The sequence below is a fragment of the Pseudomonas chlororaphis subsp. piscium genome (assembly GCF_003850345.1).
Lineage (GTDB): Bacteria > Pseudomonadota > Gammaproteobacteria > Pseudomonadales > Pseudomonadaceae > Aquipseudomonas > Aquipseudomonas piscium.
This window is the reverse complement of sequence record NZ_CP027707.1, coordinates 6,511,449-6,736,081: the sequence shown is the minus strand read 5'-3', so window position 1 is coordinate 6,736,081 and position 224,633 is coordinate 6,511,449. Positions and strand designations below refer to the sequence as shown.

205 protein-coding genes, 1 other RNA gene, 2 pseudogenes and 1 riboswitch (2 of these 209 cut by a window edge) are annotated in these 224,633 nt (G+C 63.2%); of the genes and pseudogenes, 111 read left to right on the top strand and 97 right to left on the bottom strand.

The window, feature by feature from the left end:
* The 3 genes from rbbA to C4K38_RS30680 all read right to left on the bottom strand — a co-directional run.
* Window positions 1–2,232, bottom strand: the 5' portion of a protein-coding gene (gene rbbA / locus C4K38_RS30690; RefSeq protein WP_053281358.1) for a ribosome-associated ATPase/putative transporter RbbA. It extends 489 nt beyond the left edge of the window; 2,232 of the gene's 2,721 nt are visible here — the first part of the coding sequence; the start codon lies at window positions 2,230–2,232; the stop codon falls past the left edge of the window.
* Complete coding sequence (locus C4K38_RS30685; RefSeq protein ID WP_053281357.1) at window positions 2,229–3,194, bottom strand: HlyD family secretion protein; 966 nt, start codon at window positions 3,192–3,194, stop codon at window positions 2,229–2,231. Before C4K38_RS30685 ends, rbbA begins: the two co-directional genes overlap by 4 nt.
* A 134-nt stretch (window positions 3,195–3,328) precedes the next feature.
* Window positions 3,329–3,778 (bottom strand): EVE domain-containing protein, encoded by a 450-nt coding sequence (locus tag C4K38_RS30680; RefSeq protein ID WP_053281356.1) that lies wholly within the window; start codon window positions 3,776–3,778, stop codon window positions 3,329–3,331.
* 195 nt (window positions 3,779–3,973) lie between these two features.
* Here C4K38_RS30680 and C4K38_RS32430 point away from each other — a divergent pair, with 195 nt between their 5' ends.
* The gene (locus C4K38_RS32430) at window positions 3,974–4,120 is read left to right on the top strand and encodes a hypothetical protein (RefSeq protein WP_007926740.1); all 147 of its coding nucleotides are present in this window, start codon (window positions 3,974–3,976) and stop codon (window positions 4,118–4,120) included.
* A gap of 34 nt (window positions 4,121–4,154) precedes the next feature.
* Here the strand turns inward: C4K38_RS32430 and C4K38_RS30675 are convergent, their stop codons facing one another.
* From C4K38_RS30675 to C4K38_RS30660, 4 genes are all read right to left on the bottom strand, one after another.
* Window positions 4,155–4,760, bottom strand: a complete 606-nt coding sequence (locus C4K38_RS30675) for a 5-formyltetrahydrofolate cyclo-ligase (RefSeq protein WP_053281355.1) — start codon at window positions 4,758–4,760, stop codon at window positions 4,155–4,157.
* Between the two features lie 119 nt (window positions 4,761–4,879).
* Window positions 4,880–5,058, bottom strand: a non-coding RNA gene (gene ssrS, locus C4K38_RS30670) — 6S RNA.
* Window positions 5,059–5,082: 24 nt separating this feature from the next.
* A complete protein-coding gene (locus C4K38_RS30665) occupies window positions 5,083–5,406 on the bottom strand; it encodes a cell division protein ZapA (RefSeq protein WP_007926742.1) in 324 nt (107 codons plus the stop codon).
* Complete coding sequence (locus tag C4K38_RS30660; RefSeq protein ID WP_007911197.1) at window positions 5,403–5,612, bottom strand: TIGR02449 family protein; 210 nt, start codon at window positions 5,610–5,612, stop codon at window positions 5,403–5,405. The genes C4K38_RS30665 and C4K38_RS30660 overlap by 4 nt, the downstream gene beginning before the upstream one ends.
* Before the next feature lie 140 nt (window positions 5,613–5,752).
* On the opposite strand from C4K38_RS30660, the gene C4K38_RS30655 reads away from it, so the two are divergent.
* From C4K38_RS30655 to gcvH, 8 genes are all read left to right on the top strand, one after another.
* Window positions 5,753–6,310, top strand: coding sequence for a YecA/YgfB family protein (locus C4K38_RS30655; RefSeq protein ID WP_009051406.1), 558 nt, complete (start codon window positions 5,753–5,755; stop codon window positions 6,308–6,310).
* 27 nt (window positions 6,311–6,337) lie between these two features.
* Window positions 6,338–7,672, top strand: a complete 1,335-nt coding sequence (pepP, locus tag C4K38_RS30650; RefSeq protein WP_053281354.1) for a Xaa-Pro aminopeptidase — start codon at window positions 6,338–6,340, stop codon at window positions 7,670–7,672.
* Complete coding sequence (ubiH, locus tag C4K38_RS30645) at window positions 7,669–8,856, top strand: 2-octaprenyl-6-methoxyphenyl hydroxylase (protein ID WP_038574913.1); 1,188 nt, start codon at window positions 7,669–7,671, stop codon at window positions 8,854–8,856. The genes pepP and ubiH overlap by 4 nt, the downstream gene beginning before the upstream one ends.
* A 121-nt stretch (window positions 8,857–8,977) precedes the next feature.
* Window positions 8,978–10,195 carry a 2-octaprenyl-3-methyl-6-methoxy-1,4-benzoquinol hydroxylase gene (locus tag C4K38_RS30640; protein ID WP_164487055.1) on the top strand — a complete coding sequence of 406 codons (1,218 nt, stop codon included), beginning with the start codon at window positions 8,978–8,980 and terminating at the stop codon, window positions 10,193–10,195.
* Between the two features lie 145 nt (window positions 10,196–10,340).
* A complete protein-coding gene (locus C4K38_RS30635; protein ID WP_053281352.1) occupies window positions 10,341–11,342 on the top strand; it encodes an extracellular solute-binding protein in 1,002 nt (333 codons plus the stop codon).
* A gap of 94 nt (window positions 11,343–11,436) precedes the next feature.
* Entirely contained in the window at window positions 11,437–13,053 is a 1,617-nt protein-coding gene (locus C4K38_RS30630) for an ABC transporter permease (protein ID WP_053281351.1), read from the top strand.
* 156 nt (window positions 13,054–13,209) lie between these two features.
* Entirely contained in the window at window positions 13,210–14,292 is a 1,083-nt protein-coding gene (gene gcvT / locus C4K38_RS30625; protein ID WP_025807095.1) for a glycine cleavage system aminomethyltransferase GcvT, read from the top strand.
* Between the two features lie 51 nt (window positions 14,293–14,343).
* Window positions 14,344–14,727, top strand: coding sequence for a glycine cleavage system protein GcvH (gene gcvH / locus C4K38_RS30620; RefSeq protein ID WP_009046109.1), 384 nt, complete (start codon window positions 14,344–14,346; stop codon window positions 14,725–14,727).
* A gap of 98 nt (window positions 14,728–14,825) precedes the next feature.
* Here the strand turns inward: gcvH and C4K38_RS30615 are convergent, their stop codons facing one another.
* From C4K38_RS30615 to C4K38_RS30605, 3 genes are all read right to left on the bottom strand, one after another.
* Entirely contained in the window at window positions 14,826–15,533 is a 708-nt protein-coding gene (locus C4K38_RS30615; RefSeq protein ID WP_053281350.1) for a hypothetical protein, read from the bottom strand.
* Window positions 15,534–15,742: 209 nt separating this feature from the next.
* Window positions 15,743–16,426: a hypothetical protein gene (locus C4K38_RS30610; RefSeq protein WP_053281349.1), complete on the bottom strand. Its 684-nt coding sequence runs from the start codon at window positions 16,424–16,426 to the stop codon at window positions 15,743–15,745.
* A 384-nt stretch (window positions 16,427–16,810) separates the two neighbouring features.
* Entirely contained in the window at window positions 16,811–17,953 is a 1,143-nt protein-coding gene (locus C4K38_RS30605; protein WP_053281348.1) for a DegT/DnrJ/EryC1/StrS family aminotransferase, read from the bottom strand.
* Between the two features lie 174 nt (window positions 17,954–18,127).
* Between C4K38_RS30605 and gcvP the strand changes: the two genes are divergently transcribed.
* On the top strand, window positions 18,128–21,001 hold the full coding sequence (gene gcvP, locus C4K38_RS30600) for an aminomethyl-transferring glycine dehydrogenase (RefSeq protein ID WP_053281347.1): 2,874 nt from the start codon (window positions 18,128–18,130) through the stop codon (window positions 20,999–21,001).
* A 76-nt stretch (window positions 21,002–21,077) separates the two neighbouring features.
* Here the strand turns inward: gcvP and C4K38_RS30595 are convergent, their stop codons facing one another.
* Window positions 21,078–21,395: a DUF2388 domain-containing protein gene (locus C4K38_RS30595; protein WP_053281346.1), complete on the bottom strand. Its 318-nt coding sequence runs from the start codon at window positions 21,393–21,395 to the stop codon at window positions 21,078–21,080.
* Between the two features lie 207 nt (window positions 21,396–21,602).
* Here C4K38_RS30595 and C4K38_RS30590 point away from each other — a divergent pair, with 207 nt between their 5' ends.
* Window positions 21,603–22,583, top strand: a complete 981-nt coding sequence (locus C4K38_RS30590; protein WP_053281345.1) for a hypothetical protein — start codon at window positions 21,603–21,605, stop codon at window positions 22,581–22,583.
* A gap of 59 nt (window positions 22,584–22,642) precedes the next feature.
* Here the strand turns inward: C4K38_RS30590 and C4K38_RS33055 are convergent, their stop codons facing one another.
* The 4 genes and pseudogenes from C4K38_RS33055 to C4K38_RS30575 all read right to left on the bottom strand — a co-directional run bounded on the left by C4K38_RS33055 (window position 22,643) and on the right by C4K38_RS30575 (window position 26,536).
* Entirely contained in the window at window positions 22,643–23,347 is a 705-nt protein-coding gene (locus tag C4K38_RS33055; protein WP_428842116.1) for a methyl-accepting chemotaxis protein, read from the bottom strand.
* Between the two features lie 198 nt (window positions 23,348–23,545).
* A pseudogene (locus C4K38_RS33050) lies at window positions 23,546–23,824 on the bottom strand (HAMP domain-containing protein); the annotation flags it as partial.
* A gap of 486 nt (window positions 23,825–24,310) precedes the next feature.
* Window positions 24,311–26,089: a type IV pilus assembly ATPase TfpB gene (tfpB, locus tag C4K38_RS30580; protein WP_053281343.1), complete on the bottom strand. Its 1,779-nt coding sequence runs from the start codon at window positions 26,087–26,089 to the stop codon at window positions 24,311–24,313.
* Between the two features lie 126 nt (window positions 26,090–26,215).
* Window positions 26,216–26,536 carry an ACT-like domain-containing protein gene (locus tag C4K38_RS30575; protein WP_009051391.1) on the bottom strand — a complete coding sequence of 107 codons (321 nt, stop codon included), beginning with the start codon at window positions 26,534–26,536 and terminating at the stop codon, window positions 26,216–26,218.
* 124 nt (window positions 26,537–26,660) lie between these two features.
* Here C4K38_RS30575 and C4K38_RS30570 point away from each other — a divergent pair, with 124 nt between their 5' ends.
* Entirely contained in the window at window positions 26,661–27,131 is a 471-nt protein-coding gene (locus tag C4K38_RS30570; protein WP_007928270.1) for an Lrp/AsnC family transcriptional regulator, read from the top strand.
* Window positions 27,132–27,207: 76 nt separating this feature from the next.
* Here the strand turns inward: C4K38_RS30570 and C4K38_RS30565 are convergent, their stop codons facing one another.
* The gene (locus tag C4K38_RS30565) at window positions 27,208–28,575 is read right to left on the bottom strand and encodes a CYTH domain-containing protein (protein WP_053281342.1); all 1,368 of its coding nucleotides are present in this window, start codon (window positions 28,573–28,575) and stop codon (window positions 27,208–27,210) included.
* 158 nt (window positions 28,576–28,733) lie between these two features.
* Between C4K38_RS30565 and argE the strand changes: the two genes are divergently transcribed.
* The 10 genes from argE (at window position 28,734) to C4K38_RS30515 (ending at window position 39,053) form a co-directional block, all read left to right on the top strand.
* Window positions 28,734–29,882 (top strand): acetylornithine deacetylase, encoded by a 1,149-nt coding sequence (gene argE, locus C4K38_RS30560; protein WP_053281443.1) that lies wholly within the window; start codon window positions 28,734–28,736, stop codon window positions 29,880–29,882.
* 145 nt (window positions 29,883–30,027) lie between these two features.
* Window positions 30,028–31,326, top strand: a complete 1,299-nt coding sequence (argA, locus tag C4K38_RS30555; RefSeq protein ID WP_053281341.1) for an amino-acid N-acetyltransferase — start codon at window positions 30,028–30,030, stop codon at window positions 31,324–31,326.
* A 508-nt stretch (window positions 31,327–31,834) separates the two neighbouring features.
* A complete protein-coding gene (locus tag C4K38_RS30550; RefSeq protein WP_053281340.1) occupies window positions 31,835–33,208 on the top strand; it encodes an OprD family porin in 1,374 nt (457 codons plus the stop codon).
* 272 nt (window positions 33,209–33,480) lie between these two features.
* Window positions 33,481–34,119 (top strand): peroxiredoxin, encoded by a 639-nt coding sequence (locus C4K38_RS30545; protein WP_009046096.1) that lies wholly within the window; start codon window positions 33,481–33,483, stop codon window positions 34,117–34,119.
* Between the two features lie 254 nt (window positions 34,120–34,373).
* On the top strand, window positions 34,374–34,967 hold the full coding sequence (ssuE, locus tag C4K38_RS30540) for an NADPH-dependent FMN reductase (RefSeq protein WP_053281334.1): 594 nt from the start codon (window positions 34,374–34,376) through the stop codon (window positions 34,965–34,967).
* An 89-nt stretch (window positions 34,968–35,056) separates the two neighbouring features.
* On the top strand, window positions 35,057–36,025 hold the full coding sequence (locus C4K38_RS30535; protein WP_053281333.1) for a sulfonate ABC transporter substrate-binding protein: 969 nt from the start codon (window positions 35,057–35,059) through the stop codon (window positions 36,023–36,025).
* Between the two features lie 24 nt (window positions 36,026–36,049).
* Window positions 36,050–37,198 carry an FMNH2-dependent alkanesulfonate monooxygenase gene (gene ssuD, locus C4K38_RS30530; protein WP_053281332.1) on the top strand — a complete coding sequence of 383 codons (1,149 nt, stop codon included), beginning with the start codon at window positions 36,050–36,052 and terminating at the stop codon, window positions 37,196–37,198.
* A gap of 9 nt (window positions 37,199–37,207) precedes the next feature.
* Window positions 37,208–37,996, top strand: a complete 789-nt coding sequence (gene ssuC, locus C4K38_RS30525) for an aliphatic sulfonate ABC transporter permease SsuC (RefSeq protein WP_053281331.1) — start codon at window positions 37,208–37,210, stop codon at window positions 37,994–37,996.
* Entirely contained in the window at window positions 37,993–38,799 is an 807-nt protein-coding gene (ssuB, locus tag C4K38_RS30520; RefSeq protein WP_053281330.1) for an aliphatic sulfonates ABC transporter ATP-binding protein, read from the top strand. The genes ssuC and ssuB overlap by 4 nt, the downstream gene beginning before the upstream one ends.
* A 38-nt stretch (window positions 38,800–38,837) precedes the next feature.
* Window positions 38,838–39,053 carry a TOBE domain-containing protein gene (locus tag C4K38_RS30515; protein ID WP_007928303.1) on the top strand — a complete coding sequence of 72 codons (216 nt, stop codon included), beginning with the start codon at window positions 38,838–38,840 and terminating at the stop codon, window positions 39,051–39,053.
* A gap of 222 nt (window positions 39,054–39,275) precedes the next feature.
* Here C4K38_RS30515 and C4K38_RS30510 read toward each other — a convergent pair whose 3' ends face one another.
* Window positions 39,276–39,911, bottom strand: a complete 636-nt coding sequence (locus C4K38_RS30510) for a TetR/AcrR family transcriptional regulator (protein WP_053281329.1) — start codon at window positions 39,909–39,911, stop codon at window positions 39,276–39,278.
* A 219-nt stretch (window positions 39,912–40,130) separates the two neighbouring features.
* Complete coding sequence (locus C4K38_RS30505) at window positions 40,131–41,507, bottom strand: glutamine synthetase family protein (RefSeq protein ID WP_053281328.1); 1,377 nt, start codon at window positions 41,505–41,507, stop codon at window positions 40,131–40,133.
* Window positions 41,508–41,775: 268 nt separating this feature from the next.
* Between C4K38_RS30505 and C4K38_RS30500 the strand changes: the two genes are divergently transcribed.
* From C4K38_RS30500 to C4K38_RS30465, 8 genes are all read left to right on the top strand, one after another.
* Window positions 41,776–42,573 carry a gamma-glutamyl-gamma-aminobutyrate hydrolase family protein gene (locus tag C4K38_RS30500; RefSeq protein ID WP_053281327.1) on the top strand — a complete coding sequence of 266 codons (798 nt, stop codon included), beginning with the start codon at window positions 41,776–41,778 and terminating at the stop codon, window positions 42,571–42,573.
* Window positions 42,574–42,603: 30 nt separating this feature from the next.
* Window positions 42,604–43,962: a glutamine synthetase family protein gene (locus tag C4K38_RS30495; protein ID WP_009051378.1), complete on the top strand. Its 1,359-nt coding sequence runs from the start codon at window positions 42,604–42,606 to the stop codon at window positions 43,960–43,962.
* A 57-nt stretch (window positions 43,963–44,019) separates the two neighbouring features.
* The gene (locus tag C4K38_RS30490; protein WP_053281326.1) at window positions 44,020–45,384 is read left to right on the top strand and encodes an aspartate aminotransferase family protein; all 1,365 of its coding nucleotides are present in this window, start codon (window positions 44,020–44,022) and stop codon (window positions 45,382–45,384) included.
* A gap of 185 nt (window positions 45,385–45,569) precedes the next feature.
* Window positions 45,570–46,664, top strand: coding sequence for a polyamine ABC transporter substrate-binding protein (locus C4K38_RS30485; RefSeq protein WP_053281325.1), 1,095 nt, complete (start codon window positions 45,570–45,572; stop codon window positions 46,662–46,664).
* 186 nt (window positions 46,665–46,850) lie between these two features.
* Entirely contained in the window at window positions 46,851–47,945 is a 1,095-nt protein-coding gene (locus tag C4K38_RS30480; RefSeq protein WP_009051375.1) for a polyamine ABC transporter substrate-binding protein, read from the top strand.
* Window positions 47,946–48,016: 71 nt separating this feature from the next.
* Window positions 48,017–49,159 carry an ABC transporter ATP-binding protein gene (locus C4K38_RS30475; protein WP_007928322.1) on the top strand — a complete coding sequence of 381 codons (1,143 nt, stop codon included), beginning with the start codon at window positions 48,017–48,019 and terminating at the stop codon, window positions 49,157–49,159.
* Between the two features lie 35 nt (window positions 49,160–49,194).
* On the top strand, window positions 49,195–50,076 hold the full coding sequence (locus C4K38_RS30470) for an ABC transporter permease subunit (protein WP_169916015.1): 882 nt from the start codon (window positions 49,195–49,197) through the stop codon (window positions 50,074–50,076).
* Window positions 50,073–50,963 carry an ABC transporter permease subunit gene (locus C4K38_RS30465; protein ID WP_053281324.1) on the top strand — a complete coding sequence of 297 codons (891 nt, stop codon included), beginning with the start codon at window positions 50,073–50,075 and terminating at the stop codon, window positions 50,961–50,963. Before C4K38_RS30470 ends, C4K38_RS30465 begins: the two co-directional genes overlap by 4 nt.
* Window positions 50,964–51,053: 90 nt before the next feature.
* Here the strand turns inward: C4K38_RS30465 and C4K38_RS30460 are convergent, their stop codons facing one another.
* Both C4K38_RS30460 and C4K38_RS30455 read right to left on the bottom strand, forming a co-directional pair.
* Complete coding sequence (locus C4K38_RS30460) at window positions 51,054–53,465, bottom strand: penicillin acylase family protein (RefSeq protein ID WP_053281323.1); 2,412 nt, start codon at window positions 53,463–53,465, stop codon at window positions 51,054–51,056.
* A gap of 107 nt (window positions 53,466–53,572) precedes the next feature.
* Complete coding sequence (locus C4K38_RS30455) at window positions 53,573–54,151, bottom strand: DUF6436 domain-containing protein (RefSeq protein WP_053281322.1); 579 nt, start codon at window positions 54,149–54,151, stop codon at window positions 53,573–53,575.
* A 108-nt stretch (window positions 54,152–54,259) separates the two neighbouring features.
* Between C4K38_RS30455 and bipL the strand changes: the two genes are divergently transcribed.
* Window positions 54,260–55,183 carry a phospholipase BipL gene (gene bipL, locus C4K38_RS30450; protein ID WP_053281321.1) on the top strand — a complete coding sequence of 308 codons (924 nt, stop codon included), beginning with the start codon at window positions 54,260–54,262 and terminating at the stop codon, window positions 55,181–55,183.
* A 137-nt stretch (window positions 55,184–55,320) separates the two neighbouring features.
* On the opposite strand, the gene C4K38_RS30445 is transcribed toward bipL, so the two are convergent.
* Window positions 55,321–56,073 (bottom strand): DUF2059 domain-containing protein, encoded by a 753-nt coding sequence (locus tag C4K38_RS30445; RefSeq protein ID WP_053281320.1) that lies wholly within the window; start codon window positions 56,071–56,073, stop codon window positions 55,321–55,323.
* A 171-nt stretch (window positions 56,074–56,244) separates the two neighbouring features.
* On the opposite strand from C4K38_RS30445, the gene C4K38_RS30440 reads away from it, so the two are divergent.
* Window positions 56,245–56,877, top strand: a complete 633-nt coding sequence (locus C4K38_RS30440; RefSeq protein WP_053281319.1) for a 2OG-Fe(II) oxygenase — start codon at window positions 56,245–56,247, stop codon at window positions 56,875–56,877.
* A gap of 2 nt (window positions 56,878–56,879) precedes the next feature.
* Window positions 56,880–57,362, top strand: coding sequence for a 2-thiouracil desulfurase family protein (locus tag C4K38_RS30435; protein WP_053281318.1), 483 nt, complete (start codon window positions 56,880–56,882; stop codon window positions 57,360–57,362).
* Window positions 57,363–57,458: 96 nt separating this feature from the next.
* Here C4K38_RS30435 and C4K38_RS30430 read toward each other — a convergent pair whose 3' ends face one another.
* Window positions 57,459–58,232, bottom strand: coding sequence for a transporter substrate-binding domain-containing protein (locus C4K38_RS30430; RefSeq protein ID WP_053281317.1), 774 nt, complete (start codon window positions 58,230–58,232; stop codon window positions 57,459–57,461).
* A gap of 133 nt (window positions 58,233–58,365) precedes the next feature.
* Here C4K38_RS30430 and C4K38_RS30425 point away from each other — a divergent pair, with 133 nt between their 5' ends.
* Entirely contained in the window at window positions 58,366–58,803 is a 438-nt protein-coding gene (locus C4K38_RS30425) for a DUF4399 domain-containing protein (protein WP_009051365.1), read from the top strand.
* 87 nt (window positions 58,804–58,890) lie between these two features.
* On the opposite strand, the gene serA is transcribed toward C4K38_RS30425, so the two are convergent.
* Window positions 58,891–60,120, bottom strand: coding sequence for a phosphoglycerate dehydrogenase (gene serA / locus C4K38_RS30420; protein ID WP_053281316.1), 1,230 nt, complete (start codon window positions 60,118–60,120; stop codon window positions 58,891–58,893).
* Between the two features lie 204 nt (window positions 60,121–60,324).
* On the opposite strand from serA, the gene C4K38_RS30415 reads away from it, so the two are divergent.
* The 4 genes from C4K38_RS30415 (at window position 60,325) to C4K38_RS30400 (ending at window position 64,575) form a co-directional block, all read left to right on the top strand.
* Window positions 60,325–61,719, top strand: a complete 1,395-nt coding sequence (locus tag C4K38_RS30415; RefSeq protein ID WP_053281315.1) for a D-2-hydroxyglutarate dehydrogenase — start codon at window positions 60,325–60,327, stop codon at window positions 61,717–61,719.
* Window positions 61,720–61,775: 56 nt separating this feature from the next.
* A complete protein-coding gene (locus C4K38_RS30410; protein WP_023967940.1) occupies window positions 61,776–62,441 on the top strand; it encodes a fumarylacetoacetate hydrolase family protein in 666 nt (221 codons plus the stop codon).
* Between the two features lie 176 nt (window positions 62,442–62,617).
* Window positions 62,618–63,547, top strand: a complete 930-nt coding sequence (locus C4K38_RS30405; protein ID WP_053281314.1) for an SdiA-regulated domain-containing protein — start codon at window positions 62,618–62,620, stop codon at window positions 63,545–63,547.
* Between the two features lie 116 nt (window positions 63,548–63,663).
* Entirely contained in the window at window positions 63,664–64,575 is a 912-nt protein-coding gene (locus C4K38_RS30400) for an SdiA-regulated domain-containing protein (protein WP_053281313.1), read from the top strand.
* Between the two features lie 4 nt (window positions 64,576–64,579).
* On the opposite strand, the gene C4K38_RS30395 is transcribed toward C4K38_RS30400, so the two are convergent.
* Together C4K38_RS30395 and rpiA are read right to left on the bottom strand one after the other, a co-directional pair.
* Complete coding sequence (locus tag C4K38_RS30395; RefSeq protein ID WP_053281312.1) at window positions 64,580–66,532, bottom strand: autotransporter domain-containing protein; 1,953 nt, start codon at window positions 66,530–66,532, stop codon at window positions 64,580–64,582.
* Between the two features lie 296 nt (window positions 66,533–66,828).
* Window positions 66,829–67,500 carry a ribose-5-phosphate isomerase RpiA gene (gene rpiA, locus C4K38_RS30390; RefSeq protein ID WP_009051359.1) on the bottom strand — a complete coding sequence of 224 codons (672 nt, stop codon included), beginning with the start codon at window positions 67,498–67,500 and terminating at the stop codon, window positions 66,829–66,831.
* A 214-nt stretch (window positions 67,501–67,714) separates the two neighbouring features.
* On the opposite strand from rpiA, the gene ilvA reads away from it, so the two are divergent.
* Window positions 67,715–69,229, top strand: a complete 1,515-nt coding sequence (gene ilvA / locus C4K38_RS30385) for a threonine ammonia-lyase, biosynthetic (protein ID WP_009051358.1) — start codon at window positions 67,715–67,717, stop codon at window positions 69,227–69,229.
* A gap of 40 nt (window positions 69,230–69,269) precedes the next feature.
* Window positions 69,270–69,698: a DUF2269 family protein gene (locus C4K38_RS30380; RefSeq protein WP_053281311.1), complete on the top strand. Its 429-nt coding sequence runs from the start codon at window positions 69,270–69,272 to the stop codon at window positions 69,696–69,698.
* 79 nt (window positions 69,699–69,777) lie between these two features.
* Here C4K38_RS30380 and C4K38_RS30375 read toward each other — a convergent pair whose 3' ends face one another.
* Window positions 69,778–70,434, bottom strand: a complete 657-nt coding sequence (locus C4K38_RS30375; protein WP_053281310.1) for a histidinol-phosphatase — start codon at window positions 70,432–70,434, stop codon at window positions 69,778–69,780.
* 143 nt (window positions 70,435–70,577) lie between these two features.
* Here C4K38_RS30375 and C4K38_RS30370 point away from each other — a divergent pair, with 143 nt between their 5' ends.
* Both C4K38_RS30370 and ptsP read left to right on the top strand, forming a co-directional pair.
* Window positions 70,578–71,057 carry an RNA pyrophosphohydrolase gene (locus tag C4K38_RS30370; protein ID WP_007927344.1) on the top strand — a complete coding sequence of 160 codons (480 nt, stop codon included), beginning with the start codon at window positions 70,578–70,580 and terminating at the stop codon, window positions 71,055–71,057.
* 22 nt (window positions 71,058–71,079) lie between these two features.
* Window positions 71,080–73,359 (top strand): phosphoenolpyruvate--protein phosphotransferase, encoded by a 2,280-nt coding sequence (ptsP, locus tag C4K38_RS30365; RefSeq protein ID WP_053281309.1) that lies wholly within the window; start codon window positions 71,080–71,082, stop codon window positions 73,357–73,359.
* 72 nt (window positions 73,360–73,431) lie between these two features.
* Here the strand turns inward: ptsP and C4K38_RS30360 are convergent, their stop codons facing one another.
* On the bottom strand, window positions 73,432–74,178 hold the full coding sequence (locus C4K38_RS30360) for an NRDE family protein (RefSeq protein ID WP_053281308.1): 747 nt from the start codon (window positions 74,176–74,178) through the stop codon (window positions 73,432–73,434).
* 124 nt (window positions 74,179–74,302) lie between these two features.
* On the opposite strand from C4K38_RS30360, the gene C4K38_RS30355 reads away from it, so the two are divergent.
* From C4K38_RS30355 to C4K38_RS30345, 3 genes are all read left to right on the top strand, one after another.
* The gene (locus tag C4K38_RS30355; protein ID WP_025807130.1) at window positions 74,303–75,085 is read left to right on the top strand and encodes a sulfite exporter TauE/SafE family protein; all 783 of its coding nucleotides are present in this window, start codon (window positions 74,303–74,305) and stop codon (window positions 75,083–75,085) included.
* Between the two features lie 79 nt (window positions 75,086–75,164).
* Window positions 75,165–75,986: a prolipoprotein diacylglyceryl transferase gene (gene lgt, locus C4K38_RS30350; protein WP_025807131.1), complete on the top strand. Its 822-nt coding sequence runs from the start codon at window positions 75,165–75,167 to the stop codon at window positions 75,984–75,986.
* A gap of 48 nt (window positions 75,987–76,034) precedes the next feature.
* On the top strand, window positions 76,035–77,006 hold the full coding sequence (locus tag C4K38_RS30345; protein WP_053281307.1) for a thymidylate synthase: 972 nt from the start codon (window positions 76,035–76,037) through the stop codon (window positions 77,004–77,006).
* Window positions 77,007–77,084: 78 nt separating this feature from the next.
* Here the strand turns inward: C4K38_RS30345 and cadR are convergent, their stop codons facing one another.
* Both cadR and C4K38_RS32680 read right to left on the bottom strand, forming a co-directional pair.
* Complete coding sequence (gene cadR / locus C4K38_RS30340; protein WP_023967953.1) at window positions 77,085–77,534, bottom strand: Cd(II)/Pb(II)-responsive transcriptional regulator; 450 nt, start codon at window positions 77,532–77,534, stop codon at window positions 77,085–77,087.
* Between the two features lie 49 nt (window positions 77,535–77,583).
* Window positions 77,584–77,766, bottom strand: a complete 183-nt coding sequence (locus C4K38_RS32680; RefSeq protein WP_231998628.1) for a hypothetical protein — start codon at window positions 77,764–77,766, stop codon at window positions 77,584–77,586.
* A gap of 36 nt (window positions 77,767–77,802) precedes the next feature.
* Between C4K38_RS32680 and C4K38_RS30335 the strand changes: the two genes are divergently transcribed.
* The 7 genes from C4K38_RS30335 (at window position 77,803) to C4K38_RS30305 (ending at window position 86,810) form a co-directional block, all read left to right on the top strand.
* The gene (locus C4K38_RS30335; RefSeq protein ID WP_231998586.1) at window positions 77,803–80,001 is read left to right on the top strand and encodes a heavy metal translocating P-type ATPase; all 2,199 of its coding nucleotides are present in this window, start codon (window positions 77,803–77,805) and stop codon (window positions 79,999–80,001) included.
* A gap of 31 nt (window positions 80,002–80,032) precedes the next feature.
* Window positions 80,033–80,896: a LysR family transcriptional regulator gene (locus C4K38_RS30330; RefSeq protein WP_025807134.1), complete on the top strand. Its 864-nt coding sequence runs from the start codon at window positions 80,033–80,035 to the stop codon at window positions 80,894–80,896.
* Window positions 80,897–81,122: 226 nt separating this feature from the next.
* On the top strand, window positions 81,123–82,199 hold the full coding sequence (locus C4K38_RS30325; protein ID WP_053281305.1) for a putative 2-aminoethylphosphonate ABC transporter ATP-binding protein: 1,077 nt from the start codon (window positions 81,123–81,125) through the stop codon (window positions 82,197–82,199).
* A gap of 1 nt (window position 82,200) precedes the next feature.
* Window positions 82,201–83,925 (top strand): putative 2-aminoethylphosphonate ABC transporter permease subunit, encoded by a 1,725-nt coding sequence (locus C4K38_RS30320; protein WP_053281304.1) that lies wholly within the window; start codon window positions 82,201–82,203, stop codon window positions 83,923–83,925.
* 49 nt (window positions 83,926–83,974) lie between these two features.
* Complete coding sequence (locus tag C4K38_RS30315; protein ID WP_025807138.1) at window positions 83,975–85,000, top strand: putative 2-aminoethylphosphonate ABC transporter substrate-binding protein; 1,026 nt, start codon at window positions 83,975–83,977, stop codon at window positions 84,998–85,000.
* 122 nt (window positions 85,001–85,122) lie between these two features.
* Window positions 85,123–86,256: a TIGR03364 family FAD-dependent oxidoreductase gene (locus tag C4K38_RS30310; protein WP_053281303.1), complete on the top strand. Its 1,134-nt coding sequence runs from the start codon at window positions 85,123–85,125 to the stop codon at window positions 86,254–86,256.
* Entirely contained in the window at window positions 86,256–86,810 is a 555-nt protein-coding gene (locus C4K38_RS30305; RefSeq protein ID WP_053281302.1) for a phosphonate degradation HD-domain oxygenase, read from the top strand. Before C4K38_RS30310 ends, C4K38_RS30305 begins: the two co-directional genes overlap by 1 nt.
* 123 nt (window positions 86,811–86,933) lie before the next feature.
* Here C4K38_RS30305 and C4K38_RS30300 read toward each other — a convergent pair whose 3' ends face one another.
* Window positions 86,934–88,322, bottom strand: coding sequence for a GTPase/DUF3482 domain-containing protein (locus C4K38_RS30300; protein ID WP_053281301.1), 1,389 nt, complete (start codon window positions 88,320–88,322; stop codon window positions 86,934–86,936).
* Window positions 88,315–89,694: a DUF2868 domain-containing protein gene (locus tag C4K38_RS30295; RefSeq protein ID WP_053281300.1), complete on the bottom strand. Its 1,380-nt coding sequence runs from the start codon at window positions 89,692–89,694 to the stop codon at window positions 88,315–88,317. The genes C4K38_RS30300 and C4K38_RS30295 overlap by 8 nt, the downstream gene beginning before the upstream one ends.
* A gap of 96 nt (window positions 89,695–89,790) precedes the next feature.
* Here C4K38_RS30295 and C4K38_RS30290 point away from each other — a divergent pair, with 96 nt between their 5' ends.
* A complete protein-coding gene (locus C4K38_RS30290) occupies window positions 89,791–90,303 on the top strand; it encodes a dihydrofolate reductase (protein WP_053281299.1) in 513 nt (170 codons plus the stop codon).
* Window positions 90,304–90,418: 115 nt separating this feature from the next.
* Here the strand turns inward: C4K38_RS30290 and C4K38_RS30285 are convergent, their stop codons facing one another.
* Window positions 90,419–91,810, bottom strand: coding sequence for an L-cystine transporter (locus tag C4K38_RS30285; protein WP_053281298.1), 1,392 nt, complete (start codon window positions 91,808–91,810; stop codon window positions 90,419–90,421).
* Between the two features lie 241 nt (window positions 91,811–92,051).
* Here C4K38_RS30285 and C4K38_RS30280 point away from each other — a divergent pair, with 241 nt between their 5' ends.
* From C4K38_RS30280 to C4K38_RS30265, 4 genes are all read left to right on the top strand, one after another.
* Entirely contained in the window at window positions 92,052–93,107 is a 1,056-nt protein-coding gene (locus C4K38_RS30280) for an HAD family hydrolase (RefSeq protein ID WP_025807147.1), read from the top strand.
* 141 nt (window positions 93,108–93,248) lie between these two features.
* Entirely contained in the window at window positions 93,249–93,782 is a 534-nt protein-coding gene (locus tag C4K38_RS30275; RefSeq protein ID WP_053281297.1) for an RNA polymerase sigma factor, read from the top strand.
* Window positions 93,779–94,771, top strand: a complete 993-nt coding sequence (locus C4K38_RS30270) for a FecR family protein (RefSeq protein WP_231998587.1) — start codon at window positions 93,779–93,781, stop codon at window positions 94,769–94,771. The genes C4K38_RS30275 and C4K38_RS30270 overlap by 4 nt, the downstream gene beginning before the upstream one ends.
* Before the next feature lie 133 nt (window positions 94,772–94,904).
* Window positions 94,905–97,352: a TonB-dependent siderophore receptor gene (locus tag C4K38_RS30265; RefSeq protein WP_053281296.1), complete on the top strand. Its 2,448-nt coding sequence runs from the start codon at window positions 94,905–94,907 to the stop codon at window positions 97,350–97,352.
* Between the two features lie 61 nt (window positions 97,353–97,413).
* Here C4K38_RS30265 and ilvD read toward each other — a convergent pair whose 3' ends face one another.
* Window positions 97,414–99,255: a dihydroxy-acid dehydratase gene (ilvD, locus tag C4K38_RS30260; RefSeq protein WP_053281295.1), complete on the bottom strand. Its 1,842-nt coding sequence runs from the start codon at window positions 99,253–99,255 to the stop codon at window positions 97,414–97,416.
* Between the two features lie 310 nt (window positions 99,256–99,565).
* Between ilvD and C4K38_RS30255 the strand changes: the two genes are divergently transcribed.
* The gene (locus tag C4K38_RS30255) at window positions 99,566–100,129 is read left to right on the top strand and encodes a hypothetical protein (RefSeq protein WP_053281294.1); all 564 of its coding nucleotides are present in this window, start codon (window positions 99,566–99,568) and stop codon (window positions 100,127–100,129) included.
* Between the two features lie 81 nt (window positions 100,130–100,210).
* On the opposite strand, the gene C4K38_RS30250 is transcribed toward C4K38_RS30255, so the two are convergent.
* On the bottom strand, window positions 100,211–101,407 hold the full coding sequence (locus C4K38_RS30250) for a class I SAM-dependent rRNA methyltransferase (protein WP_053281293.1): 1,197 nt from the start codon (window positions 101,405–101,407) through the stop codon (window positions 100,211–100,213).
* A gap of 264 nt (window positions 101,408–101,671) precedes the next feature.
* Here C4K38_RS30250 and C4K38_RS30245 point away from each other — a divergent pair, with 264 nt between their 5' ends.
* Together C4K38_RS30245 and mutM are read left to right on the top strand one after the other, a co-directional pair.
* Window positions 101,672–102,484, top strand: coding sequence for an HDOD domain-containing protein (locus C4K38_RS30245; protein WP_164487054.1), 813 nt, complete (start codon window positions 101,672–101,674; stop codon window positions 102,482–102,484).
* Window positions 102,485–102,518: 34 nt separating this feature from the next.
* Window positions 102,519–103,331 carry a bifunctional DNA-formamidopyrimidine glycosylase/DNA-(apurinic or apyrimidinic site) lyase gene (mutM, locus tag C4K38_RS30240; protein WP_053281292.1) on the top strand — a complete coding sequence of 271 codons (813 nt, stop codon included), beginning with the start codon at window positions 102,519–102,521 and terminating at the stop codon, window positions 103,329–103,331.
* Window positions 103,332–103,439: 108 nt separating this feature from the next.
* Here mutM and C4K38_RS30235 read toward each other — a convergent pair whose 3' ends face one another.
* From C4K38_RS30235 to C4K38_RS30215, 5 genes are all read right to left on the bottom strand, one after another.
* Window positions 103,440–103,691, bottom strand: coding sequence for a YfhL family 4Fe-4S dicluster ferredoxin (locus tag C4K38_RS30235; protein WP_007921257.1), 252 nt, complete (start codon window positions 103,689–103,691; stop codon window positions 103,440–103,442).
* Window positions 103,692–103,839: 148 nt separating this feature from the next.
* On the bottom strand, window positions 103,840–104,319 hold the full coding sequence (gene coaD, locus C4K38_RS30230; protein ID WP_003229157.1) for a pantetheine-phosphate adenylyltransferase: 480 nt from the start codon (window positions 104,317–104,319) through the stop codon (window positions 103,840–103,842).
* 115 nt (window positions 104,320–104,434) lie between these two features.
* Window positions 104,435–106,030 (bottom strand): GMC family oxidoreductase, encoded by a 1,596-nt coding sequence (locus C4K38_RS30225; protein WP_053281291.1) that lies wholly within the window; start codon window positions 106,028–106,030, stop codon window positions 104,435–104,437.
* Between the two features lie 56 nt (window positions 106,031–106,086).
* Entirely contained in the window at window positions 106,087–106,632 is a 546-nt protein-coding gene (locus C4K38_RS30220; protein ID WP_053281290.1) for a hypothetical protein, read from the bottom strand.
* A gap of 28 nt (window positions 106,633–106,660) precedes the next feature.
* Window positions 106,661–108,091, bottom strand: coding sequence for a coniferyl aldehyde dehydrogenase (locus C4K38_RS30215; protein WP_053281289.1), 1,431 nt, complete (start codon window positions 108,089–108,091; stop codon window positions 106,661–106,663).
* A gap of 146 nt (window positions 108,092–108,237) precedes the next feature.
* On the opposite strand from C4K38_RS30215, the gene C4K38_RS30210 reads away from it, so the two are divergent.
* The gene (locus tag C4K38_RS30210; RefSeq protein WP_025807160.1) at window positions 108,238–108,909 is read left to right on the top strand and encodes a TetR/AcrR family transcriptional regulator; all 672 of its coding nucleotides are present in this window, start codon (window positions 108,238–108,240) and stop codon (window positions 108,907–108,909) included.
* Between the two features lie 39 nt (window positions 108,910–108,948).
* A complete protein-coding gene (locus C4K38_RS30205; RefSeq protein ID WP_053281288.1) occupies window positions 108,949–109,803 on the top strand; it encodes a sulfurtransferase in 855 nt (284 codons plus the stop codon).
* Window positions 109,804–109,937: 134 nt separating this feature from the next.
* On the opposite strand, the gene C4K38_RS30200 is transcribed toward C4K38_RS30205, so the two are convergent.
* The 5 genes from C4K38_RS30200 to C4K38_RS30180 all read right to left on the bottom strand — a co-directional run bounded on the left by C4K38_RS30200 (window position 109,938) and on the right by C4K38_RS30180 (window position 115,294).
* Window positions 109,938–110,771, bottom strand: coding sequence for an AraC family transcriptional regulator (locus C4K38_RS30200; RefSeq protein WP_053281287.1), 834 nt, complete (start codon window positions 110,769–110,771; stop codon window positions 109,938–109,940).
* Window positions 110,768–111,772 (bottom strand): hydrolase, encoded by a 1,005-nt coding sequence (locus C4K38_RS30195; RefSeq protein ID WP_053281286.1) that lies wholly within the window; start codon window positions 111,770–111,772, stop codon window positions 110,768–110,770. The genes C4K38_RS30200 and C4K38_RS30195 overlap by 4 nt, the downstream gene beginning before the upstream one ends.
* Before the next feature lie 63 nt (window positions 111,773–111,835).
* On the bottom strand, window positions 111,836–112,456 hold the full coding sequence (gene rsmD / locus C4K38_RS30190; RefSeq protein ID WP_053281285.1) for a 16S rRNA (guanine(966)-N(2))-methyltransferase RsmD: 621 nt from the start codon (window positions 112,454–112,456) through the stop codon (window positions 111,836–111,838).
* The gene (locus tag C4K38_RS30185) at window positions 112,456–113,946 is read right to left on the bottom strand and encodes a M16 family metallopeptidase (RefSeq protein WP_053281284.1); all 1,491 of its coding nucleotides are present in this window, start codon (window positions 113,944–113,946) and stop codon (window positions 112,456–112,458) included. The genes rsmD and C4K38_RS30185 overlap by 1 nt, the downstream gene beginning before the upstream one ends.
* Window positions 113,939–115,294 (bottom strand): M16 family metallopeptidase, encoded by a 1,356-nt coding sequence (locus C4K38_RS30180; protein ID WP_009051328.1) that lies wholly within the window; start codon window positions 115,292–115,294, stop codon window positions 113,939–113,941. Before C4K38_RS30180 ends, C4K38_RS30185 begins: the two co-directional genes overlap by 8 nt.
* Before the next feature lie 356 nt (window positions 115,295–115,650).
* Between C4K38_RS30180 and ftsY the strand changes: the two genes are divergently transcribed.
* The 4 genes from ftsY to rpoH all read left to right on the top strand — a co-directional run bounded on the left by ftsY (window position 115,651) and on the right by rpoH (window position 119,888).
* Window positions 115,651–117,231 carry a signal recognition particle-docking protein FtsY gene (gene ftsY / locus C4K38_RS30175; RefSeq protein ID WP_053281283.1) on the top strand — a complete coding sequence of 527 codons (1,581 nt, stop codon included), beginning with the start codon at window positions 115,651–115,653 and terminating at the stop codon, window positions 117,229–117,231.
* A complete protein-coding gene (ftsE, locus tag C4K38_RS30170; RefSeq protein WP_009051326.1) occupies window positions 117,228–117,899 on the top strand; it encodes a cell division ATP-binding protein FtsE in 672 nt (223 codons plus the stop codon). The genes ftsY and ftsE overlap by 4 nt, the downstream gene beginning before the upstream one ends.
* The gene (gene ftsX, locus C4K38_RS30165; protein ID WP_053281282.1) at window positions 117,896–118,918 is read left to right on the top strand and encodes a permease-like cell division protein FtsX; all 1,023 of its coding nucleotides are present in this window, start codon (window positions 117,896–117,898) and stop codon (window positions 118,916–118,918) included. Before ftsE ends, ftsX begins: the two co-directional genes overlap by 4 nt.
* A gap of 115 nt (window positions 118,919–119,033) precedes the next feature.
* Window positions 119,034–119,888: an RNA polymerase sigma factor RpoH gene (gene rpoH / locus C4K38_RS30160; protein WP_025807175.1), complete on the top strand. Its 855-nt coding sequence runs from the start codon at window positions 119,034–119,036 to the stop codon at window positions 119,886–119,888.
* A gap of 162 nt (window positions 119,889–120,050) precedes the next feature.
* On the opposite strand, the gene mtgA is transcribed toward rpoH, so the two are convergent.
* The gene (mtgA, locus tag C4K38_RS30155; protein WP_053281338.1) at window positions 120,051–120,773 is read right to left on the bottom strand and encodes a monofunctional biosynthetic peptidoglycan transglycosylase; all 723 of its coding nucleotides are present in this window, start codon (window positions 120,771–120,773) and stop codon (window positions 120,051–120,053) included.
* 73 nt (window positions 120,774–120,846) lie between these two features.
* Here mtgA and C4K38_RS30150 point away from each other — a divergent pair, with 73 nt between their 5' ends.
* The 4 genes from C4K38_RS30150 (at window position 120,847) to trmB (ending at window position 123,106) form a co-directional block, all read left to right on the top strand.
* Window positions 120,847–121,218, top strand: a complete 372-nt coding sequence (locus C4K38_RS30150) for a DUF423 domain-containing protein (protein WP_007921208.1) — start codon at window positions 120,847–120,849, stop codon at window positions 121,216–121,218.
* A 90-nt stretch (window positions 121,219–121,308) separates the two neighbouring features.
* Window positions 121,309–121,509: a sulfur carrier protein ThiS gene (gene thiS, locus C4K38_RS30145; protein ID WP_007921206.1), complete on the top strand. Its 201-nt coding sequence runs from the start codon at window positions 121,309–121,311 to the stop codon at window positions 121,507–121,509.
* A 67-nt stretch (window positions 121,510–121,576) separates the two neighbouring features.
* Window positions 121,577–122,371: a thiazole synthase gene (locus C4K38_RS30140; RefSeq protein WP_007921204.1), complete on the top strand. Its 795-nt coding sequence runs from the start codon at window positions 121,577–121,579 to the stop codon at window positions 122,369–122,371.
* Window positions 122,372–122,380: 9 nt separating this feature from the next.
* A complete protein-coding gene (trmB, locus tag C4K38_RS30135) occupies window positions 122,381–123,106 on the top strand; it encodes a tRNA (guanosine(46)-N7)-methyltransferase TrmB (protein ID WP_016704842.1) in 726 nt (241 codons plus the stop codon).
* A 105-nt stretch (window positions 123,107–123,211) separates the two neighbouring features.
* Here the strand turns inward: trmB and C4K38_RS30130 are convergent, their stop codons facing one another.
* The 11 genes from C4K38_RS30130 to C4K38_RS30080 form a co-directional block, all read right to left on the bottom strand.
* Window positions 123,212–123,763 carry an RNA 2'-phosphotransferase gene (locus C4K38_RS30130; RefSeq protein WP_053281281.1) on the bottom strand — a complete coding sequence of 184 codons (552 nt, stop codon included), beginning with the start codon at window positions 123,761–123,763 and terminating at the stop codon, window positions 123,212–123,214.
* A 157-nt stretch (window positions 123,764–123,920) separates the two neighbouring features.
* On the bottom strand, window positions 123,921–124,244 hold the full coding sequence (locus tag C4K38_RS30125; RefSeq protein WP_007921199.1) for a DUF3392 domain-containing protein: 324 nt from the start codon (window positions 124,242–124,244) through the stop codon (window positions 123,921–123,923).
* A gap of 22 nt (window positions 124,245–124,266) precedes the next feature.
* A complete protein-coding gene (hemW, locus tag C4K38_RS30120; protein ID WP_053281280.1) occupies window positions 124,267–125,469 on the bottom strand; it encodes a radical SAM family heme chaperone HemW in 1,203 nt (400 codons plus the stop codon).
* Window positions 125,466–126,062 carry an RdgB/HAM1 family non-canonical purine NTP pyrophosphatase gene (rdgB, locus tag C4K38_RS30115; protein WP_053281279.1) on the bottom strand — a complete coding sequence of 199 codons (597 nt, stop codon included), beginning with the start codon at window positions 126,060–126,062 and terminating at the stop codon, window positions 125,466–125,468. Before rdgB ends, hemW begins: the two co-directional genes overlap by 4 nt.
* On the bottom strand, window positions 126,059–126,493 hold the full coding sequence (locus C4K38_RS30110; RefSeq protein ID WP_053281278.1) for a DUF4426 domain-containing protein: 435 nt from the start codon (window positions 126,491–126,493) through the stop codon (window positions 126,059–126,061). Before C4K38_RS30110 ends, rdgB begins: the two co-directional genes overlap by 4 nt.
* A gap of 27 nt (window positions 126,494–126,520) precedes the next feature.
* Window positions 126,521–127,141, bottom strand: coding sequence for a methionine biosynthesis protein MetW (gene metW, locus C4K38_RS30105; protein WP_025807181.1), 621 nt, complete (start codon window positions 127,139–127,141; stop codon window positions 126,521–126,523).
* 7 nt (window positions 127,142–127,148) lie between these two features.
* Window positions 127,149–128,288: a homoserine O-succinyltransferase MetX gene (metX, locus tag C4K38_RS30100; RefSeq protein ID WP_053281277.1), complete on the bottom strand. Its 1,140-nt coding sequence runs from the start codon at window positions 128,286–128,288 to the stop codon at window positions 127,149–127,151.
* Window positions 128,289–128,483: 195 nt separating this feature from the next.
* A complete protein-coding gene (locus C4K38_RS30095; protein WP_053281276.1) occupies window positions 128,484–128,780 on the bottom strand; it encodes a DUF167 domain-containing protein in 297 nt (98 codons plus the stop codon).
* Between the two features lie 13 nt (window positions 128,781–128,793).
* Window positions 128,794–129,384, bottom strand: coding sequence for a YggT family protein (locus tag C4K38_RS30090; protein ID WP_009051315.1), 591 nt, complete (start codon window positions 129,382–129,384; stop codon window positions 128,794–128,796).
* Between the two features lie 10 nt (window positions 129,385–129,394).
* On the bottom strand, window positions 129,395–130,213 hold the full coding sequence (gene proC, locus C4K38_RS30085) for a pyrroline-5-carboxylate reductase (RefSeq protein ID WP_053281275.1): 819 nt from the start codon (window positions 130,211–130,213) through the stop codon (window positions 129,395–129,397).
* A gap of 9 nt (window positions 130,214–130,222) precedes the next feature.
* Window positions 130,223–130,942: a YggS family pyridoxal phosphate-dependent enzyme gene (locus C4K38_RS30080; RefSeq protein WP_053281274.1), complete on the bottom strand. Its 720-nt coding sequence runs from the start codon at window positions 130,940–130,942 to the stop codon at window positions 130,223–130,225.
* 57 nt (window positions 130,943–130,999) lie between these two features.
* On the opposite strand from C4K38_RS30080, the gene C4K38_RS30075 reads away from it, so the two are divergent.
* Window positions 131,000–132,034, top strand: a complete 1,035-nt coding sequence (locus C4K38_RS30075; protein WP_025807185.1) for a type IV pilus twitching motility protein PilT — start codon at window positions 131,000–131,002, stop codon at window positions 132,032–132,034.
* An 81-nt stretch (window positions 132,035–132,115) separates the two neighbouring features.
* Here the strand turns inward: C4K38_RS30075 and C4K38_RS30070 are convergent, their stop codons facing one another.
* Window positions 132,116–132,748: a C40 family peptidase gene (locus C4K38_RS30070; RefSeq protein WP_053281273.1), complete on the bottom strand. Its 633-nt coding sequence runs from the start codon at window positions 132,746–132,748 to the stop codon at window positions 132,116–132,118.
* Window positions 132,749–132,998: 250 nt separating this feature from the next.
* Between C4K38_RS30070 and C4K38_RS30065 the strand changes: the two genes are divergently transcribed.
* Complete coding sequence (locus tag C4K38_RS30065) at window positions 132,999–133,418, top strand: NINE protein (RefSeq protein WP_053281272.1); 420 nt, start codon at window positions 132,999–133,001, stop codon at window positions 133,416–133,418.
* 106 nt (window positions 133,419–133,524) lie between these two features.
* On the opposite strand, the gene C4K38_RS30060 is transcribed toward C4K38_RS30065, so the two are convergent.
* From C4K38_RS30060 to gshB, 7 genes are all read right to left on the bottom strand, one after another.
* The gene (locus C4K38_RS30060; RefSeq protein ID WP_053281271.1) at window positions 133,525–134,796 is read right to left on the bottom strand and encodes a dihydroorotase; all 1,272 of its coding nucleotides are present in this window, start codon (window positions 134,794–134,796) and stop codon (window positions 133,525–133,527) included.
* Entirely contained in the window at window positions 134,793–135,797 is a 1,005-nt protein-coding gene (locus C4K38_RS30055) for an aspartate carbamoyltransferase catalytic subunit (RefSeq protein WP_007929978.1), read from the bottom strand. Before C4K38_RS30055 ends, C4K38_RS30060 begins: the two co-directional genes overlap by 4 nt.
* Before the next feature lie 26 nt (window positions 135,798–135,823).
* The gene (gene pyrR / locus C4K38_RS30050; RefSeq protein ID WP_007929976.1) at window positions 135,824–136,330 is read right to left on the bottom strand and encodes a bifunctional pyr operon transcriptional regulator/uracil phosphoribosyltransferase PyrR; all 507 of its coding nucleotides are present in this window, start codon (window positions 136,328–136,330) and stop codon (window positions 135,824–135,826) included.
* Between the two features lie 120 nt (window positions 136,331–136,450).
* Window positions 136,451–136,888: a Holliday junction resolvase RuvX gene (gene ruvX, locus C4K38_RS30045; RefSeq protein WP_009046019.1), complete on the bottom strand. Its 438-nt coding sequence runs from the start codon at window positions 136,886–136,888 to the stop codon at window positions 136,451–136,453.
* A complete protein-coding gene (locus C4K38_RS30040) occupies window positions 136,888–137,457 on the bottom strand; it encodes a YqgE/AlgH family protein (RefSeq protein WP_025807188.1) in 570 nt (189 codons plus the stop codon). Before C4K38_RS30040 ends, ruvX begins: the two co-directional genes overlap by 1 nt.
* 76 nt (window positions 137,458–137,533) lie before the next feature.
* Window positions 137,534–138,433, bottom strand: a complete 900-nt coding sequence (locus tag C4K38_RS30035) for an energy transducer TonB (protein ID WP_053281270.1) — start codon at window positions 138,431–138,433, stop codon at window positions 137,534–137,536.
* Between the two features lie 120 nt (window positions 138,434–138,553).
* Window positions 138,554–139,510: a glutathione synthase gene (gene gshB, locus C4K38_RS30030; RefSeq protein ID WP_053281269.1), complete on the bottom strand. Its 957-nt coding sequence runs from the start codon at window positions 139,508–139,510 to the stop codon at window positions 138,554–138,556.
* 236 nt (window positions 139,511–139,746) lie between these two features.
* Here gshB and pilG point away from each other — a divergent pair, with 236 nt between their 5' ends.
* The 7 genes from pilG (at window position 139,747) to C4K38_RS29990 (ending at window position 150,905) form a co-directional block, all read left to right on the top strand.
* Entirely contained in the window at window positions 139,747–140,154 is a 408-nt protein-coding gene (gene pilG / locus C4K38_RS30025) for a twitching motility response regulator PilG (protein WP_009051308.1), read from the top strand.
* Window positions 140,155–140,197: 43 nt separating this feature from the next.
* Window positions 140,198–140,563, top strand: coding sequence for a twitching motility response regulator PilH (gene pilH, locus C4K38_RS30020; protein WP_007953328.1), 366 nt, complete (start codon window positions 140,198–140,200; stop codon window positions 140,561–140,563).
* 11 nt (window positions 140,564–140,574) lie between these two features.
* Complete coding sequence (locus C4K38_RS30015) at window positions 140,575–141,114, top strand: chemotaxis protein CheW (RefSeq protein ID WP_038575084.1); 540 nt, start codon at window positions 140,575–140,577, stop codon at window positions 141,112–141,114.
* A 97-nt stretch (window positions 141,115–141,211) separates the two neighbouring features.
* Entirely contained in the window at window positions 141,212–143,275 is a 2,064-nt protein-coding gene (locus tag C4K38_RS30010) for a methyl-accepting chemotaxis protein (RefSeq protein WP_053281337.1), read from the top strand.
* Between the two features lie 30 nt (window positions 143,276–143,305).
* Complete coding sequence (locus tag C4K38_RS30005) at window positions 143,306–149,260, top strand: Hpt domain-containing protein (protein WP_053281268.1); 5,955 nt, start codon at window positions 143,306–143,308, stop codon at window positions 149,258–149,260.
* On the top strand, window positions 149,253–149,708 hold the full coding sequence (locus tag C4K38_RS30000; protein WP_009046013.1) for a chemotaxis protein CheW: 456 nt from the start codon (window positions 149,253–149,255) through the stop codon (window positions 149,706–149,708). Before C4K38_RS30005 ends, C4K38_RS30000 begins: the two co-directional genes overlap by 8 nt.
* A 936-nt stretch (window positions 149,709–150,644) precedes the next feature.
* Complete coding sequence (locus C4K38_RS29990) at window positions 150,645–150,905, top strand: hypothetical protein (protein ID WP_053281267.1); 261 nt, start codon at window positions 150,645–150,647, stop codon at window positions 150,903–150,905.
* 121 nt (window positions 150,906–151,026) lie between these two features.
* Here C4K38_RS29990 and C4K38_RS29985 read toward each other — a convergent pair whose 3' ends face one another.
* The 6 genes from C4K38_RS29985 to C4K38_RS29960 all read right to left on the bottom strand — a co-directional run bounded on the left by C4K38_RS29985 (window position 151,027) and on the right by C4K38_RS29960 (window position 160,465).
* On the bottom strand, window positions 151,027–151,932 hold the full coding sequence (locus tag C4K38_RS29985; RefSeq protein WP_081001604.1) for a hypothetical protein: 906 nt from the start codon (window positions 151,930–151,932) through the stop codon (window positions 151,027–151,029).
* 155 nt (window positions 151,933–152,087) lie between these two features.
* A complete protein-coding gene (locus C4K38_RS29980; RefSeq protein ID WP_081001603.1) occupies window positions 152,088–152,987 on the bottom strand; it encodes a hypothetical protein in 900 nt (299 codons plus the stop codon).
* Window positions 152,988–153,148: 161 nt separating this feature from the next.
* Entirely contained in the window at window positions 153,149–156,940 is a 3,792-nt protein-coding gene (locus tag C4K38_RS29975; RefSeq protein WP_053281266.1) for a hypothetical protein, read from the bottom strand.
* Complete coding sequence (locus C4K38_RS29970) at window positions 156,937–157,731, bottom strand: DUF4123 domain-containing protein (RefSeq protein WP_081001602.1); 795 nt, start codon at window positions 157,729–157,731, stop codon at window positions 156,937–156,939. Before C4K38_RS29970 ends, C4K38_RS29975 begins: the two co-directional genes overlap by 4 nt.
* Window positions 157,728–159,812 carry a type VI secretion system Vgr family protein gene (locus C4K38_RS29965; protein WP_081364191.1) on the bottom strand — a complete coding sequence of 695 codons (2,085 nt, stop codon included), beginning with the start codon at window positions 159,810–159,812 and terminating at the stop codon, window positions 157,728–157,730. Before C4K38_RS29965 ends, C4K38_RS29970 begins: the two co-directional genes overlap by 4 nt.
* A gap of 134 nt (window positions 159,813–159,946) precedes the next feature.
* Window positions 159,947–160,465 (bottom strand): Hcp family type VI secretion system effector, encoded by a 519-nt coding sequence (locus C4K38_RS29960; RefSeq protein ID WP_007925756.1) that lies wholly within the window; start codon window positions 160,463–160,465, stop codon window positions 159,947–159,949.
* A gap of 459 nt (window positions 160,466–160,924) precedes the next feature.
* On the opposite strand from C4K38_RS29960, the gene mdcA reads away from it, so the two are divergent.
* The 9 genes from mdcA (at window position 160,925) to madM (ending at window position 168,221) form a co-directional block, all read left to right on the top strand.
* Complete coding sequence (gene mdcA, locus C4K38_RS29955; protein ID WP_053281263.1) at window positions 160,925–162,595, top strand: malonate decarboxylase subunit alpha; 1,671 nt, start codon at window positions 160,925–160,927, stop codon at window positions 162,593–162,595.
* On the top strand, window positions 162,596–163,471 hold the full coding sequence (locus C4K38_RS29950) for a triphosphoribosyl-dephospho-CoA synthase (protein WP_053281262.1): 876 nt from the start codon (window positions 162,596–162,598) through the stop codon (window positions 163,469–163,471).
* Window positions 163,471–163,770 carry a malonate decarboxylase subunit delta gene (locus tag C4K38_RS29945; RefSeq protein WP_007932573.1) on the top strand — a complete coding sequence of 100 codons (300 nt, stop codon included), beginning with the start codon at window positions 163,471–163,473 and terminating at the stop codon, window positions 163,768–163,770. Before C4K38_RS29950 ends, C4K38_RS29945 begins: the two co-directional genes overlap by 1 nt.
* Window positions 163,763–164,611, top strand: coding sequence for a biotin-independent malonate decarboxylase subunit beta (locus tag C4K38_RS29940; RefSeq protein WP_053281261.1), 849 nt, complete (start codon window positions 163,763–163,765; stop codon window positions 164,609–164,611). The genes C4K38_RS29945 and C4K38_RS29940 overlap by 8 nt, the downstream gene beginning before the upstream one ends.
* Window positions 164,611–165,414, top strand: a complete 804-nt coding sequence (gene mdcE, locus C4K38_RS29935) for a biotin-independent malonate decarboxylase subunit gamma (RefSeq protein WP_053281260.1) — start codon at window positions 164,611–164,613, stop codon at window positions 165,412–165,414. Before C4K38_RS29940 ends, mdcE begins: the two co-directional genes overlap by 1 nt.
* A gap of 5 nt (window positions 165,415–165,419) precedes the next feature.
* Complete coding sequence (locus tag C4K38_RS29930; protein WP_053281265.1) at window positions 165,420–166,040, top strand: malonate decarboxylase holo-ACP synthase; 621 nt, start codon at window positions 165,420–165,422, stop codon at window positions 166,038–166,040.
* Window positions 166,037–166,972 (top strand): malonate decarboxylase subunit epsilon, encoded by a 936-nt coding sequence (gene mdcH / locus C4K38_RS29925; RefSeq protein WP_053281259.1) that lies wholly within the window; start codon window positions 166,037–166,039, stop codon window positions 166,970–166,972. Before C4K38_RS29930 ends, mdcH begins: the two co-directional genes overlap by 4 nt.
* Window positions 166,973–167,038: 66 nt before the next feature.
* Window positions 167,039–167,455, top strand: a complete 417-nt coding sequence (gene madL, locus C4K38_RS29920; RefSeq protein ID WP_053281258.1) for a malonate transporter subunit MadL — start codon at window positions 167,039–167,041, stop codon at window positions 167,453–167,455.
* A gap of 1 nt (window position 167,456) precedes the next feature.
* Window positions 167,457–168,221, top strand: coding sequence for a malonate transporter subunit MadM (madM, locus tag C4K38_RS29915; RefSeq protein WP_007932567.1), 765 nt, complete (start codon window positions 167,457–167,459; stop codon window positions 168,219–168,221).
* A gap of 122 nt (window positions 168,222–168,343) precedes the next feature.
* On the opposite strand, the gene C4K38_RS29910 is transcribed toward madM, so the two are convergent.
* Entirely contained in the window at window positions 168,344–169,258 is a 915-nt protein-coding gene (locus C4K38_RS29910; protein WP_025807208.1) for a LysR family transcriptional regulator, read from the bottom strand.
* A 154-nt stretch (window positions 169,259–169,412) separates the two neighbouring features.
* On the opposite strand from C4K38_RS29910, the gene trhA reads away from it, so the two are divergent.
* On the top strand, window positions 169,413–170,030 hold the full coding sequence (gene trhA, locus C4K38_RS29905; RefSeq protein ID WP_053281257.1) for a PAQR family membrane homeostasis protein TrhA: 618 nt from the start codon (window positions 169,413–169,415) through the stop codon (window positions 170,028–170,030).
* 136 nt (window positions 170,031–170,166) lie between these two features.
* Here trhA and C4K38_RS29900 read toward each other — a convergent pair whose 3' ends face one another.
* Window positions 170,167–171,081, bottom strand: coding sequence for a LysR family transcriptional regulator (locus C4K38_RS29900; protein ID WP_053281256.1), 915 nt, complete (start codon window positions 171,079–171,081; stop codon window positions 170,167–170,169).
* Window positions 171,082–171,187: 106 nt separating this feature from the next.
* Between C4K38_RS29900 and C4K38_RS29895 the strand changes: the two genes are divergently transcribed.
* Genes C4K38_RS29895 through C4K38_RS29885 form a run of 3 tightly spaced genes read left to right on the top strand, consistent with a single transcriptional unit; the run spans window position 171,188 to window position 173,737 of the window.
* Window positions 171,188–172,429 (top strand): D-amino acid dehydrogenase, encoded by a 1,242-nt coding sequence (locus C4K38_RS29895; protein WP_053281255.1) that lies wholly within the window; start codon window positions 171,188–171,190, stop codon window positions 172,427–172,429.
* Between the two features lie 27 nt (window positions 172,430–172,456).
* Window positions 172,457–172,807 carry a RidA family protein gene (locus C4K38_RS29890; protein ID WP_053281254.1) on the top strand — a complete coding sequence of 117 codons (351 nt, stop codon included), beginning with the start codon at window positions 172,457–172,459 and terminating at the stop codon, window positions 172,805–172,807.
* Window positions 172,808–172,834: 27 nt separating this feature from the next.
* The gene (locus C4K38_RS29885) at window positions 172,835–173,737 is read left to right on the top strand and encodes a transporter substrate-binding domain-containing protein (protein ID WP_053281253.1); all 903 of its coding nucleotides are present in this window, start codon (window positions 172,835–172,837) and stop codon (window positions 173,735–173,737) included.
* Between the two features lie 193 nt (window positions 173,738–173,930).
* Here C4K38_RS29885 and C4K38_RS29880 read toward each other — a convergent pair whose 3' ends face one another.
* Together C4K38_RS29880 and C4K38_RS29875 are read right to left on the bottom strand one after the other, a co-directional pair.
* On the bottom strand, window positions 173,931–174,650 hold the full coding sequence (locus tag C4K38_RS29880; RefSeq protein WP_053281252.1) for a 16S rRNA (uracil(1498)-N(3))-methyltransferase: 720 nt from the start codon (window positions 174,648–174,650) through the stop codon (window positions 173,931–173,933).
* 97 nt (window positions 174,651–174,747) lie between these two features.
* Window positions 174,748–176,154: an adenosylmethionine--8-amino-7-oxononanoate transaminase gene (locus C4K38_RS29875; protein ID WP_053281251.1), complete on the bottom strand. Its 1,407-nt coding sequence runs from the start codon at window positions 176,152–176,154 to the stop codon at window positions 174,748–174,750.
* Between the two features lie 280 nt (window positions 176,155–176,434).
* Between C4K38_RS29875 and C4K38_RS29870 the strand changes: the two genes are divergently transcribed.
* Entirely contained in the window at window positions 176,435–176,986 is a 552-nt protein-coding gene (locus C4K38_RS29870) for a cytochrome b (RefSeq protein ID WP_053281250.1), read from the top strand.
* A gap of 32 nt (window positions 176,987–177,018) precedes the next feature.
* On the top strand, window positions 177,019–177,618 hold the full coding sequence (locus tag C4K38_RS29865) for a YceI family protein (protein WP_053281249.1): 600 nt from the start codon (window positions 177,019–177,021) through the stop codon (window positions 177,616–177,618).
* Between the two features lie 188 nt (window positions 177,619–177,806).
* Here C4K38_RS29865 and rhlE2 read toward each other — a convergent pair whose 3' ends face one another.
* The 7 genes from rhlE2 to C4K38_RS29830 form a co-directional block, all read right to left on the bottom strand.
* Window positions 177,807–179,669 carry an RNA helicase RhlE2 gene (gene rhlE2 / locus C4K38_RS29860; protein ID WP_053281248.1) on the bottom strand — a complete coding sequence of 621 codons (1,863 nt, stop codon included), beginning with the start codon at window positions 179,667–179,669 and terminating at the stop codon, window positions 177,807–177,809.
* A 225-nt stretch (window positions 179,670–179,894) separates the two neighbouring features.
* The gene (locus C4K38_RS29855; protein ID WP_053281247.1) at window positions 179,895–180,710 is read right to left on the bottom strand and encodes a substrate-binding periplasmic protein; all 816 of its coding nucleotides are present in this window, start codon (window positions 180,708–180,710) and stop codon (window positions 179,895–179,897) included.
* A gap of 55 nt (window positions 180,711–180,765) precedes the next feature.
* Entirely contained in the window at window positions 180,766–181,848 is a 1,083-nt protein-coding gene (locus C4K38_RS29850; protein ID WP_053281246.1) for a hypothetical protein, read from the bottom strand.
* A gap of 82 nt (window positions 181,849–181,930) precedes the next feature.
* Window positions 181,931–182,776: a methylenetetrahydrofolate reductase [NAD(P)H] gene (gene metF / locus C4K38_RS29845; RefSeq protein WP_025807224.1), complete on the bottom strand. Its 846-nt coding sequence runs from the start codon at window positions 182,774–182,776 to the stop codon at window positions 181,931–181,933.
* 189 nt (window positions 182,777–182,965) lie between these two features.
* Complete coding sequence (ahcY, locus tag C4K38_RS29840; protein ID WP_053281245.1) at window positions 182,966–184,375, bottom strand: adenosylhomocysteinase; 1,410 nt, start codon at window positions 184,373–184,375, stop codon at window positions 182,966–182,968.
* Window positions 184,376–184,397: 22 nt separating this feature from the next.
* Window positions 184,398–184,504, bottom strand: a riboswitch (S-adenosyl-L-homocysteine riboswitch).
* 99 nt (window positions 184,505–184,603) lie between these two features.
* Window positions 184,604–185,113: a hypothetical protein gene (locus C4K38_RS29835; protein ID WP_053281244.1), complete on the bottom strand. Its 510-nt coding sequence runs from the start codon at window positions 185,111–185,113 to the stop codon at window positions 184,604–184,606.
* A 78-nt stretch (window positions 185,114–185,191) separates the two neighbouring features.
* A complete protein-coding gene (locus tag C4K38_RS29830) occupies window positions 185,192–185,698 on the bottom strand; it encodes an inclusion body family protein (protein ID WP_053281243.1) in 507 nt (168 codons plus the stop codon).
* A 349-nt stretch (window positions 185,699–186,047) separates the two neighbouring features.
* Here C4K38_RS29830 and C4K38_RS29825 point away from each other — a divergent pair, with 349 nt between their 5' ends.
* Window positions 186,048–186,452, top strand: coding sequence for an acyl-CoA thioesterase (locus C4K38_RS29825; RefSeq protein ID WP_053281242.1), 405 nt, complete (start codon window positions 186,048–186,050; stop codon window positions 186,450–186,452).
* A 67-nt stretch (window positions 186,453–186,519) separates the two neighbouring features.
* Here the strand turns inward: C4K38_RS29825 and C4K38_RS29820 are convergent, their stop codons facing one another.
* Together C4K38_RS29820 and C4K38_RS29815 are read right to left on the bottom strand one after the other, a co-directional pair.
* Window positions 186,520–187,779 carry a cation:proton antiporter gene (locus C4K38_RS29820; protein WP_053281241.1) on the bottom strand — a complete coding sequence of 420 codons (1,260 nt, stop codon included), beginning with the start codon at window positions 187,777–187,779 and terminating at the stop codon, window positions 186,520–186,522.
* A gap of 166 nt (window positions 187,780–187,945) precedes the next feature.
* The gene (locus C4K38_RS29815) at window positions 187,946–189,115 is read right to left on the bottom strand and encodes an MFS transporter (protein ID WP_053281240.1); all 1,170 of its coding nucleotides are present in this window, start codon (window positions 189,113–189,115) and stop codon (window positions 187,946–187,948) included.
* Between the two features lie 209 nt (window positions 189,116–189,324).
* On the opposite strand from C4K38_RS29815, the gene C4K38_RS29810 reads away from it, so the two are divergent.
* Both C4K38_RS29810 and C4K38_RS29805 read left to right on the top strand, forming a co-directional pair.
* Window positions 189,325–190,158 carry an EamA family transporter gene (locus C4K38_RS29810; protein WP_053281239.1) on the top strand — a complete coding sequence of 278 codons (834 nt, stop codon included), beginning with the start codon at window positions 189,325–189,327 and terminating at the stop codon, window positions 190,156–190,158.
* Window positions 190,159–190,194: 36 nt separating this feature from the next.
* Window positions 190,195–190,581, top strand: coding sequence for an MAPEG family protein (locus C4K38_RS29805; RefSeq protein WP_025807229.1), 387 nt, complete (start codon window positions 190,195–190,197; stop codon window positions 190,579–190,581).
* A 52-nt stretch (window positions 190,582–190,633) separates the two neighbouring features.
* Here C4K38_RS29805 and mltA read toward each other — a convergent pair whose 3' ends face one another.
* On the bottom strand, window positions 190,634–191,809 hold the full coding sequence (gene mltA / locus C4K38_RS29800) for a murein transglycosylase A (RefSeq protein WP_025807231.1): 1,176 nt from the start codon (window positions 191,807–191,809) through the stop codon (window positions 190,634–190,636).
* A gap of 128 nt (window positions 191,810–191,937) precedes the next feature.
* Here mltA and C4K38_RS29795 point away from each other — a divergent pair, with 128 nt between their 5' ends.
* Entirely contained in the window at window positions 191,938–192,387 is a 450-nt protein-coding gene (locus C4K38_RS29795; RefSeq protein ID WP_053281238.1) for a c-type cytochrome, read from the top strand.
* A gap of 52 nt (window positions 192,388–192,439) precedes the next feature.
* On the opposite strand, the gene C4K38_RS29790 is transcribed toward C4K38_RS29795, so the two are convergent.
* From C4K38_RS29790 to C4K38_RS29780, 3 genes are all read right to left on the bottom strand, one after another.
* Window positions 192,440–192,835: a DUF1090 domain-containing protein gene (locus C4K38_RS29790; RefSeq protein ID WP_053281237.1), complete on the bottom strand. Its 396-nt coding sequence runs from the start codon at window positions 192,833–192,835 to the stop codon at window positions 192,440–192,442.
* A 392-nt stretch (window positions 192,836–193,227) separates the two neighbouring features.
* Window positions 193,228–194,418 carry a methionine adenosyltransferase gene (gene metK, locus C4K38_RS29785; protein WP_009051273.1) on the bottom strand — a complete coding sequence of 397 codons (1,191 nt, stop codon included), beginning with the start codon at window positions 194,416–194,418 and terminating at the stop codon, window positions 193,228–193,230.
* A 19-nt stretch (window positions 194,419–194,437) separates the two neighbouring features.
* Complete coding sequence (locus C4K38_RS29780; RefSeq protein WP_053281236.1) at window positions 194,438–195,433, bottom strand: ArsR/SmtB family transcription factor; 996 nt, start codon at window positions 195,431–195,433, stop codon at window positions 194,438–194,440.
* Window positions 195,434–195,707: 274 nt separating this feature from the next.
* On the opposite strand from C4K38_RS29780, the gene tkt reads away from it, so the two are divergent.
* The 9 genes and pseudogenes from tkt to tnpC all read left to right on the top strand — a co-directional run bounded on the left by tkt (window position 195,708) and on the right by tnpC (window position 206,620).
* Window positions 195,708–197,705: a transketolase gene (tkt, locus tag C4K38_RS29775; RefSeq protein WP_053281235.1), complete on the top strand. Its 1,998-nt coding sequence runs from the start codon at window positions 195,708–195,710 to the stop codon at window positions 197,703–197,705.
* A 146-nt stretch (window positions 197,706–197,851) separates the two neighbouring features.
* Entirely contained in the window at window positions 197,852–198,907 is a 1,056-nt protein-coding gene (epd, locus tag C4K38_RS29770) for an erythrose-4-phosphate dehydrogenase (RefSeq protein WP_053281234.1), read from the top strand.
* 42 nt (window positions 198,908–198,949) lie between these two features.
* Window positions 198,950–200,113, top strand: coding sequence for a phosphoglycerate kinase (locus tag C4K38_RS29765; RefSeq protein WP_053281233.1), 1,164 nt, complete (start codon window positions 198,950–198,952; stop codon window positions 200,111–200,113).
* 31 nt (window positions 200,114–200,144) lie between these two features.
* Entirely contained in the window at window positions 200,145–200,363 is a 219-nt protein-coding gene (locus C4K38_RS29760; RefSeq protein ID WP_053281232.1) for a hypothetical protein, read from the top strand.
* A 60-nt stretch (window positions 200,364–200,423) separates the two neighbouring features.
* Window positions 200,424–200,753: an MliC family protein gene (locus C4K38_RS29755; RefSeq protein ID WP_007922315.1), complete on the top strand. Its 330-nt coding sequence runs from the start codon at window positions 200,424–200,426 to the stop codon at window positions 200,751–200,753.
* A gap of 253 nt (window positions 200,754–201,006) precedes the next feature.
* Window positions 201,007–202,071: a class II fructose-bisphosphate aldolase gene (gene fba / locus C4K38_RS29750; RefSeq protein WP_003229012.1), complete on the top strand. Its 1,065-nt coding sequence runs from the start codon at window positions 201,007–201,009 to the stop codon at window positions 202,069–202,071.
* Window positions 202,072–202,174: 103 nt separating this feature from the next.
* Window positions 202,175–202,414, top strand: a complete 240-nt coding sequence (locus C4K38_RS29745) for a hypothetical protein (RefSeq protein WP_197678041.1) — start codon at window positions 202,175–202,177, stop codon at window positions 202,412–202,414.
* A gap of 185 nt (window positions 202,415–202,599) precedes the next feature.
* On the top strand, window positions 202,600–204,606 hold the full coding sequence (locus C4K38_RS29740; protein WP_053281231.1) for an acyltransferase family protein: 2,007 nt from the start codon (window positions 202,600–202,602) through the stop codon (window positions 204,604–204,606).
* 574 nt (window positions 204,607–205,180) lie between these two features.
* Window positions 205,181–206,620: pseudogene (gene tnpC, locus C4K38_RS29725) on the top strand (IS66 family transposase).
* 93 nt (window positions 206,621–206,713) lie between these two features.
* Here the strand turns inward: tnpC and C4K38_RS29720 are convergent.
* Window positions 206,714–207,385: a polysaccharide lyase family 7 protein gene (locus tag C4K38_RS29720; RefSeq protein WP_053281230.1), complete on the bottom strand. Its 672-nt coding sequence runs from the start codon at window positions 207,383–207,385 to the stop codon at window positions 206,714–206,716.
* Between the two features lie 319 nt (window positions 207,386–207,704).
* On the opposite strand from C4K38_RS29720, the gene C4K38_RS29715 reads away from it, so the two are divergent.
* The 3 genes from C4K38_RS29715 to C4K38_RS29705 are packed head-to-tail and all read left to right on the top strand — an operon-like array spanning window position 207,705 to window position 210,702.
* Window positions 207,705–209,828, top strand: coding sequence for a putative bifunctional diguanylate cyclase/phosphodiesterase (locus tag C4K38_RS29715; RefSeq protein WP_053281229.1), 2,124 nt, complete (start codon window positions 207,705–207,707; stop codon window positions 209,826–209,828).
* A 42-nt stretch (window positions 209,829–209,870) separates the two neighbouring features.
* Complete coding sequence (locus C4K38_RS29710; RefSeq protein WP_053281228.1) at window positions 209,871–210,383, top strand: M48 metallopeptidase family protein; 513 nt, start codon at window positions 209,871–209,873, stop codon at window positions 210,381–210,383.
* A gap of 22 nt (window positions 210,384–210,405) precedes the next feature.
* On the top strand, window positions 210,406–210,702 hold the full coding sequence (locus C4K38_RS29705; RefSeq protein ID WP_025807245.1) for a winged helix-turn-helix domain-containing protein: 297 nt from the start codon (window positions 210,406–210,408) through the stop codon (window positions 210,700–210,702).
* A gap of 66 nt (window positions 210,703–210,768) precedes the next feature.
* On the opposite strand, the gene C4K38_RS29700 is transcribed toward C4K38_RS29705, so the two are convergent.
* On the bottom strand, window positions 210,769–211,221 hold the full coding sequence (locus tag C4K38_RS29700) for a GNAT family N-acetyltransferase (protein WP_053281227.1): 453 nt from the start codon (window positions 211,219–211,221) through the stop codon (window positions 210,769–210,771).
* Window positions 211,222–211,496: 275 nt separating this feature from the next.
* On the opposite strand from C4K38_RS29700, the gene C4K38_RS29695 reads away from it, so the two are divergent.
* The gene (locus tag C4K38_RS29695; RefSeq protein WP_053281226.1) at window positions 211,497–212,234 is read left to right on the top strand and encodes a substrate-binding periplasmic protein; all 738 of its coding nucleotides are present in this window, start codon (window positions 211,497–211,499) and stop codon (window positions 212,232–212,234) included.
* A 74-nt stretch (window positions 212,235–212,308) separates the two neighbouring features.
* Here the strand turns inward: C4K38_RS29695 and yccS are convergent, their stop codons facing one another.
* From yccS to betB, 8 genes are all read right to left on the bottom strand, one after another.
* Window positions 212,309–214,501 carry a YccS family putative transporter gene (gene yccS, locus C4K38_RS29690; RefSeq protein WP_053281225.1) on the bottom strand — a complete coding sequence of 731 codons (2,193 nt, stop codon included), beginning with the start codon at window positions 214,499–214,501 and terminating at the stop codon, window positions 212,309–212,311.
* A 227-nt stretch (window positions 214,502–214,728) separates the two neighbouring features.
* Window positions 214,729–215,907: a BaiN/RdsA family NAD(P)/FAD-dependent oxidoreductase gene (locus tag C4K38_RS29685; protein ID WP_053281224.1), complete on the bottom strand. Its 1,179-nt coding sequence runs from the start codon at window positions 215,905–215,907 to the stop codon at window positions 214,729–214,731.
* Between the two features lie 171 nt (window positions 215,908–216,078).
* A complete protein-coding gene (dbpA, locus tag C4K38_RS29680; protein ID WP_230589677.1) occupies window positions 216,079–217,416 on the bottom strand; it encodes an ATP-dependent RNA helicase DbpA in 1,338 nt (445 codons plus the stop codon).
* Between the two features lie 165 nt (window positions 217,417–217,581).
* Window positions 217,582–219,009: a multidrug transporter subunit MdtD gene (gene mdtD, locus C4K38_RS29675; RefSeq protein WP_053281223.1), complete on the bottom strand. Its 1,428-nt coding sequence runs from the start codon at window positions 219,007–219,009 to the stop codon at window positions 217,582–217,584.
* Window positions 219,010–219,223: 214 nt separating this feature from the next.
* Entirely contained in the window at window positions 219,224–220,561 is a 1,338-nt protein-coding gene (locus C4K38_RS29670) for a TldD/PmbA family protein (RefSeq protein WP_053281222.1), read from the bottom strand.
* Window positions 220,561–222,003 (bottom strand): TldD/PmbA family protein, encoded by a 1,443-nt coding sequence (locus tag C4K38_RS29665; RefSeq protein WP_053281221.1) that lies wholly within the window; start codon window positions 222,001–222,003, stop codon window positions 220,561–220,563. The genes C4K38_RS29670 and C4K38_RS29665 overlap by 1 nt, the downstream gene beginning before the upstream one ends.
* Before the next feature lie 411 nt (window positions 222,004–222,414).
* Window positions 222,415–224,118 (bottom strand): choline dehydrogenase, encoded by a 1,704-nt coding sequence (betA, locus tag C4K38_RS29655; RefSeq protein WP_053281220.1) that lies wholly within the window; start codon window positions 224,116–224,118, stop codon window positions 222,415–222,417.
* A 158-nt stretch (window positions 224,119–224,276) separates the two neighbouring features.
* Window positions 224,277–224,633 carry the final stretch of a betaine-aldehyde dehydrogenase gene (gene betB / locus C4K38_RS29650; protein WP_025807259.1) on the bottom strand. Its footprint extends 1,116 nt past the window's final position, so the window shows 357 of its 1,473 coding nt (coding positions 1,117–1,473); its start codon lies beyond the right edge, outside the window — the gene reads right to left on this strand; the stop codon is at window positions 224,277–224,279.

Genomic DNA, 224,633 nt, shown 5'->3' with positions numbered 1-224,633 from the left:
GTTGGTGATCGAACCCAGCTCCTTCTCGCGCACGATGCCCAGCGCCGTGAGCATCGCCGGGATGAACGCCAGGATCAGCGCCATCACCCCGGGGCCGATGGCATTCACGCTGACCACGTCCTGGTTGTAGCGAAAGCGCGTTTCCAGCCGGGCCGCGGGCGGTCGCCCCAGGGCCGGGCTGCTGTGTTCGGCCAGCAATTCGATATTGGCCTGGTGCACCGCCTCGACATAGTTGCGACTGGTCTCGGCGCGAAACGGCATGCCGCCGTCGAGCCAGGCTGCCACCGCGGGCTGGCGCCCGGCGTACAGGTCGCGGCCGAAGCCGGGGGGAATCTCCAGGGCCAGCTTGATCTCCGAGCGTTGCAGGCGCCGGTGCAGTTCGGCGGCGTCGCGGATCGGCTTCTGCTCCTTGAAGTAGCGGGAGCCGCGGAAGGCTTCCAGGTAGGCGCGGCTTTGCGGTGTCTGGTCCTGGTCGTAGACGGCGAAGGCGAGGTTTTCCACGTCCAGGGAAATGCCGTAGCCAAAGATCACCATCATGAACAGAGCCCCGAGCAAGGCGAAGCTCAGGCGCACCCGGTCGCGCATCAGCTCCTTGCCTTCGCGGGTGGCCACGGCGATCAGGCGCGACAGGCTGAAGCGCCGACCGTCACCGTGAATGGCGCTGGTGACCTCGGGCTGGGCGGTCGCCGGGGGAGCAGGTTCCGGCGCGCCCTGGGCGTCTTCCAGGCAGCGGACAAAGGCGGCTTCCAGGGTTTCACCGGAAAACTGTTGCTGCAGGGTGGCCGGCGTATCGCAGGCCAGCACCTGGCCGGCGTGCATCAGCGAGATGCGGTCGCAGCGCTGGGCTTCGTTCATGAAGTGGGTGGACAGAAAGATCGTCACCCCCTGTTCCCGCGACAGCTCGATCAACAGGCGCCAGAAGTCGTCGCGAGCCGCCGGGTCCACGCCCGAGGTCGGCTCGTCGAGGATCAATACTTCCGGGCGGTGCAGCACCGCCACCGCCAGGGACAGGCGCTGGCGCAGGCCCAGGGGCAGGGCGCCGGAGGGTTGGTCGGCAATCTCCTGGAGGGCAAAGCGGCGGATCAGCTCTTCGATCCGCGGGCCGCTCTCAGCCTTGGGCAGGTCGAACAGCCGGGCATGCAGCGCCAGGTTCTGGCGCACGCTGAGTTCGCCATACAGCGAAAAACTCTGGGACATGAAGCCCACGCGCTTGCGGGTGGCCAGGTCCTTGGCGTCCACCGGGTTGCCCAGCAGTTTGGCGCTGCCCTCGGTGGCTGGCATCAGCCCGGTCAGGACCTTCATGGTGGTGGTCTTGCCGCAGCCGTTGGAGCCGAGGAAGCCGAAAATCTCGCCCCGGCCAATGGCGAAGCTGACCTTGTTCACGGCGGTGAAATCGCCGAAACGCAGGGTTAGCTCATGGGCCTCGATAGCGACTTGCTGGTCGTCTGTGGTTCTGGGCGGGATCATCAATGGTTTGCTGTCATGCCCGCTGTCGCCCTGAAAGTGGGTGAAGGCATCGTCGAGCTTGCCGCTGGGCGTGGCGATGGCCAGTTCCCGGCTCAAGCCCTGGGCAATCAGCCGGCCGCGGTCGAGCATCAGGCAGTGTTCGAACTGTTCGGCTTCCTCCATATAGGCGGTGGCCACCAGCAGCGTCAGTTGCGGGCGCTGGCGGCGAACCTCGTCCACCAGTTCCCAGAAACGCCGGCGGGACAGTGGGTCGACACCGGTGGTGGGCTCGTCGAGGATCAGCAGGTCCGGCTCATGGATCAGCGCGCAGCACAGCCCGAGCTTCTGCTTCATCCCGCCAGACAGCTTGCCCGCGGGCCTTTCGGCGAAGCGCAGCAGGTCGGTGGCCAGCAACAGGTTGTGCATGCGCTGTTCGCATTGGCTTTTCGACAGGCCGAACAGGGTGGCGAAAAAGCGGATGTTTTCCTGGATCGACAGCTCGGGATACAGGTTGCCGCCCAGGCCCTGGGGCATGAAGGCGATCCGTGCGTACAGGCTGTTGCGATGGCGGCGTTGTTCGATGGAGCCGCCGAGCACCTGCAGTTGGCCCTGCTGCAGCTTCTTTACTCCGGCGATCAAGCCCAGCAGGCTCGACTTGCCGGCGCCGTCCGGGCCGATCAGCCCGCAGCGGGTGCCGCCGGGCAGGCTGAAGGCGAGGTCGACCAGGGCCTGTTGCGAGCCATAACGGTGGTTGATGCCCGTGGCTTGCAGTGCCAGCTCGTTCATTGCAGGTTGGCCGGCCAATCCAGGGTCGCCGTGCGCACGTAGCCGGCGCCGGGCATGCCCGGCTTGGCCTGCGGTACGGCGCTGGGTTGGGTCAGCCGCAGCTTGACGCGGAACACCAGTTTTTGGCGTTCATCGCGGGTTTCCACTTCCTTGGGGGTGAACTGGGACTTGGCCGCGACAAAGCTGATTTTCGCTGGCAGCGGCTGGTCGGGCAGGGCGTCGAGCAGGATCCGCGCTTCGCTGCCGACGGCCAGTCGACCGGTTACCGAGGCGGACAGGTAGAGGTTCATGTACTGGTCGCTCGGGTCGATCAGCAGCAACACCCGGCCGCCGGCGCCCAGCACCTCGCCCGGTTCGGCCAGGCGCAGCTGAATGATGCCGTCGATGGGCGCGCGCAGGCTGCTGTCGTCGATCTCGCTGGTCAGCTGGGCGACCAGCGCCTTGGCCGAGCCGATGGCGGCGCGCACCGCGGCGACCTGGGCCTGGGCTGCCTGGACGGCGGCGTTGCCGGTGTTCAGGCGCGCCTGCTGCTGGTCGATGATCTGCTGGCTGGCATAACCACGGTTGAACAGTTCCCGGGAGCGCTTGAGTTCCTGGGTGGCCAGCAGCAGTTCGCTCTGGCGCAGCTGCACATTGGCTTCGGCCGCCGCGAGGTTTTCCCGGGTGCGCACCACGTCGGCCTCGGCCTGGGCGCGCTGGGCTTCCAGGGTGCGGGTGTCCATGCGCGCCAATAGTTGGTCCTTGGACACTTTGTCGCCTTCGTCGACGAGCACTTCGGCCAGGCGTCCGGGCGTCTTGCTGGCGATCTGTACTTCGGTGGCTTCAAGCCGGCCGTTGCCCATGTTCAGGCCTTCGGGCAGGCGGTCCAGGGTGGACTTCCAGTAACCAAAGCCGCCCGCGATCAGCAGCAATGCCAGCAAGGCGAAGGCAAAAAGACGGGAGGAACGGTGATTCGTCGGCATTGGGGGCATCCCTGCGGCTTTAACGTCCTAGTTTGGCGGCTCAAGCCATGGGGCGACTTGATGTCCGTCAAATGAACGGGCAAGCCTAGTACGTTGTGCGCGGGATGCCTGCCTGAGTGTCGCTGGCGGCCTGTTCAGCGCAGCGCGAGCACCGCCGCCCACTGTTCGGCGGTCACCGGCATCACGGACAGCCGGCTGCCTTTCTGCACCAGGGGCAGTTCGGCGAGGGCGGTTTGCTGCTTCAGATAGTCCAGGCGCAGCACCTTGGGGAAGGTTTCGACATGGGCTACATCGACGGCGCTCCAGGCGTTTTTCTCGGCGCTGGCCTTGGGATCGAAATGCGGGTTTTCCGGTTCCAGGGCGGTCGGGTCGGGGTAGGCGGCCTCGATGATCCGGCCGATCCCGGCAATGCCCGGCTCGGGGCAGCTGGAGTGATAAAAGAAGAATTGGTCACCCACCGCCATGTTGCGCAGGAAGTTTCGCGCCTGGTAGTTGCGTACGCCATCCCAACGCGCCTGGTTCTTGAGCGCCAGGCCCTCGATCGAGAGTTCTTCCGGTTCGGATTTCATCAGCCAATAGGCCATTTTCTTTGCTCTCCAGAGGGGCGTGGGCAAGTTGTTGGGCAATTTTATGACAAACCGACAGTCGGTTGACGCCAGCGTTTGCGTGTCGGTTCACGTTATCGCAGAATGCCGGGATTTTAAGCTTGACGCTGCTGCACGGCCTGTTATGGAAACCGTCGCTGTCATCGTGTGGGATTTGCCTGAGGGGGGCAATCGATGCAACGCAAACCGGATTTACTATGGATTTTGGTTATTTTGTTCGGTTTGGGCGTAGTGACAACCGGTTATGCGCAGAGCCTGTGGGCCAACAAGACCGACGCTCCGGTCGAGCTCGCGCAACAGCAGCAGCCTTACAAGCGTTGACTCCTTCCAAGGCGCCGCTCTCTCTTGGTGGCGCCTATTTAGCGACATACCATTTCTTGTCAGTCACCGTTGCTTGCAGCGGTACATCCCAGCTCGCCTGATCCAGTTTCGCGACTTTCTGACATTCGTGGGCCAGCCCCAGCAGCGTCGGCTTGCGCCAGCTTTTGCGCCGTGCCAGATAGGCCAGGCTGCGATCATAGAAACCACCCCCCATTCCCAGGCGTCCGCCAGCCTCATCGAAGCCGACCAGCGGCAACAGCACCAGGTCCAGTGCCCAGACCTTGCGTTGCCGGGCCAGGCTCATCCGTGGCTCGGGGATGCGGAAGCGGTTGGGGCGCAGCTTTTCGCCGGGGCGAACGCGCTGAAACACCATCTTGGTCTGTGGCCAGGCATTGAGCACCGGCAGATAGGTGGCCTTGCCCCGGCGTTGCGCGGCGCGCAGCAGCGGGCGCGGATCGATTTCACCGTCCATGGGCAGGTAAAGGGAGATGTGCTTGGCGCGGCGGAACAGCGGATGCTGCGCCAGTTGCCGATACAGCCCACGAGAGGCCTGGCGTTGTTCGCTGGCGGTGAGGGCGCGGCGAGCTTTGCGCAGTATGCGTCGAAGTTGCGGGCGGGAAAGCGGCGCCGGTTCGGTCATGGTCGCTTGGGTCCGAGTGGGGTACGGCAGGACAGCGTACCAAATAACCCGGAACTGAAAAAAACGGAGCCGAAAAAACAATGCCAGCTATTTGCATAGCTGGCATTGGCATGGAATTCAGGCTCCCCGGATGAACCGCTGTCGACTTAGCCCTTGAACCCGAAAGTTCAAGGCGGAAGATGCAGTAGGCGTTAAGGCTTTCCGTCTAGCGGACATGCACACCGGCCCAACGTGCAACTTCCAGGGTAGTGCGAATCGGCTCAGGGACATCGTCAACTGGCAAGCACCCCAGGGAGTGGTGGGGATTATACCGCAACCACCCTCAGGAATCAGCCTTGGTTGTATCGGTGTCGGTGGCGAGCACCAGATCCACGCGCTCGAGCAGATCGCGCACCTGTTCGCGGGTCGAACCGCTGGCTTGCACGTCAGGGCGGTCCTGCTTGTGCAGCAGGTCGTGGGTGATATTGAGGGCGGCCATCACGGCGATACGGTCGGCGCCAATGACTTTGCCGCTGCTGCGGATCTCGCGCATCTTGCCATCCAGGTACCGGGCGGCGCTCACCAGATTGCTACGCTCTTCCTGGGGGCAGATGATCGAATACTCTTTGTCGAGGATCTGCACGGTAACGCTATTGCTTGAACTCATGAGTCTTGCTCCAGGGCCTTGAGGCGCGAAATCATCGATTCGACCTTACGCCGGGCGATTTCGTTTTTTTCAATGAGGTGCGCGCGTTCCTCGCGCCAAGTCTTTTCCTGAGCTAATAAGAGTGCGTTTTGACTCTTTAGTTGCTCGACCCGGCCAATTAGCAGTTCGAGTCTAGCCATCAGCGCTTGCAGATCGGTGTCTTCCATTGGATCCCACTGGATTTGTCTGATGAGTGGCAACTGCCTGGGCAAACGAGTTGACGGCCTCGATGGTCTTGGCGCGTCTGCCGATGCTAGGATACAAGGCCTCCATTCTAGACATTGCGCCGCTTGGCGCCTAGCTGCCCATGCCCATTCAGAATTCCCCGTACAACGCCTTCGCCACCCTGCTCAGCAGCAGCGGTCACCCTGTCTCGCCCGCCGAATTGCACGGCCTGTTGCTGGGTCGCAGCTGCGCCGGCGCCGGCTTCGAAGTCGACGGCTGGCTGATCGACGCCGCCGAACTGCTCGAAGGCGAGCCGCAGGACAACGTTCGCAACGCCTTGATCGGCCTGCAGGAAATGGTCAAGGGCGAGCTGACCAGCGACGACATGACCGTCGTTCTGCTGCTGCCCACCGACGACGCCCCGCTGGCCGAGCGCGCCGCGGCCCTGGGTCAATGGTGCCAGGGTTTCCTCACCGGCTTCGGCCTGAACTCCCGCGACAGCAGCGCCCTGAGCGCCGAAGCTACGGAAGTGTTGCAGGACCTTGCGGCGATTGCCCAGGTACAGGACGCGCTGGAAGAGTCCGACGATGGCGAAAGCGACTACATGGAAGTGATGGAATACCTGCGGGTCGCCCCGCTGCTGCTGTTCACCGAGACCAACAAGACGGTTGAACCGGCCGCCAAGCCTTCTCTGCACTGATCGTTCGATAGGGAAATCCGTCTGCCCATGATCCATATCCCGAAATCGGAATACACCCGCCGCCGCAAGGCGCTCATGGCGCAGATGGAACCCAACAGCATCGCGATACTGCCGGCTGCCGCCGTGGCGATCCGCAACCGCGATGTCGAGCATGTCTACCGCCAGGACAGCGATTTCCAGTACCTCAGCGGCTTCCCCGAACCCCAGGCGGTGATCGTGCTGATGCCCGGTCGCGAGCATGGCGAGTACATCCTGTTCTGCCGCGAACGTAATGCCGAGCGCGAACTCTGGGACGGTCTGCGGGCTGGCCAGGAGGGTGCGATTCGCGATTACGGCGCCGACGATGCCTTCCCCATCACCGATATCGACGACATCCTGCCAGGCCTTATCGAAGGCCGCGACCGGGTGTATTCGGCCATGGGCAGCAACCCCGAGTTCGATCGCCACCTGATGGAATGGATCAACGTGATCCGCTCCAAGGCGCACCTGGGGGCCCAGCCTCCGAACGAATTCGTTGCCCTGGATCATCTGCTGCACGACATGCGCCTGTATAAATCGGCGGCGGAAGTGAAGGTGATGCGCGAGGCCGCGCGGATTTCCGCCCAGGCCCATATTCGTGCCATGCAGGCCAGCCGCGCCGGTCTGTACGAGTTCAGCCTGGAAGCCGAGCTGGACTACGAGTTCCGCCGGGGCGGGGCGAAGATGCCGGCCTACGGCTCGATCGTCGCCGCCGGGCGCAACAGCTGCATCCTGCATTACCAGCAGAATGACGCGTTGCTCAAGGACGGCGACCTGGTGCTGATCGACGCCGGTTGCGAGATCGATTGTTATGCCAGCGATATCACCCGTACCTGGCCGGTGAACGGCAAGTTCTCCGCCGAACAGAAGGCGATCTACGAACTGGTGCTGGCCTCCCAGGAAGCCGCCTTTGCCGAGATCGCGCCGAACAAGCACTGGAATCAGGCTCATGAAGCGACCGTCAGGGTGATCACCGCCGGGCTGGTCGAGCTGGGGCTGCTCGAAGGCGAGGTGGACGAGTTGATCGCCAGCGAAGCCTACAAGGCGTTTTACATGCACCGCGCCGGCCACTGGCTGGGCATGGATGTGCATGATGTCGGCGAGTACAAGGTCGGCGGCGAATGGCGGGTGCTGGAAGTCGGCATGGCCCTGACGGTCGAGCCGGGCATCTACATCGCGCCGGACAATCAGAACGTGGCGAAGAAATGGCGCGGCATTGGCGTGCGCATCGAGGATGACGTGGTGGTAACCAAGCAAGGCTGTGAAATTCTCACCGGTGGTGTGCCAAAGACCGTGGCCGAGATCGAGGCCCTGATGGCCACCGCACGGAGCCGCGCAGCATGAACCGGGTCAATCTGGCGATCATCGGCGGTGGCCTGGTCGGTGCCAGCCTGGCCCTGGCCTTGCAGGCCGGCGCCAAGGAGCGTGGCTGGAAGATCGTGCTGATCGAACCATTCGCTCCGGGCGATACCTACCAGCCCAGCTACGACGCGCGTTCTTCGGCGCTGTCGTTCGGCGCGCGGCAGATCTATCAACGCTTGGGCGTGTGGCAGGAAATCTCCCGCCGCGCCGAGCCGATCAAACAGATCCATGTCTCCGACCGTGGGCGGTTTTCCACCGCGCGGTTGTCGGCCATGGAGGAGGGCGTTCCCGCCCTGGGTTATGTGGTGGAAAACGCCTGGCTTGGCCAGTGCCTGTGGCAGGGGCTGGACAAGGACGTGGTGAGCTGGCGCTGCCCGGCTGAAGTCACGCGCATGGAGCCGCTGGAAGATGGCTACCGCCTGACCCTCAACGATGAAACCAGCCTGGACTGCGAGCTGGCGGTGCTGGCCGACGGCGGTCGCTCCGGGCTGCGCGAGCAGCTGGGTATCGGGGTGAAAAAACGCCCCTACAACCAGAGCGCGCTGATCGCCAATATCACCCCGAGCGAAGCCCATAACGGCATGGCCTTCGAGCGCTTCACCGACGACGGCCCGATGGCCCTGCTGCCGCTGCCGGAGAACCGCTGCGCGCTGGTCTGGACCCGTCTGGGCATGGACGCGCAGCGCCTGGCCGCGTTGGATGAACGCAGTTTCCTCAGCGAATTGCAGGGGATCTTCGGTTATCGCCTGGGCACCCTGAAACAGGTCGGCGCGCGGCATCTTTACCCGCTGTCGCTGGTGGAGGCCGAGGAGCAGGTGCGTCCTCATCTGGTGGTGCTGGGCAACGCCGCCCATAGCCTGCATCCGATTGCCGGGCAGGGTTTCAACCTGTCGTTGCGTGACGCCCAGGCGCTGGCCGATGCCTTGCTGGTCAGCCCGACGCCGCCGGGCGATTTCAGCATCTTGCAGGCCTACCGCGAGCGGCAGCGTCTGGACCAGGACTTGACCGTGGGCTTCTCCGACCAGGTCACCCGCTTGTTCGGCAGCAAGCTGCCGCTGGTGTCCCTGGGGCGCAATATCGGGCTGCTGGGCCTGGACCTGCTGCCACCGGCCAAACGTTGGTTCGCGCGGCAAGCCATGGGCCTGGGTACCCGTCCCGATGCGTGAGTGGCTGAGCCCGCGACCGGGCATGGAAATCCAGCACAGTGTCGGCAGCCAGGCAGCGCGGTTCGACAAAACCCTTTACGTGCGGCTCAAGCCGCAAGCGAGACAGGCTTAAAGCATGGAAATGCGTGCAGATCTGCTGATTGTCGGGGCCGGAATGGTCGGGAGCGCCCTGGCGCTGGCGTTGCAGGACAACGGCCTGGAAGTGCTGCTGCTCGATGGCAGCCCGCTGAAGGTCAAGCCCTTCGACGACGAAGCACCGTTCGAGCCGCGGGTGAGCGCGCTGTCGGCGGCCAGCCAGCGGATTCTCGAGCGCCTGGGTGTGTGGGAAGGGGTAACCCGGCGACGCAGCAGCCCCTATGCCGAGATGCAGGTCTGGGATGGCAGCGGCACCGGGCAGATTCACTTCTCGGCCGCCAGCGTGCATGCCGAGGCGCTGGGCCACATCGTTGAAAACCGGGTGGTCCAGGACGCGTTGCTGGAGCGCTTGCATAACTGTGACATCGGCCTGCTGGCCAATGCCCGCCTGGAGCAGATGCGCCGTTCCGGCGACGACTGGTTGCTGACCCTGGCCGATGGCCGCAGCCTGCGCGCCCCACTGGTGATCGCCGCCGACGGCGCCAATTCGGCGGTGCGGCGCCTGACCGGCTGCGCCACCCGCGAATGGGATTACCTGCATCACGCCATCGTGACCAGCGTGCGCTGCGCCGAGTCGCACCAGAGGACCGCCTGGCAGCGTTTCACCGACAACGGCCCGCTGGCGTTCCTGCCGCTGGAGCGCGATGGGCTGCACGATTGGTGTTCGATCGTCTGGTCGACCACGCCCAGCGAGGCCGAACGCCTGATGGCGCTGGACGACAGCGACTTCTGCCGAGAGCTGGAGCGCGCCTTCGAAGGCCGCCTGGGCGCGGTGTTGAGCGCCGATCCGCGGCTCTGCGTGCCGTTGCGCCAACGTCATGCCAAGCGCTACGTGGCGGAAGGCCTGGCCCTGATCGGCGACGCGGCCCATACCATCCATCCGCTGGCCGGGCAGGGGGTCAACCTGGGCTTCCTCGATGCCGCGGTGCTGGCCGAGGTGCTGCTGCAGGCGGCCAGCCGTGGCGAACGCCTGGCCGATACCAAGGTGCTCAGCCGTTACGAGCGGCGGCGCATGCCGCACAACCTGGCGCTGATGGCGGCGATGGAAGGCTTCGAACGGCTGTTCCAGGCTGATCCGCTACCGCTGCGCTGGTTGCGTAACACCGGGCTGAAAGTGATCGACCAGATGCCCGAGGCCAAGGCGCTGTTCGTGCGCCAGGCACTGGGCCTCACCGGGGATTTGCCGGAGTTGGCCAAGGCCTGAGCGAGCCTGCTCGCGACTCAGGCTTGAACCCCGCGCTGCCGATGCGTCAGCAACATCTCGTAACGCCTCGGCCGCCGGTTCAGTTTGAGAAGCTAAATAGTAGTCCTTATCATTTACTTCCCTTTGATTTCGAGAGACCGCTCCCATGTTGGCACCGAAGCGTCTACTGACCGCCCTGGCCCTCACCCTCATTGGCGGTACTGTCCAGGCAGCCGACGAAGTGGTGGTCTACTCCTCGCGCATCGACGAGCTGATCAAGCCGGTCTTCGATCTCTACGCCCAGAAAACCGGGGTCCAGGTGAAGTTCATCACCGACAAGGAAGCGCCGCTGATGCAGCGGATCAAGGCCGAAGGCGAGAACGCCACCGCCGACCTGCTGCTCACCGTCGATGCCGGCAACCTGTGGCAAGCCGAGCAGATGGGCATCCTGCAGCCGTTCACCTCCAAGGTGATCGACGCCAACATCCCCCTGCAATACCGCGCCGCCTCGCACGCCTGGACCGGCCTGAGCCTGCGGGCGCGGACCATCGCCTACTCCACCGTGCGGGTGAAACCGTCCGAACTGACCACCTACGAAGCCCTGGCTGACAAGCAGTGGGAAGGCCGCCTGTGCCTGCGCACGGCGAAGAAGGTCTACAACCAGTCGCTGACCGCGACCCTGATCGAAACCCACGGCGCGGCGAAAACCGAAGAAATCGTCAAGGGCTGGGTCAACAACCTGTCCACCGACGTGTTCTCCGACGACGTCGCGGTGCTCGAGGCGATCAACGCCGGCCAGTGCGACGTGGGCATCGTCAACACCTACTACTACGGCCGCCTGCACAAGCAGAAGCCGGACCTGCCGGTCAAACTGTTCTGGCCGAACCAGGGTGACCGCGGCGTGCACGTCAACCTGTCGGGCATCGGCCTGACCAAGCACGCACCGCACCCGGAAGCCGCCAAGGCCCTGGTGGAGTGGATGACCACCGAGGAAGCGCAGAAGATCTTCGCCGACGTGAACCAGGAGTTCCCGGCCAACCCGAGCGTGCCGCCGTCCGCCGAAGTGGCCGCCTGGGGCAAGTTCGTGGCTGACACCCTGCCGGTGGAAGTCGCCGGCAAGCGCCAGGCCGAGGCCATTCGCCTGATGGACCGTGCTGGCTGGAACTGATCCGCTGGTTATACTGCGCCCCGCTTTTGCGGGGCGTTTTGTTTATCCGGTTTGCCATCGCCCTTTATTGATCCACCGCGCTTGAGAGTTTCTTGTGGCCCATCCCGCCCAACGCCGCTGGTACCCGCTGGTCTTCGCCGTCGCCGCCCTGGTGCTGCTGCCGCTGAGCGTGCTGCTGCTGTCGTGGCAGGTGGTCGACCAGCAGATCTGGTCGCACCTGTGGGAAACCCAGATGCCGCGCCTGTTGGGCAATACCCTGACCCTGGTGCTGGGCGTCGGCGTGGGCGTGACGCTGCTGGGGGTGAGCCTGGCCTGGCTGACCAGCCTCTGCGAGTTTCCCGGGCGCCGCTGGCTGGACTGGGCGCTGATGCTGCCCTTTGCGATTCCGGCCTACGTGCTGGCCTTTGTCTTCGTCGGCCTGCTGGATTTTTCCGGCCCGGTGCAGACCTTGCTGCGCGAATGGTTCGGCACGGGCCTGCGCCTGCCACGGGTGCGCTCCACCGGTGGGGTGATCCTGGTCCTGGTGCTGGTGTTCTATCCCTATGTGTATCTGCTGGCGCGCACCGCGTTCCTGGCCCAGGGCAAAGGCCTGATGGAAGCCGCGCGGGTGCTGGGGCAGACGCCCTGGCAGGCGTTCTGGCGCGTGGCCCTGCCCATGGCTCGGCCAGCCATCGGCGCCGGTGTGGCCCTGGCGCTGATGGAAACCCTGGCGGATTTCGGCGCGGTGGCGGTGTTCAACTTCGACACCTTCACCACTGCCATCTACAAGACCTGGTACGGCTTCTTCAGCCTGTCCAGCGCCGCGCAGCTGGCCAGCCTGTTGCTGCTGGCGGTGATGCTGGTGTTGTACGGCGAGCGTCGCGCCCGTGGCGCCAGTCGCTCCGGCAACGAGCGACCGCGGGGCAAGGCGCTGTACCACCTGCATGGCATCAAGGCCCTGGCGGCCACAAGCTGGTGCACGCTGGTGTTCGCCTGCGCCTTCGTCATCCCAGTGCTGCAACTGCTGGTGTGGTTCTGGCAGCGTGGCCGTTTCGACCTCGACGAGCGTTATGCCGGGCTGATCCTGCACACCCTGTACCTGGGTGCCATGGCGGCCCTGATCACGGTCAGCGTGGCCCTGCTGCTGGCGTTCGCCCGACGGCTGGCGCCGACCCGGGCGATCCGTTCCGGCGTCAGCCTGGCCAACCTGGGTTACGCCTTGCCGGGTTCGGTGCTGGCGGTGTCGATCATGCTGGCTTTCAGTTATCTGGACCGCGAGCTGGTGATCCCGCTGTCGGGCTGGCTCGGAGGGGCGGGTAAACCCTTGCTGCTGGGCAGTCTGGCGGCGTTGCTGCTGGCCTATCTGGTGCGTTTTATCGCGGTGGCCTATGGGCCGCTGGAAAGCAGCCTGGCGCGGATCCGCCCTTCGTTGCCGGAAGCGGCGCGCAGCCTGGGGGTCAGCGGGCCACGACTGTTTTTCAAAGTGTATCTGCCGCTTTTGCTGCCCGGCACCCTGAGCGCGGCGTTGCTGGTGTTCGTCGATGTGCTCAAGGAAATGCCCGCCACCCTGCTGATGCGCCCGTTCGGCTGGGACACGCTGGCGGTGCGGATCTTCGAGATGACCAGCGAGGGTGAGTGGTCGCGTGCCGCGTTGCCGGCCCTGACCCTGGTCCTGGTGGGATTGCTGCCGGTGATCGGACTGATCCGACGCTCCGCTCATCGAATCGGTTAGGTGCCAGTGTCACACCTTGCGGCTACAATGCGCGGCATTCGGTGCGGTCGATCTTTCTGATCGGGTCTCTTGAATTGTCTGAAAGCCATCTATTTCAAGGCCTCCAGCTCATACGGCGACCGTCCGCACCTTCGCCACGCCCGGAAGGAGAAACCCATGGGACAGCGCACGCCTCTGTATGACCTTCATCTCGCCCTGGGCGCGAAGATGGTCGATTTTGGCGGTTGGGATATGCCTCTGCATTACGGCTCGCAGGTCGAGGAGCACCATCAGGTGCGACGCGATTGCGGGGTTTTCGATGTATCCCACATGACCGTGATCGATGTCGACGGACCCCAGGCCAAGGCTTGGCTCCAGCACCTGCTGGCCAACGACGTCGAACGCCTGCAAAGCCCTGGCAGGGCCTTGTACAGCGCCATGCTCAACGAGCATGGCGGCATCGTCGACGATATGATCGTCTACCGCACCGACGCCGGTTACCGGCTGGTGGTCAACGCCGCCACCCGTGACCAGGACATGGCCTGGATGCAGGCGCAGCTGGGCGCTTTCCAGGTGCAGCTGCACGAACGCTCCGAGCTGGCGATGCTGGCGATCCAGGGGCCCCACGCCCGCCACAAGATCGCCGAGCTGGTGACCCAGTCGCGCGGCACGCTGATCCAGCAACTCAAGCCCTTCGAAGGCCAGGCCGATGGCGACTGGTTCATCGCGCGCACCGGTTACACCGGGGAGGATGGCCTGGAAATCGTCCTGCCGGCCGACCAGGCCCCGGCATTCTTCAACGATCTGGTAGGCGCGGGCATCTCGCCGATCGGCCTCGGCGCCCGGGACACCCTGCGCCTGGAGGCCGGCATGAACCTGTACGGCCAGGACATTCACCAGGAGGTTTCACCGCTGGTGGCCAACATGGCCTGGAGCATCGCCTGGGAACCGGCGTCGCGTAAGTTCATCGGGCGCACCGCGCTGGAGGCCGAGCGCGCGGGTGGGGTGAAGCACAAACTGGTCGGCCTGGTGCTGGAAGAACGCGGTGTGCTGCGTGCCCATCAGGTGGTGCGCATCGCCGATGTTGGCGAAGGAGAGATCACCAGTGGTAGTTTCTCTCCTACGCTTAGCAAATCGATCGCCCTGGCACGGGTGCCCATGGCTACCGCCGACCGTGCAGAAGTGGAAATCCGTGGCAAGTGGTACCCGGTCCGGGTGGTAAAACCGACCTTCGTGCGTCATGGCAAAACCTTGATCTAACTTATTTCCGGCGGGATCTACCGCTGACATTTCTTCTTGAGGACACAGAACATGAGCGATATCCCTGCTGACCTGCGTTTTGCCGAAAGTCACGAATGGGCCCGTCTGGAAGCCGACGGCACCGTGACCGTGGGCATCAGCGACCACGCTCAGGAAGCCCTGGGCGACGTGGTGTTCGTCGAGCTGACCGAAGTCGGCAATGTCTTCGGCGCTGGCGACCAGGCCGGTGTGGTGGAATCGGTGAAGGCCGCTTCCGACATCTACGCGCCAGTGGCCGGCGAAGTGATCGCGGTCAACGAAGACCTGAGTGGCAGCCCCGAGCTGCTCAACAGCGACCCGTACGGCGCCTGGATCTTCAAGCTCAAGCCGGCCAATGCTGCCGACCTTGAGAAGCTGCTCGACGCAGCCGGTTATAAGGCCGCTATCGGCGAATAATCACTGCCGCAAGCCAAGCCGTTACAAGAGCGCCGTGTTCCCTTATCGGGTATGCGGCGTTTTTCGTTTAAGACAATGCGACAACTCAAGTCACTGACCTAACGACGGAGCGATCTGGCCAGCAGCACGGCTTTGCTTACCCTGATATGAAGTTCGGCTATTTCTTCTGTTGTCAGGCGCAGTGTCGGTTCGCCGCTGACCCAGGCACCCTGATTGTTGTAGGTGACGGTTTTGGTTTCTCCATCGTTCACGCTTATGGTGTAAGGATTGGACAGGTTAGTGGGGATTAATGAGCCCGCTGCCTGGCCTGGGCCGAACCATAATTGAAACTCGTTTTTGGGTGTCATGGTGGCGACACCTATATTCATGCCACCTGAACAGTTCACCCAGAGACTGAGTCCGGTAGAGTCCAATAATATTTCGCTGGGGTTGGCCGAAAGTTCGTTATTTATTGAAACATCTCCTGGTGTGCCACCATTCTTTGCAGGGCTGAATATACCGTATTTAGTCAGGGTGGTTATCTGGCCCGTGTTGATGGGCAGGTTTTTTCCTCCCGAGGTAAAGTTGACATCACCTTCTTGTACTGGCGTGTTTGTAAAATTGACCATGTAGGAGTCATTGGTGATATTGAAGATATTCTTATATTGGTAGGACGGCTGGTTGGGGGCAGCGAAGGGGGACTTTGCAAACCAGATGACGGTGAAAGTGCTGTTTACTTTCTTGGCCAGATAGAGGCTGTAGTTGTTTACCTTTTGGGCAACAAGTTGCTCTTCTTCGATATAGACGATGATGGTCTGCTTGCTCATGGCTAATCTCACGTTCATCCCGTGGATGATTTCGGTGCAGAGTCTCGAGTCCAGCTGGCCGGGTTCGACGCCATCAATAAAAAACCCTGTAGATCGGCGATATACAGGGTTTTCTTGTTTGAGCGGCGTTTGCGAGCGAAAGACTGCCAAGGGTATCGCGTGGTGCTCTGCGTCCTTCGCGCAACCGATGCTCGAGCCCGTCCCGCGGACTATGCCGCGATCCCGGCCCTGGCGTGAAGTGCCTTGATTTCAGCGGCGCTCAGGCGTTTGGCTGGTTCGCCGGTCACCCAGGTGCCATTGTCGGTGTAGGTAATGGTGATGCTGCCGCCATCCTGCAGGGTCACCACATAGGGGTCGGACAGGTTGGTGGCGATCAATGAACCGGTTTCCTGAATGTTGCCGAACCAGACTTGATATTGGCTTTTTGGTGTCAGCGTTGCAGTGCCGATGTTCATGCCGCTCTGACGATTCACCCAGATGTTATTGCCGTTGGAATCCAGGAGGATTTCATGTGGATTGCCTTGCAGCTCATTTTTGATGAGCACATCTGAGGGGACGCCACCGTTCTTGGCTGGCGTGAACACGCCATTTGGAGTGAGGGTCGTGGTCTGGCCGGTGCTGATGGGCAGGTTTTTGCCGCCGGAGGTGAAGGTGACATCGCCGGCTGTGACCGGGTCATTGGTGAAGTTGACCATGAACGACGGGGTGGCGATATCGAAGGTGTTTCTATATTGGTAACTAGGGTTGTTGACTGTGGCAATGGGGCCTTTTGATTGCCAGATGACAGTGAAGTCATTGTTTACTTTCTTGGCCAGATAAAGGCTGTAGTTGTTCTTTTTTTGTGCAATCAACTGCTGTTCTTCGATGTATAGAATTATCTGTTGGCTGCTCATTTTTTGAACTCCATTTCGAATAAATTGAAACATGGATTTTGTAACGGTCTTTGCAACTGCGTAATGGCCTTTTGTCTCAGCTGCGCAGTCCTAAGTAAACATAGCATGCAAAAAATTGAACTATAGAACTATTGGCTATTGTCTTTGGTGCTGCCTGCATTGCGAAAGTTCAATGTGTTGAATCGTGCTGGTTTATCATGTGTTTATGTGCGCAGTTAAAGAAAGTTCTGCCGGGAGTCTGGTTTTTGGCACAAGGAATCGGGCCAGTGGCGCTGATATATAGCGATTGGCAACTATCTTTATCGCTGAAATAAAAACGCCCAATGCAGGGCATTGAGCGTCTTGGATAGTGCAAGGGCCGGCCGTTCAGGGGCCGGCATCTATTTATGCCTCTTGCAAGACAGCCTTCACCGCCGCTACCGAGCGTTCTACATCGTCCTTGGTCATGGCGGTGAACATCGGCAACGAGACGATCAGGCGTCCCACCCGTTCCGCCACCGGGAACATCCCCTCCTTGAAACCGCGCTCGCGGTACAGGCTCAGCAAGTGAATCGGCGGGTAGTGATAGCCGATGCCGATCCCGCGTTCCTGCATCCGTTCCATGAAGGTCGCCCGCGCCGGTTTGCCGTCATGCCGCTCCGGCAGTACCAGCTGGAACAGGTGCCAGTTGCTGTTGCTGAAGTCCGCCGGTGGCAACTGGGCGCCGTAGCGGGCTTCGAAGTCGCTGCCGAAGCATTCGAAGTAATGCCGGGCCAGCTCGCGGCGGTGAGCGGTGAGGGTTTCGAGGTGGGCGAACTGGCCCAGGCCGATGGCGGCCGCGACGTCGGTCATGTTGAATTTGCCGCCCAGCACATCCACGTCCAGGCCGTCGAAGCCGTGGCGGGTCACGCCCTGCAGGCGGTACTTCTCCGCCAGGCGGGCCTCTTCGGCGGTGTTCAGCACCAGGGCGCCGCCCTCGCTGCAGGTGACGTTCTTGTTGGCCTGGAAACTGAAGGACACCAGGTCGCCGCCGGCGCCGATGCGCTCGCCGTTCCAGCTTGAGCCCAGCGCCTGGGCGGCATCTTCCACGACCCGCAGGCCGTGTTTGCGTGCCAGGGCATACAGGCGCGGCATGTCCAGCGGCAGGCCGGCGAGAAACACTGGGATGATCGCCTTGGTCCGTGGCGTGATGGCCGCTTCCACCTGGGCCAGGTCGATGTTGCGGGTAACCGGGTCGATGTCGGCGAACACCGGGGTGGCGCCGACTTCGAGAATCACGTTGGCCGTGGCCACCCAGGAAATCGGCGTGGTGATGACTTCGTCGCCAGGGCCGATGCCGGCGATACGCAGGGCGATCTCCATGGTGCAGGTGCCGGAATTGAAGGTGCGCACCGGGCGCCCGCCGCAGTACTGCGAGAGTTGCGCTTCGAAGGCCTGGACCTTGGGCCCGCTGGTGATCCAGCCCGAACGCAGGACTTCGCCGACGCTGGCGATGGTGGCTTCATCGATGGTGGGTTTGGAGAACGGCAGGAAAGGCAGTTGGCTCATGACGATGGGATACCCGATAAGCAGTGGTCGAGGCAGGGCGGCGGGCCGCGCCGGAGTCGAGCATCATGCTACCGGTTCGCCCGGGGTGCCACACCGTCGGCGTCCGGGATCGGCTGCTATGCTGCTTTGACCCTGTTCCATCGACGCCGAGCGCCGCCTGAGAGAGAGCCCGCCATGTCCCAGTTGCCGTCCTTGAGCCAGTTACGCGATCCCAATGCCTTTCTGCGGCGTCACCTCGGGCCCGACGCCGCCGAGCAGCAAGCGATGCTCGACAGCCTGGGCCTGGGCAGCCGGGTCGAGCTGATCGAGCAGACCGTGCCGCCGGGGATCCGTTTCAACCGTCCGCTGGACCTGCCGCCGGCGCTGGACGAGCAGGCCGCCCTGGCCAAGCTGCGCGGTTATGCCGAGCAGAACCAGGTCTGGACCAGCCTGATCGGCATGGGTTACCACGGCACCCTGACCCCCACGGTGATCCTGCGCAACGTGCTGGAAAACCCTGGCTGGTACACCGCCTACACGCCCTACCAACCGGAAATCGCCCAGGGCCGGCTCGAAGCCCTGCTCAACTTCCAGCAACTGACCATCGACCTCACCAGCCTGGAACTGGCCAACGCCTCGCTGCTGGACGAAGCGACCGCGGCCGCCGAAGCCATGGCCCTGGCCAAGCGCGTGGCCAAGTCGAAAAGCAATCTGTTCTTCGTCGACCAGAACTGCCATCCGCAGACCCTTTCGGTGGTGCAGACCCGCGCCGAAGGGTTCGGCTTCGAACTGGTGGTCGACACCCTGGACAACCTCAAGCGGCACCAAGTCTTCGGTGCCTTGTTGCAATACCCGGACACCCACGGCGAGATTCGCGACTTGCGGCCGCTGATCGATCACCTGCACGCGCAGCAGGCGCTGGCCTGCGTGGCCGCCGACCTGTTGAGCCTGTTGCTGCTGACGCCGCCGGGCGAGCTGGGGGCCGACGTGGTGTTCGGTTCGTCCCAGCGCTTTGGCGTGCCCATGGGCTATGGCGGGCCCCATGCGGCGTTCTTCGCCAGCCGCGAGGAGTACAAGCGGGCGATCCCGGGGCGGATCATCGGCGTGTCCAAGGATGCCCGGGGCAACGTGGCGCTGCGCATGGCCCTGCAGACCCGCGAGCAGCATATCCGCCGCGAGAAGGCCAACTCGAACATCTGCACCGCCCAGGTGCTGCTGGCCAATATCGCCAGTTTCTATGCGGTCTATCACGGCCCGGAAGGCCTCCGGCGTATTGCCCAGCGCGTCCATCGCCTGACCTGCATCCTCGCCGCCGGCCTGGAGCGCAAGGGCATCGAGCGGCTGAACCGGCAGTTCTTCGACACCCTGACGCTGGAGGTCGGTGGTAGCCAGACGGCCATCATCGAGAGCGCCAAGGCCGCGCAGATCAATCTGCGGATCCTCGGGCGCGGGCAGCTGGGCCTGAGCCTGGATGAAACCTGCGACGAGAGTACTGTCGCCCGGCTGTTCGATGTGTTCCTCGGCGCCGACCACGGTCTGGACGTCGCGCAACTGGACGCTGAAGCCCTGGTCCCGGGCATTCCCCAGGACCTGCTGCGCAGCACGCCTTACCTGAGCCATCCGGTGTTCAACAGCCATCACAGCGAAACCGAGATGCTGCGCTATCTCAAGCAGCTGGAGAACAAGGACCTGGCGCTGAACCAGTCGATGATCCCGCTGGGTTCCTGCACCATGAAGCTCAATGCCAGCAGCGAGATGATCCCCATCACCTGGCCCGGCTTCGCCAACCTGCATCCCTTTGTCCCGCTGGAGCAGGCACTCGGCTATTCGCTGATGATCGAGGAGCTTGAACGCTGGTTATGCGCCATTACCGGCTTCGATGCGATCTGCATGCAGCCCAACTCCGGGGCCCAGGGCGAGTACGCGGGGTTGCTGGCGATCCGCAAATACCACGAGAGCCGCCAGCAGGGAGAGCGCAATATCTGCCTGATTCCCGCCTCGGCCCACGGCACCAACCCGGCCTCGGCGCAGATGGCCGGCATGCAGGTGGTGATCGTCGATTGCGACGACGCTGGCAACGTCGATCTGCAAGACCTGAAAGACAAGGCCCAGGCCGCGGGCGAACAGCTGGCGTGCCTGATGGCGACCTATCCTTCGACCCACGGGGTGTACGAGGAGGGCATCAGCGAGATCTGCGAGGTGATCCACAGCCACGGTGGCCAGGTGTACATGGACGGCGCCAACCTCAACGCCCAGGTCGGGCTGACACGGCCGGCCGATATTGGCGCCGACGTTTCCCACATGAACCTGCACAAGACTTTCTGCATTCCCCACGGCGGCGGTGGCCCGGGCATGGGGCCGATCGGCGTGCGGGAGCACCTGGCGCCGTTCGTGGCCAACCACCCGGTGGTGGCCATCGACGGGCCGTTGCCGCAGAACGGCGCGGTCAGTGCGGCGCCCTGGGGCAGCGCGAGCATCCTGCCGATCAGCTGGATGTACATCGCCCTGATGGGGCCGCAGCTGGCGGATGCCAGCGAGGTGGCGATCCTCGCCGCGAACTACCTGGCCGAACACCTGAGCGGGGCCTTCCCGGTGCTCTACAGCGGGCGCAATGGCCGGGTCGCCCACGAGTGCATTCTCGACCTGCGGCCGCTCAAGGCGCAGACCGGCATCAGCGAAGAGGACGTGGCCAAGCGCCTGATGGACTACGGTTTTCACGCGCCGACCATGTCGTTCCCAGTGCCGGGCACGCTGATGGTGGAGCCCACCGAAAGCGAGTCCAAGGCCGAGCTGGATCGCTTTATCGAGGCCATGCTGAGCATTCGCGCCGAGATCGCCCAGGTCCAGGAGGGCAACTGGCCGGCCGAAGACAACCCGCTCAAGCGTTCGCCCCATACCCTGGCGGACATCGCCGGAGTCTGGGAGCGGCCCTACAGCATCGAGCAGGCGGTGATCCCCAGCCCCCACGCCAGGGCGCACAAGTACTGGCCGACGGTGAACCGGGTCGACAATGTCTACGGCGACCGCAACCTGTTCTGCGCCTGCGTACCGGTGGATGCCTACCGCTGAGCTCGAACGGCGGGCAAAAAAATGCCGCTCTTGTGAGCGGCATTTTTCGTTGCGTCAGCCTGGCTACAGGCTGGCGTCACTGCTGGGCGACGGCGTTTTTCGCCAGGATGGCGTTGGCCAGCTCCATGTCAGTGGCCTGCAGGCCCGGGTTGTCGGCACGGACTTTCTGCATCGCGGCTTCCAGGTACGGACCGCGGATGCTGCCTTCGCTGGCGACGAAGCTGCTGGCGTCGTCCTGGGCGGCGCCGATCAGCTTGTGATCCTTGGAAGTCAGGTAGGTGGAACCGGTGGTGGCGCCGGTGGACAGGACGTTACGCCAGAAGCTGTCGGCCATTGCCGAACCTACAGGCAGGGAAAGCAGGGCCAGGGTGGCGACAGCTGTTTTGAAACGCATGGTGGGTGACTCCAACTAGGGGGGAAACTGAGCCCTTTGATAGGTGTTGGCCCGATTGAGTTCCCTGCTGCTGCAACAAGCTTTCACCAGCGTGGACAGGGGCCGAACGAGCTCTTCGGGAGCGACCGCTGCACCTCGGTATCGAGTCAATGTGCTGGAACGCAGGGGCGGCATTTGCCACCATGGGCGACTTTCTCGACTGCACGGATGCTGGCCTTGATTTTTGGCGCGATGATCTACGCAACCCTGCTGAGCCTGGTGTTGCTGTCCTTTATCGGACTTCCCTTGTTGCTGATTGGCTTGCTCATTCCGGCCTGCCGACGCCGGATGCGCCGTCAGCCCCTGCACTTCGGTGCGCTTGCAGTGGTCTGTGCAATCTTTGTGGTTTGCACCCTGTGGAAAATCCATAGCGACAATCAGCATAACAAGGCGCTCCACCCGCAACTTGAGCAGGACGTACAGCTTGATGGCCTGCCATTGCCGGCAGGCAGCAAGCTGTATCTGAGGACGCTTGAACCTCTGGATTCCCAAGGCCAGCCGCAACCCCATGGACTGCACAGCCTCTTTTACGCCGAATTCGCTGCACCACACACAATCAATGGTGTGGAGGTTACAGAGTTGCAGATGTACGGCAGCGGCCCTCTCTCAAAGATGCTGCTGAGCCGTGACCAGATCGTCGCGGGCTGGCCCTGCGCCGGCGGCACCTGGGTAACGCTGGACATTGCCGACGAGGACCGCTTGCAACCCAGTCGCTGGCGCTTCTCTTCCTGCAGGCTGGTGACCGGGGCCGATGTGGCGGGGGTGAAGTGGCCGAGCTCCAGCGAGGTCAGTCAGTACGACGGCAGGTTCAGCATCGACACCATCGGCCTGGCTTCACCTGCGGTGGTTATCCAGGGGATAGCGCTGTCGGACCTGAGCCTGGATCTCGATGAGCAGCGGCAACCCGGACGTTGGAACGGGCAACTGGCGCAAGACCTGACCCTGGGCGATTGGCACTACCCCCGCGGCATGAGGGTTCGCCAGGACGCGCCGGGTACCCTGATGTTCAGCCCGAGCAAGTCATACTCCGCGCAGAACCTGCGTACGGGGGAAACGCTCGACGCTGGGCGCTCGATACAGCAACGCAGGGAGGGCGGCGCGGTGCTGTGGATCAAGCCCAATACCGGGTTGGGTGTCCTCGACTGGTAGCGGGGCTGCTCATCGCTGGTAGCTGTGTGGTGTAACCGTCGAGGTGGGTCATCCCAGCCTTACAACTGAAAACGGGTCACCGAGGTCTGCAAGGTGGCGACAGAGCGTTCCATGTGTTCGACCGTCGTCGCCAGTTCATGCATGGCCTGGCTGTTGCGCTGCGCGACCTGATTGATCATCTCCACCTGTTGCGCCACTTCGCTGCTGGCCTTGGACTGCTCGCCGATGGTGTGGGAAATCTCCTCGACCATCAGCGCCGAACGTTGCGCGCCTTCGCGGATTTCGTTGATCGAGGTGCCAGCCTGCTGAGCCATGTTCACCCCGTCGTTCACCCGGCTGACCCCGGTCTGCATGCTGCGCACCGCCTGGCTGGTGGTTTCGCGGATGCGCTCGATCATGCCGGTGATCTCCCGGGTCGATTGCGCCGTGCGCGCGGCCAGGCTACGCACTTCATCGGCTACCACGGCGAATCCCCGGCCGGCCTCACCGGCGCGGGCCGCCTCGATGGCTGCGTTCAGCGCCAGCAGATTGGTCTGTTCGGCGATGCTGTTGATCACCTGGATGATCGAGTGGATTTCCTCCGAGGATTGGCCAAGCGCGGTGATGCTTTGCGAGGACTGATTGACCGCCTCGGCAATGTGGGACATGCCATCGACCACCCCGAGGATGACCTGGCCGCCGCTGCCGGCGAGGGATTCCGACTGCGCCGAAATGTCCTGCGCATTACGTGCATGTTCGGCCACCTGGGCGATATTGCTGATCATCTGTTCCATGGCCGCGGCCATGCTGTTCGCGCCCAGGGCCTGTTCGCTGGCCCCGTCGGCAATGTCCTGGGAGGTCTGGCTCAGGTTGTGGGAGGTGCCTTGTAGGCCTTCGCTTTCGCGGCGAATGGTGGTGATCATGTCCCGCAGGTTGGTCTGCATGTCGCCCAAGGCTTTTTGCAGCTGCCCGGCCTCGTCGTCGCTGTCGATGCTGATCGGTAGGCTGAGGTTGCCCTGGGCAATGGCCCGGGCCGTGGCGGCCGATTTTTCCAGGGGCCGCAGTACCGAGTGCAACAAGCGGCGAGTCAGTAGGCAGAGCGTCAGTACGACCAGCAGGCTGCCACCGATCAGCCACCAGAGGGCCTGATGCACAGCTTTTTCGCTGTCTTCGCGGGTTTGTGCGGTGCTGGTTTCGATCTTGCTGCTCAGGGCCTCGTTGCGGCTTTCCACCTCGCTGAAACTCTTGGCGAACGCCGGCATGTCCGCACGGGCGGCGACAGGGTCGCGAAGTGCCTGTTCGGTGATTTTTTCCGCCGCGCCAATGTAGTTTTCCAGCACCGGCTGCAGCTCGCCGATGGCCTGGCGAATGTCCGGCGCCAGGGGCAGCCTGGCGTTTTCCGCGAGGACCTTGCGGAACCACTCGCCGTGTTCGCGCAGGTCGTTTCTGATCTGCTCGCTCTCACTGGTATCGCCGGGCTGGCCGGCGAAGGCGGCCAGCACATCGGCACGCAAGGCGTCGTGCATCATGTCGGCTTCAAGGTGATTGCGCAGGGCACTGGCATTGATCTGGTTATCCGTCAGCGCTTGCGCCAGCTGCGCTTGGCCCCACCAGCCGATGCCGGCGACGAGGACGATGGCCAATATGCTGACCGCTCCGGTGGCGATCATTTTCTGACGAATATTCATACCCGCACCTCGCTCACATTGGCCTGCACCTAAGAGTAATCGGCTGCTGGGGACAATGCTTTATCGCTGCTCGCTTTGTGGCGTTACCCGCAATATCTCCTCGAGGGTGGTCAGCCCGGCGGCGACTTTCTGCGCTCCGGACAGGCGCAGGCTGCGCATGCCTTCCTGAAAAGCCTGGCGGCGTATGGCGAGCAGGTCGGCGTCGGCGCTGATCAGGGCTTTGAGGTTGTCGCTCAACTGCATGATTTCATACACCCCGGCGCGGCCCCGGTAACCGGTATCGCGACATTCCAGGCAGCCGGTGGCGCCGTGGGCGTGGCTGGGCAGCGGCGCCTGCCAGGGCCGGGTCAGGTTTTGCCAGTCGTCTTCGTCCAGGGTCAGCGGGGTCTTGCAGTGCGGGCACAGGGTGCGCACCAGTCGCTGGGCCATGACTCCCAGCAGCGTGGCCTTGATCAGGTAGGGCGCGACGCCCAGTTCCAGCAGGCGACTGATGGCGCCGGGCGCATCGTTGGTGTGCAGGGTCGACAGCACCAAGTGGCCGGTGAGGGCAGCCTGGATTGCCATTTCCGCGGTTTCCAGGTCGCGGATCTCGCCGATCATGATGATGTCCGGGTCCTGGCGCATCAGCGCGCGCACGCCGCTGGCGAAGGTTAGCTCGATGTTGTGCTGGACCTGCATCTGGTTGAACGCCGGCTCGACCATCTCGATCGGGTCCTCGATGGTGCAGAGGTTGACCTCCGGCGTCGCCAGTTTCTTCAGGGTGGTGTACAGGGTGGTGGTCTTGCCCGAACCGGTGGGGCCGGTGACCAGGATGATGCCGTTGGGCTGGCGGGTCATTTCCTGCCAGCGCCGCAGGTCGTCGCTGGAGAAACCCAACTGGTCGAAGTCCTTGAGCAGCACTTCGGGGTCGAAGATGCGCATGACCATTTTCTCGCCGAAGGCGGTGGGCAGGGTCGACAGGCGCAACTCCACTTCGCCGCCTTCCGGGGTCTTGGTCTTGACCCGGCCGTCCTGGGGTTTGCGTTTTTCCGCGACGTTCATCCGGCCCAGGCTTTTCAGGCGGCTGACCACGGCCATGGTGACCTGGGGCGGGAACTGATAGACGTTGTGCAGCACGCCGTCGATACGAAAGCGCACGGTGCCTTGCTCGCGGCGCGGCTCGATGTGGATATCGCTGGCCCGCTGCTGGAAGGCGTACTGGAACAGCCAGTCGACGATGTTGACGATGTGCGCGTCGTTGGCGTCGGGCTCCTGGTCGCTGGCGCCGAGATTGAGCAACTGTTCGAAGTTGCCCGGCGCGTGGCTTTTCTGGTCGGCGCTGGCGCCGGTGACCGACTTGGCCAGGCGGAAGAACTCCACAGTCAGGCGCTGGATTTCCACCGGGTTGGCCACCACCCGCTTGATCGGCAGTTTCAGCACGTGGGTCAGGTCGGCTTCCCAGGCGCTGACGTAAGGCTGGGCGCTGGCCACCGTGACGGCTTCGGCGTCGATCGACACCGCGAGGATCTTGTGCCGTTGGGCGAAGGCGTAGGACATCAGCGGGGTCACGGCGGCGACGTCGATTTTCAGCGGGTCGATGCGCAGGTACGGCTGGCCGGCCTGCTGTGCCAGCCACAGGGTCAGGCTTTCCAGGTCCAGGCGTTTGCCGGGCCGGCGGAGGTCGTCCAGGTGCTGGCTGGCGAGAAACTCCAGCGGGTGCAGCTGACTGTTGGCGGCGTTGCGGCGGGTGGTCAGGGCGTGTTCGGCCGAGTCCTGGCTGATGAAGCCCTGGGCGACCAGGTCGCGCAGCAGATCATTGAGATCCAGCCAGCGGTCCTGGGTAACGAGAGGAACGGACATGCGGGCTCCTTGTGAACAATCCGGCAGCAGGCGGGTTAGATGCGCCTCTGACCACGGAATTCCAAGAATAGTCCCGGGATGGCGACTGCCAGTCGCTCAAGCGTTGCAGGGTTTTGCCCGGCGCCTTCAGCCGGCGGCCTGCAGCGGCTCGCGCTCGGCCAGTTGCAGCTGTACCGAACACACGCTGACCAGGTTGCGCAGTTTTTCCGCGATGACCTGGGCGCGATGCCAGCTCAGGCCGTCGAGCAGCACTTCCATCAGCAGCGAACCGTCCTGCTGTTGCACCTGGACCTGCTGCGGCAGCAGGGACTGCAGGGCGAAATGATTGAGCACCCGGCACAGCACATCGGCCTCGGCGTCAGTGACCAGTTGGTAATGCACCCGGCAATGGGTGTTGGCGACATTCCACACATCGGCGCGGGAACTGACAGCTTCGAGAGGGGGCATGGGATTCTCCGGATCAATGGAGAAATTTTTACATTCGGTTGCGGGTATTTCTTATCTAAGATGAAGGTATTTTCAAAACTGTCGAATCGTATGATTTGTATTTATAGTGTTTAGGGGAATATCTATGCATAGCGAACTGGACGCCTACGACCGCCGTATCCTGGCGCTGCTGCAAGAGGACGCTTCGCTGTCCAGCGCGCAGATCGCCGAGCAGGTGGGGCTGTCCCAGTCACCTTGCTGGCGGCGGATCCAGCGGCTCAAGGAGGAGGGGGTCATCCGTGGCCAGGTGACCTTGCTCGACCGCAAGAAGATCGGCCTCAACACGCAGATCTTCGCCGAGGTCAAACTCAACGCCCACGGCCGTTCCAACTTCACCGAATTCACCGAGGCGATCCGCGGTTTTCCGGAGGTGCTGGAGTGTTATGTGCTGATGGGCGCGGTGGATTTCCTGTTGCGCATCGTCACGGCGGACATCGAGGCGTATGAGCGTTTCTTCTTCGAGAAACTGTCGATGGTGCCGGGGATTCAGGAAGTGAATTCGATCGTGGCGCTGTCGGAGATCAAGTCGACCACCAGCTTGCCGGTGCTGCGCTGAGGAGGGGGGAAGCGGCTGGCGCTGTCGCGAGCCTGCTCGCTCCCGCAAGGCAGGAGCGAGCCTGTTCATGGAACCCTTACATGCGCAGCAAGGTCTTCCACGCGCGGTTCTGGAACACCGTGATCGCCTGTTGCTTGCGGGCATCCAAGGCTTCGTCGGTGATCGGCTCGTTGGCCAGTTGCGCCAGCTTGTTCAACTCGCCGTACAGACGGTCCAGCTCCGGGATTTCCAGCACGTTGCGCGCGTGATGCAGCCAGGACTGGATGCGTTCGATGCGCGGCAGCTGTTCGGCCAGGTCTTCCGGCTGTTGCTGGTAGCGCGGCAGTTGCAGGGAGCTGGCTTCGTCGGCCAACAGGCGCGGCAACCAGCTGCCCAGTTGCGCCGCACCCTGGCGGTTGCCACGGGTATTGCGCTCGGCGGTCCAGCTGCGGTCCAGCAACCAGCGCGAGGTGTTCAGCGAGAACAGGCCCCAGCGCACGTCCTGCAGCTCTTCGATGAACTGCTCAGGCGCGGCCTTGCGCACGTCTTCGTCGTCCAGGCCGGCTTGCACCAGCGGGCGCCAGTCTTCCAGCAGACCGTCCAGCGAAGCGCGCAACTCAGCGGTCGCCTGGCGCGGTGCGGCCTGGCCCAGGCTGCTGACCAGGGCGCGCAGTTCCGCCAGGTTCTCGACCCAGTCCTGCAGCAAACGCCAGTGACCGTTGAAGCGATACTGCTCGGCCAGGCGCTGGCTGCTGCCCAGCAGGTGCCAGGTCAGCGCCGCGAAGGCGTCGTCCAGCGGCGTTTCCGCGCTCAGCTCCGGAGCGGGCAGGCTCAGGGAGTAGCTGTTGGCATCGAACAGGCGGTAGCCGCGTTCGGCCTTGCTGATGTCGCAGGGCATCAGCGGCAGGGTGGCGGCCAGCTCGGCGGCCAGTTCCAGCAGGGCGGCCGGTTCGCCTTCGCGCAGTTCCAGTTCCAGCTCGCAGATCTCTTCCTTCTGCTTGCCGGCGATCACGTGGCCCAGGTCCAGGGCGGCTTCGATCACTACCTTGGCCTTGCCGCGGCCCCAGGCGATTTCCGCGCGTTCGCGGACGAAGTCGGTGGTGAAGATCGGCTTGAGGGTTTTCTTGTCCAGCTCGGCCAGTTGCTCGGGCCAGCATTCGCCGTCGAGTTTCTTCAGGTCGAGCTTGGCTTTGGCCAGGTGCCAGTCGTACTCGTTGCGTTCCGACAGGCCGGCGACGCTCTGGCCGCGGGTCTTGAGGGTCTGGATCACTTCTTCGCCGTCGCGGCGCAGGCGCAGGGCGACCTTGGCGCGGGCCAGGTCGCGCTCGGGCGTGTCGAAGTACTGGTTCATCAGTTCACGGTGTTCCCAGCCACTTTTGTTGCGTTTTTTCAGGAGCGGGTGCTCACGCAGGGCGGCGAGGGTTTCGCGGCTGACGCGGAGTTTGATTTCGGTTTCTTTCTGCATGGCCGGAAAATCCAGGATCGGGAGCGCAGCCGGGGGAATGTGTGGCTGCCAAGGTCGTGCAGTGTACAGGACTCGCCGCGTCGAGGTGCCGTGGCGGTTTATTCCTGTCGCAGGATGGCTCTATGATGGACTTCATCTTGGAACCCGGGAGCCAGCGCATGCCATTGCCGTCCATGAAAGAGCAGTTCGCTGCGCTGATTGCCACACCTTCGGTCAGCTGTACCCAGCCGTCGCTGGATCAGTCCAATCGTGCGGTCATCGACTTGCTGGCGAGCTGGCTCGGCGACCTGGGTTTCGCCTGCGACATCCAGCAGGTCAGCCCCGGCAAGTTCAACCTGCTCGCCAGTTTCGGCAGTGGCCCCGGTGGCCTGGTGCTGGCCGGGCACAGCGACACCGTGCCCTACGACGGCGCGCTGTGGCAGACCGACCCGCTGAAGCTCACCGAGGTCGATGGGCGCTGGGTCGGCCTGGGCAGTTGCGACATGAAAGGTTTTTTCGCCCTGGTCATCGAGGCGGTCCGGCCGCTGCTGGATCAGCCCTTCAAGCAACCTCTACTGATCCTCGCCACCTGTGACGAGGAAAGCTCCATGGCTGGCGCCCGGGCCCTGGCCGAAGCCGGCCGGCCATTGGGGCGCGCCGCGGTGATCGGTGAGCCGACCGGGCTGCGGCCGATCCGCATGCACAAAGGCGTGATGATGGAGCGCATCGATATTCTCGGGCGCAGCGGCCATTCCTCCGACCCGAGCCTGGGCCATAGCGCCCTGGAGGCCATGCACGATGCCATCGGCGAACTGCGCGGCCTGCGCCTGGCGTGGCAGCGTGAATTTCGCAACCCGCAGTTCAGCGTGCCGCAGCCGACCCTGAACCTTGGGTGTATCCACGGTGGCGACAACCCGAACCGGATCTGCGGCCAATGTTCGCTGGAGTTCGACCTGCGGCCGTTGCCGGGCATGGACCCGCAGGCGCTGCGGGCGGCCATCCGGCAGAAGCTGGTGCCCGTGGCCGAGCGGCATCAGGTGAAGATCGACTACGCGCCGCTGTTCCCCGAAGCGCCGGCCTTCGAGCAGGCCGAAGACTGCGAACTGGTGCGGGTGGCCGAGCGCCTGACCGGCCATCGCGCCGAAGCAGTGGCGTTCGGCACCGAAGCGCCTTATCTTCAGCGCCTTGGCTGCGAGACAGTAGTGCTGGGCCCGGGCGACATCGCCTGTGCTCACCAGCCGGGGGAATACCTCGAAATGTCACGCTTGCAGCCTACTGTGCATCTACTACGTGAACTGATTAACCATTACTGCCTGACGCCGGCCTGATTTTTACTAAATCACCGACGACCAAGCCCGTACCTCAAGGAGAGCGAGCGTGTCGCCAAGCCTGTTCCGACGATAACCACCAGCCCGCTGTGCGTTTTCCCGTTTCGTCCTTTTATAGGCTGCTTCTTATTTACAGGCTCAGGTTATGCCCGAATACGTCAATTGGCTTCGTCACGCTTCTCCCTACATCAATGCCCACCGCGACTGCACCTTCGTGGTCATGCTGCCCGGTGACGGCGTAGAACATCCGAACTTCGGCAACATCGTCCATGACCTGGTGCTGCTGCACAGCATGGGCGTGCGCCTGGTGCTGGTGCATGGTTCGCGTCCACAGATCGAAACCCGCCTGGCTGCGCGTGGCCTGACCCCGCATTACCACCACGGCATGCGCATCACCGATGCGGCGACCCTGGAATGCGTGATCGACGCCGTCGGCCAGTTGCGCATCGCCATCGAAGCGCGGCTGTCGATGGACATGGCGTCTTCGCCCATGCAGGGTTCGCGGCTGCGGGTCGCCAGCGGCAACCTGGTCACCGCCCGGCCGATCGGCGTGCTCGAAGGCGTCGACTATCACCACACCGGCGAAGTGCGCCGGGTCGACCGCAAGGGCATCAACCGCCTGCTGGACGAGCGCTCGATCGTCCTGCTGTCGCCCTTGGGCTACTCGCCGACCGGGGAAATCTTCAACCTCGCCTGCGAAGACGTCGCCACCCGGGCCGCCATCGACCTGGCCGCCGACAAGCTGCTGCTGTTCGGCGCCGAGCGTGGTCTGCTGGATGAAAGCGGCAACCTGGTGCGCGAACTGCGTCCGCAACAGGTGCCGGCCCATTTGCAGCGCCTGGGCAGCAACTATCAGGCAGAGCTGCTGGATGCCGCGGCAGAAGCGTGCCGGGGTGGAGTAGGGCGCAGCCATATCGTCAGTTACGCCGAAGACGGCGCGCTGCTGACCGAACTGTTCACCCGTGACGGTGGCGGTACGCTGGTGGCCCAGGAGCAGTTCGAACTGGTCCGTGAGGCAGCCATCGAGGACGTCGGCGGGCTGCTGGATCTGATCAGTCCGCTGGAAGAGCAGGGGATTCTGGTGCGGCGTTCCCGCGAGGTGCTGGAGCGTGAGATCGAGCAGTTCAGCGTGGTCGAGCGCGAGGGGATGATCATTGCCTGTGCCGCGCTCTACCAGATCGCCGACTCCGACGCCGGGGAGCTGGCCTGCCTGGCGGTGAACCCGGAATACCGCCACGGCGGTCGTGGCGACGAACTGTTGGAAAGGATCGAAACCCGGGCCCGGGCCCAGGGCCTGAAAACCCTGTTTGTCCTCACCACCCGTACCGCTCACTGGTTCCGCGAGCGCGGTTTCGCACCTAGCAGCGTCGAGCGCCTGCCCTCAGCGCGAGCCTCGCTGTACAACTACCAGCGCAACTCGAAAATCTTCGAAAAAGCCCTCTGAGCTTCATCCCGTTCGGCAACCCGCTCTTGACAGGAGCGGGTTTTTCGTTGCGCCTGCTGAGCTTGATTTATGTTTCAGAAAAATAAATGCGCGCGATACAAAAACTGTAACAAATTGACGGGATCATCAGCGCCCAGCCATTATTGCGTCGCCTTTTCGATACTGGTTGACGTATCTGGCTTATGTTTTAACTGATCGATCTAAAGATCAGTGGGGAAATACCATTCAGGAATCAAGCGGGACGCCGATACCTTGGGCCACGGCTCAAACGGACGTACCTGTTTATATTCCTGAACGGTATGAAAAAGAATGAAATAATTCTTTTTGGGTTTATGAGAAATTCATTACCCTGCAAGGACCCAATCATCGCGATTAGACCTTGGTCGTAGACACAGTTGGTTACGATTGACTTATGGGTCACGGTCTGGCGCTAATCGCCCACCGATGGACCCGGGGCAGCAGACCCTGGGCCTGAGTACACAAGAATTAGAAACGAGAGGAGCGAAACATGAACAAGTCCACCTTGGCCCTGGCTGTGGCCGTTGGGGTTCTGGCGCAGCAGGCAGGCGCCGCCGGTTTCATCGAAGACAGCAAGGCCACTCTGGGTCTGCGTAACTTCTATATCAATACTGATAACCGCGATGCCGATACCAAGGCGTCCGGCGCACAGAGCAAGCAGGAAGAGTGGGGCCAAGGCTTCCAGCTCAACTTCACTTCCGGCTACACCGAAGGCACCGTCGGTTTCGGTCTCGACGCCATCGGCCTGCTGGGCATCAAGCTGGATTCGGGCGGCGGCACCAACGGCGCCACTGCTACCTCTTATGGCGGCACCGTCTTCCCAAGCGAGTCCAACGGCAAAGCGGTCGATAACTACTCCAGCCTGGGCCTGACTGCCAAAGCCAAGATCTCTCAGACCGAACTGAAGCTCGGCACCCTGCAACCAAAACTGCCGGTTATCGTGACCAACGATGGTCGTATGCTGCCGCAAACCTTCCAGGGCGGTCAGATCACCTCGAACGACATCAAGGACCTGACACTGGTTGGTGGTCAGATCGAGCATGCCAAGGGTCGTAACTCCAGCAACAACGAAGAACTGTCGATTGCTGGCGCCAACGCACACACCGCTGCTGGTCGTGACAGCAACAAGTTCATCTACGGTGGTGGTGACTACAAGATCACTAAAGATCTGACCGCTCAGTACTACTACGGCAACCTGAAAGACTTCTACAAGCAGCACTTCGTTGGCCTGCTGCACAACTGGGCTATCGGCCCGGGCGTATTGAAGTCTGACCTGCGCTACTTCAACAGCCGTGACGACGGTGCCAACGGCCACGACTCGGCCTACTACACCACCGGTGACTACGGCACTGGCATCACCAAGGGCAAGGTTGATAACAACCTGATCAGCGGCCTGTTCCTGTACTCGGTTGCCGGCCATACCTTCGGTGGCGGCTACCAGGTGAGTAACGGTGACAGCGACTTCCCTTGGCTGAACCAGGGTGACGGTTCGTCGGCTTACCTGACTACCGACATGCAGATCGCCAAGTTCGCCCGTGCTGGCGAACGTACCTGGCAAGCTCGCTACTCCTACGATTTCGCCAAGGTAGGCGTGCCTGGCCTGACCGCCGGTGTGATCTATCTGCGTGGCGATAATATCGACACTTCCGGCAAAGAGGGTTCCGTTCTCCCTCAGCGTACCGTTTCGGCGACCAACGCCAGCGAGTGGGAACGCGACCTGACCGTGGCCTACGTGATTCCGGAAGGTCCGCTGAAGAACCTGGGCCTGACCTGGAAAAACGCCATGTGGCGTAACGACATTCCGGGCCAGCGCTCGCAGGACGAAAACCGCCTGATCGTCAGCTACTCGATCCCGCTGTTGTAATCCGACGTTAAAACCTCGCCCGGCGCAATGCCGGGCGAGGTGTTGTCATCCAGGTCGGACCCACCCCCGCAGGTCCTCCCTGAAACCCCTCTTTACAGCTACTCAAGGCCTTCTCGAACCTTGTCGAGGATGGTGTGCCCTGGGCGTGCGCGAATCCAGTGAAGAGATTTTTAATATTCATTTATGATCTAAATAAATCAATATTTATTCTTTTTAAATATTCCCAGGCGCAGGCACAGTAGGGCTCATAACGCACTCACAGGAGCAGCAACATGAGTCTCAGACTTGGCGATATCGCCCCCGACTTCGAACAGGATTCCAGTGCCGGCAAGATTCGTTTCCACGAGTGGCTCGGCGACAGTTGGGGCGTGCTGTTTTCCCACCCAGCGGACTTCACCCCGGTGTGCACCACCGAGCTGGGGTTCACCGCCAAGCTCAAGGACCAGTTCGCCCAGCGCGGCGTGAAAGCCATTGCCCTGTCGGTGGACCCGGTGGACTCGCACCACAAGTGGATCGAGGACATCAACGAAACCCAGAACACCCTCGTCAATTTCCCGATCCTGGCTGACGCCGACCGCAAGGTCTCGGACCTGTACGACCTGATCCACCCGAATGCCAACGACACCCTGACCGTGCGTTCGCTGTTCGTCATCGACCCGAACAAGAAGGTGCGCCTGACCATCACTTATCCGGCCAGTACCGGGCGCAATTTCCACGAGATCCTGCGGGTGATCGACTCGCTGCAGCTCACCGACAACTACAAGGTGGCCACCCCGGCCAACTGGCAGGACGGTGATGAAGTGGTGATCGTGCCGTCGCTCAAGGATGAGGAGGAAATCAAGAAACGCTTCCCCAAAGGTTATCGCGCGGTCAAACCCTACCTGCGCCTGACTCCGCAACCGAATCGCTGACACCATGGGCCCGCAGGCGCGAACCGGCATTGCCGCCGCCTGCGGGTCATGTACCGCTTCCACAAAGCAGGGGTTTTAAGGCCGTTTCGACGGCCTATTTTTTTGCCTGGAGAATGGCTTTTCTTATATTCATTTAAAGAATAAACAAATGAAAAAATAAGATTTATGGATATATAAATAGACTGTTAAGGTCTGCTCAGCTCAGCGAGATCGCAAACCGCGAATCGCCCATTACCGCTAAAGGAAACCTCTGCATGCTGGTCGTCTCACTCGGTGGCAGTCCCAGCCAACGCTCCCGCTCCGGGGTGCTGCTGGAACACGCCAAACGCTGGTTGCAGCAACAAGGTGTGGAAGTGGTCGACTATCAGGTCCGGGATTTCCCGGCCGAGGATCTGCTCCACGCGCGCTTCGACAGCCCGATGGTGATCGACCTGTTGCAACAGATCGAACAGGCCGACGGCTTGCTGATCGCCACCCCGGTCTACAAGGCATCGTTTTCCGGTGCGCTGAAAACCCTGCTCGACCTGCTGCCGGAACGCGCCCTGAACCACAAGGTGGTGCTGCCGATGGCCACGGGCGGCAGCATCGCCCACATGCTGGCGGTGGACTACGCGCTCAAGCCGGTGCTGTCGGCCCTCAAGGCCCAGGAGATGCTCCAGGGCATCTTCGCCGAGGACAGCCAGATCGCCTACGGCGAAGGCAGTGCCCAGGCGCAGCTGGTGCCAGCCCTGGAACAGCGTCTGCGCGAAGCCCTGGAACAGTTCCACAGCGCCATGGCGCGGCGTCCCAAGCCGCTGGACCCGAATCTGTTGAATGACCGTTTGTTGAGTGCTCGCTGGAGCATTTGAGCCCCATCCGAATCTGAAGTACTGGCCTTACTTCGCCGCCAACGGCCTAGCAGGTGCAGCCAAAACCCAACAGCAAAAAGGAGAGCGCCATGCGCCCTGTGATTTTGCGTCGTGGTCTGGTCGCTCTGTTTGCTGCGGCTGTGTCCTTCGGCGCCATCGTTCAAGCCCAAGCGGCCGAGACCCTGCGTATCGGCTATCAGAAATACGGCACCCTGGTGCTGCTCAAGGCCAAGGGCTCGCTGGAGAAGCGCCTGGCGGAGCAGGGCGTGCAGGTGCAATGGACCGAATTCCCCGGCGGCCCGCAACTGCTGGAAGGGCTGAACGTCGGTTCCATCGACTTCGGCGTCACTGGTGAGACCCCGCCGGTATTCGCCCAGGCCGCCGGTGCCGACCTGCTGTACGTGGCCTACGAGCCACCGGCGCCGACCAGCGAAGCGATCCTGGTGCCCAAGGATTCGCCGATCAAGTCGGTAGCAGAGCTCAAGGGCAAGAAGGTGGTCCTCAACAAGGGCTCCAACGTGCACTACCTGCTGGTCCGCGCCCTCGAAGACGCCGGCCTCAAGTACAGCGACATCCAGACCGTATTCCTGCCGCCCGCCGATGCCCGCGCCGCCTTCGAGCGTGGCAGCGTCGATGCCTGGGTGATCTGGGACCCCTATCAGGCGGCGGCCGAACAGCAGCTGCAAGCCCGCACCCTGCGTGACGGCAGCGGCATCGTCGACAACCACCAGTTCTATCTGGCGACCAAACCCTACGCGCAACAACACCCCGAGGTGATCAAGACCCTGGTGGAAGAAGTGCGCGCGGTGGGCGAGTGGTCCAAGGCCAACCCGGACGAGGTGACCCAACAGGTGGCGCCACTGCTCGGCCTGCCGGCGGACATCACCTTGACCTCGGTGAAACGCCAGGGCTATGGCGCGCACTTCCTGACCCCGGACGTGGTGGCGGCCCAGCAGAAAATCGCCGACAGCTTTCACCAGCTCAAGTTGATTCCCAAACCCCTGAGCATCAAAGACGTGATCTGGACGCCTCCAGCCGCCGTTGCCAAAGCGCCGTAACTCGATCCCTTAGGAGACAACTCCATGAGCCTCAATATTTTCTGGTTCCTGCCTACCCATGGCGACGGCCATTACCTTGGCACCGCCGAAGGCGCTCGCGCCGTCGACCACGGCTATCTGCAGCAGATCGCCCAGGCGGCCGACCGCCTCGGTTTCGGCGGCGTGCTGATCCCCACCGGGCGTTCCTGCGAGGACTCCTGGCTGGTGGCGGCCTCGCTGATCCCGGTGACCCAGCGCCTGAAGTTCCTGGTCGCCCTGCGCCCCGGGATCATTTCCCCGACGGTGGCGGCACGCCAGGCGGCAACCCTGGATCGCCTGTCCGGCGGCCGGGCGCTGTTCAACCTGGTGACCGGCGGCGATCCGGACGAACTGGCCGGCGACGGCCTGTTCCTCAGTCATGAAGAGCGCTACCAGGCGTCGGTGGAATTCACCCGCATCTGGCGTCGGGTGCTGGAAGGCGAAACCGTCGACTACGATGGCCAGCACATCAGCGTGAAGGGCGCCAAGCTGCTCTATCCGCCGATCCAGCAACCGCGTCCGCCGCTGTATTTCGGCGGCTCTTCGGAAGCCGCGCAGGACCTGGCCGCCGAGCAGGTGGACATGGTCCTGACCTGGGGCGAACCACCGGCCGCGGTGGCCGAGAAGATCGAACAGGTCCGGGCCAAGGCCGCCAGGCAGGGGCGCAGCGTGCGCTTCGGCATCCGCCTGCACGTGATCGTGCGTGAAACCAACGCCGAGGCCTGGCAAGCGGCCGAGCGCCTGATCTCCCATCTGGACGACGACACCATCGCCCGCGCCCAGGCGTCCCTGGCGCGCTTCGATTCGGTCGGCCAGCAACGCATGGCGGCCCTGCACGGCGGGCGCCGCGACAAGCTGGAAGTCAGCCCCAACCTCTGGGCCGGTGTCGGCCTGGTGCGGGGTGGTGCGGGCACCGCGCTGGTCGGCGATGGCCCGACCGTGGCGGCGCGGATGAAGGAGTACGCGGACCTGGGTATCGATACCTTTATCTTCTCCGGTTATCCCCACCTGGAAGAGTCGTACCGGGTGGCCGAGCTGCTGTTCCCGCACCTGGATATCGAGCGTCCCGAGTTGCCCAAGGGCGCCGGGTACGTCAGCCCGTTCGGCGAAATGGTCGCCAACGACATCATCCCCAAAGCTGCGTCCCAGAGCTGAGGCGTGGCCATGAACAGACAAAGCTTGTTCCATCGCCTTGCGCCCTGGGCCCTGCCGCTGCTGTTACTGGCGGTGTGGCAGTTGTCGGTCTCGGCCGGCTGGCTGTCGACGCGAATCCTGCCGGCACCCAGCGCGGTGATCGAAGCCGGGGTCGGCCTGGTGCGTAGTGGCGAAATCTGGACCCACCTGGCTATCAGCGGCTGGCGCGCGGCGATCGGCTTCCTGATCGGCGGCGGCATCGGCCTGGCCCTGGGGTTCATCACCGGCCTGTCGAAGTGGGGTGAACGCCTGCTCGACAGCTCGGTGCAGATGATCCGCAACGTGCCGCACCTGGCGCTGATTCCCCTGGTGATCCTGTGGTTCGGCATCGATGAGTCGGCGAAGATTTTCCTGGTGGCCCTGGGCACCCTGTTCCCGATCTACCTGAACACCTACCACGGCATCCGCAACGTCGACCCGGCGCTGGTGGAAATGGCGCGCAGTTATGGCCTGTCCGGCTTTAGCCTGTTCCGCCAGGTGATCCTGCCGGGCGCCTTGCCTTCGATCCTGGTGGGCGTGCGTTTTGCCCTGGGCTTCATGTGGTTGACGCTGATCGTCGCGGAAACCATCTCCGCCAGCTCCGGCATCGGTTATCTGGCGATGAACGCCCGGGAATTCCTGCAGACCGACGTGGTGGTGCTGGCCATCGTCATGTACGCCGTGCTCGGCAAACTGGCGGACCTCGCCGCGCGCGGTCTGGAACGTGCCTGGCTGCGTTGGCATCCGGCCTATCAAGTGGCCAAGGGTGGTGCGCAATGACGGCTCAACAACCTCCACGCCTGCTGCGCGGTATTCCGCTGGTGGTGCGCAAGCTGCAAAAGACCTTCGGTTCGCGCCAGGTGCTGCGCGAGATCGACCTGCATATTCCGGCCGGGCAATTCGTCGCGGTGGTTGGCCGTAGCGGTTGCGGCAAGAGCACCTTGCTGCGCTTGCTGGCCGGCCTCGACAAACCCACCGGCGGCGAACTGCTGGCCGGTGCCGCGCCGCTGAGCCAGGCCATCGAAGACACCCGCTTGATGTTCCAGGAGGCGCGCCTGCTGCCCTGGAAGAAAGTCATCGACAACGTCGGCCTGGGCCTCAAGGGCGACTGGCGCCCCCAGGCCCTGGAAGCTCTGGAGGCGGTGGGCCTGGCCGATCGCGCCAATGAGTGGCCGGCCGCCTTGTCCGGCGGCCAGAAGCAGCGCGTGGCCCTGGCTCGGGCGCTGATTCATCAGCCACGCCTGTTGCTGCTGGACGAGCCCCTGGGCGCGCTGGATGCCCTGACCCGGATCGAGATGCAGCAACTGATCGAGCGCCTGTGGCAGCAGCATGGCTTCACCGTCCTGCTGGTGACCCACGATGTCAGCGAAGCAGTGGCGGTGGCCGACCGGGTGATCCTGATCGAAGAAGGCGAGGTCGGTCTCGATCTGCTGGTGGAGCTGCCGCGCCCACGGGTGCGTGGCTCCCATCGACTGGCGGCACTGGAAGCCGAAGTACTCAACCGCGTGTTGTCGCTGCCCGGGTCGCCACCCGAGCCGGAACCCGTTTCACCCTTGCCCACGCAACTGCGCTGGGCTCAGTAAATAACCTCACACCCTCTACCACGACAGGAATCAACATCATGACTATCAAGGCCATCAACGTTCGCAACCAGTTCAAAGGCACCATCAAGGAAATCGTCGAAGGCGACGTGCTCTCGGAAATCGATGTGCAGACCGCATCCGGCATCGTCACCTCGGTGATTACCACCCGTTCGGTGCGGGAGCTGGAACTGGCGATCGGCAGCGAAGTGATCGCGTTCGTGAAGTCCACCGAGGTGTCGATCGCCAAGTTGTGATCGATGCGCGACAACCGGCCCCGGACGGCGTGAGCCCTTCGGGGCTTTTTTGTGGGCGATGATTGCTGTAGCCGCTGCCGAGCCCGCGAGGCTGCGATCGAGGTGGGCGGCATTCCGACGAAGCCTTCGCAAACCCGGTATCGGTGGTTTATCTGAGGGAATGCCTGGCCTGGTTTCACGGCCGCGTTGCGGCCGGGCGCAGCCTCGCAGGCTCGGCAGCAGCTACAGGGCAGGGCGCTTGGGCAGGTAGGGCGGCAGGTACAGCCCCAGGTAGGCATCGAACACCCGCATGCCTTCCTCGGCCATGCGCTCGGTGATCTGCCCGTGCTGCTGGACCGAGCGCGCGTAGACGCGGTCGCCCAGTTCCATGGCCAGGGCGAACACATCCACATCCGCGGGCAGCGCCGGCAGCTGGAAGTGCTGGTCGAACAGCTTGTGCATCAGGTCGCCCAGTTCGATGTCGTGCTGGCGGTCGGCCTGGGTGACCTCGGTGAGGCCATGCTGGGCCAGGATCAACTGGCGGGCCGCGGCGTCGGCGCTGTAGATGGCGAGCATACGCTGTTCGACCAGGCGCGACAGGTCGTGCCAGCTGCTCAGGGCTGCGTGGTCGATAGGCTCTTGCAGGCAGGCGCGGAACGCGGCGTGGACGTCGGCGGTCAGGGCTTCGAGCAGGGCGGGAACGCTGGCGAAGAAGTGATAGACCGAGGAGGGCGGGATCTCCGCGCGTTCGGCCACGCTGTAGATCGACAGGCTGGCCACGCCCTCGGCGGCAAGCAGGGTGCGGGCGGCATCGAGTATCGAGTCGATCCGGGCCTGGCTGCGTGCGCGGGGTTTGCGGGGGGTGGCTACGCGTGTCATTGGAGTCTCCTGCGGGGCAGCGGGCATTGTACGAGGCGTGTCGGGTGTTGTCTGCCAGGACGCCTTCGCGGGCAAGCCTCGCTCCTACAGGGGGGATGTACGCCATTTCTACTGCGACACCATTCTGTAGGAGCGAGGCTTGCCCGCGATCCGCCGCAAGGCGGCCATAAAAAAACGCCACAGGCTTTGCGGCCGGTGGCGTTTTTTTGCTGCAGCCGCTTACACGGTGTGCAGGTACCAGTTGTACTCGAGGTCGGAGATCGAGTGCTCGAACTCCTCCAGCTCGCTTTCCTTACAGGCCACGAAGATATCGATGTATTTCGGGTCGATGTACTTGGCCATGACTTCGCTGTCGTCCAGCTCACGCAATGCGTCGCGCAGGTTGTTCGGCAGGCTTTGCTCGTTCTGCTCGTAGGAGTTGCCTTCGGTTGGCGCGCCCGGTTCGACCTTGTTGACCAGACCGTGGTGCACGCCCGCCAGGACCGAAGCCATCAGCAGGTACGGGTTGGCGTCGGCGCCGGCCACACGGTGCTCCAGGCGGACCGCATCGGCGGAGCCGGTCGGTACGCGCAGGGCAACGGTGCGGTTGTCCAGGCCCCAGCTCGGCGAGTTCGGTACGTAGAACTGCGCGCCGAAACGACGGTAGGAGTTGACGTTCGGGCAGAGGAAAGCCATCTGCGCCGGTAGGGTCTCGAGCACACCGCCGATCGCGTGACGCAGTGCGGCGTTCTGCTCGGGATCCTCGCTGGCAAAAATATTCTTGCCGTCCTTGTCCAGGACCGAAATGTGGACGTGCAGACCGTTACCCGCCTGGCCTGGGTAAGGCTTGGCCATGAAGGTGGTGTCCATCTCATGGTCGTAGGCGATGTTCTTGATCAGACGTTTGAGCAGTACCGCATAGTCGCAGGCCTTGATCGGGTCGGCGACGTGGTGCAGGTTCACTTCGAACTGCGCCGGAGCACTTTCCTTGACGATGGCGTCGGCCGGGATGCCTTGTTCTTTTGCGCCTTCGAGAATGTCCTGCAGGCAGTCGACGTATTCGTCGAGGTCGTCGATCAGGTAGACCTGGGTCGAATGCGGGCGCTTGCCTGAGATCGGCGAGCGTGGCGGCTGTGGCCGGCCATTCACGTTCTCCTGGTCGATCAGGTAGAACTCCAGCTCGAAAGCCGCGCAGATGGTCAGGCCCAGTTCGTCGAACTTGGCAACGACTTGGCGCAGCACTTCGCGCGGGTCGGCGAAGAAAGGGTCGCCTTCGAGTTCGTGCATGGTCATCAGCAGCTGCGCGGTAGGGCGCTTCTGCCAGGGTTCATTGCACAGGGTATCGGGGATTGGATAGCAGATTCGATCGGCGTCGCCGATGTCCAGGCCCAGGCCGGTGCTTTCCACCGTCGAGCCATTGATATCCAGGGCAAATAAAGAGGCCGGCAGGTTGATGCCTTTCTCGTAAACCTTGTGGAGGCTGGTGCGTTCGATGCGCTTGCCGCGCACCACACCATTCATATCCGCAATCAGAAGGTCAACGTACAGAACCTCAGGATGTTCCTTAAGGAACGCGTTCGCTTCGTTAAGCTGAACGGCACGCGGGGGTACCGACATGATGCAACACCTTTGTTGTTAAAAATATCAATCATTGATCTTTTCAGGTTTCAGTCAACCCGAACGGCATGCCGAAGTCAAGCGAGGCCTTTTTTGCCCTAAAAAAGCGCCTGTGGGGCATTTTTGGGGCGCTTTTTTGGCTTCGGAGGGCTTGGCTGCCGCAGCCTTGAGCGGGCCGTGTTGTATTTTTTACGGGGGTGTTGTGTAAAAAAATGAACAAGGCTAAGCTCGATTTAAACCCATAACAGCAATAATACCGGGGTGTTTCATGTCTCGCCTGCCGTTAATCGGCGTCACCGCCTGCTCCAGGCAGATCGGTCTGCATGCTTATCACATCAGTGGCGACAAGTACGTCCGTGCAGTGGCAGTAGCAGCCAAGGGCGTGCCCATGATCCTCCCGTCCCTGGCCGATATTCTGAGCCCGTCCGATATTCTGGACGGTCTGGATGGCATCCTCTTTACCGGTTCACCCTCCAATATCGAGCCTTTTCACTATAGAGGTCCCGCCAGCGCGCCGGGAACCGCGCATGATCCTGCCCGTGATGCCAGCACCCTGCCGCTGATCCGCGCCGCGGTGGCGGCCGGGGTTCCGGTACTGGGGATCTGCCGCGGCTTCCAGGAAATGAATGTGGCCTTCGGCGGCAGCCTGCATCAGCGGGTCCACGAAGCCGGCCCGTTCATGGACCACCGCGAGGACGATAGCCAGCCGGTGGAAGTGCAATATGGACCCGCCCATGCGCTGCATGTGCAGCCGGGCGGGGTGCTGGCCGGCCTCGGCCTGCCGGCGCAGATTGAAGTCAATTCGATTCATGGCCAAGGCGTTGAACGTCTGGCGCCGGGCCTTAGGATAGAGGCCCTGGCACCCGACGGGTTGATCGAAGCCTTCTCCGTCGAGGGGGCGCCGATCGAGGGAGGCAAGGCTTTTGCTTTGGGGGTGCAATGGCACCCTGAATGGCAGGTAAGCTCTAACCCTCACTACCTCGCCATCTTCCAGGCATTTGGCGATGCCTGTCGCAAGCGGGTAATGCAACGCGACGCCAATGCGTCACAAAAACCTGGCTTATAAGAGCCAGGAAACTCACGCCTAGAGGCATTTATGAGTAACAACCTCGACCAGCTCACCGATTGGTTGAAAGACCACAAGATCACAGAAGTCGAATGCATGATTGGCGACCTGACCGGGATCACCCGGGGCAAGATCTCGCCAACCAACAAGTTCATCGCCGAAAAAGGCATGCGCCTGCCCGAGAGCGTGCTGTTGCAGACGGTGACCGGCGACTATGTCGAAGACGACATCTATTACGAACTGCTGGACCCGGCCGACATCGACATGGTCTGCCGCCCGGACCAGAACGCGGTATTCCTCGTGCCCTGGGCCATCGAGCCGACCGCCCAGGTGATCCACGACACCTACGACAAGCAGGGCAACCCGATCGAGCTGTCGCCGCGCAACGTGCTCAAGAAGGTCCTGAAACTCTACGCCGACCACGGCTGGCAGCCGATCGTGGCGCCGGAGATGGAGTTCTACCTGACCAAGCGCAGCGACGACCCGGACTACCCGTTGCAGCCACCGGTCGGCCGTTCCGGTCGCCCGGAAACCGGTCGCCAGTCGTTCTCCATCGAAGCGGCCAACGAATTCGACCCGCTGTTCGAGGACGTCTACGACTGGTGCGAACTGCAGGAGCTGGATCTCGACACGCTGATCCACGAAGACGGCACGGCGCAGATGGAAATCAACTTCCGTCACGGCGACGCCCTGTCCCTGGCCGACCAGATCCTGGTGTTCAAGCGCACCATGCGTGAAGCCGCGCTCAAGCATGAGGTGGCCGCCACCTTCATGGCCAAGCCGATGACCGGCGAGCCGGGCAGCGCCATGCACCTGCACCAGAGCATCATCGACATCGAGACCGGCAAGAACGTCTTCTCCAATGACGACGGGACCATGAGCCAGCTGTTCCTCAACCACATCGGCGGCCTGCAGAAGTTCATCCCCGAGCTGCTGCCGTTGTTCGCGCCCAACGTCAACTCGTTCCGCCGCTTCCTGCCGGACACCTCGGCACCGGTGAACGTGGAGTGGGGCGAAGAGAACCGCACCGTGGGCCTGCGCGTACCGGATGCCGGGCCACAGAACCGCCGCGTGGAAAACCGCCTGCCGGGCGCCGACGCCAACCCTTACCTGGCCATCGCCGCCAGCCTGCTGTGCGGTTTCATCGGCATGGTCGAAGGCCACAACCCGAGCGCGCCGGTGGTCGGCCGTGGCTACGAGCGCCGTAACCTGCGCCTGCCGTTGACCATCGAGGACGCTCTGGAGCGCATGGAAAACAGCAAGACCATCGAGAAGTACCTGGGCAAGAAATTCATCACTGGCTACGTCGCGGTCAAGCGGGCCGAGCATGAAAACTTCAAGCGCGTCATCAGTTCGTGGGAGCGGGAATTCCTGCTCTTCGCCGTCTGATGCGCGGGGCGCCGCCGTCACTGGCGGCGCCCTCACCGGAAAACTAGGAGAGTTCCAATGACCAGCAACAACCCGCAAACCCGTGAGTGGCAAACCCTCAGCAGCGAGCACCACCTGGCACCCTTCAGCGACTTCAAGCAGTTGAAGGAGAAGGGGCCGCGGATCATCACCAATGCCGAGGGCGTTTACCTCTGGGACAGCGAGGGCAACAAGATCCTCGACGGCATGGCCGGGCTGTGGTGCGTGGCCATCGGTTACGGCCGCGAAGAACTGGCCGACGCCGCCAGCAAGCAGATGCGCGAGCTGCCGTACTACAACCTGTTCTTTCAGACCGCCCACCCGCCGGCGCTGGAACTGGCCAAGGCCATCTCCGATGTTGCCCCGCAGGGCATGAATCATGTGTTCTTCACCGGTTCCGGCTCCGAAGGCAACGACACCATGCTGCGCATGGTTCGCCACTACTGGGCGATCAAGGGCCAGCCGAAGAAGAAAACCATCATCAGCCGGGTTAACGGCTACCACGGCTCCACCGTGGCCGGCGCGAGCCTGGGCGGCATGACCTATATGCACGAACAGGGTGATTTGCCGATCCCGGGCATCGTGCACATTCCACAGCCTTATTGGTTCGGTGAAGGCGGCGACATGACCCCGGACGAGTTCGGGATCTGGGCGGCCAACCAGCTGGAGGAGAAGATTCTCGAAGTCGGCGTCGATAACGTCGGTGCCTTCATTGCCGAGCCGATCCAGGGCGCGGGCGGCGTGATCGTGCCGCCAGAAAGCTACTGGCCGCGAATCAAGGAGATCCTCGCCAAGTACGACATCCTGTTCGTCGCCGACGAGGTGATCTGTGGTTTCGGGCGTACCGGTGAGTGGTTCGGTAGCGATTTCTACGACCTCAAGCCGGACATGATGACCATCGCCAAGGGCCTGACCTCAGGTTATATCCCCATGGGTGGCCTGGTGGTGCGCGACGAAGTGGTGGCGGTGCTCAACGAGGGCGGCGATTTCAACCACGGTTTCACTTATTCCGGGCATCCGGTGGCCGCCGCCGTGGCCCTGGAAAACATCCGCATCCTGCGCGACGAAAAAATTATCGAGCGGGTCAAGGCAGAAACGGCACCCTATTTGCAGAAACGTCTGCGGGAGCTGAACGATCATCCGCTGGTGGGTGAAGTTCGCGGAGTCGGCCTGTTGGGCGCCATCGAGCTGGTTCAGGACAAGGCCACCCGTGCGCGGTATGTCGGAAAAGGCGTCGGCATGATCTGCCGGCAGTTCTGCTTCGACAACGGCCTGATCATGCGCGCCGTGGGCGACACCATGATCATTGCTCCGCCCCTGGTGATCACCAAGGAAGAGATCGATGAGCTGGTGAGCAAGGCCCGCAAGTGCCTGGACCTGACCTTGAGTGCGTTACAGGGCTAAGTGCTAGGCTCTGAGCGAAGTACCTCGCGGTACTTCGCCCGGGGCGGCCATAAAGGCTGGGTCTTTTGTTGAAAGCCCGCCTTGGAACTTGCCAGACTACCGCCTGTTTTTAGTTGCCTGGCAACCGGTCGCTGAACACAAGGTTAAAAAGAATAATTGGAGCATGACGCATGAAGGCATTAGGTATGAAGAAAGCTGGCAAGACCCTCCTCGCCATGTCCCTGATGGGCGCGATGGCGGCAGTGGCCCAGGCAGACGACAAGGTGCTGCACGTTTACAACTGGTCCGACTACATCGCACCCGACACCATCGCGAACTTCGAGAAGGAGTCCGGGATCAAGGTGGTCTACGACGTTTTCGACAGCAACGAAACCCTGGAAGCCAAACTGCTGGCAGGCAAGTCCGGTTACGACGTGGTCGTGCCGTCGAACAACTTCCTGGCCAAGCAGATCAAGGCTGGTGTCTATCAGGAGCTCGACGTCTCCAAGTTGCCCAACTGGAAAAACCTGAACCAGGATCTGCTCAAGGCGGTTTCGGTCAGTGACCCGGGCAACAAGCACGCTTTCCCATACATGTGGGGCTCCATCGGCATCGGTTACAACCCGGAGAAGGTCAAGGCTGCGCTGGGCGTCGACAAGATCGACTCCTGGGACACCCTGCTCAAGCCTGAGAACATCGCCAAGCTCAAGGGCTGCGGCGTGAGCTTCCTCGACTCGCCAACCGAAATGATCCCGGTTGCCCTGCATTACCTGGGCCTGCCGACCGACAGCCAGAAGAAAGACGACATCAAGAAAGCCGAAGAGCTGTTCCTCAAGATCCGTCCTTCGATCACCTACTTCCATTCCTCCAAATACATCTCGGACCTGGCCAACGGCAACATCTGCGTAGCGGTCGGCTACTCGGGTGACGTGCAGCAGGCCAAGTCCCGTGCCGCCGAAGCCGGCGACAAGGTGAAAGTCAGCTACGCCATTCCGAAAGAAGGCGCCGGCAGCTTCTTCGACATGGTCGCCATTCCGAAGGATGCCGAGAACGTCGAGGGCGCCTACAAGTTCATGACCTTCCTGCAGAAGCCTGAAGTCATGGCCAGCATCACCAACGCCGTGCGTTTCCCGAACGGCAACGCCGCCGCAACGGCGCTGGTAGAGAAAGACATCACCAGCGATCCGGGCATCTACCCGCCAGCCGACGTGCAGGCCAAGCTGTATGCGATCGCCGATCTGCCGGCCGCTACCCAGCGTGAGCTGACCCGCAGCTGGACCAAGATCAAATCCGGCAAATAAGCCGGTTTGAGGCAGCAACCGCTGGCCGTCGTCCCCGCGAGGGCGGTCAGCGGTGCAATTAAATGACAGAAAGTTTTGCTGGATCGGTTTATCGAAGGTAAGTTGCGCGCCGGTTTTGTTGCTGGGCAGCTCTTGGCTGTCATGTAGTGCGGGCAACTCAGGCCCAATTGTTTAGAGGACCTCCACTTGCCTATTTCTTTATTTCGCAAAGCCATGCTGGTGGGCGCCGGACTGACGCTGGCCGTCAGCGCCTATGCCGCGCCGACCGTGCATATTTATAACTGGTCTGACTATATCGGTCAGAGCACATTGGCGGACTTCGAAAAGGCCACCGGCATCAAGCCGCTGTACGACGTGTTCGACTCCAACGAAACCCTGGAAGGCAAGTTGCTCGCCGGTCGTACCGGTTATGACGTGGTTGTGCCGTCCAATCACTTCCTGGGCAAGCAGATCAAGGCCGGGGCGTTCCAGAAGCTCGACAAGGCACAGTTGCCCAACTATTCGAATCTCGACCCGGTGCTGCTCAAGCGCCTGGAGAAGAATGACCCGGGCAACCAGTACGCCGTGCCTTACCTGTGGGGTACCAACGGCATCGGCTACAACGTCGAGAAGGTCAAGGCCGCGCTGGGCGTGGACAAGATCGACTCCTGGGCCATGCTGTTCGAGCCGGAAAACATCAAGAAACTGTCAAGCTGCGGCGTGGCCTTCCTCGACTCCGCCGATGAAATGCTCCCGGCGGTACTCAACTACATGGGCCTGGACCCCAACAGCCAGAATCCCGACGACTACAAGAAGGCCGAAGCCAAGTTGCTGGCGGTGCGGCCCTACGTGACCTACTTCAACTCCTCGAAATACATCTCCGACCTGGCCAATGGCGAAATCTGCGTGGCCGCGGGCTTCTCCGGCGATGTGTTCCAGGCCAAGGCACGTGCCGCCGAAGCCGGAAAGGGCATCGAGATCGCCTATGTGATCCCCAAGGAAGGCGGCAACCTCTGGTTCGACATGCTGGCCATTCCCAAGGACGCCGGTAACGTCAAGCAGGCCCATGCCTTCATCAATTACCTGCTCAAGCCTGAGGTGATCGCCCAGGTCAGCGACTCCGTCGGTTACGCCAACCCGAACCCCAAGGCGGGCGAACTGATGGACCAATCGGTCCGCAAGGACGAAGCGGTCTACCCCGCGCAGGAGATTGTCGACAAGCTGTACGTCAACTCAGAGTTGCCGCCCAAGATCCAACGACTCATGACCCGCAGCTGGACCAAGGTCAAGTCGGGCAAATAGCGTCAATCGCTCAAACTATCCAGAGTTCGCCCGCATGGGGCGAACTGCAAATTCTGTTGGGAGTTTCGTAAATGGCAGTTGCCTCCGGCGCCTACAAGAAAGCCCTCGAGGGCGACCAGACACCGAAGCAGGTGTTGGTCAAAATCGATCGGGTCACGAAGAAGTTCGACGAGACGATTGCCGTGGACGACGTGTCCCTGGAAATCAAGAAAGGCGAGATCTTCGCCCTGCTCGGCGGTTCTGGCTCGGGTAAGTCCACCCTGCTGCGGATGCTCGCGGGGTTCGAACGGCCCACGGAGGGGCGCATCTACCTGGACGGTGTGGACATCACCGACATGCCGCCCTACGAGCGGCCGATCAACATGATGTTCCAGTCCTACGCCTTGTTCCCGCACATGACCGTGGCCCAGAACATCGCCTTCGGCCTGCAGCAGGACAAGATTCCCAAGGCCGAGATCGATGCCCGCGTGGCCGAGATGCTCAAGCTGGTGCAGATGAGCCAGTACGCCAAGCGCAAGCCGCACCAACTCTCTGGCGGCCAGCGCCAGCGCGTGGCCCTGGCCCGTTCCCTGGCCAAGCGGCCGAAACTGCTGCTGCTCGACGAGCCGATGGGCGCCCTGGATAAAAAGCTGCGCTCGCAGATGCAGCTGGAGCTGGTGGAGATCATCGAGCGCGTCGGCGTGACCTGCGTGATGGTGACCCACGACCAGGAAGAGGCCATGACCATGGCCGAGCGTATTGCGATCATGCACCTGGGCTGGATCGCCCAGATCGGCAGCCCGATCGACATCTACGAAACCCCGACCAGCCGCCTGGTCTGCGAATTCATCGGCAACGTCAACATCTTCGAAGGTGAAGTGATCGACGACGCCGAAGGCCACGCGACCATCACCTGCAAGGACCTGGATCGCAACATCTACGTGGGCCACGGCATCAGCACCTCGGTGCAGGACAAGTCGGTGACCTACGCCATCCGCCCGGAAAAACTCCTGGTGACCCCGGACATGCCGACCTGCGAATACAACTGGTCGAGCGGCAAGGTGCACGACATCGCCTATCTGGGCGGCCACTCGGTGTTCTACGTCGAGCTGCCGAGCGGCAAGCTGGTGCAGTCGTTCGTGGCCAACGCCGAGCGTCGCGGCGCGCGTCCGACCTGGGGCGACCAGGTGTACGTCTGGTGGGAAGACGACAGCGGCGTGGTACTGCGCTCATGAACATGCGAAAGCTCAAGCGCCGCCTCAATCGAATAATTCCCGGTGGCCGTCAGATGGTCATCGGGGTCCCGTTCCTCTGGCTGTTCCTGTTCTTCATGCTGCCGTTCTTCATCGTCCTGAAGATCAGCTTCGCTGAAGCGGACGTGGCCATTCCGCCGTACACCGAGATCTACAGCTTCATCGACCAGAAGCTGCAGGTGCTGCTCAACCTGGGCAACTACGCGATGCTCGGCGACGATGAACTCTACATCGCCGCCTACCTCGGCTCGCTGAAGATGGCGTTCTTCAGCACCCTGCTGTGCCTGTTGATCGGCTACCCGATGGCCTATGCCATCGCCAGCGCCCGCAAAGAGCTGCAGACCGTGCTGGTGCTGCTGATCATGATGCCGACCTGGACCGCGATCCTGATCCGCGTCTATGCCTGGATGGGCATCCTCAGCAACAACGGCCTGCTCAACGGCTTCCTGATGAGCATGGGTTTGATCGACGAGCCGCTGCAGATCCTCAACACCAACCTGGCGGTGTATATCGGCGTGGTCTATTCGTACCTGCCGTTCATGATCCTGCCGCTCTACGCCAACCTGGTGAAGCACGATACCAGCCTGCTGGAAGCTGCTTCGGACCTGGGTTCGAGCACCTTCAACAGCTTCTGGAAAATCACCGTGCCGCTGTCGAAGAACGGCATCATCGCCGGCTGCATGCTGGTGTTCATCCCGGTGGTGGGCGAGTTCGTGATCCCGGAACTGCTCGGCGGTCCGGAAACCCTGATGATCGGTAAAGTGCTGTGGCAAGAATTCTTCAACAACCGTGACTGGCCGGTGGCTTCGGCCCTGGCAGTGGTGATGCTGGCGATCCTGATTGTGCCGATCATCCTCTTCAACCGCAGTCAGGCCAAAGAAATGGAGGGCAAGGAATGAAGCGCTTCAGTTTCTCGAGCCTGATGCTGGTGGTGGGGCTGCTGTTCATCTACCTGCCGATGCTGATCCTGGTGATCTACTCGTTCAACGCCTCCAAGCTGGTGACGGTCTGGGGCGGCTGGTCGGTGAAGTGGTACGTCGGCCTGCTGGACAACTCGCAACTGATGGGCTCGGTGGTGCGTTCCCTGGAGATCGCCTGCTACACCGCGATTGCCGCGGTGGCCCTGGGCACCCTGGCGGCCTTCGTCCTGACCCGGATCACCCACTTCAAGGGCCGCACCCTGTTCGGCGGCCTGGTCACCGCGCCGCTGGTGATGCCGGAAGTGATCACCGGTCTGTCGCTGTTGCTGCTGTTCGTGGCCATGGCGCAGATGATCGGCTGGCCGCAGGAGCGTGGCATCGTCACCATCTGGATCGCCCACACCACGTTCTGCGCGGCCTATGTGGCGGTGGTGGTGTCCGCGCGCTTGCGGGAGCTGGACCTGTCCATCGAAGAGGCGGCCATGGACCTCGGTGCGCGGCCGTGGAAGGTGTTCTTCCTGATCACCATCCCGATGATCGCCCCGTCCCTAGCGGCGGGCGGCATGATGTCCTTCGCCTTGTCCCTGGACGACCTGGTGCTGGCGAGCTTCGTCTCCGGTCCGGGCTCCACGACCCTGCCGATGGAAGTGTTCTCGGCAGTGCGCCTCGGGGTGAAACCGGAGATCAACGCCGTGGCCAGCCTGATCCTGCTGGCGGTGTCGCTGGTGACCTTCCTGGTCTGGTACTTCAGCCGCCAGGCCGAAGAGCGCCGCAAGCGCGCCATCCAGCAAGCCATCGAAGAGGCCGCGGCCGATTCCTGGAAGCAGCCGGACGTGCGCCGCGCGCAGGCCCCGGAAGCGGCCTGATAGGCAACAGCAAAAACCACATCGCCCCAGTTCTGGGGCGATGTCGTTTCTGGGTCTGGCTGGGCAGCCCTGACGTCGCCGCGCCCGGGCTTACTGCGCCGCCCGCGCCGGCAACAGCTTCAGGGTGCTGTGGGTATTGGCCGTGACTTCTTCTTCGTTGAAGTGCGCCTGCTGGTACACCCCTTCGATATAGGCCTCGGCCTGATCCTGATAGTGCTTGTCGAACAGCACGCCGCTTTGCCCGACCGGGTTGACGGTCAGGCTGTGGGCCGGGTCGGCGAAGTCGATCAGACGCCGGGTCGAGGGGCCGTAGGTCACCGGCCAGGGCGCCGGGCCGATCTTCGCCGATTGATTGTTGGGCACTTCGTGGGTGCCCGGCGCGGCGAACGGGCCGACGTTGAAGACCCGGTCCAGGGGCTTCTGCAGGCCCAGCGGGTGGCCGTGGGTCAGGGTATGCGCCTGGCCCCACAGCCATTTGCTCGGGTCGTCACCAAAGGTTGCCTTGAGGTGAGCGAGGCTGGCGCGCCAGGCCACCCTGACCGTGTCGGCGCGGCTTTCCTGGCCCAGGGTGTTGCGGTTGTCCCACCACGGTGAGTCGGCGGAGGCGGCCAGGCGTGGCAGCGCGGCGTCGATTACCCGGGTGGACAGCAAGGTGTCGAAGAAGGCGTCGCCCAGTTCGTCGTGGAAGGCCGCGTCGGTCAGGTCGAACAGGAACTGGTTGAACAGGGTGGCGCTGGTGGAATCCAGCGGGTAGTCGCCTTTCCACTGCGCCAGTTGCTCCACCAGCTTGAGCTCCTGCGGGTCGTTCACCACTTCGCGCAACACCGGCAGCAGCGGCGCCAGCAGGCGCGGGCCGTAGGCGGTGGTGGTGCCCAGCTGGAGCTTCTGGCTGGCTTCGATATCCCACTTCAGGCTCTTGTCGCTGAGCTGGCGGTCCAGTTGCTGGCCGCGGTCGGCGAGGTTGTAGTAGCCGGGAATCTCCATGCCGGTGGGCGAGACCGGCTGGAAGTTGGCCGAAACGATATAGCCGCGCGACGGGTTCTCTTCCTGCGGGTTGGCGCTGAACGGGTAGAAGCCCTCTTTGTCCGCCAGTGAGGTGCTGCCGTCGAGGATGAACGCGCCCTTGGCGCCGATCGGCCGTTTCGGCAACAGCGCCGCGGCCCACCAGCCGATGTCGCCCTTGGCGTTGGCCCAGACAATGTTCAAGCCCGGCGCCTGGACCTTGGACGAGGCGCTGCGGGCCTTGGCCAGGGTGTCGGCGCGGTTGAGCTGGTAGAAGCCGTCGAGGATCGGGTTCGGCGTCTCGAGGAAGGCCCACCACATGGCGATCGGCGTCTTGCCGGCATTGGCCCCGAGCACGTCGTTGATGATCGGCCCGTGGGGCGACTGGCGCAGGATCTGGGTAACCTGCGGTTGGCCCTTCACCGCGATCCGCTGTTCGCTGTTGACCAGGTCGACCCACTTGCCGTGGTACCAGACCTGGTTGGCATTGTTCGGGTTGACCTTCTCGGCGATCAGGTCCAGATCGTCGTTCTGGAACATGGTCAGGCTCCAGCCGAAATCCAGGTTGTGGCCGAGAAAGGCAAAGGGCACCAGCGCCTGGTGGTGACCGTAGAGTTCGAAGCCCGGTGCCGACAGCTGGGCCTCGTACCACACCGACGGCACCGCGAAGCGGATGTGCGGGTCGCCGGCCAGCAATGGCTTGCCGCTCTTGGTGCGGGTACCGGACACCGCCCAGGCGTTGCTGCCCTCGAATTGCGGCAGGCCGGCGTCGGCCAGGGCCTGCTCGCTCAGCCGGGCGATGGCGCCCAGGTCCTGCCAGTCGCTGGCGGCCAGGCTTGGCGCCAGCGGGCCGCGGCCCTTGGCCAGGGCACCCTTGGGCTGCCAGTCGAGGTCGAAGACTTTCAGGTAGTCGCTGCCGAGCTGGTCGCGCACGTAGGTCAGCAGCGGCTCGGTGCGGAAGGCCGCGGCGAAGCTGTAGGCCATGTAGCCGGCGACGCTGATGCTGTCTTCGGCGGTGAAGGAGCGCTTGGGAATGCCGAGGACGTCGAACTCGATCGGTTGCGGATGGCTGTTCTGATACTGGTTGACCCCGTCCAGGTAGGCTTGCAGGCCCTTCCAGGCGGGGGACTGGCGATCCAGCCCGGCGACGTAGCTGTCGGCGCGCTCGCGGATGCGCAGGCTGCGGAACAGTTTGTCGGTGTCGAGCAGTTTGGGGCCGAGTATTTCGGCCAGCTCACCACGGGCCAGGCGCCGCATGACTTCCATCTGGAACAGCCGGTCCTGGGCGTGGACATAGCCCAGCGCGCGGTACAGGTCGGTTTCGTTTTCCGCGCGGATATGCGGCACGCCGCGTTCGTCGTAACGCACCGTGACCGAGCCCTGCAGGCGCTCCAGCTCGACCTGGCCCTGGCGCGACGGCTGCTTGCTGTACAGGTACCAGCCCCCTCCCGCGGCAAGGGCGAGGATCAGGACGGCGAGTACGGTCAGGCTGCGTTTCATGGTGACTCCTTGTTCTTTCTGCGGTTTGCCTGCCGTGGGGGAAGGCAAACATTTAGCACAGGCCTTCTGTGCCGGGCATCCGTTGTCTGCGAAAAGTCAGGAATGCCTTAATCCGTCTGTTTCGGCCATGGACAATAACAGCCCACCGCCAAGGTGTGGGTGGCGTTGACCGTACGGCCTTCGTGCAGGGCCTGGAGGATAGGTTCGATAAAGCTGTTGCTGGAGTTGCAGGTCAGGCCTTCGCTGTAGGGGCCGAAGTAGGCCAGGGTGCCGTTGCGGTCCCAGATCGCCACGGCCGGGCTGGCGGGGATCTGCTCCGAGCCGGGCAGGCCGTCGAGGACTTTCAGGCGGCTCAGGGTGGCGGGCAACTGGCCGTGGCTGCCGGCCTTCTGTACCGAGTAGAACTCCACGCCCTGCGGGCCGTAGTGCTCGATCAGCTCGGCCAGGTGCTGTTGGTTGCCGACATTGCACGGGCAGGTCGGGTCCCAGAAGTGCACCAGGCGGATGGCGCCTTCGCCGGCGAGGCCAGGAGGCAGTTGCAGCGGGTCGCCGGAAAACACCGCGGTGTGTTCGCTGAAGGTCCGCAGAAAACGTCCCTGGAACCAGTCGTAGGCGGCCCACAGCACCCCGGAGCACAGGAGGGCGAGCAGGCTGGCAAACAGGGTCGTGCGGTAGGGCAGACGCATACGGATCATTCCTCGAAGGTCGCGTAGCTTGCCATGCTTGCCCCGACAGATGAATATCGCAGGCCGATAAAGCCTGTTTCACGTTCCGCGCCACCCTGGGAAACCCTTATGCCTGCGACCTTCGACCCCGACCTTCTGCGCGCCAGCCTGCGGCCCCTGGCCGAGGCGCAACCGCTCTCGGCCCAGGCCCAGGCCTATCAGCGCTTCTACGGGCTGGATCTGCCGGTCAGGCGCGGGCTGGGGCGTTTCGCGGTCGGCGGTTTCGAGGTGGTCGGCCAGGTCTGGTGGCCCGAACAGCCGGTGGCCACCTTGTTTCTGTTGCATGGCTTCTACGATCACATGGGCTTGTACCGGCATGTGATCGAGTGGGCGCTGGAGCGGCGGTGGGCGGTGATCGCCTGCGACTTGCCGGGCCATGGGCTGTCCAGCGGCGAGCGCGCCAGCATCGATGATTTCGCGGTGTACCAGGCGGTGCTGCAAGGCTTGTTCGACGAGGCCCGGTCCCTCGGCCTGCCCCAGCCCTGGCACCTGTGCGGGCAAAGCACGGGCGGCGCGATCGTGATCGACCATCTGCTCAACCAGGGCGCCCAGAGCCCGGCCCAGGGCCAGGTGATCCTGCTGTCGCCGCTGGTGCGCCCGCGTGCCTGGGGCTGGTCGAAGCTCAGCTATTACATGCTCCGGCCTTTCGTCAAAGGCATCGCCCGGCGCTTCAGCGAGAACTCCACCGATCCCGATTTCCTGCCGTTCCTGCAACGCGACCCGTTGCAGCCGTTGCGCCTGCCGACCGCCTGGGTCGGGGCGTTGGCGCAATGGATCAAGCGCATCGAGCTGGCCCCGCGCAGCAGCCGGCAGCCCCTGATCGTTCAGGGGCAGGCGGACATGACAGTGGATTGGCAGCACAACCTGCAGGTGATCCAGCAGAAGTTCCAGCAGCCCCAGGTGCTGATGCTGCCCGAGGCGCGGCATCACCTGGCGAACGAGGCGGCGCGCATTCGCCAGGAATACTTCGCCTTCCTGAACCAGCATCTTTGAACGGATTCGCGCACCTGTAGCCGCTGCCGAAGGCTCGGGCTGCGTTCGGACGATCGACCGGTACGGTCGCGGCGATCTCGCGACCGCTGAGGTCCTTCGGACCTATCGTAGCCTGCGGCAGCAGCTACAACAGGCGCTTAGGGCGCGAGGCTGGAAGTGCTCTGGCCGACGGCCAGCCCGGCGCGGATCGCGGCCAGGGCGGCTTGGTAGTAGGCCTTGCCTTCGGCGGACTCGGCGAAGTTGGCGAACTCTTCCAACTCCGGGTCGGACAGGTCGCGATAGACGTACAGCAGGGTGTTGTTCAGGTCGTTGCCGATCTGCGCCATCAGCCGCTGGCGCTGGCCATTGAGCATGTTCTGCGCCTGGCCGGCCCCCAGCAGGCCGGGGATCATCTGGCTCAGGCTGTCGGCGGCCACGCCGGCGATCGCCAGGCTGACTTCCGCGCCGGCTTCACGGGCCGGCAGCGCCTGGGCCAGGTGGCCGATAATCAATTGACGGGTATCGCTGGCCTGCATCTTCGGCAAGCCCTGGGCATTCTTCGCCAGCTGGTCGCGGCGCGTCGCCAGCAGTTCGGCGGCAATGATCTTGCGCCCCAGCGGCGACTGGAAAAACACCAGGGCCGGTTTCGGATCGGCGAGATTCTGCCGCAACTGCGCCTGGGCACGGCGGTCCATGGCCTGCGGGGCGAAGCGCTGGTTGCTGTTGTTGACCAGCGCCTGATAGACCGCTGGCGGCAAGCTATTCTGGTAACGCTGCTGGGCGGCGGTAAGGGCATCGTTGAAATGCGCGCGTTGTTCCGGCCAGCCGGCGACCTTGTACAACTGGTCGTGGCCGTCTGCCCAGGCGGGCAACACACAGAACATCAACAGTGAAAAAAGCAAACGGCGCATAAGGACTCCTGTCGGCAGCCCACTATTCTCCGGGGCAAGGCGATGGTTGTCGAGAATTCGTATCAGGTTCAGTACGCAAACTGTCCGATCGAACGACGAACAGAGACAGCGCCAGGCTGCTTGGTCAGAATTCTCTCGCGGATCTGTCGGATTCATCTGGGTGTGGATACTATGCGCGCCATGCAAATACCCTCTGATCACCCGCTGCTGTTACGCATTGTCGATGACCTGGCCACCCGTGGCTGGTCGCAGCAGAACATCTTCCTGCCAGAAGCCCTGACCCTGGAGCTGGCGGCCGAGTGCCGCAAGCGCGCGGCCGAAGGCGAGCTGGCGCCGGCGGCGGTTGGCCGTGGCCCGGCGCAGGAGATTCGCGAGGGGATCCGTGGCGATCACATCCAGTGGCTCGAGTCCGGCCAGGCCGACTGCTGCGATACCTACCTGGGCTTGATGGACAGCCTGCGCGAGGCGCTGAACCGTGGGCTGTTCCTCGGCCTGGAAGACTTCGAAAGCCATTTCGCCCTGTACCCGCCAGGGGCGTTCTACCTCAAGCACGTCGACCGTTTCCGCGACGATGACCGGCGCATGGTGTCGGCGGTGATCTACCTCAACCAGGACTGGCTGCCGGAGCAGGGCGGGCAACTGCGCATGTACCTCGATGGCGAGACCGAATACGACGTGGATCCCGCCGGCGGCCGGCTGGTGGTGTTCCTCTCCGGCGAGGTGCCCCACGAAGTCCTGCCCGCGACCCGGGAGCGCCTGTCCTTGACGGGCTGGTTCCGCCGTCGCGGCAACGAGCCGTTCTGATCATGCACAAGATCCTGGTCAGTCGCTGCCTGTTGGGCCACCGCGTGCGTTACGACGGGGCGGCCAGCGGGCCGTTCGAGCAACTGGCGAGCTGGCAGGCCGAAGGGCGGGTGGTCGCGTTGTGCCCGGAAGTCGCCGGCGGCTTGCCGACGCCACGGGCGGCCGCGGAAATACCCGGTGGGCAGGGCGGCGAAGTGCTCGATGGCCTGGCGCAGGTCATGACTACCGAGGGCGAGGATGTCAGCGCCGAGTTCCTCAGTGGTGCCCGGCAGGCGCTGGAGTTGGTGCGTGAACACGGGATTCGCATCGCCGTGCTCAAGGCCAACAGTCCGTCCTGCGGCAACCTGCTGACCTACGACGGCAGCTTCAGCGGGGTCAAGGTCAGCGGCGAGGGCGTCACCGCCGCCTTGCTCAAGCGCGCCGGCGTGCAAGTCTTCAGCGAGCTGGAACTGGCCGAGGCCGCCGCGGCCCTGGCAGCGCTCTAGCGCCCCTGTAGTCACTGCCGCAGGCTGCGAAAGGTCCGCAGGACCTCAGCGATATCACCTTCTCCGCGGCCGCAGCCTGCGGCAGCGGCTACAGCATCAAGGCTTGGGCGGCTTGCTCGCATCCATGCCGAACCATTTTTCCGACAACGCCATCAGCCGGCCATCGGCCTTGATGCGCTGCAGCGCGCCGTCGAGGCTTGCCTGGAACGCCGGGTTACCTTTCTGGAACGGTATCGCCAGGCTCAGGGTCGGCCCGACTTTGGCACCTTCCTTCACCGGCAGGCGGCTGTCGCGAATGGCGTAGGGAATCAGCAGGCGGTCGCTGATGGCGGCATCGAGCTGCTTGTCCGCCACATCCTTGATGGGTTGCTGGGCGTTCGGGTAGCTGTGCAGGTCGATGCCGTCCACGGTGCGCGCCTGCTCGACGAACTGGCTGCCCTGGGCCACGCCCAGTGCCTGGCCCTGGAGCGCCTGCAGGCTGGCCAGCGCGCGCTTTTCTTCCTTGCGTACGATCAATTGTGCGCTGGAATAACTGTAAGGCTCGCTGAAGTCGAAACGATCCTTGAGTTCCGGAGTCATTGCTATGTGATTGATGGCAACGTCGTAGCGGCCGCTTTCGACGCCGGGCAGCAGGTCGGCGGCGTCGGTGACCACGAAGTCCGCTCGCACATCCAGCTCCCGGGCGAGCAGTTGGCCCAGTTCGACTTCGAAGCCGGTGAGTTTGCCGTCGTCCTTGAAGTTGAAGGGCGGGGTGTTGGCCTCCAGGGCGATACGCAGTTCCCCGCGGTCATTCACATCGTCGATCAGTTCGGCTTGAGCGTAAGTGCTCACAAGGGGTAGCAAAAGTATCAGGCCAGGCAGAAAACGCATGGTCACTCCTTGAATTTATATGTGCGATGCGCTGTTCAGGCTCGCTTTGCTATGGTGTTGATTGCCCTTCGACAACGATATGCCACGAAGTTGTCATAACCGTACCGATTTTGCGGAAAAACTGGAGAATAGAATGAAAACCTTTATATCTCGTGCTGCATTGGCCGGCCTGATGCTGGGGGCTTCGATGCTGGCTTCTGCGGCGGATATTCCTCGCACCAAGGCGCCGGAAGGCGCTTCTGTCTTTATCGTCACCCCGGTCAATGGCGATACCGTGGCCAAGACCTTCAAGGTCAAGTTCGGCGTCAGCGACATCTCCCTGGCTCCCGCCGGCGACCAGACTCCGCACACCGGGCACCACCACCTGCTGGTCGACGTCGACAAACTGCCGGCCGAAAATATGCCGATCCCGGCCGACGCCCAGCACATCCACTTCGGCAAGGCCCAGACCGAAACCGAGCTGACCCTGGCCCCGGGCAAGCACACCCTGCAGCTGGAGCTGGGCGACAAGAACCATGTGCCGTTCGACCCGCCAATCGTTTCGGAAAAGATCACCATCACCGTCAAGTAAGCGCGGCGGCAAAAACTGCCTGTAAATAACTGCCTGTAAATAAAAAGGGAGGCCCCAGGGCCTCCCTTTTTTATTGCCAGCGAGTGCTTAGAACAGCACGCGGCTGCGGATGGTGCCGTTGACGTGTTGCAGCTTCTCTTGCGCCAGCTCCGAGTATTCGGCGTCGACGTCGATCACCACGTAGCCAACCTTCTCGTTGGTCTGCAGGAACTGACCGGAGATGTTGATGCTGTTTTCGGCGAAGACCTTGTTGATCTCGCTCATCACACCCGGGATGTTCTCGTGGATGTGCAGCAGGCGGTGCTTGCCAGGGTGAGCCGGCAGGGCCACTTCCGGGAAGTTCACGGACGATACCGAAGTACCGTTGTCGCTGTACTTGACCAGCTTCTCCGCCACTTCCAGGCCGATGTTGGCCTGGGCTTCAGCGGTCGAACCACCGATGTGCGGGGTCAGGATCACGTTGTCCAGGCCACGCAGCGGGCTTTCGAACTCTTCGTCGTTGGAGCGTGGCTCCACCGGGAACACGTCGATGGCGGCGCCGATCAGGTGCTTGTCCTTGATCGCAGCAGCCAGCTGGTCCAGCTCGACCACGGTGCCGCGGGCGGCGTTGATCAGGATGCCGCCTTTCTTGATGGCGCGGATTTCCTTCTCGCCGATCATCCACTGGGTGGCAGCGGTTTCCGGAACGTGCAGGGTGACGATGTCGGACATGCCCAGCAGCTCGTGCAGGTTGCCGACCTGGGTGGCGTTACCCAGTGGCAGCTTGGTCACGGTGTCGTAGAAGAACACCTGCATCCCTAAGCCTTCGGCCAGGACCGACAGTTGGGTGCCGATCGAGCCGTAGCCGACGATGCCCAGCTTCTTGCCACGGATCTCGAAGGAGTTGGCCGCGCTCTTGATCCAGCCGCCACGGTGGCAGGAGGCGTTCTTCTCTGGGATACCGCGCAGCAGCAGGATCGCTTCGGCCAGCACCAGTTCGGCTACGGAACGGGTGTTGGAGTAGGGTGCGTTGAACACCGCGATACCGCGCTCGCGAGCCGCGTCGAGGTCGACCTGGTTGGTGCCGATGCAGAAGCACCCTACAGCGACCAGCTTCTTCGCGTGATCGAAGATTTCTTCGGTCAGTTGGGTGCGGGAGCGAATGCCGATGAAGTGCGCATCAGCGATCTTTTCCTTCAGTTGGGCTTCCGGCAGAGAACCGGTGAGGTACTCGATACTGGTGTAGCCCGCGGCCTTGAGGACGTCGACAGCCGATTGGTGGACGCCTTCGAGAAGAAGGAACTTGATCTTGCTCTTATCGAGAGAAGTCTTGCTCATCTGCGTAAACCTGTGTCCCGGAGAAAAATGGCAGGAAATGGTCAACAGATGCTGACCCGGACGGCAGGAAAGCCGTCGCCGCAGAACGCCCTTCGGCACTATTCTGCGGGGGGTCGTATGCTAGCATACGGACCCCGCGAAACACTCGTTCCTGCGACGTGAAGCGTTCTCAGGATGACCATGAATTGTTCGAGAGTTCTGTCGATGACCAATCCTGCGCTGATTGATGAGCTGAAGACCCTGGTCGAGGCGGGCAAGGTCCTGACCGATGCCGACTCCCTCAACGCTTACGGCAAGGACTGGACCAAACACTTCGCCCCGGCGCCCAGCGCCATCGTCTTTCCCAAGACCATCGAGCAGGTCCAGGCCATCGTGCGCTGGGCCAACCAGCACAAGGTCGCGCTGGTGCCGTCCGGCGGCCGTACCGGCCTGTCGGCTGCCGCCGTGGCGGCCAATGGTGAAGTGGTGGTGTCTTTCGACTACATGAACCAGATCCTCGACCTGAACCTGACTGACCGTACCGCGGTCTGCCAGCCGGGCGTGGTGACCGAGCAGCTGCAGAACCGCGCCGAAGAAAACGGCCTGTATTACCCGGTGGACTTCGCTTCCGCCGGTTCCAGCCAGATTGGCGGCAATATCGCCACCAATGCCGGCGGGATCAAGGTGATTCGCTACGGCATGACCCGCAACTGGGTGGCTGGGATGAAGGTGGTCACCGGCAAGGGCGACCTGCTGGAGCTGAACAAGGATTTGGTCAAGAACGCCACCGGCTATGACCTGCGCCAGCTGTTCATCGGCGCCGAAGGCACCCTGGGCTTTGTAGTCGAAGCCACCATGCGCCTGGAGCGCGCGCCGAACAACCTCACGGCGATGGTGCTCGGGACTCCGGATTTCGACTCGATCATGCCGGTGCTGCATGCCTTCCAGGGCAAGCTCGACCTGACCGCCTTCGAATTCTTCTCCGACAAGGCCCTGGCCAAGATCCTCGGCCGTGGTGACGTACCGGCGCCGTTCGAGACCGACTGCCCGTTCTATGTGCTGCTGGAGTTCGAAGCCAGCAACGAGGACGTGGCCAACCACGCCCTGGCCACTTTCGAGCACTGCGTGGAGCAGGGCTGGGTGCTGGACGGCGTGATGAGCCAGAGCGAGCAACAACTGCAGAACCTGTGGAAGTTGCGCGAGTACATCTCCGAAACCATCTCGCACTGGACTCCGTACAAGAACGACATTTCGGTCACCGTGTCGAAGGTGCCGGCTTTCCTCAAGGATATTGACGCGATCGTCGCGGAAAACTACCCGGACTTCGAAGTGGTCTGGTATGGCCACATCGGCGACGGCAACCTGCACCTGAATATCCTCAAGCCGGATGACCTGAGCAAGGACGAGTTCTTCGCCAAGTGCGCCACCGTCAACAAGTGGGTGTTCGAAACCGTCGAGAAGTACAACGGCTCGATTTCCGCCGAGCACGGCGTGGGCATGACCAAGCGCGATTACCTGATCTACAGCCGTTCGCCGGTGGAAATCGACTACATGAAGGCGGTCAAGGCGGTGTTCGACCCGAACGGCATCATGAACCCGGGCAAGATTTTCGCTGTTTGACCCCCAGGGTCATTCAAGCAGCGGTACCTGATGAACCAAACGAGCAGGAGTCGGTAATGAGCTATCAGCACCAGTATGTCGACGGTACCCGTATTCATTTCCCGGTCGGCAAGATCGTGTGCATCGGGCGCAACTATGCCGAGCACGCCAAGGAACTGGACAATCCGGTGCCGACCGAGCCGCTGCTGTTTATCAAGCCGGGCAGTTGCGTGGTGCCGCTGGAAGGCGGTTTTGCCATCCCCACCGAGCGTGGCTCCGTGCATTACGAGGCGGAAATCGCGGTATTGATCGGCAAGCCGCTGTCGACCAAACCCAGCCGCGAAGAAGTGCTGGACGCCATCTCCGGCTTCGCCCCGGCCCTGGACCTGACCCTGCGCGACAAGCAGGCCGAGCTCAAGGCCAAGGGGTTGCCCTGGGAAATCTCCAAGTGCTTCGACGGCGCCTGCGTGCTGGCGCCATTCGTAGTGGGTAGCACCTTCCCGGACCTCACCGACATCGACATTCGCCTGACCATCAACGGCGAGGTCCGTCAGGACGGCAACAGCAGCATCATGCTCAACCCGATCGTACCGATGATCCAGTACATGGCCGGCTGCTTCTCCTTGCAGGCGGGCGACGTGATCCTGACCGGTACGCCGGTGGGCGTCGGTCCGCTGAACGTGGGCGACGAACTGGTGCTGGAGTTGCCGGGCGCCAGCCGCTTCGAAAGTCGCGTCAGCTGACTCAGCGGGGCCCGCCTGCAACGGGCGGGCCTCTCCTAAGAACGCGTAGAAATCCAGGATATTTCTGACTTTTTCCGAATTTTTCACATCCGGTCTGGATAATTTTCCGCGTCCAGGCGTCTGAGTCTGCCCCGATGTGCTATTACCAATAGCTGACTTTTTGGAACGCGCTCCCCATGTCCATGCCTCACACCCCCGAGCTTCAAACGGTTCGTCGTCGCGGTTTGTTCCACATGCGTTGGTATTCCTGGCTGTTGCTGGCGGGCATCGTGAGCTATGGCGTCGCGATTGCCATGCACTGGGACGACCGTGGCCTGCTCTGGGTGCTGGAGCGTTTCGAAACCCCGGCCGAGCGCCAGGAAAGTGTCTGGCTGCCGGATTATCGCGCGGTGATCGATGCCAAGGCGCTGCCGGGCATGGAGAAGGACGAGGCCTCCGACCTGGCCTACAACCCGCAGACCAAGACCCTGTTTTCGGTGATGGGCAAGAACCCGTTCCTGGTCGAGCTGAACCTGCAGGGCGATGTGCTGCGCAAGATGCCGCTGGTGGGTTGGAGCAACCCGGAAGGGGTGACGGTCATGGAGAACGGCCTGTTGGGGATCGTCGACGAGCGCGACCACCTGCTGACCATCGTCAAGGTGGATGCCAATACCCGCGAGCTGAATATTGCCGACTTCCCGAAATACGACCTGGGGCCGTCGCAGGACCAGAACAAGGCGTTCGAAGCCGTGGCCTGGGACCCGCGCAAGCAGCAATTGCTGCTGGGCGAGGAGCGTCCGCCGGCACTGTTCACCTGGAGCAGCGACGGCAGCCAGACCCTCAAGGGTGACAAGCAGAAGCTGGAAAGCGATGAGCTGGACCTGCGCAACCTGTCCGCCCTGAGCATCGACCCACGCACCGGCCACACCCTGGTGCTGTCCGCCGACTCGCACATGCTGCTGGAGCTGGACGAAACCGGTGAGCAGGTCAGCTTCATGACCTTGCTGGGCGGTTTCAACGGCCTGAAAAACACCATCCCGCGGGCCGAGGGCGTGGCCATGGATGAGCAGGGCAACCTGTACATGGTCAGCGAACCCAACCTGTTCTATCGCTTTGAGAAGCACTGATTCAGAAGTTTCTGGCGGCCAAAGGCCGTAAATCCGGCATACGCCCGCTGCGATTAAGTTTAAATTCATCCGGCTGTGATATTTCATCCGCCTGATTTGTATTTGAGCTTGCCAGCATGCGTCGACTCGCCTATCCCAAACCGCTGTTCCTTCTCCTGTGTTTTATCGTGCTGGTGTTGCTGGGCATTGCCGGGCAGCACCACCGCTACTTCGAGCGGCTGTGGTTCAACTGGCGGGTCATGTCGCAGCCGGTCAACACCGAGGCCATTGGCCTGGATGGCTATCGGGTGATCCTCGAAGGGCAAAGGATCGAAGGCCTGGATGATGTCTCGGCGCTGACCTACGACCCGGTGCGCAAAAGCCTGTTCACCGTGACCAACAAAAATTCCGAGCTGATCGAACTGTCGCTCGACGGGCGCATTCTGCGGCGCATCGCCCTGACCGGTTTTGGCGACCCGGAAGCGGTCGAGTTCATCAGCGCCGACACCTACGTGATCACCGACGAGCGCCAGCAGCGGCTGATCAAGATTCATCTGCAGGAGGACACGGTGTTCCTCGACGCCGCGGACGCCGAGCAGATGACCCTGGGTGTGCACATGAGCGACAACAAGGGTTTCGAGGGCCTGGCCTACGATTCGGTGGGCAAGCGCCTGTTCGTCGCCAAGGAGCGCGACCCGATGCTGATCTACGAGGTCAAGGGCTTCCCGCATTACGACCCGGAGAAGTCCTACGCGGTGCATGTGGTCAACAACCCCAAGCGCGATGCCGGGTTGTTCGTGCGTGACCTGTCCAGCCTGCAATACGACGAGCGCACCGGGCATCTGCTGGCGCTGTCGGATGAGTCGTGGCTGGTGCTGGAACTGGATGTGGATGGCCGGCCCCTGAGCACCATGTCGCTGCGCAAGGGCCGGCAAGGGTTGCAGGCCACGGTGCCGCAGGCCGAAGGCATCGCCATGGACGACGACGGCACCCTGTACCTGGTCAGTGAACCGAACCTGTTCTACGTCTTCAAGAAGCCGGCCCAGTAACCCCTTAAAACTGCCACTGCACGCCGAGGGAATAGCCGGTCTGGCTACCTTCGGCGTGACCGATCCGGCCGTTGACCTCGGCGTACAGCCCCAGTTGCGGCGTGATCGCCAGCTGGCTGCCGAGCTGGGCGCGGCCGAAGCTCTTGTCCACACCACCCAGGCGAGCCACGCGCACCTGACCATCGGCTCGGCTGGTCAGGTCCAGGTCGTCCAGGCGGCCGTCCCCTAGCTCCTTGACCCAGGCCAGGTCGCCATAAGGCAACAGGCTCATGCCGTAGGGCAGAGCGACGGCGCCGCGAACGCGCCAGCCGAGGCTGGCTTCCAGCGAATCGAATGACTGTTCCTCATAACTCAGTGCCGTGCGCAGGTCCTGCTTCTCGTGGAACTGGTCGATGCGGTAGTGGGTGTAATCGAGGCCGGCGAAGGGGCCGCTCTTGATCGCGCCGAAATCCAGGTCGTAACCACCGAGCACGCGGGCGCCCAGGGTCAGGGCGTCGGTATCGCCCGTCAGTTTCTGGTTCAGCAGCACCGGGCCGCCGTTGGCCTGGATCACCAGGTTGCGCTTGGATTCGAAGCTTGTGCGACCGATGCTCAGGTCGCCGGCCAGCCATTGTGGGCCGCCGTCATTGAGCAAGGCGTAGACCGCGGCCTGCCAGGTATCGCTGTCGAGCTTGCCGCGATGCTCGAGCTTGTCGCGACCGTTCTGGTAGCTGAGGCTGGCGCCGAGGTTCAGGCTCGAATTGAGCTGGTAATCGCCCAGGGCATGCACTCCCAGCCGGCGGGCCTCGGGATTCGGCGCGCTGTCGAAACCGCTGTCGGGGCTGTATTCGCCATCGATGCCGATCTCGCCATCGAAACTGCCGACTTCCCGACCCATCGCCTGCAAGGTCAGCCAGCGCCGGTCGTGCAGCCGGACCATGGCCTGATGCTGGCGTTGCAGATGATCCTGCTGGTTGCGCGCCACGGCGCCGCCGGAAGCGGTGGAGGCCAGCAGGTCGGCGTTGGTCAGCTCCAGGACCAGGCGGCTGAGCAGGCGCGAGTAATCCCGCAGGCGCTGGTCGATGCGCTCCTGGCCGAAGGCGTTGGTCAGCACCGCCTTATTGTCCTCAGTGGGGTCGTGCCAGGTGGAGCCGCCGGGGATGGCAGGGTTGGTGGTCTGGGTGTAGCCGTCCAGGTCGCCGATTTCCCAGTTGGTGGCCTCGATGTAGAGAGTCGGGATGTTCAGCCCTTCGAAGGCTTCGCCGTCGCTGCAGCAGCCGGTGCCCGCGGGGTATGCCGGGTCGAGGCCGGGGTTGGTGAACAGATTGATCTGCAGTTCCCTGGCGATCCGCAGGGTGTGTTCGCGCAACGAGGCCAGGGCCGGATTGGCGGTGCTGTTCTGGCCGGCATGGGCATACATCATGTCGCCGGTGATCAGGCTGTCGAGGTTGATCATGGCCAGCAGGTTGGCGCGCTGGCTGGCGCTGAGGGAGTCGACGAACGCCCTGGAGCCGCGCAGGCCTTCCTCCTCGGCACCGAAGCCGACCACCTGCAAGCCGTTTTCCAGCTGCAGCCCGCCGAGGTTGCGGGCGATCTCGGTCAGGACGCTGGCGCCGGAGCCGTTGTCGTCCAGGCCTTGCAGGGTCGGGCGGCCGAAATAGGTATCGAAGTGCGCGCCGACCACCACGTATTGCGGCTTGGTCCCGGCGGTGTAGGCCACCACGTTTTGCGAGCTGCGGCTGCTGCCACCGGCGGTCCAGGAAAAGTCCTGGCGGCTGATGTCGTAGGCGCTGCCCATCTGGCTCTGCATCCAGTCGGCGGCCCCGGCGAAATTGCTGGTGCCACGGTAGCGGCCTGGGTAGTCGTTGATCAGTTTGTCGAGGGTGGTGGCCGCGTGTTCGCCATATTCATAGGCGAGGGCCTGGGTGGACAGCAAAACGCCGGCAAGACTGACAGCAAGCGTGAGAGGTTTGAGCACGGTGATCTTCCTTGGGGGTGAAAAACGGGGGCCGTTGCACAATGCGCGCCTCTTTCCCTGGGCGACCCTGTATTGGCGCATTGCTTAAACCGAACGTCGCCTGGCGGTAATTTGTAACGGATTTGATACGGGAAGTCGTGGGCCGCGCTGAGACCTGGTGCGCGAATCTGGATATTTCTGCGGCTAAATGCGGCGAAAAGTAGCGCTATGGGTGAAGTTGGTGCGGGGAGAGGCGGGGGGAGGTATGAATCGAAGCCTTCGCCCCCGCCATTGCGGCAGGGGCGAAATCGGCGGCATCAGGCGGTGAGGGTCTTCACGCCTTCGCTGGTGCCCAGCAGCAGTACGTCGGCCGGGCGGGCGGCGAACAGGCCGTTGGTGACCACGCCGACAATCGCATTGATCTGCGCTTCCAGCTCCACCGGGTTGGTGATCTGCATGTTGTGCACATCGAGGATGATGTTGCCGTTGTCGGTGATCACGCCTTCCCGGTAGACCGGGTCGCCACCCAGCTTCACCAGCTCGCGGGCCACGTGGCTGCGGGCCATCGGGATCACTTCCACTGGCAGCGGGAAGGCGCCCAGCACCGGCACCAGCTTGCTGGCGTCGGCGATGCAGATGAAGGTCTTGGCCACGGCCGCGACGATCTTCTCGCGGGTCAGGGCCGCGCCGCCGCCCTTGATCAGGTTCAGGTGCTCGTCGCTTTCGTCGGCGCCGTCGATGTAGAACTCCAGGTCGCTGACGGTGTTCAGTTCGTACACCGGAATGCCGTGGCCCTTGAGGCGCGCCGCGGTGGCTTCGGAGCTGGCGACCGCGCCATCGAAGGCGGCCTTGTGCTGGGCCAGGGCGTCGATGAAGCAGTTGGCGGTGGAGCCGGTGCCGACCCCGACGATGCTCTTGTCATCGAGTTTCGGGAGGATGAGGTCGACGGCAGCCTGGGCCACGGCCTGTTTGAGTTGATCCTGGGTCATGCGGGCTCCGGAAGCGGGCAAGGGGGAACGGAAAGGCCGGCATTATAGGCGCCGCCGCGGGGAAGGTCATTGCCCGATTGGCGGGGCAAAAGATCGCGGCGCGCCATCAAGCCGGGCCCGGGGCCTTCTAAAACCTCTGGATTCGTGTGGTCGCCCGGGCAAACGCTGGGTTAGACTCGCTGGCCCTGCCCAACCCGCTCAGTGATGCTTTCCGATGCTCGAACAGTACGTCAAAAAGATCCTCACCTCGCGCGTTTACGACGTTGCCGTAGAAACCCCGTTGCAGACTGCCCGCCAGCTCTCCGAGCGGCTGGGCAATCAGATCTGGCTCAAGCGCGAAGACTTGCAGCCGGTGTTCTCGTTCAAGATTCGCGGCGCCTACAACAAGCTGACCCAGCTCAGCGACGCGGAGCGCGCCCGTGGCGTGGTCACCGCCTCGGCCGGCAACCATGCCCAGGGCCTGGCCCTGGCGGCCAAGGTGCTGGGGGTGAAGGCGACCATCGTGATGCCCAAGACCACCCCGGAGATCAAGGTCGAAGGCGTGCGCTCGCGCGGTGGCAAAGTGGTGCTGCACGGCGATTCCTTTCCGGAAGCCCTGGCCTACTCGCTGAAGCTGGTGGACGAAAAAGGCTACGTCTATATCCACCCGTACGACGATCCGCACACCATCGCCGGGCAGGGCACCGTGGCGATGGAAATCCTGCGCCAGCATCCGGGGCGCCTGGACGCGATCTTCGTGCCGGTCGGCGGTGGCGGCCTGATCGCCGGGATCGCGGCTTACGTCAAATACCTGCGCCCGGAAATCAAGATCATCGGCGTCGAACCGGACGATTCCAACTGCCTGCAAGCGGCCATGGCCGCCGGCGAGCGCGTGGTGCTGCCGACCGTGGGCATCTTCGCCGACGGCGTCGCGGTGGCGCAGATCGGCCAGCACACCTTCGACATCTGCAAGGACTATGTGGATGAAGTGATCACTGTCAGCACCGACGAGATCTGCGCGGCGATCAAGGACATCTACGACGACACCCGCTCCATCACCGAGCCGGCTGGCGCCCTGGGCGTGGCCGGGATCAAGAAATACGTCGAGCAGCGTGGCGTCAGCGGGCAGACCCTGGTGGCCATCGACTCCGGCGCCAACGTCAACTTCGACCGCCTGCGCCATGTCGCCGAGCGCGCCGAACTGGGCGAAGGCCGCGAAGCCATTATCGCCGTGACCATTCCCGAGCAGCCGGGCAGCTTCAAGGCGTTCTGCGAGGCCATCGGCAAGCGCCAGATCACCGAGTTCAACTACCGCTATAACACCGGCAGCGAAGCGCACATCTTCGTTGGTGTGCAGACCCACCCGGAAAACGATCCGCGCAGTGCGCTGATCGCCAGCCTGTCCGAACAGGGCTTCCCGGTGACCGACCTGACCGACAACGAACTGGCCAAGTTGCATATCCGTCATATGGTCGGCGGCCATGCCGCGCGGGTCAGCGACGAAGTAGTGTTCCGCTTCGAGTTCCCGGAACGTCCGGGCGCGCTGTTCAACTTCCTCAACAAGCTCGGCGGGCGCTGGAACATCTCGATGTTCCACTACCGCAACCATGGCGCGGCTGATGGCCGGGTGGTCGCCGGCCTGCAAGTGCCGGCGAGCGAACGCCACCTGGTGCCGGCGGCGCTGGAGCAGATCGGGTACCCGTACTGGGACGAGAGTGATAACCCGGCGTATCAGCTGTTCCTCGGCTGAACGGCTACGCTGGTGGGCAAGGCCTCAAGGAGTCGATTACATGGAAACGCTGACCGTCCTCAAAACCGTCCATATCCTGGCCACCCTGTTGCTGCTGGGCAGCGCGCTGGGGTTGGCGATCTGGGTCTGGCGCGCTCGTAGCAAGGGTGACGCGAGCATCTACAGCCGGCTGTTGCGCCGGCCGTTGGTGTTCGTCTGGCTGCTGCTGGTGATTTGCCTGGCCAGCCTGCCGTTCAGCGGCTGGTGGCTGGTGCACCTGATGGGCTGGCCGCTGGGGCAGACCTGGATCCTGGCCTCCAGCGTGATCTACACAGTGGGTGCCCTGAGCTGTTTCTGGCTGCTGGCGCGGCTCAATCGGCTGCGGATTGCTTCGGGTGTGGGGAGTCCGAAGTTCACCCTGGCGCTGGCGGTGTTCAGCTTCGTGTGTTTCTTCGCCATCGCCGGGTTGATGGGCGCCAAGCCGGTCTGATCGGCTTTTAGATGGTTATCGCGAGCAGCTCGCTCCTAAAGAGATTGGTGTAGGAGCGAGCTTGCTCGCGATGGCGTCCTCAGTCGCGCAGGCTGATTACCGGCCAGCCGCGCTGCTGGGCCAGGGCCCGCAGGTTCGGGTCCGGGTCCACGGCGATCGGGTTCGCCACCAGATCCAGCAGTGGCAAGTCATTCATCGAATCGCTATAGAAATAGCTGTCTTCCAGGCTGTGGCCGGTTTCCTCGAGCCAGCGCGTCAGGCGGGTGACTTTGCCTTCGCGAAAGCACGGGACGTCGGTGCTGCGACCGGTGTAGCGGCCGTCCTGCATCTCGCACTCGGTGGCGATCAGGGTTTCCACGCCCAGGCGTTCGGCGATCGGCGCGGTGACGAAGCGGTTGGTGGCTGTGATGATCACCAGCTTGTCGCCGGCGGCCTTGTGCTTGGCCAGCAATTGCGCAGCCTTGGGCAGCATCAGCGGTTCTACGCAGTCGCGCATGTAGTCGCGGTGCCATTGATCGAGCACATCCATCTCGGTGCGGCCGAGAACCTCCAGGCAGAAGTTCAGGTACGCGGCCTGGTCGAGCTTGCCGGCCAGGTAGTCCTGGTAGAACTCGTCGTTGCGGGCCTTGTAGGTGACGGCGTCGAGGAAGCCTCGTTCGCACAGGTAATCGCCCCAGGCGTGGTCACTGTCGCCGCCCAGAAGGGTGTTGTCCAAGTCGAATAAAGCCAGGCGCATCACGGTTACTCGCTGATAAGTCTGAAAAAAGGCGACCAGAATACGGTCTTTTCACAAGAGTGCACATAAGGTAGGAAGCCTCGTTGCTGCTTTCACAACCTTTGTGGAACAATGCGGCGACATGCGTTTGCGAGGTTGTTGCCGTGATCGACCCCGATGGTTTCCGCCCCAATGTCGGGATCATTCTGACGAATGATGCCGGCCAGGTGCTATGGGCTCGCCGTATCAATCAAGATGCCTGGCAGTTTCCGCAAGGGGGAATCAACCCCGAAGAGACGCCGGAAGACGCTCTGTACCGCGAGTTGAACGAAGAAGTAGGCCTGGAACGCGAAGATGTGCAAATTCTCGCCTGTACCCGGGGCTGGTTGCGCTATCGTTTGCCGCAACGCCTGGTCCGTACCCACAGCCAACCGCTGTGCATCGGCCAGAAACAGAAATGGTTTCTCCTGCGCCTGATCTCCAACGAGCAGCGGGTGCGGATGGATTTGACCGGTAAACCGGAATTCGATGGCTGGCGCTGGGTCAGTTATTGGTATCCGTTGGGCCAGGTGGTGACATTCAAGCGCGAGGTTTATCGCCGCGCTCTCAAAGAGCTTGCCCCGCGCCTTCTAGCGCGCGACTGACGACGGAGTTCGACCCCGAGCCATGCTCAATACGCTGCGCAAGATCGTCCAGGAAGTTAACTCCGCCAAGGATCTCAAGGCGGCGTTGGGGATTATTGTGTTGCGCGTCAAAGAGGCCATGGGCAGCCAGGTCTGCTCGGTCTATCTGCTGGATCCGGAGACCAACCGTTTTGTCCTGATGGCCACCGAGGGCTTGAACAAGCGCTCGATCGGCAAGGTCAGCATGGCACCCAACGAAGGTCTGGTCGGCCTGGTCGGTACGCGCGAAGAACCGCTGAACCTCGAAAACGCCGCCGATCACCCGCGTTATCGCTACTTCGCCGAGACCGGCGAGGAGCGTTATGCCTCCTTCCTCGGTGCACCGATCATTCACCACCGTCGGGTCGTCGGCGTTCTGGTCATCCAGCAAAAGGAGCGTCGTCAGTTCGACGAGGGCGAAGAAGCCTTCCTGGTGACTATGAGCGCCCAGCTGGCGGGGGTTATCGCCCACGCCGAAGCCACCGGCTCGATCCGTGGCCTGGGCCGCCAGGGCAAGGGCATCCAGGAAGCCAAGTTCGTCGGCGTGCCCGGTTCGCCAGGCGCGGCGGTCGGTACCGCGGTGGTCATGCTGCCGCCGGCCGATCTGGACGTGGTGCCTGACAAGAGCATTACCGACATCGACGCCGAGCTGGCGTTGTTCAAGACAGCCATCGAAGGCGTGCGCGCCGACATGCGCACCCTCTCGGAAAAACTCGCCACCCAGCTGCGCCCCGAAGAACGGGCGCTGTTCGACGTCTACCTGATGATGCTCGACGATGCCTCCCTGGGCAGCGAAGTGACCACGGTGATCAAGACCGGCCAGTGGGCCCAGGGCGCGTTGCGCCAGGTGGTCACCGATCACGTCAACCGTTTCGAACTGATGGACGATGCCTACCTGCGCGAGCGGGCGTCGGACGTCAAGGACCTGGGCCGCCGCCTGCTGGCCTACCTGCAGGAAGAGCGTCAGCAAACCCTGGTCTACCCCGACAACACCATCTTGGTCAGCGAAGAACTGACGCCGGCCATGCTCGGCGAGGTGCCGGAAGGCAAGCTGGTCGGCCTGGTCTCGGTATTGGGTTCGGGCAACTCCCACGTGGCGATCCTGGCCCGGGCCATGGGTATCCCGACGGTGATGGGCCTGGTCGACCTGCCGTACTCGAAAGTCGACGGCATCCAGATGATCGTCGACGGCTACCACGGCGAGGTCTACACCAACCCCAGCGACGTGCTGCGCAAGCAGTTCGCCGATGTGGTCGAGGAAGAGCGGCAACTGGCCCAGGGCCTGGATGCGCTGCGCGACCAGCCGTGCGTGACGCTGGACGGCCACCGCATGCCGCTGTGGGTCAACACTGGCCTGCTGGCGGACGTGGCGCGGGCGCAGAAGCGTGGCGCCGAAGGCGTGGGTCTGTACCGCACCGAAGTGCCGTTCATGATCAACCAACGTTTCCCGAGCGAAAAGGAGCAGCTGGCGATCTATCGCGAGCAACTTTCCGCCTTCCACCCGCAACCGGTGACGATGCGCAGCCTGGACATCGGCGGCGACAAGTCACTGTCGTATTTCCCGATCAAGGAAGACAACCCCTTCCTCGGCTGGCGCGGCATTCGCGTCACCCTCGACCATCCCGAGATTTTCCTCGTCCAGACCCGCGCCATGCTCAAGGCCAGCGAAGGCCTGAACAACCTGCGCATTCTCCTGCCGATGATTTCCGGCACCCATGAGCTGGAAGAAGCATTGCACCTGATCCACCGCGCCTGGGGCGAGGTGCGCGACGAAGGCACCGACGTGCCGATGCCGCCGATCGGGGTGATGATCGAGATCCCGGCCGCGGTGTACCAGACCAAGGAACTGGCGCGCCAGGTGGACTTCCTGTCGGTCGGCTCCAACGACCTGACCCAGTACCTGCTGGCCGTGGACCGCAACAACCCACGGGTGGCGGATCTCTACGACTACCTGCACCCAGCGGTGCTGCAGGCCTTGCAGACCGTGGTGCGCGACGCCCATGCCGAAGGCAAGCCGGTGAGTATCTGCGGCGAGATGGCTGGCGATCCGGCGGCGGCGGTGCTGCTGATGGCGATGGGCTTCGACAGCCTGTCGATGAACGCCACCAACCTGCCGAAAGTGAAGTGGATGCTGCGTCAGATCAATCTCAGCAAGGCCAAGGAATTGCTGGCCGAGTTGATGACCATCGACAACCCGCAAGTTATCCACAGCTCGCTGCAACTGGCGCTGAAGAACCTGGGCCTGGCGCGGATGATCAATCCGGCGTCGGCCAAGACCCTTTAATCCCCGTTGTTTCCAGTGCAAGCAAGCCCGCTCCTACAGCTGTAGGAGCGGGCTTGCTCACGATAGCGTCCGCTAGATCCGCAACTCCACTTCCCCCAGATGCCCGCCATAGGGCCCGAAGCTGCGCTCGACTATGTGCCTCGAACCATCGGCCCGGACGATCAGCGCCGTGCTGGCCCGCGTGCCATAGCTTGGGCTGGCGATAAACACGCTCGACAGCAGGCTCTCGGTGGCCAGGCCGACCCCGGTATCGGGCAGGTCGGCAAAAGGCGCGGTCTGCGCATCGCTGAGCAGGGCGAGCAGAGCCTGGGGTTGCGGGTCGTCCAGCACTTCCTGCAGCGCCGCCTTGGCCTTGAGCAGTTTGGGCCAGGGCGTGTCGAGCCCGGCATTCGACAAGCCGTACACGCCACTGCCCAGTTGCTGCGGCTCACGGGCCAGGGCGTTGTAGTGCCAGAGCTGATCAGGGGTGCCCAGCAGCAGGTTGAAGCCGGCATATTCCAGGGATCGGCCGACAACGTCGCTGAAATAGTTGTCTATCGACATTTTGCTGCTGAGAAAACGCGCCACCAGTTCGCCCCGGGAACGGCGCGCGGGGGGCTGGTGGGGATTGCGGATATTGGTCAGGGCGGCGAAGCGTCCGTCGGCGCCCAGGCCGAGCCAGGTACCGCCCGCTTCCAGGTCGCGCCCGGCGTAGATGTCGGGGGACTCGGGCCATTGCGCCAGCGGCAGGCTGGGGCGGGCGTAGAACTCGTCACGGTTGGCCGCGACGATCAGGGGCAGGGCGTGGCCGGGCCGCCAGGCGAATACGATCAAGCACATCAGGTCGTCCCTTTTGTGTTTTTTTGTTCACTCTACGCACAGATCGACTGGGTATCCATCGCCATCCAGTGGAGCCAAGGGCCATGCATCCGTTACCATGCCGCTCTCTTTTTTGGATGCCTCCATGGAATTTCTGCTCTATCTGCTGCTGGGGGCCTGCGCGGGCGTATTGGCCGGCCTGTTTGGCGTGGGTGGCGGCATCATCATCGTTCCCGTGCTGGTGTTCAGCTTCACCCTGCAAGGTTTCGATCCGTCGATCCTGACCCACCTGGCGGTCGGTACGTCGCTGGCGACTATCATCTTCACCTCGGTCAACGCGGTTCGCGAACACCAGCGCAGGGGCGCGGTGCGCTGGCCGATCTTTGCCTGGATGACCCTGGGCATCCTGCTCGGCGCCGGGGTCGGGGCGCTGACCGCCGAAGCGATTTCCGGACCGAACCTGCAGAAAATCATTGGTGTTTTCGCCCTGGTGGTCGCCCTGCAGATGACCCTGGACCTGCGGCCCAAGGCCAGCCGTGACGTTCCCGGCAAGCTGGGGCTGACCCTGGCCGGCAGCGTGATCGGCTGGGCTTCGGCGATTTTCGGCATCGGCGGCGGCTCGCTGACCGTGCCGTTCCTGACCTGGCGTAGCGTGCCGATGCAGCAGGCGGTGGCCACGTCCTCGGCCTGCGGTTTGCCGATTGCCGTGGCCAGTGCAATAAGTTTCATGATTCTGGGCTGGCATGATCCGCTGTTGCCGGCTCATAGTCTGGGTTTTGTGTATTTGCCGGCGCTGTTGGGCATCGCCCTGACCAGCATGGTCTTTGCCCGGTTCGGTGCGCGACTGGCCCATCGGCTGTCGGCGCGCCTGTTGAAGCGCTTGTTCGCCGGCCTGTTGTTTGTAGTCGGCCTGACATTCCTGCTCTGACAGGTTTCGCAATCCTGGCTTAATCCGCGCGTGGCATGGTCGCGGCGGAAATTGAGTTTCACTCTAACGAGGAGTCGCAATGCTGCCTTACCCGCAGATCGACCCGGTGGCCCTGGCCATCGGCCCGCTGAAAATTCACTGGTACGGCCTGATGTACCTGATCGGCATCGGTGGCGCCTGGCTGCTGGCGTCGCGCCGGTTGAACCGCTTCGACCCGACCTGGACCAAGGAGAAGCTCTCCGACATGGTGTTCTGGATGTCGATGGGGGTCATTGTCGGCGGGCGCCTGGGGTATGTGCTGTTCTACGACCTGAGCGCCTACCTGGCCAACCCGACGCTGATCTTCGAGGTCTGGAAAGGCGGCATGTCGTTCCATGGCGGTTTCATCGGGGTGATGCTGGCGGCCTTGTGGTTCGGCAAGAAGAACGGCAAATCGTTCTTCCAGCTGATGGACTTCGTCGCGCCGATGGTGCCGATCGGCCTGGGCGCCGGGCGCATCGGCAACTTTATCAACGCCGAGCTGTGGGGCAAGCCGACCGACCTGCCGTGGGCGATGATCTTCCCGCCGTTCAGCGATCCGGCCCAGCTGCCGCGCCATCCTTCGCAGCTGTATCAGTTCGCCCTGGAAGGCGTGGCGCTGTTCCTCATCCTCTGGCTGTTCTCGCGCAAACCTCGCCCAACCATGGCGGTTTCCGGGATGTTCGCCCTGTTTTACGGTATTTTCCGTTTTATCGTCGAGTTCGTCCGGGTCCCGGATGCGCAGCTGGGTTACCTGGCGTGGAACTGGCTGACCATGGGCCAGGTGCTGTGCCTGCCGATGATCGTTGGCGGCCTGTTCCTGATCTGGCTGGCCTACCACCGCGCTCCAGCGGCACCGGCGGCGAAAGACGCCGCGCTTTAAATTCGGATCGCAGGGCGCGAGCCCTGCCTTCAAGGACACAGGTAATACATGAAGCAATATCTCGATCTGGTCGCCCACGTCATCAAGAACGGCACCAAGCAGGCCAACCGCACGGGCGTGAACACCATCAGTTTCCCCGGCGCGATGCTGCGTTACGACCTGAAAGAAGGTTTCCCGGCGATCACCACCCGCAAGATGGCCTTCAAGTCGGCCATCGGCGAGATGTGCGGTTTCCTCCGTGGGGTGAACAACGCCGCCGAATTCCGTGCCCTGGGCTGCAAGGTCTGGGACCAGAACGCCAACGAAAACGCGCAATGGCTGGCCAACCCCTTCCGCCAGGGCGAGGACGACCTGGGTGAGATCTACGGCGTGCAATGGCGCAAGTGGCCGGCGTACAAGCAGATCCCCCTGAGCAACCCAGCCGCCATCGAGCAGACCCTGGGCCAGGGCTACCGGCAGATCGCCGAAGGCAAGGAAAACGGCCAGGCCTACGTGGTGCTGTACAAGGCTATCGATCAGGTGCGCCAGTGCGTCGACACCATCATCAAGGACCCGGGCAGCCGCCGTATCCTGTTCCACGGCTGGAACTGCGCCCAGCTGGATGAAATGGCCCTGCCGCCGTGCCACCTGCTGTACCAGTTCCACCCGAATGTCGAGACCCGGGAAATCTCCCTGACCCTCTACATCCGCTCCAACGACCTGGGCCTGGGCACGCCGTTCAACCTCACCGAAGGCGCCGCGCTGCTGAGCCTGATCGGTCGCCTGACCGGCTACACCCCGCGCTGGTTCACCTATTTCATCGGTGACGCCCACGTCTACGAAAACCACCTGGACATGCTCAACGAACAGCTCAAGCGCGAGCCGTTCCCGATGCCGAAACTGGTGATTTCCGAGCGTGTACCGGAGTTCGCCAAGACCGGCGTGTACGAGCCGGAGTGGCTGGAAAAGGTCGAGCCGAGCGACTTCTCGCTGGAAGGCTACGAGCACCACGCGCCGATGACCGCGCCGATGGCGGTCTGACTCGGGCGTCAACGCGCAATGCTCGCGGGCCAGCCTTGCTCCTGTCTGTTGTAGGAGCGAGGCTGGCCCGCGTTGTTTCTAGTGGCCGTGGCTACGGCCCACGTGAGAATCCTCGGCTTCGCTGGGGGCCACCGAGCCGCTGACTTCCAGGCGCTGCAAAATCCCGCACTGATCCAGATCCGGCCCTTCGCTGCAGCGTTGGCGCAGGTCGAGCAGCTGTGTCTGCAAGGCCAAGAGCCCGTCGATCCGCGCCTTGACGTGGTGGATATGCTCGTCGATCAGCGCGTTCACGCTCTGGCACTGGTCCTGCGGACTGTCGCGCAGGTTCAGCAGGCTGCGGATTTCCTCGAGGGTCATGTCCAGGCTGCGGCAGTTGCGGATGAAGGTCAGGCGTTCGGTGTGGGCCTGGGTATACAGACGGTAATTGCCCTCGCTGCGGGCCGGTTCCGGTAGCAGGCCCTCGCGCTCGTAGTAACGGATGGTTTCGACCTGACAGTCGGTCAGTTTCGCCAGCTCGCCAATTTTCATCGCGACAATCTCCGAAAGGGTGCTTGACCCTATAGTGGCTACAGGGTGTTCACTTGGCAACAGGCACCTTTTCGGACGCGACCTTATGAGCGATTCCCTGCACACCCACGGCAAGCCCGGCGCTGACTCCAAGCATGCTGGCCACGATCACGATCACGATCACGATCACGATCACGATCACGGCCATGGCGCAAAACTGCAGCCGGTGAAAAAACACGATCATGCTGGCCACGGCGGTTCCTGCTGTTCAGCGCCGTCGTTGGTCCAGTTGAGCGAGCCCCAGGCCGCCAGCCATGGCGATGCCTGCTGTTCGTCGGCCGCCGCGCCCTCCCTGGTCAAGCTCAGCACGGCGCCGAGCGCCAATGCGCGTCTGAGCAGCTTCCGCATCGACGCCATGGACTGCCCGACCGAGCAGACGCTGATCCAGAACAAGCTGGGCAAGCTGGCGGGTGTGCAGCAGTTGGAGTTCAACCTGATCAACCGGGTGCTGGGCGTGACCCACGACCTGCAGGACGTCGCCCCGATCATCGCCGCCATCAAGTCCCTGGGCATGGAAGCCGAGCCCATCGGCCTGGGCGGTGAGTCCGATGCCCCGGCCGCGACCCCGGTGAAAAAGCACTGGTGGCCGCTGGCGCTGTCGGGCATCGGCGCGCTGGCCGCGGAAGTGATCCACTTCACCAGCGCCGCGCCGACCTGGGTGGTGGCGGTGGTTGCCCTGGTCTCGATCCTCAGTGGTGGCCTCGGCACCTACAAGAAGGGCTGGATCGCCCTGAAGAACCGCAACCTCAATATCAATGCGCTGATGAGCATCGCCGTGACCGGCGCCGTGCTGATCGGCCAATGGCCGGAAGCGGCGATGGTGATGTTCCTGTTCACCGTGGCCGAGTTGATCGAGGCCAAATCCCTGGACCGTGCACGCAACGCCATCAGTGGCCTGATGCAGATGACCCCGGAGCGGGTCACGGTGCAGCAGGCGGACGGCAGCTGGGTCGAACGGGAAGCGAAAAGCATCGAACTCGGCGCGCTGGTGCGGGTGCGTCCGGGTGAACGCATCGGCCTGGACGGCGAGGTGGTGGCCGGCAGTTCGACCATCGACCAGGCACCGATCACCGGTGAAAGCCTGCCGGTGGAGAAGACCCTGGGCGACAAGGTCTTCGCCGGCACCATCAACCAGGCTGGCTCCCTGGAGTACAAGGTAACCGCGGCGGCCAACAACTCGACCCTGGCGCGGATCATCCATGCCGTGGAACAGGCCCAGGGCGCGCGCGCGCCGACCCAGCGCTTCGTCGACAGCTTCTCGAAAATCTACACCCCCGCGGTGTTTGCCTTCGCCCTGGCCGTGGCGGTGATTCCGCCGCTGTTCATGGGGGCCGCCTGGTTCGACTGGATCTACCGCGCCCTGGTGCTGTTGGTGGTCGCATGCCCGTGCGCCCTGGTGATTTCCACCCCGGTGACCATTGTCAGTGGCCTGGCCGCGGCGGCGCGCAAAGGCATCCTGATCAAGGGTGGGGTTTACCTGGAAGGCGGTTACAAGCTCGACTACCTGGCGCTGGACAAGACCGGCACCATCACCCACGGCAAGCCGGTGCAGACCGATTTCCTGTCCCTCGACCCACTGGCGGACGACAGTGCCCCGGCCATCGCCGCCAGCCTGGCGTCCCGTTCCGACCACCCGGTGTCCCTGGCTATTGCCAATGCGGCTGTGGATAAGCAACTGGGCCTGCACCTTGTGGATAACTTCGAAGCCCTGACCGGCCGCGGTGTGCGCGGGGAAATCAACGGTCAGCTCTACCACCTGGGCAATCACCGCCTGGTGGAGGAGCTGGGGCTGTGCTCGCCGGAGCTGGAAGAGAAGCTGTTCGCCCTGGAGAAACAGGGCAAGACCGTGGTGCTGTTGCTCGACAGCGCCGGCCCCCTGGCCCTGTTCGCGGTGGCTGACACGGTCAAGGAGTCCAGTCGCGAGGCGATCCAGCAGCTGCACGAGCTGGGCATCAAGACCCTGATGCTGACCGGCGACAACCCGCACACCGCCGAGGCCATCGCTGCCCAGGTGGGCATCGACCGGGCCCGCGGCGACCTGCTGCCCACCGACAAACTGCAAGCCATCGAAGATCTGTATGCCCAAGGGCATCGGGTCGGCATGGTCGGCGACGGCATCAACGACGCCCCGGCCCTGGCCCGCGCGGAGATCGGTTTCGCCATGGCTGCGGCAGGTACTGACACTGCCATCGAGACCGCCGATGTCGCCCTGATGGACGACGATCTGCGCAAGATCCCGGCCTTTGTCCGGTTGTCCCGCCAGACCTCGAACATCCTCGTACAAAATATCGCCCTGGCCCTGGTCATCAAGGCGATCTTTCTTGGGGTAACCTTCTTCGGGTTGGCCACCATGTGGATGGCCGTGTTCGCCGACATGGGCGTCAGTCTGTTGGTGGTCTTCAACGGTTTGCGCCTGTTGCGCAAATAGAGGATGAGCTGATGGGTAACGTGAGAATGCAGTGCTGAGTGCCGAGCTGAAGGCGTTTTACATGGTAGCCCGCCTGGGCAGCATTACCCTGGCGGCGAAAAAGCTCGGCCTGAGCCAGCCCACGGTGACCACCCAGATCCGCCATCTGGAAAGCCAGTACTCGGTCGAGCTGTTCTATCGCGGCGGGCGCCGCCTCAGCGTCAGCGAGGAGGGCGCCCGGCTGCTGCCGATGGTCAAGGCGCTGTTGCAGCAGGAAGCCGATATCGAGTTTTTCCTGCGTAACAGCGGCCAGTTGCAAGGCACCCTGCGGATCGCCGCCACGGCGCCTTATTACATCCTCGATCTGGTGAAGACCTTCCGGGAGCGCCTGCCCCAGGTGGAGGTGTCGGTGGAAATCGGCAACTCGCAGCAGGTCCTGGAGTCGCTGGAGGAGTATCGGGTCGACATCGCCGCGTCCTCGCAGTTGCTTGAAGATTCGCGCTTGATTCGCCGGGTGCTCGGCAGCGACCCGCTGGTGCTGGCGGTGCACCGCAATCATCCGTTGGCGGCCCTCGACCACGTGCCCTTGAACGCCCTGGCCGGGCATACCCTGCTGATGCGCGAGCCGGGCTCCACCACCCGGCGCCTGACCGAAGAATTGCTCGACAGCGCCCGGGTCAGCTTCGGGCCGCTGCTGGAAATTGGCAGCCGCGAGTCGATCCGCGAGGCGGTGCTGCGCAATATCGGCATCAGCATCATTGCCCGCCAGGAAGTCCCCCACGATCCGCAGCTGCGGGTGCTGACCATCGAAAACGCGCCGCAGATCGCCGAATACCTGTACTGCCTCAAGGAGCGCAAGGGCGCGCGCCTGCCGGCGGCCTTCCTCGGGCTGGCGCAGGAAATGGCGCCGGCCTGAGTATCTTCATCGCCTGTCAGGGCCCTATCGCGGGCAAGCCTCGCTCCTACAGAAACACTGCTCGTCTTCTGTAGGAGCGAGGCTTACCCGCGATGGCGTCCATCCGGACACCGCCCCCTTGAACCCAAATCCGCCAATACCACTATCGGCAGCTTTTGCCTCACTGCCACAGTAACTACGCATTAGCGCCCTAGGATGGCCTGCATCAGCTTGATGAGGTCCGTCCATGAACAACCCGATCGCAACTGCCCTGAGCAACCCCGGCGCGCCGATGAAAGTGCGCGGCATGCAGAAACGCTTTGGCGCTTTCACCGCGCTGGATAACGTCTCCCTGGACGTGGCGGCCGGTGAGCTGGTGTGCCTGCTCGGCCCGTCGGGCTGCGGCAAGACCACCTTGCTGCGCTGCATCGCCGGTCTCGAGCGGCAGGATCAGGGCGAGTTGTACCTGGGCAGCCGCGACGTCTCGCACCTGGCGCCCCAGGCCCGGGATTACGGCATTCTGTTCCAGTCCTATGCGCTGTTCCCCAACCTCAGCGTCGAAGCCAACATCGCCTATGGCCTGGCCGGCAGCGGCCGCGACGAAGTGCGCAAGCGCGTGGCGCAGATGCTGGAACTGGTGGGCCTGACCGGCAGCGAAAAGAAATACCCCGGCCAGCTGTCGGGAGGTCAGCAGCAGCGGGTGGCCCTGGCGCGCGCCCTGGCCCCGGCGCCTTCGTTGCTGCTGCTGGATGAACCGATGTCGGCGCTGGATGCCCGGGTGCGCGAGCACCTCTGTACCGAGTTGCGCCAGCTGCAGCGGCGCCTGGGCATCACCACCCTGATGGTGACCCACAACCAGGACGAGGCCATGTTGATGGCCGACCGCATCGCGGTGATGAACAACGGCAAGGTCGAGCAATACGCTACGCCGCAGGAAATCTACGATCGCCCGGCCACCCCGTTCGTCGCCGAATTCGTCGGTCAGGGCAACTGGCTGCCGTTCCGCCGCAGCAGCGACAGCCACGCCCAGGTCGGCGGGATGAACCTGCGGCTGGCGGCCGACTCCGGCACGGCCGCTTCGGGCCGGTTGTTCTGCCGTCCGGAGGCGATCAACGTCAATCCGCCGGTGCACGAGGAAAACCTGTTCCCGGCCAAGGTCCGGGAGATCACCTTCCTCGGCAACCGCTGCCGCATGAGCTTCGAACTCAACGAATTGCCTGGCCATCCGCTGTTGGCCGAGCTGGCCCCGGAAGCCATGCCGCGTCTCGGAGCCCAGGACATCTGGGTCGCCTTGCCACCGCGCAGCCTGCAGGTGTTTGCCTGAGATGGCCGTTGACCTGACCCTGCCGCTACCCGCAAAACGGGCGCGCCAGGTTGCCCGTGCGGAAATCGGCGACCGCATCTTCGTGCTCGGCGGCAAGCTGGTGCTGCTCCTGCTGCTGGGCTTGGCGGTGCTGTTGCCGTTGCTGGCGATCTTCTGGCGCGGCTTCAGTGGCGAAGCCGGGCAGGGCGGTGGCCTGGTCGCTGCCCGTGAGCTGGTGACCAGCGCCAACTTCCACTGGCTGCTGGGCAACAGCCTGAAAGTCTCCCTCAGCGTCGCCGCCATCGTGGTGCCGCTGGCCTACCTGTTCGCCTATGCCCTGCAACGCACGCTGATTCCCGGCAAGGCGATCTGGCGCGGCCTGTCGCTGCTGCCGCTGATGGCGCCATCGATGCTGCCGGGGATCGCCCTGGTCTATCTGTTCGGCAACCAGGGCATGCTCCGTGGCCTGCTCTCGGACAATATCTATGGCTTCTGGGGCATCGTCCTCGGCGAAGTGATCTACACCTTTCCCCACGCCCTGATGATCCTGCTGTCGGCCCTGTCCCTGGCCGATGCGCGGCTGTTCGACGCTGCGTCGAGCATGGGCGCCAGCCCGGCCAAGGCCTTTCGCAGCATTACCTGGCCGGCCACCCGGCAGGCGGTGTTCGCCGCGTTCTGCCTGGTGTTCACCCTGACCATCACCGATTTTGGTGTGCCGGTGGTGGTCGGCGGCGACTATCAGGTGCTGGCGCTGGAAGCCTACAAGGCGGTGGTCGGCCAGCAACAGTTCGGCCGTGGTGCCTTGATCGGCATGGTGCTGTTGCTGCCGGCGCTGTTCAGCTTCGGTGTCGATGCCTGGCTGCGTCGCCGTCATGGCGACTCCATGAGCGGCCGGGCCCAAGTATTCAAACCGGCGCCCTCTCGCGTGAGAGACGGCTGCTACCTGGCGATCGTGCTGCTGATCTGCGCGGCGCTGCTGCTGGTGTTTGGCATGGCGGTGTTCTCGTCGCTGGTGAAGTTCTGGCCCTATAACCTGTCGCTGTCGCTCAACCATTACCAGTTCAACGACACCGCCGGGGGCGGCTGGCTGGCCTACCGCAACAGCCTGACCATGGCCCTGTGCACGGCGCTGATCGGCAGCGCGCTGATCTTCACCGGCGCCTACCTGATGGAGAAGACCCGCTCCCAGCGCGGCCTCAACCTGGCGCTGCGCATGCTCAGCTTCGTGCCGATGGCGGTGCCGGGCCTGGTGCTGGGCCTGGGTTATGTCTTCTTCTTCAACCTCAGCGGCAACCCGCTGCATGTGTTCTACGGCAGCATGACCCTGCTGGTGGTGTGCACCATCGCCCACTACCTGACCACCGCGCAGATGACCGCCACCACCGCGCTGCGCCAGCTCGACGCCGAGTTCGAGGCCGCCGCGCTGTCGCTCAAGGCGCCGCTGTACCGCCATTACCTGCGGGTCACCGTGCCGATCTGCCTGCCGGCGCTGCTGGATATCCTGCGCTACCTGTTCGTCTCGGCCATGACCACCGTCTCGGCGGCGATCTTCCTCTACAGCCCCGACACCATCCTCGCGGCGGTGGCGGTGTTGAACATGGACGACGCCGGCAACGTCGGCGGCGCGGCCGCCATGTCGACCCTGATCCTCTTGACCTCGGCGGGCGTGTCCCTGCTCCTGGCCTGGGCTTCGCGCGGCTTGCTGCGCCGCTCCCAGGCCTGGCGGCAGACCGCGCCCGGCCACTGAATCTGTCCAACCCTCACCTCTGCCCACCACCACAGAAAGGAACCGCACCATGTTCAAGCCCCTGGCTGTTGCCGCTGCTGTCCTCACTGCTTTCAGCATGAACGCCTTTGCCGCGAAGACCGAACTGACGGTCTATACCGCCCTCGAGGCCGAGCAACTGAAGAGCTACAAGCAGGCCTTCGAAGCCGCCAACCCGGACGTGGAAATCAAATGGGTGCGCGACTCCACCGGGATCATCACCGCCAAGCTGCTGGCGGAAAAAGCCCGGCCGCAGGCGGACGCGGTGTGGGGGCTGGCGGCCTCCAGCCTGGCGATCCTCGATCAGCAGGGCATGCTGCAAAGCTATGCGCCGAAGGACCTGGGCAAGATCGGCGGCAACTATCGCGACGCCGCCAACCCGCCGGCCTGGGTCGGCATGGACGTCTGGGCCGCGACCATCTGCTTCAACACCGTCGAGGCGGAAAAGCAGGGCCTGACCAAGCCGGTGAGCTGGCAGGACCTGACCAAGCCTGAGTACAAAGGCAAGATCGTCATGCCTAACCCGGCCTCTTCCGGCACCGGCTTCCTCGACGTCAGCGCCTGGTTGCAGACTTTCGGCGAGAAGCAGGGCTGGCAGTACATGGACGACCTGCACCAGAACATCGGCCAGTACGTTCATTCCGGTTCCAAGCCGTGCAAGCTGGCGGCGGCCGGCGAATTCCCGATTGGCATCTCCTTCGAATACCCGGCCGTGCAGCTCAAGCGCCAGGGCGCGCCGCTGGACATCGTGCTGCCGAAGGAAGGCCTGGGCTGGGAAATCGAAGCCACCGCGGTGATCAAGGGCACCCCTCATGAAGAAGCCGCGAAGAAGCTCGCCGACTTCTCCGCCAGCCCCGCGGCCATGGAGCTGTACAAGGAAAACTTCGCCGTCCTGGCCCAGCCGGGGATCGCCAAGCCGCAGACCGAACTGCCGGCCGACTACGAGCAGCGCCTGATCAAGAACGACTTCGCCTGGGCCTCGAAGAACCGCGACGAGATCCTTGCCGAGTGGCGCAAGCGTTATGACGGCAAGTCCGAGAAGGTCGCCGCCAAGTAATCGACAGCCCCCTGTCGCGGGCCAGCCTCGCTTCTATGGACGTTTCTGTAGGAGCGAGCGGGCGGCGATCCGACTTGCCCGCGATTCGACCTCGCAGAGGTCATCGCCCAAGGACCACACACATGAGCAACCACAACGACCTGCTGATCGTCGGCGCCGGCATCCTCGGGCTGTCCCATGCCTATGCCGCGGCCAAGCGCGGTTTGCGGGTCAAGGTTTTCGAACGCAGCGCCACGCCCCTGGGCGCGTCGGTGCGCAATTTCGGCCAGGCCCTGGTGACCGGCCAGCCGCCTGGGGTGATGCTCGACCTGGCCAGGGCTAGCCGCGGCATCTGGGGTGACTGGGCCGAACTGGCCGGCCTGCCGCTCAAGCGCAAGGGCTCTTACCTGTTCGCCCGCACAGAGGCCGAAGAGCAATTGCTGCAGGCCTTCTGCGCCGGACGCGCGCGCGAACACGGCTACCGTGTCGAACTGCTGCGCGGCGCGGCCTTGAACGATCTGTACGGCGGCCGCTTCCGCCATCATCGCGCGGCGCTGCACGGCCTGGACGACCAGCAGCTGTATTCCCGGGAAGCCATCCCGATGCTGATCGACTACCTGCGCCGCGACCTGGGGGTGGAGTTTCATTTCTCCACCCTGGTGCGCGACATCGAGCCCGGCCAGTTGCACAGCACCGCCGGCAGCTTTCGCGCGGCGCAGATCCTGGTCTGTTCCGGGCATGACTATCAGACCCTGCTGGCCGAGCCGATTGCCGCGCTGGCGCCGCAGGTCTGTCGCCTGCAAATGCTCCGCGCCCGGCCCGAGGTGCAGCTGGACCTGCAACACGCACTGCTCACCGGCCTGAGCTGCGTGCATTACGGCGCCTTTGCCGACTTGCCCGAAGCGGCGGCGGTGCAGGCGCAGATCCTGCGGGACGCGCCGCACCTGCACGAAAACGGCATCCACCTGCTGATCAGTCCGACGCCCTATGGCGAGCTGATCATCGGCGACTCCCACCATTACGGCAGCGATCCCTCGCCGTTCAATGCCGAACAGGTGGACACCTGGATGCTCGAGCTGGCCGAACACACCCTGGGCTGCAAGGTGCAGGTGCTCGAGCGCTGGCAGGGTGTCTATGGGGCCCGCGGCCCGGGGCCGTTCTCGTTCCTGCGCCCGGCCGCCGGGGTCAGCGTGGCCCTGATGCACAGCGGCGTGGGCATGAGCGTCGGTCCGGCCATGGCCGAGGGCAATATCGCCCGTTTGCTGGAGGAAGCCTGATGGGGCCTGAGCAGCGGATCGCCGAGGTGTTCGGCCTGTACGAGCGTTTTGGCGACAGCGACTACATCGGCGAGCCGGTGTCGCAGATCGAACACATGTCCCAGGCCGCGCAACTGGCCATGGCCGAGGGTTTCGACGACGAAGTGGTGCTGGCGGCGTTCTTCCACGATATCGGGCATATCTGCGTGCAGGATGCTGAGAACATGGGCGGTTTCGGCGTGGTCAGCCATGAGCGGCTGGGCGCCGACTACCTGCGCCGCGCCGGTTTCAGCGAGCGTCTGGCGCGGTTGGTGGAGTACCACGTGCAGGCCAAGCGTTACCTGACCTTCAAGGAACCGGGCTACTACGAGCGGCTCAGCCAAGCCAGCCGGCGCACCCTGGAATACCAGGGTGGAGTGATGAGTGCCGAAGAGGCCCGGGCCTTCGAGCAGGACCCGCTGTGCGCGGTCAGCCTGCGCCTGCGCCATTGGGACGAACAGGCCAAGGAGCTGTGGGTGCCGGTGATGGATTTGCAGGTGCTCAAGGACAAGGCGGTGCGGTTGTTGGCGGCCTGATCCGGGTTCTACGGTGCCTGGACCATGGTTATCGCGGGCAAGCCTCGCTCCTACAGAAGAAGGTCGCGCTCTTCTGTAGGAGCGAGGCTTGCCCGCGATGGCGTCGGTGAGAACGACGCTGACCTAATCCTCGACCACCAGCTTCTGCGCCAACACCTCGATCTGCTCCTGGCGCTCCGCCTGGCTCAGCCGCGGCGCCGGGTTGAGGGACGACCACTGCGGATGGGCGCGGGCCTTGTTCAGCGCCTCCGGCAGCTTGCCCTCGCGCCAGCCCTGGTCCTGGGGCGTGGCCAGCTGGATGCTGCCCAGCGCCGCATGACCACGCACATTCAGCGCCTGCACCAGTTGCCGTTGGCGCAGGGCCAACAGGCGCAACACGCTGTCGTCCACGGTCAGCTCGCGCTGGCCCTTGAGCTTGCCCAGCAGGCGGCCGCCGTAGCTGCGGGCGGTTTGCAGCGCGCCGCCGGCAATCGCTCCGGCCAGGGCCGCCGCGCCCAGGGTCAGGCCGCCCACCAGGAGGTCGACGCCGGCCCCGGCCGCCGCGCCGGCGGCAATCCCCCCACCGACCCGCACGCCCAGTTGCTTGAGGGTTTCCGGGTTGAACAGGTCATCGCCCCAGCGTCCGTCGAGCAGCGGCACATCGCTGGCGGCGGCATCCTGCGGGCGGAAGGCGTAGAGCTTGAGCAGCGCCTCGACGCAGCGCTGTTCGCGCTGGCGTACGGCTTTGCGCAGTTCACCGATGGCCTGCTGTTCCTGCTCGACCTCGCTGACTACACTGCGCCGGCAGGCGGCGCAATCGATCAGTAGTTCGGCGATCAGCCGCGCGGCGCTTTGCTGGCGAGCCGCGCGTTGCGCCTGCTGGTCGGCGATCAGGCGTTCCAGCTGCGGCCGCGAGCTTTCCAGAAGCAATGCCAGGCTTTCATACAGCCGCCGCTCGCCGTCCTCCGGCGGCGCCACGCTGTCGAATCGCACCAGCGCGTGCAGACCCAGGCGGGCCAGGGCTTCGCGCCAGTCCGGCTCGCGATGGTTGGCGCTGCTGACGAAATTCAGCACCGGCAGCAGCGGCTTGCCGCAACTGGCGAGGACTTCCAGTTCGTCGCGGTACTTGGCCAGTACCGGCTCGCGGGCATCGATCACATACAGCCCGGCGTCGGAGTCCAGCAGCTGGCGCAGCACCTTGGCTTCCTGTTCGAAACGCTGGCGCGCCTCGCTGCCTTCGAGAAACCGCACCAGGCGGGCCGGGCCGTCCAGTCGCTCGCCTGGGTGCTCCAGGCGTTCCAGGTAGTCGAGCAGGGCGATGGCGTCTTCCAGGCCGGGGGTGTCGTACAGGTCGAGCAGCGGTTCGCCGTCCACCGACAGCCGCGCGCCCTCGACATGGCGGGTGGTGCTGGGGCGATGGGAGACCTCGCCGAAGCCCACATCCCGGGTCAGGGTGCGCAGCAGGGAGGTCTTGCCGACGTTGGTGTGGCCGACCACCGCCAGCTTCAACGGTAGTTTGCGAGGATCAGTCATGCCCGGTCTCCAGCCAGTTCAGCGGCACGCAATCGGCGAACGGCAGCTCCAGTTGTTGCAAGGCCACGTGCCAGTCACCCAGGCGTTCGGCATCCAGTGCCTGGCCCGGTGGCGCCTGCAGCAGCCAGACCCGGGTGGCGCTGGCGCTGCGGGCCAACTCGGCGATCAGCGCCAGGCTGCCTCGGTCCGGCGAGCGCCGTGGATCGCAGGCGATGGCCAGGCGCGCCGGCGGAAAGCGGCTCATCTGTTCCAGCAGCTTGTGCCGGGATTCGCGGCTGTCGAGGATGCCGGCGTCTTTCACCGTGGCCGGCAATTGCGGTGGCCAGGGGCGCTGGTCGTCCAGTTCGATGGCCACCAGCAGGGCGCCATCGCTGTCCTGCGCGCTGACGCCGCCTTCGATACGGTGCAGCGAGTCGGGGGCGGCATCGTTGATCCCCAGGCGCTCGCTGCTGGGCATCAGCGCTTCGCGCAGCTGGCTGTAGCCGGGGAGGTTGAGATCCAGTTGCAGGCGCGCCTGCCCACGCTTCCAGCGCCAGCGACAGAACAGCATCAACAGCAGGCGCGGCAGCACGCCGTAAATGATCAGCGAGGCCACCAGCCAGACGGCCCAGGACTGGCGCACCAGCTCGGTGTTGTAAACGTCCCGGGTGCTGGCGTGGATCATCGCCACGGTCGGTGCGCCGAAACCTATGGCACGGGGTATGGCCGCGAGGGCGTTGGTCATTGCCACGAAGGCGTCCGCACCGAGCAGGGTGCTTTCCCAGTAGAACCCGTAGCGCTTGGTGATCAGCAGCATCAGCAGGATCGCCACGGCGCTGAGCAGGGCCAGCAGCCACAGGCCGTTGACCAGGGTGCCGATGGCCCAGCGATTGAGTTTGCGCCGCTGCAGCAACAACAGCAGGGCGGGCGCGAGCTGCGCGGCCTTGGCGTCGCGGGCGAGCTTGGCGCTGAGCCACAGCCACAGGCGGCCGAGGCTGGCGCCCTGTTCGCCGGCGAACAGCAGGCCCAGGGCCCAGCTCAGCAGCAGAAGCAGGTTGAGGCCGAGCAGGCTGCCCAGGGCCCAGAACACATTGACCGGCGTCTGCCCGTTGCCCAGGGCGGCGAAGGCCAGGCCGGCGCCGCTGACGATGGCCAGCAGCGCCAGCAGCATCAGCGCCAGGCGCGCGCCCTGGACCCAGTGGCGCAGGGCGGCGGCCAGGCCGTCACGTTCGGCCAGCCACTGCGCGCGGTATTGGATACGGCTCGCCAGGTCGCCGCCAGCGGTGCGCGCCAGGCGATTGGCTTCCTGGTCCTCCAGGGTGCCGGCGTGTTCTTCACGCAGGCGTACGGCTTCGGTGAGCCAGAGTTTTTCCAGTGGGGTCAGTGCTGTCACGCGTCATTCCGTTGCTCAAATGAGGGGTGAGCATAACCGCTGTCACGCCGATCGGGGTACGTTGCGGGGCATCGAGCCTCTGGTATCCTCGCCGGCATGAAAAAATCTCTCCCTCTCAGCCTGATCGCGGCCCTCGGTGAAAACCGCGTGATCGGCGTCGACAACAGCATGCCCTGGCACTTGCCGGGGGATTTCAAATACTTCAAGGCCACCACCCTGGGCAAGCCGATCATCATGGGTCGCAAGACCTGGGATTCGCTGGGGCGTCCGCTGCCGGGGCGGCTGAATATAGTGGTCAGCCGCCAGGCCGACCTGCGGCTCGAAGGCGCCGAGGTGTACCCGTCGCTGGAAGCCGCGGTGGCGCGTGCCGAGGAATGGGCGCTGGAGCAGGGTGTCGCCGAGCTGATGCTGATCGGCGGGGCGCAGCTGTATGCCCAGGGCCTGGAGCAGGCCGATCGCCTGTACCTGACGCGCGTGGCGCTGAGCCCGGAGGGCGATGCGTGGTTTCCGCAGTTCGACCTGAACCAGTGGCAACTGGTGTCGAACGTGCCGAATCCGCCGGAAGGGGACAAGCCGGCCTACAGCTTCGAGGTGTGGGAGAAGCGTTAAAAGCATCGCGGGCAAGCTCCGCTCCTACGGGGCCGAGGTCGAATCATATGACGTGATCGACCGGGAACCGTAGGAGCGGAGCTTGCCCGCGATGACATTCTAAAGGTCGCAGCCCTTAAGCCTGCGCCAGCTCCGCATGCTCATCGGCATCGAGCTTTTCTTTATCGGTCTGCTGCATGATCTGGCTGGTGATCGCACCGGCGGTCATCGAACCGCTGACGTTCAGCGCGGTACGGCCCATGTCGATCAGCGGCTCCACGGAAATCAGCAGCGCCACCAAGGACACCGGCAAGCCCATGGCCGGCAGCACGATCAGCGCGGCGAACGTCGCGCCACCGCCCACCCCGGCCACACCGGCCGAACTCAAGGTCACTATCGCCACCAGGGTCGCGATCCACAGCGGGTCCAGCGGGTTGATGCCGACGGTCGGGGCCACCATCACCGCCAGCATGGCCGGGTACAGGCCGGCGCAGCCGTTCTGGCCGATGGTCGCGCCGAACGAGGCGGCGAAGCTGGCGATGGACTGCGGAATGCCCAGGCGGCTGGTCTGCGCCTCGATGCTCAGCGGGATGGTCGCGGCGCTGGAGCGGCTGGTGAAGGCGAAGGTCAGCACCGGCCAGACCTTGCGGAAGAAGCGCAGCGGGTTGATCCCGGCCAGCGACACCAGCAGGCCATGAACCACGAACATCAGGCCCAGGCCGATGTACGACACCACCACGAAACTGCCGAGCTTGATGATGTCCTGCAGGTTGGAGCTGGCGACCACCTTGGTCATCAGCGCCAGCACGCCGTAGGGGGTCAGCTTCATTACCAGGCGCACCAGGCGGGTGACCCAGGCTTGCAGCGTGTCGATGGCGTTGACCACTTTCTGGCCCTTGTCGGCGTCGTCCTTGAGCAGTTGCAGGGCGGCGATACCGAGGAAGGCGGCGAAGATCACCACGCTGATGATCGAGGTCGGCTTGGCCCGGGCCAGGTCGGCGAAAGGGTTCTGCGGAATGAACGACAGCAGCAGCTGCGGGATATTCAGGTCGGCGACCTTGCCCGCGTAATCGCTCTGGATCACCTGCAGGCGAGCCATTTCCTGGGTACCGGCCACCAGCCCTTCGGCGGTCAGGCCGAACAGGTTGGTCAGGGCGATGCCGATCACCGCGGCGATGGCGGTGGTGAACAGCAGGGTGCCGATGGTCAGGAAGCTGATCTTGCCCAGGGACGAGGCGTTGTGCAGGCGCGCCACGGCACTGAGGATCGAGGCGAACACCAGCGGGATCACGATCATCTGCAGCAGCTGCACGTAACCGTTGCCCACCAGGTCGAACCAACCGATGGAGGTTTTCAGGACGGGGTTGCCGGCACCGTAGATGCTGTGCAGGGCAACACCGAAGACCACGCCCAGCACCAGCGCCAGCAGGACCTTCTTGGCCAGGCTCCAGGTGGTGTGACGGGTTTGTGCCAGGCCCAGCAGCAAGGCGAGGAACACCAGCAGGTTGAGGATCAGCGGCAGGTTCATTAAGGCTCCGATAAGACTTGTGCCAATCGCTTATGACTGCGATTGCGAACCGGCAAGCCTAACAGCTTGAAATCTAATGAATTAATATCAAAAACGCATTGAGACTGTCGTTTTTGGAATAAGCCGCTGACGCTCAGGCACATGCCGGTGGCGGAATCAGGACGTGGGCGGTCGCCCACAGGCGAGGATTGTCACAGCGATTTGTTAGCGTCGATCTCTTTAAATCAGGGAGAAAACGCCGATGAAACTCGCTCCGAAATTTCTGGTTGCCGCACTCTGCCTGGGCCTTGCCGGCCAGGTTCTCGCCACCGACTTGAAGCACTGGCCCGCGGACCAGGCCAAGCAACTGGACGCGATGATCGCGGCCAACGCCAACAAGGGTAACTACGCGGTGTTCGACATGGACAACACCAGTTACCGCTACGACCTGGAAGAGTCGCTGCTGCCGTTCATGGAGAACAAGGGCCTGATCACCCGCGAGACCCTTGACCCCTCCCTGAAGCTGATGCCGTTCAAGGACACCGCCGAGCACAAGGAAAGCCTGTTCAGCTACTACTACCGCCTCTGTGAAGTCGACGACATGGTCTGCTACCCCTGGGTGGCGCAGGTGTTCTCCGGCTTTACCCTCAAGGAACTCAAGGGCTATGTCGACGAATTGATGGCCTCGGGCAAACCGGTGCCGGCCACTTATTTCGAAGGCGACGTGGTCAAGAACACCGAGATCAATCCGCCGAAAATCTTCACCGGCCAGAAAGAGCTGTACAACAAGCTGATGGAGAACGGCATCGAGGTCTACGTGATGACCGCCGCCTCCGAGGAACTGGTGCGCATGGTCGCGTCCGATCCGAAGTACGGCTACAACGTCAAGCCGCAGAACGTCATCGGCGTGACCACCCTGCTCAAGGACCGCAAGACCGGCGAGCTGACCACCGCGCGCAAGCAGATCACCGCCGGCAAATATGACGAGAAGGCCAACCTCGGCCTGGAACTGACCCCTTACCTGTGGACCCCGGCGACCTGGATGGCCGGCAAGCACGCAGCGATCCTGACCTACATCGACGAGTGGAAAAAACCGGTGCTGGTGGGCGGCGACACCCCGACCAGCGACGGCTACATGCTGTTCCACGATGTCGACGTGGCCAAGGGCGGCATCCACCTGTGGGTCAACCGCAAGGACAAGTACATGGCCCAGATCAACGGCATGATGGCCAAGCACGCCGCGGCCCAGGCCAAGGAAGGGCTGCCGGTGACGGCGGACAAGAACTGGGTGATCGTCAAGCCGGAGGATATCCAGTAACAGTGGACCAGCCTGCGGGAGCCGGCTTCCCGGCGCCTGCAGGTAGCCCTGTCGGGCAAAACTCATATCAATTGCGAAACAATCTCATTCTCTGCTAGCGTGCGCACTTCCTGAACGCCCTGTTCCCCTAAAGGTAGTGTCGTGCCCTCCTGGAATTCGCAGATCGCGCGCCTGTTCGCGGAGCAGAAGAAAGCCCTCGAAGCCTTCGTCACCCGCCGCACCGGCAGCGCTCAGGTGGCCGCAGACCTGACCCAGGAATCTTTCCTGCGCCTGGCGCGCCTGGATTCCGGGGAGAAGATCGACAACCTCCCGGCGTTCCTCTTCACCATTGCCAGCAACCTGGTGCGCGACCACCAGCGTCAGGCCATCCGCCGCGAGCGCCTGGACGGCGGCGAGCCCAGCGAAGAATTGCCCTGCGGCAACCCGGGGGCCGACGAACAATTGGCCGCCTACCAGCAGGAGCAACTGATGCAGGACGCGATCCTGGCGTTGCCCGATGCGACCCGGCGGATCTTCCTGCTCTATCATGTCGACGAATGTTCCTACCGCGAAATCGGCGAGCGCCTGTCGATCAGCCCGCGCAGTGTGGAATACCAATTGCGTCGGGCCCTGATCGACTGCCGTACCTACATCCAGGCGCGGCTGGCCTGCGATAGACAAGGACGTCGGCCATGAACCCCACGTCCGCCGCTGTGGACCCCCTGATGACCCAAGCTGCGCCCACCTCTGAAGAGCTGTTCGCCGAAGCCTGCGGCTGGTATTTCCGCCTCCAGGCCGAAGATGTGACGCCTGCCGAACTGCAAGCCTTTGCCGTGTGGCTGGGGCAGGGTGCTGCCCAGGACGAAGCCTGGCAGGAAGTACAGGTGATGCTCGGCGGCCTGCGGGAGCCGGCGCGGGCCATTCGCCGGGCCGAGCAGGCCGCCTGGCGTCAGCCGGCGCGGCGCTGGCAGCCGTGGGCGTATGCCGCGGCGATGCTGCTGGCGGTGGGGCTGACGCTGCAAAACACGCCATGGCTGGATCGCCTGCGCGCGGACTACGCCACCGGCACCGGGGAGTCGCGCACCATCGAGCTGGCCGACGGTTCCCAGTTGCAACTCAACACCGACAGCGCGATACAGGTGCGCATGAGTGCCGGCGAACGGCAGATCCGCCTGCTGCGCGGCGAGGGGTTCTTCGAGGTGACCCGGGACCCGGCGCGGCCGTTCGTGGTGCAGTCCGGCGATGGTTGGGTGAAAGTGGTGGGTACCCAGTTCAGTGTTGCCCGGCGCGACGAGCAGACGCGGGTGCAAGTGGCCCAGGGCAAGGTCGAGGTCAATGCCGGCAGCGGCGCGCCGGTGTACCTGGAACCGGGACGGGCCGTGGAGTTTCAGGGCCAGCGGCTGGCCGACGTCCATGGCTTCGACCCCGCCAGCGGGTTTGCCTGGCGTCAGCGGCAACTGGTGTTTCGCCAGCAGCCGCTGTCGGAAGTGGTCAGCGAGTTGAACCGCTACTGGCCCGGCAAGACCCTGGTGCTTGGCGACGACCTGCGCAAGCGCGTGGTGTCCGGTGTGTTTGAAATCGACAAGCCTGACGCGGTGATCAAGGCGCTGGAATACACCCTCAACCTGCGTGCCGAGCATTACACCCCGTATCTGCTGGTGCTGCGCGAGGGCAAGGCGTCCTAGGGTGCAATCTTTTTCAAAAAACTTTCAGGGTTTCTCCGCAAGCGGTCGTCCTTGATCACTGAGGCGCGAATAGTAAGCACTCTCAAGTAGTGCGGCGCCCGATCACTGACTTTTGCCCCGGGGAGCACCATCCATGGCACACCGATTTGCCGCACGGCCCTTGCTGACACTGGCCATTTCCTTGGCCTGCGGCACTGCGCCGATCCATCTGCAGGCTACCGAGACCACCCAGGCCCAGGCGTATCGTTTCGATATCCCGGAGCAATCTCTGGATGGTGCGCTGGCAGCCTTTTCGGCGGTGACGCGGATTCAAGTGCTGGTCTCCGGTGAGCTGACCCAGGGTGTGGTTTCGCCCGGCGTCAGTGGCCATCTGGGCCAGCGCGAAGCCTTGGGCCTGCTGCTGGGCGGCACGGGCCTGAGCGCGGCCTTTATCAATGCCGACACCGTGACCCTGGAAAAACGCGTGGCTTCGGGTTCGGCGCTGGAAGTCGGGGCAACCACCATCCGCTCGGAGCGCCTGGGGGCGACCACCGAGGGCAGCGGGTCCTACACCACCGGAGCGGTGACGCTGGGCAGGGGCGAGCAGCGGCTCAAGGACATTCCGCAATCGGTCAGCGTCATGACCCGCAAGCAGATGGATGACCAGAACACCACCAAGCTCTCCGAAGTGGTGAAACGCACCCCTGGCCTGACCGCGACCAAATCGCCAGGCCCCGGCATGTTCATCTTCTCCCGTGGGTTCGAGCTCGGCACCTTGCAATATGACGGTGTGCCGATCCCGCGTAATACCTACACGCTGGGCAGCTACCTCACCGAGAACATGGCGACCTACGACCGTGTGGAGACCCTGCGCGGCCCCGCCGCCCTGCTGCAAGGTGCCAACAGCCCCGGGGGCACCATGAACCTGGTGCGCAAGCGCGGCGGCATGGCGCCGGCGGTGACCATCACCGCCAAGGCCGGCTCCTGGGACCACTACGGCACGCAGGTCGATGCCGGCGGCCCGCTCAATGCCGAGGGCACCTTGCGTGGCCGCTTCGTGGCGGACTACGACACCAGCAATTCGTTCGTCGACTACGCCGGTAGCTGGAACCAGACCTTCTACGCCGCCGTCGACTATGACTTCACCCCTGACACCACCGTCGGCGTGGGCATCAGCAACCAGAAGGGCCATGCCCGGCCTAACTTCATGTCGTTGCCCCGTTATGCCAATGGCAACGATATCGGCCTGTCGCGCTCGACCTTTGTCGGCGCCAGCTGGAACCGCAGCGTCAACAACCAGACCCAGGTGTTCGCCGACCTGGAGCATCGCTTCAACGACGACTGGAAGTTGAAAGCGGCGCTGGTGGCCATGGATGAACACAACGACGCGACCTACCAGGCGACATGGGACGAAGTCCCCAATCCCGGCACGGCCGGCAACATCCGTTATGTGGACTGGGTCACTGACTTCAATACCAAGAGCCGGGGGGTGGACGTCTACGTCAATGGCAAGTTCGAGGGCCTGGGTTTCCAGCAGGAACTGGTGCTGGGCGCCAACTATTCCAAGCTCACCACCGATGACCTGTGGGCGCGGGATGCAACGGACGGCGCGGATATTTTCAATATCGACCATCACCGTTCGCAGCGGGACAAATACCAGCTGTTCCAGGAAGGTTCCGGCTCCAAGAGCTGGTATGACATTCGCCAGAAGGGCATCTACGGGACCTGGCGGGTGAGGGTGCTGGACCCGCTGACCCTGGTCGTGGGTGCTCGCACCAGTTGGTATGACTATTCCTATATTGGTCAGAGTGGTTTCCAGGGTGTGTACGGCAATCCTTCCGAAAGCACCACGCAGACCACCGGCCGGGTCACGCCGTACGCAGGCCTGCTGTATGACCTCAATGACCAATGGTCGGCCTACGCCAGCTACGCCGATGCCTTCGAGCCGCAAACCAACCTGACCACCTCTGGCGGCTTGCTCAAGCCCATCGAAGGCAAGAATTATGAGCTGGGGATAAAGGGTGAACTGGCGGACGGCCGGCTGAATACCTCTTTTGCCATTTTCCGCTACGACCAGGAAAACCGTGGGGTCCAGGACCTGCAAGGGCCGATGAACTGCGGCGGTTGGTACTGTTCCGTTGCTTCGGGCAAGGTTCGCAGCCAGGGTTTTGAAGCCACGTTGAGCGGTGAAGTGCTACCGGGTTTGCAACTGGCGTCCAGCTATACCTACAACACCACCAAGTTCCTCAAGGACGACACCTACGAAGGCAAGGTCTTCAGTACCTGGACTCCCAAGCACCAGCTCAAGGTCTGGGGCGATTACCAGTTGCCGGGTGACTGGCAGAAAGTCAGCGTCGGTGCCGGCGTGACCGCGCAAAGCAGTACCGAAGCCTATGACCGCAACTTCAGCGTGCCCGGCAACGCCCTCTGGGATTCGCGAGTGGCCTACAAGATCGACCAGGAATTCACCGTGGCGGCGAACCTGAACAATATGTTCGACAAGAAGTACTACATCCCTGCGTACAACGCGATCTGGGGCAGCAACTACTACGGCGACCCACGCAATGTGATGTTTACCCTGACCTATACACCGCAGTTCTGATTCGACCAGGCAAAAAAAATGCCCCGCACTTGGCGGGGCATTTTCATTCAGCAGCCGAGGATCACAGGTCGTCGAGCATTGCCTTGTTGCGCACCGCGCCCTTGTCGGCGCTGGTGGCCAGCAGGGCGTAGGCTTTCAGGGCGGTGGTTACCTTGCGTGGGCGTTTTTCCACCGGCTTCCAGCCTTTCTTGTCCTGCTCGACACGGCGGGCAGCCAGTTCTTCGTCGCTGACCAACAGGTTGATCGAGCGGTTCGGAATGTCGATCAGCACCTTGTCGCCGTCCTGAACCAGGCCGATGGCGCCGCCCGCGGCAGCTTCCGGCGAAGCGTGGCCGATGGACAGGCCCGAGGTGCCGCCGGAGAAGCGGCCGTCGGTCAGCAGGGCGCAGGCTTTGCCCAGGCCCTTGGACTTCAGGTAGGAGGTCGGGTAGAGCATTTCCTGCATGCCCGGGCCGCCTTTCGGGCCTTCGTAGCGAATGATGACGATGTCGCCTTCCTTCACTTCGTCGGCGAGGATGCCGCGTACCGCGCTGTCCTGGCTTTCGAAGATCTTCGCGTTGCCTTCGAAGACGTGGATCGACTCGTCGACGCCGGCGGTCTTCACCACGCAGCCGTCCAGGGCGATGTTGCCGTACAGCACAGCCAGGCCGCCTTCTTTCGAGTAGGCGTGCTCGACGCTGCGGATGCAGCCGTGTTCACGGTCGTCGTCGAGGCTCGGCCAGCGGGTCGACTGGCTGAACGCGGTCTGGGTCGGGATGCCGGCCGGGCCCGCCTTGAAGAAGTGGTGCACCGCTTCGTCGTTGGTCTGGGTGATGTCCCACTTGGCGATGGCTTCTTCCATGCTGCGGCTGTGCACGGTCGGCAGGTCGGTGTGCAGCAGGCCGCCGCGGGCCAGGGAACCGAGGATGCTGAAGATGCCGCCGGCGCGGTGCACGTCTTCCATGTGGTACTTCTGGATGTTCGGCGCCACCTTGCACAGTTGCGGCACGCTGCGGGACAGGCGGTCGATGTCGCGCAGGTCGAAATCGATCTCGGCTTCCTGGGCGGCGGCCAGCAGGTGCAGGATGGTGTTGGTCGAACCGCCCATGGCGATGTCGAGCATCATGGCGTTTTCGAACGCCTTGAAGTTGGCGATGTTGCGCGGCAGCACCGACTCGTCGTTCTCGCCGTAGTAGCGCTTGCACAGCTCGACGATGGTGCGGCCGGCCTGCAGGAACAGCTGTTCGCGGTCGCTGTGGGTGGCCAGGGTCGAACCGTTGCCCGGCAGGGCCAGGCCCAGGGCCTCGGTCAGGCAGTTCATCGAGTTGGCGGTGAACATGCCGGAGCAGGAACCGCAGGTCGGGCAGGCGCTGCGCTCGTACTCGGCAACCTTCTCGTCAGAAGCGCTGGAGTCGGCGGCGATCACCATGGCGTCGACCAGGTCGAGGCCGTGGGAGGCGAGCTTGGTCTTGCCGGCTTCCATCGGGCCGCCGGAGACGAAGATCACCGGGATGTTCAGGCGCAGGGCGGCCATCAGCATGCCGGGGGTGATCTTGTCGCAGTTGGAGATGCAGACGATGGCGTCGGCGCAGTGGGCGTTGACCATGTACTCCACGGAGTCGGCGATGATCTCGCGGCTCGGCAGCGAATACAGCATGCCGTCGTGGCCCATGGCGATGCCGTCATCCACGGCGATGGTGTTGAATTCCTTGGCCACGCCGCCGGCGCGTTCGATTTCGCGGGCGACCAGCTGGCCCAGATCCTTGAGGTGCACGTGGCCCGGTACGAACTGGGTGAAGGAGTTGGCAATGGCGATGATCGGCTTCTTGAAGTCGTCATCTTTCATCCCCGTGGCGCGCCACAGTGCGCGGGCGCCGGCCATGTTGCGGCCGTGGGTGGATGTTTTCGAGCGGTAATCAGGCATGGAGCACTCCGGGCGGCTAATCAGGTAACAAATGGGGAGTGAGCTTCTATTGACCTCTGGAACACTCAGAAATGGCCGTGTGTCCTGAAGCTGCCGATGACGCCGCGGGATCGCCGCGCGCCTCAGCCTGAGCTCATAAACCCGCCGGGGGATGACTGGCGATGAATCTCGCGATTCTACACCGCTGGCGCCAGGAAGGAATGCCGTGGCCGCTCTACGGCGTCGATTGCCTGGAGAACGAATCGGGCAGCCGGCGATCAGGGACTGGTTTAGACTCGCCGGCCTTCGATCACCTTCCAATGGAGCTGGAATGTCCGCGACGCTGCGATCCTTGAGGTTCTACTTTTTTGTTGGCCTGGCGCAGGGCCTGCTGCTGATGTGGGCCGTCCTTTACAGCGGCTTGTCCGGTGTCGCCATGGCCGCGTTGGCTGCTGCCCTGCTGGCGGGCGGCGGGCTGCTGCAACTGCTGGCCGAACAGCGACGCCAGCCGCGGACCTGGATCGCGATGCTGCTGGTGGCGTTGGGTGCGGCGGGGCTGGTGTGGGCCTGCCGTGGTCTGCCCTTCACCCTTGGCGTGGGGTTCGGCGTGATGGCCGGCTTGCTGCTGATGACCCTGCTCGGTGCCACGCTGCTGCAGGGGCGTGACGATCTGTGGCGACGGCTGCTCGGCAACGGCGCCTGGGTGCTGCTGGCTCTGCCAATGCCCTGGCTGGCGCAGTGGCTGTTCAAGCTATGGATTCAGCACCGTCACCTCGACCCCTTCAAGAGCGGGTTGCTGTCCCTGGCGTTTTTTGCCGCGCCGACCCTCGCATTCTCCGGCGCCATGTTCCTCGGCTCTTTATGGCGCGCGCGCCGTCGGGCACAGGTCGCTTGAGCGCTGAGGCTTGGGTGAGGAGGTGGGGGCAATCGGTTTGGGCGCCCCTTGCCGCAGGGGGTAAGGGGCGTCCAGTCAGGCTCAGCTGTTAGGCAGCAGGCGGCAGGTGATGCTCTTGATGTAGCGGGTTTCCGGGATGGCCGGGTGCACCGGGTGGTCCGGGCCCTGGCCGCCGCGTTCCAGCAGCTGGATATTGCGGTCCAGGTGGCGGGCGCTGGTGAGCAGAATGTTCTGCAGGTCGTCTTCCGGCAGGTGCATCGAGCACGAAGCGCTGACCAGGATGCCGTCCTTGCTCAGCAGGCGCATGGCCTGTTCGTTCAGGCGGCGGTAGGCGCCTTCGCCGTTCTTCAGGTCTTTCTTGCGTTTGATGAAGGCGGGCGGGTCGGCCACGATCACGTCGAAACGCTCTTCGGCGGCCTTGAGTTCTTTCAGGGCCTCGAACACGTCGCCTTCGATGCAGGTGACTTTCTCGGCGATGCCGTTCAACGCAGCGTTGCGCTCAACGCCATCGAGGGCGAAGCCCGAGGCATCGACACAGAACACTTCGCTGGCACCGAAGGCGCCGGCCTGCACGCCCCAGCCACCGATGTAGCTGAACAGGTCCAGCACGCGCTTGCCCTTGGCGTAAGGCGCCAGACGGGCGCGGTTCATGCGGTGGTCGTAGAACCAGCCGGTTTTCTGGCCTTCCATCACCGGGGCCTCGAACTTCACGCCGTTCTCTTCCAGGGCGACCCACTCCGGCACCAGGCCGAACACGGTTTCCACGTAGCGGTTGAGGCCTTCGGCGTCACGCGCGGCGGAGTCGTTCTTGAACAGGATGCCGCTTGGCTTGAGGACCTGGACCAGGGCGGCGATCACGTCGTCCTTGTGCTGTTCCATGGTCGCCGAAGCCAGTTGCACGACGAGGATGTCGCCGAAACGGTCGACCACCAGGCCCGGCAGCAGGTCGGAGTCGCCGTAGACCAAGCGGTAGAACGGCTTGTCGAACAGGCGCTCGCGCAGCGACAGGGCCACGTTCAGGCGGTGCACCAGCAGCGACTTGTCCAGCACCAGCTTGGCGTCGCGCGACAGCAGGCGGGCGCAGATCAGGTTGTTCGGGCTCATGGCGACGACGCCCAGCGGCTTGCCGCCGGCGGCTTCCAGCACTGCCTGGTCGCCTGCCTTGAAGCCGTGGAGTGGGGTGGCGGCTACATCGATTTCGTTGCTGTAGACCCACAGGTGGCCGGCGCGCAGGCGGCGATCGGCGTTGGCTTTGAGGCGCAGGCTTGGCAGGGACATGACGTCGCTCCGGAAAAAAGAGCGGGAGTATAACGTGTTGCGCTCGCCGAGAGGCTGGCGAGTGGATATGCGGTGACAGGGCAGGCCAGCCATGGATATCCCGCGCCTGGCCCGGCGTTGCCCTGGGGCGCCCGTTGTAAAGTTCCTTTCGGGTGGCCATGGGCGCCTTTTAAAGGGTTAGAATCGCCGCCTAGTCCAGAGTACGTATTTATGTCCCAAGAGCTTTCCGCCGAACAGATTCAACAGGCCCTGCAAGGTATCAGCGTGCCGCCCCAACCGCAGATCATGGTGGATTTGCAGATGGAGCAGTACATGCCCGACCCCGACCTGGAAGTGATCGCGCGGCTGATCTCCCAGGACCCGGGCCTTTCCGGCGCCCTGCTGAAAATCGTCAACTCGCCGTATTACGGGCTGAGCAACAAGATCGCCTCGATCCAGCGCGCGGTGAACCTGCTGGGCAGCCGTTCGATCATCAACCTGATCAACGCGCAGTCGATCAAGGGCGAGATGAGTGACGAAACCATCGTCACCCTCAACCGTTTCTGGGACACCGCCCAGGACGTGGCGATGACCTGCCTGACCCTGGCCAAGCGCACCGGCTCGCAGGCGGTCGACGAGGCCTACGCCCTGGGGTTGTTCCACGATTGCGGCGTGCCGCTGATGCTCAAGCGCTTCCCCGACTACATGACGGTGCTGGAAGAGGCCTACGCCAGTGCGAGCCCCGAGAACCGGGTGGTGGATACGGAAAATCGGGTGTTCAATACCAACCACGCGGTGGTCGGTTATTACACGGCCAAGTCCTGGCGCCTGCCGGAGCACGTGACCAACGCCATCGCCAATCACCACAACGCCCTGGCGATCTTCAGCGACGAGTCGTCGCGCAACAGCCAGCTGAAGAACCTGCTGGCGATCCTGAAAATGGCCGAGCATATCTGTGCGTCCTACCGGGTGCTGGGCAATCAGGTCGATGATCATGAATGGAACAGCATCGGCCATCTGATCCTCGATTACGTCGGCCTGTCCGACTACGACTTCGAGAACCTCAAGGAAACCGTGCGCGAACTGGGCGCGCACTGATTCCCGACCACGTTATAGAGAACACGAGGCGCACATGCCTGAATTACCGGAAGTGGAAACCACCCGGCGCGGTATCGCGCCGCACCTGGAAGGGCAGCGCGTCAGCCGCGTGATCATGCGCGAGCGGCGCCTGCGCTGGCCGATTCCGGAAGACCTCGATGTGCGCCTGTCCGGCCAGCAGATCGTCAAGGTCGAGCGCCGCGCCAAGTACCTGTTGATCAATGCCGAAGTCGGCACCCTGATCAGTCACCTGGGCATGTCGGGCAACCTGCGTCTGGTGGAGGTCGGCCTGCCGGCGGCCAAGCATGAGCATGTGGACATCGAGCTGGAGTCCGGCCTGGCCCTGCGCTACACCGACCCGCGGCGCTTTGGCGCGATGCTCTGGAGCCTCGACCCGCTCCATCACGAGCTGCTGATCCGCCTGGGGCCGGAGCCGCTGACCGACCTGTTCGACGGCGAACGCCTGTATCAGCTGTCGCGGGGGCGTTCGATGGCGGTCAAGCCGTTCATCATGGACAACGCGGTGGTGGTGGGGGTGGGCAATATTTACGCGACCGAAGCGCTGTTCGCCGCCGGCATCGACCCGCGTCGCGAAGCCAAGGGGATTTCCCGGGCGCGCTACCTGAAGCTGGCGATCGAGATCAAGCGCATCCTGGCCGCGGCCATCGAGCGCGGCGGTACCACCTTGCGCGACTTTATCGGCGGCGACGGGCAGCCGGGCTATTTCCAGCAGGAGCTGTTCGTCTACGGGCGCGGCGGGGAACACTGCAAGGTCTGTGGCACGGGGCTGCGCGAGATCAAGCTGGGGCAGCGTGCGAGCGTGTATTGCCCTAAATGCCAGAGCTGAAAAGCATCGCGGGCAAGCCTCGCTCCTACCAGCTCTGGTGAACCGTAGGAGCGAGCGGGCGGCGATCCGACTTGCCCGCGATAACGTCCTTGCAGACAACGTCAGGCTTCAAGCCTTACCGGTGATCTTCCGGTACTTGGCCATCAACTCTTCTTCGGTTTCCGGGTGGGCCTCGTCCAGTGGGATGCAATCCACCGGGCAGACCTGCTGGCATTGCGGCTCGTCATAGTGGCCGACACATTGGGTGCACAGGTTCGGGTCGATCACGTAGATCTCTTCGCCTTGAGAGATCGCGGCGTTCGGGCACTCGGGTTCGCAGACGTCGCAATTGATGCAGTCGTCGGTGATGATCAGGGACATGGGGCACTCCGGCCGGGGCGGCGGGCCCAGGCATTTGAAAAACCAATGGCGCAATTGTGCCGCATTGGCGAGCGCAGTGCACGCGGGCTCGATGGGAGGAGCGTTTGCAGGGTGACTGCGCGGAAGCCGGCGTGGGCTCCCGCGGGGGTTATTTCTTGAAGCGCAGGGTCAGGGCGTCGGCCACGGCCGGATGCACGAACTTGCTGATATCGCCGCCCAATGCCGCGATTTCCCGGACCAGGGTCGAGGAAATGAACGAATAACGCTCTGACGGCGTGAGGAACAGGCTTTCCACGTCCGGCGCCAGTTGGCGGTTCATGTTGGCCAGCTGGAATTCGTATTCGAAGTCCGAAACCGCCCGCAGCCCCCGCAGGAAGACATTGGCGTTCTGCTCCTTGGCGAAATGCGCCAGCAGCGTGGAAAAACCGACGACTTCAACGTTCGGCAGATGCTTGGTGACCTCGCGAGCCAGTTCCACACGCTGTTCCAGGGGGAAAAGCGGGTTTTTCTTCGGGCTGGCGGCGACGGCGATGATCACATGATCGAACAGGCGCGAGGCGCGTTCGACCAGATCGCCATGGCCCTTGGTAATAGGGTCGAAGGTACCTGGGTACAACACTCGGTTCATCGCGTCGTCCTGGCGGGAGTCCGTTGGGGAGTCGGATGGTATCGCAGCCTTTCCGGTCGGCCAAGTCGCCTGTAACGGAAGAAAGCACTATAGACGACGAAAATAAGCGGCGTTTTCACCCGCTTTTCAGCCGTTCGGCCAAGGCCGTGGCCAGTTGCGCGGTCAGGCCGTAGACCGACAATTGGGGGTTGGCGCCGATACTGGTGGGGAACAGCGAACCGTCGTGGATCGACAGATTAGCCAGTTGGTGATGGCGGCCCAGGCTGTCGGCGACGGCGTTTTTCGGGTCTTCGCCCATGGCGCAACCGCCCATCACATGGGCGCTGCCCAGGCGAGTGCGGTACAGCGCAAGGTTCAGGCCGTCGATCAGTGTCCTGGCCTCGGCCAGGGTCTTCACGTAGCGGGCATCGCTGTGCATCGGCATGACCGCCCTGGCACCACCGGCGAACTGGATCTCCGCCATGCTGTGAAAGGCCCGACGCACGCCGTCCCAGGCGTAATCCGAGACCTGATAGTCGAGCACTGGCGAGCCGTCGCCGCGCAGTTCCACGCTGCCGCCGCTGCTGTCCGGGTGAAAACCGTCGCGCAGCAGCGCGAGCATGGCGTGGGTGTGGGGCAGTTGCTGCATGTTCAGGGCGCTCTGCGGGCCGAAACCGCCGAGCAGGGTAGCAGCCAGTGCCGGTTGCAGCGGCGGCACCTCGAGCTTGTAGGACATCTTGCCGGTGGTGCCGTCCTGCCATTGGAAATGATCGGAGTAGATCGACTGCGGCGCGCCGTAGAAGGGGTTGATCACCTGGTCGAACTGCCCGGCGGAGAAGTTCACCAGGTGCAGGAAGGTGCGTTTGCCCAGGCGTTTGTGCGGGTCGGCGGCGTCGGAGCGCAGCAGCAGGGCCGGGCTGTTGATCCCGCCGCCGGCCAGCACGTAGTGCCGGGCCTTGACCTTGATGGTGCGCCCGGTGGGCGCCACGCAGCGTTCGTCCATGGCCAGGCAGAGCAGGCTCTCGACCTGGTCGCCCTTGATCTGCAGGCGCTCGGCGCGGGTCAGGTACAGCAGCTCGCCGCCTTTCTCCAGGGTCGCGGGAATGGTGGTGACCAGCATCGACTGCTTGGCGTTGGTCGGGCAGCCCATGCCGCAATAGCCGAGGTTCCAGCAGCCGCGCACGTTGCGCGGGATCACGTGCCAGCTGTAGCCGAGCTTCTCGCAGCCGATCCTGATCACATCGTTGTTGGCGTTGGGCGGCATGATCCACGGGGCGACGCCCAGGCGTTGCTCCATCTTCGCGAACCAGGGCGCCATCTCGGCCGGGCTGTGGCCTTTGACGTCGTGTTCCTTGGCCCAGTGCTCCAGGGTCGGCTCGGGGGTACGGAAGCTGGAGGTCCAGTTGATCAGGGTGGTGCCGCCGACCGCGCGGCCTTGCAGGATGGTGATGGCGCCATCCTTGCTCATGCGGCCGATGCCTTCCTGATAGAGATTGGCGTAGGCCTGGTCCTCGAGCATCTTGAAGTCGTCGCTGGTCTTGAGCGGCCCTTCTTCGATCAGCAGCACCTTGTAGCCGGCGGCGCTGAGGATCTCGGCAGTGGTGCCGCCGCCCGCGCCGCTGCCGATGATGGCGACATCCGCTTCGAGGGTCAGGTCCTCCTGCAATTGCGAGCCGTTGTAGGTTTTCCAGCCTCGGGCCAGGCCTTCGCGAAACAGATCGGGTACGGGCATATCAGGCGCTCTCTTGTTGTTCTGTATTTCTGTAGTCGCTGCCGCGGGGGGCGTTGTCAGATCCTGGGCGGCCCGGGATAACCGCAATGGGCCCAGGATTCGGGGCAGCTGTACCAGGCCATCATCACCAGTTGCAGCAGGGACGCGTGGCCTATGCGCAGCAGGCTGAGGGAGCTGTTTTCCCAGCGTTCGAGGAAGTGTCGGATATCCTCGGCGCTGGCGCTTTCCCAGCTGCCCCAGATGCCGGTCAGGGGGCCGCGCGTGATACCCATGCCCAGCACGTCGAACAGCTGGCGGGTGAGCTTGAGCATTTCCGGCGACAGATGGTCGAGGCTGTGATCCAGGCTTTTCAGGGCGGCGTCGAGCGCCGTCGGCAGTTTCTCGGCGGCCACGGCGCCGTCGAGCATGACCGGGATCAGCGCCCGCAGCACCGGCAGGTCGCTGCTGCGCAATGCGGCAAAGCCGCTGGCTGCGGTACTGGACGAGCAGCCGCTGAGGCTGGCGCCGATACCGGCGGTGGTCAGGAACGCGCTGGCGCACAGGCCGATTTTCAACAGGCCACGGCGCGACAGTACGGGTGCTGCAGGCAGGCTGGGAGTCATTATTGTTATTACCCGGCAAATGGTCTGGTTAGCGGATGAACAGCTTCTGGATCAGCTTCTGGATCGGTTTGCCATAGGGCGGGTAGATCAGCCGCGCGGCATTCAGGCGCTGTTTGCTCAGCACGCCCTTGGCCTTGCTGAAGGTCAGGAAGCCTTCGTGACCGTGGTAATGGCCCATGCCCGAGTGGCCGATGCCGCCGAACGGCATGTCGTCCTGGGCGACGTGTAGCAGGGTGTCGTTGAGGCAGACCCCGCCCGAGTGGGTTTCGTTGAGTACCCGGTTCTGTTCGGCCTTGTCGTAGCCGAAGTAGTAGAGCGCCAGGGGGCGAGGGCGCTGGTTGATATAGGCGAAGGCCTGGTCCAGCCCGGTGTAGGGCACGATCGGCAGGATCGGGCCGAAGATCTCATCCTGCATCACCGTCATGTCGTCGCTGACATTGAGCATCAGGCTGTGGCCCATGCGCCGTTCCTGGTTCTCCTCGAACAGCGGGATCAGCAGCGCGCCCTTGCTGGTGGCGTCGCTGATGTAGCTGTTCAGGCGCGCCAGTTGCCGCGGGTTGATGATCGCGGTGTAGTCGGGGTTGTCGACCAGGGTTGGGAAGAAACCACGGACCACCTGGCGATAGGCATCGACGAAGGCGCCGACGCGGTGTTCCGGGACCAGCACGTAATCCGGGGCGACGCAGGTCTGGCCGGCATTCATGGTCTTGCCGAAGGCGATGCGTTCGGCGGCGTCCTTGAGCGGTACGTCGTCGGAAACGATGGCCGGGGACTTGCCACCCAGCTCCAGGGTCACCGGGGTCAGGTTTTCCGCGGCGGCGCGCATCACATGCTTGCCGATGCTGGTGGCGCCGGTGAACAGCAGGTGATCGAAGGGCAGCCGGGAGAAGGCCGCGCCCACGTCGGCTTCGCCCAGCACCACGGCGACCAGGTCCTCGGGGAACGCCTTGGCCAGCAGGCGCTTGAGCAGCAGGCCGGTGGCGGGGGTCGATTCGCTGAGCTTGAGCAGTACCCGGTTGCCGGCGGCGAGCGCGCCCACCAGCGGGCCGATGGCCAGGTACAGCGGGTAGTTCCACGGCACGATCACTCCGACCACGCCCAATGGCTGGTAGACGACCTTGGCTGAGGCCGGTTGAAAGGCTACGCCGACTTTGCGCCGCGAAGGCTTCATCCAGCCCTTGAGGTGTTTGCTGGCGTAGTGGATGCCATGCAGGCTGGGCATGATTTCGGCGAGCAGGGTTTCGTCGGCGCTGCGATGGCTGAAATCTTCGCTGATGGCATCGATCAGGGCCTGGCGTTCGCTATCGAGCAGGTCGCGCAGGCTCTTGAGCCATTGCTGGCGCTGGGCGGCCGGTGGCATGGGGTTAGCCGCGAAGGCCTGGCGCTGGGCGGCGAACAGACGGTGGAGCTCATCCAGCTGCTGGTGGGCTTCCGGCAAGTAGGCGATTTCGGCAGACATGGGCGGCTCCGGTTTTTATGGGGTGGAGGATTTTTAGAGTTTATACTCTAAAATGTCAAATGACATCCCGGGCCAGCTTTGATTTATCCCGTTGGGGATAGGTCGTAAGATGCCGGGCAACGCCTTCTCGATTAAAGCCCACGCTCATGGCCCCACGCATAAAAACCCGCGAACGTATCGTCCAGAACAGCCTGGAGCTGTTCAACCAGCAAGGCGAACGCAGTGTCAGCACCAACCACATTGCCGCCCACATGGAGATTTCGCCGGGCAACCTGTATTACCACTTCCCCAACAAGCAGGCGATCATCGCCGTGCTGTTCTGCGAGTACGAAGCCCTGGTCGACAGCTTCCTGCGCCTGCCCCAGGGCCGCACCGTGACCGTGGAGGACAAGCGCTATTACCTGCAGGAGCTGCTGGCCGCCATGTGGCGCTATCGCTTCCTGCACCGCGACCTGGAACACCTGCTCGACAGCGACGCCGAACTGGCCGCCCGTTATCGACGCTTCTCCCAGCGCTGCCTGATCCACGGCACGGCGATCTACGCCGGTTTCGTCGAGGCCGGCATCCTCAGGATGGACAAGGTGCAGATCGAGTCCCTGACCCTCAATGCCTGGATCATCCTCACCTCCTGGGTGCGTTTTTTGTGCACCACCCGGGAAAACTCCGCGCACCTGAGCGAAGAAGCCATCAAGCGCGGCGTGTATCAGGTGCTGGTGCTGGAAGCCGGATTCGTCACCGACCACGCCCGGGAGGCAGTCGACGCGCTGTACGACGAGTTTTACGTGCCCCTGGCGCAAGCCCTGGAAGAAGTGCAGTAGGATCTGGATCAAGTCATCGTTCAATTACTGGAGCCCGTCATGCCCATCGCGCAACTGATCAGTCCACAGCAATTGGCCGCTCGCCTGGAGCAGCCCGGGCTGGTGATTCTCGATTGTCGTTTTGCCCTGGAAGACCCGGATTACGGCCAGCGCAGTTATGCCGGAGGGCATCTGGCCGGCGCGCATTTTGCCGACCTGGAGCGCGATCTCAGTGGCCCGGTGGTCAAGGGCGTGACCGGGCGCCATCCGCTGCCCGAACCGGTGACGCTGATCGCCCGCCTGCAGGCCTGGGGCATCGACGCCGACAGTGACATCGTGCTTTACGACGACGGCCCCGGCGCCTATGCCGCCCGGGCCTGGTGGCTGTTGGCCTGGCTGGGCAAGCGCGATGGTGTGTTCATTCTCGATGGCGGCCTGAAAGCTTGGCACGCCGCGGGCTTGCCGTTGAGCCTGGATCCGCCGACCAATGTTCTCGGCCACTTCACTGGCCAGCCCGACAAATCCCTGCTGCTGAGTGCCGAGCAACTGCAAAAACGCCTCGGCCAGCCGACCCTGACCCTGCTCGACGCCCGCGGCCAGCCACGCTTTCGCGGCGAAGTGGAACCGATCGACCCGGTGGCCGGGCATATCCCCGGCGCGCAATGCGCGGCCTTCACCGACAACCTGGGCAGCGACGGCCGTTTTCTGCCGGCCGACCAGCTCAAGAAGCGCTTTGCCGCGAAGCTGGGCGAGCGTTCGCCGACCGAGCTGGTGGCGTACTGCGGCTCGGGCGTGACCGCCTGTCACAACCTGTTCGCCCTGTGCCTGGCCGGTTATCCCCTGGGCAGCCTGTATGCCGGCTCCTGGAGCGAGTGGATCACCGATCCGCAGCGCGCGGTCGCCACGGGCGACTGAACCCCCTCACCGTAGGAGCGAAGCTTGCTCGCGAAAAATGGCCCAGGCGGCGCGGTTCGGCAGAAAGAACGCAGCGCCTGGATCGCGAGCAATCGAGCGTCGACCAGCTGCTCCTACAGAAGACAGGCGTTGTCTCAGAGGGACTGGCGGGCGCTGCGATAGGCCGCCGGCCCCACGCCGTAGACCTGCTTGAACTGCCGGCTCAGATGGCTCTGGTCGGCGAACCCCAATTGTGTCGCCACTTCCAGCGGCAGGCAGCCGTCGCGCAGCAGTGCCCGGGCCTGGGCGATGCGTTGTTGCATCAGCCAGGTGTGCGGCGGCATGCCGGTGGCGCGACGGAATACCCGGGCGAAATGGAAGGGCGAGAGATTCACCGCTGCGGCCAGCTCTTCCAGGGAGGGCGGGGCAGCCAGCTGTGCTTGCAGCAACTCCTTGGCCTGGACAATCGCCCGGTGTTCCCGCCCGGGTTCGCCCGGCGCCTTGACTCCGGCATGACGTCGCAGCAGCAAGAGCATCATTTCCCGCCACAGGGTCTGTTGTTGCAGGGCGGTGGCCGGGCTTTCCAGCAATTGGTGCAACTGGCAGAAGCCGCTGACCAGATCGGGGTCGCGATACAGCGTGGCGCCGAAGGCCGGCAGGCTGTCGGTGGGCAATTCCAGTTCGCCCAGCATGGCGAGGATCTGCGCGTTGTCCGGATAAAACGCCCGGTACAGCCAGCCGTCCTCGGTGCCCTTGTGGCCGGTGTGCAGCTCGTCCGGGTTGATCAGCACCAGGGTGCCGCGCCCCGCCAGGTGCTCGGCGCCGCGATAACGGTAGCGCTGGGCGCCGTCCATGATCATGCCGATCACATAACCGTCATGCACATGGGGCACGAAACGATGCTCGATATAACGCGCGGCCAGCAACTCCACGCCGGCCAGGGGCGCGGTCTGCCAGAAACGGATCGATTCGCCCTGGCCGCTGTTCATCGCGGCTCGTCCCCCAGGTCGGACAACCACTGGGGAATGCGCCGTTCCAGGTAATAACCCGGGGTCTTCACCGAGCCATCGACAAAGCCGACGTGCCCACCCTTGGCCTGCAGCTCGAAGTGGATGCTGCCGGACAGCTCGCGGGCTTCCGGCAGGCTGTGGGGGAACACGAAAGGATCGTCCGCGGCCTGGATGATCAGGGTGCTGGTGCGGATTTCACCGAGGAAATAGCGGCTGGAGGCGCGCCGGTAATAGTCCTGGGCATCGGTAAAGCCATTCAGCGGCGCGGTGACCCGGCCGTCGAAGTCCCAGAAGGTGCGCATCTTTTCCAGCGGCCCGAGCCGCTCCAGCACGGCCAGGCCCTCATGGCGCCCGTCGTGCTGGAACTGGCGCTGCTTGTCCTTGATGTAGGCCAGCATCTCGCGCATGAAATGCGCCTGGTAGACCTTGGAAAAGCCCTGGTCGATGCGGTCGGCGCACTGGTCCAGGCGAAACGGCACCGACACTGCGACGGCACCTTGCAACTGGCTGGCGCTGCCGCTTTCCCCCAGGTGCTTGAGCAATACATTGCCGCCCAGCGAATAGCCCACCGCGAACAGCGGGGCCAGCGGGCGTTTGCTGCGCAGGTGGTCGATGGCGGCGGCCAGGTCTTCGCTGGCCCCTGAATGGTAGCTGCGTGGCAGCAGGTTGGGTTCGCCCGAGCAGCCACGCCAGTTCAGCGCCGCGCTGGCCCAGCCCTGGTTTGCCAGGGCCTTTTGCAGGCCGGCCACGTAAGGCGAGTTGGAAGAACCGGTCAGGCCGTGCAGCACCAGCACCAGAGGCGCGGTGGCGGAGTGGGGGCCGTGCCAGTCGAGATCGAGAAAGTCGCCGTCGTCGAGCCACAGGCGTTCGCGCTGGCGCTCGAGGTGGGTGGTCTTGCGCCACAGCGGGCCCCACAGGGTTTGCAGGTGCGGGTTGCCGAGGCCGAAGGCGGGAGTGAAACGATCTGACGGAGTAGGCACGGTGATTCTCGTAGCAGCGGTGCGCATCCCCGGCGGGCTGCGCACCTTTTTCAGGCCGGTGGGTCAGCCGGCGATCTCTGCCATACGTTGCCACAAGGCGTAGTACACCTGCCCGGATTTTTGCTCGCGGTGCAGGCGCCAGTTGGCCGGAAGGCCGAGGGTCGAAGGCGCGGTTTCACTTTCGGTATAGACCCAGGCGTCGTCGGCCAGCCAGTCGCGTTCTTCCAGCAGGGCACAGGCGGCCGGCAGCAGGTTCTGATGGAACGGTGGGTCGAGGAACACCAGGTCGAAACGGTTGGCTGGCTGGGTTTCCAGATAACGCAGGGCGTCGGCGGTCTGCACCTGGCCGACGGTGCAGCGCAGGGTGCCCAGGTGCTCGCGCAGGCGCGACACGGCCAGGTTGCTGGCATCCAGCGCCTGGCCCATGGCGGCGCCACGGGACAGGGCTTCGAGAAACAGCGCGCCGCTGCCGGCGAACAGGTCGAGCACCTTGGCCCCGGCGACATAAGGTGCCAGCCAGTTGAACAGGGTTTCGCGCACCCGGTCCGGGGTCGGGCGCAGGCCCGGCACATCGGGGAAACTCAGGCGGCGGCTGCGCCACTCGCCGCCGATGATGCGCAGTTGGCCCACACCGTTGTGCTGGTTGTGGACGGGTTTCTTGCTGGGACGCGATGGGCTGGCCATTAGTGCTCCGGAACCCCGAGCGGCTGCTCGGCGGGTTTGTCAGTAGGGGCCGGCAACGGCTTTTGCGGCACGGTCGGGCCGGCGGTGACGATAACCGTCTTGTCCGCGCTCAGGTGCTTGTTCAGTACGTCCCGGACCTGCTCCACGGTCAGGCTTTGGGACTGCTGCATGAAGTCTTCAAGATAGCTCAGCGGCAGGTTGTAGAAGCCGATGGCGCCCAACTGGCCGACGATGTCGGCGTTGCTGGCGGTGGACAGCGGGAAGCTGCCGGCCAGCTCGCGCTTGGCGTCGTCGAGTTCCTTCTGGGTCGGGCCGGTCTTGAGGTAGTCGGCGAGCACGTCCTGCACCAGCTTGAGGGTGCCCTCGCTCATTTCTGCGCGGGTCTGCAGGTTGATCATGAACGGGCCACGGGCCTGCATCGGGCTGAAGCCGGAGTAGACACCGTAGGTCAGGCCGCGCTTCTCGCGCACTTCGCTCATCAGCCGGGTACCAAAACCGCCGCCGCCTAGGATCTGGTTGCCCAGGGACAGCGCGGCGTAATCCGGGTCGTCACGATCGATGCCCAGTTGCGCCAGCAGCAGGCTGGTCTGGCTGGACGGGTATTCGATATGGCCAATGCTGGCCTGTGGCTCGCTCGGTTGCGGGATTTTCGCCAGCGCCGGGCCTTTGGGCAGGGCGGCGGAGATCTGCGCGGCAATCGCCTCGGCATCGCTGCGCGACAGGTCGCCCACCAGGGCGATCACCACGTTGCCGGCGGCATAGGCCTTGGCGTGGAACGCCCGCAGCTGGGCCAGGCTGATCGGCGGCACGCTCTGTGCGGTGCCGTCGCTGGAATGGGCATACGGATGGCTGCCGTACAGGCGGTTCATCAGTTCCAGGCTCGCCAGCTTGCCGGGGTTCTGCTTCTGGTATTCGAAGCCGGCGAGCATCTGGTTCTTTATGCGCGCCAGGGAGTCGGCCGGGAAGGTCGGCTTGCCGACGACATCGGCGAACAGTTGCAGGGCCGGCGTGCGTTTGTCCGGCGCGCTCAGGCTGCGCAGAGAGGCGATGGCCATGTCCTTGTAGGCACCGTTGCCGAAATCGGCACCCAGGCCTTCGAAACCTTCGGCGATCGCGCCGACATCCTTGCCGGCCACGCCTTCGTTGAGCATGGCGTTGGTCAGCATCGCCAGGCCTGGTGCGTCGCCATCCTGGCTGCTGCCGGCGGCGAAGGTCAGGCGCATGTCGAACATCGGCAGCTCATGGGCTTCGACGAACAGCACCTTGGCGCCTTCAGCGGTGCTCCAGGTCTTGATGTCGAGGCTGCGGCGGCTCGGGGCCTTGCCGTCGAGCTCGGCCAGGGATTGCAGCTTCTGGCTGCTCTTGGCCTTGTCCAGCGCCTGGCTGGCGTTGGATTCGTTCGCCCGCAGCAGATAAAGGCCGGCAGCGATGATCAGGGCCACGAGTGCCAGGCCGAGCAGGACCGGGCTGGCGCTTTTGCGCTTACTCATGAGCGGACTCCTCAGGCAATACGTGGGCAACGCTCAGGCGTTCGCGAGTGAAATAGGTACGAGCGGCCTTCTGGATGTCTTCAGGGGTCACGCTTTGCAGTTCGGCGAGTTCGGTGTCCATGAGCTTCCAGGACAGGCCGACGGTTTCCAGCTGGCCGATGGCGGTGGCCTGGCTGGTGATGGAGTCACGCTCGTAGACCAGGCCAGCGATCACCTGGGCGCGCACGCGCTCCAGCTCTTCGGCGGTCGGCGGGGTGGTTTTCAGCTCTTCGAGCAAGCGCCACAACCCGGCTTCGGCTTGGGCGATGGTTTTCTTCTTCTGGCTGTTGGGCATGGCCGAAAGCAGGAACAGGCTGTCGCCGCGGGTGTAGGCGTCGAAGCTCGACGAGCCGCCGGACACCAGCTCTTCGCCGCGCTCCAGGCGGGTCGGGATGCGGGCACTGTAGCCGCCGTCGAGCAGCGCGGCGATCAGGCGCAGGGCGTGCACCGAATGCTTGTCTTCGGCGGTGGCGATGCTCGGCACGTTGAAGGCCAGCATCACGCTCGGCAGCTGGGTCTTCACCCGCAGGGTGATCTGCCGCTCGCCGGGCTCGGCCAGTTCCAGGGGAATCTTCGCCGCAGGCACGGCGCGCTTGGGAATGGCGCCGAAATAACGTTGGGCCAGGGTTTTGACTTCGTCCGGGGTGACGTCGCCGACCACCACCAGGGTGGCGTTGTTCGGCACATACCAGGACTCGTACCAATGGCGCAGTTCCTCGACCTTCATCCGGTTGAGGTCGGCCATCCAGCCGATGGTCGGCGTGTGGTAGCCGCTGGCCGGGTAGGCCATGGCCTTGAAGCGTTCGAAGGCCTTGGACATCGGCTTGTCGTCGGTGCGCAGGCGGCGCTCTTCCTTGATCACTTCGATTTCACGGCTGAATTCGTCCGGCGGCAGGCGCAGGCTGGCCATGCGATCGGCTTCCAGCTCGAAGGCCACGCCCAGGCGGTCACGGGCCAGCACCTGGTAATAGGCGGTGAAATCGTCGCTGGTGAAGGCGTTCTCTTCGGCGCCCAGGTCGCGCAGGATCAGCGAGGCTTCGCCGGGGCCGACTTTTTCGCTGCCCTTGAACATCATGTGTTCCAGGGCGTGGGATAAACCGGTCTGGCCCGGGGTTTCGTAGCTGGAACCGACTTTGTACCAGACCTGGGAAACCACGACCGGAGCCCGATGGTCTTCCCGGACCACGACCTTGAGGCCGTTGTCGAGGCTGAATTCGTGGGTGGGTTGTGGGTCGGCAGCCAAGGCCGAAAGGGGCAGACAAACCGTACTGAGCAGCAGGCCTGCGGCGCGGCGGGCTAGAGCATTCATTCGTTTTTTAAACCTGTTGGACTGCCCGCTTGGTCTTAGCCTACGGGCGAGGAGGTGCTAGGATACTGATCCGTTTTACTGGCGGCCACGCCTATCAGGCTCGCATGGATCAACGTGTGCTTGAGCAGGTTGTATGGGTTCCCGGCAAGAAGCGCTGTTTTATCGACTAGACTTCGACTTTTCGCCGATTTTGCCGTTTCAGTCCTTTAGTAAAATCGATCCTTGAGATGCCATTGGGCACCTCGACAAAATGTTGCGCGTGAACAAGCCGGCGGAAACGCAGTCTGTTCTGCATCGAATATTTATTTGCCGGTGCGCCTTAATGGCGCGTCGCTACCTTGAGATAGCCGTCCTCCATGTTTGGTTCCAACGACGACAAGAAGACCCCAGCCGCGGCTGGCGAGAAGAAAGGCCTGTTCGGATGGCTGCGCAAAAAGCCGCAGGAAACCGTCGTCGAACAGCCACAAGTCCCTGTCGAGCCTGCCCCGGCTCCCGCTCCCGTTATAGAACAAGCAGCCCCGGTTGCCGAAGTCGCGGCGCCTGTGGTGTCGCCGATCGCCGAACCGATCCTGCAGCCTGAACAGCCTGCGGCAGCGGTCGAACCTGCTCCCGCGCCGGAACTGCCGCTGACCCCCGATCCTGAGCACAAGCCCTGGCTGACCCTGCCGGTGGCGGAAGAGCCGGTGGCGTTGGTGGAAGACGAGCAGGCGCCACACATCACCCCGCCGATTCCGGTCGCGACCGATGTGCAGCAAGCCGCTGAGCTGTTGGTGGCCGAGTTGGCCCACAGCAGCGAGCCAGCTGAGGCCCAGGCGCTGATCGAAGAGGAGGACGTGCCACAACCGGTGATTGCGGCCTTCGTGCAGCCCGAACCTGTTCGAGCGCCGGAGCCTGCACCTGTTGTCGTTGCTCCAGTTGCTCCAGTTGCTCCAGTTGCTCCAGTTGCTCCAGTCGCGGCGGTCGAAGCGCCCGTTGCCGTCGAGCCGCCCCGTGCCGAAGAAAACAAGGTCGGCTTCTTCGCCCGCCTCAAGCAGGGCCTGTCCAAGACCAGCGCCAGCATTGGCGAAGGTATGGCCAGCCTGTTCCTGGGCAAGAAGACCATCGACGACGAGCTGCTGGAAGATATCGAGACCCGCCTGCTGACCGCCGACGTGGGCGTGGAAGCCACCGCGGTGATCATTCAGAACCTGACCCAGAAGGTCGCGCGCAAACAGCTGACCGATGTCGATGCGCTGTACAAGTCGCTGCAGGCCGAGCTGGCGAGCATGCTCAAGCCGGTGGAACAGCCGCTGCGGATCGCTTCGCAAACCAAACCGTTCGTGATTCTGGTGGTGGGCGTCAACGGCGCCGGCAAGACCACCACCATCGGCAAGCTGGCCAAGAAGCTGCAGCTCGAAGGCAAGAAGGTCATGCTCGCCGCGGGCGACACCTTCCGCGCCGCGGCGGTGGAACAGCTGCAGGTCTGGGGCGAGCGCAACAAGATCCCAGTGATCGCCCAGCACACCGGTGCCGACTCGGCCTCGGTGATCTTCGACGCCGTGCAGGCCGCCAAGGCCCGTGGCATCGATGTGCTGATCGCCGACACCGCCGGTCGCCTGCACACCAAAGACAACCTGATGGAAGAGCTGAAGAAGGTCCGCCGGGTGATCGGCAAGCTCGACGCCGATGCGCCGCACGAAGTGCTGCTGGTGCTCGACGCCGGTACCGGCCAGAACGCCATCAACCAGGCCAAGCAGTTCAACCAGACGGTCGAGCTGACCGGCCTGGCCCTGACCAAGCTCGATGGCACCGCCAAGGGCGGGGTGATCTTCGCCCTGGCCAAGCAGTTCGGCCTGCCGATCCGCTACATCGGCGTCGGTGAGGGCATCGACGACCTGCGCGCCTTTGAAGCCGAACCCTTTGTCCAGGCACTGTTTGCCGAGCGGGAGCGTTCATGATTCGTTTCGAACAGGTCGGTAAGCGTTATCCGAACGGCCATGTCGGCCTGCACGAGCTGAGCTTCCGGGTTCGTCGCGGCGAGTTTCTGTTCGTCACCGGCCACTCCGGCGCCGGCAAGTCCACGCTGCTGCGGTTGCTGCTGGCCATGGAGCGTCCAACCAGCGGCAAGCTGCTGTTGGCCGGTCAGGACCTGAGCACCATCAGCAATGCGCAGATTCCGTTCCTGCGGCGGCAGATCGGCGTGGTGTTCCAGAACCACCAGCTGCTGTTCGATCGCACCGTCTTCAACAACGTCGCCTTGCCGCTGCAGATTCTCGGCCTGTCCAAGGCAGAAATCGCCAAGCGCGTGGACTCGGCCCTGGAGCGCGTGGCGCTCTCGGACAAGACCGATCTCTACCCGGGCGACCTGTCCACCGGTCAGCAGCAGCGCGTCGGCATTGCCCGTGCCATTGTGCACCGCCCGGCCTTGCTGCTGGCGGACGAACCCACAGGTAACCTCGACCCGCGTCTGGCGGCGGAAATCATGGGCGTATTCGAAGATATCAACCGTCTGGGCACCAGCGTGCTGATCGCCAGTCACGACCTGGCGCTGATCGCGCGCATGCGCCATCGCATGCTGACCCTGCAACGCGGCCGATTGATCGGCGACGGGGAGGCTAGCGTATGAGTGCGACCCGCAGCCCTAAAGTGGCCGAACGCGTGGCTCCGAAAGCTCCGGATCAACCGCCGCAGAAGAAAAAACGCGACGAAGACGAGGGTCCGGATTTCGGCACCCTGCTGCACGCCTGGATCGAAAGCCATCGCGCGAGCCTGCTGGACAGCCTGCGTCGCCTGGGCAAGCAGCCGATCGGCAGCTTCTTCACCTGCCTGGTGATGGCCGTGGCCCTGAGCCTGCCGATGGGCTTGTCGTTGTTGCTCAACAACGTCGAGCGCCTGGGCGGTTCCTGGCAGCGTGCGGCGCAGATTTCCCTGTACCTGGAGCTCGACGCCAGCGCCACCGAGGGCGAAAGCCTGAGTGAGCAGATCAAGGCCATGCCGGGTGTGGCGGATGCCGAGTTTATCAGCAAGGACAAGGCCCTGGACGAGTTCCAGCAGCAGTCCGGGCTGGGCGAGGCGCTCAAGGAGTTGCCGCAGAACCCGCTGCCGGGCGTGGTCCTGGTCACGCCGAACGAAGTGGACAAGGCGACCCTGGAAGCCTTGCGTCAGCGCCTGGCGGAAATGCCCAAGGTGCAGCAGGCGCAACTGGACCTGGTGTGGGTCGAGCGGCTGGCGGCGATCCTCAAGCTGGGCGACCGGTTTGTCTTCGGCCTGACGGTGTTGCTGGTTTCTGCATTACTTTTGGTGATAGGCAATACCATTCGTCTTCATATTGAAAACCGCCGCACCGAGATAGAAGTGATTAAACTCGTCGGCGGCACGGACAGTTATGTGCGGCGTCCCTTCCTTTATATGGGCGCCCTGTATGGCTTCGGTGCGGGGATCTTGTCCTGGGGTGTTCTGGCGTTCGGCCTCAACTGGCTGAACGACGCGGTAGTGGGGCTGGCCGGCTTGTACGGCAGTGATTTCGCCCTGGCTGGCGTGCCGGTCGCCGATGGTCTATCACTCTTGCTTGGCGCGGTGTTGTTGGGGTATATCGGTGCGTGGATTGCGGTCGCCCGCCACTTGCGGGAGCTGGCGCCGAAATAGTGTCTTTTTGCTTGTATTGACCTTTTAGAATTTTTGGGAACTTGTTTTGTGGTTTCCGGTCAATTTTCAGCAGTGCTGAATAAGCACGAGTTATGTGAGTCGGAGGTTTTTTCGTATGACCACTTCTTTGCAACCTGCTTATGCCTTGGTCCCGGGTGCGAACCTGGAGGCCTATGTGCACACGGTGAACAGCATTCCATTGCTGACGCCCGAGCAGGAGCGTGAACTGGCCGAGAGTCTCTACTATGAGCAGGATCTTGAGGCGGCTCGGCAGATGGTGCTCGCCCACCTGCGTTTTGTCGTACATATCGCCCGTAGCTATTCCGGCTACGGTCTGGCCCAGGCCGACCTGATCCAGGAAGGCAACGTCGGCCTGATGAAGGCTGTAAAACGCTTCAACCCGGAAATGGGTGTGCGTCTGGTTTCGTTCGCCGTGCACTGGATCAAGGCGGAAATCCACGAGTTCATCCTGCGCAACTGGCGCATCGTGAAAGTCGCGACCACCAAGGCCCAGCGCAAGCTGTTCTTCAACCTGCGCAGCCAGAAAAAACGTCTGGCCTGGTTGAACAACGAAGAAGTCCATCGTGTGGCGGAAAGCCTCGGTGTGGAGCCGCGCGAAGTGCGCGAGATGGAAAGCCGCCTGACCGGCCATGACATGGCCTTCGACCCAGCCGCCGAAGCGGATGACGACAGCGCCTTCCAATCGCCGGCCAACTACCTGGAAGACCACCGGTACGACCCGGCCCGCCAGCTGGAAGACGCCGATTGGACCGACAACTCCACCAGCAACCTGCACGAGGCGCTGGAAGTGCTGGACGACCGCAGCCGCGACATCCTCTACCAGCGCTGGCTGGCGGAAGAAAAAGCCACGCTGCATGACCTGGCGCAGAAGTACAACGTCTCGGCCGAGCGTATCCGTCAGCTCGAGAAGAGCGCGATGAACAAGCTCAAGTTGTCGATTTCCGCGTAATACGCAGCGCAATACAAAACGCCCCGATCCGATCGGGGCGTTTTTGTTTGTGGCGTTGGGGCTGTGGTGTCTGTGGGGGCGTTATCGCGAGCAAGCTTCGCTCCTACAGGTCCGCGCATTCTTCTGTAGGAGCGAAGCTTGCTCGCGATCAGATCTTGAACGTCACTGAGCCCACAGAGCCTTGCGCGAATCGTTCAGCCCCAGCAGGTAGCTGTCCCCGCCCAGCTGGCCCATCTGCCGGCGAATCCAGCCGGCGCGGCGCGCCACATAACTGCTCGGATGGCTGGCGCTCCATACCCGTGGGTTGGGCAGGACCGCGGCCAGCAGGCTGGCCTGTTGCCGCGACAGCGAGCCAGCGCTGACGCCGAAGTGATGCCGCGCCGCGGCCTCGGCGCCAAATACGCCTTCGTCCCACTCGGCGCTGTTGAGGTAGACCTCGAGAATCCGTTGCTTGGGCCAGAAGATCTCGATCAGCCCGGTGAACCAGGCTTCCAGGCCTTTGCGCAGCCAGCTGCGCCCGGACCACAGGAACAGGTTCTTCGCCACCTGCTGGCTCAGGGTGCTGGCGCCACGAATCGAGCCGCCGCGCTCGTTGTGGGCGAAGGCGGCCTGGATCGCACCGATGTCGAACCCCCAGTGTTCAGGAAACTTCTGGTCTTCGCCGGCGATCACCGCCACCTTCAGGTCGTCGGAGATCTCCTCCCAGGGTGTCCAGCTGCGTTGCAGGTCGATGGGTTCGCCGTCGACCCAGGATTCGACCTTGCGTTCGACCATCAACGCCGTGCCCGGAGGCGGTACGACGCGGAACACCAGCACCAGCAAAACGCTGCCGACGACGAACCAGAGCAGGGCTTTAGAGAAACGACGGAAAAATAAACGCAGCATAGAGATGGCTTGGCCGAACCGGTTGAGCGCGCCATTATACAGGCCCGACCGACGATACTGACTGGAGTTCCTCATGCTGCGTGGTTTCCTGATGCTGGCCGCCTTTTTCGGCTTTACCGGCGTTGCCCTGGGCGCATTCGCTGCCCATGGCCTGAAAAATCGCCTGAGCGCGGAATACCTGGCGATTTTCCATACCGGCGTCACCTACCAGTTGGTGCACACCTTGGCGCTGTTGGGTGTGGCGCTGCTGGCCACGCAAATCCCCGGTCGCCTGGTGACCTGGGCCGGCGCTTCATTCGCCATCGGCATCCTGCTGTTTTCCGGCAGTCTCTACCTGCTGACCCTGACCGGTTTCAGCAAGCTCGGCATCGTTACCCCTTTCGGTGGCCTGGCCTTCCTGATCGGCTGGTTGTGCCTGGGTCTTGCCGCCTGGCGGTTGAGCTGACCGGCAGGTCCATTTCGAGACGAATGGCTTGGGTCGGCCAGACTGATCGGGCTAGAATGCTGGCCCCTAAAAATGATGGCGGCATTCGGCATGCGCATTCAGTTGAACGGCGAATCCTTTGAACTGCCCGACGGCGAAACCGTTGCGGCCCTGCTGACCCGTCTGGACCTGACCGGACGCCGGATCGCGGTCGAACTCAACCTGGATATCGTCCCGCGCAGCCAGCACGCCGAGACCACCCTCAACGAGGGCGATCAGGTCGAAGTAGTTCACGCCATCGGCGGCGGCTAGCCACCCGGGCCAGGGCTGGCCCCACCCACGCATTCTGCAAGAACCTCACCCCAACAGAGGATTTCCGATGAGCAACGTTCGCAGCGACAAGCCTTTCGTCCTGGCCGGTCGTACCTACCAGTCGCGTTTGCTGGTAGGCACCGGCAAGTACCGTGACATGGAAGAAACCCGCCTGGCCATCGAAGCCTCGGGTGCCGAGATCGTCACCGTCGCCGTGCGCCGGACCAATATCGGCCAGAACCCGGGCGAACCGAACCTGCTGGATATCCTGCCGCCGGATCGCTACACCATCCTGCCGAACACCGCCGGCTGCTATGACGCGGTCGAGGCCGTGCGCACTTGCCGCCTGGCCCGTGAGCTGCTCGATGGCCACAATCTGGTGAAGCTGGAAGTGCTGGCCGACCAGAAGACCCTGTTCCCCAACGTGCTGGAAACCCTCAAGGCCGCCGAAGTGCTGGTCAAGGAAGGTTTCGACGTGATGGTGTACACCAGCGATGACCCGATCATCGCCCGCCAGTTGGCGGAAATGGGCTGCATCGCGGTCATGCCGCTGGCCGGCCTGATCGGTACTGGCCTGGGGATCTGCAACCCGTACAACCTGCAGATCATCCTCGAAGAAGCCAAGGTCCCGGTGCTGGTGGATGCCGGTGTCGGTACTGCCTCCGACGCCACCATCGCCATGGAGCTGGGCTGCGAAGCGGTGCTGATGAACTCGGCCATCGCCCATGCGCAACAACCGGTGCTGATGGCCGAAGCCATGAAGCACGCCATTGTGGCAGGCCGCCTGGCGTACCTCGCCGGCCGCATGCCGAAGAAACTCTATGCCAGCGCCTCCTCGCCGCTGGATGGTCTGATCAAGTAAGAGCCATTGATGACTGAATCAAACGACACGCCAATCCAGCCGGAAGCCGGCGACGAGCGCCAACACCGCCGCATCAAGAGTTTCGTGATGCGCGCCGGGCGCATGACCGAAGGCCAGCAGCGCGGCCTGGAGCAGGGCGCGCCGCTGTATGTGCTGCCGCTGGCCGACGCGCCGGTGGATTTCGATCAGGTGTTTGGCCGCTCGGCGCCACGTTCCCTGGAAATCGGCTTCGGCATGGGCCATTCACTGCTGGAAATGGCCGCGGCCGCGCCGGAGCAGGATTTCATCGGTGTGGAAGTGCACCGTCCGGGTGTCGGCGCGCTGCTCAACGGCGTGCTGACCCAGGGCCTGACGAACCTGCGGGTCTACGATTGCGATGCGATCGAAGTGCTCAACCGCTGCATCGCCGATAACAGCCTGGATCGCCTGATGCTGTTTTTCCCCGATCCGTGGCACAAGAGCCGTCACCACAAGCGCCGTATCGTCCAGGCGTCCTTCGCCGAGCTGGTGCGCAGCAAGCTGAAGGTCGGCGGCATCCTGCACATGGCCACCGACTGGGAGCCTTATGCCGAGTACATGCTGGAAGTGATGAATGTCGCGCCGGGTTACCGCAACCTGGCCGAAGACGGCAAGTGCGTGCCGCGCCCGGCCGAGCGTCCGATCACCAAGTTCGAGCGCCGCGGCGAGCGCCTGGGCCATGGTGTGTGGGATCTGAAGTTCGAAAAGCTGGCCTGAACCAATCGGTAGGAGCGAAGCTTGCTCGCGATCGTTGCACCGCGCTATGTCAGGTAGGCCGCGGCAAGACTAGCGCGGGCAAGTCGGATCGCCGCCCGCTCGCTCCTACAACAGCGTTTCGATAAAACCGACGGGAACCTGATCGGTCAGCCAGACCCCGTTCTCCGCTTGATAGAACTTGAAGCCCTGCGCCTGCATGTCCTGTGCGGCGATCTTGAGTATCACTACCTTCCCGTAACGTTGCCCCACCGCTTCGGCGGTCGTCATATCCTGTGACAGGTGCACGTGATGGCGTGCGCCCGGGATCAGGCCTTTCTCGTTGATCGAGTCCATGAACCGCGTGGCGGTACCGTGGTAAAGCACCGCCGGTGGCTGCTGCTCGGCGAGCTGCAGGCTCACGGTCTTGCTGGAGTGGCCTTGCACGGCGCGGATGCGCTGGCCGTCCTCGGACAGGGCAAAGCGTTTCTTGTCGTTGCTGGCGACCACCTCGGCGATCAGTTCGGGCGTCAGCTGGCGTCCTTCCCCGGCGGCACCCTCGATCAAGGCATCGATCCCGGCCCAGCCTTCGCTGTCCAGCTGCAGGCCAATCGCCTGCGGCTCATGGCGCAGCACGTAGCTGAGGAACTTGCTGACTTCTTCGGCGGCTTTCCTGCTCATATTCATCCTTGTGCATAAGTCATGTAGCCGCTGCCGCAGGCTGCGATCGGTTGCGAAGCGACCGCCAAGCCTGTCGATGCGATACGTCAGGTGTAACGCAGTGTCTGGGTTTATGGCTGCTGCGCAGCCAATCGCAGCCTGCGGCAGCGGCTACAGGTCAGCGGCGGTCTGCTACTACGCCAATCAGCACCAGCACCACCAGCAGCACCGGCGCCAGGCTGTAGTTGTTGAACTGGCTCAGGCCGCGGACGATCCATGGCGTGGCGTAGATCAGCGCCGCGCCGCTGCCGATCATGCACAGCAGCGCCATCATCGGTACGCGCAGGGCGCCGGCGAGGCCGCCCAGGCGCGCTTCGACCCAGCCTTTGATATCGGCGCCGAACAGCACCAGCAGGCAGCCGACCAGGGCCAGGGAGATTTCTGAAAGGTTGCTGCGACTCCAGCGGGACACGGTAGCGAGCAGGTCGAGTATCAAATCCATTCGTTTTCCCTTAGGGCTGAAATCAGCTCAGAAATTTCTGCAGCAAGTCATTGAGGAAGAGTTGGCCGCGCGGGGTGGCCGCCAGGCGTGACGGTTCGACCTGCAACAGGCCGCTTTGTTCGGCGTCGCGGCGACCTTCGGCGAGGCTTTCCAGGGGCAGCCCGGTGCGCTCCGGATACAGCCGGGCCTCGACGCCTTCGGTCAGGCGCAGGGCGTTCATCAAGAACTCGAACGGCAGTTCTTCGTTGCTCAGGTCCTTTTCGCCGGCCTTGAAGTTTTTCGCCGGGTTGAGGTAGTCCTTGGGCAGGCGGGTCTTCCAGGTACGCACGATGCGCCCGTCCGGATGGCTGAGCTTGCCGTGGGCGCCGGCGCCGATGCCGATGAAGTCGCCGAAGCTCCAGTAATTGAGGTTGTGCCGGGCCGCCCGGCCGGGCTGGGCATAGGCCGAGACTTCGTACTGGACGTAGCCGTGTTCGGCCAGCAACGCCTGGCCGGCTTCCTGGATGTCCCACAGGGTGTCGTCTTCCGGCAGCGTCGGCGGCTGGTTCCAGAACACCGTATTGGGCTCCAGGGTCAGCTGGTACCAGGACAGGTGGGTCGGCTTCATGGCGATAGCCTGGCGCAGGTCGCTCAGGGCGTCGTCCAGGGACTGATCCGGCAGGCCGTGCATCAGGTCCAGATTGAAGTTGTCGAACCCGGCCTGGCGCGCCATGCCGGCGGCGCGGACCGCCTCGTCGCCGTTGTGGATGCGGCCCAGGGCCTTGAGTTTTTCTTCCTGGAAGCTCTGGATACCGATCGACAGGCGATTGATGCCCAGGGCGCGATAGGCGGTGAACTTCTCCTGCTCGAAGGTCCCGGGGTTGGCTTCCAGGGTGATCTCGATGTCGGGGGCGAACGGGATGCGTTGCTCCACGCCCTTGAGCAGCCGGCCCAGGGCCTGGGCGCTGAACAGGCTCGGCGTACCGCCGCCGAAGAAGATCGAACTCAGCTCGCGGCCGTAGACGGCGGGCAGGTCCTGGTCGAGGTCGGCCAGCAGGGCGTCGACGTACTCTTCTTCCGGCAGCACCGGGCTGGCGGCGTGGGAGTTGAAGTCGCAGTAAGGGCATTTGCGTACACACCACGGGATGTGGATGTACAGCGCCAGGGGCGGCAGATGGGGCAGGGCCGCCCGGGGCGTTTGCGCACCGCCGAGAATCAGCGGTTGCGCGGACGAATCTATGGTCATTGCAGGCTCAAGCGTTGCCGCAGAATGGCCATGGCGCGGGCGCGATGGCTGAGTTGGTTCTTTTGGATCGGGTCCAGTTCGGCGCTGGAGCAGTTGCGCTCCGGTACCCAGAACAGCGGGTCGTAGCCGAAACCGTGCTCGCCGCTGGCGGCCGTGAGGATGCGTCCGTGCCACAGACCTTCGCAGAGGATCGGCAGCGGATCCTCGGCATGCCGTACCAGCGCCAGCACACAGACGAACTGCGCGCTGCGCTCGGCCTCGGGTACATCCTTCAGGACGTCCAGCAGCTTGGCGTTGTTCGCCGCGTCGCCCTGGCCGTCGGCGTAACGCGCCGAGTAGATCCCCGGCGCGCCGCCGAGGAAGTCCACCGCCAGGCCCGAATCATCCGCCAGCGCCGGCAGGCCGGAAATGCGTGAGGCGTTGCGGGCCTTGAGAATGGCGTTCTCGACGAACGACAGGCCGGTTTCTTCCGGCTCGACGCTGCTGAACTCGCCGATCGAGCGCAGGTGCACCGAATCGCCGAGCATGGCCTGGAGTTCCTTGAGTTTGCCGGCGTTATGGCTGGCCAGTACGAGTTGGGTAAAAGTCATCATTCGCCGGGGAAAAGCTCTTGGTTGAAATTGATGGTGTTGATCGCGTCACCGGTCTGCACCTTGATTTCGAAGGTGCGGGTTTCCTGCTGTTCCACCGGATACTGGGCGATGTAGTAGATCGCGCCCTGTTCGGTGATCTGCTTGAATTTCAGCGGCACCGATTGGCTGGTCAGGTCCTTGACGGTCCCGGTGACCTGGGCGACCAGCGGCTTGCCGGCCTTGAGCACGGAAACGTTGATCACGCCCTGGTTCTTGCTGCGCACCAGCTCCGCGGCTTTGGCGATATCCGGTTGCAGGAAGGTGGAGTTGAAGGTGTTGTAGTGCACGGTCACGTCACCGAACACTTCCTGGCGCTCGCCCTTGATAGGCTCGGCGGCCATCGCCGATGCGCTCAGGCACGCTGCCAATAGAAAAGTAACCAAGCGACCCATGATCGTTCTCCTTGCTTTGAACCTGGTTTATACCGCGATCTGGTGATCCTGCAGGCCGGGGCTGCTGACGCGGTAGATGCCGATCTCACCTAACAGATTAGGCCATAGCTTACTGGCCCACCCGTGGCGGTGCTGTTGATCCACCGCAAGGCGATCGATGACCTTGGCTTCACGTTCGCGACAAAGCTCTTCGAAGTCCTCGAATGTGCAGAAGTGGATGTTCGGCGTGTTGTACCAGGTGTACGGCAGGAACTCCGAGACCGGCATCCGGCCCTTGCTGGCCAGGTACCAGCGGCAGCGCCAGTGGCCGAAGTTGGGGAAGGTGATGATGCACTGGCGGCCGACCCGCAGCATTTCGTCGAGGATCCGGTCCGGGTAGTGCACGGCCTGCAGAGCTTGGGTCATGACCACGATATCGAAGCTGTTGCTGGCGAAGTTGCCCAGGCCCTTGTCCAGGTCCTGCTCGATGACGTTGATGCCCTTGGCCACGCACTCGGCGATGTTCTCCGGGTCGTTTTCCAGGCCATAGCCGGTGACTTGCTTGTGATCGCGCAGCCAGCTCAGCAGTTCGCCATTGCCGCAACCGAGGTCGAGCACGCGGCTGCCGGCGGGGATCCATTCTTGGATGATTTCCAGATCGGCTCTCATGGCGTCCTCACAGCGTTATACGGTTCATGTAGTTGCCGAACGCCTGCAGGTAACGCGGGATCGGAATCAGAAAGGCGTCGTGGCCCTGTGGGGCATCGATTTCCAGGTAGCTGACGTCCTTGCGCGCGGCCATCAGGGCGTCCACCAGTTCCCGCGAGCGGGCCGGGGAGAAGCGCCAGTCGGTGGTGAAAGACATCACGCAGAACTTGGCCTTGGCGCCTTCGAAGGTTTTTGCCAGGTTATCGTCGAAGTTCGCCGCCGGATCGAAGTAATCCAATGCCTTGGTCATCAGCAGGTAGGTGTTGGCGTCGAACCGCCCGGAGAACTCCTCGCCCTGATAACGCAGGTAGCTTTCGACCTGGAACTCGACGCTGTGGAAGTCGTAGTTGAGCTTTTCGCTCTTCAGGCCACGGCCGAATTTCTCGCCCATGGAGTCGTCGGACAGGTAGGTGATGTGCCCGACCATCCGCGCCAGCATCAGTCCGCGCTTGGGGATCACGCCCTGTTCCTGGAACGAGCCGCCGTGGAATTCGGGGTCGGTGAGGATGGCCTGGCGCGCCACTTCGTTGAAGGCGATGTTCTGCGCCGACAGCTTGGGCGCCGAGGCGATGGCCAGGCAATGACGCACCCGGTCCGGGTAGGTGATGGTCCACTGCAGGGCCTGCATGCCACCCAGGCTGCCGCCGATCACGGCGGCCCACTGGTTGATGCCGATCCGGTCGGCTAGGCGCGCCTGGCTGTGCACCCAGTCTTCCACGGTCAGCACCGGGAAATCGGCGCCGAACGGCTTGCCGGTGTCCGGGTTGACGCTGCTCGGGCCGGTGGAGCCGTTGCAACCGCCAAGGTTGTTCAGGCTGACGACGAAGAACTTGTTGGTGTCGATTGGCTTGCCCGGGCCGATGCAGCTGTCCCACCAACCCGGCTTGCGGTCGTCGGGGCTGTGGTAGCCGGCGGCGTGGTGGTGGCCGGACAGGGCGTGGCAGATCAGCACGGCATTGCTCGCCGTGGCGTTCAGCTGGCCGTAGGTCTCAAAGATCAGATCATAGGCTGGCAGGGAGCGGCCGCAGGCCAGGGCCAGGGGCTCGCTGAAGTGCGCCACTTGCGGCGTCACCAGACCAACGGAATCGGCGGGAAAGGCAGTTGGCATCGACCCTGCTCTCGTTTAAATGAGGCGTAAGTCTAAAGACCGCTGCCCCCAGCGGCAAGCAAAGGCCGGGGCTGATTTCAGGCAACTGAAACGCAGTGAGACAATCGCGGGCAAGCCTCGCTCCTACACGACCGTATGGGCCTGTAGGAGCGAGCGGGCGGCGATCCGACTTGCCCGCGATGAACGGTGATGAAGTCAGCTGGACGGCCGCTTCAATTCCGGCAGATCCGGCAGCTTCTTCGGCGCGTTGATCCGCACCCGTTTCTGCCGGTTCAGCTCGCCGCTGATCAGGCTCACCTGGCTCTTGGACACGCCGAACGCCTTGGCCAGGAAGGCCATCAGGTAGGCGTTGGCCTTGCCTTCCACCGGCGGCGCGGTGAGGCGGATCTTCAGGCGCTCGCCATGCAGCCCGGCGAAGTCATCGCTACGGGCCGCAGGTTGCAGGTGACACTCCAGGATCAGGTCGTCGCCGTCCCAGCGAAAGTAGCTCATTACAGAGGCCGGGTCAGATCAGCAGACGCAGGATTTCCGGCATCATGGTCATGGCTGCCAGGTTGTTGATCACCAGCATGTCGATCAGCTTGAGCACCATGAACGCCAGGATCGGCGAGATATCCAGGCCGCCCATGCTCGGCAGGATACGGCGGAACGGCGCCAGGGCCGGCTCGCAGATCTGGTTGACCAGCTCGGCGCCCGGGTTATGGCTGCCCGGGGCGACCCAGGAAAGGATCACGCTGATGATCAGGGCGAAGAAGAAAATCTTCATGAACAGCGCGGTCACGCCAATGATCGACCAGATCAGCAGCTGTACCGGGTTGCCGGTGGTGCCGTAGGTCAGCAGCAGGGTCAGGGCCATCAGCAGCAGTTGCACGACGATCGCCAGGATCAGCGACGACATGTCCAGACCGAACAGGCTCGGGATGACCCGGCGCATCGGCTTGAGCAGCGGCTGGGTGGCGCGCACGGCGAACTGGCACAGCGGGTTGTAGAAGTCGGCGCGTACCAGTTGCAGCACGAAGCGCAGCAGCACGATCAGCAGGTACAGGCTGCCCAGGGTTTGCAGCACGTACACCGCCGCAGTGTTCAATCCAATCATCATTGGCTCCTTATTGGCCCAGTTGTTCGGCCATCTCGGCCGAGCGGTGCGCTGCGGCACCCAATGCTTTTTCCACCAGGGCTTCGAAGCCGCTGGCCTGGAACGACTTGATCGCCGCCTCGGTGGTACCGGCCGGCGAGGTCACGCGGCGGCGCAGTTCGGCCGCGTCGACGTCGCTGGACACCGCCATGTGCGCCGCGCCCAGCGCGGTCTGCAGGGTCAGTTGCCGGGCGGTTTCCCGTGGCAGGCCGAGCTTCTCGCCAGCGGCGGTCATGGCTTCGATCAGCAGGAAGAAATACGCCGGGCCGCTGCCGGACACGGCGGTTACTGCGTCCAGTTGCTGCTCCTGTTCCAGCCACAGGACGATGCCCACGGCAGACAGCAGCTCTTGCGCCTGCTGGCGTTGCTCCGCGCTCACCGCGGCGGTGGCGTACAGGCCGCTGGCGCCCTGGCGCAGCAGGGCCGGGGTGTTGGGCATGCAGCGCACGATCGGCTGCTCGCCGAGCCATTTGTTCATGCTGGCGCAGGTGATGCCGGCGGCGATGGACACGATCAGCTGGTGCGGCTTCAGGCTGGGGCGCAGGGCTTCGCACACGGCCTTCATGGCCTGTGGCTTGACCGCCAGCACCACCACGTCGACGCCGGCGATGGCCTCGGCGTTGTCGGCGAACACTTCAATGCCGTGCTCGGCCTGGACCTTGGCGCGGGTTTCGGTGCCCGGGTCACTGGCGCGGATCTGGCTGGCGTCCAGGCCCTTGGCGCGCAGGCCGCCGATCAGGCTGGCAGCCATGTTGCCGGCGCCGATAAAGGCGATACGAGTCTTGCTCATGACAGGTCCTTATTCAGAGGTGAGGCCGCCACGGTCATGGCTGGCCGTATGACCAGAGTCGCGGGCGCCAAACAAAGCGGTACCGATACGTACCCAGGTGGCGCCTTGGGCGATGGCCGCTTCGAGGTCGTGGCTCATGCCCATGGAAAGTGTGTCGGTTGACAGGTCCAGGCTTTCGTTCAGGCGGCGTACGGCCGCGAAGGCGGCGTCCTGGGCGGCTCGATCTTCGGTCGGCTCGGGAATCGCCATCAGCCCGCGCAGTTTCAGGCGCGGCAAGGCGCCGATGGCGCTGGCCAGGGCGGGCAGGTCGGCCGGTGTGCAGCCAGACTTGCTGGCCTCGCCACTGACATTGACCTGAATGCAGATATTCAACGGCGGCAGGTCGGCCGGGCGTTGCTCGGACAGGCGTTGAGCGATTTTCAAGCGATCCACGGAATGCACCCAGGCGAAGTTCTCGGCGATAGCGCGCGTCTTGTTCGACTGAATGGGGCCGATGAAGTGCCAACTCAAGGGCAGGTCGCCGAGTTCCGCCTGTTTGCCTAGGGCTTCCTGCAGGTAGTTCTCGCCGAAGTCGCGTAGACCGGCGGCATAGGCTTCACGCAGCGCCGCGGCAGGCTTGGTCTTGCTCACGGCCAGCAGGTGGACGCTGCTTTCGTCACGTTGCGAGGCCTGCGCCGCGGCACGGATCCGTGCGCTAACCAGGGCGATGTTGTCTGCTATCGTGGACATTCGATGTACGCCAGCGGGTCTTGGGTTCGCGGCATTCTACTGGAATTGGGGAACGCTATGGATATCACTGAGTTGCTGGCCTTCAGCGTCAAACAGGGCGCTTCGGACCTGCACCTCTCGGCCGGTTTGCCGCCGATGATTCGTATCGACGGCGATATTCGCCGGATCAACCTGCCGGTGCTGGAGGCGCAACAGGTGCACGAGCTGATCCTGGCCAGCATGAGCGACCCGCAGCGGGCCGAGTTCAAGGCCGCGCTGGAGATCGACTTTTCCTTCGCGGTGCCGGGCCTGGCGCGTTTTCGGGTCAATGCCTTCAACCATCAGCGCGGTGGCGGCGCGGTCTTTCGCAGTATTGCGGCCAAGGTGCCGAGCCTGGACGAGCTGGGCATGGGCGAGGTGTTTCGCCGCATCAGCGAAGTGCCCCGCGGCCTGGTGCTGGTGACCGGGCCGACCGGTTCCGGCAAGTCGACCACCCTGGCGGCGATGATCGATCACCTGAACCAGAGCCGGCATCAGCACATCCTCACCATCGAGGACCCCATCGAGTTCATCCACGAATCGAAGAAGTGCCTGATCAACCAGCGTGAGGTGCATCGCGACACCCGCAGTTTTTCCACGGCGCTGCGTTCGGCCCTGCGCGAAGACCCGGATGTGATCCTGGTCGGTGAGATGCGCGACCTGGAAACCATTCGCCTGGCGTTGACCGCCGCGGAGACCGGGCATCTGGTGTTCGGCACCCTGCACACCACCTCGGCGGCGAAAACCGTGGACCGGGTGGTGGACGTGTTTCCAGCCGAGGAGAAGGCGATGGTCCGCTCCATGCTCTCGGAATCGCTGCAGGCGGTGATTTCCCAGGCGCTGGTGAAGCGGGTCGGCGGAGGCCGGGTAGCGGCTCACGAGATCATGCTGGGCAGCGCGGCGATCCGTAACCTGATCCGCGAGGACAAGGTGGCGCAGATGTATTCGGCGATCCAGACCGGCGGGGCGCAGGGGATGCAGACCCTGGACATGAGCCTGAAGGCGCTGGTGGATGCTGGGCTGGTCAGCCGGGAGCACGCTCGGGAGAAGGCGCGGGCGCCGGAGAGTATTTAAGGGGGGAGGTGTCAGGGCGGCAAATGCAATCGCGAGCCATCGAGCGTGGCTGCTCGATGACTCGCGATCAGGGAAAGCGGATCAGCGCTGAACGATGCGCAGGGTGTTCTGCTCTTTTGGCAGAACCCGCTTGGCCACTACGTAGTTCTTGTCCCAGTACGGCTTCTTCAGGGTATCGATGCTCACCGACTTGCCGCGACGCGGCGCGTGGATGAAACGATCGTTGCCCAGGTAGATGGCGACGTGGTTGACCCGGCGGCTCTTGAGGTTGAAGAACAGCAGGTCGCCAGGCTTGAGGTCCTTGCGCTCGACTTTCTGCCCGTGACCGCTGGCCATGGCATTGGAGGTGCGCGGCAGATCGACGGCGGCAACGTCGTTGAACGCGTATTTCACCAGGCCGCTGCAGTCGAAGCCTTTGCTTGGGCTGCTGCCGCCCCAACGGTAAGGGGTACCCAGTACGTTGACGGCACGGCTGAGCACGGTGCTGCTCTGCTTGGCCGCCATCTGCGGCACCGGCTTGCTGCTGACGCTGCTCAGGTGAGTCGGGCGTTTGACCGACAGCTTGTTCTTGGCGCTGTTCTTGCTGACTTGGGTGACGTGGGCTTTTGGAGTGAAGCCGTTCACGTTAGGAAGACGTTGCTCACGATTGGTGGCGTGGGCGGCCAGTGGCATCAATAGGCAAATGGTTAGCCATGTCTTGAAAAATGGACGCATTAGGCAAGGCTCATATGGGTTAGCGCGCAACTTTATAACAGCTTTTTTGTCACTTCTCAGGCCGTTGGTCGATTCAACCTGGAGGTCAAATTCGCTGAAGAGGCGGCAAATTGACGCAATTGTCCGACAGAAGTCAGGCAGTACAAGGGTTTCACGGCAGCGACCTTAACATTTGCCACACGTCGGCCGCCTGTAAAAAAGTCACAAAGAATTAAAGAAAATTTATCTATTGCGTGGAACGAGGTACTCAATGAACACCTATCGCGCCGACGGCTCGACCCATGACACCCACAGCAAGGTGATCGGTTACCTGTTGTGGATTTTCGGTTTTACCGGCTCTCACCGCTTCTATTACGGCAAGCCGATTACCGGGACTATCTGGTTTTTCACCCTGGGCTTGCTGGGCATCGGCTGGCTGATCGACCTGTTCCTGATCCCGGCCATGGACCGCGAGGCCGACCTGCGTTTTACCCCGGGACCTATCGAATACAGCGTCGCCTGGATCCTGCTGACCTTTCTCGGGATCTTTGGCGTGCACCGCATGTACCAGGGCAAATGGATCAGCGGCCTGCTGTACCTGCTGACTGGCGGGGTGTTCTTTCTGGGGGTCTTGTATGACTTCTGGACGCTGAACGACCAGGTGTCGTTGCGTAACGCGCAGCGGCGTTAAGTGTCGAGGGCGTCATCGCGGGCAAGCCTCGCTCCTACGGATGTTCTATCTGTAGGAGCGAGCGGGCGGCGATCCGACTTGCCCGCGATAACCGGCGCCGCAGGACTCAGCCCTTGTGGCTGATCCGTCCATCCACCAGGGTGTAACGCACCACGCCCGGCAGGCTATGGCCGAGGAACGGGCAGTTCTCGCCTTTCGACAGCCAGTGTTCGCCAGCCACGGTGGACGTGCTCGGGTCGAACAGCACCAGGTCCGCCGGAGCGCCCACCGCCAGCTTGCCGGCTGGCAGGCGCAGGGCGTCGGCCGGGCCGCTGCTCAGGCGGGCCAGCAGGGTTGGCAGGTCGAGCAGGCCGTCTTCCACCAGGGTCATGGCCAGTGGCAGCAGTAGCTCGACGCTGCTGATGCCCGGCTCGGTGGCACCGAAAGGCGCCAGCTTGGCGTCGCGTTCATGGGGCTGGTGATGGCTGGAAATGGCCTGGACCACTCCGGACTTCACGGCTTCACGCAGGCCTTCGCGGTCGGCGCGCGAGCGCAGCGGCGGCTGTACGTGATAGAGGCTGGAGAAGTCGATCAGCGCGTCGTCGGTGAGGATCAGCTGGTACAGCGCCACGTCGGCGGTCACCGGTAGGCCACGGGCCTGGGCCTGGGCGATCAGGGCCACGCCCCGGGCGCTGGTCAGCTGGCTGAAGTGGGCGCGCACGCCGCTTTGCTCCACCAGCAGCAGGTCGCGGGCCAGGGCCACGGTTTCCGCGGTTTCCGGAATGCCCGGCAGGCCGAGGAAGCTGGCGGTGGCGCCTTCGTGGGCCAGGCCGCCTTCGGCCAGGTCGCGGTCCTGGGAGTGGAAAATCACCGTCAGGTCGAAGGTTGCCGCGTATTCCAGCGCCCGGCACAGGGTGCGGGTGCTGCGAAAGCTCTCCAGGCCGTTGCCGAAGGCCACGCAGCCGGCGTCGCGCAGGGCGATCAGCTCGGCCAGCTGTTCGCCGTCCAGGCCTTTGCTCAGGGCGCCGATCGGGAACACCTTGGTATTGCCGGCTTCGCGGGCGCGATCGAGGATCAGCTCGGCCACCGCCGAGGTGTCCAGCACCGGCTTGGTGCGCGGCGGGCAGCACAGGCTGGTGACGCCACCGGCGGCGGCGGCGCGGGTTTCGCTGGCGATGGTGCCTTTGCGGCTGTAGCCCGGTTCACGCAGGGAGACGTTCAGGTCCACCAGCCCGGGCGCGGCCACCAGGCCCTTGGCGTCGAGGCTTTCGACCGCGCTGAAACCGGCCGGGGCGGCGCCGATGGCGACGATCTTGCCGGCTTCCAGATGGATATCGCTGACTTGATCCAGGCCGCTGCTTGGATCGATGACACGGGCGCCGAGAATGCTGAGCTTCACTGGGCGTTCTCCTGCTCGAATTGTCGCTGGGCGGTCTGCCCGCTCATGGCCATGGACAGTACGGCCATGCGTACCGCGATACCGTAGGTCACCTGGTTGAGGATCACCGAGTGCGGACCGTCGGCCACCGCCGATTCGATCTCCACGCCGCGGTTGATCGGGCCCGGGTGCATGACGATGGCGTCCGGCTTGGCGCCGGCCAGGCGTGCGGTGGTCAGGCCGAACAGGCGGTAGAACTCGCCCTCGCTCGGCAGCAGGCCGCCCTGCATGCGCTCACGCTGCAGGCGCAGCATGATCACCACGTCGACGTCCTTCAGGCCTTCGGCCATGTCGGTGTAGACCTTCACCCCGTATTGCTCGATGCCGATCGGCAGCAGGGTCTTTGGCGCGATCACCCGGATGTCCGGGCAACCCAGGGTTTTCAGGGCCAGCATGTTCGAGCGCGCCACTCGCGAGTGCAGGATGTCGCCGACGATGGCCACCGAGAGGTTTTCGAAACCGCCCTTGTGCCGACGGATGGTGAGCATGTCGAGCATGCCCTGGGTCGGGTGAGCGTGGCGGCCGTCGCCGCCGTTGATGATCGCCACCTGCGGGCACACATGTTCGGCGATGAAGTGCGCGGCACCGGAGTCGCCGTGGCGCACGACGAACATGTCGGCGGCCATGGCTTCGAGGTTGCGCAGGGTGTCGAGCAGGGTTTCACCCTTGCTGGCCGAGGAAGTGGACACGTTGAGCGTGATCACGTCCGCCGACAGGCGCTGGGCCGCCAGTTCGAAGGTGGTGCGGGTGCGGGTGGAGTTCTCGAAGAACACGTTGCACACGGTCTTGCCGCGCAGCAAAGGGACTTTCTTCACCGCCCGGGCGCCGACTTCGAGGAAGGAGTCGGCGGTGTCGAGGATTTCCGTCAGCAGCTCGCGACGCAGACCGTCGAGCGAGAGGAAGTGGCGCAGCTGGCCCTGATCGTTGAGCTGCAGCGGGCGCTTGGCGTCTAGAGGCGTCATCGCAATGGACTCTTTAGAGGGGCGAATTAAAGGGCGAGGTCTTGAAGCTCGAGTTGAAGCGGCGCAGGACCGGACAATTTTACCCGTTCGTGGGCGGCCAGCGACAGGGTGGCGCCGACCACGTTCGGGCGGATCGGCAGCTCGGCGGCGTCCAGGTCCAGCAGGCAGACCAGGGTCACGCTGGCCGGGCGACCGTAGTCGAACAGCTCGTTGAGGGCGGCGCGGATGGTGCGGCCGCTCATCAGCACGTCGTCGATCAGGATCAGGTGCTGGCCCTCGATCTCGAACGGCAGCTCGGAAGGGCGCACTTGCGGGTGCAGGCCGTTCTGGCTGAAGTCGTCGCGGTAGAAGGACACATCCAGGGTACCCAGCGGCGCGTCGCTGCCCAGTTCGGCGAGCAGGGCCTGGGCGACCCAGACGCCGCCGGTACGGATGCCGATATAGCGGGGCTCGCTGATGGCGCGTTGTTCCAGGTGGGCGGTGAGACGCACGGCCATCTGGCTGATCAGTTCGGCGGGATTGGGCAGGCTCATGATTGCTCCTTCGTGGGCCCGCGCCTGGTTGCGTGCAGCAAGGCGCAGGGTCTTACGGCTGGTGTTGTGGCCAGGAGGCGCGCGGCCGGGGGTGACCACGCATCTTCAGGATTCGGCGTTTCAGTTGTTCAACAGCGCTGCGTTTTCGTCGAGCCAGCCTTGCAGCAGCAGGGCGGCGGCGATGGCGTCGACCGGGTTGTCGCGGTAACTGCCTTTCTGGCCGCCACGTGCCAGGCGTTCGCCCTTGGCCTCGAAGGTGGTCAGGCGTTCGTCATGGGTATAGAAGGGCAGGTTGTAGCGACCGTTGAGGCGCCGGGCGAACTTCTCGGCGCGCACGCACATCTCGCTCGGGGTGCCGTCCATGTTCAGCGGCAGGCCGACCACCACCGCGTCCGGCTTCCATTCCTTGATCAGGGCTTCGACCTGATTCCAGTCCGGCACACCGTTCTGCGCCTTCAGGGTGCACAGCTCGCGGGCCTGGCCGGTAATCGCCTGGCCGACCGCCACGCCGATCTGCTTGGTGCCGTAGTCGAACCCGAGGATCAGTCGCAGGGCCATCAGGCGTGGCCCGCCTGGCTGGTCAGCAGGGCGAGGTTGATGCCCAGGTGCTTGGCTGCCGCTTCCAGGCGCAGTTCGCTGCTGGTGTTGAACAGGATGTCGGCGTCGAACGGGCAGGTCAGCCAGGCGTTATTCGCCAGTTCGGCCTCCAGCTGCCCGGCTTCCCAGCCGGCGTAACCCAGGGCGATCAGGCTTTTCGCCGGACCGACGCCGTCGGCGATGGCGAACAGCACGTCCTGGGACGTCGACAGCGACAGGCCGTCCAGCTCGACCGTGGCCTGGAAGGTCGGGCCGCTGGGGTGCAGGACAAAGCCGCGATCGGTCTGCACCGGGCCGCCGATGAAGATCGGCACATGCTGGCAGAGCGCAGGCGGGTCGATCTCGGGGCGCAGTTGCTCGAGGATGTCGGCGAGGTTCAGGTCCTGCGGACGGTTGACCACCAACCCCATGGCGCCATTGGCATTGTGCTCGACGATGTAGGTCAAGGTGTGTGCAAAGTTCGGGTCGGCCATGTGTGGCATGGCGATCAGGAAGTGATGCTTGAGGTAGCTGGGGCTGACGTTCTTCATGAGCGCTAGTGTGGCGGTGGAGGGGCGAACTGACAAGCTGGGGATGCTCTCATTCCCCGCGAATCCTGCAGGGGGATCAGTTGCTGGACAGCCTGTCGCCGCGGGCGAACTTCCAGGTGCGGATGATCTCCAGGCGGTCGATATCCGACAGGTCGCCGGTAAAGGGCGCGAACGGCGCCGCCAGGCGCACGATGCGCTGGGCCGCCTGGTCCAGCAGCGGCTGGCCGGAGGACTCCAGTACCAGCACCTCGTACAGCGAGCCGTCGCGATTGATCGACACCATCAGCCGCAGGTTGCCGTAGATCTGCTTGCGCCGGGCTTCTTCCGGGTAGTTGAGGTTGCCGATGCGCTCGACCTTCTTGCGCCATTCGTCCTTGTACCAGGCGCCCTTGTCGCGCATGGTCGAGGCCGCGCTCAGGCGGTGGATGCGCGGACGCTTGGCGTACAGCTGCTGCTCCTGGGCCAGTTCGGCCTCCAGGCTGGCGATGTCGCTGGACAGCTGCTCGCTGTCGAACGTCGGTACGGGAACCTTGGGTTTGGCCTCGGTCTTGACCTCTTCACGCTTGGTGACGGTCTTTTTCGGTTTCGGCGCGGTGGTGGCGACCGCGGCCTTGGGCGCGGCTTCCTTGACCTCGGTCTTGGCCGGGGGCGGCGGAGTGACCTTGTTGACTTTGTTTTCCTGGAACGGCGCCACTTCGGTGGTCTTCGGGATTGCCTTCTTGTCCAGGGTGCCGCTGCCTTCCTGGTTTTCCTGGGCAAGGAAATCGGCCTTCTTCGGCTTGGTCTCGCTCTTGAAGGTGGCCAGGGTGATTTCCAGGGTCTTGCTGATCTGCTTGGGTTCGGCGAAGGAGAAACCCAGGCCGAGAATCAGCGCGATATGCAGCAGGGCGGCCAGGAACAGGGTAAATCCCAGGCGATCGGCCGGGCGCACGCCGCTGTAGGCCAGCTCGGGGGGCAGGTCGGAAGGGAGAGCCATCAGCGGTTCACAAAAGTCATCAGCGGTTCAACATCACAAAAAACTTCACAAGACCAACATTGCGGGTTTCACAGGCGGCGCATGATAACGCAATGTTGGTTTGTGCTTGGCAGTTCTGGATCAACGAGCCTTGAGCTTCTGATCGATGGCATCCATCAGCATTGCGCCGATATTGGTGCCGAAGGCGTTGTCGATCTCGCGGATGCAGGTCGGGCTGGTGACGTTGATTTCGGTCAGGTGCTCACCGATCACATCGAGCCCCACGAACAGCAGGCCTTTTTCGCGCAGGGTCGGGCCGATTTGCGCGGCGATCCAGCGATCTTTCTCGGTCAGCGGCCGGGCTTCGCCACGGCCACCGGCGGCGAGGTTGCCACGGGTTTCACCCTGGGCGGGAATCCGCGCCAGGCAGTAATCCACAGGCTCGCCGTCGATCATCAGGATGCGTTTGTCGCCATCGACGATGGCCGGCAGATACTCCTGGATCATGATCTGCTGCTTGCCATGCTGGGTCAGGGTTTCGAGGATCACCGAGAGGTTCGGGTGGCCGGCGGTGTGACGGAAGATCGACGAGCCGCCCATGCCGTCCAGCGGCTTGAGGATCACGTCACCGTGATGGTCGGCGAATTCGCGCAACACGTCCGGGCGACGGCTGACGATGGTCGGCGGGGTGCACTGCGGGAACAGGGTGGCGAACAGCTTTTCATTGCAGTCGCGCAGGCTCTGCGGCTTGTTGACCACCAGCACGCCGTCGCGCTCGGCCTGCTCCAGCAGGTAGGTGGAGTAGACGAACTCCATGTCGAACGGCGGGTCCTTGCGCATCAGGATCACGTCCAGTTCGCTCAGGGCGCTGTCGGTCTCGGCTTCCAGTTCGAACCACTTCTGCGGGTCGGCGAACACCTTCAGCGGACGCATCCGCGCCCGGGCCACGCCACCGGTCGCCTGGTACAGGTCCTGCTGTTCCATATAGAACAGGGTCCAGCCGCGCTCCTGGGCGGCCAGCAGCATGGCCAGCGAGCTGTCCTTCTTATAGGAGATGCTGGCGATAGGGTCCATGACAATCCCGACGCGAACGCTCATGGGCGGTTTCCTCGAAAATTAGTGGGCGCAATGGCTTGAAAAAGTGGCGTCAGAGTGGCGCTCGGGCGGTTCCCGGTCAAGGAAAAACCACCGCGCCGGTCGGCCGATAGATTGCATGGGGAGAGTATGCTAAAAAGGCTCGCATGCCGTGCTCAGGCCTTGAACATCAAGGGCTTGAGGCATTGGCCAGCAGTACGGGCAGAAAATCGATTCACTGTGGCGATGGTAGAGCAGATATGGAACAGCAATCCAGCGCCCTCAAGGTGATGGTGATCGATGATTCGAAGACGATTCGCCGCACGGCCGAAACGCTGCTGAAGAATGTCGGCTGTGAAGTCATCACCGCGGTCGACGGTTTCGAGTCCCTGGCCAAGATCGCCGACAATCACCCGGACATCATCTTCGTCGACATCATGATGCCGCGGCTCGATGGCTATCAGACCTGCGCACTGATCAAGAACAACAGCGCGTTCAAGTCCACGCCGGTGATTATGCTGTCCTCCAAGGACGGTCTGTTCGACAAGGCCAAGGGTCGCATCGTCGGCTCTGACCAGTTTTTGACCAAGCCTTTCAGCAAGGAAGAGCTGCTGAGCGCGATCAAGGCCCATGTGCCGGGGTTCGCCGCAGTAGAACAAGCACATTGAGGTCCGGCCAGCGGGCCGCACGCCTATTCGTATGGGGAAGACCATGGCTCGTATTCTGATCGTCGATGACTCGCCGACTGAAATGTACAAACTGACCGGCATGCTGGAAAAGCACGGTCATGAAGTCCTGAAGGCCGAAAACGGCGCCGACGGCGTGGCCCTGGCGCGCCAGGAAAAACCCGACGCGGTCTTGATGGACATCGTCATGCCCGGCCTCAATGGCTTCCAGGCCACCCGTCAGTTGACCAAGGACGCGGAAACCAGCCATATCCCGGTGATCATCATCACCACCAAGGATCAGGAAACCGACAAGGTCTGGGGCACTCGCCAGGGCGCCAAGGATTACCTGACCAAGCCGGTCGACGAAGACACCCTGATCAAGACCCTGAACAACGTCCTGGCCGGCTGACCGCCCGCGCCATGGCCGAGTCGCAAACCGCCTTCGAACTGCTGCTCGAGATCGACCAGCGCTGCCGCCTGCTGGCGGCCGACCTGCCTTCCCAGGAAACCCGCCAGCACGGCTGGAGCGGTATCGGCTTTCGTATCGGCGAGCATTGGTATGTGGCGCCGATGGGCGAAGTCAGCGAAGTCCTGCACGAGCCCCGTTATACGTTGCTGCCCGGGGTCAAGCCCTGGGTCAAGGGCGTGGCCAACCTGCGCGGACGGCTGCTGCCGATCATGGACCTGTGCGGGTTCTTCGGCCATGAGCTGTCGGCGCTGCGCAAGCAGCGGCGGGTGCTGGTGGTCGAGCACAAGGAAGTATTCGCCGGCTTGATGGTGGACGAGGTGGCCGGCATGCAGCATTTCGAGCAGAGCAGCCTGAAGACGGCTGCCAGCGGTAGCGAACAGGGCGCCATCACGCCGTACCTGCGGGGGTATTTCCCCTGCGAGCAGGTCTGGTGGGTATTCAGTCCCTTCGCCCTGGCGCAGTCGCCGGGGTTTCTGGATGTGGCGCTGTAGGCGCGAGGCGTGCCCGCGAAAGGGATGACGCGGTTTTGCAGGTTCACCGTGTGATGTTTATCGCGGGCAACAGAACAACCGGAATTCAGGTGTGCAGATGCTAAAAGCCAACCCAGGCAAGCCAATGGAAGGATCGCGCAGCCGCTCGCAGATCATCGTGCTGTTCATCGCCCTGATCGTGTTCATCATGCTGCTGTTCGCCAACTTCGCTTACCTCAACACCCAGGCCACTTACGACAAGCAGTACATCGGCCACGCCGGCGAGCTGCGGGTGCTGTCCCAGCGCATCGCCAAGAACGCCACGGAAGCCGCGGCGGGCAAGGCCGCGGCCTTCAAGCTGCTGGGCGATGCGCGCAACGATTTCGCCCAGCGCTGGGGCTACCTGAAAAAAGGCGACCCGGCCACCGGGCTGCCCGCCGCGCCCGTGGCGGTGCGCAAGGAAATGCACGCGGTGCAGCAGGACTGGGACAAGCTGCTGCACAACGCCGACGCGATCCTGGCCAGCGAACAGACCGTGCTGTCCTTGCATCAAGTAGCCGCGACCCTGGCGGAAACCGTGCCGCAGCTGCAGGTCGAGTATGAAAAGGTCGTGGAAATCCTCCTGCAACGCGGCGCTCCAGCCGCCCAGGTGGCCATGGCGCAGCGCCAGTCGCTGCTCGCCGAGCGCATTCTCGGCGCGGTAAATACCGTGCTGGCCGGCGACGAGAACGCGGTGCAGGCCGCCGACGCCTTTGGCCGTGACGCGGCGCGCTTCGGCCAGGTGCTGAGCGGCATGCTCCAGGGCAACCCGACCCTGAAGATCAGCCAGGTCGAGGACCGCGATGCGCGGGCGCGCCTGACCGAGATCAGCGAGCTGTTCCAGTTCGTCTCCGGCTCGGTGGACGAAATCCTCGAAACCTCTCCTGAACTGTTCCAGGTCCGCGAATCGGCGAGCAATATCTTCAGCCTGTCGCAGACCCTGCTCGATGAAGCCTCGCACCTGGCTGTCGGCTTCGAGAACCTGGCTGGCGGCCGTTCGCTGGACACCATCGGCGGCTATGTCCTGGGTTTGGCGGCGCTGGCCTCGATCATCCTGATCGGCATGGTGATGGTGCGTGAAACCAATCGCCAGCTGCACGAGACCGCCGAGAAGAACGAACGCAACCAGAACGCGATCATGCGTCTGCTGGACGAGATCGAGGACCTGGCCGACGGCGACCTCACCGTGACCGCCTCGGTGACCGAGGACTTCACCGGCACCATCGCCGACTCGATCAACTATTCCGTGGACCAGTTGCGCGACCTGGTGGCGACCATCAACCTCACCGCCGGCCAGGTCGCCGGCGCGGTGCAGGAAACCCAGGCCACCGCGATGCAACTGGCCGAAGCCTCGGAGCATCAGGCCCAGCAGATTTCCGAAGCCTCCACCGCGATCAACGAAATGGCCCAGTCCATCGACCAGGTGTCGGCCAACGCCGCCGAGTCCTCGGCGGTGGCCGAGCGTTCGGTGGAGATCGCCAACAAGGGCAACGAGGTGGTGCACAACACCATTCATGGCATGGACAACATTCGCGAGCAGATCCAGGACACCGCCAAGCGGATCAAGCGCCTGGGCGAGTCTTCCCAGGAAATTGGCGACATTGTCAGCCTGATCGATGACATTGCCGACCAGACCAACATCCTCGCGCTCAACGCGGCGATCCAGGCCTCCATGGCCGGGGATGCCGGGCGCGGGTTCGCGGTGGTGGCCGATGAGGTGCAGCGCCTGGCGGAGCGTTCTTCGGCGGCGACCCGGCAGATCGAGACCCTGGTGCGGGCGATCCAGACCGACACCAACGAGGCGGTGATCTCCATGGAGCAGACCACCTCGGAAGTGGTGCGTGGCGCCCGGCTGGCGCAGGATGCCGGGGTGGCCCTGGAAGAAATCGAAGGCGTCTCCAAGACCCTGGCGGCGCTGATCCAGAGCATCTCCAATGCCGCCCAGCAGCAGACTTCGTCGGCCGGACAGATATCCTTGACCATGAACGTGATCCAGCAGATTACTTCACAGACTTCGTCCGGCTCGACCGCGACGGCCGAAAGCATCGGCAACCTGGCGAAAATGGCCAGCCAGCTGCGGCGCTCGGTGTCCGGTTTCACCTTGCCGGCCAGTCGCGAGCAGACGCCGCGGGAAAACCGCTGAGGCCGGAGCACGACTTTGATGGGAATGGTAATGGGTGATCGGCACGACTATGTGGCCCTGGAATGGGTCAAGGGCGAAATTGCCGAAACGCTGAAGCAGGCCCACCAGGCGCTCGATCATCTGGTCGACGAGCCGCAGGCGGTGGAAGCCCTCGACCAGTGCCTGGACTGCATCCACCAGGTCCACGGCAGCCTGCAGATGGTCGAGTTCTATGGCGCGGCGCTGCTCGCCGAAGAAATGGAAGCCCTGACCCTGGCCCTGCGCGAGTACCGCGTGGCTCAGCGCGACGAGGCGATCTACCTGCTGCGCCAAGCCATCAGCCAGTTACCGCAGTACCTCGACCGGGTGCAAAGCGCGCGCCGCGACCTGCCGCTGGTGGTCTTGCCGTTGCTCAACGACCTGCGCAGCGCCCGGGGCGAAGGCCTGCTGAGCGAAACCAGCCTGTTCAGCCCGCAACTGCCGGACCTGCCGGCCCTGGACGAGGTGACGCTGAACCGCCTGGCGCCCCCCGACCTGACCATCCTGCTGCGCAAGTTGCGGCACATGCTGCAAACCGCGCTGGTCGACCTGCTGCGCGAACAGGATGTGAAAAACAGCCTGGGCTACATGGCCAAGGTCTTCGAACGCCTCCAGGTGTTGTGCCAGAACGCCCCGCTGGGGCCCTTGTGGCAGATCGCCCTGGCCCTGGTGGAAGGCATGGGCAGTGGGGCGATCGCCAACAGCCCGGCGGTGCGCAGCCTGCTCAAGGATGCCGACCGCGAACTCAAGCGCCTCTATGAACAAGGCATCGTCGGGATCAACCAGCCGGCCCCCGACGAACTGCTGAAAAGCCTGCTGTTTTACATCGCCAAGGCCCGCTATCCCACCGCGCAGATGCAGACCATGAAAGACGCTTACGGACTCGATGACGCTTTGCCCGACACTGCGCTGGTCGACCAGGAGCGGGCCCGCATGGCCGGCCCGGACCGCGATGCCATGCGCTCGGTGCTGTCGGCCCTGTGCGAGGAGCTGGTGCGGGTCAAGGAACGCCTGGACCTGTTCGTGCGCAGCGACCGCCAGCACGCGTCGGACCTGGACAGCCTGCTGGCGCCCTTGCGGCAGATTGCCGACACCCTGGCGGTGCTGGGTTTCGGCCAGCCGCGCAAGGTCATCATCGACCAGCTGGCGGTGCTGCTGAGCCTGGCCCAGGGCCAGCGCGAACCGAATGACGCGGTGCTGATGGATGTGGCCGGGGCCCTGCTGTATGTCGAGGCGACGCTGGCCGGGATGATCGGCCCGGCCGAGCCCGAGAGCCGCGAAGAAAGCCGCCTGCCGACCACCGACCTGACCCAGATCCACCAACTGGTGATCAAGGAGGCGCGGATCTGCCTGCAGCAGGCCAAGGACCTGATCGTCGACTACATCGACGCCGGTTGGGACCGCGAGCACTTGCAGGCGCTGCCGGAGCTGCTGACCCAGGTGCGTGGCGCTTTGGCGATGATCCCCCTGAGCCGGGCGGCGGGTCTTTTGCAGGCCTGCATCGGCTTCGTGCGTGAACACCTGCTGCTGGACCCGTGCCAGCCCGGCTGGCAGCAGTTGGACAATCTGGCCGACGTGATCACCAGCATCGAGTATTACCTGGAGCGCCTGAGCGACGATCACCAGGCGCCGGGGGAAAAGATTCTCGACGTGGCCGAGCAGGGCCTGGCGGCGCTGGGCTATGTGCCACAAAAGCAGGCACCGGACGAGTTGCTAGCGAGCGAACAGGTGCCGCTGCTCAGCGATGTGCTCAGCCCCAACGAGGCCCTGGTGATGCAGGACCTGCAGGAGCTGGACAGCCCGGAAGTGGTGCAGTCCCTGGCCGATGTGCTGGCCAGCCCGGTCTCGGCGCTCAACCCGCCGGCGCTGGATACGCCGGGCAGCCTGTTGCCGCCGCCGGGCGATGAAGCGCCGGTGGACGACGAGCTGCGTGAAGTCTTCCTCGAAGAGACCGACGAAGTGCTCGACGTGCTGCGCGAGTACCTGCCGCGCTGGGCCGCCGACCCTCACGGCAAGGCGGCGCTGGGCGAGCTGCGCCGAGCCTTCCACACCCTCAAGGGCAGCGGGCGAATGGTTCGCGCACTGGTGCTGGGCGAACTGGCCTGGGCCGTGGAAAACCTGCTCAACCGCGTCCTGGAACACAGCGTGGAGCCGGGGCCGCAGGTGCGGCAACTGCTCGAAGAGGTATTGCAGCTGCTGCCGGAGCTGGTCGCCGAGTTCGCCGCCCAGGCCCAGCGCCAGCGCGACGATGTCGACCGCCTGGCTGCCCGGGCGCACGCCCTGGCCAAGGGCGACACGGCGTCGGTAGACGGGCTGGAAGACGGGCTCGATCCGCAGTTGCTGGAGATCTTCCGCAACGAGGCCGAAACCCATCTGGAGAGCATCAAGCGTTTTCTCGATCAGGCTGCCGAGCACTTGCCCTTGCAGGCCAGCGACGAATTGCAGCGTGCCCTGCACACCCTCAAGGGCAGCGCCTATATGGCCGGCGTGCTGCCGATCGCCGAGCTGGCGGCGCCGCTGGACCTGCTGGCCCGGGAGTATCGCGCGCACCTGATGGCCCTGGACCTGGACGAAGTCGAGCTGCTGCTGGAAGCCGAAGGCCTGTTTCGCCGTGGCCTGCAACAGCTGGGCAGCGATCCGCTGGTGCCCATCGAAGGTGCCGCCGACCTGATCGAACGGGTCAAGGCGCTGACCGCCGAGCGCCTGGAAAGCCTGCTCAGCGCGCCCAATACCGGGCTGCGGGTCAAGCGCGACGCGCAATTGATCAGCAGCTTCCTGGCCCAGGGCATGGACATCCTGCTGGATGCCGAAAACCTGCTGCGCCGCTGGCAGCAGCACCCGGGCGAGCGCCAGGAACTCAGTGCGCTGCTGGACGAACTGACCACCCTCGGCGAAGGCGCGCACCTGGCGGACCTGCAGCCGATGGACGAGCTGTGCGAAGCGCTGCTGGACCTGTACGGCGCCGTGGAAGAAAGCAGCCTGGCGGTGGGCGAGCGGTTTTTCCATGAGGCGGAAAACGCCCACGAAGCCCTGATCAACATGCTCGACGAACTGGCTGCCGGCCAGGAAGTCAGCCCGCAACCGGCCATGGTCCGGGCCTTGCGCGAACTGCTCGAGGAGAGCCTCGACCCGTCGGCCATGGGCCTGATTCGCAGCGACGGCAGCCGCACCCTGAGCATCACCGACCTGGCCAGCGCCACCGCCGAGATGGAGCAGCAGGCGCCGATCGAGGTGGAGGGCCCGGACGATGAAATCGTGGCGATCTTCCTCGAAGAGGCGGTGGATATTCTCGACAGCGCCGGCCAGGCCTTGCAGCGCTGGCTGGCCGACCCGGACAACGGCGCGCCGCTGTCTTCCCTGCAACGCGACCTGCACACCCTCAAGGGCGGCGCGCGCATGGCCGAAGTCGGCCCGGTGGGCGACCTGGCCCAGGAACTGGAAAACCTCTACGAAGGCCTGGTGGACCGCCGTTACCAGCATGGCGAGGCCCTGGCCGACCTGCTGCGCCGCAGCCATGAGCAACTGGCGCTGCTGTTGCAGCAGTTGCAGGCGCAGCAAACGCTGAGTGATCCCAAGGCGCTGATCGAAGCGATCCGCAGCTTTCGCCAGCGCAGCGGGGTCACCAGCGAGGTGCCCGAGGCCGCGGTGGCTGACGATTCGGCGGCCCACGATCCGGAGCTGCTGGAGATTTTCCTCGAAGAAGGTTTCGACATCCTCGACAGTTCGGGGGCGGCGCTGACGCGCTGGCAGGCCGAACCGGCCAGCCGCCAGGAAGTGGAAACCCTGCTGCGTGACCTGCACACCCTCAAGGGTGGCGCGCGCATGGTGGAGATCGCGCCGATCGGCGACTTGGCCCATGAACTGGAGTTTCTCTACGAAGGCCTGTCCGCGGGCCTGCTGCAACCCACGCCGGCGCTGTTCGGCCTGTTGCAAAAAAGCCAGGACCGCCTGGCGCAGATGCTCGACGCCGCCCGTGCCGAACAACCGATCAAGCCAGCCGACAGCCTGATCGAGGCGATTCGCGGCTTCACCCATCCGACCCAGGCCGAAGCGCCGCCTCTGTTGCTGCCCGACCTTAGCCCCCCGAGCAAACCCGAACCGCCAGTGGTGCCGGCGGAAGCCGCGGTGGCCGGGGATATGGTCAAGGTCTCGGCCGAGCTGCTCGATGATCTGGTCAACCTGGCCGGGGAAACCTCGATCTTCCGGGGGCGCATCGAGCAGCAGGTCAACGATGCGCGGGTGGCCCTGAGCGAAATGGAAACCACCATCGAGCGTATTCGCGACCAGTTGCGCCGCCTGGACACCGAAACCCAGGGGCGGATCCTCAGCCGCCAGCAGGTCGAGGCTGAGCGCCTGGGCTACGAAGAGTTCGACCCGCTGGAGATGGACCGCCATTCGCAGTTGCAGCAACTGTCGCGGGCCTTGTTCGAGTCGGCGTCCGACTTGCTCGACCTCAAGGAAACCCTCGACCGGCGCAACCAGGACGCGGAAAACCTGTTGCAGCAGCAGGGGCGGGTCAATACCGAGCTGCAGGAAGGTCTGATGCGCACGCGCATGGTGCCGTTCGAGCGCCTGGTGCCGCGGCTCAAGCGCATCGTCCGCCAGGTGGCCGAGGAGCTGGGCAAGGACGTGTCGTTCAGCGTCGGCAATGCCGAGGGCGAGATGGACCGCAACGTGCTGGAACGCATGGTCGCGCCCCTGGAACACATGCTGCGCAATGCCGTCGACCATGGCCTGGAGTCCGCCGAGGTGCGCCGCGCCGCGGGCAAGCCGGAACAGGGGCGGATCACCCTGGACCTGTCCCACGAAGGCGGCGATATCGTCTTCGACATGCGCGACGACGGCGCCGGGGTGCCGCTGGAAGCGGTGCGGCGCAAGGCGATCAAGCGTGGCCTGCTCGCCCCCCATGTCGAGATCAGCGACCGCGACGTGCTGCAATTCATCATGCAGCCGGGGTTTTCCACTGCGGAGAAAATCACCCAGATTTCCGGGCGCGGTGTGGGCATGGACGTGGTCCATGAAGAGGTGCGCCAGCTCGGCGGTTCGATGACCATCGACTCGATCCCGGGGCAGGGCGTGCATTTTCGCATTCGCCTGCCGTTCACCCTGTCGGTCAACCGGGCGCTGATGGTGCAGTGCCTGGAGGAGCAGTACGCGATCCCGCTGAACACCATCGAGGGCATCGTCCGGGTGCTGCCCCACGAACTGGAAAGCTACTACCAGCTCGACTCGCCCCATTACCAATACGCCGGTCAGCGTTATGAGCTGTGTTACCTCGGCGAGCTGCTGCACACCGTGGCCCGGCCGAAACTGCTGGGGCAGAGCCTGCCGCTGCCGGTACTGCTGGTGCATTACAACGAACACCGGATCGCCGTGCAGGTGGACGCCATGGCCGGCACCCGGGAAATCGTGGTCAAGAGCCTGGGGCCGCAGTTCGCGGCGGTGCAGGGTCTGTCCGGCGCGACCATCCTCGGCGATGGCCGGGTGGTGCTGATTCTCGATCTGCTGGCACATATCCGCGCCCTGCAAACGCGTTTGCCGATGCCGCGCATGGCGGCCGGTGATGAAGTGATTGCCGAGGTCGAGCCGCTGCGGCCGAGGCTGGTGCTGGTGGTCGACGACTCGGTGACGGTGCGCAAGGTCACCAGCCGCCTGCTGGAACGCCACGGCATGAACGTGCTGACTGCCAAGGATGGAGTCGACGCCATGGCGCTGCTGCAGGAGCACACCCCGGACCTGATGCTGCTGGACATCGAAATGCCGCGCATGGACGGCTTCGAGGTGGCGATGCAGGTGCGCGCCGACCCGCGCCTGCAACAGCTGCCGATCATCATGATCACCTCGCGCACCGGCCAGAAACACCGCGACCGGGCCATGGCCATCGGCGTCAACGATTACCTCGGCAAGCCTTACCAGGAGTCGGTGCTGCTGGAGAGCATCGCCCAGTGGAGCAGACCCCATGCATGACTACCGCGCCAGCTTCCTCACCGGACTGCTGCTGCCCCTGGCCGACCGCACCCTGATCCTGCCCAACGTCGCCGTGGCCGAATTGATCGACTACCAGCGCGGCGAACCCGCCAGCGACGCGCCGCCCTGGTACCTGCGCTCTGTCGCCTGGCGCGACCGTCAGCTGCCGCTGATCAGCTTCGAAGCCGCCTGCGGCCAGCCCCTCGCCATCGGCGAACGCGCCCGCATCGTCGTGCTCAACACCCTGGGCGGCCGCGAGCGCCTGAAGTTCATCGCCCTGGTGATCCAGGGCATCCCGCGCTCCTGCCGGCTCGACAGCCAGCTGAGCTACGTCGACGTGCCGTTGTGCCGGCTGGAAAAGGCTGCGGTGCAGGTGGGGGAGCAGGTGGCGAAGATTCCGGATCTGTTGGGGTTGGAGGAGATGCTGGTGAAGGCAGGGTTGTCCTAGATCCTTTCGAGTGACTTGATCGTTCTCAGAAAGGGACCTATCGGTCCCTATTTGGGACTGATGGGGGCGCCACTGATCTGTAGGAGCGAGGCTTGCCCGCGATGGCGGTGGTGGCCTCGCTGCTGATGTTGGACGGTGTACATATCCGTTGCTGCGGTCACGGCCGCTTATGGTTCCGCCCTTACGGCGGGTCACTTTTTTTCAAACGCCAAAAAAAGTAACCAAAAAACGCTTGCCCCTGCGTACGGCCTTCGCTGCGCTCAGGTTCCCTCGCTCCGGCGTCCATCAGGGGGCATCGACTCCGGTCGGCTTCGCTTCGACCTCCATACGATGTCCTCGACTACGTCGAGGGGCGCTGCGCGCCATCCCCCTGATGAACACCTCCACTCGGCCTCCCGATGGGGCGGGTAGATCAAGATCAAAAGCCAAAGTCAAACGCGACCTGCCGGTCGACGCTAAACCCTGTAGCTGCTGCCGCAGGCTGCGATCGGGGCGCAGCCCCGTAAATCTGGCAACTCGGTATACCTGACCGGGCTCTGCCGCCTGGCTTGGCGACCGCTGCGCGGTCGATCGCAGCCTCGCCAAGGCTCGGCAGCGGCTACGCTGCGGTCTGGGGTATTAACAGACATTTCAGCTGTAGAGAGTGGCAACAGTTTGCCGATTGCTGGGAGGCGTATCAGGCGCCATAGTCCGGGCCGTCACCGACGCATCGGTGGCCGATCTTAGCCGGTCGAAACTGTTCACGGACGCACAAGCGCCCTCCTATAATGCTGGCGCTTTTTGCTGCCTGCATTTGCTATGGCGGCTGTGCGTGGGACACCTGCGGGTGTGCCGGACTTCCGTGAATGGTCCGGTCGGCTAACCCGCGTACAGCTGCCACCCTCTTTGTTTAGCCGCATAGGGTGGTAACTCTTCAGCATTCACGGAGAAACACCCATGACTGAGTTCATCCCGCTACACAGCAATCTCACCACCACCCCGGTGCTCTACCTCAACCCCAACGCTCCGGCATCCGACCTGCACGGCTGTGCCGTCCAGCGCTTCAAGGCCACCCGCGACCTGATGCACAGTCTCAATTGCTTGAGCCTCAAAGGCGTCCACGACCAAGACTTGCAACACATCGTCAATGCAGCCCATCTGCTGTTGCAGGATGGCTGCGATGCGCTGGATGCGTTGCAGTGGCGGATCGGGCACTAAAAGCCAAACCGCTTCCGGGCGCAAGCATCACGGCTTACGCCCGGAGGCAGTTTGGCCATCTTCGGCCGGAGTGATCATCAGGTTGGGGCGGAAGGGAACGAAACGATACCTGTCCCGCTGCCTAATCGACGTACTTCACATGTTTGGTCATCAGGTTGGGACGGCTGAAGGTGTCGATGGCGTCAATGCGCCCCAGCATTTCCTTGACCTTGGCTTTGAAGGTGTCGTTATCCATATCGATCCAGTAGCGGGGTTTGCGCCCGATTCTACGGTCGTATTCGGCGGTCACCGGATCCAGGTGGCGATAAGGTTCATAGAGCGGCAGCTCGGGAAGAGGACGGCTTACGTCCATGAAATTTTGCAGGAAATCCCATAAGGCACAGGGCCGCTGCGTGGTGTTGTCAGGAATGATCAGGTTGTTGAGGTTGATACGGATATCGCGATAACGATGGATTAAGAAGAGCCCATTCATGGCCAGGCCCTGGCGGTCTGGGCTGGTGACGATATAGGCGTCGAATTCGTAGAAGGGGGCAACAACTTCGTCGATTACACCATCTTTTTTGAAGTGTTTGTAATCGAAGAAAGTGACCAGCCCGGTACGACGATTGAGCTCCCAGAGAGGGCCTTTGGGAGGGCGGAACCAGAATTTTGGAAAATGATTAACGACAATATGACCAATCACTCCGCAAAGGAGTGGAACTCCTAGCATCCAAGAGTAGAGATTAACTAAGAGGTCATATGTAAAATTCCATGGTGTTTCTACTGATGCAGGCATGACTGTAAGATGAGCTAGAACAGTAATAGGTGCCAAGATAATAAACGCCCATTTACCTATCCCCTTCATATACAGCCAAAACTGCGAGCGAAAAGGTAGTTGGGCAAAGCGAAAACGCTCATGGTCATACTTGTAATGCAGATCTATATGCTCAAGCGGGCGAGGCACGTAAGTATCGTTCGCTTTCATCTCAGCCTTTTCTTTTTCCCACTGCTCCCAAAAACGCATGCTCTCAGGTTTTGGGTCTTCCATGATGCTGTCCGGCGCCACCTCCTGGGTGTTACCCCACGGCAAGCGAGTACCTGAAAACTTGCTCAGCCAACCACGCTCCGTAGAAGCAGTTTGCTCGGGAACCCGATCCAAGCGATAGGCATCGGACCCGTAATAGGGCTGCACCGGAATGCTCATCAGTCTACGTACTTCACATGCTTGGCCATCAGATTCGGGCGGCTGAAGGTGTCGATGGCATCAATGCGCCCAAGCATTTCCTTGACCTTGGCTTTGAAGGTGTCGTCATCCATATCGATCCAGTAGCGCGGTTCGCGGCTGGCTTTACGGTCATGTTCGGCAGTCACCGGATCCAGATGGCGATGAGCTTCGTACATCGGTATGTCGGGTAGTGGACGACTGATATCCATGAAGTTCTGCAGGAAGTCCCAGAGGGCGCAGGGCTTTTGTGTAGTGTTATCGGGCGTGATCAGATCGTTGAGGTTGATGCGAATATCGCGATAGCGATGGATCAGGAACAATCCGTTCATGGCCAGTCCCTGGCGGTCTGGGCTGGTGACGATATAGGCATCAAACTCATAGAAAGGCGCAGTGACTTTTTCAATCGCACCTTCTTTTTTGAAATTTTTATAATCGAATATGGTGACCAGTCCGGTACGACGGTTGAGTTCCCATAGGGGGCCCTTCGGGGGGCGAAACCAAAATCTGGGGAAATAGTTAATGATAATGCTGCTAAATATCCAAGGTGCGAGTAGTGTTTTAAGTACTAAAATTGTAGTTGAGTAGCTTATGAGTTCTTTGAAGTCAAAATTGCTGGAGTCTAATTCGAAGATTATGTCTGTTAGTATTGAAGGTGGGAGAAGAATAATTAACCCCCACTTGCAAAAAATTTTAAGCGATAGCCAAAATTGGGAGCGAAATGGTAGCTTTGCAAAGCGAAAACGCTCGTGGTCATACTTGTAATGCAGATCTATATGCTCAAGCGGACGAGGCACGTATGTACCATTCGCTTTCATCTCCGCTTTCTCTTTTTCACTCTGCTCCCAAAAGCGCATGCTCTTAGGTTTTGGATCTTCCATGATGTTGTCTGGAGCCACATCTTGTGTGTTGCCCCACGGTAACCGGGTTCCAGAAATTTTATGCAATAAGTTGCGTTCCGTAGATACGTTTTGCTCAGGAATCCGATCTGGATGATAGGAATCGATTGCGTAATAAGATGGTAGCTCGACTGGTTTACTCATCATTGGACCTTATGGGTCTGTTCGTCGGCCCAGAACGGCTGATTGGTCTTATTGAAGTCTGCCTTGGCATACGCAGGGCCATAGCGGGTAGGGTCTTTTACCCCGGGTGCTGGAAAGTAACGTGACTCAGACTGGTTTTTTAGAACGAACTGGGCACGAACCGCCCACAGAAAACCATGGCCGCTCGTCCCGCGGACCACCATCGTGGGTGTGTTCACATATAACTCCAATGCATCATTGTATAGACGCTGACCCTGAACTTCGGAGGGAGTATTGGGGACCTTTTTTTCACCGGGTAAGGGCATGCCTCTGAAATAGGTAGTCACGACCTCACACAACCGGCAGTCAGCCTGTATACCGAGACTACCGATGCTTCCCAAAAGCCCGGGCAATCTGCTTTCTATTCGAATCACCGTATTGGCAGTGCGTACCGGGAAAGGATATTTGTCATTAGGGTCCAGTTTCGCGTCAGCTTGGTACAGCGGATTCTTATCAATTTTTATACCTATTCCGGCAAGCAGGCCGATCAGACGATAGAGGGCTTCCTGAGGATCTAGTAGATGCTGGGCGGCAGAACCACCTTCTGAACCGAAGGGGCCATTCGCGAGCCAGTCTTCTAATGGAGTACTACTAAGCCAGAGCACCAGACCGGCGCCAGCACCGATCAGCAAAAGTGCCAGCCAACCCAACGGATGTAAGCCGAGTACCGGTGTTGCCGTGATGAGCCCGGAAGCGACGCCGACCAGTGCACCGCCAGCCATAAGCAAATAGCCATACATCGCATTATCGTTCCACTGCCAAGCATACCAAGCATCGTAAAGACTGAGTCCCGCAAAAACGATACCAGAAATAGATTGAGCTATTAGACGGGCAGTGAGTGTTTTGGTAACTCGTTCAGCTATTGCTTTGCCCAACCATTTTCTTGCGTCTTTATCAGCTATTTCATAAATCGTTTTTCGGGCTGATGCGAGAGCTGATTGGGTGCCTACCAACTTTACTGTCAGTGCTTCCATTGCAATGATCAGATCAATTCCTGCACCCAAAACACCAACTCGAGCTCTATATTTACTTTTTTCTCTACTGGCCGCCTCCCTTCCTTGCCACTCAGCATTCACATTCCACAACTCCAGCATCAATACCCCCACAGAAAACGGGCGTGAATTCAAAATCCGGAAGGCGAGGGCATTGCTTCGAGTGCTGTGCTGGTCGAGGGCATCTGCCAAAGCGGTATTGGCTTCGGTCAGTCGGATATTTGCAGCGCTGGCGCCAGCTGCCGACTGCTGAGCTGCAGTCAGTTGCTTGTTCATGTTACTGACCAGTTGCGCAGTGCTGTGATTACGCGGAATGACCAAAACCAGATGCTCTGCGGTCTCTACTCCAGTCGCAGGCATACGTGCGCGGTCGGTACTGCCGAGCAGCCGACCACGGCGGTCGAGGAATTCGCCGTAGAAGGTTCTCGGTACCGCCTCGCGTGAAGGGAGGTCCTCCAGGCCAAACAGGTAATAGTTCTGCGTGACCTGGCTACGGCGCATGAAGTAGGCCGGGCCAAAAGTGTTGGGCAGCATGCTGCGTAGCTGTTCGACGCCTTGGGCATGCAACCGCACATTAACGGGACGTGCGCGGGCACCCAGGTTGGCGCGGGATCTTTCTAGACGTTCGCTGGCTTGGGTGCTGGCGTCATTGCTGGTCCTGGCGTCAGTCGCGGCCTGTGCGGCTGCTGTACGCGGTGTGTCGATGGCCGCCAGAGCAGTATCCACTGCACCTTGCAGGGTGTCGTAGATACTGAGGAGCGCGCCGTTGAGGTTCTTGCCGCTGGTGATCAGGAAACTGTTGAAGCTGGCCCCGGCCAGCAGATTGGCAACAATACTGGCGTCCAGGGTGGTCTGTTTTTCGGCAGTGGGCGCCGGTTTGTTTTCATTCTTGGCCAGTTCGGTGGCGCGGAATTGACCATCGCCCTGATTTTCTGCTGTTTTGGTTGGCACCTTGTACGGCGTACAAACGCGCTCCATGTCGCACTCTGGCCAGAGCATGACATGCAGTGGTGCGTTGGCGTCGTTGGCGAGCGAGGCGAGGTACGTCTGTCCGGGACTGGCCTTGGGGCTATACAGGCTGACACCGCTGACCGCATCGATCACGTCGCCGCTTGGCGCCAGCGGGTCCAGGCGTGACGGAGGGGCCGCGAGCGCGGCCACGGTCTGGCTGATGACGAACAGGGCCGAGACATAATCGAAGCCGTCCAGGCTCAGGTGATCGGCCAGGGCCTGCTGGGTCATGGTTTGTTGAAAACTCTCGGCCAGCAGGTTCTGGGCGCTGTTCATGTGCTGCCAGACCATGGCCCGCTCCACCGTCGCGGTGCAGCGGTTGATGTCCTGTTTGCCTTTGGTACCGAGCTTTTCCAGGCTGGCATGCAGAGGGTTGGGTTTGCCCTGAAGGTTGCGTGGCACCACCAACTGTTGCACCAGTAACGCGCTGGCATGGTTGACCTGCTGGGTCGCATGGCGGGCGCAGAGTTTCAGCAACTCGTGGTGGGTTTCCAGGCGCTGTTTCAAGTGCCGCAAGCGATAGCGTGGGTCCTCCAGCAAAATGCCGCAGATTTGCCGTTGCCTGGCTTTGGTCAGGGCGTCGGGAACACTGGCCTGGGCTTGCCACAGGTCGGCTGTCTCGGCTGCTGGTTCGGGTTTGCTGCCTGGCTCGGCTTTGGGGGCGGGCAGTGAGGCTTCCAGCGCATCGGCGATGGCGCTTAGTTCCAGCAGCTCGGTGCGTTCGGGCGAGCTGCCTTGGGCGCACTGGGCGAGAAACGCCTTGGCTTGCTGGCTGGCGGTGGCAGGAAACTGTCCTGCGAGGTCACACAGGTAACGGCCAGGATGATCGAGCAGCCATTCATAACCGGGCTCGCGCGGGCGTTGGGGCGCCGCCACACTGAGCGGAAATGCACCCAGGTCGAGGTTGCGTCTGACGACGGTCGCTTGAGTCGCGGCGGTCTGGTTGGCGTAGTTGCGCACATCGAAGTTGGAGAAGGCCTGCAGCATGGCCTTGCCGTCCGGCTTGTCTTTGTACCGCTCTTTGAAGCGGGCATTCGAGCAGCTCAGGTCGAAACTTTTGCAGCGCTGATCGCGCAGCTTGGCATCTTGCTCCAGGCGTTGCAGGCGAGGGGCGTTGAGTTGTATTTCGCAAAAACACAGCCGCAGATCATGCACTCGCTGGTTGTTCCAGATGGCGGGCAGCCAGATATCCTCCAGCGGCTGACCGCTGGCCTTGCGTTCACCGGCTTTGAAGCTTTTGCCCTGGCGATAATGAGCGACATCGACATCGTGGTAAGTGGTCTTGCCCTCGGTAATACGTACTTCCAGTTCGCGCCATAGCTTGTTCTGGTAGAACACATAGACATAACCCGCGCGGGCCAGTACCGGTGTACCGAGGTCATAGGCGCTTTTCGATCCGGGGAGCGCGACGAAGGGCAGGACCGGAACCAGCTGGTTCCATTGGGCATCCGCTTGACGCGGGGTTGTGCGAACGTTGTCGAGCAGGGGCAGGCGGATCGGCTTGCCCTGGGTCGAGGCGATTTCCAGCCAGAGCTGACGCTTGGCTTGGCCTGCGCAATCCCACACATGCAGCACGCTGCTGCACAGGTCTTTGTCCTGCGGTTCAGGTTTACCCTTCAGCTCTTTGTTGGCGTCATCGCACAACACGACTTTCTGGCTGGCAGGGTGATCTTTGCCGATCACCTGGACGATCAGTTTTCCGGCTTCGCAAGCCGGGCCAGAGCTCAGGCTCCCAACGGGTGCACTCATGTCAGGGACTCCTTGTCTTGGTGGTCGTGTTCCAGATGCTGGCGCAGAAGCACCAGGCGCTCTTCGCTGTCGCCCTCCAGCGGGATGGCTGGCGCGGTGGTGGTCGGGTATTGGGCGCGCAGCGACAGGTAATCGTTCAGCGTTTGCGCGTCGAGGAATCCATCGCCCATGCCGTCATCCAGATACCGGGAGGCATCGCTGAATGAGATAGCGTTCTGCTTTCGCCACCACTGGTAAATAAAGTGGTCTTTCTGTTGGCGTTGCAGGGCCTGCTCATGCAGCGCGTCCAGATGCAGAGATCGTTGTTCGGCAGGGCATGTCCACTGTCGAGCCTGCGGATTGCCTGCGTTGAACCAGCGCTGGTTGCCGTCTGCCAGGTCCTTCCAGGTGCCGCCATGCCAAGTCAGCCGTGATAAGGGCCCCATCCACGTGGCGGTGGCCTGGGGATCGTCGACAGTGAAAAAGTAACTGGCTGTCGTGGGGCTCGAATAACGCAAGACACCCCTGCGATCTTGATCGAAGCGGATAAACAGAATGTGCCGAAGGTGGCTCAGCAGCGTTTGGGTGGGCGCCTGGCTTTCAATGATCAGGCCTGGCCAGTGCTCAGGCTCTTCACGCATCAGCTCAAGCAAGGACGCATTACTGGTTGCCTCCAGCCAGATCGGACTTTGCTCTGTATAGTCAGCTAGCTCAGTGCCGTCGAACAGGAAGGTTGGATTGGGATCGGGTGCGCGCTGATAGAGCCTTGCCAGCAGATCGTCTGTGCGCTCGAGCAATATCGAAGTTGTCACGCCTGTACTCCTGCCAGTAAAGCTTTCCTGCATGGGCAATCCGTCAAAGGACACTGCATCGGGGTGCCGCCTTTAGGTTTTTGGCAGAGTTCGACGATCGGAACGTTTTCGCGAAGTCGTTGCTGCAGCAGCAAGCCTGGCTTATCCGCATCTGCCTGCTGCAACGGCCCAGGCAGCAGCGGCGCTGCTCCGCTGCCGCTACCGGGTGCGCCGCCGGAGTTTACGTTCACCACCGGGCCACTCATGGTCACGCCACTTGCATCGATCTTGACGAAGCTGCCACCGCCCTTGAGGGTCAGTTCACTACCGGCTTCGAGGACGATTTTCAGCCCGCTGTCGAAATGTATTTCCTGGCCGGCTTCGATGAACTGCCCGGTGCCGATCTTGATGTGCTGGTTTACGCCGACGGTGAGGTGGTCGCTGGCGCGGGCTTCGACCTTGCGGTCGGCGTGCACGGTGTGGTGTTCCTCGGCCTTGAACTCGCTGTAGCTATTGGCCTCGACCGTGTCGTGGCGTTCGTTGCCGACGCGGATCTTCTGGTCGTGTTCGACGTTCTCGTCCCAGTCGCGCTGGGCGTGCAGGAAGATCTGTTCCTGGCCCTTCTTGTCCTCGATGCGCAGCTCGTTGTAACCGCCACCGCCAGGGGAACTGAGGGTCTTGAAGGTGCTGCGGGTCTTGTTTGCCGGCAGCTCGTAGGGGACGACGTTTTCCTTGTGGTACAGGCAGCCGCTGATCAGCGGCTGGTCGGGGTCGCCCTCGAGGAAGGTCACCAGTACTTCCATGCCGATCCGCGGGATGGCGATGCCGCCGTACTGCGCCCCGGCCCAGGCCGAGGACACGCGCAGCCAGCAGCTGGTCTTGTCGTCCGACTGGCCTTCGCGGTCCCAGTGGAACTGCACCTTGACCCGGCCGTACTGGTCGCAGTGGATTTCTTCGCCCTTGGGCCCGGTGACCACCGCGCTCTGGCTGCCGAGGATGCGCGGCTTGGGATGCAGCAGAGGCGGCCGGTTGGGCACGTCCCAGGGCGTGGCCTGGAAGCGGTTGCGGTAACCCTGGTGGAAGTCGTCCTTCAAGGCCGTGGTGTCGCTGGTCACCGACTCTTCCAGCACCTGCGGCTGCTTGCCTTCGTGGATGATCTCGGTGAGCAGCCAGAGGTCGTTCCATTGCGCTTTCGGGTGTTCGCTCAGGGCCAGGAAATGCCCGCTGACCAGCAGCGGCTGGTCGCTTTTGCCCTCGGCCAGGCGGTAGTCGCTGCGGTGGCGTTCCAGGGCGCGCTTGGCCAGGTGCTTGCCGCGCTCGCGATCGACGAAGCGGCCGGGGTAGTCGTAATCCTCGAGGTCCGGCTTGAGCTCGCTCTTGGCGTCGCTCTCCAGGGTCAGGCGCGGTTTCTCGAAGTCGTAGTCGCGGCGCGTGGTGCGGCTGGTACGGGCTTCCAGGCGCAGGTCGAAGCGCTTGATCACCGGGTCGTTGGCGACCATGCCGGAGTCTTGTTGATAGGCCACTGGCGCCAGTTTCGGGAACACCGTCTGGTCATCGCCGAAGACGATGGTGTGGCTGTCGGCGCTGTGCTGGAAGTGGTAGTGGATACCTTCTTCCTCGCACAGGCGCTGGATGAAATGCAGGTCCGATTCGTCGTACTGCACGCAGTAGATGCGCTCGGGATAGATCGAACCCAGCTGGAACTGGTAGGCATTGCTTTGGATGCCGTGTTCTTCGAGGACCTGGCCGATGATTTTCGGCACCGTGAGGTTCTGGAAGATACGTTGGTTGATGCGGTGCGCGAGGTAGGCCAGGTGCGGGCGCACGGTCACCGAGTAGCGGGTCAGGCGCTTGCCGGAATCGCCCTGGGCGACGCGGTAGATCTGCCCGTGGATGCCGGTGCCGTTCTGCGCCAACTGCAGGAAGGCCGGTTTGTGCAGCAGGCTTTCCAGGTCCAGGGCGGCCTGGGCGCTGACCAGCTCGACCTCGAAGGCAAAGGGCTGGCTGATGGCTTCCCGTCCGGTGAAGGACAGTACCTGGAGGTCGTTGGAAAGACCTTCGACGGTCAGGCTGAAGTGGGTCTGATTGGCCGGCGCGAACATCCCTTGTTCCTCGTGCAGTACTGCCGCGTGGGTCGAGCCCGGGGCCGGGCGCCGACGAACGCAAGAAATCCCTTATGGCGTAAACAACATCGACCAGCAGAGCTGGCCGATGTTGGTGTAACGGTCGGCCGGACTTAGCCCGCGACCGGGGAACGCCAGTCGTCGGAACCGGAAGTACCGGAGACTTCGTGGGTCCAGGTGATTTTGCGGTAGGTGAAGTGCACGTCTTCCAGGTGGGTGAAGTGCGAGTTCGATGGGTCCTGGCAGTTGTGCATGTAGTCTTTGATGTCGACGATGATCGCGTCTTCCAGGGTGGTGGTGTAGTAGTGCTCCTGGGTGCCGGCAGCGGAGGTGCGGTACCACTGGATTTCGATCTTGGTCAGACGCTCACCGGAGGTCAGGGCAGCCAGCAGCAGTGGCGAAGCCTTGTCGAATACTTTGGTGATGACCACTGGTTTGTGCACGCGCTGGCCGGTTGGCTGGCCGGACTGCGGGTCACGCGGGATGATCACTTCGTGCTGGAAACCCTGAACCATGACCTGGTCTTCGTGGCCTTCCTGGTAGGTGTTGCCAACGGAGTCAGCGGTGAAGGCACCGGCGGTGATCAGGCCTTGTTTGGTGCCGGTGATGGACATATACGCTGGTGTAGCCATGGATGCTCTCCTTGCTAAAAAATAAAGGTGCCCGGTGGGACGAATCGCCCGGTGGGTGCCTGAACAGTTATCAAGGTTCGTGCCATAAGCATTTTTGGCTATATATTATGGTAGTTTAAGAACTTTATGAAATATTTGCTTACAGGTGGTCGGACAAAAGTGCGCAAGAAGTTGCGCACTTTGGACTGAGGACTGCGCAAGTTCTTGCGCACTTGTCCAAGCGTCTTGGATGACCTTGTCTACAGCGTTGTATCCACAGGCTTATCCACATTTGAGTGCGCAACTTCTTGCGCATAGAGGCTATGAGCTATCACTCGCAAAAGAAGGAGGGCTCGACGTCTCCAGGAACGGTCGCATAATCATTACCTTCACCGTAACGATCCACCACTCTGCTTGATTGATGCCACCCATCCTCCGCTCCTAAGGTAGCTGCCACGACAGCGAACCCGTGGAGTGAGCATGACAACAACAATATCCCCCGACTCGCGCTGGACGCGGCGGCGCGCTGAAAAGCAGCGGCGTCTCGAGCAGGTGCGGGGTCTCGCCGATGGCGCGGTGTTGCCCACCGACAAGATAGTCGCGGCGCTGGAGGCGTTGATTCTGCCCGGCGACCGCGTGGTGCTGGAGGGCAACAACCAGAAGCAGGCGGACTTCCTGTCCCGCTCCCTGGCCAAGGCCGACCCCAGTCGCCTGCACGACCTGCACATGATCATGCCCAGCGTTGGCCGTTCGGAGCACCTGGACCTGTTCGAACGCGGCATCGCCCGCAAGCTCGACTTCTCCTTCGCCGGCACCCAGAGCCTGCGTATCAGCCAGTTGCTGGAAGACGGCCTGCTGGAAATCGGCGCGATCCACACCTACATCGAACTCTATGCGCGGCTGGTGGTGGACCTGATCCCCAACGTAGTGCTTTCGGCCGGGTTTATGGCCGACCGCGCGGGCAACATTTATACCGGCCCGAGCACCGAGGACACCCCGGCGCTGATCGAGCCGGCGGCCTTCAGCGATGGCATCGTCATCGTCCAGGTCAACCAGCTGGTGGACGATGTCAGCGAGCTGCCGCGGGTGGATATCCCGGCGTCCTGGGTCGACTTCGTGGTGGTGGCCGACAAGCCGTTCTACATCGAGCCGCTGTTCACCCGCGACCCGCGCCACATCAAGCCGGTGCATGTGCTGATGGCGATGATGGCGATCCGCGGCATCTACGAAAAACACAAGGTCCAGTCGCTGAACCACGGCATCGGTTTCAACACCGCGGCCATCGAGCTGATCCTGCCGACCTACGGCGAATCCCTGGGCCTGAAAGGCAAGATCTGCCGCAACTGGACCCTCAACCCCCACCCTACCCTGATTCCGGCCATCGAAAGCGGCTGGGTGGAAAGCGTGCATTGCTTCGGCACCGAACTGGGCATGGAAAACTACATCGCCGCGCGGCCGGATGTGTTCTTCACCGGGCGCGACGGCTCGTTGCGTTCCAACCGGATGTTCTGCCAGCTGGCCGGGCAATACGCGGTGGACCTGTTTATCGGCGCCACCCTGCAGGTCGATGGCGATGGCCATTCCTCCACCGTGACCCGTGGCCGCCTGGCCGGCTTCGGCGGCGCGCCGAACATGGGCCACGACCCCCGCGGCCGGCGCCACGGCACCCCGGCCTGGCTCGACATACGCCACGACGATTCGCCGCAACCGATGCTCGAACGGGGCAAGAAGCTGGTGGTGCAGATGGTCGAGACCTTCCAGGAAGGCGGCAAACCCACCTTCGTCGAAACCCTGGATGCCGTGGAAGTGGCGCGCAAGAGCGGCATGCCTCTGGCGCCGATCATGATCTACGGCGACGACGTCACCCACCTGCTGACCGAAGAGGGTATCGCCTACCTGTACAAGGCGCGTTCCCTGGAAGAGCGCCAGGCGATGATCGCCGCGGTGGCCGGGGTCACTGCCATCGGCCTGCGCCACAATCCGAAAGACACCGCACGCATGCGCCGCGAAGGCCTGATTGCCTTGCCCGAAGACCTCGGCATCCGCCGCACCGACGCCAGCCGCGAGCTGCTGGCGGCGAAAAGCGTCGCCGATCTGGTGGAGTGGTCGGGTGGCCTGTACAACCCGCCCGCCAAGTTCAGGAGCTGGTAAATGCACGCCTTCAACCTGCAAAGCAAACCCCTGAGCCTGGCCGAGCGCCTGGCGGACCTGGCGGTGGACGCGTTGATCGACGAAGCCGACCTGTCGCCGAAACCGGCCCTGGTCGACCGTCGCGGCAACGGCGCCCACAGCGACCTGCACCTGGGGCTGATGCATGCCTCGGCCCTGTCGCTATGGCCAGCCTTCAAGGAAATGGCCGAAGCCGCCAGCCAGTTCGGCACGGTCGGCCTGCCCCTGCGCGAGGCCCTGGGCCACATTGGCCGTGAAGGCGAAGCAGCGATGCTCGCCACCACCAACGGGGTGAATACCCACCGTGGCGCGATCTGGGCCCTGGGCCTGCTGGTGGCCGCCGCCGCCCTGGAACCTCAAGCCAACACGGCGGGCGCCCTGTGCCTGCGAGCCGCGCGCCTGGCGCTGCTGGACGATTGTTACGCGCCGCGGCCCCTCAGCCACGGCGCGCAGGTGGCGCTGCGCTATGGCGTGCGCGGCGCCCGCGAAGAAGCCCAGCTGGGCTTTCCGGCGGTGCTGCAACGGGGCCTGCCGCAACTCGAACGCAGCCGGGCCCAGGGGCATGGCGAACAGAACGCCCGGCTCGATGCGCTGCTGGCGATCATGACCGGCCTGGCCGATACCTGCGTGCTCTATCGCGCTGGCGAGGCGGGCCTGCAGGCCATGCAGCAGGGTGCCCAGGCGGTGCTCGACGCCGGCGGCAGCGCCAGCCTGGCCGGGCGTCGCCGGCTGCATGAGCTGGACCAGTGCCTAGTGGCCTTGAATGCCTCGCCCGGTGGCGCCGCGGACTTGCTTGCGGCCTGCCTGCTGATCGACCGGATTGCCTCCGGCGCCGCCTTCTTCCAGGGAGCAGTGTGATGGAAACCTTGTCTTTCGAATTTCCCGCCGGGCAACCCGCCCGGGGCCGGGCGCTGGTGGGCTGTGTCGGCTCGGGCGACCTGGAAGTGCTGCTCGAACCCGGGCAGCCCGGCAAGCTGAGCATCCAGGTGCAGACCTCGGTCAACGGCAGCGCGTCGCGCTGGCAGCATCTGTTCGAGCGCATGTTCGACGGCCAGACGCCGCCGGCCCTGAGCATCGACATCCATGATTTCGGCGCCACCCCCGGCGTGGTCCGCCTGCGCCTGGAACAGGGTTTCGAGGAGATCGGCCATGACTGACAGCACCCGTTTGCTCAACAAACACAGCTTCGTCGAACTCGGCGCCCGGCAGCGGGCCAAGGCCTTGCTGGACGCCAGCAGCTTTCGCGAATTGCTCGACCCGTTCCAGCGCGTCATGTCGCCGTGGCTGGCCCGACAGGGCGTGGTGCCCCAGGCCGATGACGGGGTGGTGATCGCCAAGGGCCGCATCGATGGCCTGCCGGTGGTGATCGCCGCCATCGAAGGCGCGTTTCAGGGCGGCAGTCTCGGCGAGGTCGGCGGGGCGAAGATTGCCGGCGCCCTGGAGCTGGCGGCCGAAGACAACCGCAAGGGCATTCCGACCCGCGCCGTGTTGCTGCTGGAGACCGGCGGCGTGCGCCTGCAGGAAGCCAACCTCGGGTTGGCGGCGATCGCCGACATTCACGCGGCCATCGTCGACCTGCGCCAGTACCAGCCGGTGATAGGCATCGTGGCCGGCAGTGTTGGCTGTTTTGGCGGTATGTCGATTGCCGCCGGGCTGTGCAGTTATCTGCTGGTGACCCAGGAGGCGCGGCTGGGCCTCAACGGCCCGCAGGTGATCGAACAGGAGGCCGGCCTTGAGGAATACGACTCCCGCGATCGGCCCTTTATCTGGAGCCTGACCGGCGGCGAGCAGCGTTTCGCCAGCGGCCTGGCGGACCGTTATGTGGCCGACGACGTGGCGCAGATCCGCCAACAGGTCAGCGAACTGCTGGCCCAAGGGTTGCCCGACGAGCAGCGCAGCCGCCAGGCCGAGCTGTACCTGCAACGCCTGGCCCGGCTGGACAGCCATCCACAGATCGACCCGGCGACGGTTCGCCAGCTGTATCGAGGAGACCACTGATGAGTGCTTATTCTCTGCGGGGCCTGCATTGGTTCACCGCCCTGAGCGCAGGCGCTGCCCCGGTAGCGGGTTTGCCTGCCTCCTTGAAAGTAGCGGACACCACGCTGGAGCAGCAGCCTGTGCGATTTATCGCCGTGGTCGCCGACCCGGCCAACCCCTTCGTGCGCGCCCGCAACGGTGAGGTCGGCCTGCTGGAAGGCTGGGGCCTGGCCAAGGCGGTGGACGAGGCGATCGAGGCTGACCACGAGCAGAGCGTCAAGCGCGCGCTGATCGCCATAGTCGACGTGCCGAGCCAGGCCTATGGGCGTCGCGAAGAAGCTTTGGGCATCCATCAGGCCCTGGCCGCGGCCGCCGACAGCTATGCCCGGGCTCGGTTGGCCGGGCATCCGGTAATCGGTCTGCTGGTGGGCAAGGCCATGTCCGGGGCCTTCCTGGCCCAGGGTTACCAGGCCAACCGCCTGATCGCCCTGCGCGATCCGGGGGTGATGGTGCACGCCATGGGCAAGGTGTCGGCGGCGCGGGTCACCCTGCGTAGCGTCGAGGAACTGGAAGCCCTGGCCGCCAGCGTGCCGCCCATGGCCTATGACATCGACAGCTATGCCAGCCTCGGCTTGCTCTGGGAAACGCTCTCGGTCAGCCAGATCGAACAGCCGACTGCCGACGACCTGAGCCAGGTGCGGCAGTGCCTGAGCCAGGCGATTGCCGATGTGCGAACCCATGGCCGCGATCTGTCGGGGCGTCTGGGGGCCAGCAACCGCGGCGCTTCCAGCCGGGTCCGCCAGCTGTTGCGCGAGCAATGGTGAGCGCCATGGCCAGCGCCTTGCTGCCCCATGACCTGCTGTGGGGCCTGACCCCGCGGCAGCTGCCCGCCGATGCTCCAGACTGGGCGGTGGCGGCCATGGCCGCCGGGCAACCGGTGGTGGTGCGCCGAGCCTTGACCGCGGCCGGGCAGGTGGCAGTGGGCGTGCGTGGGCCGCTGCGGGAGCAACGTTATGGGACGCTGATGGCGGTAGCGGCCATCGAACGCCGGGTGCGCCCGGAACAGCTGTGCCATGTCGAGTCGGAGCGGGCCTGGCCAGCGCTCCAGGCACTGGCCCGGTTGCGTGAACCCTTGGATGGCCTCGGCCTGGCCTGGGGTGTCAGCGGCAGTGCCGGTTTTGAACTGGCCAGCGGCGTGCCGGCGCTGCATCGGCAGAGCGACCTGGACCTGATCCTGCGCACTGCGCAGCCCATGGAGAGGTCCGAGGCCCGGGTATTGCTGGCACTGCTCGACGCCGCCGTTTGCCCGGTGGACATGCAATTGCAGACGCCCAACGGCGCCGTGGCCCTGCGCGAGTGGGCCGGGACTTCGGCGCGGGTGCTGCTGAAAAGCGCCAGCGGCGCGCGTCTGGTCGGCGATCCGTGGCAGGCCCTGGAGCAGGTGGCTTGAGCAGCCTGCTGGTGTTTCCAGGCCAGGGCGCGCAGCAGCCGGGGATGTTGCATCGCCTGCCGCCCAGCGCCTTGGCGGACGCCTGCCTGCGACAGGCCAGCGAAGTCCTGGGCGAGGATGCCCTGGCCCTGGATTCGCCCCAGGCCCTGACGAGTACCCGGGCGGTGCAGCTGTGCCTGCTGATCGCCGGCGTGGCCAATGCCCGGGTGTTGCTGGAAAACGGGCCGGGCGCGGATTACGTGGCGGGCTTGTCGATCGGTGCCTATCCCGCTGCGGTGGTGGCCGGGGCCCTGGATTTTTGCGATGCGCTGCGTCTGGTCAGCCTGCGCGGCGAGCTGATGCAGCAGGCCTATCCGCAGGGTTATGGCATGACCGCGATCATCGGCCTGGAACTGGCGACGGTGGAGGCCTTGCTGGCCCGGGTGCGCAGCCCGGACAACCCGGTGTACCTGGCCAATATCAATGCCGATAGCCAGGTGGTGATCGCCGGCAGCGATGCCGCCATGGCCCAGGTCGCCGAGCTGGCCCGGGGTTGTGGTGTCGGAGTGGCCAAGCGCCTGGCGGTCAGCGTGCCGTCCCATTGCCCGTTGCTGGAGCAGCCGGCCCAGGCCCTGGCCGAGGCGTTCTCCAGGGTGACCCTGCAGCCGCCGCGCCTGGGTTACCTGAGCGGCAGCCGCGCGCGGCCGCTGCGTACGCCAGAGCAGTTGCGTGACGACCTGGCGTTCAACATGTGCCGGCTGGTGGATTGGCGCGGCACCGTGCAAAGCGCCTACGAGCGCGGCGTGCGGCTACAGATCGAACTGCCGCCCGGCGCGGTGTTGACCGCTCTGGCGCGCCGGGTGTTCGAGCAAGGCACCGTGATTGCCTGCGACGGTGCCCGGCTCGACACCCTGCAAGCGCTGTTGCGTGAGGAGGGAAACCGCCAACCCTAGACACTGACTCAAGCTGGCGAAGCACAAGAACAACAACTTCGACGATGCACTTTGAGGACTACAACAATGATTATTTACGGTGTGGCGCTGCTGGCGATCTGTACGCTGGCAGGGGTGATTATCGGTGACATGCTCGGCGTCCTGCTGGGAGTGAAGTCCAACGTCGGCGGTGTGGGCATCGCCATGATCTTGCTGATCTGCGCGCGGCTGTGGATGCACAGGCACGGCGGCATGACCAAGGACTGCGAGATGGGCGTCGGTTTCTGGGGCGCCATGTACATCCCGGTGGTGGTGGCCATGGCCGCGCAACAGAACGTGGTGACCGCCCTGCACGGCGGCCCGGTGGCGGTGCTGGCGGCCATCGGTTCGGTGCTGCTCTGTGGCGGCACCATTGCCTTGATCAGCCGTACCAACAAAGGTGAACCGTTGCCGGACGAACCGGACAGTGTCGCTCCTGGTGTCGCTCCGGCAGGGGGACGCTGATATGTGGGATCTGATCGAGAAAGGCCTGGAACACAACGGCCTGGTCACCGCCTTCGCCTTCGTCGGCGTGATCATGTGGGTCTCGGTGCTGCTGTCCAAGCGCCTGACGTTCGGCCGGGTACACGGCTCGGCCATCGCCATCGTCATCGGCCTGGTGCTGGCCTGGGTCGGCGGCACTGTCACCGGTGGGCAAAAGGGCCTGGCGGACCTGGCGCTGTTCTCCGGCATCGGCCTGATGGGCGGCGCCATGCTGCGGGACTTCGCGATTGTCGCCACGGCCTTCGAGGTACAGGCCACCGAGGCGCGCAAGGCCGGGATGATCGGCGCCATCGCGCTGTTTCTCGGCACTGTGCTGCCGTTCATTGTCGGTGCGAGCATCGCCTGGGCCTTCGGCTATCGCGATGCGGTGAGCATGACCACCATCGGCGCCGGCGCGGTGACCTACATTGTCGGCCCGGTAACCGGGGCGGCGATCGGCGCCAGTTCCGATGTGGTGGCGCTGTCCATCGCCACCGGGCTGATCAAGGCGATCCTGGTGATGGTCGGCACGCCCATGGCGGCGCGCTGGATGGGCCTGGACAACCCGCGTTCGGCGATGGTCTTCGGTGGTCTGGCCGGCACTGTCAGCGGGGTGACCGCGGGGCTGGCGGCGACCGATCGGCGCCTGGTGCCCTACGGCGCGTTGACCGCGACCTTCCATACCGGGCTGGGTTGCCTGCTCGGGCCTTCGTTGCTGTATTTCATCGTGCGGGGATTGGTGGGCTGATATGACGCCATCGCGGGCAAGCCGGATCGCCGCCCGCTCGCTCCTACAGAGTCACGCAAAACCTGTAGGAGCGAGGCTTGCCCGCGATGACCATCTCATGATCACAGCGAAACTCTGGCGTTCTAATCCTGCCGATTGGCATACATCCGGCACTCCGCCAGCAACGCCAGCAGGTTCGGATCACGCTCCTTGGCCTTGAGGAACACCACACCGATATGCTGTTGCAGTCGGTAGCGCGCCTGCAGCGGAATCAGCTTCACGCGGTTTTCGTACACCGCGGCAATCCTTCCCGGCAGCAGGGCATAGCCCACCCCCGAGCTGACCATGCTCAGCAGGGTGAAGATGTCGTTGACCTGCATCGCCACCTTCGGCTCGAAACCCGCCTGCTTGAACACCCGCACACCGTCCTGATGGGTGGCGAAGCCCTGGGTCAGGGTGATGAAGGTCGCGTCGCGCACATCGCTGAGGTCGACTTCCGCCTGCTGGGCGAACGGCGAATCGGCCGGCGTGGCCAGGAAGATATCGTCGGAAAACAGCGGGATCTGCTCGCAGTCCGGGTCGCTGACGCTGTCGTCCAGGGATACCAGGATCGCGTCGACTTCCATGTTCTTCAGCTTGTACAGCAGGTCGATGTTGGAACCCAGGATCAGGTCGATATTCAGCTCGCTACGGCGCAGCTTCAGGCCCATGATCAGCTGCGGCACGGTCTTCACCGTCAATGAATACAGGGAGCCGAGCTTGAAGCGCTCCGCCGAGAACCCGGCGGCTTCGCGGGTCAGGCGCACGCTTTCGAGCACGTCCTGGATCAGCTTCTGCGCCCGTTCTTCGAGGACGAAGGCGCTTTCCAGCGGCGTCAGGTTGCGCCCTTCATGCTTGAACAGCGGGCAGCGCAGGGCGCTTTCCAGGGAGTGAATGGCCCGGTGCACGCTGACATTGCTGGTCTGCAACTCGGCGGCGGCGCGCGCCAGGTTGCCGGTGCGCATGAACGCCAGAAACACTTCGAGCTTTTTCAGGGTCAACTCTTCATCGATCAGCATGATGGGCACTCTTATTCGAATGCTCCGATTGTGCCTGCCGGGTCATGACTTGGCTGGAGGTTTTTTCGTCCATAGCTTTATTCGGAAACATTGCGCTTTCAGGCTATAGGCCTGAGCCTTGCGCAGATTTTCCGCCTTGGGAGGTGAGTGGCACATGTATCACGGGGAAAGACTCAATGCCTGGACGCATCTGGTGGGAGCGATTGCGGCACTTGTCGGGGGGATCTGGCTGCTGGTGTTGGCCAGCCTCGACGGCAGTCCGTGGAAAATCGTCAGCGTCGCGATCTACGGTTTCACCTTGCTGGTGCTGTACAGCGCCTCGACCCTGTACCACAGCGTGCGCGGGCGGGCGAAAAGCATCATGCAGAAGGTCGATCACTTCTCCATCTACCTGCTGATTGCCGGCAGCTATACGCCGTTCTGCCTGGTGACCCTGCGCGGGCCCTGGGGCTGGACGCTGTTCGGGATCGTCTGGGGGCTGGCGCTGATCGGCATCCTGCAGGAGATCAAGCCGCGCTCCGAGGCGCGCATCCTGTCCATCGTGATCTACGCGGTGATGGGCTGGATCGTGCTGGTGGCGGTCAAGCCGCTGCTGGCGGCCCTGGGCCCCGCCGGTTTTGCCTGGCTGGCCTCGGGCGGGGTGCTCTACACCGTCGGCATCATCTTCTTCGCCCTCGACAGCCGTTTGCGCCACGCCCACGGGATTTGGCACCTGTTCGTGATCGCCGGCAGTTTGCTGCACTTTGTGGCGATCTTTTTTTACGTGTTGTGACGGGCGACCGCGTTATCGTTCATCGCGAGCAAGCTTCGCTCCTACAGAAGAACGCGAAGTTTCAAGACCTGCGCCGTATCTGTAGGAGCAGCCGGTCGACGCTCGATTGCTCGCGATAAGGCCCGGCAGGGCCGCCTCAATTCCCGGTCATCAACCGATCCAACTGCTCCTGCGCCCGGCCGCCGAAGATCTCCAGCAGGCTGCTCAAGGTATGGGGCAGCGCCTCCGCCGCGCGGGTCACGGCATACAGGGTGATCGGCAGCGCCGGGGTCAGCGGGCGAGTCGCGGTGCTGGCGGGGGAGGCACCGAGGGCGGTGAAGGGGTCGATCACCGCCAGCCCGGCCCCGGATTCGACCATGGCCCGGGCCAGGGAGTAGGTCTGCACGGCGATGCTGACCCGTGGCGCCGGTTCCACGGCTTTCAGGTAACCGTCGAGTTTCGCCGCCAGCGGGTCGGCGCTGGACAGGCCGATCAAGGGCGCCCCCGCCAGCTCCATCAACGGCAGTGGCTTGCCCCTGGCCGCCTGGGGCCAGTAATCCAGCGGCGCCAGCGCCACCAGCACCCCACTGGCCAGGGCCTGGGCGGTCAGCCCCGGATGATCGGGGCGTTGCAGGGTCAGGGCCACGTCGATCTCGCGCATCAGCAGGTTTTGCACCAGCTCGCGGCTGTGGGCGCTGGACAGCTCGCAGACGATGTCCGGGTAGCGCCGGGTCCACTGGTTGATGGCCGGCGGCAGCAAGGACAGGGCCAGCGCCGGCGTGGCACCGACCCGCAGGCTGTGGCCCGGCTCGCGGCGCAGGCTCTGGGCCAGGCGCCGCACCCCTTGCAGGCTTTCGCTGACCTTGTCGACCTCGCGCTCCAGCTCCAGGGCTTCCGGGGTGGCCTGCAACTTGCCCTTGACCCGCAGGAACAGCGGGAAACCCAGCTGCTGCTCGGCGTGCTGCAAGACCTTGGTCACCGCCGGCTGGGAGACGTGCAGCAGTTGCGCCGCGCCGCTGATCGAGCCGGTCTGGCGGATGGCCTGGAAAATCTCGATATGACGCAGTCGCATGATGAGTCCATAACCTTTGTTTATGGGTGGTCCATTTTTATTCATTGTCCCGGGCCTGTCACCTGGTCCTAACCTGAAGCCCGCTCAACAAGGTTTAAGGACTGACATGGCACAGCGGGTTTGCATCATCGGCGGCGGGGTCATTGGCCTGGCCAGCGCCTACGCCCTGGTTCGCGAGGGGTTCGACGTCAGCCTGGTGGAGGCGCGCGACGCCTTCGCCAGCCAGACCAGCTTCGCCAATGGCGGCCAGCTGTCGTACCGCTACGTGGCGCCGCTGGCCGATGCCGGGGTGCCCTGGCAGGCCCTGGGTTGGATGCTGCGGGGCGATTCGCCGCTGAAGCTGCGCCCGCGCCTGGACCCGGCGCAGTGGCGCTGGATGGCCGGGTTCCTGGCGGCCTGCCGCGGTTCGGTCAACCGGCGCAACGGCGCCCATCTGCTGCGCCTGGCGCTGCTGAGCCAGGCCACCTTGCAGAGCTGGCGTGAGGAGGACCGGCTCGAGGGTTTTCACTGGCGGCGCAACGGCAAGCTGGTGACCTTTCGCGAAACCGCCAGCTTCGAGCATGCCCGCCACGGCCTGGCCGATCCGCGCCAGCAGCAGGTGCTGTCCGCTGCCGAATGCGTGCAGCTGGAGCCGACCCTCGGCGGTGCGCCCTTTGTCGGCGGCATCTTCACCCCGGACGAAGAGGTGGCCGACTGTCACGCCTTCTGCCAGCAACTGGTGGCGCGGCTACAGGCCTCCGGCCGTTGCCAGTTGCTGACGGGGCGCCCGGTCACCGGCATTCGTCAGGCAGGCGGCCAGGTGCAGGCCATCGAGCTGGGCGACGAGGTGCTGGCAGTGGACCAACTGATACTGGCCGCCGGCCATCGCAGTGGCGAACTGGTGCTGCCCGGGCTGAAGCTGCCGCTGTATCCGCTCAAGGGCTATAGCCTCAGCGTGCCGATCGGCGCGGGGCATCGGGCGCCGGAGATCAGCATCACCGATTACAACCGCAAGATCGTCTACGCGCGGATCGGCCAGCAACTGAGGGTGGCGGCCATGGTCGATATCGTCGGTTTCGACCCGTCCCTGGACCCCAAGCGGCTGGCCCTGATGCAGCGCCAGGCCCGGGAAACCTTCGCCAACGCCGGCGACTACGATGCCGCCATCGAGTGGGCCGGCATGCGCCCGGCGACCCCCAGCGGCGTACCGCTGATTGGCGCCACCGGCTACCGCAACCTGTGGCTCAACCTCGGCCACGGCGCCCTGGGTTTCACCCTGGCCTGTGGCAGCGGGCGGCTGTTGGCCGAGCTGATCGGCCAGCGCCATCCCTCCATCGACATGCAGGGGCTCGCGCCCCATGCCGCCTGATTTCTTTCGTGTACAAGGAGCTGTCCCATGACCATCCAGCGTCTCCACAGCAATGACCGCCTCAGCGCTGTCGTGAGTTTTGCCGATCTGATCTTCCTCTCCGGCCAGGTGCCGGGCCCGGCCACCGATGCGGCCGGCCAGACCCGCGAAGTGCTGGCGAAGATCGACGCCTTGCTGGCCGAGGCCGGCAGCGACAAGGATCATCTGCTCAGTGCGACCATCTACCTGAAAAACATCCAGCAGGACTTCGCCGCGATGAACGAGGTCTGGTCGGCCTGGCTGTCCCCTGGCCAGGCGCCAAGCCGCACCACCGTGCAGGCCGCCCTGGCGCGTCCGGACATCCTGGTGGAAATCACCGTCATCGCGGTTCGCCGCTAACGCCTTCACCCACAACGGAGAATAACAATGCAAAAAATCACGTTGCTCGGCTGCACCCTTGGCCTGTTGCTCGGCTCCCCGCTGTACGCCAGCGAGGCGCCGTTGACCGGCACCCTGGGCAAGATCGCCACTGCCGGCAGTATTACCCTGGGTTATCGCGATGCGTCGGTGCCGTTTTCCTATGTGGGTGACAACAGCGGCAAACCCATGGGCTATTCGGTGGACCTGGCGAGCAAGGTCGTCGAGCGCATCCGCCACAAGCTGGCGCTGCCGCAGCTGGCGGTGAAGTACAACCTGGTGACGTCCCAGACCCGGATCCCGCTGGTGCAGAACGGCACCGTGGACCTGGAATGCGGCTCCACCGGGGTCACCGCCGAACGGCAGAAGCAGGTGGCGTTCTCCTATGGCTTCATCTACGTCAAAGGCCAGTTGCTGACCGCCAAGGACAGCGGGATCAAGAGTTTCGCCGACCTGCGCGGCAAGAACGTGGTGACCACCGCCGGCACCACCAACGAGCGCTTCCTCAAGAGCTACAACGTCGAGCACAAGATCGACATGTTCGTGATCAGCGCCAAGGACCACGGCGAAGCCTTCCAGATGCTGCAATCCGGTCGCGCCGCAGCGTTCTACATGGACGACGCGCTGCTCTACGGCGAACGGGCCAAGGCCCGCGATCCGCACAATTGGGTGGTGGTCGGCGAGGAACAGTCGCGGGAAATCTACAGCTGCATGGTGCGCAAGGACGATCCGCAGTTCCTGGAACTGGTGAACAGCACCCTGGCGGACCTGTACCGCTCAGGGGAGATCAACGGGATCTACCAGCGCTGGTTCGAACAACCGATTCCGCCCAAGGGTCTGAACCTGGAGTTCCCGATGACCAGCGAGTTGAAGGCAATCATCGCCAAGCCGGTGAGCGATCCGGTGGAGTAAACACCGATCCGCTTCTGTAGGCGCCAGGCTTGCCGGCGATAGGTACGCCGCGGTGTGTCAGGCAAAACGCTTCGCGGGCAAGCCGGATCGCCGCCCGCTCGCTCCTACAGAGGCGGTGCAGGCGTCGGCCCGAAGCTGCTTCTGTAGGAGCCAAGCTTGCTGGCGATGGGCGCGGCGCGGTGTGTCAGGCGGGTTAGAAGTCGCCCCAGAGTTGCTGCGCCACGGCCAGCGCCACCACTGGGGCGGTTTCGGTGCGCAGCACCCGCGGGCCGAGGCGGGCCGGCAGGAAACCCGCGCCCTGGGCCTGGTCCACTTCGGCATCGGACAGACCGCCTTCCGGGCCGATCAGGAACGCCAGGGTCGCAGGCTTGGCGTGGCTCACCAGTGGCTCGGCCACCGGGTGCAGTACCAGCTTGAGGTCGGCCTGGGTCTGCTTGATCCAGTCGGCCAGCAGCACTGGCGGGTGAATCACCGGCACCCGTGAGCGCCCGCATTGCTCGCAGGCGCTGGCGGCCACCTGGCGCCAGTGGGACAGGCGCTTGTCGGCGCGTTCGTCCTTGAGCCGCACTTCGCAGCGCTCGCTGAAGATCGGGGTGATTTCATTCACCCCAAGCTCGGTGGCCTTCTGAATCGCCCAGTCCATGCGCTCGCCCCGGGACAGGCCCTGGCCGAGGTGGATCTGCAGCGGCGATTCGACCTGCCCGGCGAAGCTCTCATCGAGCTGGACCACCACGCGTTTCTTGCCGACTTCCAGCAGCTTGCCGCGAAACTCGTTGCCCGAACCGTCGAACAGCTGCAGCGCGTCGCCCTCGGCCATGCGCAGTACGCGCCCGATGTAGTGGGCCTGGGCTTCCGGCAGCTCGTGCTCGCCGAGGCTCAGGGGGGCGTCGATAAAGAAGCGGGACAGTCTCATGGTGGTTCTCTGGGAAAAATTCGGTTCGAGGTGGGTCAATGGATCTTTTCGCCGGCAAGCCCGCTCCTGCAAAGCGGTGGGCTTGTCGGCGAGGGGCTCAACCCGGATCGCGGAAGCCTGGGTGGAAGTCCTTGGGCACTGCCACGCTGACCTTGTCGCTGGTGGCGATATCGATGCCTTCGCTGGCCACCTCGGCGAGGAAGTCGATCTGCTCCGGGGTGATCACATAGGGCGGCAGGAAATACACCACGCTGCCCAGCGGACGCAGCAGGGCGCCGCGCTCCAGGGCGTGCTGGAAGACTTTCAGGCCACGGCGTTCCTGCCACGGGTAGGCGGTCTTGCTGGCCTTGTCCTGGACCATCTCGATGGCCAGCACCATGCCGGTCTGGCGAACTTCCGCGACATTCGGGTGATCCGCCAGGTGCGCGGTCGAGCTGGCCATGCGCTGGGCCAGCGCCTGGTTATTCTCGATGACGTTGTCCTGCTCGAAGATATCCAGGGTCGCCAGCGCCGCCGCACAGGCCAGCGGGTTGCCGGTGTAGCTGTGGGAGTGGAGGAAGGCGCGCAGGGTCGGGTAGTCGTCGTAGAAGGCGCTGTAGACTTCGTCGGTGGTCAGGCACGCGGCCAGCGGCAGGTAGCCGCCGGTGAGGGCCTTGGACAGGCAGAGGAAGTCTGGACGGATGCCGGCCTGTTCGCAGGCGAACATGGTGCCGGTGCGGCCGAAGCCGACGGCGATTTCGTCATGGATCAGGTGCACGTCGTAGCGGTCGCAGGCCTCGCGCAGCAGCTTGAGGTACACCGGGTGGTACATGCGCATGCCGCCGGCGCCCTGGATCAGCGGCTCGACTATCACCGCGGCAATAGTGGCGTGGTGTTCCGCCAGGGTCTGCTCCATGGCGGCGAACATGTTGCGCGAGTGTTCTTCCCAGCTCATGCCTTCGGGGCGCAGGTAGCAGTCCGGGCTCGGCACCTTGAGGGTGTCCAGCAGCAGGGCCTTGTAGGTCTCGGTGAACAGCGGCACATCGCCCACCGACATCGCGGCGATGGTTTCGCCGTGGTAGCTGTTGGTCAGGGTGACGAAGCGCTTCTTGTCCTTCTGGCCACGGTTGAACCAGTAGTGGAAGCTCATCTTCATTGCCACTTCGATGCACGACGAACCGTTGTCGGCATAGAAACAGCGGGTCAGGCCCTCCGGGGTGATGTTCACCAGGCGCTCGGACAGCTCGATCACCGGCTGATGGCTGAAGCCGGCGAGGATCACGTGCTCCAGTTGATCGACCTGGTCCTTGATGCGCTGGTTGATGCGCGGGTTGGCGTGGCCGAACACATTGACCCACCAGGAGCTGACCGCATCGAGGTAGCGCTTGCCTTCGAAGTCCTCCAGCCACACGCCTTCACCGCGCTTGATCGGGATCAGCGGCAGCTGCTCGTGGTCTTTCATCTGGGTACAGGGATGCCATAACACCGCGAGATCGCGTTGCATCCACTGGTTGTTGAGGCCCATGTTCAGTCTCCTGGAGGCGGCTCTAAGTGCGCGAGCAAACAATCGTGCAAGCCTATGCAATGCCAGGCCGTGTCACAACCCATTGCATGCCCGGAAGGGCGAATTGGTCGCGGTCGCAGGACGGTCTGTCACGTTTTTCCCCCATAGACCTTAATGCCTGGTTAATTTAGTGTTCCTAGGATCAACATCGTATTTCTCGATATTTCAAAGCGAAAATTTCCGCTTTAATTCGATAGTTAAATCGATAGTCTTGGGCAGCAGTTCTTACAGGATTCAAGTGATGCAGCTAGGTAACTCTTCTTCCCGCTACGGCTGGGTAAGCATTTTTCTGCACTGGAGCGTGGCGCTGGCAGTCTTGGGACTGTTCGCCCTGGGCCTGTGGATGGTCGGCCTGGATTACTACAGTGCCTGGCGCAAAGATGCGCCGGACCTGCACAAGAGCATTGGCTTGACGCTGTTCGCGATCATGCTGCTGCGGGTGCTGTGGCGCTTCGTCAGCCCACCGCCTCCGGCACCGGACAACCACGGTCGCCTGACGCGCCTGGGTGCCAAGTTCGGCCATGCCTTCCTTTATCTCAGTCTGTTCGCTGTGATGATTGCCGGTTACCTGATTTCCACCGCAGACGGTGTCGGGATCCCGGTGTTTGGCCTGTTTGAAATTCCTGCCCTGGTTTCCGGTCTACCGGACCAGGCAGATGTGGCTGGCGAGGTGCATCTGTACCTGGCCTGGGCCCTGGTGATCTTCGCCGGAGTGCATGCTCTGGCCGCTTTGAAACACCACTTTATCGATCGTGACGCGACCCTGGCTCGAATGCTGGGGCGCAAAGCCTGATGCTCAACCTCTACTCAAAAGGAATAGAAAGCATGTTGAAAAAGACTCTCGCCGCTCTGGCAATCGGTTCTGCTCTGTTGTCTGCCGGTCAGGCGATGGCCGCGGACTACGTGATCGACAAGGAAGGCCAGCACGCCTTCGTCGACTTCAAGATCAGCCACCTGGGCTACAGCTTCATCACCGGTACCTTCAAGGACCTGGACGGCAAGTTCAGCTTCGACGCGGCCAAGCCTGAAGACGCCAAGATCGAAGTCAACGTGCGCACCGCCAGCGTGTTCTCCAACCACGCCGAACGTGACAAGCACGTCAACAGCAAGGACTTCCTGGAGTCGGGCAAATTCCCTGATGCGAAGTTCGTTTCCACCAGCGTCAAGCCAACCGGCAAGAATGCTGATGGCAAGCAGACCGCCGATGTGACTGGCGACCTGACTTTCCACGGTGTGACCAAGCCTGTCGTGGTCAAGGCCACCTTCCTGGGTGAAGGCAAGGATCCATGGGGCGGCTACCGCGCCGGTTTTGAAGGCACCACCAGCATCAGCCGCAAAGAGTTCAACAAGGACGGGATGGATGTTGGCCCGCAGTCCGACACCGTTCAGCTGTACATCACCTTTGAAGGTGTGAAAGCGAAGTAATGCTTCGCCTGTAGCCGCTGCCGAGCCCGCGAGGCTGTGACAAGGTCCGCAGGACCTTCATGGCCCTTGAGGCCTGCGACCGGTTCCCGGTCGACCGCGGGCTCGCAGGCTCGGCAGCGGCTACAGAAGCCATAAAAAAAACGCCCCTGATCGCAAGATCAGGGGCGTTTTTTATTGCCGCGGGTAACTCAGCGATTGCGGGTCAGCAAGGCTGGTTTTTCGCCACGTGGACGGCTTGGCAGTTGATCGAGCTGCTCGGGAGTCGGGAAGCGGTCGGCTTTCGATTCCTTGTGCATGATCTTCGGCTGGTTGCCACGCGGGTTCTGCACCGCCGGTTCCTGACGCGCCTGGTCGTCACGGGCCGGACGACGATTGCGCGACTCTTCGCGACGGGCCTGGCCGTCACGTGGAGCGCCACTGCGTGGGCCGTTGCGCTTGGCAGGTGGAGTGCCGGTGCTGGCGCCGCTGCTGTTGCGCGGACCGCCGGAGCGACCCTGGCCGCCACTGCGCGGCGCATTGCTGTTGGCTGCTGCGCCCTGGCTTGGCGCGCCTGGACGGCGACCGCGGCCCTGGTTGTTCTTGTTCTGGTACGGGCTGACGTAGTCGGCGCGATTGCCGAAGTTGTCCACGTCGTCGTCCAGGAACTCGTCTGGGGCACGATCAGCGCGTGGCGTCGGCTGGCGCTGTTCGCGGGCCGGGGTGCCTTCGCGAGGTTTTTGCTCACGGGCCGGGCGGTCGCCGCGAGCGGCCGGTTTTTCCTTGCCCTTGTCCTTGCCTTTGTCTTTACGACCGCCGCCGCCACCACCGCCGCCATTCGGACCGTCGCCACGCGGGCCACGGGAATTGCGTGGGTTACGCACGTCCGGACGCTCGCGCACTTCCGGTTTCTCGGCTTCCACGGCGCTGGCGTCGAAGCCCATCAGATCACCATCAGGGATCTTCTGCTTGGTCATGCGCTCGATGCTTTTGAGCAGCTTCTCTTCGTCCGGCGCGACCAGCGAGATCGCTTCGCCCGAACGACCGGCACGGCCGGTACGGCCGATGCGGTGCACGTAGTCTTCGTCGACGTTCGGCAGTTCGAAGTTGACCACGTGTGGCAGTTGGTCGATGTCCAGGCCGCGGGCGGCGATGTCGGTGGCGACGAGGATCCGCACTTCACCGGCCTTGAAGTCGGCCAGGGCCTTGGTGCGGGCGTTCTGGCTCTTGTTGCCGTGGATGGCGACGGCGGTCAGGCCGTGCTTGTCCAGGTACTCGGCCAGGCGGTTGGCGCCGTGCTTGGTACGGGTGAAGACCAGCACCTGTTCCCAGGCGCCGGCGGTGATCAGGTGGGCCAGCAAGGCACGCTTGTGGCTGGCGGCCAGGCGGAACACCCGTTGCTCGATACGCTCGACCGTGGTGTTCGGCGGCGTGACTTCGATGCGCTCGGGGTTGTGCAGCAGCTTGCCGGCCAGGTCCGTGATGTCCTTGGAGAAGGTCGCGGAAAACAGCAGGTTCTGGCGCTTGGCGGGCAGGCGTGCGAGGACTTTCTTCACGTCATGGACGAAGCCCATGTCGAGCATGCGGTCGGCTTCGTCGAGCACGAGGATTTCCACGTGGGACAGGTCGACGCTGCCTTGGCCAGCCAGGTCGAGCAGGCGGCCGGGGCAGGCCACCAGCACGTCAACGCCGCGGGCCATGGCCTGAACCTGTGGGTTCATGCCGACGCCGCCGAAGATGCAGGCACTGACGAATTTCAGGTCGCGGGCATAGACCTTGAAGCTCTCGTGTACTTGCGCGGCCAGTTCGCGGGTTGGGGTCAGGACCAGGACGCGTGGTTGGCGCGGGCCGTGACGCTGGGATTTGTCCGGGTGACCGTTGGGAAACAACCGTTCCAGGATCGGAAGGGCGAAACCGCCGGTTTTACCAGTACCTGTCTGTGCCGCGACCATCAGGTCGCGACCTTGCAACACGGCGGGAATGGCCCGCTGTTGCACCGGAGTAGGCTGGGTGTAGCCGGCGGCTTCGATGGCGCCGACTAAAGCCTCGGAGAGACCGAGGGAAGCAAAGGACATGAGTAATCCTGTTTTAGTGAGGGCTTGGCCCAGAGGGATAGTCTTGCCTGGCGCGAATGGCGTTTAAGAGGACGCAATCCCGTCCGGTCCTGCTGGCTCCTGAAGGCTCATCGGCGAGGGCTCGCGCGGGCCTTGTGGCTGCGCTGTAGCGGTATCGAGAGGCCTTGAACAGGATCGAGCGTCCGGGCGTGAGCCTGGCGGGAAGGCCGGAGTATAACAGAGCAATCAGCGTGCGCTGCTTTCCTGCTGCTCAACGGTTTTCACCGGAGCTTCGGGCGGTACTGCGCTTGAGTCGGCCATGGCCGGCGCCGCGCCATAGCGTGCGCTCAGTTCGGCGTAGGCCGGCTCGCGCTTGAAGCGCTTGAGTTCGGCGCCGAAACGCTGCACCAGCAAGTCCATGCCGGCATTGCGCCGTACCGCCAGAAACTGGCTCTGGCGGCTGATGACCACCGGGTTCTCGGTGATCTGCTGGCGAATATTCAGTTGGTCCAGCAGATGCTGGCCGACCCGCCGATCGGTGATCAGCAGGTCGATGCGGCCGCGCAGCAGCTTGCCGAAGTTGGCTTCGTGGGTCGGCGCCGGCTCGTGCTTGAACAGGGTGGATTCCCTGAAGTCCTGGCTGTACAGGTAGCCGGGGGAAGTGCCCACGGTCAGCCCGCGCAAATCTTCCAGGGTACGGAACGGAAAGGGCCGGGCGTTGGCATAGAACATCACGAACTCGACGTCCGACAGTGGCTCGCTGGGGTAGAGCAGGCTGCTTTCGCGTTCGTTGCTGTGAAAGATGTCCAGGGCACCGTCGGCCTGGCCTTGTTCGAGCATGGCCAGGCAACGTTTCCAGGGCAGGAACTGCCATTCGACTTCGATCCCCAGGCGCTGGAAGACGATCGCCGTGGTTTCGTAATCCAGGCCCTGGGCCTTGCCCTGTTCCTCATAGACATAAGGGGCCCAGGGCTCGGTGACAATGCGCAGCTTCTCGCCATGGGCGGTGAGGCTCAGGCAAGCGCAGATAAAGGCTGTCAGCAGCTGGGCAATGACGGGCATCGATGGAGATTACGACGAGAGGTCGTCCAATACCAGAGGCCGTCTAGCTCAAGCCTTAGTCAGCCTTTGTCTCGATCAGATGCAGGTAGATGGCCTTGCGCCGCTGGCCCAGTACCAGGCGAATCACCGGGTGGTTGAACCAGTGCTCGAGTTGATGACTGTTGAGTGGCTTTTTCAGGCGGCCTTCGGCGTTTTCCCGGGCTTTCTCCCACCAGACCGGGGCGCAGGCCTGGTCGAATTCGTTGGTGTGGCGGTAGCAGCCGTAGAGGATTTCACGCATGAATTGCCGCTGGTACGCGGGCAGGGCCAGGGTCACGATCTTGTAGGCCAGGCGTTGCAAAGCCGGTGGGCGTGGCAGGGTCGCGGTGACCAGGCGGGTTTCGTCCAGGGCGACGGTGCTGGTGGGCGCTGCGCCGTGCTTGTCCAGCCAGGCCTTGATCTTGGCGCGAAACAGCTGCTTGCGGCTCCAGTAGTGGTGGATCAGGTCGGGGCATTCGCGGACCTGTTTGGTACGATAGGCGGCGACCGACAGACAGAACTCTTCGAGGGTATAGGCGCCGTTGGCCAGCGGGTACAGCTCGTCCATCAGGGCGATGGAGCGGTCCAGCACATCGGCGTCCGCGCGGTGCAGGCCAATCACGCCGGAGTTGAGCAACGGCATCTGGTCGTCGGCCAGTTTGCGTTCCCGCAGTAGGCCGGCCAGGGACTGGTAGAGGCCAGACTCCTTGTTGGCGCCGTAGCACATGCCGAACGCATTACACAGCAGGGTGCCGGGCTGGACGCGGCGAAACAGCTCCAGCGGCGAGCAGTGGAAAAAGGTGTCGGTGTCGATCAGCAACGCCAGTTCGGATTCTTGCAGCACCTGCTGCATCACCACGTGTTTGGCGCGAAAGTGGTAGCCGTGTGGGGCGATCCACGCCTGGCGGGTACTTTCATCCAAGGGGCGCACACGCACAGGCAGGTCTCGGTAAGGCGCGGCATTGTCGGTGAAGACCTGGATATCGAGGGCTTCTCCCGGTGTTTCACGCAACCCGGCCAGGGCGCTGGCAATACTGAACGCGGCTTCCTGGTGATAGGTCGCGGCGCCGTAAACCAGATAGATCAATTGTGGGCGTGCTGCGGTGCTGCCTGTGGACATCTACGGCGATCCTTCGGATGTATGGGGGTTAAAAAAAAGGCCCTGGATTTCGCCAAGGCCTTTTTCCGATGCTGTCGGGTGGTTAACGCGGCAGCTTCAGGTTGTTCCAGACGGCCAGGCTTGGCTCGGCTTGGTTCAGAGTATAGAAGTGCAATCCTGGCGCACCGCCTTGTAACAAACGTTCACACATTTCGGTGATGACTTGTTCACCGAACGCCTGAATGCTCTGGCTGTCGTCGCCGTAGGCTTCCAGTTGCTTGCGGATCCAGCGCGGGATTTCCGCACCGCAGGCATCGGAGAAACGCGCCAGTTTGCTGTAGTTGGTGATCGGCATGATGCCGGGCACGATCGGGATGTTCACACCCATTTGTTGCACGCGTTCGACGAAGTAGAAATAACTGTCGGCGTTGAAGAAATACTGGGTGATCGCACTGTTGGCGCCGGCGTTGGCCTTGCGCACGAAGTTGTTGAGGTCGTCTTCGAAATTGCGCGCCTGTGGGTGCATTTCCGGATACGCCGCCACTTCGATGTGGAAGTGATCGCCGGTCTCTTCACGAATGAAGCTCACCAGGTCGTTGGCGTGACGCAGCTCACCGCTGGCCATGCCCATGCCCGAAGGCAGGTCGCCGCGCAGGGCGACGATGCGGTTGATACCGGCAGCCTTGTACTGGGTCAGCAGGCCACGCAGGTCGGCCTTGCTGTCGCCCACACAGGACAGGTGCGGCGCGGCGGGGACCTTCACTTCGCTTTCGAGCTGCAGCACGGTGTTCATCGTGCGGTCGCGGGTCGAGCCACCGGCACCGTAGGTGCAGGAGAAGAAGTCGGGGTTGTAGCTGGCCAGCTGGCGGGCAGTGGCGAGCAGTTTTTCATGCCCAGCATCGGTCTTGGTCGGGAAGAACTCGAAGCTGTAGCGACGGTCTTGGGACATGGAGGAAACCTCCAGCTACAAGCCGCAAGCCACAAGCTGCAAGAGTAGCGGAGGTGCGCTCAGCTCTTGTGCCTGGAACGGGCTGCTTGAAACTGTTTAAGCAAATAGGGACGAAGCCGAAAGCTTCGAGCGGCAAGCACGGCTTGTGGCCTTTGCTTGCTGCTTGAAGCTCAAGGCTTGCAACTGCTCTTAGTAGCGGTAAGCGTGTGGCTTGAACGGGCCTTCGACGGTGACGCCGATGTAGTCAGCCTGTTGCTTGGTCAGTTGAGTGACCACGCCACCGAAGCCGCGGACCATTTCCAGGGCCACTTCTTCGTCGAGTTTCTTCGGCAGTACTTCAACGGTCAGACGCTCGGCTTTCTGGGCTGGCGACAGGTCGGCGTACTTCTGGCCGAACAGGAAGATCTGCGCCAGAACCTGGTTGGCGAACGAACCGTCCATGATGCGGCTTGGGTGACCGGTGGCGTTGCCCAGGTTCACCAGGCGGCCTTCGGCCAGCAGGATCAGGTAGTCGTCGTTCTGGGCGTCGAAAGCGCCTGGACCGGTACGGTGAACCTTGTGCACCTGTGGCTTCACTTCTTCCCATGCCCAGTTCTTGCGCATGAAAGCGGTGTCGATTTCGTTGTCGAAGTGACCGATGTTGCAGACAACGGCACGCTTCTTCAGGGCTTTGAGCATGTTTGCGTCGCAAACATTGACGTTACCGGTGGTGGTCACGATCAGGTCGATCTTGCCCAGCAGGGCCTTGTCGATGCTCGCTTCGGTGCCGGTGTTGATCCCGTCGATGAACGGCGAAACCAGTTCGAAACCGTCCATGCAGGCCTGCATGGCGCAGATCGGGTCGACTTCGGAAACCTTGACGATCATGCCTTCCTGACGCAGGGACTGGGCCGAGCCCTTGCCCACGTCACCGTAACCGATGACCAGCGCTTGCTTGCCGGACAGCAGGTGGTCGGTACCGCGCTTGATCGCATCGTTCAGGCTGTGACGGCAGCCGTACTTGTTGTCGTTCTTGCTCTTGGTCACCGAGTCGTTGACGTTGATGGCCGGGATCTTCAGCTCGCCCTTGGCCAGCATGTCCAGCAGGCGGTGCACGCCAGTGGTGGTTTCTTCGGTCACGCCGTGGACGCGATCAAGCACCTGCGGGTACTTCTTGTGCAGCAGCTCGGTCAGGTCGCCGCCGTCGTCGAGGATCATGTTGGCATCCCATGGCTTGCCATCCTTGAGGATGGTCTGCTCAAGGCACCACTCGTATTCTTGCTCGGTCTCGCCTTTCCAGGCGAATACCGGGATACCGGCGGCGGCGATGGAGGCAGCGGCCTGGTCCTGGGTCGAGAAGATGTTGCAGGACGACCAGCGTACTTCGGCACCCAGGGTAACCAGGGTTTCGATCAGCACGGCAGTCTGAATGGTCATGTGGATGCAGCCGAGAATCTTCGCGCCCTTTAGCGGTTGTTCAGCGGCGTACTTGCGACGCAGACCCATCAGGGCCGGCATTTCCGACTCGGCGATGATGGTTTCACGACGGCCCCAGGCGGCCAGGGACATGTCGGCGACTTTGTAGTCGGTAAAATCTGCAGGCGTGATTACAGCGCTCATGAAGAGCCTCCATTCGTAAGTATGCGAATGGGCGCCGTTGTGCGTTTAGTGACTGACCGAACCATCACGGCCAGACAACGCCCCATCCGAGCCTGACAGGTCTAGCCTGCTGCAGCGCCCCTCGGACAGGTGGCGGGAACGGTGGCCGATGCAGCCACCGTCGAATAATGCCGGGCGATTATAGCCGGGCTTTCCGAGCTTCCCAAGCGATAAAGACAAATCAAGGTCTCAGTCGGTCGGCTCCGTTACCACCAACTCCAGGTGCAGGCTCAGGTGGGCCAGTGGCCCGCAGTCCTGGGCCAGGACCGCGACCTGCCAGGTGAGTTTGAATTCGCCAGGCTGGTCACTGCGCAACTGCCAGTGGTAATCGTTGACCTCGCAACTCGACGGTTGCAGAGGGGCGGACGCTTCGGGAAGTGCCTGGCGCAGGTTGCGCTGTTCGATCAGCTCGATAGCCAGTGGGGGCGTGCTGGCAGGGCTGTGGCTAAAGAGTATTTCCTCGCCGAGCAGCGCCACCGGGACTATGCGCAGCAGCAGCGTTTTCCCGACCTCGACGGTCAGTCGCGGCGACTCCGCAAGCAGCGGGGTATCCGTTTCCGGGTGGGTATGCAGGATGCAGAGGTGGCGGGGATCGAGATCGGCGGGCGAGTCGGGGTCAGTGGGCAGCGGGTCGAGCCCGGCAAGCAGACCCTTGGCATCGACGATCAGCAAAACGTGTTCGGGTTTCTCCGTGGTCATGATGAGCTCCTTCCATGAGCACCAATTGGGGCGGACTCTGATGTGCGCCACCAGCTGGCCGGCGGCGCTTGCCCAGGATCAGTTGGTGATGGTGATGAACGGATCCCATTCGAAATAGCCGCAGCACTTGCAATCACGGTCGACGATCATGAACTTGAAGTGGTAAGTGACCTGGCCTTGCGCGAGCAGATCGCCTCGCCAGTAGTAGTTGTCGTTGATCTGGCACGTTGGCACAGTCTTGTTGTTGGCGTTAGGCACGGCCGATTGCACTTTGGCCTTCAGCGCGCGAGGGTCTTCCAGCAGTTGGTGATTCGGGTCGGTGGAAACGAACCCATAAAGGATCACCGACTGCTCGAAACCGAACGAAATGCTCGTTTCACGCCAACGGACAACGTCGCCCACGCGGCCCTTGAGGTGTAACTCGCCGCCGGCCTGGCCAGCGATGACTTGGTCCTGGTAGGTGACCATGTAGATATGTTCCGGCGGAATGAACGTCGGCTTGTTCGGGTCCTTGCTCGGATTGGGGAATTTCTTGAGGATGGTTTCGGTGTCGAAGTTGATACTGACGTCGATGACTCTAGACATGGGTGGATTCCTTTCACTGTTCGAGTAGGTCAATGGTGAGCTGCTGTTGCTCTTCACTGGCACTGCTCCGGAGCTTCGCTTCCTGCGATACCGAATACTGCCACGCTGTTTGCCAAGTTCCGGTCGTCCGACTACCTGGAGTGACCAGCAGGTCACCCCTTCAGGCTAGCTCTGCCAAGGTAGGTGTCAAAGGGCGATGAGAGAATTCGTCGTAGCTACTGACCAATGGTCGAATGGGGTTGCCATGGCTGTTGTCGCCCGAATGGGACTACCATGTAGGACCAGGGGCGGAGGGCCATGCCGTCCTTCGGTACTCGACTTTCAGAGGCCACGCAGGTCAGGAGTACAGATGAATTTCCACACCCGCAAATGGGTAAAACCCGAAGACCTCAACCCCAACGGCACGCTGTTCGGCGGTAGCCTGTTGCGCTGGATCGACGAAGAAGCGGCGATCTACGCCATCGTCCAGCTGGGCAACCAGCGAGTGGTCACCAAGTACATTTCCGAAATCAACTTCGTCAGCGCTTCGCGCCAGGGCGACATCATCGAACTGGGCATTACCGCTACCGAATTCGGCCGCACCTCGATCACCCTGACCTGTGAAGTGCGCAACAAGATCACCCGCAAAAGCATCCTCACCGTCGAGAAGATGGTCTTCGTCAACCTGGGCGAGGACGGCTTGCCGGCTCCCCACGGTCGTACCGAGATCAGATACGTGAAAGACCAGTTCAAGGACGACGAGCCCGTCGCCTGAGTCTCGTGTCATCCCCTTTGTAGGAGTGAGCAAACTCGCTCCTACAAGTACGGGGTGTCGAGACGTATCAGTGAGCGTCCTGGGTGACCGCCGGCTCGTCCTTGGTGACATGGCGCACCAGCTTGCCGATGGTCAGGCCCTGCAGGAGGATCGACGACAGCACCACGATGTAGGTGATGCTCAGTACCAGGTCGCGCTCCGGGCCCAATGGCAAGGCCAGGGCCAGCGCCACCGAAACCCCGCCGCGCAGGCCGCCCCAGGTCAGCACCCGGATAGTGCCGCGCGGCACGCTGCGCCAGCGGCGTAGCAGGACGATGGCCGGGGCCACGGTGAGCAGGCGCGACAGCACGATCGCCACCGCCAGCAGGCTCGCGGCCAGCAAGTGCAGCCAGTTGAATGGCAGCAGCAACAGCTCCATGCCGATCAGGGCGAACAGCAGAGCGTTGAGCATGTCGTCGAGCAGTTCCCAGAAACCGTCCAGGTAACGCCGGGTCATGTCGTTCATCGCCAGGTTGCGCCCCAGGTTGCCGATGATCAGGCCCGCCACCACCATCGCGATCGGTGCCGAGACGTGCAGTTCGCTGGCCATCGCCGATCCGCCGATCACCAGGGCCAGGGTCAGCATCACTTCGATCTGGTGCTGCTCGATGCTCTTGATCATCAGGTACACCAGGTAGCCGATCAGCCCGCCGAACACCACGCCGCCAATGGCCTCATGGGCAAACAGCAGGGCGGTGGCGCCGATGGTCGGGGTTTCGCCGAGCTGGGCGATACCCAGCAGCACGGTGAACACCACCACCGCGGTGCCGTCGTTGAACAGCGACTCGCCGACGATAGTGGTTTTCAGCGGCTTGGAAGCGTTGGCGGTACGCAGCACACCGAGCACCGCAATCGGGTCGGTCGGCGAGATCAGGGCGCCGAACAGCAGGCAATAGAGGAAGCTCACGTGCCAGCCGAACAGACCGAAGATCCAGTAGGCCAGGCTGCCGATGACGAACGTGGCGATCAGCACGCCGACCGTGGCCAGCAGGCCGATGGGCCAGCGGTAGCTGCGCAGGTCGTTGAGGTTGACGTGCAAGGCGCCGGCGAACAGCAGGAACGACAGCATCCAGTTCATCAGCAGGTCGCCGAAGTCGATCTGGCCGATCAGCTGTTGCACGTGCTCTTCCAGGCCGGGATAGCCGAGGAAGCTCAAGCCTTGCAGCAGCAGGGAAAACAGCAGGGCGGTGACCATCACGCCGATGGTCGGCGGCAGGCCGATGAAGCGGAAGTTGACGTAGGTGAGCAGGGTGGTCAGGCAGATGAAGGCGGCAACGAGTTCAAGCATCCGGAGTCCCTTGGATAGAAACGTGAAAAGAAAGCCCGAAAGCCATCGGGCAAGGGTTTGATGGGCCGCTGGCGGCCCGGGGCACACCGACAAGGAAAGTTCAGATTCTTCTGTCGGTGAACCGGGCAGCCAGTGCGCGGTTCTGGAGCACCGGCCCGGTCGAGTCTTAGCCTGATACGTTGACCACAGCAGGCTGGCGACGTTGCAGGTAAATGAACAACAGCGCGGTCAGCACTGTCAGCCCGCCGACCAGTGCACCGGTCCACGGCAGGTCGGCCAGGTCGGCGCCGCTGGCGACCACCAGGCCGCCGATCCAGGCGCCGGCGGCGTTGCCCAGGTTGAAGGCGCTCTGGTTCAGGGTCGAGCCCAGGTTGGGGGCCTCGTGCGCCTGGTCGATGATCAGCAGTTGCAGGATCGGGCACAGGGCGAAGGCGAAAATCCCCCACAACAGCAAGGTGATCGCCGCCGGAATCAGCAGGTGGCTGGTCTGGCTGAACGCGGCCAGCACCAGCACCACGGCCAGCGCCATGGCCACCAGCGACGGCAGCAGGCGGCTGTCGGCCAGGCGTCCGCCGAGCATGCTGCCGGCCGTCAGGCCGACGCCGAACAGCAGCAACATGATGGTCACGCCATGGGGGCTGACGCCGGTGACGTCCTGCAGGATCGGCGCGATATAGGTGAAGACGCTGAACAGGCTGGTGGAGGCCAGCACGCTCATGCCCAGGGCCAGCAGCACGTTGGTCTTGCCCAGGACCTTGAACTCGCTGGCCAGATTGGCCTTGTCCATGGCGATGTGCCGGGGCAGCCAGAGCCACTGGGCAATGGCGGCGATCACCCCGATCACCGACACCGCCCAGAAGGTCGAGCGCCAGCCGGCGTATTGCCCCAGCGCCGTGCCCAGCGGCACGCCGAGTACATTGGCCAGGGTCAGGCCGGTGAACATCATGGCGATCGCCTGGGCGCGTTTGTTCGGCGCCACCAGGCTGGCGGCGACTACCGAGCCGATGCCGAAAAACGCGCCGTGGCACAGCGCGGTGATCACCCGCGCGGCCATCAGCGTGGCGTAGTTCGGCGCCAGCGCGCAGAGCACGTTGCCGAGGATGAACATCAGGGTCATGCCCAGCAACGTGGCCTTGCGTGGCATGTTGGCGGTGCCGACGGCGAGGATCGGCGCGCCGAACACCACGCCCAGGGCGTAGCCGGTAATCAGCAGGCCCGCATGGGGAATGCTGACGGACAGGTCGCGGGCGACATCGGGCAGCAGGCCCATGATGACGAATTCAGTGGTGCCGATGCCGAAGGCGGCAACAGCCAGTGCGAGCAAGGCGAGTGGCATGCGAGGATTCTCTGTCTGTAGTCTTGACGCCCTGATCAGGCATACGCATGCCGGCTTTGCTCCTCCATCGGATCGGGTCCGGCGGATCGGGCAGCAGCAGGAATTATTGGAATAGATATGCGCAACTGAGTGCGGCGTGGTCGGCGTCAGTATAGACAGCCGTTGTGCCTAGGTGAATCGATTCTCTTGTAGCAAACAGGGAGTGTGAGGTGCTGGCGACAACTCTGGTTCTGGTGGCGGCGCTGTTGCATGCGGCGTGGAATACGCTGATCAAGTTCAGCGGCGAGCGGTTATTGGTGGTGGCCTGCATGGACAGCGTCGCCTTGCTGTTCGTGGCGCTGATGCTGGGGTTCGTCGAGTGGCCGCCGCTGGATATCTGGCCGTGGATCCTGGCGTCGGCGGTTTTCGAATTGCTCTACCGCTATTTGCTGATCCAGGCCTATCGGGTCGGCGACCTGGGCCTGGTCTATCCGCTGATGCGCGGCCTTTCGCCCCTGGTGGTGCTGGCCTTGACCCTGATCTTCGCGGGCGAGGTGCTCAGCCCCCAGCAGATCCTCGGCATCCTGTTGATCCCTTTCGGCATGTTGTGCCTGCTGTGGCAGGGCGGTGGCGGCGACCGCCTGCCGTGGTCGATGTTGCCGGTGGTGGCGCTGATCGGCCTGTGCATCGGCTGCTACACCTTTATCGACGGCCAGGCGTTGCGCCGCTGGTCCCATCCGCTGGATTACCTGGTGTGGGTGACGCTGTTCAGCGCCTGGCCCTTCCCGCTGCTGGCGCTGCTGCGCAAGCGTGCGGCCTTCACCCTGTTCTGGCGCGAGCAATGGCAGTTGGGGTTGAGTGTCGGGTTCTGCGTATTGTTCAGCTACGCTCTGGTGCTGTGGGCCATGCAGCTGGGATCGATCGCCGAGGCGGCGGCGCTGCGGGAAATCAGCGTGATCCTGGTGGTGTTGTTCGGCATGCGGTACCTGAAAGAACCTTTCGGCCGACCTCGGCTCTTAGCTTGTGGGCTGGTGCTGATCGGCATGCTGGTGATGAAGTTCTGACCCCGCTCCCCTCATGACTTTAAAAAGGACTCTGCCATGACCGTCGCTTTCTGGTGTGTATTGATCGCCATCTTCCTGCCGTATCTGTGTAACAGTATCGCCAAGTTCAGCGGGGGCAACTTTGGCCTGCGGCAGAACCATGACCCGCGGGCCTATCTCGAGACCCTCGAGGGGTTCCCCCGGCGGGCGCAAGCGGCACAGCTCAACAGTTTTGAAGTGACCCCGGCCTTTGCGGCGGGGGTGATCATTGCCCATGTCGCCAACGTCGCCGAACTGGTGACCATCGATGTGCTGGCGGTGCTGTTCATCACCAGCCGCCTGCTGTACATCATCTGCTACCTGGCGGACTGGGCGGTCCTGCGTTCGCTGGTGTGGTTCGTCGGCATGGCGCTGATTGCCAGCTTCTTTTTCGTCTCGATCTGAGCGGCTTTGGTAGCGGCTGCCGCCTCTCGCCGAAGCGGCAGCAGTCACGGGGTCATTTGCTGTCGGTGACTTCAGGCACTTTCGGCAGCGTGGCGCCCTTGGGCCAGAGCATCCAGATCTGGCCCTGCTGTTTCATGTCCCCCGCCAGTTGCCCGGCCGCGTCGCCGGTGCCCCAGAACAGGTCGGCGCGAACTTCGCCGGCGATCGCGCCACCGGTGTCCTGCGCCGCCACCGGGCGGATCAGGCTGCTGCCATCGGGCCGGGTGGTGGAGAGCCACAGCAGGCTGCCCAGCGGAATCACCTTGCGGTCCACCGCCACGCTGTAGCCGGACGTCAGCGGTACGTTCAGCGAGCCGCGCGGGCCTTCGTTGCTGTCCGGGTTGCGGTTGAAGAACACGTAGCTGGGGTTGCTGCCCAGCAGTTCCGGGATGCGATTGGGGTTGGCCTTGGCCCAGGCTGCGATGGTGCCCATGGTCACGTCTTCTTTCTTCAACTCGCCCTGATCCACCAGCCAGCGGCCGATGGGGCGGTAGGGGTGACCGTTCTGATCGGCATAACCGATGCGCAACTGGCGCCCGTCTTCCAGCTGGATGCGGCCCGAGCCCTGGATCTGCAGGAACTGCAGGTTCATCGGGTCGGTCAGCCAGGCGATCACCGGCGCCTTGACCCCCTTGGTCTCGATGGTCGCGGCATCGTCATAGGGTTTCAGCACCCGGCCTTCGAGGCGGCCACGCAGGCGCTTGCCCTTGAGTTCGGGATAAATGCTGTCGAGAGCGACGATGATCATGTCTTCCGGCACGCCGTAGACCGGCACCGACGCTGTCTTGGTCTGGGTCAGGCTGCCCGGATAGACAGGTTCGTAGTAGCCGGTGATCAGGCCGTTGCTGCTGCCGCTGGCCGAGCGCAGGCCGTAGACGTCCAGGCGTTCCTTGAGAAAGCTGCGGACATCCAGGGCAGTGAGCGGCACATTGGCCGCGGTCGCGCAGGTCGGGCCCCACACCGGGTCGGCCTTCAGCCGGGTGCAGGCGCTGCGCCAGGAGCCGAAGCCGGCCAGCAGGTCGTCGTCGGACACAGTGGGCAAGGCTTCCCAGCTGGCGCTGGTATAGGTGGCGATGGCGTGGGGCTGGGGTGGCTTGCCGACTTCGCCGCCATTGCATCCGGCCAGCAGGATCGCGGTCGGCAAGGCCCAGGCCAGGTGTCGACGCCACAGCTTGAAACGGGTGTTCATTGGGTACTTCCTTTGTGGCTTGCCTGGGCGCATGGCGACTTCAGGCAATCCATATTGTTAATAGGGCTATTGGTCTTTGCCGGGCAGGCGAGGATACTGGCGGCCGTTTCCCGTGACCCGAAGCCACCATGACTCTTAAAAGACTCTCTGTTGTATTGCTGGCCTGCCTGACGTTGTCCGCCTGCGGCGGTGTCGATCCGAACTCCCCGCTGGGTCAGCGCAAGGCGATCTTCAAACAGATGCTCAAGACCGGTGAAGACCTGGGCGGCATGCTCCGTGGGCGTATCCCCTTCGACGGCCCGCGTTTTACCGAAGGTGCGATCAAGCTGGACAACCTGTCTCACGAACCCTGGAAGCACTTCCCGCAGGTCAAGGAGCAGGAGCACAGCAGCGCGACTGACGATGTCTGGCAGAAGCAGGCGCGTTTCCAGGAACTGGCCCGTACCCTCGAGGCGGCCACCGGTGAATTGGTAGTCGCCAGCCAGGTCCAGCCGTACAAGGCCAGCAACCTGGGGCCGGCGGTGCAGAAAGTCGAAGATGCCTGCAGTGCCTGCCATAAAGAGTTTCGCGATCACTGATCCCGTCGCCTGAGGTGGCTGCGGCAGGCACATCTGCCGCGGCGGCTCGAACTTATTTGTCCAGTTCGTCGAGGGCTTCCTGCAATTCCTTGCGGGACTCGGCCAGCTTGTCCTTGCGCTTGTTGATCTTCTCGGCGTCGCCTTTTTTCATGGCCTTGTCCAGGTCGGTCTGACGCCGGCTGACTTCGTGCTTGGCTTCCAGCACCTTGTTTTCGCGTTCCTTTTTCAGCGAGGCGTCGGTGCAGTTCGCGGTGGCTTCGCTCAAGGCTTTTTCCAGGCCGGCCTGTTGCTCGCTGTTGCCGTGGGCCTTGGCCTGTTCGATCTGGGTGCTGATGGCTTGGCGCTTGGCGGCGCAGCCGGTGAGTTCCGGGGTCTGCTCGGCGGCCATCAGGGCTGGGGCTGTCAGGGCGAATGCGGCGAAGAGGGTGAGTGGTGCAAGAAATTTCATAAAGGCTCCATATGAAAAGATGAATAGCAGGAGTGGGGCGATGGGCTGTTTGAGCCATCTGCGTCCCCGGGGTTCAACACCGCCGGATGCAAAGGGGGGCTGCATTCCGTCGGCACACAATTTTTTATTCAGGTCGGGACCTGCGGATCACGGGAACAAAGGCTCGTCCGAAGCGGGTAATGGTAGCAAGCTCTGTGGGGAGGAAGGGGTAACCAATCCACCTCGCTGTTGATTCGTAGTGTGTCCGGCCGTTTCTGCAGCTTGGGGGAGGCGTGATGAGTGGTTCTTTCGCCAGCAAGGTTTGTCGAAAACCCTGCGCCACTGGCCTGAATCGCGGCCACAAAAAAGCCCCGCAAGGGCGAACCTTGCGGGGCTGCTTGGGGCTGCCGTGATTACAGGCTGGCAGCGGCGCGCAGGGCTTCGGCGCGATCGGTCTTTTCCCAAGTGAAGGTGGTGAAGGTGTCATCACCCACGGTCTTGGTTTGCGGGGTACGGCCGAAGTGGCCGTAGGCCGCGGTTTCGCGATACATCGGGTGCAGCAGGTCGAGCATGGTGGTGATCGCGTAAGGGCGCAGGTCGAAGATTTCGCGGACCAGCTTGATGATCTTGTCATCGCTGATCTTGCCGGTGCCGAAGGTGTTCAGCGAGATCGACGTCGGTTGCGCCACGCCGATGGCGTAGGACACCTGGATCTCGCAGCGCTCGGCCAGGCCGGCGGCAACGATGTTCTTGGCCACGTAACGACCGGCGTAGGCGGCCGAACGGTCGACCTTCGATGGGTCCTTGCCGGAGAACGCGCCGCCGCCGTGACGGGCCATGCCGCCGTAGCTGTCGACGATGATCTTGCGACCGGTCAGGCCACAGTCGCCGACCGGGCCGCCGATGATGAACTGGCCAGTCGGGTTGATGTGGAACTGGGTGTCCTTGGACAGCAGTTCGGCCGGCAGCACGTGCTTGACGATCAGTTCCATCACGCCTTCGCGCAGGTCTTTGTACGACACGTCAGGGTTGTGCTGGGTCGACAGGACCACGGCGTCGATGCCGACCACCTTGCCGCCTTCGTAGCGGCAGGTGACCTGGGATTTGGCATCCGGACGCAGCCAAGGCAGCAGGCCGGACTTGCGGGCTTCGGCCTGGCGCTGCACCAGTTGGTGCGAGAAGGTGATCGGGGCCGGCATCAGCACGTCGGTTTCGTTGCTGGCGTAGCCGAACATCAGGCCCTGGTCGCCGGCGCCCTGGTCTTCAGGCTTGGCACGGTCGACACCCTGGTTGATGTCGGGGGACTGCTTGCCGATGATGTTCATCACGCCACAGGTCGCGCCGTCGAAACCGACGTCGGAGCTGGTGTAGCCGATGTCGGTGATCACGTCACGAACGATCTGCTCCAGGTCAACCCAGGCCGAGGTGGTGACTTCGCCGGCGACGATGGCCACGCCGGTCTTGACCAGGGTTTCCACCGCTACGCGGGCGTGCTTGTCCTGGGCAATGATGGCGTCCAGCACCGCATCGGAAATCTGGTCGGCGATTTTGTCCGGATGCCCTTCAGACACGGACTCGGAGGTGAAAAGGGAGTATTCGCTCATCTCGACGGTTTCCTAAAATTTACCGATGGTGAGTGTTGCCAGCCGGTCGCTGAAAGTGGCGGACCTGGATCTGGAAACCATTACGTAAACCTACATACAGACTTTCTCCGGGAACCAGTCCCGCAGCGGTGGCCCAGCGGGCCAGATCGTCCTGGTCAAACCCCAGCCAGAGATCACCGCAGGCCTCCCTGGCCCAACTCTGGTTGTGGCTGCACAACTCTGTCACTAACAGGCTGCCGCCCGGTTGCAGCAAGCCGGCCAGGCGCTTCAGCGCATCGGCCGGCGCGGCGAAATGGTGCAGGACCATGTTCAGCACCACGCAATCGGCCGTCAGGCTCGCGCCATTCAATGCATCGGCCAGTTGCAGGCTGACGTTAGCCAGCGTTTCGCGTTCACAGACCTGGCGTGCCAGTTCGAGCATGGCCGGGCTGTTGTCCAACGCGGTCACCTGGGTGAAGCGGTGGGCCAGTTCCGGCAGGAAGCTGCCATCCCCGGGGCCGACTTCGATCGCCGTGGCGGTGTCCGTGAAGTTCAGTTTGTCGAGCAGTGCCAGCACGCTTTCGCGGTACTGGGGCAGTCCTGCGATCAGGTCCTGCTGGGCGCGAAACTTCTCCGCGACCCTTGAGAAAAAGTCCTGGCTGGCGGCCGCCCGCTGGCGGTGCACCAGGCCGATACGCGACTGCACTTCGCCGGGCAGCGTCAGGTTGTCCACTTCATCCAGCAGGGCGGCGTGCAGCCTGCCGCCCAGCAGTTCGGTGTGGGGCAGGGCGCGCCGGTAGAAGATCGCGTTGCCTTCGCGGCGGGTCGCCACCAGGTTGGCCTGGGCCAGGACCTTCAGGTGGTGGCTCATGCCGGACTGGCCGATAGCAAAAATCTGCGCCAGTTCCAGTACGCCGAACGAGTCGTTGGCCAGCGCGCGCAATACATTCAGCCGCAGCGGATCGCCGCCGGCCTTGCACAGGGCCGCCAGCTCATCGCAGTCATCATGGCTAATGGAGGGCGCGCGTAAATTCATAAGGCCAGCAGTCTAGTGATGCCCCCCCAACCTCGCAAGACCAATATCAAAAAGTTTTGATATTGCTCGATAGATGGCACTTAAACGCAGGTCGTTGTGTTCTACAGACGAGCTGCGGAATGGTTTCATCAGGCGATTGCCCCTTTATCGACCGGAAAAACGCTCTAGAGTGACTATCTGTCATTGCCCCCGGCCTACCGGCTGAGGGAAAATGCACGCCTTTTTCCGATTCGTTTTATTCAACTCGACTTAGATAACCCTCAGGAGATCAGCGATGCCAAGCCGTCGTGAGCGTGCCAACGCCATTCGTGCCCTCAGCATGGATGCCGTGCAAAAAGCCAACAGCGGCCATCCCGGTGCCCCTATGGGTATGGCGGATATCGCCGAAGTACTTTGGCGTGACTACCTGAAGCACAACCCGAGCAATCCATCCTTCGCCGACCGTGACCGCTTCGTGCTGTCCAACGGCCACGGCTCGATGTTGATCTACTCGCTGCTGCACCTGACTGGCTACGACGTCACCATCGACGACCTGAAGAGCTTCCGCCAACTGCACAGCCGCACTCCGGGTCACCCGGAATTCGGCTACACCCCGGGCGTCGAGACCACCACCGGCCCGCTGGGCCAAGGCCTGGCCAACGCCGTGGGCTTCGCCCTGGCGGAAAAGGTCCTGGCGGCGCAGTTCAACCGTCCCGGCCACAACGTTGTTGACCACCACACCTACGTGTTCCTGGGTGATGGCTGCATGATGGAAGGCGTTTCCCATGAAGTCGCTTCCCTGGCCGGCACCCTGGGCCTGGGCAAGCTGATCGCCTTCTACGATGACAACGGCATCTCCATCGACGGCGAAGTCGAAGGCTGGTTCACCGACGACACGCCAAAGCGTTTCGAAGCCTACAACTGGCAGGTGATCCGCAACGTCGACGGTCACGACCCTGAAGAGATCAAGACCGCGATCGACACCGCGCGCAAAAGCGAGCAGCCGACCCTGATCTGCTGCAAGACCACCATCGGCTTCGGTTCGCCGAACAAGCAAGGCAAGGAAGACTGCCACGGCGCGCCACTGGGCGCCGAGGAAATCGCCCTGACCCGCGCCGCGCTGAAGTGGAACCACGGTCCGTTCGAAATCCCGGCCGACATCTACGCCGAGTGGGATGCCAAGGAAACCGGTCGCGCCGTCGAAGCCGAGTGGGACCAGCGTTTCTCCGCCTATTCCGCCGAATTCCCTGAGCTGGCCAACGAACTGGTGCGTCGCCTGAGCGGTGACCTGCCGGCCGATTTCTCCGAGAAGGCCGATGCCTACATCGCCGAAGTCGCGGCCAAGGGCGAAACCATCGCCAGCCGTAAAGCCAGCCAGAACGCCCTGAACGCGTTCGGCCCGCTGTTGCCGGAATTCCTCGGCGGCTCGGCCGACCTGGCCGGTTCCAACCTGACCCTGTGGAAAGGCTGCAAGGGCGTCAGCGCCGAAGACGCTAGCGGCAACTACATGTACTACGGCGTTCGCGAGTTCGGCATGACCGCCATCATGAACGGCGTGGCCCTGCACGGCGGCCTGGTGCCTTACGGCGCGACCTTCCTGATGTTCATGGAATACGCGCGCAACGCAGTACGCATGTCGGCCCTGATGAAGCAGCGCGTGATCCACGTCTACACCCACGACTCCATCGGTCTGGGCGAAGACGGTCCGACGCACCAGCCGATCGAGCAGATCGCCAGCCTGCGCTGCACCCCGAACCTCGACACCTGGCGTCCAGCCGATGCCGTGGAATCGGCGGTGGCCTGGAAAAACGCGATCGAGCGCAAGGACGGTCCTTCGGCGCTGATCTTCTCCCGCCAGAACCTGCAGCATCAGACCCGCAATGCCGTGCAGATCGCCGAAATCAGCCGCGGCGGCTACGTGCTCAAGGACTGCGCAGGCGAGCCTGAGCTGATCCTGATCGCCACCGGTTCCGAAGTCGGCCTGGCGGTGCAGGCTTTCGACAAACTGACCGAGCAGGGCCGCAAGGTGCGCGTGGTGTCTATGCCATGCACCAGCGTGTTCGATGCTCAGGACGCCGGTTACAAGCAGTCGGTCCTGCCGCTGCAGGTCAGCGCCCGTATTGCCATCGAGGCCGCTCACGCGGACTACTGGTACAAGTACGTCGGCCTGGAAGGTCGCGTCATCGGCATGACCACCTACGGCGAGTCGGCGCCTGCGCCGGCCTTGTTCGAAGAGTTCGGTTTCACCCTGGAGAACATCCTGGGTCAGGCTGAAGAGCTGCTGGAAGACTAAGTCCGCCAGTCGCGTTGTCTGCTGTTCTTCGCGGGCAAGCCTCGTTCCTACAGATCATCGAGATCCGTAGGCGCGAGGCTTGCCCGCGATGACAATTGAACAGGCAACACGACAGTGATGGATTCACCCCGGTAATCGAGAACCCCATGCCTCAACCGCGTCCCTACAAAGTTGCACTCAACGGCTACGGCCGGATCGGTCGTTGTGTCTTGCGTGCCCTGTTCGAACGGGGGGCTGCGGCCGGGTTCGAGATTGTCGCGATCAACGACCTGGCCGACATGGCCAGCGTGGAATACCTGACACGCTTCGACTCCACCCACGGCCGGTTTCCCGGCGAGGTGAAGGTCGACGGCGACTGTCTGCATATCAATGGCAACTGCGTGAAGGTCCTGCGCAGTGCCACCCCCGAAGGCATCGATTGGGCGTCCCTGGGCGTCGATCTGGTGCTCGAATGTTCCGGTGCCTATCACACCCGTGAAGACGGCCAGCGTTTTCTCGACGCTGGTGCGCCGCGGGTGCTGTTTTCCCAGCCGATGGCCAGCGAGGCGGATGTCGACGCCACCATCGTCTACGGCGTCAACCAGGACTGTCTGACTGGCGCCGAGCTGCTGGTGTCCAACGCATCCTGCACCACCAACTGCGGCGTGCCGCTGTTGCGCCTGCTGGACCAGGCCATCGGTCTGGAATACGTGTCGATCACCACCATTCACTCGGCGATGAACGACCAGCCGGTGATCGACGCCTATCACCACGAGGACCTGCGCCGCACCCGTTCGGCGTTCCAATCGGTGATCCCGGTGTCCACCGGTCTGGCGCGTGGCATCGAACGGCTGTTGCCGGAACTTGCCGGGCGAATTCAGGCCAAAGCTGTGCGCGTGCCGACCGTCAACGTGTCCTGCCTCGACATCACGATGCAGACCGTGAGCGATACCGACACCGGCGAAGTCAACCGGATCCTGCGCGAGGCCGCCACCAGCGGCCCGCTCAAGGGCCTGTTGGCCTACACCGAGTTGCCGCACGCCAGTTGTGATTTCAACCATGATCCGCATTCGGCGATCGTCGATGCCAGCCAGACCCGTGTCTCCGGCCCGCGGCTGGTGAACATCCTGGCCTGGTTCGACAACGAATGGGGTTTTGCCAACCGAATGCTGGATGTTGCAGGACACTATCTGCAAACAGCTGCACCCAAAGCTGTCTCTTAACTTCCCGTTTCCAAAAAAACAGTAACCCAGGAATTGCGACCCATGACCGTGTTGAAGATGTCCGACCTCGATCTGCAAGGTAAGCGCGTACTGATCCGCGAAGACCTCAACGTCCCAGTCAAGGACGGTGTTGTCACCAGCGATGCGCGTATCCTGGCTTCGCTGCCGACCATCAAGCTGGCCCTGGAAAAAGGCGCGGCCGTGATGGTCTGCTCGCACCTCGGTCGTCCGACCGAAGGCGAATTCTCCGCCGAGAACAGCCTCAAGCCAGTGGCCGACTACCTGAGTCGTGCCCTGGGTCGCGAAGTGCCGCTGGTGGCCGACTACCTGGGCGGCGTCGAGGTCAAGGCCGGCGACATCGTGCTGTTCGAGAACGTGCGCTTCAACAAGGGCGAGAAAAAGAACGCCGACGAACTGGCCCAGCAATACGCCGCCCTGTGCGACGTGTTCGTGATGGACGCCTTCGGCACCGCGCACCGCGCTGAAGGTTCGACCCACGGCGTGGCCAAGTTCGCCAAGGTCGCCGCTGCCGGCCCGCTGCTGGCCGCCGAGCTGGAAGCGCTGGGCAAGGCCCTGGGCGCCCCGGCCAAGCCGATGGCCGCCATCGTCGCCGGCTCCAAGGTGTCGACCAAGCTCGACGTGCTCAACAGCCTGAGCCAGATCTGCGACCAGCTGATCGTTGGCGGCGGCATCGCCAACACCTTCCTCGCCGCTGCCGGTCACCCGGTCGGCAAGTCGCTATACGAGCCGGACCTGCTGGATACCGCTCGCGCCATTGCCGCCAAGGTCAGCGTGCCGCTGCCGGTCGACGTAGTGGTGGCCAAGGAGTTCGCCGAAAGCGCGATCGCCACCGTCAAGCTGATTGCCGACGTGGCTGCCGACGACATGATCCTGGATATCGGCCCACAAACCGCGGCGAACTTCGCTGAACTGCTGAAGTCGTCCAAGACCATCCTGTGGAACGGGCCGGTCGGCGTGTTCGAGTTCGACCAGTTCGGTAACGGCACCAAGGTGCTGGCCCAGGCCATCGCGCAAAGCGCGGCGTTCTCCATCGCCGGCGGTGGCGACACCCTGGCGGCCATCGATAAATATGGCGTAGCCGAGCAAATCTCCTACATTTCTACCGGCGGTGGCGCTTTCCTCGAGTTCGTCGAGGGCAAGGTGCTGCCGGCGGTCGAAGTCCTGGAAAGCCGGGCCAAAGCCTGAAGCCCCAATGGCCAGGCAAGGGAGTGTTCATATGGTCAAGACGTTACCGCTGTTGATCGTCGCGGGATTGCTGGCCGGTTGCGGTAGCCAGCCTGCCCAGTCGGAGCCCGATTCGGGAGAGCCGGAAAAAGGCTGCTATCAGGCCGACTGGCAAGCCGAGACCGCGCCTGTGATCAACAAGCGCATGGGGCCCGATGGTCTGGACAAGTACGAGACTCCAGCCAAGGCCAAGGAACATGGTTGCCCTTGACGGGTCTGATTCGATAACGCGCTGTGCTGGCGGCCGTGGGCCGTCAGCCGAGGAACACCGATGAAAGGCTTTATCGCCGTGGCTGCGCTGGGATTGCTGGCAGGTTGCGCCAACTTCGACCTGTTCAAGCCGGCCGAGACGGACAACTGGACGACCTGGGTGTGCGACAGCCAGGCGCAAGTGGTCTGGCGCTACACCGACAGCAGCCGCAAGGAAGTCGATGTGCGGCTGGGCGGGGCCGATCAGGTCTATCGCCTGAAGCTGGAGCCGAGCGGTTCCGGTTCGCTGTACAGCAACGACATGCTGGCGTTTCACGAAAAAGGTGACGAAGGCCTGGTTTACTGGGTCGCCACCAACGATTTGATCGGCCGCGGCTGTAAAGCGCCGTAGGCCGGGAGCCGATGCTGAGCCTGTAGGAGCGAAGCTTGCTCGCGATGAGGTCCTGACATTCAGCATGGATGTCGCCAGGCCGATCGCTATCGCGGGCAAGCCTCGCTTCTACAGGGATGCAGGGCTCGCAAGATTTGATGCAGTAACGAATCCGCAGGCCGGGCTGACCCCCGATCTGCAATCACTTGAATAGCAGTCGCCGCTACGGCAGGCTTGCACGATTAACGACCCTCGACCGGGAGAGATACACACAATGGCACTCATCAGCATGCGCCAGATGTTGGACCACGCAGCCGAATTCGGCTACGGCGTTCCAGCCTTCAACGTCAACAACCTTGAACAGATGCGCGCCATCATGGAAGCAGCTGACAAGACTGACTCTCCGGTGATCGTCCAGGCTTCGGCCGGTGCCCGCAAATACGCCGGCGCGCCTTTCCTGCGCCACCTGATCCTGGCGGCGATCGAAGAATTCCCGCACATCCCGGTGTGCATGCACCAGGACCACGGCACCAGCCCTGACGTCTGCCAGCGCTCGATCCAGCTGGGCTTCTCCTCGGTCATGATGGACGGCTCCCTCGGCGAAGACGGCAAGACCCCGACCGACTACGAGTACAACGTGCGCGTGACCCAGCAGACCGTGGCCATGGCTCACGCCTGCGGCGTTTCGGTAGAAGGCGAGCTGGGCTGCCTGGGTTCCCTGGAAACCGGTATGGCCGGTGAAGAAGACGGTATCGGCGCCGAAGGCGTGCTGGATCACAGCCAGATGCTGACCGACCCGGAAGAAGCCGCGGACTTCGTCAAGAAGACCCAGGTCGACGCCCTGGCCATCGCCATCGGTACCAGCCACGGTGCCTACAAGTTCACCAAGCCGCCTACCGGCGACGTGCTGGCCATCGACCGCATCAAAGAGATCCACAAGCGCATCCCCAACACCCACCTGGTGATGCACGGTTCGTCTTCGGTTCCACAAGAGTGGCTGGCGATCATCAACCAGTATGGCGGCGACATCAAAGAAACCTACGGCGTACCGGTTGAAGAAATCGTCGAAGGTATCAAGTACGGCGTGCGCAAGGTCAACATCGACACCGACCTGCGCCTGGCGTCCACCGGTGCGATGCGTCGCCTGATGGCCACCAACCCGAGCGAGTTCGACCCGCGCAAGTTCTTCGGCGCCACCGTAACCGCCATGCGCGACGTGTGCATCGCCCGTTACGAAGCCTTCGGCACCGCCGGCAACGCTTCGAAGATCAAGCCGATCTCCCTGGAAGCGATGTTCCAGCGTTACCTCAAGGGTGAGCTGAACGCCAAGGTCAACTAAGCCTTAGCGTTGAACGAAAAAGCCCGCAGCGATGCGGGCTTTTTTGTGCTTGTGCCAAACGCGCGGTCCCCTGTAGGAGCGAGCTTGCTCGCGATGGCTATAGATGCTGGAGTCGTTGGGTGCTCATAAATCGATGATGCAGTTCCATCCAGGAGCATGGGTAGGCTTCGACTCACCCCGTGGTGAACGCCTGTCCGGTAGCGTCATGAAGTTCAACTGCAAGACCGTCACAGTGGTAACCGACACCAGCCAACGCTGGAATATTTGGCCGCACTTGCTTTCACCGATCAAAAACGTACAAGCGGGGACGGTGGTGGATAGAAAACCACAAAAAATAAAGTAGCTGTGCCGCGAATGGCCTCCGCGCCAGCATGATTTGATTCCTCCCATCTCAGGCGCCGTCTGTCTGGATAGGTGGGGTTTATGGATCAGTTACACATAAACAGACAAAGCCTGACGACTAATTTAGAATCGCCGGCGGCCAACCAACGACAATAAAACACCTACGCTCGTGCAGGATTCCAGAGAGTGCAACACATTGTGAACCCTACTTCACCAACCGCAAATAATGAAAAGTTCAGACGCGACATCAATGGGCTGAGAGCCTGGGCTGTCGTGGCAGTGATGCTTTATCACTTCAATATTCCGGGGATCACTGGCGGCTTTATCGGAGTAGATATATTTTTCGTCATTTCAGGCTGGCTGATGACAAAAATAATCATCGAAGACCTCGAGAAGAAAAAAAGTAAAAACTACAGTTCGTTGTTATGGAGTTTCTACCTGGCAAGGGCGAAGCGAATCCTCCCAACGTTATTGATACTATGCGCAACATTACTGGTGGCAGGCTGGTTTTGCCTCGCCCCACTGGAATATGGCATTCTCGGTGAACACGCCATAAGTGCGGTTCTGTTTTTTTCAAATATCCAATTTCAACATGAAGCTGGGTATTTTGATTCCGCGTCTCACGAAAAGTGGTTGCTGCACACCTGGTCTCTGGCGGTGGAGTGGCAATTCTATTTAACTATTCCATTGGCACTGCTTGCAGCCTGGAAAATAAAGGCTGGCAGATCCCTCATCACAATCATGATCGTGCTCGTCTTCCTTATTTCTTTGGGCGCTTCGATACATTACGTGAGTGTGGACCCTAGCAAAGCTTTTTATTATCTTCCGATGCGGATCTGGGAAATGCTTGCGGGTAGTTTGACATTTTTGCTCGGAGCACATGTCAATTTCTCTTCGGTAAAACGTCGCGTAGTTGAAGTCATTGGTTTGACTTTTATTATTTTCAGCATCCTTGTATTCGACAAGAACACCATCTGGCCGGGCGGTCATGCTCTAGTGCCTGTATTGGGTACGGCTCTGGTATTAGTCGCCGCCCGTAATGACTCATTGTTTACCAATAACTTTGTTATGCAATGGTTGGGAACCCGCTCTTATTCACTTTACCTATGGCACTGGCCCGTGGTTGTGGGGCTGTACTTTCTGGAGTATCTGAACCTTCAAGCTGCTTTCATCGGACTAGGTATAACGATCATTCTGGGTCATTTTTCATATCGATTCATCGAGCAGAAGTCCCAGAAGGTGCTCGATAACAGAAGCCGTATATTCTCCGCCTCGATATTGCTCTCAGGAGTGCTTGCGGCACCCATTATCGGCAAAGTCATCGCGATGAATAGCGGATTCCCTAACCGACTACCGGAAAAATACGTGCAGATTTTGAGCGAGGCTCAAAATTTTCATCCACGCAGAACGCTGTGCCATGTGGGGGGAACATCGAAAACACCGGAGTGTACCTACGGAGGTGATCAACTTGGCGTGGTAGTCATCGGCGACAGTCATGCGGCGTCCATCATGACGGCAGTCGAAAATGCGCTGCCTGATAAGAAGCTGAACGTGCTGCACTGGACATTCAGTGCCTGCCCAACCTTCATGGGCGTGAAGCAGCTCAATACCTCTTGCGGTGAGTTTATCAGTTGGGCACTGGAAAAACAGAAAAGCCTGCCTTCCAATGTCCCCGTGGTTATCATGAATGAAACGTCTGCATATATACATGGATTTTCAGAAGGTCAGAAACCAACGGTGTATTTCGATAAACAATATACGGAACGAACGCCTGAGTTTTTGCACGAGATGCGAGAAGGCCTGATTAATGCAGCTTGTGAAATCGCAAAATATCACCCGGTGTTCATGGTTCGTCCAATTCCGGAAATGAAGTCCTCTGTACCGGCGGCCACAGCACGGGGTTTTTTGCTCGGGAAGAATAGCGGTACCTCTATCAGCATGGAGGAGTACCAAACGCGGAATGCGTTTGCCTGGGAGGCTCAGGACGCGGCAAGACAAAAGTGTGGAATCACTATTCTGGATCCCCTGCCGTATCTCTGCCACGATGGAAGGTGTTACGGTTCAAAGGATGAATGGCCCATTTACTACGATGATAATCATCTTAGTGAGCGAGGAGCCAGAATCGTTTCGCCGCTGTTTCGAGACGTGTTCAAGGACTATCCACGTTCTTCCCAGGCAAAATTGTCTCAATGACTCGAGGTCAACTGATATCGAATTTTGCCATCGCCGTGCGGCAAGCAATTCATTCGGTGACTGCCAGTGGCCCGGGCACACCACTCGACATGACTTAGCGTGCGAAGAGGGTATGAAAAAGCATAATCAGTGACGAGTGGGCTGGGCGGTTAGTTTGTTTATCTATTTAAAATGTTCCGCGCCGTGTTTGCGGGGCTTTTAGATAAAAGAACTGACCATACAGGCCACTAGTGTTCTGTTTTCGAAATAGCTTACCCATTCATCTGCGCTTCCATCGCATCGCGTGCTCGCCGGATCTTGTTCAAAACTTCCTCTCCCTTTGCGTTCCAAACGTATCGGGTCGGTTGCGCGTTTCGTAGTAAGCGCGCCATGAACCCCACATTCAAAGCCGCCATCTGATCTCGGATGCTGTACTCCTGAATTTTTCTGGAGCCCATCCGCCATGATGCGACCAGATGCCACCGACCAAGCCATCGTGTTGAGTGTCCAGGAATTGAATTGGTTGTTCGACGGGTTTGACCTGTGGCGCAACCGTCCTCATCAGGTTTTGTCTCCAAGATTCGTTGTCTGACGGGTGCGATCCTTGCCCGACCACCTTCCTGATGACCCCGTGCTTCTCAAGCAGATGCTGCTTGATATTTAAGAAGCGCGCGCACGTGATCAGGAAGTCAAAGAAGCTTGCGCGACTCACATCGTTGATCTGAAAGAACAGATCAAGCTCTTACGCGACCACATATTTGGTCGCAAATCTGAACCCAATATGCCGCAACTGGCGCTGTTCAACGAGCCTGAAAGCGAGCCAATGCTCGTCGTCGAAGGCGCCGAGGATGAGGAAGTCGTTGCCCCGACCAAGCAAGCGCAAGCCACTGTTGGCGGACTTGCCGCGTATCGAAGTCATCCATGAACTGCCCGAGCACGAATTGACCTGTGCCTGCGGTTGCCGTGGTTGTGAAATGACTCCGGTCACCGCTGGCAAACCTGCTCAGTTAGTCGAAAAGAGTATGGCCAGTCCGAGCGTGCTGGCGATGCTGCTGACCACCAGGTATGTCGATGGCTTGCCGCTGCATCGTTTCGAAACGGTGCTGAGCCGACATGGCATAGAAATCCCCTGTCAGACTCTTGCCCGCTGGATCATCCAGTGCGGTGAGCACCTGCAACCGCTGTTGAGTCTGATGCGCGATCGGTTGCTGGAAAGCCTGGTCATCCACTGCGATAAAACCCGCGTTCAGGTCCTTAAAGGGCCTGATCGAGACCCGACCAGTCAATCATGGATGTGGGTGCAGGCCAGCGGGCCACCGGATCGAAAAGTCGTGCTGTTCGACTACACCTCCAGCCGTGCGCAAGACGTACCGCTGCGCCTGCCGAAAAGTTATCGCGGCTACGTGATGACCGATGATTACGCGGGTTACAACGCGTTGGCGTTGCAGCCCGGTGTTGAGCGATTGGCGTGCATGGCGCATGTGCGCCGCAAGTTCGTCGATGCACAAAAAGTGCAGCCCAAAGGTAAAACAGGCGAGCGGATATCGCGCTGACGATGATCAATAAGCTGTATGGAATCGAGCGTGAACTGAAAGACATCAGCGATGAGCAGCGATTTATCAGCCGACAGGAAAAGAGCCTGCCGATCCTGGCTCAGTTGAAAAACTGGCTGGATAAAACGCAGCCACAGGTCACGCCGCAAAGCGTGCTGGGCAAAGCCGTTAATTATCTGGCCAGCAACTGGAGCCGGCTGGAGCGCTACGTTGAGGCTGGTTTTTTACCGATTGACAACAACCGAGCAGAGCGCGCAATAAAGCCGTTTGTGATCGGGTGCAAGACTTGGCAGTTCAGCGATACGCCCAAGGGCGCCACCGCCAGCGCGCAGATCTACAGTTTGGTCGAGACCGCCAAGGTCAATGGCCAAGAGCCGTATACGTGGCCGCGCCACGTACTGGAGCGGCTGCCCCACTCGCGGTCGGTAGCCGACTACGAAGCGTTGTTGCCGTGGAACTGCTCACCGGAAATGCCACAGTAAACGGGAAGCGCATTTGGCGGTAAGTGTGCTTCATGGATCGCATACGAATGATCCACCCTCATCGTGAGCAAGCTCGCTCCTACACCTACGCCATCAGATCGTGTTGTGATCGATATCCAGCTTGTAGAAGGTCACCTTGCCGCCTTCGCTGGTGTAGCCGGTGTTGTCCTGCACGTACACCCCGGCCTTGAAGTACAGCGGCTTGTCGCGCCAGGTGCTGCTGAGCTGGGTGTCCCACTGGTAGCCCGCGGCGCTGACGCCCAGGGCGCCGCCCGGGCTCAGGTGGATCAGGTAGGAGAACTCCCGGTTCAGTGGCACGTTCTCGGCGACGATGATCACCCGGCTTTCGGTATCGTCCGGACGCATGCGGACCTTGGCGACTATGTTGCCGCTCTGGGTGGTGGTCTTGTACTGGTACTCGACCTTCACCAGGGGCTTGGTGCTGTTGTAGGCGTGGATCTGGCCGATGACGATCTTGCCCGTGGATGGCACTTGGTTCACCGCCAGGGTGGCGTAGAGCAGGTTGTCGGCTTCCGGGTAGGTCCAGTTCTTCAGGGTGCCGTTGGAGTAGGTTTCACGCAGCTCGCTGCGCGGGTAGATGGCGTTGGCGGTGCGGGAGCCGGTGACGGGCGACCAGAAGAACAGGGTGCCGGTGTCGGAATGGAAGTACTGATCCTTGAAGCCATCCACCAGTTTGGGGGTGTCGATGGTCGCCGGTGGACTGCCTTCGGGAATGCTCAGATTCCAGGTTGCGAGGTCGATCATAGTCAAAGCTTCCCGATTTGATGCCGGATGAAAAGCCGACAAAGGCTTTAGCCTGCGCTTTTGAAGGCGATCTTTATAAGCGTAGAAGGCGTATTTGTTAATGCCCGTCCGGCGGATAATTGGCGTCAACCATCTGTCGAAAAAATGCCTCCACCGGTTTCATCACTATGGGGGCTGACCGTTAGTCGGGAGCCTGGGGCTTTGGTTAAGTGATGGCGCTGTGACAGCTTCTGCTTTGCAGGATCCGGGTCTAGAGTGAAGGCTCAGTTTTTGTCCGGTCTTCTTCGCAGGCCGGCCCTACACAGACAAGAGAAGCAGCATGGAATGCGCGCAAACTCGGCCAGGTGAAGCCAGCTCGGTCTTACTGATTGTTGATGATTACCCCGAAAACCTGCTCAGCATGCGCGCACTCTTGCAGCGCCACGACTGGCAGGTCATGACCGCCGCCTCGGGCGTCGAGGCCCTGGGTCTGTTACTGGAACACGACATCGATCTGGTGTTGCTGGATGTGCAGATGCCGGAAATGGACGGTTTCGAAGTGGCTCGCCTGATGCGCGGCAGCCAGCGAACCCGCCTGACCCCGATCATTTTCCTGACCGCCAACGAGCAGTCCAAGGACGCCGTGATCAAGGGCTACGCCAGCGGCGCGGTGGATTACCTGTTCAAGCCGTTCGACCCGCAGATCCTCAAGCCCAAGGTCCAGGCGTTGCTGGAACAGCAGCGCAATCGCCGCGCGTTGCAGCGCCTGAGTCACGACCTGGAGAATGCCCGGGCCTTTAACGCCTCGGTGCTGGACAACGCCGCGGAAGGGATTCTGGTGGTGGACGAAGGTGGGATCGTCCGTTTCGCCAACCCGGCGATCTCGCGCTTGCTCAACGCCCCGGTGAGCGAGCTGGAGGGCTCGGCGCTGCTCGACTATCTGCAAAAGCCCCATGTGCCGCAGTGGGCCGAATCCGAGCTGTTTGCCAGCTATCGCAAGGGCGAGACCTACCGCCTGCACGACGCCACCTTGCGTACCGTCCCGGGCCAGCAGGTGTCGGTGGCGTTGTCCTGCGCGCCGCTGCCGAGCGAACAGAAGGCGATGGTGGTGACCCTGCTCGACATGTCGGAAGTCCGCCACCTGCATCAGCAACTGGAGTACCAGGCGGTGACCGATCCGCTGACCGGCCTGCTCAACCGGCGCGGCTTCTACCAGACTGTGGAAAGCGTGTTGTTGCGCAGCGAGCGCACGGACAAGTCGCTGGTGCTGCTGTACCTGGACTTGGATGGTTTCAAGCGGGTCAACGACTCCCTCGGGCACGACGCGGGGGACCGGGTGCTGCGCTGGGTGTCCGAGCAGATCAAGGCCTGCCTGCGCTCCTTCGATATCCTGGCGCGCATGGGCGGCGATGAGTTCACCGCCTTGCTGGAACTGGAGTTCCCGGAACAGGCGGCGAAGATTTCCGAGAAGCTCATCGAGCGGATATCCATCTGTCAGCAGATTGACGGCCTGGATGTCGCCCTGGGGGCCAGCATCGGCATCGCCATCTACCCCGACTGCGGTTCCAACCTGGATGGCCTGATGCGCGCGGCGGACATCGCCATGTATGAGTCCAAGCGTGCCGGGCGCCAGCAATACCGTTATTACGACCACGAAATGAATGGCCGTGCCCGCTCGCGGCTGATGCTTGAGGAAAGTGTGCGCAGCGCGGTCGAGCGCAAGGAGTTCAACCTGGTGTATCAGCCCCAGGTGGCGATTGCCGATGGGCGTCTGCGCGGTTTTGAAGCCTTGTTGCGCTGGCGGCATCCGAGCGTCGGCGATGTGCCGCCGGGGTTGTTTCTGCCGCTGCTGGAGGAGGCGCGGCTGATCAGTCGCCTGGGCAGCTGGATCTACCAGCAGAGCGCGAGCCAGCGGGCGTCCTGGAAAACGCTGTTCGCCGAGCAGACCGTGTTGGCCGTGAGCCTGAGCGGCACCCAGTTCGCCATGCCGAACCTGGCCACCGAACTGCGCCAGGTCCTGGAGCGGCATGGCCTGGAACCGCAGCAGCTGGAGGTAGAGGTCACGGAGGACGCCTTGACCCAGAACCTCGATGAGTCGCGCAAGCAGCTGCGCCTGTTGCGCAGTCTCGGGGTACGGGTGGCGCTGGACGACTTCGGTTCGGGCGCCTGTTCGCTGGCCCACCTGCGGGACCTGGAGCTCGATACCCTCAAGCTCGACCGCCACCTGATCGCCAGGCTGCCGGGCTCGACGCGGGACGCGACGCTGGCGCGTTGTGTGATCGACCTGTGCAAGGCGTTCGGTGTGCTGGTGATCGCCGAAGGCGTGGAAACCCTGGAGCAGTACCGCTGGCTGCAGGCCAACGGCTGCGAGTACGTGCAGGGTTTCCTGGTGGCACGGCCGTTGATCGCCGCGGATGCCGAGCGCTTCGCCGAGCCCTTCGACTGGAGCGCGTTGCCGGGTTGAATTCGCTACACTGGCGGCCTTTCGTGATTGCGTTGCCGCCCCATGACCGCGTTGAAATACCTCCAGGCCTATCCCGCCACCCTGCAAGAACAAGTGCGCCAGCTGATCGCACAAGGGCGGCTGGGCGACTACCTGAGCCAGCGTTACCCCGGCAAACATGGAGTGCAGAGCGACAAGGCGCTGTACGGCTATGCCCTGGAGTTGAAGCAGGAGTACCTGCGCAATGCCCCGGCCATCGACAAGGTGCTGTTCGACAACCGCCTGGACCTGACGAACCGCGCCCTGGGCCTGCACACCACGATCTCGCGGGTCCAGGGCGGCAAGCTCAAGGCCAAGAAGGAAATCCGCATTGCCTCGCTGTTCAAGGAGGCCGCGCCGGAATTCCTGCGCATGATCGTCGTCCACGAACTGGCGCACTTCAAGGAAAGCGAGCACAACAAGGCCTTCTACAAGCTCTGCGAGCACATGCTGCCGGGCTATCACCAACTGGAATTCGACCTGCGGGTCTACCTGACCTGGCGCGACTTGCAAGCGCGCCAGGGCGGGGCCGAGTAACCCTGGGCACAAGGAGCGGGCGATGGACGTGAGCAAGACCAAGAGCAGTTTCTACCGTCGGCTGTACGTGGCCTACCTGATCGACAGCGGCCTGGCCAGCAACGTCCCGGCCCTGACCGAGGCGACCGGCATGCCGCGGCGCACGGCGCAGGACACCATCGCCGCCCTGGCGGATCTGGATATCCTCTGTGAGTTCGAGCAACAGGACGGCGCACGCAATCATGCCGGCAGCTATCGGATCAAAAGCTGGGGCGCGATCGACAAGGGCTGGATCGAGGCGAACCTGTCGCGGATCAAGGCGGTGCTGGAGTATCCCTGAGGGGGCTCGGCAGCCCGTCGGTGCGGATGCGAACCTGCTGGCTGCAGCAGGCTCGCGCTCGCGATATCAGCTGCGGCGCATGCCGATATGCGGGATATCGTCTTCCAGGTATTCCTCGCCCACCACGTTGAAGCCGTAGCGCCCGTAATACCCCTGCAAATGCGCCTGTGCCGACAGATAGATCGGCATGTGCGGCCAGTGTTTTTGCGCTTGTTTCAGGGCGTGCTCCATCAGTTCATGGCCCAGCCCCTTGCCCCGTGCCTGCGGGGCGATCACCACGCGACCGATAACCACGTCGCCACCCTGGGAAACCGGGTCGAGCAGGCGCAGGTAGGCCACCAGTTGGTCATCGTCCCAGGCCATCAGGTGGCAGGTGTCGCCTTCCAGGTCCTGGCCATCGACTTCCTGGTAGGCGCATTTCTGCTCGACCACGAAGACTTCGGTACGCAACTGCAGGATCGCGTACAACTGCTCCTTGCCCAGATCGGTGTGGTGTTTGCAGACCCATTCGATTGTCATCGTTTCATCCTTTGGAAAGCTGTGCCCGGATGTTAAGCGCCTGGCGGGTGGCTTGTCTTGCCTGGGAGCGCAGGGGCATTTCTGTGAGACAGGTCAAAATGCCATCATCGCGTTGGTTCATGGCTGTCTTCTTTGTGTAATCTGCGTTGAAGCGCTGTGCAGTGGCGCCCATAAGCTACTGTTAGGAGCTGGGTCGCGGCCGTCCATCGGACGCAGGACCTCGAGTCTGGGCAAAAAAACACGCAGGGCTGTCCGCCCGCTAAGGATCTTTTAGCATGCCGCGATTGCATCGAGCTTTTGCTTTGATCGGATTGCTGTTGCTGGGCCAGAGCGCTTATGCGGAAAAATTGCGATTGGTGGCCGACGCCTGGCCGCCCTTTACGGATGCGACGCTGGTCAACGGCGGGCTGGCCACCGACATCGTCAGCACCGCGCTGGCCCGGGCTGGTTACGCCAGCGAGTTCGAACAGGTGCCCTGGGCGCGGGCCTTGTTCGGCGTCGGCGAGGGCCGTTACGACGTGCTGGTGAATGCCTGGTTCAATGAGGCGCGCACCCAGCTGGGGCAGTTCTCCTCGGAGTACCTGGTCAATCGGGTACGTTTTATCCGGCGCAAGGATGCACCCATCGAATACACCAGCCTCAAGCAATTGCACCAATACCCCATCGCGGTGGTGCGTGGTTATGCCTACGCCCCCGATTTCGACAGCGATCCAGAACTGCAGAAGGTCCTGGTGCACAACTTCGCGATGGCGGTGCGCATGCTGGCGGCCGACCGGGTCAAGCTGACCCTGGAGGATGAATACGTCGCTCGCTATTACCTGGAGCGGGAGTCGCCGCGGGTGCGCAATGCGGTGGAGTTTCTGCCCAATTCCCTGAGCGAGAACGGCCTGCATATCCTGGTCAGCCTGAAGAACCCCGAGCATGCGCAGATCGTGGCGAAGTTCGATCGGGAGATCGAGGCGATGAAAGCCGACGGCAGCTACGACCGCTTGCTGCGCCAGCACGGGATGTAAAACGGCGCCATTAAAGCTGCTGCCGCAGGTTGGGCTGCGGCGTGCTTGAAAGCTTGCGCCTCCTGCGACAGCGGCTACGCGGCCTGTTCTTCGCCAGTGTCCTTGATCAGATGCGCCGCCAGGGTCCGCAAGGGGCCCAGTTGGCGGCAGATCAGCGCCAGCTGGGTCTGCACCAGGCGCTGGCTTTCATCGATCTCATCCGGCATCTGCTCCAGCTCGTTGGCCAGGGCTTCTTCGGCATCGCTCTGGATTGCCACCGGTTGCTTGTTCGCCAGGCCCTGGGCGATTTCATCGATGCTGCTGGCCAGGCTGACCCCGGCCCCGTCGATCAGGTGCTCGCGGACTTCCGCCGGCAGCTGGGTTTCCCGGTGCGCGCCGAGGCCGGAGAGGTAACTGAGCAAGGTGTGCGACAGCACCAGGAAGCGAAAGCCCACGTCCGCTTCCTTACGGAAGTGCCCAGGCTCCATCAGCATGTTGGCCAGGGTGGTGGACAGCGCCGCGTCGGCGTTGTGGGCATTGCGCCGGGCCAGGCGGTAAGCCAGGTCGTCGCTCTTGCCGGCCGCGTACTGCTGCATGATCTGCCGCAGGTAGATGCTGTTGCAGGTCAGGGTATTGGCCAGCACCTTGTTCAGGCGTCGGCCCTGCCAGTCCGGCAGGAACAGGAACACCGCCAGGCCGGCGATCAGGCTGCCCAGCAGGGTATCGAACAGGCGCGGCAGCAACAGCCCGTAGCCGTCGCCCACCTGGTTGAAGCAGAACAGCACCATGATGGTGATGGCGGCGGTGGCCAGGGTGTAGCGGGTGGTGCGGTTGGTAAAGAACACCACCCCGGCGGCGATGGCGAACAACGACTGCACCAGCGGGCTGGGGAACAGGTCGAACAGCGCCCAGGCGACCACCAGGCCGATGGCGGTACCGATGATCCGCTGGCCCAGCTTGCGCCGCGTGGCGCCGTAGTTCGGCTGGCAGACGAACAGGGTGGTGAGAATGATCCAGTAACCCTGGGACGGGTGGATCAGGTGCACCATGCCGTAGCCGATGGTCAGGGCCAGGGGCAGGCGCAGGGCGTGGCGAAACAGCAGCGACGTCGGAGTCAGCTGGGTGCGCAGGCGGGTCCAGACGTCCTTGAAGTTGCGCGGCGAACGGTCCAGCAGGCTGCTGTCGGTGGCGTCGGCGAGGGCGTCGGGGTTGCTGGCGTCGCTGAGCAGGCGGTCGAGGGTGCCGAGGTTGGCGGCCAGCGCCCGCAGCGAACGCAGCAGGCCGCGCCAGGCCGGGTTGCTCTGGATGCGCAGGTGTTCCAGGGAGGCGTGCAGGTCGCTCAGGGCCTCGGCGAAGCGGGCGTCGTAGACGAAGGGCTGGCGCAGCTGGATGGATTCACCCAGGGCCCGGCAGGCTTTGCCTTGCTGGCGCAACAGGCGCTGGCAACGGAATAGCACGTCGCTGTGGAAGAACGCATCGGTCAGGGCGTTGTAGGGGTAGTGGGACGAGCTGGCGCGTTCGTGGATGTCCTGGGCGAGGAAGTACAGCTTCAGGTAACGGCTGACTTTCGAGCCCGGCCGGCCGTTGCCGACCCGGTGCAGGATGATTTCCTTGGCGGCGTTCAGGGCCGCCACCACCCGGCCGTTCTGCTGCGCCAGTTCCAGCCGGCGTGCTTCCACGTCCAGCTGGCGGATCGGTTCGAACAGCGACGACTTGAGCTTGAGGTAATAGCCCAGCTCGCGGAACAGGCGCGCCAGGCTCTGTTGCACCGGCTGGTTGGAAAACATCGCCTGCCACAGCACCGACAGCAGGCCGTACCAGGCGGCGCCGGCCACCAGCAGCAGCGGCTCGTGCCAGAAGTCGGTGACGGCGCCGCCGCGCTGGTCCACGCCGATCATGGTGTAGACCGACAGGATCAGGGTCGCCGAGGCAATCGCCCCGTAACGTTCGCCCAGGGCGCCGAGCATGGTCAGGCCAAAGCTGGCCAGCGCCAGGGCGATGACGAAGATCCAGGGGTAGGGGAACAACAGTTCGACGGAAAGGGCGGCGACGCTGAAGCACACCAGGGTCACGGCCAGGGCATTGATCCGGCCTTGCCAGCTGTCGTCGGTCTCGGCCAGGGCGCTGGCGATAATCCCCAGGAACAAGGGGATCAGCAAGGCCATTTCGTCCTGGTACCAGCACAGCGCCATGCTCCCAGTCAGAGCGATGAACACCCGCACGCTGTAGCTGAATTTATCCAGCGCCCAAAGGCGCCGCAGTGACTGACGAAAGCTGGTCGATGACATGAAGTGAGAAAGCCTTCCGGGGCGATGCCGCTAAATTGAGCCAGTATTGACGACCGCGCAATGGGGTCGTCACATCCGACAGCAAATTCTGTTCCTTCCCTGAACTATCGGTTGTCGTGACCGCTTCTGTAGGAGCGAGGCTTGCCCGCGATAAGCTCTGACATTCGCCATCGACCTGCCCAGGCAGTTCGCTGTCGCAAGGCCAGACTCGCGCCTTCGCAAGCGGATCAGACGTACTGCGCGGCCGCGTAGCCGGACGCCCAGGCCCACTGGAAGTTGAAGCCGCCCAGGTGGCCGGTGACGTCCAGCACCTCGCCGACGAAATACAGCCCCGGGCTCTTCAGCGATTCCATGGTCTTGGACGACACCTCGCGGGTGTCGACGCCGCCCAGGGTCACCTCGGCGGTGCGATAACCCTCGGTGCCGGCGGGCACCAGCTGCCAGCTCGCCAGCTTGCTGGCGATGTCCGCCAGCTCGGCGTGGGTGTACTGCTTCATCGGCTTGGAGACGAACCAGCTGTCGGCCAGCAGGCCGGCCATCTTCTTGGTGAAGATCTCGCCGAGCAGGGTCTTCAGCTCGCTGTTGGGACGCTCGGCCTGCTGCTGTTGCAGCCAGCCCGGCACGTCGTGGTCCGGCAGCAGGTTGATCTCCAGCGTGTCGCCGGGTTGCCAGTACGAGGAAATCTGCAGGATCGCCGGGCCGCTCAGGCCGCGGTGGGTGAACAGGATGTTCTCGCGAAAGCTCATGTCGTTGCAGCTCACCAGGCAGTCCACCGAGGTGCCGGACAGCTCGCCGCACAGCTCCTTGAGCTGGTCGGTGATGGTGAAGGGCACCAGGCCCGCGCGGGTCGGCAGCAGTTCATGGCCGAACTGCTTGGCGACCTGATAACCGAAACCGCTGGCGCCCAGGGTCGGAATCGACAGGCCGCCGGTGGCGATCACCAGGGATTCGCACTGGAACTGGCCGAGGGTGGTTTCCAGCAGGTAGCCGGCGTCGAGCTTCTCGATCTGCTGGATCGAGGTGTCCAGGTGCAGCTGGACGCCGACCTGGTCGCACTCGTCGAGCAGCATGCCGAGGATGTCGCTGGACTTGTTGTCGCAGAATAGCTGGCCGAGCTTTTTCTCGTGGTACGGCACGCCGTGCTTCGCCACCAGGCCAATGAAATCCCACTGGGTGTAGCGGGCCAGGGCCGACTTGCAGAAGTGCGCATTCTGCGAGAGGAAGTTGCCGGGCTCGGTGTACATGTTGGTGAAGTTGCAGCGCCCACCGCCGGACATGAGGATCTTCTTGCCGGCCTTGTTGGCGTGGTCCAGCAGCATCACCTGGCGGCCACGACCGGCCGCGGTCAGCGCGCACATCAACCCTGCGGCGCCAGCGCCAATGATCACGACTTCGGTAGAGCGCAAAACGGTGTCCTCACACAAGTGTCGCGGCAACCCCGTTCCCGTAGGAGCGAGGCTTGCCCGCGATGAACAATGACGCGGTTGTATCTGGTAGACCGCGGTGCCCTGATCGCGGGCAAGTTGGGTCGCCGCCTGCTCGCTCCTACAGAAGCACAGGCATTGGTTGCAGTGGTATTACAGGATGCGCACGCGCAGCGAACGGCCCTTGATCTTGCCGCTGTTCAGGCGTTGCAGGGCCTGCTTGGCAATGCCGCGATCCACGGCGACATAGGCCTGGAAGTCGAAGATCGCGATTTTGCCGACCTGGGTGCCGGGGATGCCGGCTTCACCGGTCAGGGCGCCGAGGATGTCGCCCGGACGCACTTTGTCCTTGCGCCCGGCGCCGATGCACAGGGTGCTCATGGCCGGCAGCAGCGGGCCGCCGCCCTGGGATTTCAGGCTGTCGATCTGTTCCCAGTTCAAGGGCGACTTCTGCAGTTGCTCGATGGCCTGGGCGCGGTGCGCTTCGGACGGCGCCACCAGGCTGACCGCCAGGCCCTTCTCGCCGGCGCGGCCGGTGCGGCCGACGCGATGGATGTGGATCTCCGAATCCCGCGCCAGCTCGACGTTGATCACCATGTCCAGGGCATCGATGTCCAGGCCGCGGGCGGCCACATCGGTGGCCACCAGCACCGAGGTGCTGCGGTTGGCGAACATCGCCAGAACCTGGTCGCGGTCGCGCTGTTCCAGGTCGCCGTGCAGGCCCACCGCGGACATGCCCTTGGCGGTCAGGTGGTCGACGGTTTCCTGGACCTGCTGCTTGGTGAAGCAGAAGGCCACGCAGGATTGCGGACGGAAGTGGTTCAGCACCTTGACCACCGCGTCGATACGTTCTTCCGGCGAGATCTCGTAGAAACGCTGCTCGATCTGGCTGTCGGCGTGCAGGGCTTCGGCTTTCACCTGCTGCGGGTCGCGCATGAATTTGGAAGCAAGCTGCTTGATGCCCACCGGGTAGGTGGCGGAGAACAGCAGGGTCTGCCGGCGCTCGGGGGTGTAGGCAATGATTTCTTCGATCGGGTCGTAGAAGCCCATGTCCAGCATGCGGTCGGCTTCGTCGAGGACCAGGGTGTTGAGGCCGTCGAGCTTCAGCGAGCCTTTGCGCAGGTGCTGGGACAGGCGGCCCGGAGTGCCGACGATGATGTGCGCGCCGTGTTCCAGCGAGGCGATCTGCGGACCGAAGGACACGCCGCCGCACAGGGTCAGGACCTTGATGTTGTCTTCGGAGCGGGCCAGGCGGCGGATTTCCTTGGCCACCTGGTCGGCCAGCTCGCGGGTCGGGCAGATCACCAGGGCCTGGCAACCGAAATAGCGCGGATTGATCGGGTTCAGCAGGCCGATGCCGAACGCGGCGGTCTTGCCGCTGCCGGTCTTGGCCTGGGCGATCAGGTCCATCCCCTTGAGGATCACCGGCAAGCTTTGCGCCTGCACCGGCGTCATCTGGGCATAACCGAGTGAGTCGAGGTTAGCCAGCATGGCGGCGGACAGCGGCAAAGTATTAAAAGCGGTGGCAATGGTGGTCACGGGACGGGCCTGCAAAACAAAATGTCGCGCAGTGTATCAGTCCCGCTCCCTTTACCTGCAATTTCTGGACGAAAAGTAGCCAGAACTCCCGCAGAGGCATGCAGGCCCCGCGGGTGATCAGTGCTCGATATGCTCCTGGACCTTTTTCGCCCGCCGGCCGTCCTTGGGCGACAGCTGCAGGAAGATCGCCGCCGCCAGCATCGCCATGATCCCCACCGTGAGGAAGGTCAGCTGGAAGGCGCCGAGCACGGTGTTCACGCCATCGTTGCCGACTTCGGCGGTGAAGCCGCCGAGCAGCGCGCCGGCGCAGGCCACCCCCAGGCTCAGGGACAGTTGCGCCACCACCGACAGCAGGCTGTTGCCGCTGCTGGCGGAGGCGTCGTCGAGGTCGATCAGGGTCACGGTATTCATCGCCGTGAACTGCAGCGAGTTGATCGCCCCCAGCACCGCCAGCATGCCCAGCAGCAGCGGGTAGGGCGTCTGCTGCGTGACCAGGCCCATGCTGGCGAGCATGATCCCCAGCGCCAACGTGTTGCCGGTGAGGACGATGCGATAGCCCAGGCGCTCGATCAGCGGACGGGCGATGGACTTGGCCAGCATCGCCGCGGCGGCCAGCGGCAGCATGCTCATCCCGGCCTGGGACGGTGAATAACCGAGGGCCAGTTGCAGCAGCAGCGGCACCAGGAACGGCAGGGCGCCGCTGCCGAGGCGGGCGAACAGGTTGCCGAGGATGCCCACGGCGAAGGTCCGCACCTTGAACAGCGAAGGTGCGAACAGCGGATTGTCGACGTGCCCGGCCCGCAGCCAGTAGGCCGCGAGGCAGGCCAGGCCGCTGAACAGCAGCAACATCACCCGCAGGTGCGGCAGGTGCAGTTCGCCCAGGCCCTCCATGGCGATGGTGATCAGCACCATCGCCGCGCCGAACAGCAAAAAGCCCAGGCTGTCGAAACGTGTGCGTTCGCTGCCGCGCAGGTCGGGAATGAAGCGCCAGACGGCATAACAGCCGATCACGCCCACCGGCAGGTTGATCAGGAAGATCCAGTGCCAGGTCAGGTACTGCACCATCCAGCCGCCCATGGTCGGGCCGATCAGCGGGCCAAGCAGCCCGGGAATGGTGATGAAGCCCATGATCCGCACCAGTTCCGAACGCGGGTAGGCGCGCAGCACTACCAGCCGGCCGACGGGCAGCATCAGGGCACCGCCCAGGCCCTGGATCACCCGGGCGCCAATCAGCAGGCTCAGGGAGTTGGACAGGGCGCAGAGCAGCGAGCCGATGCTGAACAGCAGGATGGCGCCGAAGAAAATCTTGCATGTGCCGAAGCGGTCGGCGATCCAGCCGGAGGCGGGGATCAGCAACGCCACGGTGAGCATGTAGGCGATGACCACGCCCTGCATGCGTAACGGATCTTCCGCCAGGTCGCGGGCCATGGCCGGCAGGGCGGTGTTGAGGATGGTCCCGTCGAGGGATTGCATGAAAAAGGCGATGGCCACCACCCAGGGCAGCCAGCGGGCGGTGGTGGCGTCAAGCTCGGCACGGTTGGGCATGGGACCTCTTTCTTGTTGTGAACACGTATCTCCCTGTAGGAGCGAAGCTTGCTCGCGATAACGATGCGACATTCAACATCGATGTCGAAGACCAAGCGTTATCGCGAGCAATCGAGCATCGACCGGCTGCTCCTGCAACCGCATCGCGGGCAAGCCTCGCTCCTACAAAGGCGCGTAAATCTCCCGCAGGAGCGAGGCTTGTCCGCGATGACGTTTACAAGGTCAGCGTCAGCCGGCTCACCAGTGCGCCCGGCAGTTGCGCCGAGGCGGTCTGGCGCTGGCTGTAGGTACTGGCCGACAGCAGCAGCTCGCGCTCCTGGGTCAGGCCTTCCAGGTGCGAACCCAGCAGGCTGTAGACACTGTCATCGAAACGCATGGTGCTGACCGGTGCCTGGATCTCGCCGTTTTCCACCCAGAAGGTAGCGAAGCGGGTCATGCCGGTCAGGCGCGCCGCCGGCTGGTCCGAGTAGTTCAGGTACCACAGGTTGCTGATGTACAGGCCGGTGCCCAGTTGCTGGAGAATGTCCTGCTGCGACAACTGCCCGGGCGCCATGTTCAACGCGCTGGGGTATTCGCCGCTGTCGGCACCGTTGGTGGCCAGGCTGTATTCGGCGGCGCTGCGTGAGTTGATCAGCTGTCCTTGGGCGACGCCGCTAGTGATCAGCGACAGGTCGCTGCGCGGGTAGCCTTCATCGGAAAACGCCGGGCTCAACGAGCCGGTGACCTGCTCGTCCAGCGATACCAGGGGGCTCAGGCTGGCATCGCCGGCATAGAGCTTTTGCAGCGGGCTGTGCTTGCTGGCGATGGACTGCGCGGAAAAGCCGCCCCAGCTCAGCATGCCCATGATTTCCTCCAGGGCCGCCGGCGCCAGGTAGGCGCGATATTGCCCGGGCGCCAGGGTGCGCAGCGGTCGTCCGAGAAACGCCAGCTGTTCCCGGGCCTGCTGGAAGCGCTGGGCGAAGCCTTGGCTGCTCCATTCGTGCCCGGCGTAGCTGGCTTTGACGGCCTGGCCGTTCTCGTGGAACAGGCTGAAGTCGAAGTTGAAGCTGTTGGCCTGGTGCCAGCCAAAGGCCCCCGAGGAGCTGGCAAAACCCCGGCTGATCGGCCCGGCGGCATAGAACCCCACCAGGTCCAGCCCGGCGGCGGCCTGGCCGATTTCGGCCACTACTTGCTCGCTACTGGGCAGCGGGTGCTCCTGCACGTTGTGGGTGTTCCAGGCGTCGGAGTTGAGCAGCAGGTACGGGTCCTGGGGCAGCAGCGGCAGGGTCTCGCGCAACTGCTGCAGGCCTTCGGCCAGGCGCTGGATGTCGACCTGCGGGTCGCCGGCGAGGGTGATGCTGAGGTCGGCATGGCGTCCGCCATCGATCAGCTTGAAGCCGAGGCTGGCCTGCTGCACTTGCCCGGCCTGGCGCACCTTGGCGTGGTTGAAGCGGATGAACTGCGAAGACTCGGCGGCGTAGCTCAGGGTGAACTGTTCGGGCTCGCGCACGGCATCGCGCAGCCACTGCACCAAAGCCTTGAACTGCTCGACCTGATTCAGGGACGTACTCATCAGGCGTCTCCTCCAAATACATCGACATTGCTGAAAACACAGGCCGGCGAGGCGTGGCCGACGCGGATCACCTGGTTCGGTTCGCCCTTGCCGCAGTTCGGTGTGCCCAGGACCTTGAAGGTGCTGGCGTCGCCGACGGCGCTGAGGCTCTTCCAGAAGTGCGCGGAAATCGCCCGGTAGTTGGGGTTTTTCACCACGCCCTTGAGTTCGCCGTTCTCGATCAACTGGCCCCATTCGCAGCCGAACTGGAACTTGTTGCGCGCATCGTCGATGGACCAGGAGCGGTTGGTGGACATCAGGATGCCGTTCTCGATGCCGCCGATCAGCTTCTCCAGCGGCTGGTCGCCGGGCTCGATGTTGAGGTTGGCCATGCGGTCGATGGGCGGGCGGTTCCAGCCGCAGGCGCGGCTGTTGGCCACGCCGTCGAGGCCAGCGCGAAATTGCGAGAGCGCGCCGCCCAGCGGGCGCAGCAGCAGGCCTTGCTTGATCAGGAACTGCTTGCTGGCGGCCGTGCCGTCGTCGTCATGGCCGTAGCTGGCCAGTTGCTCGGGAATATCCGGGTCGAAGGTCACGTTGAGCAGGCTGGAGCCATATTGCAGGCTGCCGAAGTCGCTGCTTTTCACGAAGCTGGTGCCGGCGTAGTTGCGTTCGTCGCCGAGGATGCGGTCCAGCTCCAGCGGGTGGCCGATGGATTCGTGGATCTGCAGCATCATCTGGTCCGGCATCAGCAACAGGTCGCGCGGGCCCTGGGGCGTATTGGGTGCCAGCAGCAGTTGCAGCGCCTGGTCGGCGACCTGGGCTCCGGCACCGATCAGCCCGCAGCGGCTGATCACGTCGGCGCCGCCCTGCTGGCCGAAGTTCTCGCGGCCCAGGCTGCGGGTCTGGCTGTCATTGCCGTCGTAGGCGGTGACGTCCATGCCCGGGTAGACGAAACGTTGGGCCTGGCGCAGTTCGGCGCCGGCGCTGTTGAGGTAGATTTGCTCGACGTGGGTGATACCGAGGCTGACCTGCCAGTTCACCAGGCGCTCGTCCTTGGGCACGGCCGCGGACTCGTCGCCGAGCAACTGGTAGCAGTCGCTCAGGGATGGAAAGGGCTGCTCGAGGTTGGGCGAGAAGTAATCGGCGCGGTCGCTGGACACCGCCTGTTCGCGTAGGTCGAGCAGGGCGTGGGCGGCGATCAGCCGGGCCTGTTGCTCGGCGCGTTGCAGCGCGGCCTGCAGGCCGTTTTGCGACAGGTCATTGGTCGCGGCGTAAGCCTCGACGCCATTGACCCGCACGGTGAGCATCGCGCCTTCGTCGCGGCTCAGGCTCGGCGGCTCCGCCACGTTCTTGCGCACCGACAGGTACTGGCCGGATTCGCGCACGTAACGCAGGGAAAAGAATTCGGCGCCCGTGCGCAAGGCAGCGAAGCGCTGCTTGAGCTGGGGGTGGAAATCGAACATGTGAGGAACCTCCATGTGAACAGTCCGGCTGTTGCAGGCCTTATCGAGAGCAAGCGAGCGTCGGGCCAGGGTTTTTCTGTAGGAGCAGCCAGTCGACGCTCGATTGCTCGCGATAAAGCCCGAAGGGCTTTGAAGCCAGGTCGGAAAAGGTGCTGGGGAATGCTGCGAGCGCCTAGATTAGGCCTGTGCGGTGGGCGGTATCAAGCGGGGAGGCGCAGGGAAATGTTGGAGAACTGTAGTTGTTACCAAGGGCTGTGATTCGGCAATCGGGTTCTTGCCTGGTGAATCCTGGTGGCTGGTTTACGTCGGCTGCGCACGGAGTGCCGCCCGGACCGATCGCAGCCTGCGGCAGCGGCTACAGGCCGGATACAGCAAAACGGCGCCGATCGTTGCGATCGGCGCCGTTCGAGGTTACTGCGCGGTAGCGCTCACTTCACGTACCGGCTTGCCACGTACCGGGGCTTCGCCCGCCACGTAGTAGGCCGCCTTGCTGCGTGGCAGAGGCTGACGGCCACGGATCTTGTCGGCGATTTTCTCGGCCATCATGATCGTCGGCGCGTTCAGGTTGCCGGTGGTGATGATCGGCATGATCGAGGCATCGACCACTCGCAGACCCTGCATGCCATGCACGCGACCCTGGCCATCGACCACAGCCATTTCGTCGGTGCCCATCTTGCACGAGCAGGATGGGTGGAACGCGGTTTCGGCGTGCTCGCGGATGAATTTATCCAGCTGCTCGTCGGTCTGCACTTCGATGCCCGGGCTGATTTCGCGGCCGCGGAAGGCGTCCAGTGCCGGCTGTTGCATGATTTCCCGGGTCAGGCGGATGCCGTCGCGGAACTCTTGCCAGTCCTGCTCGGTGGCCATGTAGTTGAACAGGATGCTCGGGTAGTCGCGCGGGTTCTTCGACTTGAGCTGGATCCGGCCGCGGCTTGGCGAACGCATGGAGCCCATGTGCGCCTGGAAGCCGTGCTCCTGCACACCGTTGCTGCCGTTGTAGTTAATCGCTACCGGCAGGAAGTGGTACTGGATGTTCGGCCATTCGAACTCTTCGCGAGTGCGGATGAAACCGCCGGCTTCGAACTGGTTGCTGGCGCCGATGCCGGTGCCGTTGAACAGCCACTCGGCACCGATGGCCGGCTGGTTGTACCAGAGCAGCGACGGGTACAGCGAGACTGGCTGGGTGCAGGCGTACTGCAGGTACAGCTCCAGGTGGTCCTGCAGGTTCTCGCCGACGCCCGGCAGGTCGTGGACCACCGGGATGTCCAGGCTTTCCAGCAGGGCGCGCGGGCCGACGCCGGAACGTTGCAGCAGTTGTGGCGAAGCGATTGCGCCACTGCACACCAGCACTTCCTTGCGGGCACGGGCTTCGACGCGCTCTTCGGCGGAGCCGACCAGGTAACGCACACCAACGGCACGCTTGCCTTCGAACAGGATCTTGTCGGTCAGGGCGTGGGTGACGATGCTCAGGGTCGAACGCTTTTTCGCGGTGTCGAGGTAGCCGCGAGCGGTACTGGAGCGACGGCCTTTAGGCGTCACGGTACGGTCCATCGGACCGAAACCTTCCTGCTGGTAGCCGTTGAGGTCTTCGGTGCGCGGGTAACCGGCCTGCACGCCGGCTTCGACCATGGCGTGGAACAGCGGGTTGTTGCCGGCTTTCGGCGTGGTCACGCTGACCGGGCCTTCGCCGCCGTGGTAGTCGTTCGGGCCGATGTCACGGGTTTCCGCCTTGCGGAAATACGGCAGGCAGTCCAGGTAGGTCCAGTCTTCCAGGCCTGGCAGTTTGGCCCAGCCGTCGTAGTCCATGGCGTTGCCGCGGATGTAGCACATGCCGTTGATCAGCGAGGAGCCGCCCAGGCCCTTGCCGCGGCCGCATTCCATCCGGCGACCGTTCATGTACGGCTCTGGATCGGTTTCGTAGGCCCAGTTGTAGCGGCGGCCTTGCAGCGGGAACGCCAGGGCGGCAGGCATCTGGGTACGGAAGTCGAAACGGTAGTCCGGGCCGCCGGCTTCGAGCAGCAGCACGGTGACGCCTTCGTCTTCAGTCAGACGGGTCGCCAGGGTGTTACCGGCGGAGCCGGCACCGATGATGATGTAATCGTATTCTTGGGACATTGAATGCACCCTCTTTGAGGTTGGTCAGGTCTGGCCATGGCGAGTGCTGTGCACTCGATCGCGGGCGACCCTCGCTCCTACAGGCAGAAGATTTGCGTGCTTCTGTAGAAGCGAGGCTTGCCCGCGAAGACGGCCTCGCAGGCGAAGCGAATTTCGCCTTAGAACACCGAGGCGTAGTCGCCCAGCTCGACCTGTACCGATTTGATGCGGGTGAAGTTGTTCAGCGAGCTGATGCCGTTCTCGCGGCCAACACCCGACTGCTTATAGCCACCGACCGGCATCTTGGCGTCGGATTCGCCCCAGGCGTTGATCCAGCAGATGCCGGCTTCCAGCTGATGAATCACGCGGTGCGCGCGGTTCAGGTCGCGGGTCACCACACCGGCGGCCAGGCCGAAGTCGGTGTCGTTGGCGCGACGGATCACTTCTTCTTCGGTTTCGTAGGTCAGGATGCTCATCACCGGGCCGAAGATTTCTTCGCGAACGATGGTCATCTCGTCGGTGCAGTCGGTGAACAC

Bases quoted from the DNA above. Each gene is read 5' to 3' on its own strand.
- C4K38_RS29865 (WP_053281249.1), top strand. From the start codon at position 177,019: ATGTTGAAAAAGACTCTCGCCGCTCTGGCAATCGGTTCTGCTCTGTTG.
- mtgA (WP_053281338.1), bottom strand. From the start codon at position 120,773: ATGCTGCGTTTATTTTTCCGTCGTTTCTCTAAAGCCCTGCTCTGGTTC.
- ssuC (WP_053281331.1), top strand. From the start codon at position 37,208: ATGAACAGACAAAGCTTGTTCCATCGCCTTGCGCCCTGGGCCCTGCCG.
- C4K38_RS29980 (WP_081001603.1), bottom strand. From the start codon at position 152,987: ATGGAAGATCCAAAACCTAAGAGCATGCGCTTTTGGGAGCAGAGTGAA.
- C4K38_RS30345 (WP_053281307.1), top strand. From the start codon at position 76,035: ATGAAGCAATATCTCGATCTGGTCGCCCACGTCATCAAGAACGGCACC.
- serA (WP_053281316.1), bottom strand. From the start codon at position 60,120: ATGAGCAAGACTTCTCTCGATAAGAGCAAGATCAAGTTCCTTCTTCTC.
- C4K38_RS30200 (WP_053281287.1), bottom strand. From the start codon at position 110,771: ATGAACAGCGGCCAGGGCGAATCGATCCGTTTCTGGCAGACCGCGCCC.
- C4K38_RS30235 (WP_007921257.1), bottom strand. From the start codon at position 103,691: ATGTCCCTGATCATCACCGACGACTGCATCAATTGCGACGTCTGCGAA.
- C4K38_RS30425 (WP_009051365.1), top strand. From the start codon at position 58,366: ATGAAAACCTTTATATCTCGTGCTGCATTGGCCGGCCTGATGCTGGGG.
- C4K38_RS29900 (WP_053281256.1), bottom strand. From the start codon at position 171,081: ATGCGACTGCGTCATATCGAGATTTTCCAGGCCATCCGCCAGACCGGC.
- C4K38_RS29705 (WP_025807245.1), top strand. From the start codon at position 210,406: ATGGACGTGAGCAAGACCAAGAGCAGTTTCTACCGTCGGCTGTACGTG.
- C4K38_RS29715 (WP_053281229.1), top strand. From the start codon at position 207,705: ATGGAATGCGCGCAAACTCGGCCAGGTGAAGCCAGCTCGGTCTTACTG.
- C4K38_RS29720 (WP_053281230.1), bottom strand. From the start codon at position 207,385: ATGATCGACCTCGCAACCTGGAATCTGAGCATTCCCGAAGGCAGTCCA.
- C4K38_RS30475 (WP_007928322.1), top strand. From the start codon at position 48,017: ATGGCAGTTGCCTCCGGCGCCTACAAGAAAGCCCTCGAGGGCGACCAG.
- epd (WP_053281234.1), top strand. From the start codon at position 197,852: ATGCCTCAACCGCGTCCCTACAAAGTTGCACTCAACGGCTACGGCCGG.
- C4K38_RS30130 (WP_053281281.1), bottom strand. From the start codon at position 123,763: ATGAGCAGGAAAGCCGCCGAAGAAGTCAGCAAGTTCCTCAGCTACGTG.
- C4K38_RS29895 (WP_053281255.1), top strand. From the start codon at position 171,188: ATGGCACAGCGGGTTTGCATCATCGGCGGCGGGGTCATTGGCCTGGCC.
- metF (WP_025807224.1), bottom strand. From the start codon at position 182,776: ATGTCCCAAGACCGTCGCTACAGCTTCGAGTTCTTCCCGACCAAGACC.
- C4K38_RS30220 (WP_053281290.1), bottom strand. From the start codon at position 106,632: ATGACTCCCAGCCTGCCTGCAGCACCCGTACTGTCGCGCCGTGGCCTG.
- C4K38_RS29780 (WP_053281236.1), bottom strand. From the start codon at position 195,433: ATGAATTTACGCGCGCCCTCCATTAGCCATGATGACTGCGATGAGCTG.
- rhlE2 (WP_053281248.1), bottom strand. From the start codon at position 179,669: ATGTCCTTTGCTTCCCTCGGTCTCTCCGAGGCTTTAGTCGGCGCCATC.
- C4K38_RS30310 (WP_053281303.1), top strand. From the start codon at position 85,123: ATGAGCAACCACAACGACCTGCTGATCGTCGGCGCCGGCATCCTCGGG.
- C4K38_RS30015 (WP_038575084.1), top strand. From the start codon at position 140,575: ATGGCCGAGTCGCAAACCGCCTTCGAACTGCTGCTCGAGATCGACCAG.
- pepP (WP_053281354.1), top strand. From the start codon at position 6,338: ATGATCCATATCCCGAAATCGGAATACACCCGCCGCCGCAAGGCGCTC.
- C4K38_RS30010 (WP_053281337.1), top strand. From the start codon at position 141,212: ATGCTAAAAGCCAACCCAGGCAAGCCAATGGAAGGATCGCGCAGCCGC.
- C4K38_RS29945 (WP_007932573.1), top strand. From the start codon at position 163,471: ATGGAAACCTTGTCTTTCGAATTTCCCGCCGGGCAACCCGCCCGGGGC.
- C4K38_RS30615 (WP_053281350.1), bottom strand. From the start codon at position 15,533: ATGAGCAAGCAGACCATCATCGTCTATATCGAAGAAGAGCAACTTGTT.
- ftsX (WP_053281282.1), top strand. From the start codon at position 117,896: ATGAGTGCGACCCGCAGCCCTAAAGTGGCCGAACGCGTGGCTCCGAAA.
- C4K38_RS29885 (WP_053281253.1), top strand. From the start codon at position 172,835: ATGCAAAAAATCACGTTGCTCGGCTGCACCCTTGGCCTGTTGCTCGGC.
- C4K38_RS30205 (WP_053281288.1), top strand. From the start codon at position 108,949: ATGCCCATCGCGCAACTGATCAGTCCACAGCAATTGGCCGCTCGCCTG.
- C4K38_RS30250 (WP_053281293.1), bottom strand. From the start codon at position 101,407: ATGTCCCTGCCAAGCCTGCGCCTCAAAGCCAACGCCGATCGCCGCCTG.
- C4K38_RS30430 (WP_053281317.1), bottom strand. From the start codon at position 58,232: ATGCGTTTTCTGCCTGGCCTGATACTTTTGCTACCCCTTGTGAGCACT.
- C4K38_RS30495 (WP_009051378.1), top strand. From the start codon at position 42,604: ATGAGTAACAACCTCGACCAGCTCACCGATTGGTTGAAAGACCACAAG.
- C4K38_RS30150 (WP_007921208.1), top strand. From the start codon at position 120,847: ATGCTGCGTGGTTTCCTGATGCTGGCCGCCTTTTTCGGCTTTACCGGC.
- ahcY (WP_053281245.1), bottom strand. From the start codon at position 184,375: ATGAGCGCTGTAATCACGCCTGCAGATTTTACCGACTACAAAGTCGCC.
- C4K38_RS30485 (WP_053281325.1), top strand. From the start codon at position 45,570: ATGAAGAAAGCTGGCAAGACCCTCCTCGCCATGTCCCTGATGGGCGCG.
- pyrR (WP_007929976.1), bottom strand. From the start codon at position 136,330: ATGAGCCTGCCCAATCCCGCCGAACTGATCAGCCAGATGGCCGTGCGT.
- C4K38_RS30140 (WP_007921204.1), top strand. From the start codon at position 121,577: ATGAGCAACGTTCGCAGCGACAAGCCTTTCGTCCTGGCCGGTCGTACC.
- C4K38_RS29975 (WP_053281266.1), bottom strand. From the start codon at position 156,940: ATGAGTGCACCCGTTGGGAGCCTGAGCTCTGGCCCGGCTTGCGAAGCC.
- C4K38_RS30005 (WP_053281268.1), top strand. From the start codon at position 143,306: ATGGGTGATCGGCACGACTATGTGGCCCTGGAATGGGTCAAGGGCGAA.
- mltA (WP_025807231.1), bottom strand. From the start codon at position 191,809: ATGAACACCCGTTTCAAGCTGTGGCGTCGACACCTGGCCTGGGCCTTG.
- C4K38_RS30125 (WP_007921199.1), bottom strand. From the start codon at position 124,244: ATGGATTTGATACTCGACCTGCTCGCTACCGTGTCCCGCTGGAGTCGC.
- C4K38_RS30505 (WP_053281328.1), bottom strand. From the start codon at position 41,507: ATGTCGGTACCCCCGCGTGCCGTTCAGCTTAACGAAGCGAACGCGTTC.
- mdcA (WP_053281263.1), top strand. From the start codon at position 160,925: ATGACAACAACAATATCCCCCGACTCGCGCTGGACGCGGCGGCGCGCT.
- rpiA (WP_009051359.1), bottom strand. From the start codon at position 67,500: ATGACCCAGGATCAACTCAAACAGGCCGTGGCCCAGGCTGCCGTCGAC.
- C4K38_RS29745 (WP_197678041.1), top strand. From the start codon at position 202,175: ATGCTGGAGTCGTTGGGTGCTCATAAATCGATGATGCAGTTCCATCCA.
- rpoH (WP_025807175.1), top strand. From the start codon at position 119,034: ATGACCACTTCTTTGCAACCTGCTTATGCCTTGGTCCCGGGTGCGAAC.
- metK (WP_009051273.1), bottom strand. From the start codon at position 194,418: ATGAGCGAATACTCCCTTTTCACCTCCGAGTCCGTGTCTGAAGGGCAT.
- mutM (WP_053281292.1), top strand. From the start codon at position 102,519: ATGCCTGAATTACCGGAAGTGGAAACCACCCGGCGCGGTATCGCGCCG.
- C4K38_RS29700 (WP_053281227.1), bottom strand. From the start codon at position 211,221: ATGACAATCGAATGGGTCTGCAAACACCACACCGATCTGGGCAAGGAG.
- C4K38_RS29790 (WP_053281237.1), bottom strand. From the start codon at position 192,835: ATGAAATTTCTTGCACCACTCACCCTCTTCGCCGCATTCGCCCTGACA.
- C4K38_RS29870 (WP_053281250.1), top strand. From the start codon at position 176,435: ATGCAGCTAGGTAACTCTTCTTCCCGCTACGGCTGGGTAAGCATTTTT.
- C4K38_RS30570 (WP_007928270.1), top strand. From the start codon at position 26,661: ATGCATAGCGAACTGGACGCCTACGACCGCCGTATCCTGGCGCTGCTG.
- C4K38_RS30590 (WP_053281345.1), top strand. From the start codon at position 21,603: ATGCTGGCCTTGATTTTTGGCGCGATGATCTACGCAACCCTGCTGAGC.
- C4K38_RS30080 (WP_053281274.1), bottom strand. From the start codon at position 130,942: ATGTCCACGATAGCAGACAACATCGCCCTGGTTAGCGCACGGATCCGT.
- C4K38_RS30400 (WP_053281313.1), top strand. From the start codon at position 63,664: ATGCGTCGACTCGCCTATCCCAAACCGCTGTTCCTTCTCCTGTGTTTT.
- C4K38_RS29670 (WP_053281222.1), bottom strand. From the start codon at position 220,561: ATGAGTACGTCCCTGAATCAGGTCGAGCAGTTCAAGGCTTTGGTGCAG.
- C4K38_RS30280 (WP_025807147.1), top strand. From the start codon at position 92,052: ATGAAACTCGCTCCGAAATTTCTGGTTGCCGCACTCTGCCTGGGCCTT.
- trmB (WP_016704842.1), top strand. From the start codon at position 122,381: ATGACTGAATCAAACGACACGCCAATCCAGCCGGAAGCCGGCGACGAG.
- C4K38_RS30455 (WP_053281322.1), bottom strand. From the start codon at position 54,151: ATGCGTCTGCCCTACCGCACGACCCTGTTTGCCAGCCTGCTCGCCCTC.
- C4K38_RS30210 (WP_025807160.1), top strand. From the start codon at position 108,238: ATGGCCCCACGCATAAAAACCCGCGAACGTATCGTCCAGAACAGCCTG.
- C4K38_RS29755 (WP_007922315.1), top strand. From the start codon at position 200,424: ATGAAAGGCTTTATCGCCGTGGCTGCGCTGGGATTGCTGGCAGGTTGC.
- gcvP (WP_053281347.1), top strand. From the start codon at position 18,128: ATGTCCCAGTTGCCGTCCTTGAGCCAGTTACGCGATCCCAATGCCTTT.
- ubiH (WP_038574913.1), top strand. From the start codon at position 7,669: ATGAACCGGGTCAATCTGGCGATCATCGGCGGTGGCCTGGTCGGTGCC.
- C4K38_RS29695 (WP_053281226.1), top strand. From the start codon at position 211,497: ATGCCGCGATTGCATCGAGCTTTTGCTTTGATCGGATTGCTGTTGCTG.
- pilH (WP_007953328.1), top strand. From the start codon at position 140,198: ATGGCTCGTATTCTGATCGTCGATGACTCGCCGACTGAAATGTACAAA.
- ruvX (WP_009046019.1), bottom strand. From the start codon at position 136,888: ATGGCCCTGCGACTGATCCTCGGGTTCGACTACGGCACCAAGCAGATC.
- C4K38_RS30550 (WP_053281340.1), top strand. From the start codon at position 31,835: ATGAACAAGTCCACCTTGGCCCTGGCTGTGGCCGTTGGGGTTCTGGCG.
- C4K38_RS29815 (WP_053281240.1), bottom strand. From the start codon at position 189,115: ATGCCACTCGCCTTGCTCGCACTGGCTGTTGCCGCCTTCGGCATCGGC.
- tkt (WP_053281235.1), top strand. From the start codon at position 195,708: ATGCCAAGCCGTCGTGAGCGTGCCAACGCCATTCGTGCCCTCAGCATG.
- C4K38_RS29820 (WP_053281241.1), bottom strand. From the start codon at position 187,779: ATGCTTGAACTCGTTGCCGCCTTCATCTGCCTGACCACCCTGCTCACC.
- madL (WP_053281258.1), top strand. From the start codon at position 167,039: ATGATTATTTACGGTGTGGCGCTGCTGGCGATCTGTACGCTGGCAGGG.
- argE (WP_053281443.1), top strand. From the start codon at position 28,734: ATGCCATTGCCGTCCATGAAAGAGCAGTTCGCTGCGCTGATTGCCACA.
- C4K38_RS30605 (WP_053281348.1), bottom strand. From the start codon at position 17,953: ATGAGCCAACTGCCTTTCCTGCCGTTCTCCAAACCCACCATCGATGAA.
- tfpB (WP_053281343.1), bottom strand. From the start codon at position 26,089: ATGTCCGTTCCTCTCGTTACCCAGGACCGCTGGCTGGATCTCAATGAT.
- C4K38_RS30405 (WP_053281314.1), top strand. From the start codon at position 62,618: ATGTCCATGCCTCACACCCCCGAGCTTCAAACGGTTCGTCGTCGCGGT.
- C4K38_RS30435 (WP_053281318.1), top strand. From the start codon at position 56,880: ATGCACAAGATCCTGGTCAGTCGCTGCCTGTTGGGCCACCGCGTGCGT.
- C4K38_RS30040 (WP_025807188.1), bottom strand. From the start codon at position 137,457: ATGAAGAACGTCAGCCCCAGCTACCTCAAGCATCACTTCCTGATCGCC.
- dbpA (WP_230589677.1), bottom strand. From the start codon at position 217,416: ATGCTGGCTAACCTCGACTCACTCGGTTATGCCCAGATGACGCCGGTG.
- hemW (WP_053281280.1), bottom strand. From the start codon at position 125,469: ATGACCATAGATTCGTCCGCGCAACCGCTGATTCTCGGCGGTGCGCAA.
- C4K38_RS30640 (WP_164487055.1), top strand. From the start codon at position 8,978: ATGCGTGCAGATCTGCTGATTGTCGGGGCCGGAATGGTCGGGAGCGCC.
- C4K38_RS30665 (WP_007926742.1), bottom strand. From the start codon at position 5,406: ATGAGTTCAAGCAATAGCGTTACCGTGCAGATCCTCGACAAAGAGTAT.
- C4K38_RS29940 (WP_053281261.1), top strand. From the start codon at position 163,763: ATGACTGACAGCACCCGTTTGCTCAACAAACACAGCTTCGTCGAACTC.
- C4K38_RS30265 (WP_053281296.1), top strand. From the start codon at position 94,905: ATGGCACACCGATTTGCCGCACGGCCCTTGCTGACACTGGCCATTTCC.
- C4K38_RS30685 (WP_053281357.1), bottom strand. From the start codon at position 3,194: ATGCCGACGAATCACCGTTCCTCCCGTCTTTTTGCCTTCGCCTTGCTG.
- C4K38_RS29830 (WP_053281243.1), bottom strand. From the start codon at position 185,698: ATGTCTAGAGTCATCGACGTCAGTATCAACTTCGACACCGAAACCATC.
- ftsY (WP_053281283.1), top strand. From the start codon at position 115,651: ATGTTTGGTTCCAACGACGACAAGAAGACCCCAGCCGCGGCTGGCGAG.
- C4K38_RS29760 (WP_053281232.1), top strand. From the start codon at position 200,145: ATGGTCAAGACGTTACCGCTGTTGATCGTCGCGGGATTGCTGGCCGGT.
- gcvH (WP_009046109.1), top strand. From the start codon at position 14,344: ATGAGCGATATCCCTGCTGACCTGCGTTTTGCCGAAAGTCACGAATGG.
- C4K38_RS29835 (WP_053281244.1), bottom strand. From the start codon at position 185,113: ATGACCACGGAGAAACCCGAACACGTTTTGCTGATCGTCGATGCCAAG.
- C4K38_RS30110 (WP_053281278.1), bottom strand. From the start codon at position 126,493: ATGGGTCGCTTGGTTACTTTTCTATTGGCAGCGTGCCTGAGCGCATCG.
- C4K38_RS29805 (WP_025807229.1), top strand. From the start codon at position 190,195: ATGACCGTCGCTTTCTGGTGTGTATTGATCGCCATCTTCCTGCCGTAT.
- cadR (WP_023967953.1), bottom strand. From the start codon at position 77,534: ATGAAAATTGGCGAGCTGGCGAAACTGACCGACTGTCAGGTCGAAACC.
- C4K38_RS30090 (WP_009051315.1), bottom strand. From the start codon at position 129,384: ATGATTGGATTGAACACTGCGGCGGTGTACGTGCTGCAAACCCTGGGC.
- C4K38_RS29665 (WP_053281221.1), bottom strand. From the start codon at position 222,003: ATGTTCGATTTCCACCCCCAGCTCAAGCAGCGCTTCGCTGCCTTGCGC.
- C4K38_RS30255 (WP_053281294.1), top strand. From the start codon at position 99,566: ATGTCCGCGACGCTGCGATCCTTGAGGTTCTACTTTTTTGTTGGCCTG.
- C4K38_RS30635 (WP_053281352.1), top strand. From the start codon at position 10,341: ATGTTGGCACCGAAGCGTCTACTGACCGCCCTGGCCCTCACCCTCATT.
- C4K38_RS30095 (WP_053281276.1), bottom strand. From the start codon at position 128,780: ATGAGCTACTTTCGCTGGGACGGCGACGACCTGATCCTGGAGTGTCAC.
- C4K38_RS29965 (WP_081364191.1), bottom strand. From the start codon at position 159,812: ATGTTCGCGCCGGCCAATCAGACCCACTTCAGCCTGACCGTCGAAGGT.
- C4K38_RS30285 (WP_053281298.1), bottom strand. From the start codon at position 91,810: ATGAACCTGCCGCTGATCCTCAACCTGCTGGTGTTCCTCGCCTTGCTG.
- rdgB (WP_053281279.1), bottom strand. From the start codon at position 126,062: ATGATGACTTTTACCCAACTCGTACTGGCCAGCCATAACGCCGGCAAA.
- trhA (WP_053281257.1), top strand. From the start codon at position 169,413: ATGTATCACGGGGAAAGACTCAATGCCTGGACGCATCTGGTGGGAGCG.
- madM (WP_007932567.1), top strand. From the start codon at position 167,457: ATGTGGGATCTGATCGAGAAAGGCCTGGAACACAACGGCCTGGTCACC.
- C4K38_RS29985 (WP_081001604.1), bottom strand. From the start codon at position 151,932: ATGGAAGACCCAAAACCTGAGAGCATGCGTTTTTGGGAGCAGTGGGAA.
- C4K38_RS30655 (WP_009051406.1), top strand. From the start codon at position 5,753: ATGCCCATTCAGAATTCCCCGTACAACGCCTTCGCCACCCTGCTCAGC.
- C4K38_RS30565 (WP_053281342.1), bottom strand. From the start codon at position 28,575: ATGCAGAAAGAAACCGAAATCAAACTCCGCGTCAGCCGCGAAACCCTC.
- C4K38_RS30660 (WP_007911197.1), bottom strand. From the start codon at position 5,612: ATGGAAGACACCGATCTGCAAGCGCTGATGGCTAGACTCGAACTGCTA.
- C4K38_RS30675 (WP_053281355.1), bottom strand. From the start codon at position 4,760: ATGACCGAACCGGCGCCGCTTTCCCGCCCGCAACTTCGACGCATACTG.
- C4K38_RS29825 (WP_053281242.1), top strand. From the start codon at position 186,048: ATGAATTTCCACACCCGCAAATGGGTAAAACCCGAAGACCTCAACCCC.
- mdtD (WP_053281223.1), bottom strand. From the start codon at position 219,009: ATGCCCAACCGTGCCGAGCTTGACGCCACCACCGCCCGCTGGCTGCCC.
- C4K38_RS29855 (WP_053281247.1), bottom strand. From the start codon at position 180,710: ATGCCCGTCATTGCCCAGCTGCTGACAGCCTTTATCTGCGCTTGCCTG.
- C4K38_RS30595 (WP_053281346.1), bottom strand. From the start codon at position 21,395: ATGCGTTTCAAAACAGCTGTCGCCACCCTGGCCCTGCTTTCCCTGCCT.
- C4K38_RS30215 (WP_053281289.1), bottom strand. From the start codon at position 108,091: ATGTCTGCCGAAATCGCCTACTTGCCGGAAGCCCACCAGCAGCTGGAT.
- C4K38_RS30270 (WP_231998587.1), top strand. From the start codon at position 93,779: ATGAACCCCACGTCCGCCGCTGTGGACCCCCTGATGACCCAAGCTGCG.
- C4K38_RS30380 (WP_053281311.1), top strand. From the start codon at position 69,270: ATGGAAACGCTGACCGTCCTCAAAACCGTCCATATCCTGGCCACCCTG.
- C4K38_RS30510 (WP_053281329.1), bottom strand. From the start codon at position 39,911: ATGACACGCGTAGCCACCCCCCGCAAACCCCGCGCACGCAGCCAGGCC.
- C4K38_RS30375 (WP_053281310.1), bottom strand. From the start codon at position 70,434: ATGCGCCTGGCTTTATTCGACTTGGACAACACCCTTCTGGGCGGCGAC.
- C4K38_RS30490 (WP_053281326.1), top strand. From the start codon at position 44,020: ATGACCAGCAACAACCCGCAAACCCGTGAGTGGCAAACCCTCAGCAGC.
- ptsP (WP_053281309.1), top strand. From the start codon at position 71,080: ATGCTCAATACGCTGCGCAAGATCGTCCAGGAAGTTAACTCCGCCAAG.
- C4K38_RS30320 (WP_053281304.1), top strand. From the start codon at position 82,201: ATGGCCGTTGACCTGACCCTGCCGCTACCCGCAAAACGGGCGCGCCAG.
- C4K38_RS30290 (WP_053281299.1), top strand. From the start codon at position 89,791: ATGAAAAAATCTCTCCCTCTCAGCCTGATCGCGGCCCTCGGTGAAAAC.
- C4K38_RS30465 (WP_053281324.1), top strand. From the start codon at position 50,073: ATGAAGCGCTTCAGTTTCTCGAGCCTGATGCTGGTGGTGGGGCTGCTG.
- ssuB (WP_053281330.1), top strand. From the start codon at position 37,993: ATGACGGCTCAACAACCTCCACGCCTGCTGCGCGGTATTCCGCTGGTG.
- C4K38_RS30440 (WP_053281319.1), top strand. From the start codon at position 56,245: ATGCGCGCCATGCAAATACCCTCTGATCACCCGCTGCTGTTACGCATT.
- C4K38_RS30415 (WP_053281315.1), top strand. From the start codon at position 60,325: ATGACCAATCCTGCGCTGATTGATGAGCTGAAGACCCTGGTCGAGGCG.
- C4K38_RS30680 (WP_053281356.1), bottom strand. From the start codon at position 3,778: ATGGCCTATTGGCTGATGAAATCCGAACCGGAAGAACTCTCGATCGAG.
- pilG (WP_009051308.1), top strand. From the start codon at position 139,747: ATGGAACAGCAATCCAGCGCCCTCAAGGTGATGGTGATCGATGATTCG.
- C4K38_RS30360 (WP_053281308.1), bottom strand. From the start codon at position 74,178: ATGTGCTTGATCGTATTCGCCTGGCGGCCCGGCCACGCCCTGCCCCTG.
- C4K38_RS29930 (WP_053281265.1), top strand. From the start codon at position 165,420: ATGGCCAGCGCCTTGCTGCCCCATGACCTGCTGTGGGGCCTGACCCCG.
- C4K38_RS30325 (WP_053281305.1), top strand. From the start codon at position 81,123: ATGAACAACCCGATCGCAACTGCCCTGAGCAACCCCGGCGCGCCGATG.
- ilvD (WP_053281295.1), bottom strand. From the start codon at position 99,255: ATGCCTGATTACCGCTCGAAAACATCCACCCACGGCCGCAACATGGCC.
- ftsE (WP_009051326.1), top strand. From the start codon at position 117,228: ATGATTCGTTTCGAACAGGTCGGTAAGCGTTATCCGAACGGCCATGTC.
- C4K38_RS30225 (WP_053281291.1), bottom strand. From the start codon at position 106,030: ATGCCCGTACCCGATCTGTTTCGCGAAGGCCTGGCCCGAGGCTGGAAA.
- betA (WP_053281220.1), bottom strand. From the start codon at position 224,118: ATGTCCCAAGAATACGATTACATCATCATCGGTGCCGGCTCCGCCGGT.
- C4K38_RS30305 (WP_053281302.1), top strand. From the start codon at position 86,256: ATGGGGCCTGAGCAGCGGATCGCCGAGGTGTTCGGCCTGTACGAGCGT.
- C4K38_RS30575 (WP_009051391.1), bottom strand. From the start codon at position 26,536: ATGCCCCCTCTCGAAGCTGTCAGTTCCCGCGCCGATGTGTGGAATGTC.
- C4K38_RS29990 (WP_053281267.1), top strand. From the start codon at position 150,645: ATGACTGAGTTCATCCCGCTACACAGCAATCTCACCACCACCCCGGTG.
- C4K38_RS30460 (WP_053281323.1), bottom strand. From the start codon at position 53,465: ATGAAACGCAGCCTGACCGTACTCGCCGTCCTGATCCTCGCCCTTGCC.
- C4K38_RS30035 (WP_053281270.1), bottom strand. From the start codon at position 138,433: ATGGCTCTCCCTTCCGACCTGCCCCCCGAGCTGGCCTACAGCGGCGTG.
- argA (WP_053281341.1), top strand. From the start codon at position 30,028: ATGCCCGAATACGTCAATTGGCTTCGTCACGCTTCTCCCTACATCAAT.
- C4K38_RS30070 (WP_053281273.1), bottom strand. From the start codon at position 132,748: ATGCGTCCATTTTTCAAGACATGGCTAACCATTTGCCTATTGATGCCA.
- C4K38_RS30185 (WP_053281284.1), bottom strand. From the start codon at position 113,946: ATGAGTAAGCGCAAAAGCGCCAGCCCGGTCCTGCTCGGCCTGGCACTC.
- C4K38_RS30410 (WP_023967940.1), top strand. From the start codon at position 61,776: ATGAGCTATCAGCACCAGTATGTCGACGGTACCCGTATTCATTTCCCG.
- C4K38_RS30000 (WP_009046013.1), top strand. From the start codon at position 149,253: ATGCATGACTACCGCGCCAGCTTCCTCACCGGACTGCTGCTGCCCCTG.
- C4K38_RS29950 (WP_053281262.1), top strand. From the start codon at position 162,596: ATGCACGCCTTCAACCTGCAAAGCAAACCCCTGAGCCTGGCCGAGCGC.
- C4K38_RS29795 (WP_053281238.1), top strand. From the start codon at position 191,938: ATGACTCTTAAAAGACTCTCTGTTGTATTGCTGGCCTGCCTGACGTTG.
- C4K38_RS30515 (WP_007928303.1), top strand. From the start codon at position 38,838: ATGACTATCAAGGCCATCAACGTTCGCAACCAGTTCAAAGGCACCATC.
- C4K38_RS30300 (WP_053281301.1), bottom strand. From the start codon at position 88,322: ATGACTGATCCTCGCAAACTACCGTTGAAGCTGGCGGTGGTCGGCCAC.
- lgt (WP_025807131.1), top strand. From the start codon at position 75,165: ATGCTGCCTTACCCGCAGATCGACCCGGTGGCCCTGGCCATCGGCCCG.
- C4K38_RS32430 (WP_007926740.1), top strand. From the start codon at position 3,974: ATGCAACGCAAACCGGATTTACTATGGATTTTGGTTATTTTGTTCGGT.
- ilvA (WP_009051358.1), top strand. From the start codon at position 67,715: ATGCTCGAACAGTACGTCAAAAAGATCCTCACCTCGCGCGTTTACGAC.
- C4K38_RS29890 (WP_053281254.1), top strand. From the start codon at position 172,457: ATGACCATCCAGCGTCTCCACAGCAATGACCGCCTCAGCGCTGTCGTG.
- C4K38_RS29710 (WP_053281228.1), top strand. From the start codon at position 209,871: ATGACCGCGTTGAAATACCTCCAGGCCTATCCCGCCACCCTGCAAGAA.
- C4K38_RS30500 (WP_053281327.1), top strand. From the start codon at position 41,776: ATGTCTCGCCTGCCGTTAATCGGCGTCACCGCCTGCTCCAGGCAGATC.
- yccS (WP_053281225.1), bottom strand. From the start codon at position 214,501: ATGTCATCGACCAGCTTTCGTCAGTCACTGCGGCGCCTTTGGGCGCTG.
- proC (WP_053281275.1), bottom strand. From the start codon at position 130,213: ATGAGCAAGACTCGTATCGCCTTTATCGGCGCCGGCAACATGGCTGCC.
- gcvT (WP_025807095.1), top strand. From the start codon at position 13,210: ATGGGACAGCGCACGCCTCTGTATGACCTTCATCTCGCCCTGGGCGCG.
- C4K38_RS30535 (WP_053281333.1), top strand. From the start codon at position 35,057: ATGCGCCCTGTGATTTTGCGTCGTGGTCTGGTCGCTCTGTTTGCTGCG.
- C4K38_RS30355 (WP_025807130.1), top strand. From the start codon at position 74,303: ATGGAATTTCTGCTCTATCTGCTGCTGGGGGCCTGCGCGGGCGTATTG.
- ssuE (WP_053281334.1), top strand. From the start codon at position 34,374: ATGCTGGTCGTCTCACTCGGTGGCAGTCCCAGCCAACGCTCCCGCTCC.
- metX (WP_053281277.1), bottom strand. From the start codon at position 128,288: ATGCCAACTGCCTTTCCCGCCGATTCCGTTGGTCTGGTGACGCCGCAA.
- C4K38_RS29880 (WP_053281252.1), bottom strand. From the start codon at position 174,650: ATGAGACTGTCCCGCTTCTTTATCGACGCCCCCCTGAGCCTCGGCGAG.
- coaD (WP_003229157.1), bottom strand. From the start codon at position 104,319: ATGAACCGAGTGTTGTACCCAGGTACCTTCGACCCTATTACCAAGGGC.
- C4K38_RS30445 (WP_053281320.1), bottom strand. From the start codon at position 56,073: ATGCGCCGTTTGCTTTTTTCACTGTTGATGTTCTGTGTGTTGCCCGCC.
- bipL (WP_053281321.1), top strand. From the start codon at position 54,260: ATGCCTGCGACCTTCGACCCCGACCTTCTGCGCGCCAGCCTGCGGCCC.
- C4K38_RS29960 (WP_007925756.1), bottom strand. From the start codon at position 160,465: ATGGCTACACCAGCGTATATGTCCATCACCGGCACCAAACAAGGCCTG.
- C4K38_RS30180 (WP_009051328.1), bottom strand. From the start codon at position 115,294: ATGAATGCTCTAGCCCGCCGCGCCGCAGGCCTGCTGCTCAGTACGGTT.
- metW (WP_025807181.1), bottom strand. From the start codon at position 127,141: ATGAGAGCCGATCTGGAAATCATCCAAGAATGGATCCCCGCCGGCAGC.
- C4K38_RS29850 (WP_053281246.1), bottom strand. From the start codon at position 181,848: ATGTCCACAGGCAGCACCGCAGCACGCCCACAATTGATCTATCTGGTT.
- C4K38_RS30610 (WP_053281349.1), bottom strand. From the start codon at position 16,426: ATGAGCAGCCAACAGATAATTCTATACATCGAAGAACAGCAGTTGATT.
- C4K38_RS30075 (WP_025807185.1), top strand. From the start codon at position 131,000: ATGGATATCACTGAGTTGCTGGCCTTCAGCGTCAAACAGGGCGCTTCG.
- C4K38_RS29765 (WP_053281233.1), top strand. From the start codon at position 198,950: ATGACCGTGTTGAAGATGTCCGACCTCGATCTGCAAGGTAAGCGCGTA.
- fba (WP_003229012.1), top strand. From the start codon at position 201,007: ATGGCACTCATCAGCATGCGCCAGATGTTGGACCACGCAGCCGAATTC.
- C4K38_RS29910 (WP_025807208.1), bottom strand. From the start codon at position 169,258: ATGCTGATCGATGAAGAGTTGACCCTGAAAAAGCTCGAAGTGTTTCTG.
- C4K38_RS30315 (WP_025807138.1), top strand. From the start codon at position 83,975: ATGTTCAAGCCCCTGGCTGTTGCCGCTGCTGTCCTCACTGCTTTCAGC.
- C4K38_RS29875 (WP_053281251.1), bottom strand. From the start codon at position 176,154: ATGGGCCTCAACAACCAGTGGATGCAACGCGATCTCGCGGTGTTATGG.
- rsmD (WP_053281285.1), bottom strand. From the start codon at position 112,456: ATGGCCAGCCCATCGCGTCCCAGCAAGAAACCCGTCCACAACCAGCAC.
- C4K38_RS30055 (WP_007929978.1), bottom strand. From the start codon at position 135,797: ATGACGCCTCTAGACGCCAAGCGCCCGCTGCAGCTCAACGATCAGGGC.
- C4K38_RS30065 (WP_053281272.1), top strand. From the start codon at position 132,999: ATGAACACCTATCGCGCCGACGGCTCGACCCATGACACCCACAGCAAG.
- gshB (WP_053281269.1), bottom strand. From the start codon at position 139,510: ATGAGCGTTCGCGTCGGGATTGTCATGGACCCTATCGCCAGCATCTCC.
- thiS (WP_007921206.1), top strand. From the start codon at position 121,309: ATGCGCATTCAGTTGAACGGCGAATCCTTTGAACTGCCCGACGGCGAA.
- C4K38_RS33055 (WP_428842116.1), bottom strand. From the start codon at position 23,347: ATGATCAGCAATATCGCCCAGGTGGCCGAACATGCACGTAATGCGCAG.
- C4K38_RS30545 (WP_009046096.1), top strand. From the start codon at position 33,481: ATGAGTCTCAGACTTGGCGATATCGCCCCCGACTTCGAACAGGATTCC.
- ssuD (WP_053281332.1), top strand. From the start codon at position 36,050: ATGAGCCTCAATATTTTCTGGTTCCTGCCTACCCATGGCGACGGCCAT.
- mdcE (WP_053281260.1), top strand. From the start codon at position 164,611: ATGAGTGCTTATTCTCTGCGGGGCCTGCATTGGTTCACCGCCCTGAGC.